Source organism: Phenylobacterium deserti, from assembly GCF_003254705.1.
GTDB classification, from domain to species: domain Bacteria; phylum Pseudomonadota; class Alphaproteobacteria; order Caulobacterales; family Caulobacteraceae; genus Phenylobacterium; species Phenylobacterium deserti.
In genome coordinates this window covers 1699449-1919641 of sequence record NZ_QFYR01000001.1, presented here as the reverse complement: position 1 = coordinate 1919641, position 220193 = coordinate 1699449, and the positions used below count along the sequence as shown (strand labels likewise).

The window sequence follows — 220193 nt, the reverse complement described above, 5'->3', positions numbered from 1 at the left end:
ATGGCGCTGCGCTGCCCAACTACCAGCTTCGGTTCGGTGCTCGGCCTGGCTTGACCGGCCTGGCGCAGATCCGCGGCCTGCGCGGGGAGATCCACGTCCTGCAGGACATGGCGCACCGGGTGGAAGCCGACATCGAATACATCAAGGACTGGTCGCTGATGCGCGACGTGCGGATCATGCTGCGGACGGTGCCGCTTCTGTTCCACGACGCCCGCGCCTACTGATCCCAGTAAGCGGAAAAGAAAAACAGCGCCGCCCATCGGGCGGCGCTGTTCATAGTTCCGCGAGTCGCTTTGCCAGCGCGGCGCGCTGCAGAGCCTTTAGGTGAAGATGAACGAGCCGGCGCTCAGCGAGGCGTGGTTCGAGAGGGTGGCGATCTGCACGGCGTTGCCCGCACTGCCGCCATCGAGGTCCAGATAAAGCGCACCGTCGGACGCGGTGTAATGCAGCGTCGCCTTTCCGGCCGCAGCCGAGCCCATGCCGTTCATGAACTGCACGCTTCCGCTCACGCCAAGGCTCTTCAAGGCAAGCTCGATCTGGTCGCTCTTGCTGAAGTCCGTGATGGTGTCGACGCTTCCGTCCCGGGTTTCGAAGCGGAACACGTCACGACCGGACCCGCCGGTCAGGGTGTCCGCTCCGAAGCCCCCGAGCAGGGTGTCGTCGCCATCGTTGCCCTTCAGCAGATCGGCGCCTTCGCCACCGCGGAGGTAGTCGTTGCCACCACCGGCAGATAGGGCGTCCGCACCACTTCCACCGTCCAGCTTGTCGGCTCCTGCGCCACCCACGAGGTTGTCGTTGCCGGCGCCGCCATTCAGAGTATCGGCGCCGCCCGCGCCCACCAGGCGGTCCGCACCGTCGGCGCCGGTCAGCAGGGTCGGCTTATTGTCCAACGCGCGGAGGTCCAGCGAGTCGGAGATGGGCGGCTTCGGATCGGTGACCGTGTCGTCCGGTTGGGTGGGCCGAGGGCTCGTCACCGGCGGAGGCTGGCTCGTCGCACCGCCTTCGGCGATGTCGAAGTTGCGGTAGTTGACGGCGAGCGTCTCGGCGGAAGCCTCGCGATAGATCCCCATCTTCCAATAGGGGCCGACCGCGTCATTGTACCCGACGCCGCCCTTGTAGTTGACCAGCAGGTCGCCATCGCGCCAGACCTTGATGAGGCCAGCGCCGTCCGGGTCGAAGCGGATCTCGACCTTCATCTGGTACCAGTGGCCCCGGATGATGTCGGAACTGTCAGTGTAGAGCACGTTGTCGTCGGGCCGCGAGGTGGTGATCCGGTCCTCGTCGGTCCGCGTGATGAAGCGCATCCGCTCGCCGTCGAGCTGGGTGGCGAACACCGGGCCCAGCGAGCCGTAGTCGCCACTGTCCGGAGAACCATGGAACTGGCCGACGTTGAGCCAATCCGACGTGATCTTCTGCCCCGGCTCGACCATGAAGTCGTAGGTCATGGTGTAGGTTTTATCGAACTCGAGAGTGTCTTGGGCGGAGACCTCCGAGCGCTCCTTGGCGCCGTCTCTTGGCCGCCACTGATCTCCCGAGTGAACCTCGAAGCGAAAAACATCGCCCGCCTGCTTGAAGCTATAAGCATCTCCGGAATTGTGAATCCCGTAGGGCGTCTCATCGAAATACATGCCGCGATCCTCGTTGCCCGCCGATGCATGCAGCGGGTCAAAGGGTTGTCGTGATGGTGAGCGCCGCAACCGACACCCGCCCCCCTGGATCGGAGCGATAGAGACCCAGCCGCGGCGAGTAAATGCGGCGACTCGTCTCGGTTTCGCGCGGATTACTCCGAAATCATCACGACAACGCGGGTATTTCCGAGTGTTCGTTCGCCTCTCGCGATAATTCTCAACCTAAACAACTGAAACATAACCCACCCAATGTGGGCGCCACCAGCTAGCCGGCAGACGGTGCTTGTCCGAACTGTGGCAAGATAGGGGTCACACGTGGTCGAGTTCCAGTATTCGACCCAGACGGGCAAGGACCTTGACCTTGTTCAACAAACAAGAAGGCGGCGACAATCCTGCCGGGACAAGGCGCTCATTGGTTGTTCACGGCTATACCGCCGGACAACAGGTCCAAGTCACGCTTCAGCTGAACGGCGTTCGAGGCGGATTCATCCGAGGGTAGATCGTCCGGTGTTCATCCCCGCCCGATGCCCGTGTAAGCGAAGCCGCTCGCCCGCACATCGTCGGGCTTGTAGATGTTGCGCAGGTCGATCAGCACGGGCTTGTTCATCAAGGGCTTGATGCGATCCAGGTCCAGCGCGCGGAACTGATCCCACTCCGTGATGATCACCAGAGCGTCGGCGCCCTGGGCCACTGCATAGGGATCATTCTTGAACGCCACATCAGGCAGCATCTGGCGAGCTTCATGGGCTTCAGGATCGAAGGCCTGCACCTGAGCGCCAGCGGCCTGCAACGCCGGCACAATGTCCAGGCTTGGCGCGTCACGCATGTCGTCGGTATTGGGCTTGAAGGTCAGACCCAGGACGCCGACAGTCTTCCCAGTGAGATCCTTGCCATTGATGGCGCCTATCACCTTGCGGCTCATGGCCTTCTTGCGAGCGTCGTTGACCTTCACGGTCGTCTCGATCAGCTCGACCGGCGTGCCGGCGTCGCGAGCCGTGCGGACGAGCGCCAACGTGTCCTTCGGAAAACAAGAGCCGCCATAGCCTGGACCGGCGTGGAGAAACTTGCCGCCGATCCGGTTGTCCAAACCGATGCCGCGCGCGACTTGCTGAACGTCCGCGCCAACGGCTTCACAGAGGTTCGCGATCTCGTTGATGAAGGTGATCTTCAGCGCAAGGAAGGCGTTGGCGGCGTACTTGATCAGCTCCGAGGTGCGCCGGCCCGTGAAAAGGATAGGCGTCTCATTCAGGAAGAGCGGACGGTAGAGTTCACGCATCACCGCCTCGGCGCGCGGGTCGTGCGCGCCGACGACCACGCGATCGGGCCGCTTGAAGTCCTCGATGGCCGCGCCTTCGCGCAGGAATTCCGGATTGGACACCACGGCCACATCGGCGTCCGGGCGCACCCGCTTGATGATGGCGTCGATCTCGTCGCCCGTGCCGACCGGAACCGTCGACTTCGTGACCACGACGGTGAAACCGTCGACAAGACCGGCGATCTCCTCGGCGGCCGCGTAGACATAGGAGAGGTCAGCGTGGCCGTCGCCTCGACGCGAAGGGGTGCCCACCGCAATGAACACGGCGTCGGCCGTCCTGACCGCCTCTGCGGGATCGGTGTCGAAGAACAGCCGCCCAGCCCTGACGTTGTCCGCGACCAGCTTGTCGAGACCAGGTTCGTAGATGGGTATGCCGCCGGCCCTGAGCCGCTCGATCTTGCTCGCATCCTTGTCGATGCAAGTGACGATATGGCCGAAGTCGGCGAAGCAGGCGCCTGAGACCAGGCCGACATAGCCCGTGCCGATCATTGCGACATGCATTGTTGTAATCGCCCCTTGTGCGCGTCAGGTCGCCCCGGCAGCCCGGGTGCGGGCTGCTTTCGAGCGTGTGAATGCCGTCCCTGCGGATGCAGGGATTTCCAGCTGAGCTGGAGCCGCGCAGAAATTGGTGCGCGCAGCCGGTCCGATCTCGAACATTCGCTAAACAGTTGCGCCGGTGCAGGTCCGCACCTCGCAACTGCGGGCTCAGCGCTGCAGGATCGCGCGGAGCCCCCCCCGCATCGAAGGCGATGGCCCGTCCGCCCCTTAAGCTGATCAGGCCCCTTGCACGCAGGAAGGCAAGGCTCCGGCGCACCTGGGCAGGCGCAAGTTCGCAGGCGTCTGCGATCTGCTCGACCGTCAGGGGCATGTCGAAGCCGGCGCTTGTTGCGAGATCCACCACGGCGAGCCGGTCGTGCACGTCCAAGAGACAATCGGCGACCCGCGCCACCCGTGTCCCCAAAGCCAAGCGGCGCACCAGGTCGTAGCGACGCTCGCGGCTTAAGGTGAGCGCGCGATCCAGCACTTGACGCAGTTCATCCCGCTCCTCTGCCTGGGCGCGTGCGAGCAGCTGCGTGACGTCTGCGCAGGTGACCGGCGTCAAGGCGACCAGGTCGCTGAGAGCCGCGCCCTCCGCTCCCCTGGAGAGCACGACATCGCCTGAGATCACGAAGGAGAAGATCTGACGGCGGCCGTCTCGCAAGATGCGCATTTCGGAGGCCCAACCGCCGATCATCAGCTTGGGGCCAGGAACTGCGGAAATCGTGCTGATCGAAACACCCGCGCCATAGGATTCGACGGGATCAAGCAGAATGCGAAGAGCGGCCGCACGTGGGGGCGTGAGACCACACGACCGGATCAGGCGCAAAATCGCATTATCCGCCGCATCCATTCAAAGCCGGTCGATCGCCAAATCGCTCCTGAATCCGGCGAGATCATTGGCCAGGGCCGCCGGAAGACTATGACATCAGAGTATCCGCGGGCGCACACGACGCAGTTGTGTTCACCACCCGCGTTGAGAGCGATGGCATTCGGCAGGGCCGCAGGTCACAGGCCGCCGCTTTCCATCGGCGGTCGCACGCGGATTTAACCTGTGACCGGTTTGCGCGCTCTGCGGCGGTCTAGACCGAAGGCTAGCCGTATGAGTGGGTGATCATGAACCTGCAGCAGTCGCATCCTTCGTCTGGGTCTTTCGGCGGGTGGATGATCCCCGCTCCGCCAACCAGCGTCGTGGAGCAGGCCGTCCCACCGCAGAGCGGGCCGCTCGATCTTCAGAAATGGCTTTCCGTCTTCCGACGGCGCGCGAGCCTCTTCCTGACGCTGGCGATCGCGATCTTCGGGTGCTTCGTCGTGGGCACCTTGGCCGCGCCTCGGGAGTACACGGCTGCGGCCGAAGTGGTCGTCGATGCGCGGCACCAGAACATGGTCGACGCAGCCCCAGTGGTCCAAGACCTGCCACGCTCGAACACCGAGGCGAACATCGTCGACACCCAGGTTGCGATCTTGCGTTCCCGCGCCCTCGCCGCCAAGGTCGCGCAGGAACTTCAGCTGGTTGACGACCCCGAATTCAACGGAACCCTGACGGAGCCAACAGGGCCCAGAGCCTGGTTGCGGTCTTTCTTCCCGCAGCCGGAACCCACCGCTGCTGAAGTGAGGCAGAGCGTCGTCGACGTGCTGCTCGGCAAGCTGTCCATCCGGCGCGAAGGGCTCACCTATGTGATCGAGATCGCGATCACGTCCTCTGATCCGGAGAAGTCGGCGCGAATCGCGAACGCCTACGCCAAGAACTTCCTGACGCTGAGTGCGGCCTCCAAGGCGGAGGCCACCACCACGCTGAACCGCTGGCTCGCCGAGCGGCTGGTAGGCCTGCGCCAGCAGGTCGAACAGACCGACGCAGCGGTTCAGCAATTCAGGATCTCGAACGGGCTGCTTAGCGCATCCGGCGTGCCGCTGAACGAGCAGGAGATCTCGACGTACAACCTGCAGACCGGCGCGGCCCGCGCTGCGCTGGCCGAAGATCAGGCGCGCCTGAACACCGCCCTCGCGCAGCTGGCGCGCGGCTCTTCCGGGGACGACCTCGGCGAGGCGTTGAACTCGCCGGTGATCCAGGCGCTGCGCCTGCAACGTCAGCAGATCAGCAGCCGTCTGGCGGGCTTGGAGGTCACCTTCACCTCGGCCTACCCGGAAGTGCAGCAGGAACAGCAACGCCTGGCCGACGTGGATCGGCAGATCGCCGGCGAGATCAAGCGGATCGTTTCGAACCTCCAGGCCAAGGTGCAGGTCTCGCAGAAGCGCCTGGACGCTGTGCAGGGCACGCTCAGCACGGCCAAGGGCACGCTTGCGGCGAACAATCAGGCCGCGGTGCGGCTGAACGAGCTTCAGCGGAACGCTGACGCCGCTCGCGCCGTCTACGAAAGCTTCCTGAACCGCTTCAAGGAAACGAGCGCCATGGTCGGCATGGTCGAGCCGGACGCTCGCCTGCTTGCTCTTGCCGAACGGCCAACAGGTCCTTCGTCGCCAAACGTGAAGCTCAACCTTGCGACCGGCATGCTGGTGGCTTTGATGGCGGGCCTTGCCGGCGTCGCCGCAGCTGAAATCCTGGCGTCCGGACTCACCACGGGCGAGGACATCGAGCAACGCGTAGGCGCCGCCTATGTGGGATCGGTCCCGCTGCTCAACCGGCGCAGCCGCACCTCGCCTGGCGCTTATCTCACCTCCAAGCCCATGTCGGCATTTGCTGAAGCCCTGAGGGGTGTTCGGGCATCATTGCTGGAAACGTCCGATGGCGATGCGCCACACATCATTGCGATCACCTCCTCGCTCCCAGGCGAGGGCAAGACGCATACGGCCGTGAGCTTCGCCAGCTCGTTCGCGATGCAGGGCTACAAGACGATCCTGGTGGACTGCGACTCCAGGCGGCCCTCGCTGTGCCGATATATCCCGCCCGTAGATGTCGGTCTGCTCGAGGTGCTGGAAGGTCGCTGCACGCTCCAAGACGCTGTCGTCCGCGACGACAAGACGGGCGCCTTCTTCCTGCCGCTCGCGCAGCATTCGAAGTCGAAACACGATCTCTTCGCGACGGAGGCGATGGAAGAGCTCCTGGCGCAGCTGCGGCTCGACTACGACATCGTGATCCTGGATGCGCCGCCGGTGCTCGGCGTCGCCGACACCCGCACGCTGGCGCCCTTGGCTGACGCGGTGCTGTTGCTGGCCCAATGGCGCAAGACGCCGCGCAAGGCGGTGGAGACCTCGCTCAAGATGCTGCTGCGGAGCGGCGCGCGGGTCGCCGGCATTGCGCTTACCCAGGTCGACCTGAAGCAGCAGTCTCGCTCCGGCTATGGCGACCCTGGCTACTATTACGGCAAGTACGCAGGCTACTACGTCGAATAGGCCACTGGGTGGGCGGACACGTCGGACCAGCAGCCAGACGCTCAGGTCGCGAAACGGGGCCGCCCTATCGCAGGGCGGCCGAGGCGGCGGCACCCGCGCCTTCCGTCAGGGTGAAGCGTCGGAACTCCACCACCAGCGGCTCAGGTGACGTGCTGCGATAGATGCCGAGCTTCCAGTAGGGCCCCACCGCATCATTGTATCCAAGCGGGCCCGCGTATTTGACGATCTCGAGACCGTCGCGCTTCACGACGAGCCGGCCGTCGCCCAGCGGCGCGACCCGGATCTCTATGTCCATTCGGTGCCAGCGGCCGCGGACCAAGTCGGCGTTATCCCGAAAGAGCCAGAGATCGCGCGGACGGCTGACGCTGATCCGCTGCGGGTCCGCCCGCGCGACGATCCGCATCCGCTCGCCGGCGAGCTGGACGGCGAACAGCGGGCCCAGGCGCTTGGCGTCTTCAGGATCTTCGGTGGCGTGGATCTGGCCGATGTTGACCCATGCCGACGCGTTGGGCGGACCCGGCTCGACCTTGAACTCATAGCTGACCGTGTAGTCCACGCCGAAGTGCAGGCGCGGCTGCAGCTGGATTTCAGAGCGCTCGATCGGCCGCTCCCGTTCGCCAGCCTTCAGCCGGCGCTCGCCTTGCCGGACTTCGAACCGATACTCGCCGTTAGCGCGCTTGATGCTCCAGGGCGCGCCGGCGCTTTGCTCCTGAATCGCAAGCTCATCGAAGGTGAGCGTCCGCGACGGCCATCTCGGCTCGCCGGAACGGGCGGCGCGAGACGGCGGCTCGCCCGCAACGCAGGTTCCGTGAACCATCGACGCGGACGACAGGGCGATCACCAGCAAGCCTCGCGAGGGCCGCATGCTCTGCGCCTTTCCTGTTCGGGATGATCATGCCGCACGCACGCGCGCGCTGTCCTGCCAAAGGACAAACACGCACGTCGCGACGGCCGCGGCGGCCTGCGCCCGGCGCGCAGCACATACGTCATATGTTCGATCTGCGCCTGCGCGCCCGTGTTAGCGGGAGTCATGGCGCCGCTGCTCAAGACCATGTTTTCGCGATCTCTTTCTTCGCAAGGTCGGTGCAGCGCGACGCCTGATCCGTGGCGCCTGGCCGGCTGCTTCCGGCCCTTGGCGACGACCTGCGCAGAGGACCACTGATGTTGCGCTCGAGAACCACCGTCATCATCGCCGCCGCCGTTGTCGCCAGCTTGGGGCTGGGCTCGGCGGCCGCCTCAGTGGTGATCGACAAGTACGCCATTGGCGTGCACGACAACCCACTGCGGCTGCTTGGGTTGGTCCAGGCCAACTTCGATGATGGCTGCGCCCCTTCGGTCAACCCAATCGCCTGCCGCGTAGCAGGACGCGCATGGCGCCTGCAGAGTTCGGGCGCACCCTGGTCGGCCCGTGCCGAGGGCGACAACGGCTATCGCTTCGAGATCAGGCCCGGGGATTACTGGGCCAAGGACGCCCGCAAGGCGCACCCTGTCGAGAGGACGGAACTGTCGGACCTTGCCCGCATGCCGCTCGACAAGGACATCTGGCTCGCTTTCACCCTGGAAGTGGAGCCAGGAGTGGCCAGCACCTCGGAATGGGTGAACCTGGGCCAGCTCCACGCGACCGCCGATCGCGGCGAGCCTTCGGTGTCTCCGCCCTGGGTGCAGCGGCTGCTGCCGAACGATCGGTTCCAGGTCGAAGTTCGGCATACGCAAGATGATCCGATTAAGGCCGCGCCGCCCCCCGTCGTCATCTACGAGGAGGCCAAGCTCGAGCGCGGCAAGCCCCACCGGTTCGTCTACCGTTTCCGGATCAGCCAAGGACCGAACGGCTTGGCTCAGATGTGGCGGGACGGCGTCTTAGTAGCCGACTACCGCGGACCGATCGGCTATCGGGACAAGCTCGGGCCCTACTTCAAGTTCGGCGTCTACCGCGCCCCTGCTGCGCGAGGCGAGCGGCTGGCTGCGCGCTACACCAACGTCACGTTGGGATCGAACCCGCCTCCAGATCGCCTTCCCGCGACGCCCTTGAGTTGACCGCTTCCAACCTGGCGCTTCCGATCAGACCCGCGGCCCAGCGAGGCAGGCTGTCATGAACAATGTGCACGGCGATCTTGTCGATCGCTCCGTGGTCTCTGATCAGAAGCCGCTGGCGAAGGCCAAGCCCAGCGACCTGACGCAGCAGACGATCTCAGGTCTGCTCTGGCAGTTCCTCGGCACCGGCATCGAGCTGGTGATCCGCATCGCCGTGATGATCTTGCTGACGCGCCTGCTCGCGCCGGCCGAATTCGGCGTAGTCGCGGCCGCGACGGTGCTCGTGAACTTCACGAAGATCCTGGCGCAACTGGGGATCGCCCAGTCGGTCGTTCAGCTTCCGGATTTGAAGGACGGAGAGATCCAGACGGGGTTCGCCTTCTCCATCTGGTTGGGCGCCCTGCTCACGGTCGCGACGTTCCTCGGCGCCGGGCCGCTGGCGAGCCTCTTCGACATCGACGGGCTGCAGCCGGTGATCGCGGCGTTCTCCACCTCATTTCTGTTGGCTGCTCCGGCGATCATGCCGTTCGCGCTTTTGCAGCGCCGCCGTCGCTATCGCGCTATCGCTGGCATCGACGCCATGAGCTTCGCGCTCGGGCTGGGCATCGTTGGCGTGACCATGGCCGTCCTGGGTTTTGGCGTTTGGGCCCTGGTGGCCGGTCAGCTCGCCCAGGTGGGCGCCCGCACCGTGCTGCTCCTGATCTGGCAGCGGCATCCGAAATCGCTGCTGGTGAAGCTCAGCTATCTGAAGCGCCTGCTCACCAGCGGCGTCGGTTTCTCGATCGGGCTCTTCGGCAACTTCGTCGCCTTAAACATCGACAATTTCGCCGTCGGGCGCTGGATGGGCGCGGGCCCGCTGGGCCTCTACAGCCGCGCCTACAACTTCCTGATGGTGCCCACCATGCTGTTCGGCACCGTGGTAGACAAGGTCCTGTTCCCAGCCATGGCTCACGTGCAGGACGACACGGAGCGCCTCACGCGCGCGTTCCGCCGCGCCATGGCCATCGTCACCATGATCACCCTGCCCGTCAGCGTGGTGCTTGTGGTCTTGGCGCCGGAGTTCGTCACACTTGTTCTGGGCAGTCGCTGGACCGGCATGATCGTGCCGTTCCAGGTGTTGGCCGCGACCATGCTCTTCCGGACAAGCTACAAGATGAGCGACTCCCTGGCTCGGGCGAAAGGCGCGGTGTACCGGCGCGCCTGGCGGCAGTGGGTCTATGCAGGCGCCGTGTTCGCCGGCGCCGTGATTGGTTCGCGCTGGGGCTTGGGCGGCGTCGCCGTCGGGGTGGGAGCGGCGATCTTCCTCAACTTCGTGCTGATGCTCGACCTCGCGCTGCGCATCACGGGGCTGTCTTGGGGCGCGGTGATCGGCCTCCACGTCCGGTTTTTCCTGGCCGGCGCCGCCGTGCTTGCCGCCTGTTGGGCGGCGGCGTTCTGGGCGCGGTCAGCGGCTTTCCACCCCGTGGCGGTGCTTGCCTTGAGCGGCGCGGCGGCGGTTGCGGTGCAGGGCGCCATCATGATGATCGGTCGGCCGTGCCTTGGGGCGGACGGCGCCTGGGCGATCAACGCCATCCGTGAGCGCCTGCAGTCTGCAATTCGCAAGTTTAGCGCCCGGGCTCAGCGAACTTGAAGCCACGACACGAGGGGGCGGCTGACGCCTAGGCGCGCGCTCCCGGTCGCCCGCGTCCGGCGGGCGCCTGGATGAATGCGGTGAGTTCGGTGAGCAGCCTTTCGCTGGCCTGGCTTGCGAGACCTTGCGCCGCCTGATGCGGGCGGAAGGCGTCCAGCATACCGACGAGAGATTGTTCATCATCCGCAACGGTGACGTTCGGCTGGGCGGCCATTCTGGTGGCGGTCGCCAGCTGGTGATCGTTGCGGTGCTCGCCGAGAGCCGCTCGCCGGGGGAGGATGAAGATCGGCTTGCAGAGTTCGAGCGCGGTGATGATCGAGCCCATGCCGGCGTGAGCCACGATCAGCTCCGCGTCCTGCAACACCGTCTCGAGTTCATCCGCCTTCAGGAAGGGGCGGGTCTCCAAGGAACGTGGGACATAGGTGCTCGCGCCCACCTGGGCGAGCACATCGCGCCGCCTCCTGGTGGAGGCCCATTCGTCCATGGTCCGGATGAGACGATCGAACGGCAGCTGAACGCCGACGGTCACGAAGATCATATGACGCTTCCCAGGAAATGCGGGCCTTCGGGCTTCGCCACGTGCGGCCACTGCGTCAGCCACAGGTCGGCGTGCGCGCGAGCGAGCCGACCCGACATCGAAAGCTGGTCGACGTTGGCCAGGCTATCGAGCCAGACCGTTCGCGCGCCGAAGAGCCGCGCCAGACGTATGGCGACATAGCCCGGCGCAGCGCCTGTCGAGATCACGACATCGGGCCGCTCGCGCAGCACCACCCAGCCCATGGAAAGGATCAGGCGCACCATGCCGAACCAGGCATTGCGGTTGGCGTCGGGAACAACATGCAAGCGGACGCCGGGAGGTAGCCGTTCCTGAGGAAGCGTGCTGACGAAGACGACGTCGCACCCCTGCAGGGCCGGCGTCAGCCGCATCATCTGGGTCCAATGGCCGCCGGCCGAAGCCACCGCCAGGACCCGGCGAGATCCAGTCATCACGAGCTCTCCCGGTCCGGGTTCGAACGGCATCGCACCGTCAGGAGAGAGGCTAACAACCGGCCAGATGGCCCGCCACGCGCGCAGGCCACGGGGTTTGTCCTAGGTTATGTCCGCAGGAAAGTTTGGCTGCCACAGAACGTCCATGGACTTCTGCCGGGGCTGACCATGCGCGAACACATGCCGCCGTGGGCGGGAGGCTCGGGAAACATCCCAGGTTTGGATGGCTTGAGAGCGATCAGCATCCTGATCGTAATGGCGTCCCACCTGCTTACGGACAGGATTCCCGGCGGACTGGGCGTGTACGTCTTCTTCGTGATCAGCGGCTTCCTGATCGCCCACCTGATGTTCTCAGAGGCTGAGAAGACAGGGCAGATTTCGCTTCGAAACTTCTATATCCGGCGCGCGCTCCGCCTGTATCCGGCTCTGATCGTCTTCGTCGCAGCCACGACGATCTACTGTCTGGCGATCGGCTTTGCGATCTCGGGCGTCGATGTCGCCTCAGCGCTCCTGTACTTCGCCAACTATCACAGGTCTCAGCCCTTCGGGATCATCTGGTCTCTGTCCGTCGAGGAACACTTCTACTTCCTGTTCCCCACGCTGGTGGTGCTGTTGCGGGCGAACGCTAGAGCCGTGCTCACCACCGCCTTGGTGGTTTGCGCCGGCTGCCTCGCGCTTCGGCTGGCCGTCGGCTTCGCCCGCCCTGATCTGGCGGCGGCAGGCGTGTTCTACAACCACACGGAATACCGGCTCGACTCCATCGCCTTCGGCGTCCTGATCGCGGCCACGTTCCGGATCCCCGGCCTGCGGCCCTTCCTTTACCGCCTAGGCCACCCGCTCTGCAGCGTCGGGGCCCTGCTTGTGGTGCTGATGTGCCTGCTGGTGCGCGACACCTACTTCCGGGAGACCGTGCGCTACAGCCTGCTGGGCCTGAGCATCGCCGTCATCCTGACAGGCGTGCTTTTCCGCCCATCCGCGCCCGCTCGGCTGCTCGACAACGCATTGCTCGTCTGGATCGGGAAGCTCAGCTACTCGCTGTACCTCTGGCACTACTTCGTGAAGTTCGTGTTCGTCACGCTTCTGCCGGGGACGAGCGTCGCGCTCTACGCTCCGTTGCTGGCGGCGGTGTCGTTCGCCATCGCGGCCGCCTCCTACTATGGGCTCGAGCGGCCGATGCAGGAGCTGCGCAAGACGCTCAGCACAGCAGGTGCGAAGTCGGCTCCGATCCGGCCCGCCCAGGCTCTCGAGACCGCCGCGCCAGCCCGGCTGATGACCAAGGCGAGCGCAGGCTCGCCGGAAGCCGCCGCATGACCTACAGCGCAGGTCACCTCGCCGGCATCAACACGCGATCACAGCGGGCTGCCCCTTCGCTGCAGGCGCTGGCGGGCGGCTCTCTGTTCTTCCTGGCGATCCTGCTCTCTGTTGGCGCCATGACCTGGACGGTCGGCGGCATGCCCGTCCGGGCGGCGCCGATCGTCGGCGGCATTCTGGTGCTGGCGGCGATCGACCCGCGCATCGCCTTGAACGCGCTGCATCGCCAATGCGGATTCTTGTTGCTGATCGCCGGCGTTGCGCTGCTGGCCATCGTGATTAGTCTGCTCAACGGCATCGCCTTGCCGAAGCTGGCCCGTGAACTGGTCGAGATCCATGTGCAGAGCGCCTTGTTCCTGGTGTTCACCACCATGGTCGCGAGCGTCTGCGGGGGTACGACCGTGGTCCTGCTGTTCGTGGCGGCCGTGGGCGTCAGCGCCGCGTTCGCCGTCGCGCAGTTTGTAGGGCTGGAAGTCGCCTGGAGTGCGCGCGACACCATCGCTGACCTGACCCGCGAACTGGTCCGGTACGATCGATCGCGTCCCCCGGGTCTGGCCAACACGCCCATCGCGTTGGCGACCCACCTGACGCTGGCTTTCGCCGCTCTCCTGATCTGGCGGCAACGGCTCGGCGAAGCCGCAGGCGCGCCGCGCCGGTTCGACCCAGTGGCCGTAGGCGCGATCGCCGCCTTCAGCGTCGCATGCCTGGCCAGCGGCAACCGCTCTCCCATCCTTGGAGCGGCGCTGTTTCTGGCGATCTACTCGGCGGTGAGAGCGCCAAAGGCCTTTCTGCTCGCCTCACCTCTGGTGATCATGGCGATCCCGCTCGCCGGCATGGCGTTTGAGGCGCTTCAGAGCACCGGCCTGCGCGCCTTCACCACCGGCGACAAGTCCTCCGAAGGCCGCGAGACCCTGATCTACTACGGACTCCAGCTGCTCCGGGAGCGGCCGATCGGGTACGGTCTCGGCTTCGACCCGACCCTCTACTGGGGCGATCACGCAGACTTCCTGCTGCAGTTTCCGAACCCAGGGCCTGTGACGCAGTTCGAACTGCACAATTACGTGCTGACGATGCTGAACTACTACGGCATCGGCATTCTGATGTTCGTGCCGCCAGTGATCCTGATGGCGCGCCGGAATGCGACCGTCTTGTTGGCGTTTCTGCCCTACGCCATCCACATCATGTTCCATAACTACGGTCCGCTCGCGAAGAACGACGCCCTCGTCTTCACGCTCTTCGCCATCGCAATGGCGCCCATGGCGCTGAAGCCCAAGGCGCCTGCGCCTGCGGCTCGCCCGGCTCGCAACGGTCCGACCTCATACCTTACCGCGGCCTATCCGCGCCCGCCCAGCGCTGGCCCGCACAGCACATCAACCCCCAAAAGAGAGCGCCCTCAATGGTCACGCCGAACGCCATAATCGCTGGCGTCAACAAGGCCGGCACGACGGCTGTCTTCCACGCCCTCGCTCAACAGTCGAACGTCGCGGTCTCAAACGTGAAAGAGACGCACTTCTTCAATCCGCTTGAGTTCGGCGACCCGCTGCCGGACATCTCGGAATACGCGGGGTACTTTCCCTCGAAGACGGACGCCGCGGCCGTGGTGGAAGGGACTCCCAGCTATTTCTACGGGCGGGAGCGGCTCGCCCAAGGCATCGACGCCGCCCTGCCCGGCGTGCGCATCATTGTCATCCTGAGGGAGCCCGGCGCCCGCGCCTTCTCGCTGTGGCGTTTTTCTCGCTCCCGGCTGCGCATCTCGCAGGACCTCAGCTTCCGGGCTTACCTGGAGCAATGCAGGGAACTGAGGGATCGCCCGCAGCAGGAGCGCGGGCTTACCGGCTGGCGCGCCCTGAGCGGTGGGATGTACTCGCGCTACCTGCCGGCTTGGCAGGAGATCTTCGGATCTCGCCTGCTGGTCGCCTTTTACGACGACGTGAAGTCGGATTTCGAAGGCACGATGCAGCGGATCACAGCTCACCTCGGCATCGAGAGGCTGGAGTCCGGCCCGCCGATCCGCGAGCACAATGTCACCACCGACGTGAAGAGCAGCGCGCTTCAGCGCGTCGCGCTGTCGATCAACAACGCCGGCGAACACCTTTGGCAGAAGGCGCCACGTCTGAAAGCGACGCTGCGCACCGCCTACTACGCCCTGAACGGAAGCAAGGTTCAGCAAGACCGGATGAGCGCGGACGACCGCCGATGGTTAGACGAGTACTTCGCTGACGAGATCGTCCAGCTGCGCAAACAGACGGCCGGTCTGAACAGGCGTCCTGCCTGGCTCGCCGCAGATGAGGCGCTGCCGCTGGCCTCCTAGGCCAGCCTCAGCTCGGTCAGCGAGCCAGATGCAGAAGCAGCGCGATCCCTGCCCAAAGCGCTGCGCACACGACGGTAATGAACAAGGCGGCCACCCATGGCCGCCAGCGCCTCACGTGGCGGGCCGGCTTGGGACGGTTAGAGTCCATCCTGGCTAGGGCTCCTCAAGTACCCACAACGGTCAAGGTGCGAATGCGCACGCGCCGCTTGCGGCTGCAAGTCGGTAGATGAGCTTGTCTGCGGGTAGCTCCTCACGCGAACGCCAGAGGCGTTCCATCATCAAATGATATCCGGTGCGAATACAGCACCACCTTAGGGATCGGACGCAAATCCTATTCAGGATATAGGAATAGGAACAATCAACCGGAAAGTAGGCGTCACTGGCCGGTCACCGAAAGATGCGCAGATTACAGGTGATCGAGACGCCGAAAGCTTAGAGACCTTGCAGACGCCTTACAGTGAAGCTTACTTCTCGGACCGAATGCAATCAACACGCGTTCGTGATTATGACTTTACTGAAGTGAGGCCAAATCTTGGCAAGAGTTATAACGGATTAATAAACAACCTTGGCCTTAACGAAGGCACTGCTGGGGTGGGTCAATGCAATCGCTCGCGAATGGTCTCAGCATTGGGCGTAGCCCGTGCGCCTATGTCTCGGACATGCCGTCGCATTCCGACACTGACGAGATGTTCTGGCGGCGCACCCGCCGCTTCTCGCCAGGCGCCTCCATCTACGCGGAGGGAGGCCGTTCCGGCGGCGTCGAGGTCGTCTTGTCCGGATGGCTGGCCGAGGCGGTGATCCTGCGCGACGGACGCCGCTACGTCTTCTCCTTCGAACTGCCCGGGGATCTCGTCCGGCTGAGTTCGCCAAGCGAAGGCCGGATGTTCTTCGCCCTGACGAACACCACCCTCGGGGATGCCGATCTTCTGCCAGCCTCGCGGAGCGCCGGATGGGCCACAAGGCTGGCCGACGCCGCCAGCCGCGACGAAGAGCAGTTGATGAACCACCTCGTCCGCGTCGGTCGCCTGACCGCAGCGGAACGCGTTCTGAACCTGCTATTGGAGCTCTATGACCGCCTGGAGCGGGTTGGCTTGGCGAAGAACGACTCCTTCAGAATGCCGATCACGCAACAGGTGTTCGGCGAGGCATTGGGGCTCAGCCTCGTGCACATCAACCGCACCCTGCAGAAGCTCAGACGGGACAATTTGATCACGTTGCGGCGTGGCGTGGTCACCCTGCATGACCGCTACAAGCTGGCCGGCATCGCCTGCTACGAGCCGTGGCGTTTCGAGGCGCCCGCGCCTGCAGCCCGCGCGCCGGCGGTGAGGCCCAACGAGGCGAGGAGCTGGGCGAGCGGAACGGTGGTGAGACCTCCTGCGAGCGTCGCCTCTCACTCGGCAGCCTGAAGATTGGTTCAGCGACACCACGCCCGATCGGACCAGTCTGCTGACGGCCGCAGAATATGTCCGTTGTTAGATCTGGCGACGCTCCCTCGGGCTAGACACAAGGACTTATCGCCGCCCCGCGGCTAACCCGATCTTCGGAGGCCTGTCATGCCCACCGGTTCGGACGGGGACGATCTCCTTTCCGGGATGACCGGCGGCGAGACCCTGAATGGCGGCGGCGGAAACGACACTGCGAGCTATTCGAACGCCACCACAGGCGTCATGGCCAGCATCGCCGACGGCGCCGTCCAGTATGCCCCGCGCGTCATGCCGCTTGGCGACTCCATCACCTTCGGAGTTCAGTACGAAACTGCCGGGGGCTACCGCGGCCCTTTGTGGGACCTGACGGTCGCTGGCGATCTGGCGATCAACTTCGTGGGCTCCGTGGTCGCTGGAAACATCGGCGACCCTGACAACGAAGGGCACCCAGGTTGGACCATCGACCAGATGGACGCCAACGTCGCCGCCTGGATTTCCGCCGCCAAGCCGGACGTGATGCTGCTGATCGCCGGCACCAACAACACCAAGGGCAATCCGCTTCCAACAGCGACGCAGATCCTCGGCAAGCTCTCGCGGCTGATCGACGATATCGCGGCTCAGCCGAATGCCCCAACGCTGTTTGTCGGCCCGATCCCGCCGATGACGGCTGACCAGCCCGCGACCCGGATCGCGCTGGCGCAGGCTTACAATGCGATGATCCCGGATCTCATCGCCCAGAAGCGTGCGGCGGGTGTGGACGTCACATTCGTCGACATGAGCGACCTGACGCCGGCGGACATCACGGCGCCGCCGCATGACCCCGGCCTGCATCCGAACGCCTCCGGCTACCAGAAGATTGCGGCTGACTGGTACGCCGCGTTGGTGGCGCGCATGGCGAACGAGGACAGCTCGCTCTCGCGGTCAACGCCTGACCAGCTTGTGTCGATCGAGAACCTCGAAGGCTCAGCCTACCGCGACGTGCTTACCGGCGACAGCGGGGCCAACAAGCTGGTCGGTCTCGGCGGTGGCGACTTCCTGAATGGCGGAAGCGGCGCCGACACGATGATCGGCGGCGTGGGCGATGACATCTACGCCGTGGATGACGCTGGCGACGTGGTGGTCGAGTTCGTAGGCGAAGGCAGGGACACTGTACGCACGATCTTCACCGACGTGACTCTCAGCGCCAACATCGAGAACCTGACCTTCGTCGGCGCCGGCAACTTCGCAGGAACCGGCAACGAGCTGGCCAATCTGATCACCGGGGGCTTCGGCGCCGACACCCTGACCGGTGGTCTGGACGCGTTGAACGACACCCTGGTCGGCGGCGCAGGCGACGATCTCTACGTCGTCATGGCAGGTGATGTGATCACCGAGCTGGTCGACGCCGGGCGCGACAGGGTTCAGACCGAGCTTACGACCTACATACTCCGGCCGAATGTCGAGGAGCTGGTCTATGCGGGAACGGCGGCCTTCAAGGGCTTTGGCAACGTCAGCAACAACCTGATCATCGGCGGCATCGGCAACGACGCCCTGGATGGGCAGGCAGGCGCAGACACCCTGCGGGGCGGAGCGGGCAACGACAGCTACACCGTGGATAACGTCGGCGACGTGGTCAGCGAAGTCGATCCTGTCGGCGGCGGCGATGCCGGTGGCACGGACACGGTCAAAACCACCCTGTCGAGCTACACCCTCGGCGCGTATATCGAGAAACTCACCTTCACAGGGCTCGGCTCTGGCGTCGGATTTCAGGGGACCGGCAACGACCTCGTCAACAAGATCACCGGGGGCGCGGGCGACGACACTCTCAGCGGCGGCGCAGACAAGCTCAAGGACACCCTCGCAGGCGGCGCTGGCGACGACGCCTACATCGTGCAGGTGGGGGACGTGGTCACCGAGACCGCAGACGCGGGCCGCGACCGGGTCGAAACCGCACTTGCGACCTACGTCCTCCCCGCCAACGTGGAAGATCTCGTTTTCACGGGGGCGGGCCCCTTCAAGGCCACCGGCAACGAGGCCGACAACATCCTGATCGGCGGCGGGGACGCCGATACCCTGATCGGCGGACTGGGCGCCGACACGATCACCGGCGGCGCTGGCATCGACACCATTCAGGGCTCGCGCCTGGAGCTGAACGGTGACGTGATCCGCGACTATGACGGCGACCGGATCATGCTGAGCCACAGCCTGACCAGCACAACGAACGTGCAGCTCGAGAGGAGTGGCGCAGACACCCTCCTCAGGATTGACGGCGACAACAACGGCTCCTTCGAAACTGTCGTCACGCTTCAGGGCGCTGTGTCCGGGGTCCTTTCCATCGGAAGCAGCGGCGGGCTCAGCAACAACGTCATCACCCTGACCCCGCCCTCGTTGAGCCTGTCTGCGACGAGCGCCAGCGTGGCTGAGGGGAACAGCGGCCCCTCGGTGTTCACCTTCACCGTCACGCGCGCCGGCGATCTGTCGGCCGCGGTGACGGCCAACTGGGCGGTGAGCGGCTCCGGGACCAATCCGGCCGATGCGGCCGACTTCGGCGGGACCTTGCCGAGCGGTCAGGTCAGCTTCGCGGCCGGCGAGAGCTCCAAGCTGATTACGGTGGAAGTGGCGGGAGACACGACGTTCGAGACGGACGAGGGCTTCACCGTCACCCTGTCCGATCCTTCCGGCGGGCCGATCATCACCCAGGCGACGGCCGTCGGATCGATCGTCAACGACGATGGCGCACCGACCTCCCTCAGCCTCGCCGCCACCAGCGCCAGCCAGATGGAAGGAAACAGCGGCTCCACCGCCTTCACCTTCACCGTCACCCGCTCGGGCGACCTGTCGATGACCACCACGGCGGACTGGACGGTGAGCGGATCCGGAAGCGCCGCGGCCGATGCGGCTGACTTCGGCGGAAGCCTGCCCAGCGGTCAGGTCAGCTTCGCGCCTGGCGAGAGCTCACAGGTGATCACGCTGAACGTCGCCGGAGACACGGCGTTCGAGCCCGACGAAGGCTTCACCGTCACCCTGTCGAACGCGTCCGGCGTCACCGCCATCACCCAAGCCACGGCCACAGGCTCGATCATCAACGACGAGGCCTTCGTGCTGATGGGCACCAGCGGCGCCGATACGCTGAACGGCGGCGCGGCGGCCGACACGATCCAGGGCGTGGGCGGAAACGACAAGATCTTCGGCAACGCAGGCGACGACGTGCTGGACGGCGGCGAAGGCGCCGACACCGTGTCCGGCGGCGACCAGAACGACCTGATCCGCGGCGGAGCGGGCGACGACGTCCTGAAGGGCAACAACGACAACGACACCATCGTAGGCGGCGCGGGCGCAGACAACCTGACCGGCAGCTCGGGCCTCGACGTGTTCCGCTTCGAGAGCCTCGACGGCAGCGTCGACGTGATCACCGACTTCAGTGGCAACGACAAGATCGAGCTGGATCTGCAGGGCTTCGGGATCGCCGGCGGCCAGGTGCTGTTCGTCAACGGCCTGGGCGCCACCGAGGCCGGCGTGGCGGCCCTGCACTACACCGCCGCCAACGGCGCCCTTTACCTCGACCTGAACGGAGGAGACGCCGCCGACGCCGTGCAGTTCGCCACCCTCTCCAACCGCTATGCCCTCACCCAGACCTCGGTCGGGTTCACCAACGGCGCCGTAGCCGCGCCGGCGCTCAGCGTCGTCGCCACGGACGTCAGCAAGGCCGAGGGCCATGGCGGCACAACGACCTTCACCTTCACAGTGACGCGCTCAGGCGACCTATCGGGGGTCTCTTCGGCAAGCTGGGCGGTGAGTGGGTCTGGCGCCGCTCCGGCCGACGCCGCCGACTTCTCAGGTGCGCTGCCGAGCGGCCAAGTCACGTTCGCCGCCGGGGAAAGCTCTAAGCAGGTCACGATCGGAGTGTCTGGAGACGCGGCTTTCGAGGTCGACGAAGGCTTCACCCTCACACTTTCGAACCCTTCGGGTGCGGCCCTCACCCAAGCCACCGCGAGCGGCGTAATCGTAAACGACGACACCGCCCCTTCCCTGAGCCTCGCCGCAACGGACGCCAGTCGAGGCGAGGGCGACAGCGGCTCCACCGCATTCACCTTCACCGTTTCCCGGTCGGGCGACCTCTCAGGGGCGACGACGGCAGACTGGAGCGTGAGCGGATCTGGCGCAGCGCCAGCTGACGCCGACGATTTCGGCGGAGCGCTGCCGAGTGGTCAGGTCAACTTCGCCGCTGGCGAGAGCTCGAAGCTGATCACGTTGGATGTCGCGGGCGACAAGGTGTTCGAGGCCGACGAGGGCTTCACCGTCACCCTGTCGAATGCCTCCGGCGGCTCAGTGATCTCCCAGGCGACAGCCTCCGGCTTGATAGCCAATGACGACCCTCTTCCCCCTTCGTTGAGCCTGTCTGCGACAAGCGCCAGCCTGGCGGAGGGCAACAGCGGGCCCTCGGTGTTCACCTTCACCGTCACGCGCGCCGGCGATCTGTCGGCCGCGGTGACGGCCAATTGGGCGGTGAGCGGCTCCGGGACCAATCCGGCCGATGCGGCCGACTTCGGCGGGACCTTGCCGAGCGGTCAGGTCAGCTTCGCGGCCGGCGAGAGCTCCAAGCTGATTACGGTGGAAGTGGCGGGAGACACGACGTTCGAGACGGACGAGGGCTTCACCGTCACCCTGTCCGATCCTTCCGGCGGGCCGATCATCACCCAGGCGACGGCCGTCGGATCGATCGTCAACGACGATGGCGCACCGACCTCCCTCAGCCTCGCCGCCACCAGCGCCAGCCAGATGGAAGGAAACAGCGGCTCCACCGCCTTCACCTTCACCGTCACCCGCTCGGGCGACCTGTCGATGACCACCACGGCGGACTGGACGGTGAGCGGATCCGGAAGCGCCGCGGCCGATGCGGCTGACTTCGGCGGAAGCCTGCCCAGCGGTCAGGTCAGCTTCGCGCCTGGCGAGAGCTCACAGGTGATCACGCTGAACGTCGCCGGAGACACGGCGTTCGAGCCCGACGAAGGCTTCACCGTCACCCTGTCGAACGCGTCCGGCGTCACCGCCATCACCCAAGCCACGGCCACAGGCTCGATCATCAACGACGAGGCCTTCGTGCTGATGGGCACCAGCGGCGCCGATACGCTGAACGGCGGCGCGGCGGCCGACACGATCCAGGGCGTGGGCGGAAACGACAAGATCTTCGGCAACGCAGGCGACGACGTGCTGGACGGCGGCGAAGGCGCCGACACCGTGTCCGGCGGCGACCAGAACGACCTGATCCGCGGCGGAGCGGGCGACGACGTCCTGAAGGGCAACAACGACAACGACACCATCGTAGGCGGCGCGGGCGCAGACAACCTGACCGGCAGCTCGGGACTCGACGTGTTCCGCTTCGAGAGCCTCGACGGCAGCGTCGACGTGATCACCGACTTCAGCGGCAACGACAAGATCGAGCTGGATCTGCAGGGCTTCGGGATCGCCGGCGGCCAGGTGCTGTTCGTCAACGGCCTGGGCGCCACCGAGGCCGGCGTGGCGGCCCTGCACTATACCGCCGCCAACGGCGCCCTTTACCTCGACCTGAACGGAGGCGACGCCGCCGACGCCGTGCAGTTCGCCACCCTCTCCAACCGCTATGCCCTCACCCAGACCTCGTTCCTGCTCAGCTAGGGCCAGCGGGTTTAACGATCACGGAAGTGGCGCCAGCGCCGTCTTGCAGATCAACTTCGCCGTCCCGACGTTTGAGGGCGTTCACGAACGGCGACTTTTCCGTTCATGTGGGTTTCAGCCGCATCACAGAGTGCGTGGCGCGGGCGTTGGAGTGAAACAGCGTGTCAGCAGAGTCGATTGAGCCGCCGTCCGCGATCCGTCCCGCGGCGTCTCCCCTAAGCCACCATCCCTCCACGGAGAGCCTGGCGGCCTACGCCCTCGGCGATTGCTCCCCGGGAACCGCCCTGCTCATCGTCCAGCACATTGCGCTATGTCCGAAGTGCGCGGGCGCCGTGCAGTCCATGGGCGCCTCTGCGCCGGCAGCCTGGGTCGCGCCTGCGGGGGACGACTGGCGCACCCTGTGCCCTGGTGTGGAGATCTCTCCTGTCAGAGACGTCAGCGGCCTGGGCGAACTGGTGGTCCAGATCCGTGCCGATCCTGGCGCGAGGCTGCCAGGCTCCATGGCGCGCCGAATGGACGAACTGGTCATCCTGGCCGGGGGCTTCACGCACCAGGGCCATGCCGCCAGCGTTGGCGATCTCTGGGCTCCAGGCCTGGACCAACAGCGCGAACTCGTCGCCAACAAGGAGGCCGGCTTCTACGGCCTCTTCACGACGTCGGACGAGGCCTGGGACGATGAGCTGAACGCCTAGCTCGCCACAGCTAAGCGGCCGCCGGGTCGCCGCCCGCAAAGGCGGTCCGCGGCAGGGATTCCAACGACGACTGGCTGAAGGTGATCAATCCCGCCCTGTCGAAGCCGCTCGCCCGGCCGAAACGGAAGTTCACCAGCTTGTTCAGCCTCAAAGTCCGAAGGCTGCGATTCACATGGACGACGCTGAGGCCGAGCGCGTCCGCAAAATGCTCCTGGGTCAGCGGCAGACGGAAGCCGTCGTCCGACACCAATCCGACGTCGCTCAGTCTGTCGTGAAGTTCGAGCAATAGATCCGCCACCCGTTGCACCGCCGAACGGCGCCCTAGTCGGACGATGGCTTCGTAGCGGCGCTCCTGCATCTCGTGCAGCGCTCGGTTCATGGCCTTCGAGATTTCGTCGCGATCCGGCTTCCGCGCCCGTGACAGCAGGTGCGCCACGTCAACGCATTCGATGGGCGTGAGCGCGACCAGCGAGCACGGTCCACTGACGTTCACCGGGCGGGACAGAACCACGTCCCCCGGCAAGGCGAACGAGTAGATCTGCCGGCGTCCATCGGGCAGCACACGCATCTCGCAGGCCCAACCGCTGAGCATCCACTTGGTGCGGGGCTCGCCGGCGACCGGGCTCACAGCCCTGGCGGCGGGATAGCGCTCGATCGGTCCGCTGATTGCGCGAAGCGCCTCCGCCGCCGCCGCCTCAAGGCCGCCGGAGCGCCGCAGCCCAACGATCGCTCGCTCCAAGGCGCTGGCGCGCTCCACTGCCGATTGCGTCATCTCACCCAGATCCGTCGCCCAGGCGATCGTCCGCCGCCCGGTTTGCGCCGAGGATGAGCGTCCGGCGCGCAGCGGCACTAACATCCGCCCAATAAGGTGCTGTTTTCACGACGGCTCTGGATTCGCAGGCGCCCCACGGAGCGCCCGCATGCAGAGCGGCCACGCTGCTGCCGTGAGCTGCGGCGCAGCTCAGGCTATCAGCTGGGATCCAACCTCATGGGCTTCTTGCCCGAAGGTGCGAGGCGCGCTGGCGCCGTCCCGCCCGATCCGCAGGCATGCAAGTTCTCCAAGCGCGTCCAGCCGGAGCATCTCGAGACTGCCGCGACGGGTGGACACCAGGCGCTCGCGCTTCAGAGTCTGGAGCGTGCGGTTCACATGCACCACCGATAGACCCAACACGTCGGCCAGCACTTCCTGCGTCAACGGCATGGGACAGCGCGCGCCCTGGGTCAGCCCGGCCGCCGCCAGTCGTTCGTGGAGCTCCAGGAACAGGTGCGCCGTCCGCTGCAGCGCGTTGAGCCTTCCCAGCCGCAGCAGGTGGTTCAGCAGGGCGGCCTCGGCTTCCTCCTGGAAGGCAGCTGCCGCAGCGCGCAAGGTCGGATCCTGCTCGTAGCCAGCCCCAAAAACCTCCGAGCCGTCGGCAAGGCTGACCGGGGTCAGTGCGGTGATGGCGCAGGCGGCGCGCGCTCGGGAGCGCGGAAGCCCGACCACATCGCCCGGTATAAGGATCCGGCAGATCTGACGCCCTCCGTCGGGCAGTTGCAGCTCCTCGCCAGCCCAGCCCGACAGGATCACTCGCGCGCCGCCGGAAACGCCCGCCACCAGCGGCTCACCCACTTCCCGCCAATCCGGCCGTTCAGCAGCTTGGCGCAGCGCCGAGAGGACGGTCGGGGCGATGAGGCCGAAGCGGTTCAGCCGACGGGCGAAAGGCATCGCGGCCACGCCGCTGTTCGGACGCTTCGGGGCGAACGAGCGATACTCGCTTAGGTCCAGGCTCATGAGGCTGTCTCACAAAGAGAAAGGAACGACACCCACCCATTTGATCACGAACGCGCAGGACCTCGGCTAACTTGGGTTTACCACCTTCCAGGAAAATGAAGTCGCGCTACACAACCTTGACGAGAGAGGCGCCTCGCCTGGATCGAGGCTTCCCATCCGGTCGTGGATGACTACATGAAGGCCCTCGCTGAGCGAGCGCTTGCGACGAGCGTCACAGCGGCGTAGGCCGCGCCTCGGCGGCAAAATCGAACAAGGAGTAGAAGGTCCCATGGCGCTTACGGGTGAAGTCTTCATCGGCCAATCGCGCGAACGCGGAGCCGAGACCTTCCAGGCGGTGAACCCCGCGACCGGGCAGAAGCTGGAGCCGGCTTTCACGTCCGCAACCGCCGAGCACGCCGCCCGCGCCGCCGAACTCGCCTGGGCCGCCTTCGACACCTATCGCGACACAAGCCCGGAACAGCGCGCAGCCTTCCTTGAGAGCATTGCTGAAGAAATCCTGGCGATCGGCGACGAACTGATCGAGCGCGCGATGTCCGAAACGGGCCTGCCGCGCCCCCGCCTGGAAGGCGAACGCGGCCGCACCGTGGGCCAGCTGCGCCTGTTCGCTCAGGTGGTTCGCCAGGGTGACTGGCTCGACGCCCGTATTGATCCAGCTATGCCCGAACGCACGCCCCTGCCCCGTTCGGACCTGCGTCTGCGCCAGATCGCCGTCGGTCCCGTCGCCGTGTTCGGCGCCAGCAACTTCCCGCTGGCCTTCTCGGTGGCCGGCGGCGACACCGCCTCGGCCCTGGCGGCTGGCTGCCCCGTGGTCGTCAAAGGCCACCCGGCACACCCCGGAACCAGTGAGATGGTCGGCCGTGCGATTCAGGCCGCCGTGGCCAAGGCCGGACTACCCGAAGGTGTTTTCAGCCTCGTCACCGGCCACAGCCATGAACTCGGTGGCGCTCTGGTCACCCATCCCCACATCAAGTCGGTCGGGTTCACCGGATCGCGCGGCGGCGGGTTGGCGCTCGTGAAGCTGGCGGCTGCCCGTCCTGAGCCGATCCCGGTCTTCGCCGAGATGAGCAGCATCAATCCCGTCTACCTGATGCGAGGCGCGCTGGCTGAGAAGGCTGAGGACCTGGGCCGAGCCTTCGTGGGCTCGCTAACCATGGGCGCTGGCCAGTTCTGCACGAACCCCGGCCTCGTGGTTGCGCTGGAAAGCCCCGACCTGGACCGCTTCGTGCAAGCTGCCGGCGAAGCGGTCGGCCAGGCCTCGCCCGCCGTCATGCTCACCCCGGGTATCCACCAAGCCTATGTGAAGGGACTGGAGCGCCTGGCCGCCGTGCCGGGAATTCAGGAGGTCGGCCGCGGTCTCGAGCCGAACGGCCCGCACCTCGGCCAAGCCGCCGTATTTTCCGTTAGCGCCGAGGTGTTCCTCGCCGACAAGACGCTCTCGGAAGAGAACTTCGGCGCATCGTCGGTGATCATCCGCTGCCGAGACGTCGAGGAACTGATGAAGGTGACGGAAGAACTGGAAGGCCAGCTCACCGCCACCCTGCATATGAGCGACGCCGACCACGAGGACGCCCGCAAGCTGGTCCGGGTTCTGGAGCGCAAAGCTGGCCGCATCCTGGTGAACGGCTGGCCGACCGGCGTGGAAGTCAGCCACGCGATGGTTCACGGCGGCCCCTACCCCGCGACGTCCGACAGCCGCTTCACCTCGGTCGGCACCCTGGCCATCCGCCGCTTCCTTCGGCCGGTGAGCTACCAGGATCTGCCCGCCGCCTTGCTGCCCGAAGCCTTGAAGCCGGAGAACCCGCTTGGTCTGCGTCGACTTGTGAACGGCGCCTGGGAGGGCTGAGCTCCTAGGCTTCCGCCGGACCGATCTCGGACGGGCTGCGCTCGTCCGGGGCGGTGCTGCGCCGGCCCAGCGCCTGACGCACCCGATCGCCAAGCTCGGTACGGCGATACGGCTTCCCGATGACGTCCAGGCCCGGCCGCGGCGGTCCGTTAACCGTCAGTTCCTCATTGTAGCCGGTGGTGAGCAGGACGGCAGTCTCGGGCGCAAGTTTCAGGACCTCCTCGGCCAGGACGATGCCGTTGATGCCGCCAGGCATCACCAGATCCGTGAACAGCAGGTCCACCGGGGCCTCATTCATCATGCGTTGGAACACCTTCAGGCCGTCCTCGCCGTTGGTCGCTGTCGAGACCCGGTAGCCAAGGCCGCTGAGGATCTCCAGCGCCAGCTCCAGAACCTCCGGCGTGTCCTCCACCACCAAGATATGCGCGGCGCTTTCGGACGAGACCCGCGCCGCCTGCGGAACGAACCTAGGTTCAGGCGCTAAAGCCTCGCTTTGCCCCACCGGGAAGATCATCCGCACGATGGTGCCGCGCCCGAGCTCGCTCTCGATCTCCAGCTTGCCCTTGGATTGCTGAACGAAGCCGCTGACCATGGCTAGGCCCAGGCCCGTGCCCTTGCCTGCGCTCTTGGTGGTGAAGAAGGGCTCGGCGGCGCGCTCCAGCACATGAGGCGGCATACCCTGGCCGTCGTCCTCCACGCAAAGCACCACATACTCGCCAGGGGGCAGGCCGCGCGCAGCGGGATCAGTGGCCAGCGAGCCGGTGGAAATGGTGACAAGCCCCCCATCCGGCATGGCGTCACGTGCGTTGATCAGCACGTTCAGCAGCGCCATCTCCAGGTGAGTCGGATCCGCCACCGCCTTCGGCAGCCGCCGGCGCAGCGAGAAGTGCAGATCGATCTTCCCGCCAAGCGTGGTCTCGATCATCTCCTCGATGCCGTTCACCAGCACCGACAGGTCAATGGTTTGCGGATCGAGGCGGGTCTTGCGCGCGAAGGCCAGCAGCTGACGGGTAAGCCGCGCGCCCCGATCAGCCGCGGCGGCGGCGTTGTCGAGATATCGCTCGGCGCGAGTGTCGTTCACCCGTCCCCGCAGCATCTCCAGATTTCCGCTGACCACCTGCAGCAGGTTGTTGAAGTCATGCGCTAGGCCAGCGGTGAGCTGGCCGATGGCCTCCATCTTCTGCGCTTGCCGGAAGTTCTGTTCGGAATTTCGCCGGCGAGTCACGTCCAGTTGGCTGGCGAAGAAGTAAAGCAACTCTCCCTTGTCGCCGTACACCGGGCCGACGAATACGGCGTTCCAGAACGGCGTGCCGTCACGCTTGTAGTTCAGGATCTCCACCGAAACCGCCCGGTGCTCCCTGATGCCGTCGCGGAGCTCGGCGACGGTTTCGGGATCCGTCTGCGCGCCTTGCAGGAAGCGACAGTTGCGGCCCAGCACCTCTGCCTCGCTGTAGCCAGTCAGGTCCAGGAAGGCGCCGTTGGCGAAGACGATCGGGTCGTCCGGCTGGTTCGGATCCGTGAGGATCATCGGCATCCGGGTCATCTCGACCGCGGCGAAGAAGACGTTGCTTCTCGAGCCGAGGTCCGGATCCGTGATGGTCGCCTCTTTCCAGTGGTGCTGGCCGCTGCGCTCCAGAGGCTCCAAGGCGCCGACGTCCACCTGGCCTTCGGCCGGCAAGCCGCTGGCCTGTCCATCACCTTGGATCTGACGGCCCGGCCCGTCGATGCGCTTGTTGTCGTCGGTCACGCAGCTCTCCTCCGGAGTCGCCCAACGCTTGAAGCGCCGCTTGGCTCAACGGATTTGCGCCTCTGGCCAAGGGACTTCGAAGGGCGCGCAGAAAACCTGCACGTGCGCCGAATTGATCGCGCCCGCCCGGACCGCTAAAGCCGGACGGCTTCGCTGCGGCGGGGCGCTACCCTGTCAGTCGCTACGGAATTGCCGGCCCATGATCCTGACGCTTTCCTGCCCGGACCGGACCGGCATCGTCGCGCGTGTCTCCGCGCTGCTGTTTGAGCGCGGGGCCAACATCCTCGACGCGCAGCAGTTCGACGATCAGGAGACCGGCCGCTTCTTCATGCGCGTGGTGTTCGCGCCGGGCGAGGGCGCCGTCGAGGATCTGCGCGCGGCGATCGGCGAGTTGGCCGAGAGCCTGGCCATGGACTGGACCCTGCGGGATCCGAACGACCGCCGCCGGGTGATGATCCTCGCGTCTCAGACTGATCACTGCCTGTCGGACCTGATCTGGCGCTGGCGGCAGGGCGAGTTGCCCATGGACATCACCGCCGTGGTCTCCAACCACCCGGAAAGCACCTACCCGCACACTGACCTCAAAGGCATCGCCTTCCGCCACCTTCCGGTGACACCGGAAACCAAGGCGCAGCAGGAGGCTCAGCTATGGAAGCTGATCCAGGATACACGCACCGACCTCGTGATCCTGGCGCGCTACATGCAGGTGCTGTCCGATGACCTGTCCGCCAAGCTGGCCGGCCGGTGCATCAACATCCACCACTCGTTCCTGCCCGGCTTCAAGGGCGCGAAGCCCTACCACCAGGCTCACGCCCGCGGGGTGAAGCTGATTGGAGCGACGGCGCACTTCGTCACCGCCGATCTCGACGAAGGCCCGATCATCGAGCAGGACGTGGAGCGCATCAGCCACCGCGACGCGCCGCGCGACCTGGTCCGCAAGGGCCGCGATATCGAGCGACGGGTGCTGGCGAGAGCCGTGCGATGGACGCTGGAAGACCGCGTGCTGCTGAACGGCCGCAAGACCGTGGTGTTCACGGACTAGAGCGCCTCAGGCGGCGGCAGGCCCCGACAGAAGCCCGTCGAAATAGGCGATGGTCTTGCGAAGACCTTCTTCGAGCTGGATCGTCGGCTGCCAGCCGAGAACCTCGCGCGCCTTGTCGATGTTCGGCTGGCGCTGCTTCGGATCGTCCTGCGGCAAGGGGCGGTGCTCGATGTCCGAACCCGTTCCGGTCAGCTCGACGACCTTTTCGGCGAGTTCCCGCATGGTGAACTCTCCGGGGTTGCCCAGGTTGATCGGACCCGTGACCTCGTCGCCGGTGTCCATCAGGCGCAGGAAGCCTTCCACCAAGTCGTCCACGAAACAGAACGAGCGGGTCTGCAGGCCGTCGCCATACAGAGTGATCGGCTCGCCTTTCAGGGCCTGGACGATGAAGTTCGACACCACGCGCCCGTCGTTCGGGTGCATGCGCGGACCGTAAGTGTTGAAGATCCGGGCGACCTTGATCCGCACCTTGTGCTGGCGGTGGTAGTCGAAGAACAGGGTCTCGGCGCAGCGCTTGCCCTCGTCGTAGCAGGAGCGAAAGCCGATCGGATTGACGTTGCCCCAGTACTCTTCGGGCTGTGGGTGCACAGTGGGGTCGCCGTAGACCTCACTGGTGGACGCCTGGAAGATCTTGGCCCGTCGACGCTTGGCCAGGCCCAGCATGTTGATGGCCCCGTGCACCGACGTCTTGGTCGTCTGCACCGGATCGTACTGGTAGTGGATGGGCGACGCTGGGCAGGCGAGATTGTAAATCTCGTCCACCTCGACGAAGAGCGGGAACGTCACGTCGTGCCGCATCAGCTCGAAGTTCGAGTTGGCCAGCAGGTGCGCCACGTTGCGCCGCGCGCCTGTGTAGAAGTTGTCGACGCAGAGCACTTCGTGCCCCTGGTCCAGCAGCCGCTCGCACAGGTGCGAACCGATGAAGCCGGCGCCGCCGGTGACGAGGATGCGCTTCATGAAGCCGTTCTCACTTGGCCTTGCGGGTGCGGGCCTTCTTCGGCGCCGACGTCTCCGCGTCCCCCAGCACCCGCGGATCGCCTTCCAGGCTCGAGGTGTCGAAGCCGTGGTAGAGCGAAAGGAACCGGAACGGGTGCTCCTGGTAGCTCGGGTACATCACGTTGTTGATGTCCGAGCTCGTGTCGAAGTAGCCGAGCTGCGCCTGCGGCTGGCGGAAGGCCAGGTGATGGCGGGCCAGGATCAGCGCCAGCTGGTCGATCCAGCGCGTCACCTCCGCGCCCGCCAACGCACGGTCGAGGTACGCCCGCAGCCAGCGCAGCATGGCCTGTGCGCTTTCGGTCGGGCGCACCAGCACGAGATTGGCGGTCAGTCGCGACCCGGCGGCATGGCTGATGGCGTTTTCGTTGAACACCACATCATCGCTCGCGCAGCGGGCCAGGAGATCCGCGACGCCACGCTGCAGCAGAAGGTCAATGTCCGACACGAACACAGGACGTTGCAGCGCCGCCAGCAACGAGCCCAGCCGCTGGAACCGGACGCTCTGGTAGTGCGCCACCGGCTTGTCGATGAGGCCTTTCGGCGGCGCGTCGTAGCAGCGTGTGGCGACCCAGGCGGCGTCGAACCGATCGGCTGCAAACATCAGGCGCGGATCATCGATCCCCACCTTCGCCGCGATTTCGGCTAGGCGCCCCGCCCCGCCAATGACGTGGATCACCACCACGCAGGGCACATCGCTGTGCTTCAGAACCGACAGGGCGTACCAGCGGGCGTAGAGCTCCACATAGGCTTCGTCGGCGGCTGCGAAGAACACGGCTTCGGCGCCGGCGGCTTCGGCCATCTTTCTTAGGTGAACGAGCCCCAGCTGCAGCCCACGAGCATCGGCATACTCAACATCGTCGTCGGAGGCCGCCGGAGGCGTGGGACCGCGCACAGCGGTCATGTCAACGCCCTGCAGCAGCAGGCGATAATGCTTCTCCCAGCCCTGCCATTCCGTGCCTGGCTCGGCCTGCACGTCCAGGCGGGCCGCCGCGTTCAACAGCGCGGACAGCTGCAGCTCGCTGCGCTCCGTCAGGGGACGGCAGAGGATGGCGCTCGCGACGTCATGGATGTCGCGCAGCTTCAGCAGCGCGTGGCTGGGGTTGCTGCTCGACAGCGCCATCCCGAGGCGGTGTCCGATTTCGCCATCGGCTTCGCCCAGCGCCTTGCAGACGTCCGCCATCAGCTGGTGGGCGTTGAAGTGATCCGGCTCGATCGCCAGGATCTTCTGAGCGTAGGTCACCGCCTTCTCGAAGCGGCCGAGCGTGCGGTTGCAGCCCATCGCCGCGTCCAGCATCTGGACCGCATTGGGCAGCACCTCGGCCAGAGCGGCGGCATACGCTTCGGCCGTTTCCGTCGCGCCGCTTGCCATGTGCTGGTTGAAGAGAGTGACGCCGGCGTTGGCGTGGGCCTCCACCTCGGCGGGCGAGATCGCCTTCAGTCCGCTGGCGCGCTGGGCGGCAAGGCGCTGCAAAGCGGCCAGCGTGGGCTCCGCCCCGCCGCTCCGCCAGACGGCCGCCTGCGGGTCTTGCGGCCTCAGGCTCGCCAGATGGTCGAACAGGATTTGAGCGTCGTCGACACGTCCCTGCGCCTTCAGCTGCTGCCCCAGCGCCAGGATGCCGGTTTCGACCGCATTCATGGGCGCAGGTCCTCGACAGTCAGGGCGAGATGCCAGTTCAGGCGCAGAAGCGGCGCGATTGGCTGGAAATCCGGCGGCTCGTAGCGCGAGATCATCTGCAGCGGGCACTTCACCTTCAGCACCTCGAGCATCAGCACAAAGGCGGTGTCGACGGTGATGATCTCCCGCGCCCGCTCGGCGACGCCGGCCCAGTCAAACATGGTGAAGCCCGGCACCACGCCCATTCGGATCGTGTCGCCGCGGTCCTCCACGTGGATCTGCCGGGTTCGGCAGTTCTCGTTGATCAGGATGAAGTCGCGACCTTCATCGATCCCCAGGTGCGCCAGCAGCGCTGCTTCGCGCTCGGGGTTGCGCTTGAGGCTGACGGAGTCGGCCCAGTCCGCATATTCGATCCCGGCGATCAGGTACTTCAGGATCATTGTGTCGCGCGGGCTCTTCCTCCAGCTGGAATCGAGCGCGAGGAACATGCAGTGCTCGTTTTCCAGAGGCTGGAAATGGAAGCGCCAGTCGCCCTGCATGGACGCCGCCTCCGCCTGAGCTCGAACACCTTCGTAAAGCGGCTTGTAGTCGAAAGACTCGCTGAGCAGCGGCATCTCGACACCTGCCGGGATGTTCAGGTTCTGCGGGATCCAGCCGAACTGGTCCTCCACCGGGAAGATCACCCGATGGCCCTGCGCGGCGCAGACAGCCGCGATCTTCATGCAGAAGAAGATGTCGCCGCCGAACCTGGGCTGGATGAGGAGAACGGGCTTCATGACTCAACCGGCTGCGGCAGGGTTAACCCTGTTTAAGAACCAGCCGTTAACGAAACCCTGAGGCGGCGAGCACGGCTCGCTGCGCTTAACTCGCGGCACGCTTGCGCCGCGCGGGCTCCGCGAGCGGCGGCCCACCCAGCTCCTGCCCGGCGTCAGCTTCCGACCACAGGCGGCTGTCGGCGCTCAGCGACCGCACGCGATGCCGTGCCGTCAGCTTCTCGCGATAGAGCCCGTGATAGTCGACCACCGCCGTCATCTCCTGCGCCTCGTGGTCGAGCTCGGCGCCCACGGCGAGGTAGGTCGCAAGGTTGCGCAGGTCAGGATGCGGCAGGCGGCCCGCCATATAGTCGCCGGCCATATGGGCGTAGAGGCCTTCGAGGCTCTCCACCAGTTGCTCCATGTTGAAGAGGTCGCAGGTTGCACGCCCCGCCTCCAGCCGCGCCTTCAACTCGGCGACGCGCGCGGGATCGCGGCCAAGCTCAATCGCCAGCCGCACATAGTCCTCGGCCGTCTCGCAGACGAGCTCCGGCAGGCCGGCCGACCGCGTGAGGCTGCCGCACACACGCGAGGCGAAGCAGCGGCCCGACAAGGTGACCACCGGCACCCCCATCCACAGCGAGTCCGAGGCCGTGGTGTGGGCGCCGTAGGGCGCGGTATCGAGGAAGACGTCGGCAAGTGGATAGCGGGCCAGGTGCGCAGGGTTCGGCGCCTTGGGCGCAAACACGATCCGCGCCGGATCAAGCCCCACCAGCTTGGCGTAGGCTCTGAGGCGGGCGTTGCTTTCCCCCGTGCCCTCCAGCAGCCACAGCACGCTGCCCTCCACCGCGTGCAGGATCTGCGCCCAGCGCTCGAACACAAAACGGGTGATCTTCTGCGGGCCGTTGAAGCAGCAGAAGACGGTCCCCTGTTCCGGCAGGCCTGCTTCCGTCCGGCTGGGGCGGTGCGGCGCTACGACTCGCTTGCGGTCGTTCGGCTGGTAACAGGGCAGCCGAACCACGTGCTCGGAGAAATAGAGCTCGCTGCCGGCGGGGATCACCCAGGGATCGCCGATCACGTAGTGATGGTAGGGGCTGCCCATGGTGCCGGGATAGCCGAGCCAGTTCACCTGGATCGGAGCGGGACGGCGCGCAAAGACGCCGGTCCGTGCGTCGCGGGTGTGACCGTTGACGTCCACCAGGATGTCGATCTCGTCGCGGGCGACCATCAGAGCGGCTTCGTCGTCGCTCAGGCCCTTGAAGTCGCGCCAGTGCTCCACCGCGGCCTTGATGCGCTCGTGCAGGGCCTCAGTGCTGTCGCGCCCGCAGTAGTAGGCGAACACCTCGACCTGGTCGCGATCGTGCAGCTCGAACATCTCGGCCATCAGGTAGCCGATGGCGTGGTCCCGCAGATCGGACGAGACGTAGCCGACGCGAAGACGCCGACCGCCCGGAGCCACGATCGCGTTGCGACGGTCGCTGCCGTCCGGCCCCGAGCGCTCATCGATCGCCCGCTCGACATAGCGCGCCCCTCCGGCGAGCTGCAGCAGCGGGTCATCCGAATAGGCGCAAAGAGAGAGCGGGTGCGCGCCGGCCACGATTTCCTTGCGCTCGACCCCTTCCCAAGGCGTCGCCACTGGCCATTTGCACTGAGCCAGCCGCATGGCGACGAACTGCTCCATCACCTCGCGATCGCCAGGATTGAGCGTCAGCGCTTCTGTAAGGGCGACCTCCGCCGCCTCCAGTCCCTGCGCCTCCCCCAGCACCCGCGCCAGCTGGCGCAGGGTGGCCAGCTTGTAGCCGACCGCCTGTCCGTTGACGGGAGCGAGGCGAGCCAGAACGCTCTTCCAGACCTCGATGCCCTTGGGCAGCGCGCCGGTCTTCTCGAGCATGCCGCCCAGGTTGATGTAGGCCGGGACGAACTCGGGATTCTGCTCGATGGCCTTGTTCAGCGCCTCGATGGCCGCGGCCACGTCGCCCAACTGACCGCAAAGCGCCGACATGTTGAACCAGGCCACATAGACCTGCGGATGGTCGGGATTGAAGCCGATCCAGATCTTGTAGAGCTGCTGCGCCAGGCTGGGCTGGCCGGCCTCGGTCAGGGCGCCGGCCGCATTGATCAGGTCCGGCAGCGACAAGGTCCGGTCCGTCACCCGTTGGAGGGCGGCGAGGAAGGCGTTCTCGGACATGCGGATCTCAAGGCGTGATTCGGCCCGTCAAGGATCGCATGGCGGATTCTTCAGCGCCAACCACCAGCGTGGCCGTGCGGCGGCAGGCCGCGCCGAAGCCCGAAGGCTCCGGCGCGTCCGCTAGGTCTCGGATCAGCTCGCGCCGAGGTACACCGCGATCTGCGCGTTGGTCATCGTCTGCACCTGGGCGGCGGTGAAGCCGCTCATCTGGGTGGCCGCTAGGCCGCCGAGCTGGGTGGCGGAGATGTTGTCGATCTGCGTCTCCGTCAGGCCCGCGATCTGGGTCGCGGCGAAGAGCTGACCGATCATCGTCGACGTCAGGCCGCTGACCACCGTCGTGCTAAGCGAGCCCACCTGGTTGGCCGTCAGGGCCTTGAACTGGGTCGCCGTCAGCTCGCCGACGTCGGTGCTGGACAGAGCCGCCACCTGGGTGCCCGTCAGGCCCTTCAGCTGCACCGCCGAGAGGCTTTGCATCTGCGTGGTGTTCAGGCCCGTGACGTTGGTGGTCGACAGGGCGCCGATCTGAGCGGCGGTAAGCCCCTGCAGCTGGGTAGAGCCAAGCTTGCCGAACTCGGTGGTCGACAGGCCAGACACCTGGGTGGTGGTCAGGCCGGCCACCTGCGCCGCCTTGAGGCTCTGCACCTGAGTGGTGCTGAGGGCCGACAGGTTGGTCGCGCTAAGCGAGCCGATCTGCGCCGCGGTCAGGCCGGACAACTGAGTGGTGCTCAGGCCGCCGATCGCAGTGGAGCTGAAGGTGCCCAGCTGGGCGTTGCTCAGAGCGCCGATGTGGACGGCGGAGAGTTCTCCAATGTCCGTCGGGGTCAGGGCCGCGAGTGTGGTCGTGCTCAGGCCCTTGATCTGAGCCGCGCTCAGCCCCTCCATCTGCGTGGCGTTCAGGGCCGACAGGTTGGTCGTAGACAGCGCGCCCAGTTGGGAGTTCGAGAGCGCGCCGATCTGAGCCGCGGACAGTTCACCCATGTCCGTGGTGGTCAGCGCCCCGATCTGGGTGGTCGTCAGGCCCTTCACCTGGGCCGCGCTCAGCGACCGCATCTCAGTGCCGTCCAGAGCCGACAGGCTGGTGCTCGAGACAGCGCCAAGCTGTGCGGCCGACAGGGCCTGCAGCTGGGTCACCCCGAACTCGGCGAAGTCGGTGGTGGACATCGTCGACAGTTGGGTAGTCGTCAGACCCTTCACCTGGGCCGCGCTCATCGCGGACACCTGGGTGGCGGTCAGGCTCGACAGGTTGGTGGTCGACAGCGCGCCGACCTGCGCGGCGCTCAGGGCCCCCACCTGGGTGCTCGACAGCTTGCCGAAGTCGGTGGTCGAAAGACCGCCCACCTGCGTCGCCGTCAGGCCGGCCACTTGAGCCGCCCCGAGGCTCTGCACCTGTGTGGTGCTCAGGGCCGACAGCTTGGTCGAGCTGAGCGAGCCGATCTGCGCCGCGGTCAAGCCGGAGAGCTGTGTGGTGCTCAGGCCGGACAGCGCCGTGGAGCTCAGGACGCCCAGTTGATCGTTGCTCAGGCCGCCGATCTGCGCGGCGCTCAGTTCGCCAATGTCGGTGGCGGTCAGCGCCTGCAGGGTCGTGGTCGACAGGCTCTTCACCTGCGCGGCCGTCAGACCCGACATCTGGGTGGAGGTCAGCGCCGACAGGTTGGTGGTGTTGATCGCGCCGAGCTGAGCGTTAGACAGAGCCCCCAGTTGAGCCGCGCTCATCTCGCCCACATCCGTGGTCGACAGGGCGCCGATCTGGGTGGTCGTCAGGCCCTTTACCTGCGCCGCGGTAAGCGAGCGCATCTCAGTGCCGTCGAGAGCCGACAGGTTGGTGGTGGAGATCGACGCCAGTTGGGCGGCCGACAGGGCCTGCAGCTGGGTCACCCCAAACTCGGCGAAGTCCGTGGTGGACATCGTCGACAGCTGAGTGGTCGTCAGACCCTTCACCTGGGCGGCGCTCATCGCCGACACCTGGGTGGAGGTCAGGCTCGACAAGTTGGTGGTCGACAGCGCGCCGACCTGGGCCGCCGTCAGGGCGCCCACCTGGGTGCTCGACAGCTTGCCGAAATCGGTGGTCGACAGACCGCCCACCTGCGTCGCCGTCAGGCCAGCCACCTGAGCCGCCTTGAGGCTCTGCACCTGTGTGGTGCTCAGGGCCGACAGGTTGGTCGCGCTGAGCGAGCCGATCTGCGCCGCGGTCAGGCCGGAGAGCTGTGTAGTGCTCAGGCCGGACAGCGCCGTGGAGCTCAGGACGCCCAGTTGAGCGTTGCTCAGGCCGCCGATCTGCGCAGCGCTCAGTTCGCCAATGTCGGTGGCAGTCAGCGCCTGCAGGGTCGTGGTCGACAGGCTCTTCACCTGCGCGGCCGTCAGACCCGACATCTGGGTGGAGGTCAGCGCCGACAGGTTGGTGGTGTTGATCGCGCCAAGCTGAGCGTTGGACAGAGCCCCCAGTTGAGCCGCGCTCATCTCGCCCACATCCGTGGCCGACAGGGCGCCGATCTGGGTGGTCGTCAGGCCCTTTACCTGCGCCGCGGTAAGCGAGCGCATCTCAGTGCCGTCGAGAGCCGACAGGTTGGTGGTGGAGATCGACGCCAGCTGGGCGGCCGACAGGGCCTGCAGCTGGGTCACCCCGAACTCGGCGAAGTCCGTCGTGGACATCGTCGACAGTTGGGTAGTCGTCAGACCCTTCACCTGAGCGGCGCTCATCGCCGACATCTGGGTGGAGGTCAGGCTGGCCAGGTTGGTGGTCGACAGCGCGCCGACCTGCGCGGCCGTCAGGCCGCCGATCGCCGTGGCGGAGAGCTTGGCGAAGTCCGTCGTGGACATGCCGCCGACCTGCGTCGCGGTCAGGCCGACCAGCTGCGCCGCCTTCAGGCTGCCGAGCTGCGTGCTGGACAGGGCCGACAGGTTGGTCGCGCTGAGCGAGCCGATCTGCGCCGCGGTCAGGCCGGAGAGCTGCGTGGTGGACAGGCCCGAGATGGCCGTGGACGACAGGGTCGCCAGCTGAGTGTTGGTCAGCGCGCCAAGTTGCGCCGCGCTCAGCTCACCGATGTCAGTGGCGGTCAGCGCCTGCAGGGTCGTGGTCGACAGGCTCTTCACCTGCGCGGCCGTCAGACCCGACATCTGGGTGGCGTTCAGCGCCGACAAGTTGGTCGTGTTGATCGCGCCGAATTGAGCCGTGGAAAGCGCGCCGAGCTGGGCCGCGCTCATCTCGCCCAGGTCCGTGGTCGACAGGGCGCCGATCTGCGTGGTCGTCAGGCCCTTCACCTGCGCCGCGGTAAGCGAGCGCATTTCCGTGGCGTCGAGGGCCGACAGGTTGGTGGTGGAAATTGAGGCCAGTTGGGCGGCCGACAGGGCCTGCAGCTGGGTCACTCCGAACTCGGCGAAGTCCGTCGTGGACATCGTCGACAGCTGAGTGGTGGTCAGCCCCTTCACCTGGGCCGCGCTGAGACCGGAAATCTGAGTGGCGCTCAGACCGGAAAGGTTGGTCGTGCTGAGCGAGCCGAGTTGCGCCGCGCTCAGGCCGGACAGCTGGGTAGACGACAGCTTGCCGAAGTCGGTGGTCGACATGCCGCTGAGCTGGGTCGTCGTCAGGCCGGCGATCTGGGCCGTCTTGAGCCCCTGGATCTGCGTGGTGCTCAGAGCGGACAAATTGGTGCTGCTCAGCGAGCCGAGCTGCGCGGCGGTCAGGCCGCTAAGTTGGGTCGTGCTCAGACCCGACAGGGCGGTGGAGCTCAGAACACCAAGTTGTGCGTTCGACAGCGCGCCGAGTTGCGCAGCGTTCAGCTCACCGATGTCGGTGGCGGTCAGCGCCTGCAGGGTCGTGGTCGACAGGCTCTTCACCTGCGCCGCTGTCAGGCCGCTCATCTGGGTGGCGTCCAGCGCCGAAAGCGCGGTGGTGGACACCGCCCCAAACTGGGCCGTCGAGAGGGCGCCGAGCTGGCTCGCGTTCATCTCGCCGATGTCGGTGACCGACAGGCTGGAGATCTGCGTGGTCGTCAGGCCCTTCACCTGGGCTGCGGACAGGGCCTGCATCTCCGTCCTGTCGAGAGCCGACAGGTTGGTGGTGGAGATGGCGCCGAGCTGGGCGGCCGAAAGCGCCTGCAGCTGGGTCACTCCGAACTCGGCGAAGTCCGTGGTGGACATCGTCGACAGCTGGGTGGTGGTCAGGCCCTTCACCTGAGCCGCCGTCAGGCCCGACATCTGGGTGGAGGTCAGGCTCGACAGGTTGGTGGTGCTCAGGGCCCCCATTTGGGCGGCGCTGAGGCCGGCCACCTGGGTGGTCGTGAACTTGCCGAAATCGGTGGTCGACAGGCCGCCCACCTGGGTGGTCGTCAGGCCGACGAGCTGCGCTGACTTCAGGCTGCCCAGTTGCGTGCTGGAGAGGGCCGTCAGGTTAGTGGTGTTCAGCGAGCCGAGCTGGGCGGCCGTCAGGCCCGAGAGCTGGGTGGTGCTGAGGCCCGACATCTCGGTCGAGCTGAACGTCGCCAGCTGGGCGTTGCTGAGGGCGCCGATCTGCGCCGCGCTCAGCTCGCCGATGTCCGTGGTGTTCAGCGCCTGCAACGTGGTGGTCGACAGGCTCTTCACCTGTGCGGCCGTGAGGCCCGACATCTGGGTCGCGTTCAGCGCCGACAGGTTGGTGTCGGAGATCGCAGCCAGTTGGGCTGTCGAGAGAGCGCCGACCTGGGTGGACGAAAGCTCGCCCATGTCGGTGGTGGTGAAGGCCGCCAGCTGGGTGGTGGTCAGGCCCTTGATCTGAGCCGCCGACAGGCCGCTGACGGCCGTTGCGTCCAGGCTCTTGATGTTGGTGGTCGACAGAGCGCCGAGCTGGGCCGCCGACATGGATGCGACCTGCGTCGCGGTGATCTCGCCGAAATCGGCGGTCGACAGGCCGGAAAGGACGGTGGTCGACAGGCCCTTGATCGCGGCGCTGCTCAGCGCGGCGACTTGGGTGCCTTCAAGGCTCGCGAAGTTGGTCGCGCTGAGGCCGCCAATCTGCGCGGCGGAGAGGGCGCGGATGTGGGTGGTGTCCAGGGCGTCCAGCTGCGTCGTCGTCAGGGCTCCGACCTGGGAGCCGCTGAGCGCCATCAGCTGGTTGGTGTCGAACACGACGCCGGCCTGGAAGACCGGGATCTGGGTTGCGGTCAGGCCTTTGGCGGCCGCCGCTGTGATGCCGGACACCTGAGTGGCGGTCAGCGCCCCGATCCCCGTCGTGGTGATCGCAGCGACCTGCGTCGCGTTCAGCTCGCCCATTTCCGTCCGCGAGAGGGACTGGATGGACGTGATGGACAGCGTGCTGATCTGGGCAGCCGTCAGGTTCGAGATCGTCGCCATGGAAGAACCATCCTGGTCGAGAACTGGCCGACGTTCTGTCGGTCAGGGTCCGGTAAGAAGAGATACGCCCCGTACACGTGCTACTCGCACCGGGTACCTACAGCAGCTTTGCATTGACAATTGGTTACGCTTGGCGACCGCCGGCCCCGCGAACGTCGGTTTTCTTAAGGGTTGCGGCACAGCGCGTTGTCGCACGCGGGCCGCGCCCGCTCGCCGTCGCCTCTTGGCTTCTTGAGCTTGAGAGCTCGACGCCTCAGGCGTCGCAGGCCCGCGCGGCATGAGCCACATGGAAGCTTCCCGAATGGGAGAGCACGATCCAATCGCCGCAGTGCGCCACCACGGGCCCTTCCGGGGTACGCACCTGCACAGCCGAGGCTTCCGCCACGGCGCGTGCGTCATCCCCCAGCCACATCCAGAGCATTCGCCAGCTCTTTGAGTCGTGCTGAGGCGGCACACGCAACGCGGCGCCGTGGTCGAAGGAAGGCTTTGAACGACTGACTCGCATCATCCCGAATCACTGGATCACAGAGTTCGGCAGTTCCGCCCTGCTTCGGTGACCAGAAGCTTAACTCGCTATCGACGTGACGCAGCCCGGAGCTCGCGGATCCGGCTTTCGTAAAGCGCGGCGACCTTGCGCCGATTTGGCGCCGCCGCATGCAGCTCGACCCGCCAAGCGGCCTGATCACGAACCAGCTGGCGTCGTTCCGCCCCGGAACCGGAGGAGATCGCCCGGTTGTAAGCCGCTCGCATCCGTCGGTCGGCAGCCCGCAGCGATGCGTCCGCGCAGAGCACCCGCTCGGCGGGCGTCGACATCAGCCGGCAGCGGGTGGCGTTCGCCTTGGCGTTAGCGGCGGCCGCCGCCCGAGACGAGGCTTTCCGCGTCTCAGCGGCTTTATCCTTTCGCGCTGACGGGGCGGCCTCGGCAGCCGCGCGCGCGGTGACCTGCGACGGGGTTGGGGAAGCCGCGCCGCCAGCGTTCCGAGTGAGGCGGCGCACCGCGTCCAGCCGCGCAGCCGGGTTGGCGTCGTCCGGCAGAGCGGCTCCAGCCGCCGCCAGCCGACGAGCCTGCTCCGCCTCGTCCGGCGCTCGCCCGCGGATCGCGTCCGCAAACAGTCCGAAGGCCAGGCAATAGTCGAGCACCCGTGCGTCGTCCTGGAGCGACTCCAGGCAGCCTTGCGAAAATCGGGTGAGGGCCTCCGCCCCGCCTTGAGCGTAAACCTCCCTTGCATCCTCGTAAGCCTTGGCGACCTGCGCTTCGCTCGGCTCGGCATGCGCCGCAGGACGGGTCTGAACGGAGGGTATGGCGGCAGGTGAAGCCGGCGTCATGGTCCGCGGGTCCAGAGCGCTGTCGCCGCCACGGCCAACGCACCACGCCAAGCTCGCTGAGAGCGCAAGCGCGAGCACCACTCCGCCCACCGCGCGGCCGCGGCCGGAGCCCGCATCCGTGTTTTCTTGCACGCCAGGGTGGGGGACTCCTCCACCGGTGGCGTCATCTCCGGCGTGACCACGCATGTACATCCAACCCTCAGCCTACAGCTTAGGTTGCGGCGCCCGGCCATCGAGCTGGCCTTGTCGCACCTGATGAGCACCGAGGATCTGGATTTGAGCTGCCGGTCCGCTGTCCGAGAAGAAGCTTAAGAGGGAAGTAGATGCCTGATCCGTCCACCAAGGCGCCCGACCCGATGGACATTGCGCTCGGCGCGGCCGTGCGCATCCGCCGCCGGACTATCGGCCTCTCGCAAGAAGCCCTGGCGGAACAGTGCGGCGTCAGCTTCCAGCAGATTCAGAAGTACGAGAACGGCGCAAACCGGATCTCCTTCTCGCGCCTCGTGCAGATCGCCCGCGCCCTGAAATGCCGCGTCGTGGATCTAATGGACGTGCTCGACACGCCGGAAGGCGGGACCAACAGCGACATCGACGTGCTCACGCGCATGCGCACACCGGGCGCTCTGGAGTTGCTCTCAGCTTACGAACGGCTGGCGCCGGAATCCCGCGCCTCGCTGGTCGCCCTGCTGCGCAGCCTGACGAACGAGCCGGCGCTCGCCGCCAACCAGGCGGCCTGATCTAGGTGATCTGGGGACTGGCGGCGCTCAGCTCGCCGCCAGCGCCTCGTCCACCAGCGCGCGAGCCTCGGGTCCCGACCAGTCCGCTTCCCCCGCGATCCGGGCGCGCTCGAGACCGTCCTTGCCGTAGATGACCGTGGTCGGCGCGCCGAGCGCGGCGGGCTGCAGCGCCCACGGGATCTTCGCTTCCCGGTCGTGATAGAACTTCAGCGGATCGTTCTGCGCGATGAACAGACGCGCCTTGGTCGCGTCCTCAACGCTGTCGATGCTCACCGTCACCACCTCGACCGGCTTGCCGGCATAGGCCGCCTGCAGCTTGGCTAGCGTAGGCATCTCGACTTTGCAGGGGGCGCACCAAGTCGCCCAGATGTTCATGATCACCACCTTGCCCTTCAGGTCGGCGATCTTCACCGGCTTGCCGGCCTCGTCATAGAAGACATAGTCCGGGCCAGGCGTCGGCGCGGCCGGGCGCGTGAGCTTCTCGGCGAGGCTCTTGCCGCCCGTGGCGGCGGCCGATTGCGGCGCGGCCGGCGCCGTCCGTTCAGAGGCCGGCTTGGTCGAAGCCTGAACGATGATGTAGAGAACCGCCGCACCGCCGAAGACGGCGACGCCCCACAACGCCCACGCCAGCAGGCCGCGCCGCGGCTTGGCCGAAGATTGATCGCTCATATGACCGCCGACTCCCCTGACGCCCCGCACACGCCGACCCCTGCTGGGCAGGCCATGTGGGGCGGACGCTTCTCCGACAAGCCCGACGAGCTGATGCAGGCGATCAACGTCTCCATCGGTTTCGACAAGCGACTGGCCCTCCAGGACCTCGCCGGCTCGCGGGCGCATTGCGCGATGTTGCGCAAGGCCGGCGTCATTTCAAGCGAGGACGCCGATGCGATCCTAGGCGGACTGGAAACCATCGGCCGGGAGATCGCCGCCGGGACCTTCCCGTTCCGCGACGAATACGAAGACATCCACATGAACGTGGAGGCGCGCCTGCGCGAGCTGATCGGCTCTGCGGCGGGGCGCCTGCACACCGCCCGCTCGCGCAACGACCAGGTGGCCGTGGACTTCCGCATGTGGGTCCGCGAAGCCTGCGACCGCACGGTCGGCCTGCTGCAAGGCTTGCAACGTGCATTGCTGGCGCAGGCGGAAGCGCATGCTGACGCGCTGATGCCGGGCTTCACACACCTGCAGCCAGCCCAGCCGGTGACCTTCGGCCACCACATGCTGGCCTATGTGGAGATGTTCGGCAGAGATGCTTCGCGTTTCGCCGACGCCCGCAAGCGGATGAACGAAAGCCCGTTGGGCGCCGCGGCCCTGGCCGGCTCACCCTTCCCAATCGACCGGCACATGACCGCCGAGGCGCTGGGCTTCGACCGTCCGACGGCCAACTCCCTGGACAGCGTTTCGGACCGCGACTTCGCCCTGGAGTCCCTGGCGGCGGGATCGATCTGCGCCATCCACCTGTCGCGTCTGGCCGAAGAGATCGTGATCTGGATGACGCCGCAATTCGGCTTCGTGAAGCTGTCGGACGCCTTCACCACCGGCTCGTCCATCATGCCGCAGAAGAAGAACCCGGACGCGGCCGAGCTGATCCGGGCCAAGGCCGGACGGCTGATGGGCGCCTTCACCCAGTTGGCGACTGTGATGAAGGGCCTTCCGCTGACCTATTCCAAGGACATGCAGGAAGACAAAGTCCCGACCTTCGAGGCTTTTGACGCTCTGGAGCTGTCTCTGCGCGCCATGACCGGCATGGTCGCAGACCTAGCGCCGAACCGCGAGCGCATGGCCGCCGCCGCCGGGTCAGGCTTCTCGACCGCCACTGATCTGGCCGACTGGTTGGTGCGCGAGCTCGGGCTGCCGTTCCGCGACGCCCATCACGTCACCGGCGCGGCCGTGAAGCGGGCCGAGCAACTGGGCTGCGAGCTTCCGGACCTGCCGCTTTCCGAGCTGCAGGCGCTGGACGGACGCATCACACAAGGCATCTATGACGTCCTGACCCCGGCCGCCTCTGCGGCCAGCCGCAAGAGCTACGGCGGGACCGCGCCCGATCAGGTTCGTGCTCAAGTCCGCCGCTGGAAGGAGATCTTGGCATGACGAGCTTCGTGCGCGCCGCATTCGCCGTGGCGCTGGCCGCCTTGCCTCTTTCGGCCTGCGGCAAGATGGGCGACCTGGAACGCCCCGGTCCCGGGAATGGCCGGGTCGCTGCGCCCCAGCGGCAGGACCCCACCCGCCCGGTTCGCACCCTCGATCCGCGTCGCACCGGTGGCGAGAGCATCACCCCAGCCCCGGGCACGGCTGCGCCCCCGGCGGAGCCCCAATGAACCATTTCGATCTGCGGGACGGCGAACTCTTTTGCGAGGACGTCCCGCTCTCGCGCATTGCTGAGGCGGTGGGCACGCCCGTCTACGTCTATTCGAGCGCTACGCTCGAGCGGCACTTCACCGTCCTGCGTGACGCGCTTGCCGGCGCAGGCGTCGCCGATCCCCTTATCGCCTTCGCGGTGAAGGCCAATTCCAACGTCTCGGTGCTGCGCACGCTGGGCGACCTCGGCGCCGGCGCCGACGTCGTATCGGAAGGCGAAATCCGCCGGGCCCTGGCCGCAGGCATCCCCGGCGAGCGCATCGTCTTCTCCGGCGTCGGCAAAACCGCCCGCGAGATCGCCTATGCCCTTGAAGTCGGGGTGGCGGAACTGAACGTGGAGTCCGAGCCCGAGCTCGCGCTGGTGGACACCATCGGTCGCCAGATGGGCAAGCGCCCAGACGTCGCGATCCGGGTCAACCCGGACGTGGAAGCCGGCGGCCACGCCAAAATCTCCACCGGCAAGGCGGACAACAAGTTCGGCGTCTCCTTCGCCGAGGCCGAGCGGCTCTATGCCATGGCGTCGAACATGGCCGGCCTGCGCGCCGTCGGGGTCGCTTGCCACATCGGCAGCCAGATCACCGACCTCGCGCCCATGGAGGCCGCCTTCGCCAAGATGCGTGGTCTGGTGGACCGCCTGCGCGCCGAAGGCCTGGGGGTGGAGCGCCTAGATCTGGGCGGCGGCCTGGGCGTGCCCTACTTCAACCAGCCTGAGCCCCCGTCACCGGCCGACTATGCCGCGATGATCGCCCGGGTGACCAAGGGCCTCGATGCCAAGCTCGCCTTCGAGCCTGGACGGATGATTGCGGCCAACGCCGGCATCCTGCTCGCGCAGGTTCAGCACATTCACCACCGGCTGGAAGGTCGTCGCTTCCTGGTGCTCGACGCAGCCATGAACGACCTGCTGCGCCCGGCCATGTACGACGCCTATCACGACATTCGGCCGGTAAAGCCTCGCGAGGGCGAGCCCCTGCCCTACGACGTGGTGGGTCCAGTCTGTGAGACCGGCGACACCTTCACCCGTGATCGCCCGCTGCAGCCGCTGAAGCCTGGGGACCTTGTGGCTTTCATGACCGCAGGCGCTTACGGCTCGACCATGGCCAGCGAGTACAACAGCCGGCTGCTCGTCCCCGAGGTGCTGGTGAAGGGCGACCAATTCGCGGTCGTGCGCCCACGCCCGAGCTACGACGATATGCTGGCGCGCGAGAGCGCCGCACCCTGGCTCTAGCCGAGCCGAAAGCGGTCAACCTCGACCCAGCGCTTCTCGACCGTGGTGAACAGCGCCACCGCATCGGCCCGAGCGCGCACAGGCTCTGCGAAGCGAGCCCGCACGATCGGCTCCAGCTGGTCGAGGACCGGCGCAGGCGCCTGGGCGACGGTCAGGTGCGGGATCACCGTTGTGAACTTCCCGCGATAGGGCGGGTACTTGGGGAACGCCGCTGTCAGGCCGTCCGCCAGCGCCAGAACCGGCTCCACCGGCTCGGGCGCCAGCCACAGGACGTCAGGAAACCGCGCCGTCCGCTGGAAGCTGAGGTCCATGGCTGGAAAGCCCAGGATCAGCTCGGCCAGAGCCATGCGTTCGGTTGGCCCCAGTCGCTTTGGCGACGCGAACGGATAGAGCACTGTGACATGCGGCGGCATGCCGAGCTTGGCGGCCGGATCGTGCTCGGCGCGTATGTCCGCGAGCAACGTCTCGACTTCGGGAACAACAAGAACCAGGGCGCTCAAGGCGCCTAGTCCATCGCGCCGATGTAGGGCAGGCCGCGCATGGCGCCGCCGGCGTCCATGCCATACCCGACCAGGAACCGCGCAGGAGCTTCCCAAGCCACAAAGTCGGGCTCGATGGCCCTTGCAGTCGGCCACGGCTTGCGCGCGAACACCGCGGTGAGGACCTCGCTGGCGCCAGAGTCCTTCACCAGGCGAGCGGCTTCCGAAAGCGATAGGCCGGTGTCGAACACGTCGTCGACGACCAGCGCCTTCCTGCCGACCAGGGGGCGTTGCATGTCGGCCCGCACCTCGCAGCGGCCGGAACTCACCCGTTCGTCCTTGTAGGACGCCAGCCAGAGCGCATCGAAGCGAACAAAGCGGTTCTGCCGCGCCAGGGCGCGCATCAGGTCCGAGCAGAACCACAGCCCGCCGGTCAGCAGGCAGACAGCCACCGTTTCGTCGTCAATGCGAGGTGCGATCTCCCGCGCCAAGGCTTCGACTCGCGCGGCGACTTCGGCTTCGGTGACAAGGATCTCCGTGACGGGATCAGCCATGTTCGGGTTCATGTTCGTGCGAGGCGCCGGGGGCGGCCTTGCTTTCAACGGCTGCAGGCCCGTGACCGTTCTCGGCCTTCTCGGGCTCGGGCTTCGCGCCCGCGTCAAACTTGACCTCCAGCTGGTGCGAGGTCGAAGGCGGGTTGAGGATCGACACAGCGAAGTAGCGCTTGCCGTGGGCCGGCACCTCCGGGTTCGCCGCCGTGGCGACTGTGGCGGCCACCGGCTTGCCTCGCCGGTCCAGCAGGCTGACCCGCAGCGGCGGAGCCTCTGTGGTCGCATCTCGTGCGTTGCGCAGCTGGCCGCTCACCTCGAGCGCCGGCTGGCCACCCACCATCACGGCCCGGCCCTTGACCCCTTCGATCACCAGCCCGGCGCCGGCGACCTCCAGCCCGACGCCAGCAAAGGCGGCGGAGCTTTGCGGCCACAGGCGGACCACTTCGCTGCGGAACACCACTACGCCGGCGACCAGGGCCGCCACAGCCGCGGCCATACCCGCCCAAAGCATGGCGGCCGAGCGGCCTTCCGACTTGGCGGACGGTTTGGCGGCGGCTCGGAGGGCCTGGCGGCGCAGGGCGGCAGGATCGGGGCCTTCCACCACGAGATCATCGTCGGGAGCGACGTCGGACGGCAGGGGATCAGGCGGCGCCTCGGCGACCACCTCGGGCGGCGGCTCGACCATCAGGTCGTCGAAGGGGTCGATTTCCTGACCCGCGAGTCGCGCCGTCCAGCGGTGCCCGCAGCTGGTGCACTTCACGCGGCGCCCTTCGGGGCCGATGCGGGCATCGTCCACGAAATAGCTGGTGGCGCACTCTGGACAGGTCAGTATCATGACGGCCGAATCGGACGCTCCAGCAACCTCCTTCGAGGTCGCCGATTTCGGCCTTCATGTCCAGAAACCCTAACGTCACTGCGGCGATCGACGCCGAGGGCGACATTGTCCGGTTTGATGACGTCTCCATGCGCTACGGCCGTGGACCCGACGTGCTGCGCGACCTCGGCTTTTCTTTGGCGCCCGGCTCGTTCCACTTCATCACGGGCCCTTCCGGCGCCGGCAAGAGTTCGCTGCTCAGGCTGATCTACCTGGCCGCGCGGCCGTCCAAGGGCCTGATCCATCTCTTCGGCCATGACGTCGCCCACATGCCAGTGCGCGAGCGGCCGCACCTTCGCCGCCGGATCGGGGTTGTGTTCCAGGACCTCCTGCTGCTGGAACACCTGACCGCGTTCGACAACGCCGCCCTCCCCCTGCGGCTGGCCGGACATCAGCCGCCCGACTACCGCAACGACGTGGCCGAGCTGCTCGCCTGGGTCGGGCTCGGGCAGCGGATGCACGCCATGCCGGCCACGCTCGCCGGCGGCGAGAAACAGCGCCTGGCCATCGCCCGGGCTGTGGTCGGCCGCCCCGAGATCCTGCTGGCCGACGAGCCCACCGCCAACGTCGACCACGAGATGGCGCTTCGGATTTATCGTCTCTTCGTCGAGCTGAACCGGCTGGGCACCACGGTGCTGATCGCGACTCATGACCAGGACATGGTCGCCCGCTCCGGCCGTCCCGCCCTGCACCTGGAGAATGGCCGCCTCAGCCTGCGACCGCCGCAAGGGCCCGCTCAGGCATGAGCCAGATCTTCGACCCCGTCCGCTGGCGCCCAGCGCCTTTCCTCCCGGAAAGGGATGCGCGCGACGCCTCGCTGATCTTCGTGGTGGCGGTGCTCTGCTTCCTGGCCTGCCTGACGGCGCTTGGCGTGGTCGCGGCCGATCGCGCCGCAAGCGGCTGGAGCCGGCAGCTGACCGGCGAGGCCACTGTCGTCGTTCGCGCCAGGGGCGGCGAAACGCCGGATGCGGCTGCGGCCCGCGCCACCGAGGCACTCGCCGGAGTTCCCGGGGTCGCCGAGGCCCGCGCTCTAGAGCCGGAAAAAGCCTACGACCTGATCCGCCCCTGGCTGGGGGACATCAGCGATCTGGAGGACCTGCCGGTGCCGCGCTTGGTGGCCGTGACCCTGGCGCGTGACGCTCCGGCGAACGCGGACGCGTTAAACCGCGTCCTGCGCGCCCAGGGACTGGACGCTTCCGTGGACGACCACAGCCTTTGGATCGCCGACATCCGCAAGGCCGCGGGCGTGGCGCGCGCGCTCGGGGGCGTCGTCTTCCTGCTGATCGCCGGCGCGGCGGCCTCGGTGATCGCCTACGCCACCCGCGCCGGGCTCGCCGCACGGCGCGACGTGGTCGAGGTGCTTCACCTCACCGGTGCGGAGGACAGCTTCATCGCCCGACTGTTCCAGATGCGCTTTGCCCGCGTGGCGGCGGTTGGCGGCGCCTTCGGCGCGCTCGCTGCGGCCGGCTGCGGCGCGGTGCTGCGCCTGATCGGCGGCGGGGAAGGCATCACGCCTGCCCTGCCCGTCGCCTGGGCGGATCTTCTGGTCGTGCTACCCTGCCCGCTTCTGGCCGCTGGCGTCGCCGCCGCGGCCGCGCGCCTGACCGCCGGTGCGCTGATCCGGGAGATGCAATGAGGTCGGTGGCCGCTTTTCTGGTGCTGGTGCTGATCTGGCTGGCGGGCCTCTTCGCCTACGCGCACCGGGTCCAGCAGTCGACGCCAGCGCCCCAGCCGCGGTTCAGCCAGGGCATCGCGACCCTTACCGGGGCCAACTCCAACGAGCGCATCGCCGCGGCGGTCGGGCTGCTGGAAAACGGCCTTGGCCAGCGCGTGCTGGTCTCCGGCGTCAACCGAGAAGCCAGCCGGGAGGACATCCGCACCGTCTCGCGCGCTGTGCGCCGCCTGTACGACTGCTGCGTGGACCTGGGATTCACGGCCGCCGACACTGTGGGCAACGCCCGGGAGACGGCCGAATGGGCCCAGGCGATGCGCTACAACACCCTGACGATCGTCACCACCGACTACCACATGCCGCGCGCGATGCTTGAGCTTCGGGCCGTGCTGCCCGAGCCGCAGTACCAGCTGCAGTCCTACGCGGTGCCGACTCCGGCTCTGAAGAACCGCCGCTGGTGGCGCAGCCCACGCGCCGCCCGGTTGATGGTGGTGGAGTATTCCAAGTATCTGGCGATCCTCGGCCGCGAAGCGGTGCTTGGGCTTGGCCCCCGCGAGACGCCCACCGCCGCGCAAGCGCCCGGCCAGCAGAAGGACTGACCGTGACCACCATCCGCTCGCTGCTGTTCGTGGCGCTCTTCTATGTGTGGTCGGTGGTCGTCGCGCTTGCCTGCACCCCCATTCTGCTGGGTCCGCCCAAGCTCATCCTCACCATGTTCCGGTTCTGGGCTCGGGGCCTGCTGGTCCTGCTGCGAGTTTGCGGCATTCGCGTCGAGGTTCGTGGCCTCGAGCACATTCCGCAGGGCGCCGCGCTTGTCGCGCCGAAGCACCAGTGCATGCTCGACGTCTTTGCCCAGTTCACCTGGCTGCCGGCTTCCTCCTTTGTGATGAAGAAGGAGCTGATGATGATCCCCTGGTTCGGCTGGTACGCCACGCGAGTGCGCACCATCGTCGTCGACCGCGAAGCCGGAGCGACCGCCCTCAAGAAGCTGGTTCGGGAAGCCAAGCAGCGCTTCGCCGAAGGTCGCCAGGTGGTGATCTTCCCGGAGGGCACCCGCACCGTCCCCGGCGAGCCTGCGGACTACAAGCCCGGCATCGCCGCCCTCTACCGCGAGATCGACGTTCCCGTGCATCCCGTGGCGACCAACTCGGGCGTCCACTGGCCCCGCAGCGGCTTCCTGCGCCGACCCGGAACGATCGTCTTCGAATACCTGGAGCCGATCCCGCCGGGCCTGAAGCGCGCCGAGTTCATGCGCATCCTGGAAGACCGCATCGAGACCGCCTCCGCCCGACTGCTTCCCCTCTAGGCTGGAACCCTGCAGCCGCCGGCCCGTTCAGAACGGAACGAGAACTTCGGAGGCGGCGACATGGCCCAAGAGCACGAACTTCACAATCCCAAGCTGGACCCCAATCCGGGCTCCAACACCCAGAAGGACCCGGACAACTGGGTCACTGGCGACGAGCCGATGACCGGCGCCCAGGCGTCCTACCTCACGACGCTGTCGGAAGAAGCGCACGAGGAGCCGCCGGCCGAGGACCTCACCAAGGCTGAAGCGTCCAAGAAGATCGACGAGTTGAAGGGCCAGCTCGGCCGCTAGCCGGCGAGTTGCAGCTCGCGCGCCTCGACCAGCGCCAGGAGGCGCTCCATGGCCTGGTCGCGGATGCGGGCCTCACGCAGGTGCTCGACCAGATCGCGCAGGTACTCGACGTTGCGGCCGGAAAGCCCACGCGCCCCGGCGATCAGCTCGGCCTGGCGCTCCAGGCTCAGCGCGCCCGCCCACTGCGCGTGCCCTGGATCCGACAGGAACACCAAGGCGTCCACTCTTCGTCCTGACGCCAGGCGGACGGGGCGCGCCGTCTCATAGTAGGTCTCGGTGGGCTGCTCACGCTCACGCAGATAGGCGTAAACCTCTGGCCAGTCGGCCTCGGCGACCCGGTAGGCCATGCCGCGCACGGCGCCGCCCGGCGCGAGCCCCAGCACCAATCCCGGGCGCTCCGGCGTTCCCCGGTGGTGGACGGAATAGATGCAGAAGGCGCGGCGCCGGCCGTGGAGCGTCGCAGGCTCCCGCTCCGCGAACGCGAAGCCCGGCCGCCACATCAGGGAACCGTAACCGAAGACCCAGCGCTCGTCCGACATCCCGCCCCGCGCTAAAGAAGGGCCATGTCTGTGCACGATCCCGAAGCGCCCCGCAAACCCCGTCGGCTGTTCCTCTACCTGCCGTTCGTTCTCGCCCTCATCCTGGCCATCGCCTGGAGCGGCGTCTGGTTCTGGGCGCGGGGCGAGGCGCAGACGCGTATGGACGCGGCCGTCGCTCAGTTGAACGAGGCCGGCTACCGGATCACCTGGGCCGAGCGGAGCATCGGCGGCTTCCCGTTCCGCATGGATGTCACCCTGCGCGATGCGCGGGTAGCCGAACCGTCCGGCTGGGCTCTGCAGGCGCCGGTGCTGGAAGGCGAGGCCTATCTGATCTCGCCGACCTCCTGGATGCTGGCCGCACCGCAGGGTCTGACTTTTGTTCGCCCGGTGGGCGGCCCCGTGACCGTGACCGGTCGCGTGATCCGCACGAGCCTGACCCATCTCGATAGCCACCCGCCCAGCGTCTCTTTCCAGGGTCTGGACCTCGCGTTCCGGCCCGGCCCGGGGGCCCAGCCCTTCGCCTTGTCGGCCGCCCAGAAGGTCGAGATCCATCTCAGAGCCGGGCCGGACGACGAAGGGGGCGTGTTCGCCCGGGTCGATCAGGGCAAGGCCCGCCTCTCAGGCCTGTTCGCCCGCATCGCCGGCGACAAGCCGGTGGACATGGTCTGGAACGCCACCTTATCGAAGATCAGCGCCTTCAAGGGGGACAACTGGCCCGACGCCGTGCGCAACTGGGTGGCCGCCGGCGGCCAGATGAGCGTGCGCCAGGCTGGGGTCACCGCGGGCGAAGCGTTGATCGGCGCCAATAGCGGCACGCTGTCAGTGGGCCGCGACGGGCGCGTCACCGGCGTGCTGAACGTCAGCCTCAAGCAGGCGCCCCGCGCCCTTGGCGCTATGGGTGAGATGGAAGTGATCCCGCCCGAGCGGGCCAACGCCGCGGCGGCGGTGGCCGCCGCTCGCCAAGGCGCCAGCGACACCGCCCAAGCCACCCTGACCTTCCAGGCCGGCATGACCACCCTGGGGCCGATCGCCATCGCTCCGGCGCCCAAGGTCTATCAAGCGCCCTGAGGGTTCTGCGCGGCGGCGGCGCGGATCTCCGCCGCGGTCAGCGGAGCCCACGTCAGCGCCTGCCCGACGGCGGGTTCGCCGACCCTCAGAATGCCAGGAAGCGCAAAACCCTTGCGCACTAGGGGCCTAGCGCGCACGGCTGTGACCGCTACGCCACACCTACGAGCAATCCCCGTCCCGTCGAGCTTCCTTGGTTGCTGCTGCAGTCAAGCTTCTCTAGAGGCGCCCACCCTTAGTTGATTGGGATTGCTTATGACCAAGACCCTGCTGGCCACCACGGCCGCCTTCGCCCTGCTCGCCTCGGCCACCGCGGCCGGCGCGCAAACCATTGGCCACGTGGGCGCCAACTACGGCCGCTCCAACGTCGAGATCGACGGCCTGGGCGACGCTGACGCGGACGCTGGCCAGCTGGAAGGGGCGATCCGCTTCGACGCCGGCTCGCTGGGCGCGCTGATCGAGGGCGCGGCGACTTTCTCCGACTCCGACGGTGACGACGAGACCACCCTGTCGGCCACGGGCCACCTGAACACCACCATCTCCGGCGGCCTGATCGGCGGCTTCGTGGGCGTGGACCACAGCGATGATGTGGATGTTGTCGGCGGCGGCGTCGAAGGCCAGTTCGCCCTGGGCGCGTCCACCACCCTGTACGGCCAGCTGGGTTACGCGAACGCCGACGATCTGAACGTCGACGGCTGGGCCGTGCGGGCCGAGCTTCGCCACTTCTACACCGACAACTTCGTCGTGAAGGGTTCGCTGGGCGCCCTGACCCTCGACAGCGACTTCGGCGACGCGGACGGCTGGACCGCCGGCGTGGGCGCTGAATACCAATTCGCCGGCACGCCCTGGAGCGTCACGGGCGCCTACGAGCACCTGAACAGCGACGACCTCGGCCTCGACGCCAACACCTTCCGCATCGGCCTACGCTACACCTTTGGCGGCACGCTGAAGGCGCGCAACGACGCTGGCGCCGACCTGGGTTCGGTCTCGAACCTGTTCGGCGGCGCTCTCCGCTAAGACGGGCCCCCAGCCACGTCGTGGACGCCCTCGGCTCTTGGGCCGGGGCGTCCATATTTTTGGCCTCCTGCGTCGAAAAACTGCAGGGCGCCTCAGAGTTTCGCATTTCCCGCGGCTCGCCCGCTCTGGCACAGAGCAGGAATGAGCTTCGATCCCCGCGCGCTGCTGCGCGGCCGCCACCCGATTTCGCCGGCTGACGCCGCGCGGGGCGCCGCGGGCGCCCTGCTGGGCATCGCCGCCACCGGCCTGCTCGCCCGGGCTCTCGCCGGCGGCGGTCCGCACCTGTCCCCCCTCCTGATCCCGCCGATCGGCGCCTCAGCCGTGCTGGTGTTCGCCGTTCCAGCCAGTCCCTTGGCCCAACCGCGATGCGTCATCGGCGGCAACATCCTGTCGGCGGTGGTCGGTGTGACCTGCGCACTGCTCCTGCCGCAGCCGGCCCTGGCCGCCGCGGTGGCGGTGGGCATGGCTATCCTGCTGATGTCCCTCCTCGGCTGCCTCCACCCACCCGGAGGCGCGGTGGCGCTGGGCGCGGCCCTGGCTGGCGCCGCAGGCGGGCCAGCGGCGTACGCCTTCGCCCTAGCGCCCGTGGGTCTCTGTTCGGTGCTGCTGGTGGTCGCCGGCATGGCCTACGCAAGGGCAAGCCGCCGCTCCTATCCGCATCGCGCCCCAGCTGCGGCTCCCGCGGCCAATACGCACGGCTCGCGCGACCGGCCGCCGTCGGAGCGGGTCGGCTACACCCCCGCCGACCTGGACTCGGCCCTTGCCCACTACGGCGAGTTGCTGGACGTCAGCCGCGAAGACCTGGACGCCCTTTTCCGGCAGGTGGAATTGGCCGCGCACCGGCGCATCCACTCCGAGATCCGCTGCGGGGACATCATGTCGCGCGATGTGATCAGCGTGGATGCGCATCAGACGGCCGAAAGCGCCCTAAGCTTTCTGCAACAGCACGACCTGCGCACCGCGCCCGTCATCGACGTCGAAGGTCGTGTGGTGGGGATGGTCCGCCGCGCCGAGTTGCTGGCCGGCCGCCGGCGGCTTGTGGAGCAGGTGCTGGACCCCTTCGTGCACCGCGTGCGCCCCTCGACGCCGATCGAGGCTCTCCTGCCCCTGCTCTCCAGCGGCCAGGCGCACGAGGCCATGGTGGTGGATGAGAACCGCGTGCTGGTTGGGGTGATCACCCAGACGGACCTGCTGGCGGTGCTCTATCGTGCGCACATCGTCGAGCAGGTCGCCTCGATGCGCGCTGCCTGACCGCTCAGACAGCCTCGCTCTGTGGAGCGCCGCTGGCCAGCACCTTGGCCAAGGCGCGGCTCAGATCGGAGAGCTGATAGGGCTTGGCCAGGATCGGGAACTCGTCCGTCATCTGGTTCGCTGCGCGGCTGTAGCCGGTGGCCAGCAGCACGGGTAGGCCCGGCCGCTCCTCCCGAAGCCGCCGCGCCAGGGCCAGGCCGTCCATCTCGCCGGCCATCACGATGTCGCTGAACACCAGGTCCGGCTGCGGGCCCTCCTCCAGCGCCCGTAGCGCGGCCTCAGCGCTGCCCACCACTCGAACCTGGTTGCCGAGTTGCTCGATCAGCCCGGCCGCGACCTCCGCCACCTCCGGATTGTCTTCCACCACCAGAACGCTCACACCCCGCGGCGCTCCGACCTGCAGCGTCGCCGCGGGCGCTTTTGGATCGGCGTTGGTGCGCGGAAGGTAGATGGTGAACGTGGTGCCGCGCCCCAGATGGCTGTCGACGGTCACCCGCCCGCCGGACTGCTGCACGAAGCCATAGACCTGCGACAGGCCAAGGCCCGTGCCCCGGTTCACCTCCTTGGTTGTGAAGAACGGCTCGAAGACGCGAGCCAGAATGTCGGGCGGAATGCCTTGACCGGTGTCCTGGATCGTCAGCGCCACATGGTCGCCTGCCAGGTCCTCCACTTCCCCAGCCTTCAGGGTTCGGTTCTCGCCGCGAATGCTGATGGCGCCGCCGCCCGGCATGGCGTCACGCGCGTTCACCGCCATGTTCAGCAGGGCGAGTTCGAGCTCTCCGGGATCGACCTCCACAGGCCAAAGCGCCTCCGGCAGGTCGACCGTCACGTGAATGGATCGGCCAAGGCTGGTGTCCAGCACCTCCTGAAGCGCAGCGGCTCGATCGCTGAGGGCGACCGCCATGGGCCGCAGCCGCTGGCGGCGGGCAAAGGCCAGAAGGTGGCGCGTCAAGTCCTGGCCTCGGCGTGAGGCCATGTCGATGGCGTCCAGCGCCTTTGCAGCCCGCGGGTCATCCGCCAGGCGCCGGCGCAGCAGCTCGGCCTGTCCGCTGACCACCATCAGGAGATTGTTGAAGTCGTGGGCGACGCCCCCCGTCAGCTGACCGATCGCCTCCATTTTCTGCGCCTGCGCCAGCCGCTCGTTAGCCTTCTGCAGCTCCAACTGCGCGTTCCGCCGCTCTGTGGCGTCACGGGTGATCTTGGCGAAGCCGATCAGCCGGCCCTCGTCGTCATGGATCGCGTCGATCACCACCGATGCCCAGAAGTGCTGGCCATCCTTGCGCACGCGCCACCCTTCGGCTTCGAACCGCCCTTCGGCGCGCGCCCGCTCCAGCGCGGCGGCTGGCGCTCCCCTCCGACGGTCTTCAGGCGAATAGAACAGGCTGAAGTGCCGGCCCACCACCTCGTCGGATGTGTAGCCTTTGATGCGCTCCGCCCCGCGGTTCCAGTTGGAGATCGTGCCGTCCACGTCGAGCATGTAGATCGCGTAGTCCACGACGCCGGCGACGAGGTGACGGAAGCGCCGCTCGCTCTCCAGCAGGGCCTGCTCCGCCGCCCGGCGCTCGCTCATGTCACGTGTGATCTTGGCGAAGCCGATCAGCTCCCCCGCCTCGCTGCGCATGGCGTGCACAGTGGCCAGGGCCCAGAACCGGCTGCCGTCCCGGCGCATCCGCCAGCCTTCGCTTTCCACCCGGCCGTGCTCGCGCGCCCGGCGCAGGATGTCCTGGGGCGCGCCCGCTGCACGGTCCTCCGGCGTGAAGAAGCGTTCGAACGACTGCCCCTCGACCTCGCTCTTCGTGTAGCCCTTGATCCGCTCGGCCGCCGGGTTCCAGGTCTGCACCCGCCCCTCAGGATCCAGCATGTAGATGGCATGGTCGCTGACGGCCTCGATCAGCAGCCGGAACCGGCTCTCGCTGTCGTAGGCAGGAAGGCTCATCCACGCACCCGCACTCTTCGACGGCTGATTAAGCGCGTCGCCCCCTCAGACGTGCGGCTCAGCGCCACCCCGAGCTGAGAACTAACATTTGAAAACACTTGAGCGGCAGAAGCGTTCCAAAGATTGTTCGCGTCCGAACAAATCCACCGTCATCGACTCGGCGGCCTTGGTGGACGATGTGGCGAACGTCGCTGCGAGACCGTGGTAGCTGGGGGCGGGATCGAACCGCCGACCTGTGGGTTATGAATCCACCGCTCTAACCATCTGAGCTACCCAGCCACGGGTCTCGCGAGCGAGGCGCGGGTTATAGGCATCAAAATTCGTCCCTTCAAGCGGCTTGGGCGAACGATCGCGAACCGCTAGGTTCGCCGGCGCATGAGCGTGCTCCACCTCTTAGGCACGGCCGGCGAAGGCGGGGCGGAAACCTACTTCGTCGACCTGGTCACCGCCCTGCAGCGTGCGGGCCTGCCTCAGGCGGCAGCCCTGCGGCGCAATCCTGGACGGGAGGCCGCGCTCAAAGCCGCGGGCGTGCCCACCAAGGTGCTCGGCTTCGGCGGCCCGCTCGACATATTCACGCGCACCGCAGCCGCCGGATACGCCAAGCTGCAAGGCGCGCAGCTCACCCTGGCGTGGATGAACCGCGCTGCGCGCCATTCGCCGAAGGGACCGTGGGCGCGCATCGGTCGCCTCGGCGGCTACTACAATCTCAAGTACTACGCCGGCTTCGACGAGCTGGTGGCCAACACCGAAGATATCGCCGAGTGGATCGTCAACCAGGGCTGGCCGGCCGGCCGGGTGCGCTTCATCCCGAACTTCGCCCGGCCCGCCCAGGACGTGGCCCCCGTCAACCGTGCGGCTCTGTCGACGCCGCAGGACGCGCCGCTGCTTCTGTCCATGGGCCGCCTGCACGAAGCCAAGGCGCATGACGTCACGCTGGAGGCGCTGACCCGAGTGCCCGAAGCCTGGCTTTGGATCGCCGGCGTGGGTCCTCAGGAAGCGAAGCTGAAGGCCATGGCCGCCGCCCTGGGCGTCGAGCGCCGCGTCCGCTTCCTGGGCTGGCGCACCGATCCTTCGGCGCTCTACCGGGCCGCAGACGTCTGCGTCTTCCCCTCCCGCTATGAGCCCCTCGGCAATGTGGTGATCCAGGCCTGGGCCCACGGCCTGCCAGTGGTGGCCGCGGCCAGCCAGGGACCGAAGGCGCTGATCGACGACGGCCGCGACGGCCTGCTCGTGCCCGTCAACGACCCCGTCGCCTTGGCCGAAGGCGTGCACCGGGTTCTTGCCGACTCCCAGCTGCGCGAGCGGATGATCGAGCGGGGCGCCGCACGCGTGAAGCTCGAGTTCTCCGAAGAGGCCGTCGTCGCGCGTTGGAAGGCGCTGTTCGCCGACTACGGGGCCGCCTGATGTGCGGCATCGCGGGCGTCCTCGACGCCGATCCCGCCGAGTCCGATCGCGCCACGCGCGCCATGATCGGGGCCATCACTCATCGCGGCCCTGACGGCGTGCGGGTCGAGCACGCGCACGGCGCGGCCTTTGCTCACGCCCGGCTGTCCATTATCGACCTGGAAGGCGGCTGGCAGCCGATGCACGCGGCCGGCGGCACGGTGATCGGCAATGGCGAGATCTACAACTATCGGGAGCTCGCCCGCGACTACCAACTGGCCGGCAAGCTCTCTACCGGTTCCGACTTCGAGCCCCTGCTGCACATCTACGCTCAGGAAGGTCCCGCCGCCTTTGACAAGCTTCGAGGCATGTACGCCCTGTGCCTGATCGGCGCGGACGGGCGCACTTGGCTCGCGCGCGATCCATTTGGCATCAAGCCCCTCTACCTGCTTGAGCACGCCGGCGGTCTCGCCTTCGCTTCCGAGCCGCGCAGCTTCCTGGCCTCCGGTCTTCTGGATGCCGAGCTCGACGAGGACGCCGGCCGCGAGCTGCTCGCCTTCAACTATGTGCTGGGCGAGAAGACCATCTTCCGCGGCCTCCGGCGCCTGGCGCCTGGAGAGGTGGTCGAGGTGAAGGATGGGCGCATCGTCGAAGCCCGCCGTCGCCCTCCTCTTCCCACCGTCCGCCCCAGCCGAAGCGAGGAGGAAGCTCTCCTGCGCGACCTCGACGCCGTGTTGGAAGACAGCGTGAGCGTCCATCAGCGCTCGGACGTGCCCTACGGACTATTCCTTTCCGGCGGGATCGACTCGGCCGCCATCGCCACCTTGATGGCTCGGCTGAACAGCCGTCCGGTCACGGCCTTCACCTGCGGCTTCGATGCGCCCGGCGCCCGGGACGAGCGCCGCCAGGCGGAGAGGATCGCCCGGGCGCTCGACCTCGATTGGCGGGAGACCACCTTCGGCGAGGAGGACTTCTGGCGGATACTGCCCCAAGTGGCCTGGGCGCTGGACGACCCAACCGCCGACTACGCCACCCTGCCCACCTACAAACTCGCTGAAGCGGCCAAGCACGACCTCACCGTCGTGCTGACAGGTGAAGGCGGCGACGAGCTGTTCGGTGGCTACGGCCGCTATCGCCGCGCGCTGCGCCCGACTTGGCTGGGCGGCCGTCCGGCCGAGCCGCGGACGGACGATCCCGGCGTGCTGGCCCGCTGGCGGCAGGCGGCGGCTGCGCCCCGCGAACTCAGCAATCTGCAGAAGTCCCAGTGGGCGGACGTGGCCACTTGGCTGCCCAACGATCTGCTGCTGAAGCTCGACCGGTGCCTGATGGCGCATGGACTGGAGGGGCGCACCCCGTTTCTGGACCCGGAGGTCGCCGCCTTCGCCTGGGCCTTGCCGGACCGAATGAAGGTCCAGGGTCGCTTCGGCAAGTGGATCCTGCGCAAGTGGCTGGAGCGCGCCTGCCCGGCCGCCGAGCCCTGGGCCCGCAAGCAGGGCTTCACCGTTCCAGTCGAGGCCTGGATCGCGCCTCGCGCCCGTGACGTGGGCGAGCGGATCAGCCGGCTGGACGCGGTCCGCCGGGTCCGCGATCCGAACGCCGTGAAGGCAAGCTTTGCAGCTGATGATGGCGGTCAGCGCTGGCCGCTGCTTTTCTATGCCGTGTGGTCGCTGATCCATCTGGAAGGCGCCGCGCCAAAGGACGCCCTCGCCCACGTGGCGGGTTCGATCTGAGTTTCGGGACGAGGAGAGAAAGCCGGATGAAGCGACTGATGATCACCGCCGCGCTGGCGGCATTGCTGGCCGCCTGCGGTGGATCCGATGGCGAGGCGCGCCAACAGCAGCCTGCCGCCCCCGCCTCCACGCCAGCGTCCGGCGCGCCGGTTGAGCAGCCGGCGCCTAACGCCCCGAACCAGCGCGCCGCCTTCGCCGGCCAGACCCGCGTGCCGGAGGTCCGGTCCAATGTGGCCTTCCAGGCGCAGGACTATGTCACCGGCATCGGCAAACCCTGGGGCATGGCCTTCCTGCCAAACGGCGCCCTGCTGATCACGGAAAAGGCCGGCAATCTGCGGCTGTTCGAGAACGGCAAGCTCTCAGCCCCTATCGCCGGCGTGCCCAAGGTCGACGCCCGCGGCCAGGGCGGTCTTCTGGGGCTGGCCATTCACCCGGACTACGCCCGTAACGGTTTGGTCTATTTCGTCTTCTCGGAAGGCGACCAGAGCGGCAACCACACCGCCCTCGGTCGCGGCCGCCTGGTGTCGTCCACCGGCGCCGCGCCGCGGCTTGAGAACGTGCAGGTGATTTGGCGCCAGACCCCCTCGCTGAAGTCCACCCTCCACTACGGCGGGCGCGTCGTGTTCGCTCCGGATGGCACGCTGTTCGTCACGACGGGCGAGCGCTCCATCGATGAAGGACGCATGCAGGCGCAGCGGCTCGACGGCACGCTGGGCAAGGTTATCCACCTGAACGCGGACGGCTCGGTCCCCGCGTCCAACCCTTTCGTGAACCGCGCCGGCGCAAAGCCTGAGATCTGGTCCTACGGCCACCGAAACATCCAGGGCGCCGCCATCAACCCTCGCAACGGCGAACTCTGGACCATCGAGCACGGCGCGCGGGGCGGCGATGAGATCAATATCCCCAAGCCCGGCCGCGACTACGGCTGGCCGACCATCGCCTATGGCATCGAGTACTCGGGTGCGCCGATCCTGACGGGCATCACTCAAAAGGAAGGCATGGAGCAGCCGGTCTACTACTGGGATCCGGTGATCGCTCCGTCCGGCATGGCCTTCTACAACGCCGACCTGTTCCCGGCTTGGAAGGGCAGCGTCTTCGTGGGCGGCATGGCCGGACAGGCGCTGGTGCGCCTCTCGCTCGACGACGACAAGGTGGTCGGGGAGGAGCGCCTGCTGACGGACCTGGGCGAACGCATCCGCGACGTCATCGTTGGTCCGGACGGCGCGCTCTACGTGGCCATCGACTCAGATCCTGGGCGCATCATGCGGATTGCCCCGCGCTAACGTTCGAAAACGACGAAGCCGGCCGGGCTCGCCCCGGCTGGCTATCGCCTCAGAGACCCAGCCTCGCGGCCACTTCCTCGCCAATCGCCAGCGAGCTCGTCAGCCCAGGACTTTCGATGCCGAACAGCGCAACGAGGCCCGCAATGCCGTGGGCGTCCTCGCCGTCCAGGCGGAAGTCGCCTTGCGGCTCGCCGGGCCCATGCAGCTTGGGACGGATGCCCGCATAGTCCGGCGACAGCGCGTCGTCCGGCAGGTCCGGCCAGAAGGTCCGGATGTTGCGGTAGAACCGTCCCGCCGCCTCTGGATCGACGCTGTAGTCCAGCTCGTCCACGAACGACAGGTCCGGCCCGAACACGCCCTGCCCGCCCAGGTCCCGCCGGTAATGGGCGCCGACCGAGCCGGGTACGGGCGGCGGATAGATCAGGCGAGCGAACGGCGCCTTTCCGGCCAGCCGGAAGTACATGCCCTTGCCGTAGTGGATCTCCGGGATGGTCTCGACAGGGAAGCGGTCGATGTGTCGGGCGACGCCCTGCGCCGACAGCCCTGCGGCGGTCACAAGATACCGGCAAGTCAGCACCGTGGGCTCGGCCCCGCCGGCCCGGACTTCGAAGCCGCCGCCGTCCAGCGCGCTGGCGCCCTCGAAGGGCGTCGACAGCACCACCGCCCCGCCCGCTTGTTCGATCTCGCCCTGCAGCGCCAGCATGTAGCCATGGCTGTCGAACACCCCGCTTTCGGGGGAATGCAGCGCCATGATGCAGCGGAGGTCGGGCTCCATGGCCCGCGCCTCCTCGCCGCTCAGCTTGGCCATGCCTTCGACGCCGTTTGTCACCGCCTGGTCGAAGATCGCATCCAGCCGCGCCGCTTCCTCAGGCGTGGTGGCGACCACCAGCTTTCCGCACCGGTCGTATTCAACATGATGCGCATCCAGGAAGGCGTAGAGCGCCCGGCGCCCCTCCACGCACAGCCGCGCCTTGAGCGAGCCGGTGGCGTAATAGAGCCCCCCGTGGATCACCTCGGAATTGCGCGATGAGACGCCCTGGCCGATTGCGGCCTCCGCCTCCAGAACCGCGGTCACCAACCCGCGTCTTGCCAGAGCATAGCCGCAGGCGAGGCCCACGGCGCCCGCTCCAACGACCACCGCATCGAAATCGAATTCGGCCATCACCCAGCGCTAACGCTTCAACTCCGAATTGGAAACCGCCAAGGCGGCGTCCGCTAGTCGGCTGGCGGCCGGTGCGGGTCAGGTGCACCACGCCGTCCGACTGCTCTACTCTCTTGTGACTCGGCCACGCCCGCCGCGGCGGGCGCCTCTTAGCCGCGACTGCGCAGGGCTTGGCGGGCCTGGCGGTTCCATCCCTTGCCGGGTTCGCAGAACTGCACCACACGCGCCGCCATGGGCGCATCGCCTTCCGCCCGCGCCAGGGCCTCGGCGCCCGCGCAGTCGCCCTTGCGCACGACATCGCCGACCCGCATGGCCCGGTGCACCAGCACGCGCTGATCGGCGTCCTGCGCGATCCGCGTCAGGTTCTGCCGGAACATTTCAGCTTGGATCCGATAGATGGCGTCCATGCCGTCCGGGAAACGCGTGAACCCACGCCCGCTGCTGACGCTCGGCTGAGCCCCGCTGCTGCCCCCGCCGCCGCTGCTCCCGCCACCTGCGCTTCCGCCGCCGCCCGCCGTCTGCGCAGCGGCCGCTGAGGCGGCGGTGGCCGCGATGAGGGCGAGAACCAACGGGAACCGGCGCATGGCTTTGCTCTCCATTTCTGTGGGCGAGCATGCGCGCAAGTGGAAGCGAGCGCAACCAAGACGTGCGGACACCAGGGCCGCCGCCCCGCCGCTTGGACGGATCGGCGTTCAGTTCACACGCTGGCCAGCACCGTGTGCGCAGCACCCGACGGGGCTGCAGCCTCCGGCGCGTCCCACTGCGCCCAGAGCCGGGCTTCCTCGGCCTTGGCCGGACCAACCGCAGCGTCCTTTACGTGACCGAAGCCGCGGATCTGTTGCGGCACGCTGGCGATCTGAACCGCCGTCCCCAAACGCTCGGGCGTGAGGCCCGCGATCAGCTTCTCGACACCGGCCTGGTAGTCGCGGATCAGGCCGCGCTCCATCTTCCGCTCGTCGGTGTAGCCGAACACGTCCAGCGCCGTCCCGCGCAGCCCCTTCATCTTGGCTAGCACCGGGAACGCCGCATCCAGCATCCAGCCGCCGAACGCGATCTTCTTGGGTCGCCCGTCCGGCCCCTTGGGGGCCAGCAGCGGCGGCGACAGCCAGACCTTGGTCTTGCCGCCCTTGAAGGTCTCGTTCCGGTACTTGGCGAAGCGGCCGTCCGTGTAGAGGCGCGCGACCTCGTACTCGTCCTTGTAGGCCATCAGCTTGTAGAGGTTCGTGGCCACCGCGCGGGTCAAGGCTTCCGAACCCAGCCGAGCTTCCGCCCGACGGACCTTCTCCACCGTGTCCAGATACCGATCGGCGTAGGCCTGGTTCTGGTAAGCGGCCAGTTCCTTGCCGCGCCGGCAGATCAGCTCGTCCACCGGCATGGTCTCCGGCGTCGGGGTGTCATCCTCGCGCTTGCCGCGGCTTTCCGGATCGTGCGCCGCCTTCCGCCCCAGTTCGAAGGCCTGGAGGTTGGCTTCCGCATCGACGCCGTTCAGCCGGATCGCCCGATAGAGCGCGCGGCTGGACACCGGGATCAGGCCCTTCTGCCAGGCGAAACCCAGCATGATCATGTTGCCGTAGATCGCGTCGCCGAGGTTGTTCACCGCCAGGTTCTGGGCGGGCATCGCCTCGTACGACTTCACCGCCGCCGCGATCCGGCGCGCCTGGGCGTCGCCGTCGAAGCGCACGTCACGCGAGGTGACGAACTCGGCCGTCGGCGCGAAATCGGCGTTGCCGCACGCCACCGTCCGGTCCTTGGCATAGAGCGACAGCGCTTCGGCGCTGGCCGCCACCAACAGGTCGCAGGCGATCAGCACATGAGCGCTGGCCGCCGGCACCCGGCCGCCGACGATGGTCTCTTCCGTCTCGCCAATCCGCACGTGGCTGAAAACCGACCCACCCTTTTGGGCTAGGCCCGTCATGTCCACCACCGAGGCGGCGCGGCCGTCCACGTGCGCGGCCATGGCCAGGATGGACGCCACGGTCGTCACGCCCGTGCCGCCCACGCCCGTGAACACCACGTTGCGCACGCCCTCCAGCGTCTCGAACTGCGGAAGGGGCGTGGAGTCGGCGGTCAGCGCCGGCATCGCCTCGCGGTGGGGGTTCTCCGCGCCCTCCAAGGTGATGAAGGACGGGCAGAAGCCGTCCAGGCAGCTGTAATCCTGGTTGCAGCTCGACTGGTTGATCTTCCGCTTGCGGCCGAACTCGGTGTTCAGCGGCTCCACGGACACGCAGTGCGAGGTTCTGGAGCAGTCGCCGCAGCCTTCGCAGACCAGCGGGTTGATCATCACCCGCCGCGGCGCCGCATCCATCTTGCCCCGCTTGCGCCGGCGCCGCTTCTCGGTGGCGCAGACCTGATCGTAGAGCAGCACGGTGACGCCGGGGATTTCGCGCAGGTTCTTCTGCACGGCCATCAGCTCGGACCGGGGCTTCACCTCGACCCCGGGGGCGAGGTCGGTGACCTGCTCGTAGCGCTCGGGCTCGGCGGCTACGATCACGATCTTCTTCACGCCTTCGGAGGCGAGCTGGCGCGTGATCTGCGCCGGCGTGAACCCGCTCTCCGCCCGCTGGCCACCCGTCATGGCGACGGCGTCGTTGTAGAGCAGCTTGTAGGTGATGTTCGAACCGGCTGCGACCGACGCCCGGACCGCCAGCGAGCCCGAGTGGTTGTAGGTCCCGTCGCCCAGGTTGACGAAGACGTGCTTCTCCTCGGTGAAGGGCGAGGCCCCCATCCAGGTCAGCCCCTCCGCGCCCATGTGGCTGGTGAGGTCCGTGTTCGGATCGTTGAAGCTGGCCATGTAGTGGCAGCCGATCCCGGCCAGCGCCCGCGAGCCCTCCGGCAGGCGGGTGGAGGTGTTGTGCGGACAGCCCGAGCAGAAGAACGGCTTGCGTTGCTGGTCCGACGCCAGGGTCACCGCCGCCATGGAGGCCGCCGAGACCCGGCTCAGGTAGTCGTTGACCCGCTCGCTGTGCGGCCCCTGCGGCAGGCGGTCGGCGATCGCCAGCGCGATTTCCGCCACCGACAGCGAGGTCAGCTGCGACAGCAGCGGCCCGCCGTTCTCGTCCGTCTTGCCGATGATCCGAGGCCGCGCATGGGCCGGCAGGTCATAGAGCGCCGCCCGCGCCTGCGTCTCGATCAGCGGCCGCTTGTGCTCGATGACCATCAGGGTCTCGAGACCCGCCGCGAACGCCCGGATGCCCGTGGGCTCCAGCGGCCAGGGCATGCCGACCTTGTAGATGGCGACGCCCAGCCCCGCGGCTTCCGCCGGACTGATGCCCATGGCGGCGAAGGCCTCGATGACGTCCTTGTAGGCCTGCCCCTGGCACACGATGCCGAGGCGCGGCCGCGGGCTGCCCAGCATCACCCGGTCGATCCGATTGGCCCGGGCGAACGCCAGGGCGGCGGGGATCTTCTGGGTTCGCAGCCGCCGCTCCTTGTCGAGCGGCTGATCCTTCAGCCGAATGCCCAGCCCGCCAGCCGGCAGGCGGAAGTTCTCCGGCAGGACGAACTGGTGGCGGTTCAGACCCACGTCGATGGTGACGCCTGAGTCCATGGTGTCGGCCAGGGCGATCATGCCGGTCCACAGGCCGGAGAAGCGCGACAGGGCGAATCCCAGCAGGCCGTAGTCCAGCACTTCCTGCACGTCGGCCGGCGCCAGCACGGGCATCTCGAAGTCCTGGAAGGCGTATTCGGATTGGGAAGGAAGCGTGGAGCTCTTGCAGTTGTGGTCGTCGCCGGCCACCGCCAGCACCCCGCCTTTGGGCCAGACGCCGGCGAAGTTGGCGTGCTTGAAGGCGTCGCCGGTCCGGTCCACGCCGGGCGCCTTGCCGTACCACATGCCGAACACGCCGTCGTAGCGCGCGCCCGGGAACAGATTGGCCTGCTGACTGCCCCACACCGCGGTCGCGGCGAGGTCTTCGTTCAGGCCTTCCTTGAAGACGATCTCTTCCGCCTTCAGGTGCTTGGCGGCTCGTCCCGCCTGCTGATCCAGACCGCCGAGAGGCGATCCGCGGTAGCCAGACACAAAGCCTGCCGTATTCAGCCCAGCGGCGCGATCAAGCCGGTGCTGGTCCATCATGACGCGCAACAGCGCCTGGACCCCGGTGATGAAAACACGCCCCTCGGTGAGCAGAAATTTGTCGTCGAGCGTCACTTCGAGGTGCCGCATCGCAATTTCTTTCCTTTTGGGCCTCCCTAGAGCCTTAGAAGATCATATAAGATCGAGGCAATTGCTTGCCTAAAGCGTGCCCCCGGCCCTCGGTTCCGGGGCAAGAACCGCATCGGCAGGCCCGGGGAGACGGAGGAAAACTTGTCTGAGCCGCTCGACGCCGTCGATGCCAAGATCCTGGACCTCATCCAGCACGACGCAGGCCTCTCCGTTGCGGAGATCGCCGACCGTGTCGGGCTGTCCTCCAGCCCATGCTGGCGGCGCATCAAGCGACTGGAAGACGCCGGGGTCATCCAGCGCCGGGTGACCATTCTAGACCGCGAGCGCCTGGGGCTGGGCTTCGAGGTCTACTGCACCGTCAAGCTTTCCCTGCCGACCAAGGACAATCTGGACGCCTTCGAGCAGGCGATCATGAAGCTGTCGGAGGTGGTGCAGTGCGCCACCGTCACCGGCGCCGCCGACTACGAGCTGCGCATCGTCACCCGCGACATGCACGCCTTCGACGACTTCCTGCGCGAGCGGATCCTCTCCCTGGGGCTGGTCTCCAACATCGAGAGCCGCATCGTCATCCGCTCGGTGAAGCACACCACGGCGGCCCCCTTGGGTCTGGTCAGCCCCTACATCAGCGCGCAAAGCTGATCCTCGTCAGCGTCGGAGGCCAGGATGATCGAACTAGTTATCGACCAGCGCCGCAAGGACCTGGGCGGGTTTGAGGTCGGGCGCGTCCTGCCCTATGCGCCGCGGCGCATGGTGGGCCCCTTCATCTTCTTCGACCACATGGGCCCTGCCGAGTTCGAGCCGGGCTTTCCGCGCAACGTGGACGTTCGGCCCCATCCACACATCGGCCTGTCCACTATCTCGTACCTCTTCGAGGGAGAGATGACCCACCGCGACAGCGTCGGCATGGTTCAGCCGATCCGCCCGGGCGAGGTCAACTGGATGACCGCGGGCTCCGGCATCACCCACTCGGAGCGCTTCGAGCATCTGCGCGCCAACGGCGGGCGCATGAACGGCATCCAGACCTGGGTCGCCTTGCCGGTCGAGGCGGAGGAAGCCGATCCCGGCTTCAGCCACCATGCCGCTGGCGACCTTCCGACCTACGAAGCTCCGGGCATTGTCGCTCGCCTGATCGCCGGCTCGGCCTTCGGGGCTACCTCGCCCGTGCCGATCTTCTCGCCCCTCTTCTATGTTCACTGGGAGCTGCACGCCGGCTCCCAGGCGCAGCTGCCGCCGGAGTATCCGGAGCGCGCCGCCTATGTCGCTCAGGGCGTCGTGGAAGTGGACGGCCGGCAATTCCACGAAGGCCAGATGCTGGTCTTCGCGCCCGGCGATCACGTGACCTTCACCGCCGTGACCGGCGCCATCGTCATGCTGCTGGGCGGCGAGCCGGTGGGACCGAGGTTCATTGAATGGAACTTCGTCTCCTCCTCCAAGGACCGGCTCGAGCAGGCCAAGGCGGACTGGAAGGCCGGACGCATGAAGCTGCCGGACTTCGACCACGACGAGTTCATCCCGCTGCCGGGCGACCCGCCGCCGCCGGCCAATCCGATGAGCTGAAAAGGCGAGAATTGCCCCTGAAGCGGGCCCATTCTCGATCCCATGAACGTCAGCGTCTTCGACCTGTTCAAGCTTGGGGTGGGTCCCTCCAGTTCGCACACCATGGGCCCTATGACCGCCGCCGCCCGCTTTCTGGAGCGGCTCGGCGACGTCGATGCGGTGCAGCGGGTGGAGACGGCGCTCTACGGCTCGCTCGCTCTCACGGGACGCGGCCACGCCACCGACCGCGCGGTTATCCTGGGCCTCGCCGGCTTCACGCCCCGCACGCTTGATCCCGACCTTGCGGACAGCGAGCTGGAGACCATCCGCAGCAGCGGGCGCCTGAAGCTCGCCGGCCGGAGCGACATCGCCTTTGACGAAGCGCGCGACATCCTTTGGCTCGGCCGCAGCCGCCTGCCCCAGCATCCAAACGCCCTGAAGTTCACCGCCCTGGACGAGGCCGGGGAGGTGCTGGCCGAGCGCACCTATTTCTCGATCGGCGGCGGCTTCGTTCGTGACGAAGACGAGATGGGCCAGAACGCGCCCCAAGCCGCAGGCGCCGAGCCGCCTTATCCCTTCGAGTCCGGCGCCGAGCTGCTGGCGCAGGCCGAACGGGCCGGCCTGACCATCGCCGAGCTGATGATGGCCAATGAGCGGGCCTGGCGCTCCCAAGGCGACATCCTGGCCGGCCTCGATGAGATCACCAACGCCATGTACGCCTGCATCGACCGCGGCATGCGCACGGACGGCGTCCTGCCGGGCGGGCTGAAGGTTCAGCGGCGCGCCCATCAGGTCTGGCAGAGCCTGATCAACGAGGCGGACCGGCGCATCGCCGATCCGCTGGCGGCGCTCGACTGGGTGAACCTCTGGGCTCTCGCAGTGAACGAGGAGAACGCCGCCGGCGGCCGTGTCGTCACCGCACCCACCAACGGCGCGGCCGGCCTGCTGCCCGCCGTGCTCCGCTACTACGACCGCTTCCACCAGGGCACGCCGGACGGGCGCCGCACCTTCCTGCTCACCGCCGCCGCCATCGGCGCGCTCTACAAGACCCGCGCCTCGATCTCGGGCGCGGAGGTGGGCTGCCAGGGGGAAGTGGGCGTCGCCTGCTCCATGGCCGCCGCCGGACTGGCCGCGGCCCTAGGCGCCTCCAACGCCCAGATCGAGAACGCGGCCGAGATCGCCATGGAGCACAACCTCGGCCTCACCTGCGATCCCATCGGCGGGCTCGTCCAGGTCCCCTGCATCGAGCGCAACGCCATGGGCGCTGTGAAGGCGATCGACGCGGCCCGTCTCGCCCTGCTCGGCAACGGGCAGCACACCGTCAGCCTCGACAAGGTCATCGCGACCATGAAGCGCACGGGCGAGGACATGAGCGCCATCTACAAGGAAACCTCGCTGGGCGGCCTCGCCGTCAACCTGGCGGAGTGCTGAAGCCTACTCCGCTCGTCCAAGGGTTCCTTATGCGCCTGCTCGCTGCGCTCCTGGCGCTGCTCGTTCTCGTCGCCCCCGCCGCCCATGCGCAGGCGCCCGACCTCAGCCAGATCCCGCCGCTCCGCACCGAGCCGGCCACGGCCCGCACGCGAGAACTCGCCCAGCAGCTGGTGCAGCTCGACCCGGGCGTCCAGAACATCCGCCCCGGCCTCGAACGGGGCGCGCAGTTCATGCAGCCGTTCATCAAGGAGAAGGTGGATCCGGGCCTGCTCGCGGCCATGGAGCAGGCGTTCACCGAAAAGCCGGAAGTGCTTGCCGAACTCCAGGCCCGCGCCGTCGACGTCTATGCCCGCAGCTATACGGATGAGGAGCTGGAGGCGATGGTCCGCTATCGGCGCTCCCCGCTGGCCGCGTCCATCATCAACAAGCGCCTAGCCGCCCCGCCGCTCACCCAAGCCGTGCTGACGTCGGAAGAGAAGGCTTATGAGGACGCCTTCACCGCCTCGCCCATGGGCGCTCAGCTGAAGAAAAAGCAGCTGGAAGTGCGCATGCTGAACCTGGTCGCCTCGTTTGACCTAGTCCAGCAGGTCGTGGAGCGGGCCAAGGTGATCTACTGCAAAGACCGCCCCGACTGCCCGCCCGCCGCGGTCAGGTCAGCGCCTTCCGCGTCTGCTCCCAGTACTGCGCGCCCGTGATCAAGGTGGCGAGGGTGGCGAGCCACAGCAGGCCGTGCGCCGCCAGAGTGGCAGGCTGCAGCACGTCGGGTGCAAGGGCCTGGCCCCAGGTGATCAGGAACAGCTCGACGGCCAGCGCAGTGAGCTGAAGCGTCGTCTTCCACTTGGCCAGCATGGTCACCGGCAGCTTCACCCCCTTGGCCGCGCCGACCTCGCGCAGGGCGCTGACAGTGAACTCACGGAACAGGATCAAGCCCGCCGGCAAGGCGATCGCGATCTGACCGCTCATCAGCAGCCCCAAAATCGCACCGCAGACCAGCACCTTGTCGCCGATCGGATCGAGGATCGCGCCCCAGATGCTGGTGGCGTTCATCCGCCGCGCCAGCCAGCCGTCGAAGAAGTCGGTGACGGCGGCGATCACGAACGACCAGAAGGCCCACTTCTGCAGGGTGAACTGGGTTTGCTGCTCGATGTTGTTTCCAACACCCGGCAAGGCGCCGGCCGCCGCGGCCAGGGCGACGAACATGAACAGCGCCAGCACCAGGCGCAGGGAGGTCAGGATGTTCGGCAGGGATTTCATTCGGCGATCTTCGCAAGCTTGACGGGCGTTGATCAACGCACGAGCCGCAAAAACGCCTCTACCGGCCGAACAGTCCGCCGAAAACGCGTCGGAAGAAGCCGCCGACCTCGTCCTGCGGCTCGGGCGCCACGATCTCCGGCGGCGGCGGGGGCGGCGGGCGCACCCGCTCCACCAGACCCGCCGACAGGCCCTGGCTGACGAATTCGCGCCAGATCTGCGCCGGCAAGCCCCCGCCGGTCACCCCCTTCATCGGAGAATGATCGTCGTTGCCGACCCAAACCCCGACCACGATGTCGCCGGTGAAGCCGACGAACACGGCGTCGCGGTGATCGGTCGTGGTGCCGGTCTTGCCGAACACCGGCTGGCCCACATAGGCGCCCCGGCCGGTGCCTTCGTCGACGGTGGCGCGCAACAGCTCGAGCAGGGCTTCGCGCTCGTCTTCCGCCAGGGACTCACCCACCGGCGGCGGCGAGTCCGGATCCAGGATGGCGTAGGGCTTCACCGGCCCGCGGCCGGCGGCCACCGCCGCATAGGCCGACGTCAGCTCCAGCAGCGACATCTCGGACGTGCCCAGCGGCAGGGTGGCGTCCTCCACCATCTGGCTTTCCACGCCGAGGTCGCGCGCGGCGCGGACCACCGCATCGCGTCCCGCCTGCTGGGCCACATGCACGGCGGCGATGTTGCTGGAGTGGGCGAAGGCGTCGCGCAGGGTCAGGTAGCCGCCGGCGGCGCCCTCAGCGTTCTTCGGCGACCAATTGCCAAGCTTGATGGGTTCGTTGGAGACCAGCGACTCCGGCCGAGCGCCGTCGCGGATGGCGGCCAGGTAGACGAACAGCTTGAACGCCGAACCGGGCTGACGGCGAGCCTGGACCACGCGGTTGAACTGGCTGGCGGCGTAGCTGCGCCCGCCCACCATGGCGACCACCGCCCCGTCGCGGCGCATGGCGACCAGCGCCGCCTGGGTCGCGCCCTGCCGCCGGCCAGGACCATCCAAATAGTTGCGCACCACGCGCTCGGCCCGCCGCTGAAGCCGGGAGTCCAGGGTCGTGCGGGCGCGGACGATCCCGTATTGGGCGCCCATCGCCTGCTTGACCTGCGGCGCCGCCCAGTCGGCGAAGTAGCCGCCCACTGGCAGATCTTCCTGCGGCCGGATGCGGATGCGGCCCACCCTCCGGGCTTGATCCTCGGTGATCGCCTTGTTGTCGATCATCGCGCGCAGAACCACGCGGGCGCGCCGCGCCGCGGCCTGGGGGTGATCGATAGGGTTCAGGGCCGACGGCGCTTTCACTAGCCCAGCCAGCATCGCGGCCTCGCCCGTGGTCAGCTTGTCCGGGGTCTTGTTGAAGTAGTGGCGCGCCGCCGCGCGGAGGCCGAACACCCCGTCGCCGAAGTAGACGCTCGACAGGTAGCGCGACAGGATCTCGTCCTTGGTCAGCCGGGCTTCGAGCCACAGGGCGATGAACACCTCCTGGCCCTTGCGGCGGAAAGTCCGGTCGTTGGTCAGGAACGCCGTCTTGGCCAGCTGCTGCGTAATGGTGCTGCCGCCCTGGCGCACACGCCCTTGCTTCATGTTGGCCATCATCGCCCGGCCGATGCCGATCGGATCGAGGCCGAAGTGCCGATAGAACCGGCGATCCTCGATGGCGATGAACGCGGCCGGAACATAGGCCGGCAGCTCTTCGATCGTGACCGGCGCTTCCTTTACCGCGCCGCGCCGGGCGAACGGCTGGCCATCGGCGCTGACCAGCACCAGGGCCGGCGTCGGCAACGGATCCAGCGCCCGCGAGACCGGCAGGCTCCAGCTCAGCCAGGCAGTCAGCACCACCAGCAGCGACGCAACAATCACCAGCCCAAGGAACAGCTTGCGCCACGGAAACCTGCGCCGCGGCGCCGGCTCCAGATCGTCGTGGTCCGCTCCGTCCAGCTCCGGATCGAAATGCGGCTCGAACTCCGACGCGTCGGCGTCCAGCGGCTCAAGCTTGCCCCGGCCGACGTCGTTCATCGGGAGTGAGCCTCCAGGGCTGCGCGAAGGAACGGCAATCTATGACTTCCGGAAGAAGTCGAAAATGCGCTGGGCGAGCGCCAGATTGACGCCGTCCACCTTGGCCAGGTCCTCCACGGAGGCGCGGGACACCCCACGCGCCGACCCGAACGCATGCAGCAGGGCGCGCTTGCGGCCCGGTCCCACGCCTTCGATCTCGTCCAAAGGGTTCTTCTTCAGGTCCATGGACCGGCGGGTCCGGTGGCTCCCGATGGCGAACCGGTGCGCTTCGTCGCGCAGCCGCTGCAGGTAGTAGAGAACCGGGCTTTTCGGCTCGAGCATGAAGTACGGCTTGCCGGGAATGTAGAACCGCTCCAGCCCCGCATCGCGGTCCGGCCCCTTGGCGACCCCCACCACCGGAATGTCGTCCACGCCCAGGTCGGCCATGATCTCCATCACCGCCGCTACCTGCCCCTGGCCGCCGTCGATCAGCACCAAGTCCGGGCGGATCGCTTGGGAGCCCTCTTCCTCTTCCTTCACCAGCCGGCCGAACCGGCGGCGCAGCACCTCCTTCATCATCCCGAAGTCGTCTCCGGGCGTGAGTTCGGTGCTCTTGATGTTGAACTTGCGGTACTGGCTCTTCTGGAAGCCTTCCGGCCCCGCCACGATCATGCCGCCGACCGCATTGGTCCCCATGATGTGGCTGTTGTCGTAGACTTCGATCCGCTCGGGCGGGCCGTCCAGGCCGAAGGCTTCGCAGACGCCGGCCAGCAGCTTCGACTGCGCCGAGCTTTCCGCCATCTTGCGGCCCAGCGCCTCGCGGGCGTTGGTTAGGGCGTGGTCCACCAGCTGCCGCTTCTCGCCGCGCTGCGGCCGGTTGATCTCCACCTTGCGCCCGCTCTTCTGGCAGAAGGCCTCGGCCAGCAGTTCCTTCTCCGCCGGCTCGATGTTCAGCAGGATCTGTCGCGGGATCGGCTTGTCGTCATAGAACTGGCCGAGGAAGGCGCTCATCACGTCCACGTCCTCGTCCGACTTGTCGACGCGGGGGAAGTAGGCGCGGTTGCCCCAGTTCTGGCCGGCCCGGAAGAAGAACACCTGCACGCAGGCCTGCCCGCCCTCGGCATGCAGGGCGAAGACGTCCGCCTCATCCACGGTCTCGGGATTGATCTGCTGCTCCTGGGCGATGGAGGCGAGCGCCCGCACCCGGTCGCGCAGGCGCGCCGCCCGCTCGAACTCCAGGTCCTCGGCCGCCGCCTGCATCTCCTCGGCCATGCGCGCCATCACCGCCCGGCTCTTGCCGCGCAGGAACGCTTCCGCCTGGTCCACCAGGCCCTGGTAGTCGTCCTGGCTGATCAGGCCGGTGCAGGGCGCCGAACAGCGGCGGATCTGGTGCAGCATGCAGGGCCGCGTGCGGCTCTCGTAGACGCTGTCCGTGCACGAGCGCAGCAGAAACGCTTTCTGGAGAGTGTTCAGGGTCCGGTTCACCGCCCAGGCGCTGGCGAACGGGCCGAAGTAGTCGCCCTTGATGGTGTGCGCGCCCCGGTGCTTGCGCAGCTGCGGCGCCTCGTGATCGCGCCGGATCAGGATTTCGGGAAAGCTCTTGTCGTCGCGCAGCAGGACGTTGAAGCGCGGCTTCAGCTGCTTGATCAGGTTGATCTCGAGCAGCAGGGCGTCGGTCTCGGTGCGGGTGGTGACGAACTCCATGGAGCGCGTCAGGTCCACCATGTGCGCGATGCGCTGCGTGTGGAAGCGGCCTTGCGCGTACTGGGTTACGCGCTTCTTCAGGCTGCGCGCCTTGCCGACGTACAGCACCTCGCCGTCCTCGCCGAACATCCGGTAGACCCCGGGGGCGTCGGGCAGGCGCTTGACCTCGTCCTTGATCAGGGCGGCGCCCTTCAAGGGCGCGGCGGCAGTTTCCAGCATGGGGCCACATATAGGCCGGAACGGCGGGCGTGGCAGGTCCTGCGACGTCGCAACCCTCCCATCGCCCTGCCGCCGGTGGGCCTCTTCAGACCTTCACCGTTCCCGTGACGATCTTCTCGTGCACGGCCTTGGTGCACTTCACATAGCCCTTCTTGGGGTCATGAAAGTAGAGCGGCTCCTTGATCTTACCCGGATCGAAGCCGTCGGCGACCAGGTCCATCTTCCTCAGCTTGAAAGTGCCGGTGGTCTCGATGGCCGGCAGGATGCGCACAAACAGCGGCTGGGCGAAGGTGGGCAGTTCGCGCGTCACGTGGTCGCCGAACGCCTTGATGTCGAACGCGGGGTCGACCACCAGCGCCGCCATGCCGGCTCGCCCATCGGTCCCCTCCACCTCCACGCCATAGACATTGGCCTGCAGCACCCCGGGCGCCGCTTGCAGCCGCTCGGCCACTTCGTTGGTGGAGACGTTCTCGCCCTTCCAGCGGAAGGTGTCGCCGATCCGGTCGATGAAATAGAGGTAGCCGTCGGCGTCCAGCCGCATCAGGTCGCCGGTGGCGAACCAGGCGTCGCCTTTCTCGAAGACGTCTCGCAGGACCTTCTTCTCCGACGCCGCCTTGTCCACATAGCCGGAGAACTCGGCCCGCGCTTCGCCGCCGATCTTGCCGATGCACTCGCCCACCTGCCCCGGGCCGCACTCGATGCAGAACCCGTTGGGCCCGCGGATCGGCTTCTCGTTCTCCACGTCGAACTGGATGACCCGAATGTTGAACCGGTTGCGCAGCCACTTCGGGACCCGACCGACCGCGCCTTCCCGGCCATCAAAGTTGAACAGGGAAACGTTGCCTTCGGTGGAGCCGTAGAACTCCAGGATCTCCGGGATCCGGAACCGCTGCTTCATCACCGGCCAGATGTCAGGACGCAGGCCGTTGCCGAACGCCATGCGGATCTTGTGCCGCGTCTCGGCTTCACTTTCCGGCTGGTTCACCAGGTAACGGCACAGCTCGCCGATGTAGACGAACATGGTGCAGCCCTCGGCCGCCGCCTCTTCCCAGAAGTGAGTGGCCGAGAACCGCTTGCGCAGGAACACAGAGCCGCCGTTCAGGAACGCCGCGCCCAGGGCGCAGAGCCCGCCCGTCGCGTGATAGAGCGGCAGTGCGACGTAGATGCGGTCGTTGGCGTTGGAGCCGGTCGAGCCGGCGAACCCGCGCATGTAGAGCTGGGCCCGCACGTGGGTGATCCGCGCCGCCTTGGGCATGCCCGTGGTGCCCGAGGTGAAGATGTAGAGCGCCGTGTCCCGCGCCCGCATGTCCTCGCGCAGCGCTCGGTCCGGCGCCAGGCTGCTGCAGCTCTTCAGCGCCTGTCCCAGGTCCCGCTGGCCGCCCACGGCGCGGCCCAGCACCCATTGCGTCAGGGTGCGCTCGTTGAGCGGCCTGGCCGCTTCGAACACCGGCGAGGTTTCTGCGTCCACGATCACGTGGTTGGCGCCGCAGATGTTCAGACAGTGGGCGAGCGGCAGGCCGGCCAACTGGTTGTTGATCAGGGCGGTGACCACGCCGACCTTGGAGAGGCCGTACCAGACCGCGAAGTACTCGATCCGATTGGGCATGAAAAGCGCCACTGTCTGGCCGCGGCGCAGCCCCTGGCTCTTGGCCCAGTGGGCGAAGCGGTTCGCCATGGCGTCCAACTCGCCATAGGTCAGGGTCCGGCCCTCGAAGGTGATCGCCGGGCGGTCCCGGTGCTCGGCGACGGCCGCTTCCAGGTCGTCGCAGATCAGGTTGGGACTATCGAGCGAGATCGACTTCACCCGGCCCAGGGTGCGGCGGAGCCCACGCACAAAACGCCACTCGCGTTGGAGCCTAGCCTTCAGCGCCATCCAATCCTCCAGCCTCAAGGGATCCAGCTTGGGGGGCGGGCGGCGGGGCGGTCAAGGCGGACAAACAGGCGTTTGGCCGCACCGGGTTCGGCCAAGGCGAGAATAAGGTCATTTCGTGACGAGCTGCGCCAGAAAGCCGCCACAACAGATCAGGTCTTCGGGCACGTTCTCAGCACATCACCCTGTAATGCCGAGCAGAGCACGACCAGCATCGAAACGACGGCCAGACTTCAGGCCTTGCCACAAAGTCACCAATGGCTCCGCTTGCACTTGTCGGTAACGGAACCGTTCTGAACAGCCTCCCGTTTGGTCTTGGCGACACTGCCCTGGAGGGACTGAAAATGGCTGTTGATTATTCCGGCACCGACAACTCGAACGACGCCCCGCTGTTCGCAGCGACCCCGATCTGGGAACAGGGCAAGAAAAAGAAGCGCGGCTTCGGCGGCGCCTCCCGCGCGGCGGCTCCCGCTGCGGCGACCGCACCGGCGGCTCGCGCTTCCGTGACCGCCGCTCCTGCTGCGCCCATTGCCGACCCGGCGCCCGCGGTGATGACCAGCGAGTCGATGGCGGGCGAGCGCGCCTACGCCGCCGACCGCACCGTTCACGAGACCTCGACCACCACTCATGCCGCCCCCGTCGGCAAGCGCGTGGCCGTCAAGAAGCGCAGCGGCGTGCCCGCCGGCGCTGTGGCCGCCGGCCTGGCGGCGGTGGCGGCGCTCGGCGCGGCCGGCTGGTACGCAACCCGCGGCGCCGACGACAACCAGCAGGTGGCCCAGCTGACCCCGGGCGCCCTGGACGCCACGGCGGCGGCCACGGCCGGCGGCGTCGCTTCGGCCTCGACCACCACCTCCACCTCCGCCTCGGCCCTGAACGGCGGCTCGGCCGGCGGGCAGCAGCTGGCGGCCAACACCTTGCAGCCGACCCTCCCGGCCGCGACCACGTCCGGCGTGGACGCTTCGGCCCGGACCAGCAGCTCGACCCGGGCCACGACGGCCCGAGTGCGCCCGGCGGTTCCTGCCTCCAGCGCCAGCGCCGTGGACGCCGGCGTGAACGCCAGCGCCACCCTGCCGGCTGGTCCGCAGCCCTACTCGGCCACCATTGACGGCTCGGCGCCCACCGCCGCCACGCCCGGCATGACGGCCGAGCCGATCGCGCCGAGCACCTCGGCCTCGACCCCGGCCACCATGGCTCAGGAGCCGGCCACCACCGGCGGCGCCCTGCCCGGCACGCCCCCGACCCTTCCGGCCGACCCGGCCACCGCCCAGGGCGCGCCGGCTGATGGGATCACGCCGAACACCGCTTCGGGGACCGCCGTGCCGTAACCCGGCGCGCCTTCCCTGACGGGCGAAGGGCGGCTCCCCCGGGGAGCCGCCCTTTCTCATGGGCGCTGCAAGACGAAGGAGCTCTCTAATGGCGGGCCCTCGAACCCGCCTCCAGCTTGAGCGTTGCTTGGGTATGGCGCCTCGGGTTCGGATCGCGACGGCAGGATGGGCGATCCCCCGAGCGGTGGCGGAGCAATTCCCCGCGGAAGGCTCGGGGCTCGAGCGCTACGCCGGCCGCTTCGACGCCGTTGAGATCAACAGCACATTCTACCGCAGCCATCGGACCAGCACCTATGAACGCTGGGCCGCCCAGACCCCGGCGCACTTCCGCTTCGCCCTGAAGCTGCCGCGCGCGATCACCCACGCCGCCCGTCTGGTTGACGCCGACGCGGCCCTCGCCGCTTTCCGTGTCGAGGCCGAGCCGCTGGGTGACAAGCTGGGCCCCCTGCTGGTGCAGCTGCCGCCCAGCCTGGTATTCGAAGCTCCGCTAGCCAAGCGGTTCTGGACCGCACTGCGCGAGCATTGGTCGGGCCCGGTCGTCTGCGAGCCACGGCACGCCAGCTGGTTCGAAGCTGACGCCGACGCCATGCTGGCCGGCTTCCGTGTCGCGCGAGCGGCGGCCGATCCAGCCCTCAGCGAAGCGGCGGCGCGGCCAGGCGGCTGGAGCGGGCTGGCCTACTGGCGCTGGCACGGCTCGCCGCGGATGTACTACTCGGCATATGACGAGACCCAGCTTCAGGCGTTGGCCTCGGAGCTGCAGGTCCGCCCTGGCGAGGTCTGGTGCGTGTTCGACAACACCACCTCCGGCGCGGCGGCGGCGAACGCGCTGGACCTCCAAGCCCGTGTCGCGGCCGGCCTTTTGCATGCGACGGAAAGCCGCGCGGCTTCGGAATAGGGCGACAGTTCGCCGGGCGCGGCGGAAGGAAGGACATGCCTCCCCTCGATCCCACGGACGCGCAGCGGCTGGCGGCGCTGGCCGCCTATCAGATCGAGCCGTCCACGCCGGACCCCGGCCTCGACCGCCTCGCCGCCCTCGCCGCGCGCCTGCTGAACGCGCCCATGAGCGCGGTCACCCTGATCGACGCCGAGCGCCAGTGGCTCAAGGCCCGGGTGGGGCTCGACGCCCTGTGGACCCCGCGCGAGATCGCCTTCTGCGACCACACCATCCGCGCCGATCCGCACGGCGTGCTGGTGGTCACCGACGCCGTCCACGACCCGCGCTTCCGCGACAATCCGGCGGTCACCGGCGAGCCCTACATCCGCTTCTACGCCGGCGCGGCCCTGACCGACCGCGAAGGTCGCAACCTGGGCGCTCTATGCGTTTTCGGGCCCGATCCCCGGGAAACGCCCAGCGAAGCCGAGATCGAGACCCTGCGCACCCTCGCCCAGACGGCCATGGACCTCCTGGCCGCCGGAGGGGCGCAACGGGCGCTGTCCCAGCGCACTCGCCTCCTCTCCCTGGCCGAGGCGATGACCGGCCTTGGCCACTGGCGCCAGGACCTGCGCACCGGCGCCGTCGAGTGGTCGGACGAGCTTTACCGGATGCACGGCTTCGAGCCGGGCGCCTTCGCACCCGACATCGAACGCCTGCTTGAGGTCTATGCGCCCAAGGACCGCGAGATAATCCGCGGCCTGGGGGCGCGGCTGCGGGCCAGCCCTGAGCTGGTGGAAGCGGAGCTCTCGATCGAGCGCCCCGACGGCGAGCTGCGGCAGGTGATGCTCAAGGCCACGTCCGAGCGCGACGGCCATGGCCGCGCCATCGCCCTGTTCGGCATCGTCCAGGACGTGACCGCCCAGCGCCGCGCCGTGCAGCAGATCGTCCGCAGCGAACAGCGGCACCGCCTGCTGGCCGACAACATGGCGGACGTGGTGACCCGCATCCGCCTCGACGGGTCGAGCAACTACATCTCCCCCGCCGTGTCGCGCCTGCTGGGCTTCTCGCCCGCCGAGATGTCCGGCCGCCCGGCCCAGGCCTTCGTGCATCCCGACGACCAGCCGGAGCTGCTCGCCGCTTTCGCCGCCATGGCCGCCGGGCAGGAAGAAGCCACCCTGCAGCACCGGGCCATGCACCGCGACGGCCACAGCGTGCCGGTTGAGACCCGCCTGCGTCTGGTTCGCGGCGAGGACGGCGAGCCCCGCGAGCTGGTCGCCGTCATCCGGGACATCACGGAGCGCCGCCGTCTGGAAGCGCGGCTCGAAGCCAGCGAGGCGCGCGCCAGCCGCATCGTGCGAGGCGCCCAGCAAGCCATCATCACCATCGACGAGGCCGGCAAGGTCGTCGACTGGAACCCCTTCGCCGCCGCCACCTTCGGCTGGAGCGAGGCCGAGGCGGTGGGCGCGCCGCTCACCGATCTCATCGTGCCGCCAGGCCACGCCCACCTTCACGACGCCGGCATGCAACGCTTCCTGGTCACCGGCGTGCCGCATGTGCTCGACAAGCGGATCGAGGTGCCCGCCCGCCGCAAGAACGGCGAGCTGTTCGTCGCCGAGCTGGCCGCCACGGCGACGCGGGACGCCGACGGTTGGCAGTTCACCGCCCTGATGCACGACATCAGCGAGCGGAAGGCGCAGACCGAGCTGTTCGAGACCGCCTTCGCGCACGCCTCCATCGGCATGGCGCTGGTCACGCTGGAGGGCCGCTTCAGCAAGGTCAACGCCGCCTTCTGCGAGCTGATCGGCTACACGGCGGACGAGGTTCTGGCCCTCGACTTCCAGACCATCACCCACCCGGAGGATCTCGCCCTCGACCTGGCGTACATCGATCGGCTGATGGACGGCCAGGCTCCCAGCTACGGCCTCGACAAACGCTACCTCCGCAAGGATGGCCAGGTAGTCTGGGTGCACCTGTCGGTGGCCCTGGTGCGAGAGCCGAACGGCGCGCCCAGCCACTTCGTCGCTCAAGTGCAGGACCTCACCGCCCGCAAGGAGGCGCAGGCGGCGCTGGAACACCGTACCGAGGAACTCGCCGCCATGGCGACCGAGCTGGCCCACGCCCGCGACGCAGCCGAGGCGGCGAACCGCGCGAAGTCCGTCTTCCTGGCCAACATGAGCCACGAGCTGCGCACCCCGTTGAATGGGGTGATCGGCTTCTCACGCCTGCTGGCCGACAGCCGCGAGCTGTCCGACGCCGACCGCCGTCGCGTGCTGCAGGTCCGCAGCGCGGGCGAAGCCCTGAACGCCCTGATCAACGACGTCCTCGACTTCTCCAAGCTAGAGGCCCGCGCCGTGGCGCTGGAGGCCAAGCCGTTCCGCATGGGCGACCTGATCTCCGAAGCGCTCTCGATGGTGGAGCCTCAGGCCCGTGAGAAGCGGCTGGAGCTCAAGGTCGAGGGCGACGACGCCGGCGTGCTGGTCGGCGACGCTTTCCGCCTGCGGCAGGTGCTGCTGAACTTCCTGTCCAATGCGGTGAAGTTCACCGCTGAGGGCGCCATCACGGTCGGGGTGAACGCTCAGCTGGAGGGCGACGCCGCCCGCGTGCACGTCAGCGTCACCGACCAGGGCGTCGGCATCGCGTCCGACCGCCTGCCGCATCTCTTCAAGCGCTTCTCGCAGGCGGACGGCTCGGTGACCCGCATGTTCGGGGGCTCGGGCCTGGGCCTGGCCATCTCGCGCGAGTTGGTGGAGCTGATGGGCGGCTCCGTGGGTGTGCGCAGTGACATCGGCCTGGGCTCCACCTTCTGGTTCGAGCTCGCCCTGCCCCGTGGCCGCGCGGAGTCGGCCAGGCCCCGCCGGGTGGGCTCAGGTCGCGCCCAGTTTCCGGGCAGGCGCGTGCTGGTGGTGGACGACGTGGAGCTGAACCGCGAACTGCTCGGCGAGCTGCTGTCCCAGCACGCCTGTCTGTGCGAAGTGGCGGCTGACGGCGCTCAGGCGGTGACCGCCGCCATTTCCGGCGCCTTTGACCTCATCCTGATGGATGTCCACATGCCGGTGCTCGACGGCTTGGCCGCCACGCGCCAGCTGCGCGACGCTGGCTGGAACAAGCCCATCCTCGCCCTGACGGCCAGCGGCGGCCCCGAGCAGGTGGCTGCCTGCCTGGAGGCCGGCATGAACGAGCACCTCCTCAAGCCGCTCGATCCCAACGACCTCGATCGGGCCCTGCGCCGCTGGCTCGGCGGATCGGCGCCCGCGGCCCCGCCCGCCAGCGAGCCCCGCGCCGGGGAAGCGGACCGGCACGCCCGCGAGCAGCTGGAAGCCATGGGTCCGGCCGCCGCTCTGCGGATGATCGGCATGTTCCAGACCCTGATCGCCGAGACCCGCGCCGCCGAGGACGCCGAGGCGCTGGTCGCCAAGACGCACCGCATCGCCGGCACCGCCGCCATGGTCGGGCTGAGCGCCCTGGGCGAAGCGGCTCGAGCTCGGGAGGAGGAGATTCGCGCCGGGCGCGTCGTCACCCTGGGCGACGAGCTCCTCGCAGCCTTGACCGCCGGCGAGGCGGCGCTCACCGCCTGGGCGGGCGACCTCCAGGCCCGCGCGGTCCCCAGTCAGGCCTAGCGCCGGCGCGGCTTCAAGAAGGTCGAGGCCGCTAAGGCGACCAGCGCCACGCCGGCCACGCCGTGCAGGGCCACCGACGGGGCGCCCCGCCGGCCGCGCTTGGCCGCCACCATGGCGGCGTCCGCCATGGGGATCAGCGCCACGCTGGCGGCTAGCCACCTCAGCGGTCCGGCCCGCCCGCGGCTTGCCGCGAGCAAGGCGGTCGAGACCGCCAGGTCCCGGAACGCCAGGGCCCGCACGTAGGGCCAGGCTTCACGTCCCGCGGGCAGACCGAAGACGCGAGAGGCGAGCCCGGGCGCCGCCGCAAACAGCGCGCCCATGCCCAACAGGCCCGCCGCCAGCACCTGCGCACCCACCGCCGACACCGGCGTCAGCTCGTCCGAACCTCGCGCCATTACGCTCTCCATCGCTGCGCCCGACCAATACCCGAACCCGCGCCGCGGTTCTTACTTGCTGGCGAACAACCTTTGTTGGGGCCGGAACATCGCCACCGGCCTCGGGTTGCCGGTCCGCAGCGGACATGCGGAGGCAGCCATGCAGGTATCGGAAATCATGAGCCGTCAGGTGCGGACGGTCACCCCTGAACAGAGCGTCCAGGAGGCGGCCCGTCTGATGCTCGACGAGGACATCGGCGCAGTGGTTGTGGGGTCGGAGGATCAGGTCGCCGGTGTGCTTACCGACCGCGACATCGCCGTGCGCGGCGTCGCCAGCGGACGTGGCCCGGACGCCAAGGTCTCTGAGCTTATGAGCGCGGGCGACATCGTGGTCGCCTATGACGACCAGGACCTTGATGAGATCGCAGTGATGATGAGCGACCGCCAGGTGCGTCGTCTGCCGGTGCTTGAGCGGGCGAGCGGCAAGCTGTGCGGCTTGGTTTCGTTGGGCGACCTCGCTCGCACCGACGACACCTCGACCGCCGAAACCGCCGTGGCCGGCGCGTCCCAGTCGAGCGCGCAACACGACCAGAGCCAGGAAGGTCTCACCGGCCAGTCGATGTGAGCCCTGCCAGAAGCGTAAGGAAAAGACGCATGAGCGAAGCCGACGACAACAACCGTTCGCAACCCGCCGACGCCGGCGAGTCCTACGACGAGAGCGGCAGCCCGCTTCACGCCGCCGGTGCGCCCAACGGCAAGGACCGCAGCCGCGGCTCGCGCGAAGGCGATCCCGCGGCCGACTCGGTTATGCCTGGCCGCGAGTTCGGAGCTGGCGGTCAGGTGGATGATGGTCCGGATGAGACCGCCGGTGCAGGGAGCTGAGCCCGATGGGCGAACGGCAAGAGGGCGCTGAAACGGCGCCCTCCACCCATCCTCCCGGTCCTGAGGAACAGGCGATCATCGAGAATAGCGAACAGGTGGGCGGCGACAGCCCGTCCTCCGGCCAGGACGGCGCCGCGTCCGACGGCTTGAGGCCGTCCGACCAGAGCTGAAGCCCACTCCCGCCTGAAGCGTCTCCTCTAGCTACCCCATCGCCGGAAGGCCGGCGCGGCCGCCTCAGGTGAGCCGCCTTGTCGCTGACTGGCGGCTGGTTTATATGATACCCATCATATAAACAGGCGAACCATGCGGTACGGTAGCGAGCACAAGGAAGCGACCCGGCGCAGGCTGGTGCAGGAGACGGCGGAGGTGATCCGCCACGAGGGTCTGCACGCGGTGGGGGTGGCGGCGGTGATGAAGCGGCTGGGCCTGACCCATGGCGGCTTCTACGCGCACTTCGACTCCCGCGAGGCGCTGGTCACCGCAGGTGTCGACCAGATGTACCAGGACGGGGTGGCGCTGTTCACCTCGCGCGTCCGCAAGCTTCCGCCGGGCGAAGCGCTGACCCGCTACATCGTTTTCTATCTGTCGTCCGCCCACCGCGACTTCGCCGGCGGCAGCTGCCCGCTCCCTGTTCTCGCCGCCGATGCGCCCCGCCTGCCGGGCGCTGCACGCGACCAGTACGCGGCTGGTGCGCAAGGCGTGCGTGAGGTGCTGGCCGGACTGATCGGCGCCCTTGGTCGCCCCGAGCCTGAGGCCCTGGCGAGCTCGGTGCTGGCGGAGCTGGTCGGCGCTGTCGCGCTCGCCCGCGCCGAGCCTGACCCGGCGCGCTCGGACGCCATCCTTTCGCACTCCCGCGCCCAGCTTGCGGCGCGGCTCGGCCTGGAGGGCCAATCATGAACCCATCGGCGGAACTGGCGGCTCAAGGCGCCTCCGGCCTGGAACAGTTGCAGACCCTGATCGATCGCGGCGCCCAGCCGCCCATCGGCGAGCTGATGCGCTTCCGGCTGACCTCCGTCGCCGATGGCGAGGCGGTATTCGAAGCCGAGCCGGGGTTGCACGTCTACAATCCCATCGGCTCGGTGCACGGCGGCTATGCGGCCACTTTGCTGGACAGCGCCTGCGGCTGCGCGGTGCACACCAAGCTGTCCGCCGCCCAGGGCTACACGACCCTCGAGCTGAAGGTCGCCTATCACCGCGCCATGACCGAGCGGACGGGGCCGGTGCGCGCTGTCGGCACGGTGCTCAGCTTCGGCCGCCGCGCCGCCTTCGCCGAGGCCAAGCTGACGGACCAGGCCGGTCGGCTGATCGCCTCGGCCACCTCCACCCTGCTCGTGTTCGAGCGCTGAGGACTTCTGACATGCGTATCGTGGTGACCGGCCTTGGCGCCGTCACGCCTCTGGGCGTTGGCGCCGAGCTTTCCTGGACGCGGCTGATCGAGGGCCGCTCGGGCGTTCGCCGCCTGCCCGCCGATTTCGCCCCCGACGTGCCGGCGCAGATCGCAGGCCTCGTGCCGCCCGCGGACGAGCCGGGCGGTTTCGGCCCCGACATGGCGGCGCCGCCCAAGGATCAGAAGAAGATGGACCGCTTCATTCAGCTCGCCCTGGCGGCGGCGGACGAGGCGGTGGCCCACGCCGGCTGGCGCCCTGAAAGCTTCGAGGAACAGGCGGCCACCGCCACGGTGATCGCCTCGGGCATCGGCGGCTTCCCGGCTATCGCCGAAGCGGTGCGCACCACCGATGCGCGCGGCGTGCGCCGGCTGTCGCCCTTCACCGTGCCTTCGTTCCTCAGCAACCTCGCCGCCGGTTGGGTCTCCATTCGCTACGGCTTCAAGGGACCCATCGGTGCGCCGGTCACCGCTTGCGCCGCCGGCGTCCAGGCCATCGGCGACGCCGCGCGCCTGATCCGCTCGGGCGAAGCGCGCATCGCCATCTGCGGCGGGGCGGAAGCGGCCGTCGACCGCGTCAGTCTTGGCGCCTTCGGTGCGGCCCGCGCCCTGTCCTCCGGCTTCAACGACACGCCCGAACAGGCGTCCCGCCCGTTCGACGCCGCCCGGGACGGCTTCGTCATGGCGGAAGGCGCCGGCGTCCTGGTCATCGAAGACCTCGATCACGCCCTGGCCCGCGGCGCCACACCCATCGCCGAACTGGTGGGCTATGGCTCCAGCGCCGACGCCTACCATCTCACCGCCGGTCCTGAAGACGGTTCGGGCGCCCAGCAGGCCATGCGCGCAGCCCTGACGCAGGCGGGGCTCGAACCCGCCGCCATCGGCCACGTGAACGCCCACGCCACCTCTACGCCCGTCGGTGACGTCGGCGAGCTCGCGGCCCTCCGCGCGGTGTTCGGGTCGGACCGCGGCCCGGCGATCAGCGCCACCAAGAGCGCCACCGGCCACACCCTTGGCGCCGCCGGCGGCCTCGAGGCGGTCTTTACCGTGCAGGCCCTGCGCGACCAGATGCTGCCGCCGACCCTCAACCTTGAAACGCCGGACGAGCGCGCCGCCGGCCTGGACCTGGTCGGGCCCGCCGCACGAGCGGCCAGCTTCGACTACGCCCTGTCCAACGGCTTCGGCTTCGGCGGGGTCAACGCCAGCGTGATCTTCCGCCGCTGGCCCGACTAGTCCAGTTCGCGCCGGCTGGCTCTTTGCCGGTCGACGCGGATGGCCGAAGAGGCCCGCAGCACGAACGGAGCCGACATGCTGCGCATCCTGGGCCGACTTAGCTCGATCAACGTCCGCAAGGTGATGTGGACCGCCGCCGAGACCGGCCTCGCCTTCGAGCACGAGGGCGCCTGGGCGGGCGAGCGCTCCTCGCGCGATCCCGAGTTCCTGGCGCTCAATCCCAACGGGCTCGTGCCCGTGCTGGTCACCGACCAGGGCCCGCTGTGGGAAAGCAATGCGATCTGCCGCTATCTGGCCGGGCGCGCGGGCCGGGACGATCTCTATCCGGCCGATCCCTGGGCGCGCGCGCAGGTGGACATGTGGCTGGACTGGCAGGCGACCGAGCTGAACACCGCCTGGCGGCCGGCGGCCCTGGCGCTGCTGCGCGGCGACCAGAGCTTCGACGCGGCCGCCATTCAGGCCAGCGCCGACAAGTGGACGCGCCTGATGGGCCTTTTGGAGACCCAGCTCGCCAGGACCGGCGCCTTCGTCACAGGCGCGCAGTTCACCCTGGCCGACATCGCCCTGAGCCTATCCCTGCAGCGCTGGCTGCTCACGCCCATCCCGCACCCGGACACGCCAGCCCTGCTCGCCTGGCGCCAGCGCCTGCAGGCCCGCCCCGCCGCCCAGGCCTGGATCGATCCGCTGACGCCCTAGGGCCGGCTGCCGCCCAGGCCTGCGCCCACCTGGCTCGCGCCCGCACCGGTCGTGGAGCCCGTCGCGCCGGTGGCGGTGTCGCCTTCCGCGCCCAGGCCGCTTTCGGTTTCGCCGTCGCCCAGCGGACCTGCGTCCACCGCGTCCTCGCTGGCGTCTTCGTGGTCGGGGCGGCTGCGGTTGGCGTTGCGGTTCTCGCTCATCGAACTCTCCTGAGGCGGAACGGTCTCCTGCGCTCCCCCAGCCAACCCGCCGCACGCGCCCGCCGTTCCCACTCATGACGGTTGTGGGAACCACCAGGCCGTGCAGCCGCTCCGGTCCTGCGGAACGTGGAGCGCGGATGGACACCTTCGTCTTGTTCCTGGTCGTCGGCTTCGTCGCCCAGGTGATCGATGGGGCCATGGGCATGGCCTATGGCGTGATCTCCTCGTCGGTTCTGATGGCCTTTGGCGTTCCGCCCGCCGCCGCCTCGGCCAGCATCCACGCGGCGGAAGTGTTCACCACCGCGGCCACCGCCACCTCGCACATGACGCACAAGAACGTGGACTGGCGCCTGTTCCTGCCGCTAGCGCTGGCCGGCGTGGTCGGCGCCGTGCTGGGCGTCACCGTCCTGACCGGCGTGCCCGGCGAGGCGGTGAAGCCCTTTGTCGCCGCCTACCTCGCTGTCGTCGGGATCTACATCCTCGTGCGCGCCGCCCGGGAGATCCGGACCAAGCGCCTCCATCGCGCCTGGGCCGCCCCCATCGGGGTGGCCGGCGGCTTTCTTGACGCTCTGGGCGGCGGCGGCTGGGGTCCGGTCGTCTCCTCCACCATGGTCGGAGCGGGCGTGGAGCCGCGCCGGGCCATCGGCACCGTCGGCGCCTCGGAGTTTCTGGTCACCTGCACGGTCTCCGCCGCGTTCTTGGCGGCCCTCCTGTCGGGCCGCTGGGAAGAAGCCGGCGATCTGCGCCAGCACGGCACGGCCGTGGCTGGGCTCGTCGTCGGCGGCCTCCTGGCCGCGCCCTTCGCCGGGCTGATCGTCAAGAAGGTGCCGGCCCGTCCGATGACGTTGGCCGTGGGCGTGCTGATCCTCCTGCTGGCCGGCTACCAGGCCTCGCAGATCGCCGGCGTCATGCCCGGAGCGAGCTAGCCGGCGAACGCACCTTGCAGCTTCGCGTTAGGGCCTCATCGACACCGAAGAGAGCATGACCGTGACCCTGACCACCGACACTCCGACGACCGACACCGTGAACCCCGGCCGCACCCTTCAGCGCTTCCTGGGCCGCTCGCGGCCCGTCGCCGCCAAGGCCCGCGACCGCGCTCGCACAGCGGTCGAAACTTCGAGGCTCCAGGCCACCAAGGGCGCCCGCATCGCCGCCCAGCAGGCGAAGCAGCGCCCGGTCTCCACCGGCCTGCTGGTCGTAGGCGCGCTGGCCGGCGGCGCCTTGCTGCTGAATCCGGCCCTGCGCCGCCTGGCGATCGCCAACGCCCCGGCCCTGTGGCGCATCGTACGCAGCCGCGCCGAGTCGGCGCGCGCCGCCGTGACCCACCGCGGATGAGCCACGAGGCGTCCAACGTCTGGCGCGGCGTCCTTCTGGGCGCCGCGGCCGGCCTCGCCGCTTCCTGGGCCATGGAGCAATACCAGGCCGCCGCCAGCAAGGCGGCCGAAGCCGCCGGCCAGGACCTCGGCGGAGGCGACGGCGACCCCGCGACCGTGCAGGCCGCCGACCGTGCGGTGCGCCGCGTCACCGGCGAGGGCTTGGCCGACGCTCAGAAGTCGAGCGCCGGCGAGGCCGTGCACTACGCCTTCGGCGCTTTTCTTGGAGCGGTCTACGGCGCCCTGGCCGAAGTCGCCCCAGCGGTGCGCAGCGGGTTCGGGTCGATCTACGGCCTGGTCGTGGCCCTTGTGGCGGACGAGGGCGCGGTGCCCCGGCTGCGGCTCGGGCCTGGTCCCTCTGAGACTCCCGCCAAGCTGCAGGCCTACGCCCTGTCCTCCCACGTCGCCTTTGGCGTCAGCCTCGAGGCGGCGCGGCGCGTGCTCAGTCTGGTGTTCGGGCCGGGCCGCTAGGGCCCGGCCCTCGCCTCAGCCGCGGAACGGCCGGACGATCACTTCCACGCGGCGGTTGCGAGCCCGGCCGTCTTCCGTGTCGTTCGACGCGATGGGCTGGGTCTCGCCGCGGCCGGCCACGAACAGGCGGTCGCGCATCACGCCACGGCTGACCAGATAGCTCGCCACCGAAGAGGCGCGCTGCTCCGAAAGCGTCTGGTTGTAGGCGTCCGGGCCCGTGGCGTCGGCGTGACCCACCACGTCCACGAGGGTCTGCGGATAGTCGCTCAGCGTCCGCGCCACCGTGTCCAGCGCCGGGTAGAAACGCGACTGGATGTCCGCCTGATTCACCGCGAAGGTGACGTCCGAGGGCATGTTGAGGACGATGTTGTCGCCCTGGCGCTGGACGTCCACGCCGGTCCCGGCGAGCTGGGCGCGCAGCTGCGCCTGCTGGCGATCCATGTAGTTGCCCACGGCGCCGCCGGCCAGCGCGCCGACGCCCGCCCCGATCAGGGCGTTCGTCCGGCCTTCTTCGCCGCGGTTGGTGTTGGTCAGGTAGCCCAGCAGCGCGCCGCCGGCCGCCCCGGCCAGCACGCCCGTTCGGGTGTTATCGCGCACCACCTGGCCCGTGTAGGGATCGACCGTGGAGCAGGCCGTCAACGACACCGCGCCCACTGCAACAGCCGCGAGGCTCAAGGACCTGAACATGGGATCTCCTTCCATTGCTGCAGGCCGGACCTGGCCTGTCGAACCGTATCCAACGATGGCGCGACGCAGGCGGTTGCCACCTCGGCGGCAGCTGGCCGCGCGCCGCGAGCCGCCTATGGCGCCGCTTGGAGACAAAAAAACGGCCGCGCCATGCCGGCGCGGCCGAAAAGTTTAGGGAGGAAACGCCCCGAAGGGCATGAACAGCTCTACGCCTGGAATATCCCGCGCGCAAGCAAAAATGACAGCGTTGTCAGCCAAATGTTTTCAGGGACTTGGCGGTCGCGGGCCGGCCAAAAAAATAGGCCGCGCAAGCGCGCGGCCTTTGAAAGTCTTTGGGAGGAAACGCCCGAAGGGCATGGCGTTTGGATAGCTCTTCACAGCTGAGCTGGCAACAAAAATGTTACCGCTACCACCATCCTGCGGCGCCCTGCCGCGCCTGCCCTCTCACGAACTCACCAGCCGACGGTACAGCCGCCAGGTCGCGTGCCCCAGCAGCGGCATCACGACGATCAACCCGACCAGCACCGGGACCGAGCCCAGCACCAGGGCGGACGCCACGATCAGCCCCCACATGGCCAGGGTGGTCGGGTTCTCCCGCACCGCCTTCAGCGACACGCCGATGGCTCGCAGCAGGCTGATGTCGCGATCCAGCAGCAGCGGGATGGTCACGATGCTGACGGCCAGGGCCACGGCTGCGAACACCGCGCCCACCGCGCAGCCCACCACGATCATCGTCCATCCGGCGGGCGTAGAGAACACGTCCGACAGGAACGCGCCGGCCGACGCCGGCGGCTCCGGTCCAAGCGTTGCGTTGTAGATCGCCCAGGCCGCCGCCAGCCAGACGCCGAACAGCGCCAGCAGGATCAGCCCCATGCCCAGGATCGAGCCCAGGGCGGGAGAGGACAGCACCCCGGCCGCGTCGCGCCAGGATGCCGGCTCTCCCCGCTCCCGCCGTCGGCTGATCTCATAGAGCCCCACCGCGGCCAGCGGCCCCAGCAGCGCAAAGCCCGACACCAGCGGGAACGCCAGCGGCAGGAGATTGCGGTTTGCCGCCACCTGCAGGAGCAGCAGGCCGGCCAGCGGATAGATGACGCCGATGAACACGATGTCCGCGCGCGCGGCGCCCAGATCGGCCATGCCTTCGCGCAAGGCCGCGCGCAGGTCCGCGGCCGTGATGCGGTTCACCGTCGGCGCCGCGGCCGTGCGGGGCCGGCGCTCGGCGCCCAGCATTCGCCCGGTGTCCCTCAGCGCCCAGCTGGTTTTCTCCAGCGCGTACTCGAAGGGGTTCTCGATGTGACGACCTTCGGCCATGTCCCAGGTTCTCCGAAAGGAGCGGTGCACGACCGTGACGGGGGCGCGATGCGCCAAGGCGCCTTCGTCACGGCCGCACCCCCATTCAACGGCGTCACGATACCATCGTTCTGCAACGCAGCCGTGCACACGATTTCGCGACGGGCGCGCGGCTGGCGCATCGGCACGGCCAGGCGCATAGTCACCGGCAGTTGGGCGGCCGCCGCCCAGTCGGCGAACCGCCTGTCATCTGCGCCGAAGGCGTCCTTTCGGACCGGGGCAATCCGGGAGGCGTCCTCAGCGCCAAAAGCGATGGGAGGACGACAATGCCGATTCCAACGGCGGGCTCCGTACGGGCGCTGGCGCTCGTGGGCCCCACAAGCGCCGGCAAGACCACTCTGCTTGAGGCCCTGCTGCTGGCCACCGGCGCCTTAGAGCGACGAGGCGGCGGCACGGCTGACAAGGTTGGCGACACCAGCCCTGAAGCCAAGGCCCGCGGCCATTCGGTGGAGCTGAACCTCGCCGGCTTCGACTTCATGGGCGACCGCTATGCGGTGGTCGACTGCCCCGGCTCCCTGGAATTCTGCGCCGACCTCGACTCCGCCGTGCCGGCGGTGGATCTGGCTATCGTGGTGGCCGAGCCGGACCCGGCCAAGGCCGCCCTGCTCCAGCCCACCTTGCGCGATCTCGAGCGGCTCGGCGTGCCCCACGCCCTGTTCATCAACAAGATGGACCAGGCCCGCGGCGCCTTGGACGAACTCCTGGCGGCGCTCGCTCCAGTCAGCGCCGCGCCCCTGGTCGCCCGGCAGATCCCGACCTGGGACGGCGAACGGGTCTCCGGCTTCATCGATCTGGCCCTGGAGCGCGCCTACCTCTATCGCCCCGGCGAGCCCTCCGCCCAGGTGGAGATCCCCGGCGAACTTGCCGAGGTCGAAGCCCAGGCCCGCTTCCACATGATGGAGCAGCTCGCCGACTTCGACGACGCCCTGCTGGAACAGCTGCTGTCCGACATGGTCCCCAGTCGTGACGCGGTGTTCACCGATCTCGTGCGGGAGATGAACGAGGGCCTGATCGTTCCGGTCTTCTTCGGCTCGGCCCTGAACGGCTTCGGCATCCGGCGCCTGCTCAAGGCCCTGCGGCACGAAGCGCCCCTGCCCGATCGCGCGGCGGAACGCGTCGGGGTGGACGGCGCCGGCGCCTACGTCCTGAAGACCGCCTATGCGGGCCAATCCGGCAAGCTCGCCTATGCCCGAACCTTCGGCCGGGCGCTGGAAGACAACGCCGACCTCACCCTCCCTTCGGGGGAGAAGAGCCGCGTCGGCGGCCTGTTCGGCGTCCAGGGCGCCAGCCTCGCCAAGATCGCCTCTGCGCGTCCCGGCGACATCTGCGCCATCGGCAAGGTGGAAAGCGCGACGGCCGGACAGATCCTGTCCATGACCGGCCAGCCGCAAAAGGCTCGCGCCGCCGCCGAAGCCCGTCGGCCGCTGTTCTCGGTCGCCCTGTCGGCCCGGCACCGCAAGGACGACGTGCGCCTGTCCGGCGCCTTGGCGAAGATCGTCGAGGAAGACCCCGGCCTGCGCCTCACCCACGACAGCGAGGGCCGTCAGGTTCTGCTGGCCGGCCAGGGCGAGGGCCACGTGCGACTGGCCCTGGAGCGCCTGCGACGCCGCTTCGGTGTCGAGATCGACACCGCCCAGCCGCGCACGCCTTATCGGGAAACCATTCTGCGGGCCGTCACCCAGCGCGCAAGGCACAAGAAGCAGTCCGGCGGCCACGGCCAGTTCGCCGACGTCACTATCGAGGTGCAGCCCCTGCCCCGGGGCTCGGGCTTCATGTTCGACAGCCGGGTGCTCGGCGGTGCGGTGCCCAAGCAGTGGATCCCCGCCGTGGCCGACGGCGTGCGCGACGGCCTCGCCAAGGGGCCGCTCGGCTTTCCCGTGACGGACCTCGCCGTGACCCTGCTGGACGGCCAGACCCACAGCGTCGACTCATCCGAGATGGCCTTCCGGATGGCCGGCCGCCTCGCCATCGAGGAAGCCCTCGCCCAGGCCGGCTCCATCCTGCTGGAGCCCATCGAGCGGCTCGTGGTCTACTCGCCCACCCCCGCGGCCTCCAACGTCACCTCGGCGCTCACCGCGCGGCGCGGCCAGATCCTGGGGCTTGGTCCACGAGAGGACTGGCGCGGCTGGGAGCGCATCGAAGCCTACCTGCCGCAAAGCGAGCGCCAGGACCTGATCGCCGAACTCCGCGGCCTCACCCAGGGCCTCGGCGCCTTCGAAGCCGACTTCCACCACATGGCCGAACTCACCGGCCGCCTCGCCGCCGAAGCCAGCGGACGACAAAGGGCGGAGGCGTGAGAGATGCTCCCCCTCAGGGGGAGCTGTCGCAGAGCGACTGAGGGGGTTTCACCCGCCGACTCCGCGGCGGGAACCCCCTCCGGCCTTCGGCCACCTCCCCCTGAGGGGGAGGATCGGCCTAGGCGCTCGTCCGCCAGTCCGCCGCCGTCGCGGCGTACAGCTGCACGAGGTCGGCGTAGCGTTGCGCTTCGGCCTGGGCCAGGGCGCGGCGGGCGCGGCTCAGCTGACGCTGGGCGTCGACCACCTGCAGCAGCGTGCCGCCGCCCAGGCGGTAGGCGGCCTCGGCGTCGCGCACCCCGGCCTGCGCCGAGCCTTGCGCCCGGGTCAGCGCCTCGATGGACTGCTCGTCCGTGGCCAGCGCCGACAGCACGTCGGAGACCTGACCGAAGGCGCGGATCACCGTTTGCTGATAGCGGGCCAGCGCCGCGCGCGCTTCGGCCTCCGCCGCCTGCCGGTTGGCTCGCAGCGTCCCGCCATGGAAGATGGGCGCGGTCACGCCCGTCAGCACGTTCCAGCCCGATGCGCTGTAGTTGAACAGGTTCTCCGGCTTCAGCGCGGTCTGGGTCAGGCCGGCCGACAGCGCCAGGTTTGGGTACTGCGCCGCCGCTGCCACCCCGATCTCGGCTGTCGCTTCATGCAGCTCGGCCTCCGAGGCCAGGATGTCCGGCCGCCGGCGCACCAACTCGGACGGCAGGCTCACCGGAACCGCCGTCGGCGCGCTCAGGCGGGCAAGGTCGAAGTCGGCGGCGCTGTACTCGGCCGGCGAGCGCCCGCTCAACAGGGCCAGCTGATGGCGCGCGGCCGTCAGCTCGCGCTGCAAGGGCGGCAGCAACGCCTGGTCCTCGGCCAGCTGCGCCTGTCCGCCGGTGATCGCCGACGGCGCCTCGCCGCCGGCCCGCTGGGCCCGGCGCACCATGTCGATCACCCGCTGGTCGTCGGCCACGATCTGCTCGACCGCGGCGATCTGGGCGCGCAGCCCGGCGATGCGCATGGCCTGCAGGGCCACGTTTCCGGTCAGCGTCAGATAGGCCGCGTCCGCTTCCCGCGCCTCGGCTTCCGCCCGCGCCGCCGCCGCTTCAGCCGCCCGGCGCTGGCCGCCGAACAGGTCGAGGTCGTAGCTGACCGTCCCGCCCACCGAGAACAGGTTGATGGTCGGGCTGGGGAAGCCGGAGATGCCGAAGGCAGCGGTGTTCACCCGCTGACGCTGGGCGCCGGCGGAGACATCCGCCTGCACGCCTTCCCGTCCCCGCACGGCCGCCAGTTGGGCGTTCGCCTTGGCGAGATTGGCTTCGGCTTCCGCGATGGTCGGGCTGTCGGCCAGGGCCTGGCGCACCGCCGCGTCGAGCTCTGGCGAGCCGAACGCCTGCCACCAGGGTCCCGCCGCCCGCGCTTCGGGCGACAGGTTCAGCGTCCGCGGCGCGGGATCGTTCGCCGCGGCGTACCCGCTGGCGGCGGCGCCCTGCGGCGCAGCCGGAGTCTGGAAGTTCGGGCCCACCGTGGCGCAGGCGGCCAGGGTCAGCGCAGAGGCGGACAGCGCGAGGACGCGCAGGGACTTAGTGATCGGCAACGGCATGGACCTTTGCTCCGCCCCCGCGCCGCGGCGTGCGCATCAGCAGCAGCATCGGCATGCACGCGAGGGTGATGATGAACATGAATTTGAAGTCGTCGATGTAGGCGATCATGGTCGCCTGGCGGGTGATCTCGGCGTTCAGGCCAAGCAGCCCCCCGGCTGAGTTCAGCGCCGCCCCCAGCCCCTGCCGCACCACCGGATCCGATGGGATCACCTGAGCGGCCAGGGACGAATGCATCACCTGGGTGTTGGACACCGTCATCGCCTGGATCACCGAGATCCCGACGCTGGAGCCGATGTTGCGGATCAGCGTGTAAAGGGCCGAGCCCTCCGCCCGCAGCTCCGGCGCGACGGTGGCGAACGCCAGCGTCGACAGCGGCACGAAGATCAGCCCGATGCCAAAGCCCTGGATGATGCCCGTGACCACCAGCGGCGTGCTGGTCATCGACAGGTCGAACTTCATCATCTCCCAAAGGGAGAAGGCGCTGATCGACAGGCCGACGAACAGGATCAGGCGGGTGTCCACCCGGCCCACCAGCCGCCCGACCACGAACATCGCCACCAGCGAGCCGATGCCTCGCGGCATGGAGACCAGGCCCGCGGTGATCACCGGATAGCCCAGCAGCGTCTGCATCATCGGCGGCAGCAAGGCCATCGTCGAGAACAGCAGGATGCCGATGAAGAAGCCGAAGATGCTGGCCGTGACGAAGTTGCGGTCCCGGGCCAGGCGCAGGTCGAAGAACGGGTGCTCGGCGGTGATGGTGTGCATCACGAACACCCACAGCCCGACGATCGCCACCAGCAGCTCGGCCCACACTTCGGGCGAAGAGAACCAGTCGAGGCTGGGGCCCCGGTCGAGCATCAGCTGCAGCCCGCCCACGAACAGCGTCAGCATGCCGAAGCCCAGGAAGTCGAACGGCTTCTGGCCTTTGACCTTGTCGCCCGAGATGAAGAACCACACGCCCAGCAGCGCCAGGATGCCGATCGGCAGGTTGATGTAGAAGCACCACCGCCAGGACAGGTTCTCGGTGAGGTAGCCGCCCAGCGCCGGCCCGAGGATCGGCCCCAGGATCGCGCCCGCGCCCCAGATCGCCATGGCCTGGCCGTGCTTCTCCGGCGGGTTGATGTCCAGCAGCACCGCCTGCGACAGCGGAATCAGCGAGGCGCCGAACACCCCCTGCAGCAGCCGGAACATCACCAGCTCTGGCAGGCTGGTGGCGATGCCGCACAGCATGGAGGCCACCGTGAACCCGGCGATCGACACCAGGAACAGCCGCTTGCGGCCGAACCGGTCGGCCAGCCAGCCGCTCAGCGGCGTCATGATCGCCGCCGCCACGATGTAGCTGGTCAGCACCCAGCTGATCTGCTCCGACGAGGCCGAGACATTGCCCTGGATGTGCGGCAGGGCGACGTTGGCGATCGTGGTGTCGATCGAGTTCATCACCGTGGCCAGCATGATGCTGATGGTGATGGGCCAGCGGTTGGCCGTATCCGTCTGGGAGGCCATGAGGCGGTATCCTTAGCCGGCGCGGCCGGGCGCGCTCACATCCACCGTCACGTGGGCGGACAGGCCCGCACGGGCCGCCATCCCTGGCGGGTCGCGATCGAACTCGATGCGGACCGGCAGGCGCTGGACGACCTTCACCCAGTTGCCCGTGGCGTTCTGCGCCGGCAGCGCCGAGAAGGCCGAGCCGGTGCCGGGGCTGAAGCTCACCACCCGTCCGGTCAGGTCGGCGTCCGGATAGGCGTCCACCTTGATGTGCACCGGCTGGCCGATCTTCATCTTGGCGAGCTGGTCTTCCTTGTAGTTCGCCTCCACCCAGGGCTTGCCCGACAGCAGCCAGAAGGCGGTTTGCGAGGCGTTCAGATAGGTGCCAACCGGCATCTGCTCGACGCGGGTGACGATGCCGTCGGCCGGGGCGACCACCGTGGTGTAGGACACGTTCAGCCGCGCCCGCTCCAGCTGGGCTCTGGCCGCCAGCACGCTCGGGTGTCCGGCGGGCGAAGCGCCCGCGCTGCCGCCCAGTTGGGCCAGCGCCTGGGCCGCCTGTTGCTGCACCACCGCCAGCTGCTCACGCGCCTGCTGGGCGGCGTGGGCGGCCTGGTCGACCTGCTGCTGGGAAGCGACGCCCGCCGCGGCCAGCTGCCGTTGGCGCGCAGCTTCCCGAGCGGCGTAGGCCAAGGTCTCGCGCGCCGCGCTCACCGCCGCCTGCTGCTGGCCATAGGCCGCCTGCGCCGCACGGATCCGCAGCTCGGCGTCGGCCACCTGCGCCTCGGCCGCCTGGACGTTGGCGGTGAAGTCTCGCGCGTCGATGCGGAACAGCACCGTGCCCTTGCGGACGAACTGGTTCTCCCGGACGAAGACTTCCGTCACCCGCCCGCCGATCGATGGCGCCACCGGCGCCTTGGCGATCTGGACATAGGCGTTGTCGGTCGCCTGGCTCCGTCCACCGGTCACCACGAAATAGACAACCGCAACCGCGATCAGCAGCGGCCCGCCCAGGATCAGCGGCCAGCGGAAACGCTTCAGGCCGCGCTTGGTCGGAACGGCGGAGTTGGAGTGCGGATCGCTCACGAGGCGAGCCCTCTCTGGAGGTTCTGGTTTGTACGAATGGACGGGGGACCGCCGGCGCCCGCCAAGGCGCGCCCGGTGTTCTCCCCTCAGCGGGCCAGATAGTTGCGGTACGCCGATGATCCAAATGATATGTGGTCACGCAGCATATGAACGGAGTACATGATCCTTGCTGCCCGACCTCAACCTTCTGAGGGTCTTCGATGTGCTGCTGGAGGAGCGCAGCGTCACCCGCGCCGGCGCGCGCCTGGGGCTAACCCAATCGGCGGTGAGCCACGCGCTGAACCGCCTCCGCTATTCCCTCGGTGACGAGCTCTTCGTGCGCGGCCCCAACGGCATGCAGCCGACGCCTCGCGCTTTGGAGATGGGCGCCCAGGTGCATGCCGCCCTGAACCAGCTTCAAGCCGCCGTATCGCCGCAGGATTTCGATCCCTCCACCACCGAGCGGCGCTTCGTGCTGGTGGCGGGCGCCTACTCCGCCACGGTCCTGGGACCGGAGATCGCCAGCCGCATGGCCCAGATCGCGCCCCGCGCCGAGGTGGTGCTGCAGGAGCTTCTGCCCGACGTCCTGGATCGCCTGGACACCCGCCGGGTGGACTTCATCCTGGGCGGGGTGGTCGCCGCGCCGGACCGCTTCGCCCGCGAGCCGGTGCTGGAGGAGACCCTCTGCTGGGTGGTCCGCGCCGACCACCCGCTGGCCGCCCTGCCGGAGGTCAGCCTCGAAGCGCTGGTCTCCTATCCGCACGTCACCATCTCGCGCCAGCTTCCGGGGCTCGGCCCCGACGAGCGCCCCGACCTCGTGACCAAGGCCAGCTGGATCGACGGCGGCGCCTTTGAAGCCGCGCTGAACGCGGCGGGGCTCACCCGTCAGGTGGGGGTCACCGCGCCCGACACCTATTCGGCCCTGTCCATCGCGAGCCGCACCCTGCTGGTGGCCATCGCGCCCCGCAGGCTCGCCCAGCTGGCCGCGGAGACCGGCCGGGTGAAGCTGATCGAGCCGCCCTACCCGTCCCAGCCGGTGCCGGTGAACCTCGTCTTCCTCCGCGACCGGGCCGTCGAGCCGGCGATCGCCTGGATGCGCGAGCTGATCCGCCAAGCCGGCGCCGCCATCTGATGGAGCCTGCCGCCATGTCCCGCCTCAGCCTCACCGCCCTGCTGGTCCGCGACTATGACGAGGCCATCGACTTCTATGTCGGCAAGGTCGGCTTCGAACTCGCAGAGGACACCGCCATGGGTCCGGACAAGCGCTGGGTGGTGGTCCGCCCTAAGGGGTCGCAAGGCGGTCTGCTGCTGGCCCGCGCCAGCGGCCCCGAACAGAAGGCCCGCATCGGCGATCAGGCCGGCGGGCGCGTCTTCCTGTTTCTGGAAACCGACGATTTCGCCGCCGACCACGCCCGCATGAGCGCGGCCGGCGTGCGCTTCCTCGAAACGCCCCGCCACGAGCCCTACGGCAGCGTGGCGGTGTTCGAGGATCTCTACGGCAACCGGTGGGACCTTATTCAGCCGGTTCAGGCTGGTGCGCGGGGATGAGGGCGTCGTCCAGCTCCCGCGCCCGCTCGGCGGCGGGACGAGCGGTAGCCTTCTGGGCAAACTTCTCGAACGCCGCCCGCTTCTCGATCGTGCCCCACTGCAGGCCCCAGGCCAGGTGCGAGCCGACATAAAGGTCCGCCGCCGTGAAATGGTCGCCGGCCAGCCAGCCGCCGTCCCAAACCGCCTGCTCCAGGGTGTCCATGACGTCCTCGTAGCAGCCGTAGCCGGCCAAGCCGCGCTTGTCCGCCGGGACCTCGACGCCGAGAGCCTTGTTGACCACGGCCGCCTCCAGGGGGCCGGCCGCGAAGAACAGCCAGCGATAATACGCGCCCCGGTTCGGATCCTGCGGCGCGGGCGCGAGCCCGGCCTGCGGAAAGGCGTCGGCCAGATAGGCGCAGATGGCCGCGCATTCGGTGATCACCACCTCGCCGTGCCGGATGGCCGGCACCTTGCCCATCGGGTTGATGGCCTTGTACTCGGCGGCCTTCATCTGCGGCCAGTCGAGGATCTGGGTGTCGTAAGGCTGGCCCACCTCTTCCAGCATCCAGCGCACGATCCGGCCGCGCGACATGGGGTTGGTGTAGAAGACGAGATCGCGGGACATGACAGCTGCTCCTCAGGTGCTTCGGGGAAGATGCTGAGAGCCTAATCATGGGCTGCTGACAGCCTTCTGTCAGCAGCTGGCGAACATCGGTCTTCGATTTGTGGGCGGACAGGCGATCCCCATCTGCGCTGCGGATCCGCGTAGTTCGCGACTTGGGGCGTGGAGCAGGCTATGTGCCCCGACATGAAGACGGCGGCGGTGATCGGCGGCGGCCCGGCGGGCCTGATGGCGGCGGAAGTCCTGGCGAACGCCGAGGTGGCCGTGACGGTCTACGAGAAGATGCCCTCGGTCGGGCGCAAGCTGCTGATGGCCGGGCGCGGCGGGCTCAATCTCACGCATTCGGAGGATTTCGAGGCTTTCGTGGCGCGCTACGGCGCGGCCGCCCCGCGCCTGCGCCCTCTTCTGGAAGCCTTTCCGCCCGCCGCCCTGATGGCCTGGGCGGAGGATCTGGGCCAGCCCCTGTTCACCGGCACCAGCGGGCGTGTCTTCCCCAAGGCGCTGAAGGCCTCTCCGCTGCTGCGCGCCTGGCTGCGGCGCCTGGACGGCCGGGGCGTGCAGGTTCGCACCCGGGCGGCCTGGCAAGGCTGGACGCAGGACGGCGCCCTGCAGATCGATGGGCAGGCCGTGCGGCCCGACATCACCATCCTGGCCCTGGGCGGCGCCAGCTGGCCAAGGCTCGGGTCTGACGGCGCCTGGGCCGGCCTTCTGCAGGACGAAGGCGTCGCGGTGACGCCGTTCCAGCCCAGCAACATGGGGGTCAACGTCCCCTGGAGCGACGTCCTGCTCTCGCGCTTCGAGGGCCAGCCACTGAAGAACGTGCGCCTGTCCGGCGGCGGCGCCTCCGTGCTCGGCGAGACCGTGGTCACGCGCTACGGCCTGGAAGGCGGCGCCGTCTACGCCATCTCCGCCGCCTTGCGCGAAGCGGTCGCGAACGGCGCCGGCATGCTCGAAATCGACCTGCGGCCCGACCTCACGGTTCAGAAGCTCACGTCCAGGCTGGCGGTTGAACGCCGCGGCCAGAGCCTCGCCACCTTTCTGCGCAAGGCCGCCGGCCTCTCGCCCCTGGAGATCAGCCTTCTGCGCGAGGCTCATGGCGTTCAGCTACCCGCCGAACCCGGCCCCCTGGCCCGCGCCATCAAGGCCGCGCCCCTGAAGCTCACCGGTGTCCAAGGCCTGGACCGGGCGATCTCCAGCGCCGGGGGCGTGGCTCTGGAGGCCGTCGACGCGGACCTGATGCTCTCCGCCCGCCCTGGCGTCTTCGTGGCCGGCGAGATGCTGGACTGGGAAGCGCCGACGGGCGGCTACCTCCTCCAGGCCAGCTTCGCTACCGGCGTGGCGGCGGCGCAAGGCGCCCTGCGCCGCCTAGAGGCTTAGCGGCCCACGATCTGCGAGATCAGTCCGCTGGCCAGCGCCCCGGCCAGGCGGGGTGCTCGCGGCGCTCGGCCCTTGGAACGCCCGAGCTGCACCTTGGCCTCCTGCGCCTGTTGCGGCAGGATGCACGCCGTATTTGGGGGAGCTTACCGGTGAAATCTGTGATTGTGGCCGCTGCTGCGAGCGGCCTGCTACTTTGCGCGACCGCTGCGCACGCGCAGGCCGATCGCTCCTTCGAAGCCGAAGCGACGCGGGTCATTCAGGCCGTCAGAACCAAGGGCTGCGACGTCGCCGCACTGAAACGGCTCGTGGGCCGGCGCGGCTTCGAGCAACTCACAAGCGCCCAGCAATCGACCGCTTTGACCACCCTGGCGATGTGCGACATCGACAACGGCGTGGAGTGGTCGCGCAAAGCGACGGCATTTCCGGACGCCTCGTCCTTGGCCTGGGCCACACGGTTCGTTTACGCGGCCGCCGCCGCCCGCGATCGCGCCGACGCCCTGCAGTCCATCGAGCGCGCCGCCAGTCTCGCTGATGACGGTACGTTCGCCCTGCTCATCGACGACGTCGCGGTCGTGTTCGGCTTCGAGCTGGCAGATCACCCCGCCGAATTCCAGCGCTACATGGCCGCGCTTATGACCGCTGGCTGGAACAGCGAGCAGTACGGGGCCGCTGACGATCTTTGGATTCTCTACTCTGAGCGTCTGGCCGCCGGCGGTGACGCCTCGCGCGCCTGGGGCGCCGCCAAACGGGTGGTTGGCGCGACCTCCCTCACGAAGCTTAGCCTCGATAAGCGGTTCGACGACTTCGTCGCAATGGACCGCAAACGTTACGACGTGGCTACCGCGACGGCGGCCTCATTGCAGGCCCATCAGGCCGCTTTCGGTAGTGAACCCTCCGCCGAAAATCTGCTGGCCTTGAGCACTGACCTGCGCGCCTTGGGCCGCCTGGACGAGGCGCTTGCGCTGATCTCCGGCTGGCTGGCCCGACCTAACTCCACGGAGGACGCCGAATACAACTGGGTTGGCAATGACAAGGCCATGACCCTCTACGCACTCGGGCGTACGGACGAGGCGGTCACGACCATGCGGGTGTTTGCGGCGCGGCCGGAACGCGGCAAGCCCAACGTCATCCAGTCCGTCAATCTCGCGCTCCTGCTCAACGCGGCCGGCCGCCCGCAAGAGGCGCTGGATGCTCTGAAGCCGTTCGGGTCGGCCGAAGGCGAGCTCAGTTCGTATGCCTCGATCTGGGTCCGTGCCGAACGCGCCTGCGCCTATGCGCAGCTCGGCGAGGCCGCCAGCCTTCGAGAACAACTCGCCTACACCGTCGCCCATGAAGCGGACGATCCAACCGCCGCGGTGAAGGCGCAGCTTTGCGCGGGCGACACCGCCGCGGCTGTGGCGATCTACGCACGCCGCCTGAAGGATCCGGACCAGCGTCGGGCCGCCCTGTTCGAGCTCAGCCGGTTCAAGCCGGATCAGCGTGCCGCGTTTGACCTCAAGCTGGCGGCGCGCCTCGATCAGGTGCGAGCCGATCCCGCTTTAAAGGCCGCCGTCGCCGCTGTGGGGCGGACTAGCGAGCTGCCGCTGCACGGCGCCGCCCTGACGGAATTCTATTGAAAGACGAGCGCGACCTCGGGCGGCAGCAAGCCCTCCGAGGTCGGCCAACGCCGCCTTAAGCCGCCTTCTGAAGCTCCTGCTTCACCCGCTCGGCCAGGGTCTTGATGTCGATCGGCTTGGGCAGGAACGAGACGTTGGTCTCGCCTTCCAGCAGGTCCGAGAACTCCGACTCCGCATAGCCGGAGATGAACATCACCGGCGCGCCGTTAAGGTACTGGCGAGCCTGCTTCAGCAGGTCAGGTCCCTGCATGCCGGGCATCACCACGTCGGAGATCATCAGGTCGATCTCGCCGGCGTGCTCCTCGGCAAGCTCCAGGGCTTCCTCGCCGCTCGCCGCCTCGATCACTTCGTAGCCGCGGGCGCGCAGCAGCTTGGCGGCGACGCCGCGCACCGCGTCCTCGTCCTCCACGAACAGGATGCGGCCCGCGCCGGACAGGTCGCGCGCCACCGGGCGCTTGGGCGCCGCCGGCTGCGAGGCGGGAACCACAGAGGCGTCCTGGTGATGGACCGGCAGGAAGATCCGGAACGCCGTGCCCTCGCCTAGCCTGGACTCCAGGCCGATGAAGCCGTCCGACTGCTTGACGATGCCGTACACGGTGGCGAGGCCCAGGCCCGTGCCCTCGCCCACCGGCTTGGTGGTGAAGAACGGCTCGAAGATCTTCTCGCGCAGGTCCGGCGGGATGCCGGGGCCGTCGTCGCTGACCTCGATCAGCGCCTGGTCGCCCACCGCGCCGGGATAGCCCATGTCCCGCGCCTGCTCCTGGGTAAGGCGGGCGGTGCGGATCTTCACCGTGCCGCCGCCCTTGGCCGCGCGCACGGCGTCGCGGGCGTTGACCGCCAGGTTCATGACGGCCGTCTCGAGCTGGCCGCGGTCGGCGCGCACCTGCGGCAGGTTGCGGCCATACTCGGTGGACAGGTTCACGTCCTCGTAGAGCACCCGGCGCAGCAGCACCTCGAACTCGCTGATCAGCTCGCCCAGGTCGAGGATCTCGCGCTGGACGGTCTGCTTGCGCGAGAAGGCCAGCAGCTTGCGCACCAGATCGGCCGCACGCGCCGACGTCTGACGGATTTCGTTCAGCCCCTCGTAGGAGGGATCGCCCACCGGGTGGCGCGAGGCCAGCACGTCGAGCTGCATGAAGATGGCGGTCAGCAGATTGTTGAAGTCGTGCGCCACGCCGCCGGCCAACTGGCCGATCGCCTGCATCTTTTGGCTCTGGGCCAGCTGCAGCTCGATTTGCTTCTGGTCGGAAACGTCCACCAGATAAGCGACCCAGCGCCCGTCGCTCTTCGCCAGATACAGGTGCGCGATCCGCGCCGGATCGTGCGCCAGCCGCACTTCCAGGGCGGCGACCGCACCGGCCGCCAGTCGCTGGGCGGCGTCGGCGCGGGAGGCGGGCTCGATCAGCTCGCCGAAAGCCTGGCCCTTCTCTCCGCCGCCAGCCACCGACTTCAGGGCTGGGTTGGCTTCGACGATCAGGGCCGCAAACGGGTCTTCGCCTTCCAGCAGGGCCGCGCCGAACGGCGAGGCGGCCGCAAAGGCGTCCAGCACCTTGGGCGGCGGCGGGCCGGCCTTGGCGACGGCGTTGATCACTTCCATGGCGGCGGCCGGCAGAGCCAGCGCTGGGCCATGGCCTCCCATGCGGACCAGGAAGCGGCGGGTCCCCAGCGCGGTGACCTGCACCTCGTGCTCGCCGCCGTTGGCGCGCAGCGAGGCGCGGCCCGCCTCGCCGCGACGCGCGGTCGTGAAGGCGGCGAACAGGCTGGCGGCCGAAGGGCCCGACTTGGGCAGGCGCGGCCCGGTCCCGCAGACCTGTTTCCAGGCGGCGTTGGAGCCCTGGATGCGGCCGTCCGGATGGACAATGGCTGCCGGTTCCGACAGGGCCAGGATCAGGGCGTCGGCGCCCGGCTCGCTGTCCGGCGCCGGCTCGGCCGAGCCGCGCAGCACGAAGAGGCCAAGGCAGGCCACGCCGGCCAAGCCGATCAGCAGCATCAGGCCGGCCAGGGTCGTCGGACCCGCATGCACGGCGGGCGCCGCGGCGAAGGCCACGGCGAGCAGGAAGAACAGCACGGCGCCCGCGGTCAGCGGGTCGACCTTGCGCTTGGCGCGTTTGCTGGACGTCGGCTCAGTCATCGCGAGCGACTGCGCCTCCCTGTTTGCCCCCGGCGCGGACAGTGCGCCCGACGAATCAACCATACGCATTCTCTCACAGCGGCCGCGACGCGACACGGCGTCCGGCGTTGAGGATGAAGCCGATGACCTTGGCCACGGCTTCGTAGTGGGCGGGCGGGATCATGTCGTCGATCTCCACCGCGGCGTAGAGGGCGCGGGCCAGCGGCGGGTCTTCCACCACGGGGACGCCGGCTTCCTCGGCCACCGAACGGATCTTCAGCGCCAGGGCGTCTAGGCCCTTGGCCACGCAGATGGGAGCGGCGTCCTCGCCCTGGTTGTAGCGCAGCGCCACGGCGTAGTGGGTCGGGTTCATGACCACCACCGTGGCGCCGGGCACCGCCTGCATCATCCGCCGCCGGGCCTTCTCGTGGCGGATCTGCTTCTGCTTGGCTTTGACGTGCGGGTCGCCTTCGGTCTGCTTGTAGTCTTCCTTGACCTCTTCCTTGGTCATCTTCATGCGCGCCATGAAGCGCTGCTTCTGGATGAACCAGTCGGCCGCCGCGACCACCAGCAGAAGACCGACCACGGCGAACACCAGCCGGCGCAGGATCTGGACGCAGAACGGCAGGATGGCCGCCGGGTCCAGGGCCGCCAGGTTCTGCAGCTGGCTCATGTGCGGCTTCACCGCCCACCAGGCCACATAGGCGGTGATTACCACCTTGATCAGCGAGCGGGCGAACTGGATCAGGCTGTCCAGGCCGAACATCCGCTTCAGCCCGCCCATGGGCGAGACCTTCTTCCAGTCTGGCTTCAGCTTGTCCGGCGTGAACATGATGCCGGTCTGCACCAGGTGGCCGGCCACGCCTGCGATGCTGGCGACCACCAGCAGGATCAGCATGATCGGCGCGCAGGCCAGCATGGCCTTCCGGGCCACAGCCAGACCGCCGCCGCCGTGCAGCACGTATTGGTCCGGATGCTCCAGGAACGGCAGCATGGCGATGGCCACGTTGCGGCACATCCAGCCGCCCATGGCGGTCAGCACCGCCGCCGTCGAGGCCAGCACGAAGACGCCGGACAGGTCCTGGGTCTTGGCGACGTCGCCCTTTTCCCGCGCCTTCTGCAGCTTCTGGGGTGTCGGCTCCTCTGTTTTGGAAGCGCCTTCGTTCTCCTCAGCCATTGCCGACCCCGAAAGGCGCAAGGATCTCGCGGTAGCGGTCCAGCCAGACCATGCCCACCACGCCCAGGCTCAGGGCGAAGATCGACAGGCCCAGCAGCACCGACAGAGGCGCGGCCACGAAGAACACCTGGAACTGCGGCATCACCCGCGCGACCAGGCCGATGGCGACATTGAGGATGAAGCCGAACACCAGCACCGGCGCCGACATCTGCACCCCCAGCGCAAAGGCCTTGCCCACCGTCTGCACGGCCAGCTGGCCCGCATCGTTGACCATGATGTCCCGCGCGAACGGAAAGAGGCTGTAGCTCTTCACCACCGCCCCGATGAACAGGTGGTGGAGGTTGGTGGACATGATCAGCACCATGCCCAGCAGGCTCAGGAAGGTGCCCAGCGTCGGCGTGGTCGAGCCCATGGCCGGGTTGGCCGTCTGGGCGAACGACAGGGTGGTCTGGATGGAGATCACCTCCCCCGCCGTCGATAGGGAGGCCATGAACAGCTTCAGGATCCCGCCGATCATCAGGCCGATCAGCGTCTCCTTGATCACCGCGCCGGCCACGCCGCTGACCTGCGGCGGAATGGGGGGCGCCGTGCCCCCGATCACCGGAAACAGCACCAGGGCGAACACGAACGCGAACGCCAGCCGCACGCGCGGCGGCACGAATCCCTCGCCCACGCCCGGCATGAGCATGATGATCCCCGCCAGACGTGCGAAGATCAGCCCGCCTGCGAAGACCTGTTGGGCTGTGGCGTAGGACTCCATCCTGCGCTCGGCGCTACATCGCCGCGATTCGTTCGGCGATGTGCCGCATGAAGCCGCTCATCAGCGCGCCCATCAGCGGCAGGAAGATCAGCAGCGACACGAAGATCGCCACGATCTTGGGCGCATAGACCAGCGTCGCTTCCTGGATCTGGGTCAGGGCCTGCAGCAAGCCGATGCCCACACCCACCACTAGGCCCACGATCAGCACGGGCGCCGACAGCTGAAGGGTCAGCCAGATCGCGTCGCGACCGACGTCCAGGACCTCAGCGCCGTTCATGGGGTAAGCCTCTCCAAAGCCACTGGAATCGCCGCAGCGACCGAGGCCCCACCTTCCGCACGTCATGGTTAACGATTGGCTACTTTCGTTAACCATCCGGCAGTTTTTGCCGGGCCGGGCTCTGGTCTAGAGCAGCGACAGACTGACCCGCGCGCCCACGATCACCGCCAAGTCCCGCGTGCGGTCCCCACTCGGATGGCGGATCAGCTGCAGGTCGGGCTGCACGGTCAGGCGCCCGAACCGCTGCGAAAGCGTCGCTTCGAAGCCGCTCTCCGCCTCGCCCAGCTCCAGCCCCTCGGCCGCGCCTGCCGCGCGCGCCCTGCCGGACAGGAATCCCTGCTGCACGCCGAAGGACGCCTCGCTGTCCGGCGATCCCGGCAGCACGCCTTGGAAGCGGACGCCCGCTTGCCAGCCGCCTCGGAACGGCGTCGTCTGGCCGTCCGAGATCCCCGCCCGCACGAACACCGACGCCGCCGGCAAGCCTGCGCGCTGAGGCAGCGGCCCTTCAGCCAGCACATAGCCGCCGCGCGCGGACCGCCGCGGCCCTGGCGCGCCCGCAAGGCTCGCCTCCAGCACCGTCTGCTTTTCCGTGTAGGTCCAGGCGCCGATGGCGACGTGCGCCGGTCCCTGCAGGCCCGCCTCGCCAATCAGGATCGCGCCGTCGTCCAGCCCCATCTGCAGGTCCTCGGCGTCGTTCAGGCTGGCGGGCTCGGCGTTCACCACCGCCGCCTGCACATAGCGCCCGCCGCCTTCCGCCTTCACCCGCACCGCCAGCGCGGTCAGCGGAAAGATCGATGGCCCGTTCGGCCCCGTGGAGGCGAATTCCGACCCAACCCCGAAGCTCGGCGCGATCAGCAGGCCCGACGCCTCGGTGCTGTAGAACTCGCTGTCCACCGCATAGAGCCCGCCGCGCACGGAAACTGCCCCGTCCCGCAGCGCCTGCTCGACCCACAGCTCGTAGAGCCGCCCGCGCGCCTGCGAGACCTCAATGTTGTCCACCCCCTGCAGCGTGCCCGCCAGGTCGTTGGGCTTGCCCCCGCTGTTGTTCAGCAGGTGGGCGTGCACAGTCGCGCCACGCCAGCCGGCGATGCGCTCCAGGTCCCCGTCCACCACCACGTCCAGGTTGTCGAGGAACCGTCCCGCGCGGCTTGCGCCGCCGGACACCGGCCCCATCACGTCCGCCGTGTAGACGATCTCCGTCGACCAGGCCTTCTCCTGCGCCTGCGCAGCTCCGGCCATGGCCATCAGCACGCACGCCGCGAGGGCGCCACGCTTCGCCACCATAGTCATACCCACCAGCTCGTTCTTCTTGGTGAGGTGAGTAGAACTTTCAGGTGAGCATAAGCTTAAGCTTCAGATAGCACGATTACCTTGTGCAGCCGCACCGTCTCGGCGATCTGCTGTCGCTGATCTCGCGCAGTACTAGAACGGCACGGTCCGCGTCATAGCCGGCTCACCGCGCGGCAACGCGCTCCACAGCTGCAGCACGCCCTGCTGCGACAGCTGCGCCATCAGCCGGTCCAGGCTCACCAGGTTGGCGGCCATCACTCGCGTGGCCGCCGCGCCGCCCATGACCTCGCGCCCGACCACCATGCCGCCCGTCGCCCGCCGGCAGCAGCCGTTTTCCTGCAGCCGCCGCACGTGCCGGCGCACGGTCTCCAGCGGCTGGCCGATCTCCACCGCCAGCCGCGCGGGGCGCACGCCGCGCCGCAGTTCGTCGGCGAACACCTGCTCCCCGCTCCAGGCGCCCAGGCCCACCAAGTCCGGGTCCAGCGACTCTGTGCTGGCGCGCACCAGCTCCAGGAACAGCACCGCGCCGGCCAGATCGCCCACTTCGGCGGTGACCTCGTCCACCACCCGCAGGATGAAGTCCGTGGTCAGGCGCGAGACCGCCCGCACCGGCCGCGCCTGCGGCTCCAGCGTCGTGACCGCCGGCGGCAGGGACGGCAGCAGGCCATACCGCTCCAGGTCGGCGTGCAGCTGCCGCAGCCGGTCGTAGGCGAAGTTCACGTGGCTCAGGAACTCGGGCGTGGTGACCACCCGCGTGGGCACGATCAGCCCGCCTTCCCGCCGCTCGCACAGCCCGACGGCCTCCAGCGCCCGAACCCGGCGCCGCACGGTCTCGAACGGCGCGCGCAGGGTGTTGGCGAGGGCGTTGACGCTGATCGGTCGGCGCTGGTCGTCCGGCGGCGGCGCATCGGCTCCGCCGAACAGGGCCTGCTGCTCCAAGTCCCGGGTGATGGCCGCCACATTGGCCTGGGAGATGGTCGCGACGATGACGCCGTCCATCGGATTGCGCGACGCCCGTAGGCCCGCCGCCACATCCAGGATGAAGCGCAACAGCAGCCAGTTGGCCAGCCGCACCCGATCAGGCCGGCGAGCGCCGTCGCTCTCGGAAGAAGACCCGGGAATCATCGACCGCTTCTTGCCGCCGTGTCGCGCGGCTGACCACTACCTAGGGCGGGCGCCCGCCAGCTGACGCCACCCCAGGCGCGCCCCGCCGATCACGCCAGCGCCGAATCCGAAACCCTCCACCGCGCCCAGCGCGACGCGGCTCCACCCGCCGTCCAGCGGCCCCAGCGTCAGGCGCGAGGCCCGGAAGGTCGCCGACAGCAGCTCCAGGCTGTCGCCCATCAGCCGCCCGCCCAGCAGGATGATGGCCGCGCCCGCGGCCGCGCCCGCAAGGCCGGCGCCCAGCACCGGCGCCAGCCGGCCCCGCCCCGCTCTCGCCCCGACAACCGCCCCCGCCGCCACCGTCGCGCCCAGCGCCAGTCCCTCGGCCCCGCCGGTCATTGCGGTCGGCGCCGCGCCGAACAGCAGGGCGAACAGGTCCAGGGCGAACAGCTTGCAGACCGCGCCCGTCGCCAGCCCGCCCACCGCGCCGCCGATCACCAGGCCCAGGTCGCGTCCGACGCCAGCGCGGGCGAGGCTCGCCCGGCCCAGCGCCATGCCCAGCGCCACCCCGAACCCGCCGACCAGCCCGATCGCCACATTGATCACCAGCAGGACGCTGAGCACCGAGGCTCCGCCCATGCTGGCCCCAGGCATCGCCAGGCTTCCGTAGAGCAGCCCGCCGGCCACGCCCGCCAGCCCCGCGCCCGCCGCCCCGCCCAGAGCGAACCCAACCACGCCCGCCTCACGCGCCGGCTCTTCCGCCCCAAGCCGGCTCACCGGGGCGATGAAGCGATAGCCGTGCTTGGTGGCGGTGGCGATGAACCGCGGCGCGCTCGCCTGGTCGCCCAGCTCGCGCCGCAGGGTCCGCACGCACTGGGTCAGCGCCTCGTCCGTCACCGGAACCCCGGCCCAGACCTCGCTCAGCAGCCGGTCCTTGGTTACCAGCTGCCCGGCTTCCGCCACCAGCAGATGGAGGGCGTCGAAGTAGCGGGGGCTGATCGGGACCACCGTGTCGCCCCGCCGCAGCTGCCGCTGCTCCGGATCCAGCACGAAGTCTTCGAACCTGTACGTCACCCCACGCCCTTCTCGCCCGCCTGCCGCTAGATGAGGCTGTGGCGCCTTTCGCGGCAAGACGCTGATGCGCCGAGGGCCGCTAGGCCGCAGCAGGCCCGCCCTCCTCCGGCCGCGGCTTGGCCGCGGTGCGGAACAGCTGCCCCGAGGCGGCGAACAGCAGACCGAAGAACAGGTTCACCCCCACGATGTCGAGGATCGCCCCCGCGGACCCGTCGTGCAGGCCGCCGGCGATCGCCGCAATGGACGCCCCCGCCTGCGCCGCGCCGGTCGCGAACATCGCCGCCGCCAGCCCCTTCGCCCGGAACCGCGACAGCAGGATGCCGACCAGGCCGGCTGCGAACACCGCCAGCTCGATGCGCTTGGTCAGCCGGCTGGGCGGCCCGTTCAGCCCCAGCGCCCCCTCCGCCACATAGATCAGCGCCACGGTGGCCAGGCACAGGCCCCAGGCCAGCAGGTAACGGGTCGCACGACGGTTCATGATCGCCTCCAGGCATGACTGTGAGCCCGCAGGCATGCCGTCTCCACCGGCGTCCAGTCATGAGCGGAACCTGAGGATCTGGTGAAATCGCCCTCAGCTGGCGTGCAGGCCTGCCCGTTGAAGCGCTCGCGCCCCGGCGCTAGGGTTCACGCCTCCCGGGCTGGTGCGGGTCGCCCGGATCAAGACGCCCGTGCGTCCAAGAACCCGCTCTTTCGGCCCCGTCCGCCATGACGTGGACCCAAGGAGCGCGCGCATGGACCAGACCCGACACGACCAGCTCACGACTCGGCCCGAAGTCCCCTTCCCCGAAGCCGTGAAGGTATGGGCGCGGATCGCCGCCCTGAGCTTCGGCGGCCCGGCCGGCCAGATCGCAGTCATGCATCGCATCCTCGTGGAGGAGAAGCGCTGGCTGGGCGAGCGGCGGTTCCTGCACGCCCTCAACTACTGCATGCTTCTCCCTGGACCGGAGGCCCAGCAGCTCGCCATCTACATCGGCTGGCTGATGCACCGCACGCTTGGGGGCTTCGTCGCCGGCGCCCTGTTCGTGCTGCCCGGCTTCCTGGCCATCATGGCCCTGAGCATCCTCTACGCCCTGTTCGGCCAGGTCGGGCCGGTGGCGGCCCTGTTCTTCGGGCTGAAAGCCGCCGTCCTGGTGGTGGTCGTGCAGGCCGTGCTGCGGGTCGGGCGCCGCTCGCTCAAGAACCCGCTGATGGCGGGCCTGGCCTGCGCCGCCTTCCTCGCCCTGTTCGTGTTCAAGATCCCCTTTCCCTGGGTGATCGCCGCGGCCGGCCTCTTCGGCTTCGTCGCCGCCCGACTGGGCGTTCGCCAGGTGCTGGTGGGCGGCGGTCACGGCCCCGCCGGGGGCGCCGAAGTGGCGGACGCCGAAACGGTGCTGGGCGAAGGCACGCCCGACCACGCCCGCCCGAACCTCGCCTGGTCGCTGAAGATCAGCCTCGCCCTGCTGGTCCTGTGGTGGGCGCCCGTGCTCGCCTGCCTCGTCTGGCTCGGCCCCGACGCTGTGTTCAGCCAGATCGGCCTGTTCTTCTCCAGGATGGCCGTCGTCACCTTCGGCGGCGCCTATGCGGTGCTGGCCTACGTGGCGCAGGAAGCGGTGGAGTCCTTCCGCTGGCTCGCGCCCGGCGAGATGCTCGACGGCCTCGGCATGGCCGAGACGACGCCCGGCCCCCTGATCATGGTCACCCAGTTCGTGGGCTTCATGGGCGCATTCCGCGCCGCCACGGGCCTGCCCCCACTCACGGCGGCGATCCTGGGCGGCGCCCTGACCACCTGGGTCACCTTCGTCCCCTGCTTCCTCTGGATCTTCCTGGGCGCGCCGTTCGTGGAAGCGCTGCGCGGCGCGCGCGCCCTGAACGCCGCCCTCGCCGCCATCAGCGCCGCCGTCGTCGGCGTGATCATGAACCTCGCCCTTTGGTTCGCCCTGCACGTGCTGTTCGGGCGCATGGTCCGTCTGCAAGGCTTCGGCGCTGACCTCGAACTGCCGGTGCTGTCCTCGCTGAACCTGCCCAGCGCCCTCCTGGCCCTCGCCGCCGCCATCGCCGCCTTCCGCTTCAAGGTCGGCATGATCCCGCTGCTCCTGGCCTGCGCGGCGGCGGGCCTGCTCTACGGCCTGGCCCTCGGCGCAGCTCCCTGATCTGCAGCGGCGAAAGCCGCCACTTCGCGCCGGCAGATGTCACGCCAGCAGCGGCTGTCTCGTCACAGCTCCGATCGCCGATGAACGGCGTCACCGTGACGGAGCTCCGCATGACCGACCTCACCCGCCTTGTTTGGCACAACGTTGCGCCGGAGGGAGCCAAGGCTCTGTTCGGACTGCACCACTACGTGACCCACAGCACCGAACTCCCGGAGGAGTTGATCCACCTGGTCTTCCTTCGGGTCTCGCAGATCAACGGATGCGCGCATTGCATCGACCTCCATACGCGGGACTTGCTGAAGACGATGCCCATCGAGAAGGTCGTTCTCGTTCCCGTCTGGCGCGAGGTCCCGCACCTGTTTCCAGACCTGTACCGCGCCGCCCTGGCCTGGGCCGAAGAGGTCACCAACGTCAGCGAGACCCACGCTTCCGACGAAGCCTATGCGGCCGCTGCCGCCGCGTTCGGGCCCAAGGACCTGGTCGATCTTACGATCACCATCGCCGCCACGAACGCCTTCAACCGCTTGGGAGCGCCGTTCAGGCTTCCCGTGAAAGCCCGCCCCTGATCCGCGCTGCGGCGGCTCGTCGCCGGACGAGCCGCTTAGCAGGCGGAGCGGCGGCGACGCCAAGGGCAAATCTCCCTTGCGGCGCGGATCCCGACGTCCGCTTACGCCCCATAGCGGACGGCGACACGATGAGTGTGATTGGGCCTGCCTAGTGATCTGTGTTAACTGGCTTACATCATCGATCATTCAGCCCGCAGGCATCGATGGCTGAGAGTGAGTTGTGCTCCCGCTTGCAAAGTTGGGACGCTGCTTGTGGCTCATCGAAACAGCTCGAACCTCCAACCCTTTCTAGATCGCCTCAACCTAAGATCACGGCTCCTCAAAGAAGAGCAGGAGGCCGTCCTGAACCTGCCTGTCTACGCGGCTCAGGTGCGCCCCAATGAGGACCATGTCGCCTTAGGGGAGATGACCGACCACGCCACCTTCGTGGTGAGCGGCGTACTTGGTCGGTTCGATCAGAACGCCAACGGCGAGCGCCAGATCACGGCGCTGCACATTGCGGGCGACATGGCCGACCTGAATTCGGTCGTGGAGCCGCGCGCCACCTCCGCCCTGCAGGCCCTGTCTACGACGACGATCCTTCAGGTGCCGCATCGCCCCATTCGGGAGATGACCGCGCGCTATCCCGCGCTGGCGGAGGCCTTCTGGCGGGACTGCATGGTCGACGCCGCCGTGCTTGCCCAGTGGGTCGTGAACCTGGGCCGCCGCAGTGCGGCAGCACGTATTGCGCACCTGCTCTGCGAGACCGCGACACGCTGCCGACAGGGAGACGACAAGCAGGCACTCCGTTTCGACTTTCCGCTCACCCAGGCCCAGCTCGCCGATGCTACCGGCCTGACCTCGATCCACGTGAACCGGACATTGAAGACGCTGAGCGGCACGGTCGCAGTAGCCCAAAAGTCCGTCGACATCCTGGATTGGGATGCGCTGGCGGCACGGGGAGATTTCAACCGGACCTACCTTCAGGCGGACATCCGGCCTTCGGAGCGGCTTCGCATCATGGCCGCCTAGGCTTGGGAGCTCTTATCGCTTGCTCCTCACCATTAGCTATGGGCGGAAACTCCACCGTTAGGTCGCGCGCTCTGCCTTGATGGCCCGGTACTATTTCCATCTGCACGACTATGTGGACGTGCCGGACCCGGAGGGTCAGGACCTCCCGGATCTTGCGGCTGCAATCGCCCATGCTGTTCAGCAAGCGCGGGGATTGGCTGGCGAGTTGATCAAGGAAACGGGCCGCGTGGTCCTCAGCCACCGGATAGACATCGAGGATGCTGACGGCGCGGTGCTCCACACCCTTCGCCTTGCCGACGCGCTGAGCATCGAACAGTAGGTCCGTTTTCCACCCCCAGCTGACGTCGGAGCGTCCGCTCTGCGGCGAGGCTGAAGGAAGTCCGCTTTCCCGCCGGGAGCCAAGGTCAGCTCCGACCCATAGCGGGCCTTCGGATGGTCTGCTGTCTGGATCGCGAGCCGTCCACCTCCGGGCGCCGGGCTCGTCTCCGCTGCTGATCCGTGGCTGCCTTCGGGAACATGGTTGCGTGTGGCGAGACTAGCCATCCATAGACTGACCAGGACGCTGCGCCTCCGCTTCCATCCAGCTCCATAGGAGAGCCGACATGCCTGACCTGGATCGCCGAGCTCTGTTGACCAACACAGCCGCCATCGCAGCTGGGGCCGCGACGAGCTCCCAGGCTGCGCCTGCCTCGCGCCCCCTGACTTTCTCGGCCAAACCTCTGGCTTTCGACCCCAGCAAGGTCCCAGGTCTTTCGGAGAAGCTCATCCGAAGCCACTACGACAACAACTACGGCGGCGCCGTGAGAAGACTCGGCGCCATCAAGACCGACTTCGCCAAGCTGGACATGGCGACCGCTCCGACATTTCTCGTGAATGGGCTGAAGCGGGAGGAGCTGCTCGCCTGGAATTCGATGGTCCTGCACGAGGTCCACTTCGATGGGTTCGGTGAACGCGGAGCGCCCTCATCAGCGTTGGCGACCGCGATTGAGCGAGACTTCGGCAGCCATGATCAGTGGGCTGCAGAGTTTGCGGCGACGGGCAAGGCCCTCGGCGGGGGCTCTGGATGGGTGCTGTTGACTTGGAGTGAACGCGATCAGCGGCTCGTGAACCAATGGTCCTCCGATCACACTCAGACCCTTGCTGACGGCCGCCCGCTGCTCGCGCTCGACATGTACGAGCACGCCTATCACATGGACTACGGCTCACGGGCCGGCGCCTACGTAGACGCGTACATGAAAGCCTTCTCTTGGAAGGGCGCAAATGCACGCTTTGCTCGAGCTCTGGCGACCTGAGCCGAGGCGCGACAGCGAAGTAGCACGGTCCCCCCGCACAAGGTCCGCTTTCCACCCTTAGCTGACCTTCGGCATGTCTGCTTAGACGGCCGCGCCGCGCCGACTCCCTGGCCTTGCGAGCGCCACCGAATAAATCGACCCGGCGGCCGGCGCTTATGATTTATGGTCGCTAGACATACGCGGCGTGAGCCATCCAGGACATTGATCACGAGCGCGGCGAGCGTGGCTTTTGAGCATTTTCGCCTGCTTCTTTTATTCGAAATGACTTGACGCAAGAGTCAGCAAAAACGTGAGACAACGCGCGATCAGCCAACGGCGTATCGATAATCCTTAGAATTACCTACCTATACGCCCGGGTTTAGGCTATAAACCTCGGTGCGCCGTCGGGCGTGTGCCGCCAGCGAAGCGGTCGATCGTTCCCGTCGTGGCGTCCGTCGAGAACTCCATGTCTGGCATTTTCCTCGCCTGCGCCCTGCTGACGCTAGCCGGGGCCGCGCTCCCCCTCGTGTTCCGCATGACAGGGTTGGTGCGTTGATGGCTCGCACCACCATACGCACCTTCACGGCCGCCCAGCTCAAGGGCGTCTGGTCCGTTACTCAGAACGGCGCGTTCTACGGCGACTATCAATCGCGCGAACAAGCGGTGGCCGGAGCCCGGGCTGGAGCCCGCGCGGTGGAGGAACGCGGCGGGGCGGCCTGCGTCCTCGTCGGCGAGGCCCGTCTGGTGGCGCCGCATTGATCAACACAACCACCGAGCGCGGGCAACGAGCGCGGGCGACTGCACGCAATGCGCGCCGCTCGCTCACCCGCCAGCCGAACCCGCTTGGGTGCGACCATCAGATTTCGAAAGGCGACATCATGAACGACCCGCGACGTCCCGCCGGCGGCCCGATCCGCCGCGATCTAACCGATCCGCGCTCATCGGCAGCCGCCCAACAACGGCCGCGCGTGACGCTGTTGAACGACGCGCGCAGCACGCGTCGCGCCTGACGCATCTCTGCTCTGAGCCTGGTGTGAGATGTCGCGGTGCGGCGCCTGGCGCTGAAGCTCAGGCCGAGCGAGACGCAGACTCAGCCGGTCAACCGCGCTCGACGATGGCACGGCCCCGTGTCTCGCAATGGCGCCCTGATCAGCTTGCCCCAATCCAAGTCCAAAGGAATTCAGCATGACCATCGCCACGCCGGCTACTGACACTCGCATCAAGCAGATCCGTCAGTGGATCGCCACGGCCGAAGGCCGCGGTCTGGTGCGCTCTGACATGACGCTTCATCTCTCGAACCGCGACCTGTCGGGCCTGAAGCGGAACTCGGGGGTTCGGATCGATGAGATCAGCTTCTCCGAAGGCGTGATGAGCTTCCTCGGCGTTGCGATCGCCCCTGAGGCGGCAGCGAGTTCGCGTCTCGACACCAGCGCCAACGCGTCGGCGTGATCCACCGCGGCTCGCTCCGGTAGGGGCCAGTCCGCTCCCCCCCGGCCGGCGCCTTCGCACGCGTGCAAGACGGTTCGGCGCGCCAAGCTGCGGCGGAAGTCGCCTGACGCTCCTCTGAGGGAGGCATTCATCATGGAAGATCAAACCGACCTCGTGACCCGGTGGCGGTATCTACGCGGGCTGCTCATCGAACAGCTGGACGCACTCGAATCCGGGGCCCTGCAGATGCACTCGAACGAGGTGAACATCTCGATCCAGGCGATCAGCAAACTGAAGACGAACGTCGCCGAGTTCGACGCCCTGATCGCGCGATCACAGGCGCGTTGAAAGGCGGTCGCCGCCTGCTAGCCACCCTAGCTGACGTTCGGTAGGTCTGCTTCGGGCAGTCGCGCCTCGCCGGCCGCATGGCCCAGGGCTCAGCGCCGCCCGGCTAGGCAGGCAGGCGCGTCGCTCCGCCGATCTCGAATTCGCACCGAACGCCGTCCGGATCGAACGCCAGGCGGGCGTCGTCCAGGCCGGGCTGCGGCCTCAGGAGCCGCGAGCCCAGCCCGCGGCGTTGCGGCGGCTGCACGATCGGCCCGCCGCTTTCTCGCCATTGCAGAAGAAGGCGGTTTCCGTCCGCCGGCTCGATGCGCCAGTCGACGTCCACCCGCCCGTTCGGCTCGCTCAACGCCCCGTACTTCACCGCATTGGTCGCAAGCTCGTGCAACGCCAGCACGAGCGGCACGCAGGAGTCCGGCGGGATCAGGCAAGCCTCGCCATGAAAAGCCACGCTGCCTTCCGACTGGAACGGGCCCAAGGCTTCGCGAACCAGCACCGAGACCTCGCAGGCCTCCCACTCGCCCGTGCTCAGGATATTGTGCGCCTGGCCCAGGGCCATGAGCCGGCCGCTGAGCGCGTGGTAGAATGCTTCCGGATCGCTGCTGAGCCGCGACGTCTGCCGCGCCAGGCCCTGGACGACCGCCAGGTTGTTCTTCACGCGGTGGGCCAGTTCCACCCGCAAGCTCTCCTCGCGCCGGACCGTGCGATCCAGTTCGCTCACCGTCTGGCGCAGGTTGGACGCCACCACGATGATCAGCAGCGTGGTCACCAGAAACAGCGCCGTGGCCGCCACGTTCGTAAGGCTGAGGCTGAGCTCCCCGAACGGCGCAATGAAGAAGTAGTTGGCCACTGCGGCCGCACCGACGGTGACGGCCAGGCCCGCGCGCCAGCCGGCGAAGACGCTGGCCACCAGAACCGCGGGAAAATAGGAGGCGAACGGAGCCGTCTCGCCCAGCATCGGCGCCAGCACCGCCCGAACAAGGCTTGGCAGGACGATCAACGCGCCCGCCCAAAGCGCCTCAGCGCCGGGGGTTGGCGCGGCCCCGCCGATGAGCCGCCGCGCGAGAGGGGATCTGATCAGTGGAGAGCTCCGGCGCGTTCGGTTTCGAGACTATGCGCACGCCGACCGGCGCAACGGCGGCATCACTAACCGGCGCAACCGTGAGCGTCTGATGAACAGCCGACATTGCGGCTGCGGCCGAATGAAGCTGAGCTGGGCGCGCCACGTTCTCCTGAAGGCCGCCTCCAAGCTTAAGCGGCTGATCTAACGAAGAGTTTCGCCATCAGGCGCTTCCACTTGATCCAGTTTATTTCGCAACCTCGATGCGGCCCGCATCATCCCCCTGCACGCATGAGGGGAGCGTCGGCGGTGCCGTACCGGTTCTACAGATTGGATTCGAACGGTCACATCCGCGGCGTCGAGATCATCGACGCGCCTACCGACGCCGACTTGGCGCAGGAGGCGGAACGCCTGAAGGAAAAACTCGGCGATCCGGGCTACGAGGTCTGGGACTGCGGGCGTCCGGTGCTCAGCAACACTGTCGGCTGCACCACGCCTGCGGCGCGCCGCTAGGCCGGCTACTCCCCACTTCAGTCACGCCCCTGAGCGGGCCGATGCGGCGCGACCCGCCTCGGCTTGCGGCGCCACCGCCGAGCCGCCATGCTGCGCACTGATGCAGGCGGAAGAGTGCGCCGCCGCTGGGGGGGATTTCATGCGCAATCTGTTTTTCGGCGCCGCGGTCGCGTGCCTGCTGGCCGCCAGCGGGGTTCAGGCTCAGGATCCGGCGCCGGGCAGCCTCGGCGCTCAGGTCGCCGCCGCCCGTGATCCGGGCGCCGGCGCGCCCGTGCAGTACGAGATTGCGTTCGACAACGCCGCCCACCACGAGGCGCAGGTGACCGCCACCTGGCGCGGCGTGCCCGCCGGCCCTCTGAAGCTGCAGATGTCGCGTTCGTCCCCGGGGCGTTACGCGATCCACGAGTTCGCCAAGAACGTCTACCGCGTCACGGCGGTGGACGGCGCCGGCCGCGCCCTCAAGATCGATCGCACCGACCCTTACGGCTGGACCGTCGCCGGCCACGACGGCGTCGTGAAGGTCACCTACACCCTCTATGCGGACCGTGGCGACGGCACCTACTCCCAGGTGGACGCCACCCACGCGCACCTGAACATGCCGGCCACCTTCCTCTGGGCCTCGGGCTTCGACGACAAGCCGATCCGCGTCAGCTTCAAGCGCGCCGATCCGGCCTGGAAGATCGCCACCCAGCTGCCGCCGGCCGCCGGCCTCGCGGACACCTTCTGGGCGCCGAACCTCCAGTACTTCATGGACAGCCCGACCGAGCTCAGCGACTTCGACCTGCGCGAGTGGCAGGTCGCTGACGGCGGCCGCACCTACACCTTCCGGCTGGCGCTGCATCACAACGGCACGGAGGCCGACGCCGACCAGTTCGCCGAGAAGCTGAAGAAGATCGTCCCCGAGCACATCAAGGTGTTCGGCCAGGCGCCGAGGTTCGACTTCGGGACCTACACCTTCATCGCCGACTACCTGCCGCAGATCACCGGCGACGGCATGGAGCACCGCAACTCCACCATCATCAGCAACGCCAGCTCGCTGTTTCGGGCGAATTTCGCCCAGCTCGGCACTGCCAGCCACGAGCTGTTCCACGCCTGGAATGTGGAGCGTATCCGCCCGGCCGAGCTCGAGCCCTTCGACTTCACCCGGGCCAACCCCACGCCCTCCCTGTGGCTGGCCGAGGGCTTCACCCAGTACTACGGCCCGCTGCTGATCCGCCGCTCGGGCCAGTCCACGGTGGACGCCTACCTGGCGGACCTCAGCCGCACCCTGAACGGCGTAGTGAACGGGCCCGGCCGCCAGTACGGCTCGCCCCAGGAGATGAGCCTGCGCGCGCCCTTCGTGGACGCCGCCGCAGCCCTGGACCCCACCAACCCGAACATCTTCACCTCCTACTATCCCTACGGGGCGGTGATCGGCCTGGCCCTGGACCTGGAGCTGCGCGGCCGGCCCAGGACCGCGACCCTGGACGACTACATGAAGCGCCTGTGGCGCACCCACGGCGTGTCGGAGACGCCCTACAGGCCGCAGGACCTTCAGGCCGCCCTGGCCGAAGTGTCCGGCGACGCCCGTTTCGCCGAGCGCTTCTTTGCCGCCAGCATCCAGGGCAGCGCCCTGCCCGACTTCGAGCCCCTGTTCGCCCGCGCCGGCCTGAAGCTTCGGCCCAAGTCGCCCAAGAAGGCCTGGTTGGGCGCCCAGCGCGTGCGGGTCAGCGGCTCGGAGGTGATCCTCGACGAGGCGCCCGCGCCCGGCTCGGCGCTCTACGCCGCCGGCGTTGAAAGGGGCGACCGTATCCTGGGCATCGGCCGCTTCGAGTTCGCCGCCGACGCCGACTGGCAGGACGCCCTCGAGCGCCTGAAGCCGGACGAGACGGCCAAGGTGCGGTTCATCCAGCGTGGCCAGACGCGCGAGGCCGACCTTAAGGTGGCGGCCGACTCCACCCTCGAGGTGGTGCGGTTCGAAAACGCCGGTCTGAAGCCCAGCCGCGCCCAGCTCGCCTTCCGCGACCGCTGGCTTGGACCTGCGACCCCGGCGCCCTGATCAGGCCGGCGTATCGGGCGTCCAGCCGCCGATGTCAGCGTAGATCCGGTCGCGCAGCTTGCGGACGCTGCGGTTCAGCTCCGACAGCTCGGCGATGCTCATCTGCGAGGCGGCAAGCAGCCGCTCGCCCAGGCAGCTGGCCCGGGTGCGCAGGGCGCGGCCGGCCTCCGTCAGGGCGATGTGCACCTGCCGCTCGTCGGCCGGGTTACGCTCGCGTCGCACCAGCCCGGCGCCTTCCAGCCGCTTCAGCAGCGGCGTCAGCGTGCTCGACTCCAGCGCCAGCTGATCGGCCAGCCGCCCCACCGTCTGGGCGTCCTGCCGCCACAGAAGGTTCAGCACCAGGTACTGCGGATAGGTGATCCCCAGCTGGTCCAGCAGCGGCTTGTACGCCCGCTGGATGGCGATCCCGGCCGAATAGACGCCGAAGCAGACCTGGTCCTCCAGGCCGATCGGTCCTTCGCTCTTGGTCATCGCCAACACCTCCACCTCACGACAAATCATATCGCGATAAATTACCGCTGGACAAGGCCGCCGCCGGCCGCTACCCATTGCATATCGCAATAACTTCTATCGCAAGACACACAGGAGCTAGGTATGCGTATTCTGTACAGCACCCAGAGCACCGCCACCGGCGGCCGCACCGGTTCGGCCAAGACCGCCGACGGCGCCCTCGCGGTCACCCTGGTCACCCCCAAGGAACTCGGCGGCCAAGGCGGTGAAGGGACCAACCCGGAGCAGCTGTTCGCCTCCGGCTACGCCGCCTGCTTCCTCGGCGCCCTCAAGTTCGTGGCCAGCCAGCGCAAGGTGAAGATCTCAGACGACAGCACCGTCACCGCCCAGGTCGGCATCGGCAAGCGCGACGACGGCGAAGGCTTCGGCCTCGATGTCGCCCTGACCGTCAGCCTGCCCGGCGTCGACCGTGAAACGGCCGAAGCCCTGACCCAGGCCGCCCACGTGGTCTGCCCCTACTCCCACGCCACCCGCAACAACCTGGACGTCCGCCTCACGGTGGCGTGACCCTCGGGGTCTGGGCGCGGAGCGTCACGGGGCTTGGGATTGCCGCGATCGGCTGATTAGATCGCCGCCCTCAAGTCCAAGGAGTTTCCCATGACGATCCGCGCCCTTCCTCTTGCGCTCGCCGCCGCCCTGGCCAGCTCCGCGGCCCTGGCCCAACCGGCGACCGTGAAGGTCGAGCTGAAGAACGCCGCCGGCGCCTCGGCGGGCTCCGCCACCCTGACCGACGCGCCCAAGGGCGTGCTGATCCGCGTCGAGGCCCGCGGTCTCACCCCCGGCTGGCACGGCCTGCACTTCCATGAAACCGGCGACTGCTCGAAGTCGGACTTCACCTCGGCCGGCGGCCACACCCACGGCGGGGGCGACCGCAAGCACGGCCTGCTGAACCCCGACGCCAACGAGACTGGCGACCTGCCCAACCTGTTCGCCGCCGCCGACGGCTCTGCCACGGGCGAGTTCTATTCAACCCTGGTTTCGCTCAAGGGCGCGGGCGGCCGTCAGGGCCTGCAGGACGCCAACGGCTCGGCCCTGCTGATCCACGCCAGCGCCGACGACCAGACCACCCAGCCCATCGGCGGCGCGGGCGCGCGGGTCGCCTGCGGCGTGATCAAATAGGACGTGCAGCCTCTGGCGGCGGGAGCGATCCCGCCGTCAGATCGGCATGCGCATGATTTCCTGGTAGGCGCTGATCACCTGGTCGCGCACCGCCATGACGGTCTCCAGGCTGTGCTCGGCCGCCGAGATGGCGGTGACCACGTCGATCAGCTCGGCCTTGCCCTGCACCTGGTTGGCGATCTGGGTCTCGGCCGTGCGAGACGTCTGCACCGCATCGCTCATCGCCGCCTTGAGCAGATCGCCGAAGCCGCCCTGCCCTTGCACGGGCGCGCCGCCGCCCAGGCCGGCGTCGATGCCGGCCGCCTTCTGCATCTTGGCGTAAGCGTTGGCGGCGGAAAGGGCGGTGATCATCGCTCAGCCTACTTCTTCAGGAGGTCGAGGGTGCGGTTCTCCATCGACCGCGCCGTCTCGATGACGTTGAGGTTGGCCTCGTAGGCCCGCTGGGCCTCCTTCATGTCGAGCGCCTCGATCAGCGGATCGACATTGGGCAGCTTTACATAGCCCTGAGCGTCGGCGGACGGGTTGCCCGGCTCGTACTCGGTCTTGAACGGCTTCTGGTCACCCTCGGCGCGCGCCATGCGAACGCCCGTCCCGCCGCCCGCCACGTCGGTGGGCTCAAAGATCGGCGCCTGACGCCGGTAGGGATCGCCGCCGGGGGTGCGGGAGGTCGAGTTCGCGTTGGCGATGTTCTCGGCGATGACCCGCATGCGGGCCTGCTGCGCGCGCAGGGCGGACGCGGCGATGGCCTGAGCGACCTGCGATGTGGATTTCACCTGAGGCATGGCCCGATCTCCTTAGGGCGATTCAGCGGCCAGGCGCCCGGGCGGCCATGCGCAGCAGGTTCATGGACTTCTGGTAGAAGCCGATGGCTGCGTCGTAGCTCATCCGCGCCTCGCTCATCTTCATCATCTCCTCCTCGAGCACGACGGAGTTGCCGTCGAGCGTCGTCTCGGAGTCGCGCGTCTTGATCTCCTTCACCCCGGCGGCCGCGCCCGTCTTGGCGTTCGGCGGCAGCATGTGGCCCGCCTGGGTCACTGCCGGCGTCATCACCTGGGCCGCCTTGATCTGCGCCTGGAAGTTGAACGCCTTCAGGTCACGGGGCGCGTAGCCGGGCGTGTCAGAGTTGGCCACGTTCTCGGAGATCAGCCGCTGGCGCTCGCTCAGGTAGCCGAGGCGGCCCCTCAGCATGGCGAAAAGCGGAATCTGGGACATGTCCATGAGGAACATGGTGAATAAACAGGGTTAATCACCGCTTAAGAGAGTCAGGCGCACAAGCGGGCGAACACTCCTTCCACCGGCATTGCGGTCATGGATTTCGCCGACTTCATCCGCGCGGTCTTCGCGCTCGCCCTGACGCTGGGGCTTATCGGCCTGGCCGCGGTAGCCTTCCGCCGATACGGGCCGGAGTACCTGGCTCGCCTGTCCGCGGCCAAGAAGGACCGGCGCATGGCGGTGGTCGAGACGCTGGTCCTCGACCCGTCTCGCCGCCTCGTCATCGTCTCCTGTGACGGACGCGAGCAGCTGCTGCTTCTGGGCGAAGGCCGGGTGATCTCGAGCGAGTTGGCGACCGCGCCTTCGGAGCGGGCCTGATGCGCGAGCTCTACCGCGCCATCTGCGCCCTGCCCCCCCACGAGTGGCGCCGGGCCGCGGGCTTGGCGGTCCTGACCACCTTCGTCATGCTGGTGTTCCCCGCCGCGGCGGTGGCCCAGCAGCTGTCCGTCAATGTCGGCACGGGCGCAGGCCTGACAGACCGGGTCGTCCAGCTGATCGGCCTGCTGACGGTGCTGTCGCTGGCGCCGTCCATCGTGATCATGACCACCTCGTTCGTGCGGATCGTGGTGGTGCTCAGCCTCCTGCGCACGGCGCTGGGCCTGCAGCAGAGTCCGCCGAACGCGGTGATCGTCTCGCTGTCGCTGTTCCTAACCGCAATCGTGATGGGCCCCACCCTGGAGCGCTCGTACCAGGAAGGGATCAAGCCGCTGCTGGATCACCAGATCGAGCTGCCCCAGGCTTTCGACGCGGCCGGCGCGCCGGTGAAGCAGTTCATGCTGAGCCAGGTGGACCGTGAGGACCTCGCCCTGTTCGTGCGCCTGTCGCGGATCCCGCGCCCAGCGACGGCGGCCGAGACGCCGATCCGGGTGGTCACCCCCGCCTTCATGATCAGCGAGCTGAAGCGCGCCTTTGAAATCGGGTTCCTGCTGTTCGTGCCCTTCCTGGTGATCGACCTCGTCGTCGCCAGCGTGCTGATGAGCATGGGCATGATGATGTTGCCGCCGGTCACCATCTCACTGCCGTTCAAGCTGATCTTCTTCGTCCTGGTGGACGGCTGGCGGCTGGTTTGCGGCAGTCTGGTGGAAAGCTTCCAGAGAGGCGCCGGCGGCTAGAGCGCGCCGCTTCAGCCCTGCGCGGCGGCGGGCGCGGCCTGCGCCTGGCGGGCCGGAGCCCGGGCTGGCGCGGCCGTCGGACGCTGCTGGGTCCGGAACCGCTCCTTCATCTTGGCGACCCAGCCCTCGAACACCTGGGTGTCGGCCGACATGCGGCTGAAGTCGGCGACGCTGAGGGCGCCGCTCGGCTCCCCCGACAGCGCCACCCGTAAGGCGTCCGGATTGTGCGCCCCGTCGAAGAAGCCTTGGTACTGGCCGTGCAGGCGATCCAGCGCCGCCCCGTCGCCGGCGAGGCTGTAGGAAACGCCCGCACGCAGCAGCTTGCCCTCTTCCTCGCTCGAGAGCGGCAAGGGCGACTTCCAGCGCTGCCCCAGCGCCTTTTCGAACAGCGGGCCGGCGGCCGCCCAGTTCTTCTGCTTCCAGGTGATCTCGGCGCGCAGGTCCTGGGCGTCGGGCGAGTTGTCCTTCTCGATGATCTCCAGCGCTGCGTCGTGGCGGTTCAGCGCCGCCCAAGCCCGCGCCTCGATGATCCGGCGCTGAATGTTCAGCGCGGTCGGCAGGATGGTGGTGCGCGAGCTGTTGATCGCCTGCAGCGCCTGCTCCGGCTTGCGGTCCATCAGGTAGATCAGCGCCAGATCCGTGGCCACTTGGGCCTTCGGGACGCCGTCCAACCGGTTGTCGGCCTGGTACTTCAGAAGGTCGGCGGCCTGGTCCAGCAGGTCGACGTCCACCAGCCGGCGCACCAGCTTGCGGACCATCAGGTCGCCGTCGGCCCCGACCGGGGTCAGCTCCTTGAAGTCGTAGAACAGCGCCAGCGACTGGATCGGCTCCAGCCCGTCGGCCAGCCCATCGAGGAACAGCGAGCGGAAAGCGTTGTTCAAGTCGGCCTGCAGCAGCAGGGCTTCCGGCAGGTCCGGCAGCCGCAGCCCCGCCGAACGCAGCGCCTCCAGCGCCTCACGGTAGCGGCCTTGCCCGAGGTACAGTTGCCCGAGCGCGCGGATCGTCTCCAGCTCGGTCGCGTCCCCACGCCAGCGATAGCGCAGCCCGTCGAACTTCTGCGCCGCCTGCACGGGCGTGATCCGATCCGTTTCCAGCTGGATCTGGGTGGCCCGCAGCAAGGCCGGGGCGGCGATGTACTCCTGCGGCGCGCGGCTGATCGCCTGATACATGTTCAGCGCCCGCGACTTGTCGCCCTGCAGCTCGAAAACCCGCGCCTGCACCAGACGCGTGAGCAGCTCTTCCTTCGGGTCGACCTTCTCGGACAGCGCCAGCTTCAGGCGCGCGGCGGCGCCCGCCAGGTCGCCCTGCGCCAAAGCGGCCTCAGCGTCGGCCCGGGCGATCCGCGCCTTCCAAACGGGCGCGAACAGGCTGAACGCCTGCACGCCGCGTGAGAACTGGGTGCGGGCTTCGCTGTGCTGCGCCAGCTGGGAGGCGATGTAGGCGCGCCAAAGCGAGCTGGACGGATCGTCCGACAGCACGGGCGCGGAGAAGTCGAGCTGCGCTTCCTTGAAGCGCCGCGCCATGACGCGGGCGACGCCGCGCAGGCCGCGGAACTCGGCGCTCTCCATCACCTCCGGACGGTCGCGGCCCAGAGCGTTCAGCACCCCGATCGCTTCGAACGACAGCTCCGAGCCCACAAGGAAGCGAGCCAGAGCCATCCGCGCGGCGATGGGCGCATCGTCGCCCTTCGCGCCCGCTTCGGCCGACGCCTTCGCAAGCAAGGTCTCGTAGCGGACAAGGAAGCCGCTCTCGCCCGTCTTGGGCCAGTTCTCGTAATCGATCAGCCCCGGCATGGAGGCGGCCTTCGGTGCGCCCAGCTCGGCCTGCTGCCGCTCCTTGACCGCCCAGGCGGGCGACAGGGTCAGGCCCGCCGTACGGCCGATGGTGACGATGTCGCCTGCCCGCTCGACCCGCAGGTCTTCGACGCGCGACTCCACCGCCAGCCCCTGAACGGTGGGCAGCAGAGCCAGTTGGACGAACTCGCGACGGCTGGCCACGCCCTTGGCCGGACCCAGTGCGGTCACGACGGTGAGCTCGTCGCCGACCATGGGATCGCTCAGCCGGATCGCCCGCGTGGCGCCGGCCAAGGCGGCCTTCAGCACGGCGGGTCCTTCGGTAGCGTCGCGATCCACCTTGACCATGCCGGGCGCGGCCTGGTCGCCTGGCCCGATCGCGAGCGTCCAAGCCGCGCCTTCGGAGACGGCGAACACCGGCGTGTCGCGCGGCACCTGCAGGCGCACGGCGGAGTAGTCCTGCCCGCGGAATGCTTGGGCGTCGCGGAACTGGGTCAGCCCCCGCGGCGCCTTCGAGACGTCCAGCGTAGCCGGCGCATCGAACACCACCCACAGCGCATCGCCCCGGCGGAACACCGCGGCGCCCGCCGGATTGGCCCACTGGAACTTGAACTGCACCTGAGCGCCGGCGATCTCGATCTCCGGACGGACCACACCGCTTGCGGGAACCGGGTTCGGGCGGGGCGCCTCGGGTTTGGCCGGCTCGGCCGCCGCCTCGACCTTCGCCTCTTCAGGCGCCTCCTCGGGCTTCGGTTTCTCGAAGACGTTGACGTAGGTGGCTCCGTCCGCGACGCCCACCTTGGCGTCGGCGTCATCGGCGAGCGTCAGGACCAGCTGCAGCTTGCCGCCGACACGCCGCTTCTCCGCCGTCTTGATCCACTTGGGCGGCGAGGTGCGCAGACGCGCGATATCCGGATCGGCGTCGCGCGGGAAGCTGAAGGTCAGGGTCTGGCCGTCGCGCCGGCTGGCGGGCCGCAGACCATGGAACTCGACACGGGAAAAGGTCTCGGCCTGGGCCACGCGCACGTCGAGCGGCTCGCGAGCAGCAGCCGGGGCCGCCGCGCCAGCCGGCGCAGCCACACCCGCGATGCAGACCGCGGCGACGCCCGAACGCAGCGTCTGGCGCAGGCTCATGCCTTATCCGGCTTTCGGCGCGGCAGGCGCCGCAGGCTTGGGCGCGGCAGCCTGACGGTTGGCGCCAGCGCGCGGCGCGGGCGCGGCGGTGGCGGCCGCCGGGTTAGCCGTGGCGGCGGCGTTCTCCGCCACCTTCTTGGCTTCCGAGAACCGCTTGGCCAGAGCTTCCGTCAGCTTCTTGGCTTCCGCCGGCGGCATCAGGGCGATGATGGCCGACAGCGAGCGCTCCTTCATCTTGGCAGCGATCGGCAGCCGCACGCTGTCATCGAGCATGGTGAAGCGCGGGGCCGCATCCTTAGCCTTCATGCCCTCGAACACCTTCACCAGACGCTCCACCTCCGCCTGCTGTTCGGCGTCGGCCTGGCCCATTAGGCCGGAGATCTCGGTCTTCAGGCCGTTCAGGGTGCGCACCTTGGCGTCGAGCTTGGCTTCCGCAGCGGCCAGGAGGGCGAGTTGGGTGTTCAACTGCTCCTCGCGTTGGTCGAGCTGGCCGCGGCGTTCGCCCAGGCTCTGCAGAACCTGCAGCTCGGCCGGCGACAGCCCGGCTTCCTTGGCCAGTTCCGCAGCCGTGGGCGCGCAGACCGGCGCCTTGGCGGCTGGCGCGGGGGCCTTTGCCGCGGCGTCCTTGGCCTGCGCCTCCGCGGCCGGCGCCTTCTGACCCTTGGCCGGCTCTTCGGCGAAGGCCTTGCCCGCGCCCGCGATCAGATTGGGCAGCCCTTCGGCGCCAGACAGGGCGTTGACCGCCAGGACGCCGCCCATGGCGAGGCCCACCAGAGGCAGGATACGGGGCATGTTCTTCACGAGCGTCCTCCGCGGACAGGCTTGAAGGCGCCGCGCTCGGGCGGGGCGTCCTCGAACAGTTCATCTTCGAAGCTGGGCTTGGGGCGCGACGGCGGCGGGGTGCGCCGCTCGGGCCGGCTGCGCGCTTCCCGCGCGGCGGCGAGCAGGGCGCCCAGGCGACGCTCCTGCGCGCGATCGTCCTCGTCCTCACGCTCCGGCTCAAGGGCGGCTGCGCTTGTACGCACCGCGCCGCTGCGGGCCGGCGTCATGCCTTGCCCTTGCTCCACGAGCCGCTCGAGCTTGGTCGCAAGCGCCCGGCCCTTCTCGATGCGGTCAGCGAGCACGTCGGTGGCTTCGTCGGTGGCGGCGCGCAGGTCGGCGAGGCCCTGTTCGGCCCGCAGGGCGGCAGCGTTCAGCTCACGAACCGCGATGGCGAAGCCGTCATGGCTGTCGCGCAGGGCCTTGAGCCGGCGGTTCAGCCGCCATCCCATGCTGAGGGCCGCCAGCAGAAGGGCGACCAGCACAAGGTTCATGATCAGGCCGGCGATGGTCATGCCAACCTCTGTACGGCGCTGCGGGCATGCGCCGACAGCGGCGCGTCGACGCGGACGGCGATGTGCGAATTGCGGCGCCCCATGCGTCCGTGGGTGAGCGGAATCGCGCCCGCCCGCAACTCGACCGGAGAGTCCGGGCCGGCGTTCAGCATCAGAGTGTCGCCAACCTTCAGGTCCAACACCTGCTTCAGGCTGACCTGCTGCTCGTCCAGCACGGCGCGCACTTCCATGTTGGTGGTCCACAGCTCGGTGGCGAGGTGGCTTTCCCAGATGTTGTCGCGTCCGAACTTCTCACCCATGAACTGCTGCAGCAGCATCTTCCGGATGGGCTCGAGCGTGGCGTAGGGCAGCAGCAGCTCGATGCGCCCGCCGCGGTCTTCCATGTCGATGCGCAGCTTCACCAGGATGGCGGCGTTGGCCGGCCGGGCGATGGCCGCGAAACGGGGATTGGTCTCCAGGCGGTCCAGGGCGAAGGTCACCGGCGTCAGCGGCTCGAACGCTTCCCGGGCGTCGGCCAGCACCACCTCGACCATCCGCTGGACCAGCACCCGTTCGATGGTGGTGTAGGGACGGCCCTCGATGCGCATGGCGGCAGTGCCGCGCCGGCCGCCCAGCAGCACGTCGACGATCGAGTAGATCAGGTTGGAATCGACCGTCAGCAGGCCGTAGTTGTTCAGCTCCACCGCACGGAACACCGACAGGATCGCAGGCAGCGGGATGGAGTTCAGGTAGTCGCCGAAGCGGATCGACGAGATGTTGTCGAGGCTGACCTCGACGTTGTCCGACGTGAAGTTCCGCAGTGAGGTGGTCATCAACCGCACCAGGCGGTCGAAGACGATCTCCAGCATCGGCAGGCGCTCGTACGAGACCAGCGCGGAGTTGATGATGGCGCGGATGCCGGTCCGCTCATTGGCCTCGTCCTCCGAAAGGTCGAAGCCCAGAAGGCTGTCGATTTCGTCCTGGTTGAGGATCCGCTCGGACGCCATCGTCTCCGACGCGCTCGACGGCGTCGGGGCGTTCCAGCCCTCGCCTTCCAGGTTGTTCTCGTTGTCGTCGGCCATGGGATTTCGCGTTCAGCCAGACCTTGCGGCCTAGTTGATCAGCATCTCCTCGATCAGCACGGCGTTGGCCTTCGAGGGGGCGAGGGTCAGGTTCACCCGGCGCAGGATCTCCATGCGGAGCTGGTAGGAGCCCTGACTGCCCTGGAGGTCCTCGGGGCGAAGCTCGCGCAGGAAGGTTTGGAACATGTCCTGCAGGCGAGGCATGTTCGGCTCCAGCGCCTCCACGGCCTCTTCGTCAGGCATTTCCAGCGTCAGCTTCAGCTTCAGGAAGGTCGGCCGGCCATCGGCCGTCTGCATGTTCACCACCACGTCGGGCAAGGTGTAGAACAGCACGCCGTCAGGGCCCTCGCGGACTTGGGCCGCCTCGCCGCCCTCGCCTTCCTTGCCGCCCTTCTCCTTCTTTTCCTTCTTCTTCTTTTCCGGTTTGTGGCCCTTCTCGGCGCCATGCGCCTCCGCCGGCTTCGGCTTGAGGAAGATGAAGGCGGCTGCGCCGCCGCCGCCGAGCACGACAAGCACCGCCGCGCCGATAATGATCAGCAGCTTGAGCGGAAGCTTCTTCTTGGCAGGCGCACCCTCGCCGTCTTCGCCGCCTTCGGCGTCGGCGGGTGCTTCCTTGACCTTGCTTTCGGCCACGCGCGCGTTCCTTGGAATCCTAGCCCCGTCTCATTCGCGCCTGTTTGGTTAAGACGGCGTTATTAACCGGTCTTAACGGCGGCCGAAGCTGCCCGGCCAATTTTGCCGGGAGGCGCCCGTTAACCATTCTAACGCTTGGAAATGCTGCGCTTTTCGCGCTGGCCCGACCCTTGCAGAGCATGCGGCGAAAAGTGTCGCGGCCTCAAGGCAGCTGTTAATGGACAACACCCTCTTCGTCGGACTGTCGCGCCAGATGGTGCTGCGTCGCGAGATGGACATCATCGCGAACAACATCGCGAACGCCGACACGTCGGGCTTCAAGGTCGAGTCGCTGATGACCAAGACCGAGCCCAAGGCGCCGGCCACGACCTTTGGCGCGCCGCCGCCGGTCAAGTTCGTCACCTCCGACGGCGTCGCCCGCGACTTCAGCCAGGGCGCGCTGCGCCGCACCGACGCCCCGTTCGACGTCGCGATCGAGGGCGAAGGCTTCTTCCGGGTCAACGGCCCCGAGGGCGAACGCTACACCCGTGACGGCCGCTTCCGCATGGACGAGGGCGGCCGCCTCGTGACCGACAACGGCTCTGCCGTGGCCGATGACGGCGGCGGCGAGATCGTGATCGACCCCGAACAGGGCGCCGTCAGCATCTCGCAGGACGGGGTAGTCAGCCAGAACAACCAGCGGATCGGCAAGATCGGCGTGTTCGGCTTCGACAACCTCTCCACGCTCGAGAAGACGGGCGACAACCAGTACCGCAACACCTCGAACCAGCTGGCAGCGCCGGTCACGACGGCCAAGCTGCGTCAGGGGATGCTTGAAGGGTCTAACGTCCGTCCGATCCTCGAGATCACCCGGATGATCGAAGTCAGCCGGGCCTACGAGTCGATGGCCCGCCTCATGGAATCGAACAGCGAACTGTCCAAATCCGCCGTCCAGCGGATGGGGCGGATCCAGTAGGAGTTTAAGCGATGCAAGCTCTCCGCACCGCGGCGACGGGCATGGCCGCCCAGCAGCTGAACGTCGAGGTCATCTCGAACAACATCGCCAACATGAACACGGTGGCGTTCAAGCGTCAGCGCGCCGAGTTCCAGGACCTGTTGTACCAAACCCTCGAAAGCGCCGGGGCGCAGTCGTCGGACCAGGGCACGATCGTGCCGACCGGCGTGCAGGTGGGCGCGGGCGTGAAAGCCGGCAGCGTCTATCGCATCTCCACCCAAGGGGCGATGACCCGGACGGACAACTCGCTGGACCTGGCGATCAACGGCCGCGGCTACTTCCAGGTGCTGCTGCCCAGCGGAGAGATCGGCTACAGCCGCGCCGGCAACCTGTCGGTCAACGACCAAGGCCAGCTGGTCACCCAGGACGGCTACCAGATCCAGCCGGCCATCGCGATCCCGCAGGACGCCACCGGCATCACCATCTCCAAGGGCGGCCAGGTCCAGGTGCTGCAGGCTGGGCAAACCTTGCCGGCCCAGGTGGGCCAGCTGGAGCTCGTCAGCTTCATCAACGAGGGCGGCCTGTCGGCCCAAGGCGGAAACCTGTTCAAGGAAACCGCCGCCTCCGGTCCGCCCACGGCCGGCCTGCCGGGCGTCCAAGGCCTGGGCGAGCTTCTGCAGGGCTACACCGAGGCTTCCAACGTCGACGCCGTCAGCGAGATCAGCGCCCTGATCGTCGCCCAGCGCGCCTACGAGATGAACTCCAAGGTGATCTCCACCGCCGACAGCATGCTGGGCGTAGCCAACCAGGTGAAGTCGTGATGAAGCGCCTCCTGCTTCTGGCCGCCTGCGCCGTCCTCGCGACCCCGGCGCTGGCCGGCACGCCCGTGACCCTGAAGGCCGACACCTCCGACGCCGACGGCGTGGTCACCCTGGGCGACCTGTTCGACGGGGCCGGCGCCGCCGCCGCGCGGCCGGTGGCGACGCGCACGGGCGCCAGCCTGGTGCTGAACGCCGCCGCCGTGCAGATGGCCGCGCGCCGCGCCGGCCTCGACTGGGCCAACGCCGAGGGCTTCAAGACCCTGGTGGTGCGCGGCCCGCAAACCGCGGCCGCAACCGGCCTTGGTCCCGCGGGCGCTCCGGCCGCCCGCGGCAATGTCGAGGTGCTGACCTGGGCTCGCAGCCTGGCCGCCGGCGAGGTCGTCCAACCCACCGACCTGGTGTGGGGCAAGGCGGTCGCAGCTCCAGCGGACGCGCCTTCGGACGCTGACGCGATCATCGGCCTCGCCGCCCGCCGCCCGCTTCGCGCCGGCGCGGTGGTCGCGCAGCGCGACGTCGCCGCCCAGGTGATCCGGGCCAACGACCTTGTCACGGTGGTGTTCGAAGCCGACGGCATCTCCCTGTCCCTGCAAGGCAAGGCCATGACGGCCGGCGCCGTGGGCGAGGCGATCAGCGTCCAGAACCCCGCCTCCAAGAAGATCCTGCAGGCCGTGGTGACCGGTCCCGGCCAGGCGGCCGTGGGTCCCGCCGCCATCCCCGCCTCGCGCTCCACCACCCGCTACGCCGCCCGCTGAAGGAAGCCTTCGTGATGCGTATCCGTCTTCTCGCCCTCGCCGCCTTCCTGCCGCTCGGCGCCTGCTCCACGGCCGCCGAGGCCATCCGCGGTCCCGAGCTCGCTCCCGTCGGCTATCCCGCCGCCCTGGTCCCGCGCGAGCAGGCGATCATGCCGCTGTCCGCCTCGCGTGATCCGAACCCGGGTCCGGCCGGCGCAAACACCCTGTGGCGCGTCGGCGCTCGGGCCTTCTTCGCCGACCAGCGGGCCAACCGCGTGGGCGACATCCTGACCGTCAACATCGACATCGACGACCAAGCCAAAACGATCAACACCTCGACCAGCTCGCGCAACTCGACGCTGACGGCGGGCGTGCCGCACTTCCTTGGCCTGGAGTCCAGCCTGGGCAAGGTGCTGCCGGGCGGCTTCGATCCGGCCAACGCGATCGAGACGGCCTCCAAGACCGCCAACACCGGCTCCGGCGCTGTGAACCGCTCCGAGAAGATCAGCCTGACCATCGCCGCGGTGGTCACCACCGTGCTGCCGAACGGCAATCTGGTGATCCAAGGCACCCAGGAAGTGCGCACCAACGCCGAACTTCGCCAGCTGACCGTCGCCGGCATCGTGCGTCCGGAGGACATCTCCAGCGCCAACACCATCCGCCACACGCAAATCGCCGAAGCTCGCATCAGCTACGGCGGCCGTGGCGACATCAGCCGCGTTCAGAAGACCCCGGCCGGCCAGTCGCTGGTCGAGCGCTTCTCACCTTTCTGATTTCGTTGGTGAACTGCGCCGCCTGGACGGCGTTTCCTTCTCGGAGGGAGCGCCAGCCATGCGACGCAGAGCCATCTTCAGCCTGATCGGCATCGTCAGCCTGGCGGCCTGCGCCCACCAGCCCGCGCCGCAAGCCCTGCCGGGCATGGCTTGGTCCCTGAACAACGTCGAAGGGGAAGGCGCCAAGCTCGCGTTCGGGGCGCCGAACAGCGACAACGTCGCCCTGATGCTGGTATGCCAGCCTGGCTCCAATCGCATCGAGGTCTTCGGTCCCGCGGCCGACACGACGGTGGAGCTCACGCCTGCCGACCCGTCGATCTCGACCTTCGCCAAGACCGGGCAGGCGCGGTTCAGCAAAGGGCTTCACGCTCCTGCCGCGCCGCGCGAGACCGCCGCTCAGTTCGTGGCGAGCTGCCGGGCCTGAGGATCAGGCCCGCAGGCCCGCCGCGGCCGCCGCATCCAGGCCCAGCGTCTTGATGGCGGTGCGGACGATGCCTTCCGCGTCCAGCCCCGCCTCCGCGTACTGAAGCTCCGGCTTGTCGTGCTCTTGGAAGGCGTCCGGCAGCACCAGGGTGCGAACCTTCAGGCCGCGGTCCAGCGCCCCGTGCTCGGCCAGGGCGTGCAGCACAAAAGCGCCGAAACCGCCCACCGAGCCTTCTTCCACCGTGATCAGCGCCTCGTGCTCGCGCGCCAGGCGCAGCAGCAGGTCGATGTCCAGCGGCTTGGCGAAGCGCGCGTCGGCCACGGTCGCGGACAAGCCGCGCGCCGCTAGCATGTCGGCGGCCTTGAGGCTCTCCTGCAGGCGCGTGCCGAAGGACAGGATGGCCAGCGCCGTGCCTTCGCGCACGATGCGGCCCTTGCCGATCTCCCACGGCTGAGCCATCGCCGGGATCTCAACCCCAACGCCCTCGCCCCGCGGATAGCGGAATGCGCTGGGCGCATCGTCGATGGCCACAGCGGTGGCGACCGCATGGGCCAGCTCGGCCTCGTCGGACGGGCCCATCAGGACCATGCCGGGCAGCGCGCCCATGAAGCCGATGTCGAACGAGCCAGCGTGGGTCGAGCCGTCGGCGCCCACCAAGCCCGCCCGGTCCATTGCGAAGCGCACCGGCAGCTTCTGGATGGCCACGTCGTGGACCACCTGGTCGTAGCCGCGCTGAAGGAAGGTCGAGTAGATCGCGCAGAACGGCTTCATGCCGTCGGCCGCCAAGCCCGCGGCGAAGGTCACCGCGTGCTGTTCGGCGATGCCGACGTCGAAGGTGCGCTCCGGGAAACGCGCGCCGAACAGGTCCAGGCCCGTGCCGGCCGGCATGGCGGCGGTGATCGCAACGATCTTCGGATCGACCTGCCCGTGCTTGACCAGCTCCTCGGCGAACACCCGCGTATAGCTGGGCGCGTTGGTCTGGCCCTTGGCCTGCTTTCCGGTGACCACGTCGAACTTGACCACGCCGTGGTACTTGTCGGCCGCGTTCTCGGCCGGGCCATAGCCTTTGCCCTTCTGCGTCACCACGTGGACGAGCACAGGCTTGTCGTCGATGTTGCGGGCGTTCTGCAGGACGTGCACCAGCGCATCCATGTCGTGCCCGTCGATCGGCCCCACGTAGTAGAAGCCCAGCTCCTCGAAGAAGGTGCCGCCGGTGACCATGCCCCGGGCATACTCCTCGGCCTTGCGGGCGGCTTCCTGCAGCGGCCGCGGCAGCGCCTTGGCCACCGACTTGCCCAGGTTGCGGATCGAGCGATAGCCGTCGCCGGACACCAGCCGCGCCATGTAGGCGCTCATCCCGCCCACGGGAGGGGCGATGGACATGTCGTTGTCGTTCAGGATGACGGTGAGCTGCCGGGTCGTCTCGGCGGCGTTGTTCATGGCCTCATAGGCCATGCCGGCGCTCATGGAGCCGTCGCCGATCACCGCCACGACCTTGTTGTCGCGACCTTCGCGGTCGCGCGCCGCCGCAAAGCCCAGGGCCGCGGAGATGGAGGTCGCCGCGTGCGCCGCGCCGAACGGGTCGTATTCGCTTTCCGTCCGCTTGGTGAAGCCGGACAGCCCGCCGCCCTGTCGCAGGGTGCGGATGCGGTCGCGCCGCCCGGTCAGGATCTTGTGCGGATAGGCCTGGTGCCCGACGTCCCAGATCAGGATGTCCTTGGGCGTCTCATAGACGTGGTGCAGGGCGACGGTCAGCTCGACCACGCCCAGGCCGGCGCCCAAGTGGCCCCCGGTCTGGGAGACGGCGTCGATGGTCTCGAGCCGCAGCTCGTCGGCCAGCTGCTGCAGCTGCGCTACCGACAACCCCCGCGTGTCGGCGGGCGAGTTGACGGTGTCGAGCAGGGGCGTGATCGGGGGCATAACGCAGACCTTGGGAATGCGCGGAATTACTTCCGGCGCTCTAACACGAAATCGACGCTCGCCCGCAGGAATTCGGCCGAGGTCCCGAACACGTCCAGGTGGGCTTTGGTCTGGTCTGTCAGCAGGGCGAGCCGCTCGCGCGCGGCGTCGGCGCCCAGCAGGGTGACGTAGTTGGCCTTGCCCTTGGCCGCGTCCTTGCCGGCTTTCTTGCCGAGGTCCGCCTCGGTGCCTTCCAGGTCCAGCAGGTCGTCGACGATCTGATAGGCGAGCCCCAGGTCCTGGGCGAAGGCCAGCAGCGCATGGCGCTCGGCCTCGCTGGCGCGGGCGATCACCAGGGGCAGCTCGAAGGCGCAGGCGATCAGCGCCCCCGTCTTCAGGCGCTGCATGCGGGCCACCGCGCCCAGGTCGTCGCGCACGCCCATGAGGTCGATCATCTGGCCGCCGCACATCCCGCGGGCGCCGCTGGCCTGCGCCAGGCGCAGCACCATCTCGGCGCGCACCGAGCCGTCCTTGTGGGTGTCAGGATGGGCCAGGATCTCGAAGGCGGCGGTCTGCAGGGAGTCCCCCGCCAGGATCGCCGTGGCCTCATCATAGGCGATGTGCACCGTCGGACGGCCACGGCGCATGTCGTCGTCGTCCATCGCCGGCAGGTCGTCGTGGATCAGGCTGTAGGCGTGAACGCACTCCAGCGCGCAGGCCGCGCGCAGCACCGCCCGCTCCTCCAGGTCGAAGATGCGGCCGGTTTCCAGCGCGAAGAACGGGCGCAGGCGCTTGCCGGGGCCCAGCGCCGCATAGCGCATGGCTTCGGTCAGGCGCGACTCCGGCCCGTCCGCCCGCGGCAGCAGCTCGTCCAGCGCCACGGTGACGAGGTCGGCCGCCTCTTGGACCCGATGGGAAAGCGCCAGCATCAGCTGAACTCGGCGGGTTCGACCCCCTGGGCCCCGCCGGCGCCCATGACGATCTTCTCGACCCGCAGGCGCGCCGCCTCCAGCCGCTTCTCGCAGTGCGCCTTCAGGGCAGCGCCGCGCTCGTACATGCGAATGGAGTCCTCCAGCGGCGCCTGGCCGGATTCCAGGCGCGCAACGATCTGCTCGAGTTCGGCAAGCGCCTGCTCGAACGTCATGCCTTCAATGTCGGGGGCTTCGGACATGAGCTGAACCTAGATTCGCGGCCGGCGAGAATCCACCGGCATTGCGGGGGTGACTTAAAGCGCGCGTTCGTAGCGGCGGGTGGACCAGTATTTCCAGCCTTCGCTGGACACCAGCCGCCAGCCGCGCCGCTTCAGCGAACGGCCGACCATGAAATTGAAGAAGCCGTGAGCCAGCACGACCACGTCTTCCCCGCGAACCGCATGCTCGATCAGCATTTCAGCCGCCGCATCGGCGCGCTTTTCGGCTTCGCTGCGGGTTTCCTGCCCCTCGTGATGGTTGAAGAACCACCACCAGACGCGGGCGTAGAAGCCCCACATCTTGGGCGACAGACGGATCCACGCCGGCCAGTTTGGCGGCGGCAGCGGAGCCTCGATCAGCATGTCGTGGCGCGTGAACTCGCGGCCGCGGGCCAGGGCTTGGGCGCTCTCGATCGAGCGCAGGCGGGTGGAGGCCACCAGCGTGCCGCAGCCTTCCACGAACCGCTGCAGCTTGGCGGGCGGCGTCTGTCCGGGCAGCAAGCCCAGAATCTCGTAGTTGGCCCAGAACTGACGGTATTCGGCGGCGTTCAGCCTCACCTTGCGGGAGAGCGCCGGCTCACCGTGGCGGGCCAGTATGATGGCCCCCGGTCGCGCCGTGCGGGACGCTGCAGGAAGCTCGGCGGTCAAGACGCTGGCCATTTCTTCCCGGCGGCTTCGGCTAGGCTATGCACGCGCCGCTGTTCCTCACCCCTCTGACAGGGCCCTGACGTGCGCAAGCGCCGACTGCCCTAGAGCTTGCAGGTGGTAACCGCCCTCGAGCGAGGACACAACCCGCCCCTTGGCGTGAGCACGTGCAACCGAGGCGATCGCCCGCGTGGCCCAGGCGAAATCCTCCGCCTCCAGATTTTGTCCCGCTTGGCCGATGGGATCGTCGCGGTGCGCGTCGAAACCGGCGGACACCAGAATCAGATCGGGGGCGAAGGCGTCCACCCGGCTCATCAGCTCGTCGAAGGTCTGTCGCCACGCCTCGCGCGGGGCGTTCGGCGCCACCACCGCATTGCAGATGTTCGGCGGGTTGCGCTCCGACGGATGGCCGGTGCCCGGCCACATGGGCCATTGGTGGACGGAGGCCAGCATCAGGCCCTCCCTCCCCGCGAACGCGGCTTGGGTGCCGTTTCCGTGGTGGATGTCGAAGTCCACCACCGCCACCTTGGCCATCCCGGCGGCTTGGGCGGCCATGGCGGCGATCGCCACATTGGAGAAGACGCAAAAGCCCATCGGGGTCTGCGGCTCGGCATGGTGGCCTGGCGGCCGCACAGCGCAGAAGGCGCGCTCCGCCGATCCAGCCGCCACGTCACGCACCGCCTGCAGCACCGCGCCTGCCGCACGCCGCGCGGCGACCAGGCTGCCGGCCGACAGAAAGGTGTCCGGGTCCAGCTCCAGTCCGCGGCGGCCTGGCTGCAGCGCCAGGATGCGGTCGATGTACGACTGCGGATGCACCAGCGCGAGGTCCGCCTCCTCGGCCAGCGGAGCGTCCTGCGGCGCAAGATCGAGGTCAGAGGCGTCCTGCAGGGCGTCGATCACGGCGCCAAGGCGTTCGGGCCGCTCCGGGTGCCAGTCCCCCGGCCGGTGGTCCAGCATGTCCGGATGGGTGTAGAGCGCGACATCCATAGCCAAACCCTACCTCAGAACAGCGCCTCATCCATGCAAGAGACCGTCATCCGCCGCGCCGGCCCGGCCGACGCCGAAGCCCTGTCGCGGATCGCCTCGGCCACTTTCACTCAGACCTTCGGCCATCTCTACCCGCCCGAGGACCTGTCGAACTTCCTGGCCCAATCCTACAGCGTGGCGTCCATGCAGGTGGACCTGGCGGACCCGGGCAAGGGCGCATGGTTGGTGGAAGCCACAGGCGAGGTCATCGGCTACGCCCAGGCTGGCCCCTGCGGACTGCCGCACCCGCAGGTGACCGCCGCCTGCGGAGAGCTCAAGCGCTTCTACCTGCTGCAGGGTCGCCAGGGCGACGGCGTCGGCGGCCGGCTGTTCGAAGCCGTGATGGCCTGGCTCCAGGCGGACGGCCCGCGCACGGTCTGGATCGGTGTGTGGAGCGAGAACTTCGGCGCCCAGCGGTTCTATGAACGGCGCGGCTTCGTGAAGGTCGGCGACTACGGCTTCCCGGTCGGCGACACCGTCGACCATGAGTTCATTCTCCGGCGCGGGGCGGAGACTTTTTCCAACGACACAGCGCCAAAAGCCAAGCGTCGCCACGATCTCGCCTAACTTAACGGTGTTTACGGAAAAATATTGCTGATATTTAACTAAAGGGTGCTTGGCGAAGGGCCGGCATTCTGGAACCTTCTGGAGCAATCATCGCGCTCGGCTTGAAGGCTCGGATGGGAATGCTGCGGATTGGGTACGTAAGATTGAGGGACGCGCAGTCGGCGGATGAAACCGCGGCGCTCAAGGCGCTTGGCTGCCACGTCGTCCGTGCGGAAGAACCGGCGGCCATGTTCGCTGGGGAGGAAACGGCGACTCTCGACTCCATCCTCGATTTCATCGGCGCCGGCGACCAGCTGGTGATCAGCCGGCTGGCCCAACTTGGCCCCAGCAGCCGCTGCGCTTTGGATGTCCTTGATCGTCTGGAGCAGCGCGGCGCCTCCTTGCGCATCCTCGACCCGGAACTCAGCACCGAGGGCCCCGGCGGGCACGCTCTGCGCGCCGCCCTGGAAGCCGTCGCCGCTCTGGAGCCGGCAGGCGTGGTGCGCCGTCGCCGTCCCGACGCCCAGGAGATCCTCCAGCTTCAGCGCGCTGGCGTCGGGCCGGTCGAGATCGCCCGCCGCCTCGGCGTGTCCCGCATGACCGTGTGGCGCAAGCTCAAGTCCTTCGAGAACGCTCTCGCCTAGCCTTGGCGCAGGGGCGCCGACGTTGTTTGATCGGCGGATGAGGACCCTTCCGTTCGTTGCGGCCGCTGGCGCGGCCTTGCTGGCCGGATGCGCCAGCACGCCCGAACCTGCGCCGCCCATGGGACAGTGGGGGCTGCAGAGCTCCGCAACCGCGGGCACGGCCCTCGCCTTCACCCAGCAGGGCCAGGATGTCCTGCGCATCGCCTGCCTGCGCAGCCCTGCGGGGCTCTATGTGGCGAGCGATCGCCTGCCGCCCAGCGCCGGCGCCGCTCGCCTGCAGATAGGCGAGCGGGTCTTCACCCTCACCGCGTCAGCCACTGCAGAGCCGCGGTTCTCCGCGACGGCCCCATCGCCGCCCGCCCTGACCGCCGCCCTGATGTCGGGCGAGCCCGTGCGTCTCATGGCCGGGAGCCGCAGCCTTGCGCCCCTGCCTGCGCCGGACGGCAAGCTTGCAGCCGCCTTCTCCATCGCCTGCCGGGCCACCGCCGACGGCTGAGCCTCACCAGCCCTGCCGTCGCCTGCGCGCCTGCACGAAGTCCACGAAGGCCCGCAAGGCGGAGGGCGCCTGCCGCGCGCTCGGATAGTAGAGGAACGGCCCCGGGAATGGCTCACACCAGTCGCCCAGCACCGTGACCAGCTGGCCGGTGGCGACATAGGGCTCCAGATAGGCGTCGAAGCTCACCACAAATCCCAGGCCGCTCAGGGCGGCGCGGATCATCACCTCGCGGTTGCTGGTGACCAACGGCCCCGTAGGTGAGATCCGCAGGACCTCGCCCTGGCGCTCGAACTCCCATGGCGGCTCGGCCCCGCTTGGAAAGCGGAAGCGCAGGCCTGGCTTCTCCAGCAGGTCACGGGGATGTTCGGGCGCGCCCAGGCGGTCCACCAGCTCCGGCGCCGCCGCGCAGACGTAGCGCTGCGGCGGCCCAAGGGAGACCGCCACCATGTCCTGAGCCAGGTGCTCGCCCCATCGCACCCCGGCGTCGAAGCCCTTGGCCACGATGTCCACAAAGGACGTTTCGGTGATGATCTCCAGCGTCACCCGCGGATAGGCGGCCAGGAACTCCGGCAGAAGGGGAGCAAGCACCAGTTCAGCGGCAGGCTCCGGCGCGTTGATACGCAAGGTTCCCGCCGGTTCAGCCTGAGCGGAGCGGGCCTCCCCAAGCGCCGCGGATATCTCGCCAAGCGCGGGCTGAAGCCGCGCCAGCAGGGCCGCGCCCGCCTCGGTCAGGGCGACGCTGCGTGTGGTGCGATTGATCAGCCGCACGCCGAGGCGCGTCTCCAGGTCCCGCAGGTTCTGGCTCAGGGTAGAGGCCGAGACTCCACGCTCGGTGGCCGCCCGGCGAAAGCTGCCGTGCCGCGCGATGGCGGCGAAGGCGTCCAGATCATCCAGGCTCGCGGTTGGCATTGTTCGGATTTCCGCACAGCTCGTTCCAGACTGCGCAGCTTATCTGAAGAACGCGCCGGTCGTAACTTCCCGCTCGGAACGGCGTTCTGGCCGTCGACGGGAGACTTCAAGATGCAGATGCGCACCCTCGGAAAGACCGGCCCGCAGGTGTCGGCGATCGGCCTCGGCTGCATGGGCATGTCGGGCATGTACGGCCCGGCCGACCGGGTCGAGAGCATCGCCACGATCCACGCGGCGATCGAGGCGGGGATCAACCTGCTCGACACCGGGGACTTCTACGGCATGGGCCACAACGAGATGCTGATCGGCGAGGCGTTGAAGGGCCGCCGCCGGGACGAGGTCGTGCTCAGCGTCAAGTTCGGGGCCCAGCGCGGGCCGGACGGCGGCTGGCTCGGCTATGACGGACGGCCGGCGGCGGTGAAGACCGCTCTCGCCTACACCCTGCAGCGGCTGGGTGTGGACTACATCGACATCTACCGGCCCTCGCGGCTCGATCCCGACGTGCCGATCGAGGACACCGTCGGCGCCATCGCCGACATGGTGCAGGCGGGCTACGTCCGTCACATCGGCCTGTCGGAGGTCGGCGCCGAGACGATCCGCAAGGCGGCGGCGGTTCATCCGATCGTCGATCTGCAGATCGAATATGCGCTGATCACCCGCGGGCTGGAGGACGAGATTCTCCCCGTGCTGCGCGAACTGGGCATCGGCGTCACCGCCTATGGCGTGCTCTCGCGTGGCCTGATCAGCGGCCACACGCCACAGATCGCCGCTCAAGGCGACTTCCGCGGCCACTCTCCGCGCTTCCAGGGCGAGAACCTGCAGAAGAACCTGCAGATCACCGATTGCATCGGCGAGATCGCCGAGGCCCACGGCCTGAGCACCGCCCAGGCCGCCATCGGCTGGGCGCTGGCCAAGGGGGACGACATCGTGCCCCTGGTGGGCGCCCGTACCCGCACGCGGCTCGACGAAGCGCTGGGCGCTCTGCAGGCGACGGACCTGTCCGGCCTCGCCCAGGAATTGGAAGCCGCCGTGCCGAAAGACGCCGCGGTCGGCACGCGCTATCCGGCCGCCAGCATGGGGCAACTCGACAGCGAGCGCCGCTCCGCCTGATCCGGCTTGCTGGACATCGGGGACGCCGGGCCGCATCTTGCGGGTTCAAACGAGCGTTCGCCGCCAGGCTCCCCGATGTTCATGCGTTTCTTCTCCGAGCTGCGCCAGGCCAAGGTGCCGGTGACGCTGAAGGAGTACCTCCTGCTCATGGAGGGGCTCGACAAGGCGGTGATCGACCGCTCGGTGGAGGACTTCTACTACCTGTCCAGAGCCGCGCTGGTGAAGGACGAGAAGAACCTCGACAAGTTCGACCGCGTCTTCGGCCAGGTGTTCAAGGGCGTCGAAAGCCTGGGCGAAGAGGGCAATCCAGAGCTGCCGGAGGAGTGGCTGCGCGCTCTGACGGAGCGCTTCCTGACTGAGGAAGAGAAGGCGCAGATCGAAGCCCTGGGCGGCTTCGAGAAGCTGATGGAAGCCTTGCAGGAGCGCCTGCGCGAACAGCACAAGCGGCACGAGGGCGGCAACCGGATGATCGGCACCGCCGGGACCTCGCCTTTCGGGGCCAACGGCTACAATCCGGAAGGCGTGCGGATCGGCCAGGACAAGAGCCGTCACGGTCGGGCGGTGAAGGTCTGGGACCAGCGCGAGTACAAGAACCTCGACGACGGGGTCGAGATCGGCACCCGCAACATCAAGGTCGCCCTGCGCCGCCTGCGCAAGTGGGTGCGCGACGGCGCGGCCGACGAACTGGACTTGGCCGGCACCATCCGAGGCACGGCCGAGAAGGGCTACCTCGACATCCAACTTCGCCCTGAGCGGCGCAACAAGATCAGCGTCCTGCTGTTCCTCGACGTCGGCGGCTCCATGGACGCCCACATCAAGGTCTGCGAGGAGCTGTTCTCCGCCGCCAGGACGGAGTTCAAGAACCTTGAGTTCTTCTACTTCCACAACTGCCTCTACGAGGGCGTGTGGAAGGATAATCGGCGCCGGCACAACGAGAAGACGCCGACCTGGGACGTGCTCCACAAGTTCCCCAGCGACTACAAGGTCATCTTCGTGGGCGACGCGACCATGAGCCCCTACGAGGTCACCTATCCCGGCGGTTCGGTGGAGCACTGGAACGAAGAAGCCGGCGCCGTGTGGCTGCAGCGGGTGGCCGACATCTACGAACACATGGTCTGGCTTAACCCCGTGGCCGAGCGCCACTGGAGCTACAGCCCGTCGGTGGGGATCATCCGGCAGTTGATGGGCGAGCGGATGTATCCCCTGACTCTCGAGGGTCTGGAGCGGGCGATGAAGGAGCTCGCCCGCTAAGGGCCTAGAAGCCTTCCAGCACGATCTTGCCGCGCGCTTTGCCGCTTTCCACGAAGGCATGGGCGCGGATCAGGTTCTCGGCGTTGATCGGGCCGAAGTGGTCGGCGAGCGTGGTCTTCAGCACGCCCTCGTCTACCAAGCGGCTGACCTCAGCCAACAGGCGGCCCTGCTCGGCCATGTCAGGTGTCTGGAAGATCGAGCGGGTGAACATCAGCTCCCAGTGCACCGCGATCGACTTGCGCTTCAGCGGCGCGACGTCGAACGTCTCGGGATCGTCGATCAGGGCGAGGTGACCCTGCGGCGCGATCAGCTCGGCGATGTCCTTGAAGTGGACGTCCGAATGGGTGGTGGAAAAGACGTACTCCGGCTGGATCCCCAGCTCCACCAGTTGGGCCGCCATAGGGCGGCTATGGTCGATCACGTGATGTGCGCCGAGCTCTCGAACCCACGCCTGGGTTTCCGGACGAGAAGCGGTGGCGATCACCGTCAGGCCCGTAAGCCTGCGGGCCAGCTGCACGGCGACGGATCCGACGCCACCGGCGCCGCCGACGATCAGGATCGAACCCTTGCTTTCAGGCGAGCGCCTGATCGGGAAGCGGTCGAACAGCGCCTCCCACGCCGTGATCGCGGTCAGCGGCAGGGCGGCGGCCTCGGCGAAGCTCAGGTTCTTCGGCTTGGGCCCGGCGATCCGGGCGTCGACCACCTGCTGCTCGGCGTTGGAGCCGGCCCGGTCGATGGCGCCGGCGTAGAAGACCTCGTCGCCGGCCTTGAAGCCCGTCACCTCGGCGCCCGCGGCCAGGACCACGCCGGCGGCGTCCCAGCCGAGAATGCGGTGGCCGCTTTCGGGCCGTACGTTCTTGCGGATCTTGTAGTCGGCCGGATTGACCGACACGGCGCGCACCTCGACCAGCAGGTCGTGCGGACCCGGCGTTGGCGCGGCGACCTCGATGTCTTCCAGCGCCTGCGGGCGATCGATGGGACCGGGTTCGCGGTAGCCGACAGCTTTCATGAGAGCCTCCTTGACTTGGCTGGAGGCGAGATGACGACTACCTACGCGCTTCACAAGAACGCACAAAAACCGCCCATAGTGTCGAAAAGGATACCGTGATGGCCAAGCCCCGCCATGAGCGCCTGGACTGCAGCCCCGGCTGCACCGTGGAAGCCACGCTCGGCTTGATCGACGGCAAGTGGAAGGGCGTGATCCTGTTCCACCTGTTCGAAGGCGTGCTGCGCTTCAACGAGATCCGCCGGCGTCTGCCGAACGTCACCCAGCGCATGTTGACGAACCAGCTGCGCGAGCTCGAGGCCGATGGGCTCATCGTCCGGACCGTCTACCCGCAGGTGCCGCCGAAGGTGGAGTACAGCCTGTCCGAACGGGGTCGCAGCCTGGAGCCGGTGATCATGGCGCTGAAGGCCTGGGGCGACGTCCACGCCCCCATCCACCAGAAGGCCGCCTAGACCCGCGCGCGCCACGTCGCATGGCGCAACGCGTTGGCCGGGCTTAGCAACTGTCATACAGTTGTCTGACCATTTCTAGGGATTCGCATGACCGATCCCCTGCTCCACGAGCCGGCCGTCACCGAAGAAGCCGAAGCCGCCACCAAGGCGGCGGTGTTCAACGCCGCCGAGCGTCTCTTTGCGCTGCACGGCTTCCAGAACGTCTCGGTGCGCGACATCACCGCCGAAGCCGGCGTGAACCTCGCCTCGGTGAACTACCACTTCGGCTCCAAAGACGCCCTGCTGTTCGAGATCTTCCGCCGCCGCGCGGCTGAGCTGAACCGCGAGCGCGCCCGCCTTCTGCACGAAGCGACCAAGTCCGGAACGCCTTCGCTGCGCGGCGTGCTGGAAGCGCTGTTCGCACCGCCTCTGCGGTGGACGCACCCGGCCAACGAGCGGCGGATCTCGATCCAGTTCCTCATCCGCGCCCGCTCCGAAGGCACAGCCGAGATGCGCGAGGCGCTGCAGCATGACGTCTCGCACCTCGAGCGGTTCGCCAGCGCCTTGATGGCCGCCTGCCCGCACATGCCGCGGGAGACCGTCTACTGGCGACTGCACTTCTGCCTGGGCATGGTCCACAACAACCGCTTCGCCGAGTTCGATCGCCTGCACCACCTCTCCGGCGGCTTGACCCAGGAGAGCGATGTAGACGGGCTCCTGCAGCAGATGCTGGACTTCGCCGAAGCCGGCTTCCGCGCCTGATGCCTAAGATCGTCACGGACGTTCGCAGCTTCACGGCCGAGCGCGCCTGGGGCGCCAAGGACCTCGCCGTGATCGAAGGCGCCACCGTCCGGCTGCACTGGACCGACAAGCCCTACAAGTGGCACGTCAACGACGGCACGGAGGTCTTCCTGGTGCTCGATGGCCAGGTGGACATGCACTACCGCGAAGCGGGCGCCGAAAAGGTTGTCCGACTGGGCGCCGCCGACCTGTTCGTGGCTGAAGCCGGCGACGAGCACGTGGCTCATCCTGTCGGCGAGGCCCGCATCCTGGTCGTGGAGAAGAAGGGCTCGGTCTGAGCCTTAGAAGCCGTCCTGCGCGATGACCGCGGTGACAGCCGCCTTCTTGAAGGTCACCTCGCGGTAGGTGGTCTCGTCACCCGACGCCTGCCCGCCGGTCAGCTGAACGAACTCGTCCCAACGATCTTCCGGGATCAGCAGAACGAGGTCCTTCCGCCCCTGAGCCTGGTAGTGCTCCAGTTCGCGGTCGGCTTCTTCACGGATATCGCGCACGTCGGCCTTGGCCGGATCGCGCTCGTCCAGGTGGGCGGGATGGGGCGAAGGGTCGGTCATGCCAAGCGAACTGGCGACGCCGCAGCGGGTTCCGCGAGGGGGTCAGGCCGCCAGCGCCCAGGCGTACTTCAAGTCTTCGACGAACATGGCGTAAGCCTTCGCCTTGGCGGCCGCATCCGGCACCCGCAGCAGGTAGGACGGGTGATAGGTCACCACGCCTTGGCTCTGGTCCGGCAGTTGGATGGCCTGCTGGCGGAACTTGGCGATAGCTGTCGGTTTGCCGAAGACGGACAGGGCCGCCGTGGCGCCCAGCGCCACGACCACCCGCGGGCGGACGATCTGGCGCTCGTGGTCGATCCACCATCGGCAGGCGGTGACCTCGCCCGTGTCGGGGGTCTTGTGCAGCCGGCGCTTGCCGCGCATCTCGTGCTTGAAGTGCTTCACGGCATTGGTGACGTAGGTCTCGGCCCTCGGGACGCCGGCTTCGTCGAGCGCCTTGTTGAGCACCTGCCCCGCCGGTCCCACGAACGGCTGCCCCGCGAGGTCTTCCTGGTCGCCGGGCTGCTCGCCGACGAACATCAGCCGCGCCTGGCCAGGCCCCTCACCGGGTACGCCTTGCGTCGCATCGCGCCACAGGTCGCAGCGGCGGCAGGCCTGCACGCCGGCGCGGATTTCCTCCAGCGTCGAGGGGTGGTGACCGTCGACGATCCCAGACGGCTCCGGCTCATGCCGGCGCAGGGCTCGGCGGTTCGGTTCTGACGGGGCCTGGGCGACCATCTCTTCCGTGCGGGCTTCGGCTCTGGCGATCAGTTCGGGAATGAGCCGCGCTTCCGGCAGGTTCCGCCAGTACCGCTTGGGCATCTCCTTCTGCATCATGGAGGGGTTGAGCCGGGCCGGGTTGAAGATGGACGCGTAGTAGGTGCGCCAGAAGTCCTCCAGCTCGTCGAAGGACGGCGCCTGGTCGGGTGTCGCGCCTGGCGCGAACGCCAGCTGCTGAGTGTCCCACAGCACGCAGACATCCGGCGTCAGGATCGAGAAACGCATATTGGCGAACCGACGCGCGAAGAACGGCGCGGTACGCTCGGCCACCCGGTGCGCCGGCTCGAACCAGGCGACATAAGCCTCCACCCCCGTGTCCGACGGGATCTCGCGGAAGCGCACGAAGGCCTTCATCTTGTGCGCCGCCTGGCTCACCTGACGGGCATAGCTGCGCGCTCGAGCGGTGTTCGGGTCGGAGGCGATCCGCGCCAGGTTCGGCTCGCCGGTCGTGATCCGCCACAGCATCCGGTAGAGCAGCGCCCACCGGTCCTCCGACCGATGCAGCGCCACGTCCTCGGCGAGCTCCATGAAGTCGCGCGGTACGGTGAAGTTCGCTGACTGGGCCGCTGGCGCGGGGGGCCCTCCGCCATCGCTGAACAGGTCCCGCCCCTGACCTTCCACCGTCCAGATCACCGCTTCCGGCGGAACGCTGCGCGCGCGCAGAGACCTGGCCGCCGTGCGCCAGCCGGCGAAGTCCGTTACGTGCTCGAGCCGGACGACCTCCATCAGAACAGGCTCAGCTGCTCGGGCTTCGGCGCCAGCCGGTCCCGCAGGTCGATGCGGTCGGTCAGCGGGCCGGGCGTCCAGTCCGCGGTGACGATGAACGGCTTCAGCTTCTCCAGCCCGCGCGTCAGCCGCTTCACGTCCTCCAGCCGCAGTTGCTTGAAGCGGCGAACGTCCAGCATCCGATCGACGGCTTTGACGCCGAGACCCGGCACCCGCAGCAGCCGCTCACGGTCGGCGACGTTCAGGTCGACTGGGAACTCGCCGCGATTGCGCAGCGCCCAGGCGAGCTTCGGGTCGATGGCGAGGTCGAGATCCTCCCCCTCGCCGATGATCTCCGCACGCTCGAAGCCATAGAACCGCATCAGCCAGTCGGCCTGGTAGAGCCGGTGCTCGCGGATCAGCGGCGGCTTGGACAGCGGCAGCTTCGACGAGGAGTCCGGGATGGGCGAGAAGGCTGAGTAGTAGACCCGCCGCAGCTTGTAGGCGCCGTAGAGGCTCTCGCTGCGCCGCAGGATCTGCCCGTCGGAGGCGCCGTCCGCCCCGACGATCATCTGAGTGGACTGGCCAGCCGGCGCGAACTTGGGCGCGCGGGCCTTGATGGCCTTGTCCTTGGACGCGTCCTGGCTGAGGCGCACCGCGCCCATGGCCTTTTTGATGTCGCCGAGGTCCTTCTCCGGCGCGAACTGGACAAGGCTTTCGTCCTTCGGCAGCTCGATGTTGATCGAAACCCGGTCGGCGTAGAGGCCCGCCTCGTTCACCAGGGCGGGCGAGGCTTCGGGTATCACCTTCAGGTGGATGTAGCCGCGGAAGTCGTGCACCTCCCGCAAGGTCTTCGCCACCAGAACCAGCTGCTCCATGGTGTAGTCCGGGCTTTTGATGATGCCGGACGAGAGGAACAGGCCCTCGATGTAGTTGCGCTTGTAAAAGCCGAGGGTGAGGTCGACGACCTCCTGAACCGAGAACCGCGCCCGCGGCACGTTCGAGGACACCCGGTTGACGCAGTAGACGCAGTCGTAGGTGCAGAAGTTCGTCAGCAGAATTTTGAGCAGGCTGATGCATCGCCCGTCCGGCGCATAGGCGTGGCAAATGCCCATGCCGCCGTCGGTCGAGCCGACGCCTTTGCCGTTCGAACTGTCACGCTTCGAGCCTCCTGAGGAGGCGCAGGACGCGTCGTACTTCGCCGCGTCCGACAGGATGGCGAGCTTGCGCTTGAGATCCAGGACGGCCATCCGCCCTAGATAGTGTTCTCCGTCTGTTCGGTCTAGCGACCGATAGAGAGAATTCGTCGCACCCGGCTCAGCGGACGAAGCTCGCGCCGTTCACGTCAACCACCGCGCCGGTTATGGAAGGCGGCGCGTCCAGCGCCATGAAGGCTGCGACCTTGGCGATCTCCTCCGGGGTTGCGACACGCCCGAGCGGGATGTCGGCCAGCAGCTTGTCGCCGCCGCGACTGGCCAGATAGTCCTCGGCCATGCCGGTCATCACAAAGCCCGGGCAGATCGCGAAGGCCAGGATCTCCTCCTTGGCATAGCCGCGCGCGATCGACTTGGTCATCCCAACCATGCCGGCCTTAGACGCCGCATAGTGCCAGTGGAGCGGGCTGTCGCCGCGGTAGGCCGCGCGGCTGGCGACATTGACGATCCGCCCGCCCTCGCCGCGCGCCTGGAAGTGCAGCACCGCCCGGCGGCACAGGTCGGCGCTGGCCTGCAGGTTGATCTGCATTGTCCGCGCCCAGCCCGCCTGCCATTCGTCGAGCGGGGCGTCCGTCTTCACCGGCTCGAACACCCCGGCGTTGTTGATCAGCACGTCGATGCGGCCGCCGAGCTTGTCCAGCGCACGGTCCCAAAGCGCGTCCGCAGCGGCCGGATCCGACAGGTCCGCGCCGAGGGTGTCCGCGCCGTCGCTTCGCCCGTGCCCGACCACTTGAGCCCCGCGCGCCTTCAGCGCTTGGAAGATGGCGGCGCCGATGCCGCGGGTGGAGCCGGTGACGAGGATGCGAGGCGTGTCGGACATGCGGACGCTTTAGCCGCCGCCGGAAGTGTTCGGAAGTCGAAGCTGAGACGGATCGGGCGCCGGGCGAGGGCGCTCTTGAACCCCACGTTGAACCGCGCCACGGTGGCGGTCCACCTGGGGGATCAGATGAGATCGGCTCTCGCCTCTGCCGCTCTGGCGGCTTTGCTTTCCACCGCGGCGGCGGCAGGCTTGGCCCTGCCCGCCCAGGCTCAGACCCGCGCCGCGCCCGCAGGCCGGCTCAAGGTGGAGACCCAGAGCTTCACCCTTTCCAACGGGCTCAAGGTGGTGATGAGCCGGGACACCTCGATCCCGACGGCGACGGTGGGCGTCTATTACGGGATCGGCTTCCGGATCGAACCGCGCGAGCGCACCGGCTTCGCCCACCTGTTCGAGCACTTGATGTTCCAGGGCTCGGAGCACGCGCCGAAGGGGCAGTTCATCGGGACCATCACCAACGCCGGCGGATCGCTGAATGGCTCCACCCGCTTCGACTACACCAACTACTACGAGGTCGTGCCGACCAACGCGCTCGAGCGGGTGCTGTGGCTGGAAGCCGATCGCATGGCCCGGCCGGTGATCAATGAGACCGTGCTGAAGAACCAGCAGGGCGTCGTCGGCAACGAGGTGAAGGTCAACGTCCTGAACCGGCCCTACGGCGGATGGCCTTGGATCGACCTGCCCATGGCCGCCAACACCAACTGGTACAACGCCCACAACTTCTATGGCGACCTGAAGGAGATCGAGGCGGCGACGGTCGACGACGCCACTCAGTTCTTCAAAAGCTTCTACCGGCCGAACAACGCCGTGCTCGTGGTGCTGGGCGACATCGACTACGCCCAGACGCGCGCCATGATCACTCGCTACTTCGGCGGCATCCCGAGCGGAGCGGCGGTCACCCTGCCCGACATCTCCGAGCCGCGGCAGACGGAGGAAAAGGTCTCCAGCCGCTTGGACAAGCTCGCTCCCAAGCCCGGCTACGCCATCGGCTATCACGTGCCCAAGCGCGGCACGCCCGAGTGGTACGCCATGGGCCTGCTCGACCAGATCCTCGCTCAGGGAGAGGACAGTCGGCTGCACCAGAAGCTGGTGAAGGAGAAGGCTGTCACCGGCTCCGTGGACGCCGGCATCAACATCGGCCTGGGCAACATGTTCAACTACAACGGCCCGATGCTCTGGACCGTGTCGTTCACCCACGATGCCGATCGCAAGCGCGAGGAGATCACCGCCGCCGTGGACGAGGTGATCACCGACATCCAGAACCGTCCGATCTCGACGGAGGAGCTGGAGCGGGCGCGCACCAAGATGCGCTCGGACCTCTATGCCATGCTGGACTCCAGCACCCGCTTTGGCCTCGTTGACCTGATCGCCTCCTACGCGCTGTTCGACGGCGACGCCGGGGCCGTGAACCGCATCGAGGACGGCTTCGCCAAGGTGACGCCGCAGCTCATCCAGGCCACCGCGCGCGAGTACCTGCGCCCCACCAACCGAACCTTCGCCCTGATCGAAGCCGGCGCGGGCGCCCAGACGGGAGCTGCGAAATGAGGATGATCCGTCTTGCGGCGGCGTTCGGACTCGCGCTTGGCCTGTCCGCCCCGGCTCTCGCCCAAACCTTCCCGGCCACCCCGCCGCCGATTGGTCAACCGAAGCCATTCAGGGTTCCGGCGACAGAGACCTTCGCCCTGCCGAACGGCCTGTCCGTGACGCTTATCCCGTACGGCATCGCGCCGAAGACGGTGGTCAGCTTGCGGGTCTCGGCGGGCAACCTGAACGAGGGCGAGCGCACCTGGCTGGCCGACCTGACAGGGCAGATGCTCAAAGAAGGCGCGGCCGGACGCTCCAGCCAGGCGCTGTCGCAAGCCGCAGCCGGCATGGGCGGCGACCTTAATGTGACCGTTACCGCTCAGCAGACCATCATCGGCATGAACGTGCTGTCGGAGCACGCCGCCGAGGCCGTGCGTCTGGTCAGCGACGTCGCGCGCCGCCCTGACTTCCCGGAAAGCGAACTTGCCCGTGTGAAGCAGAACATGGGGCGCGACCTGGCCGTCGCCCTGTCCCAGCCCGGCCCCGTTGCCTCCATGGTTTTCGCCCGGACCTACTATGGCCCACAGCATCCTTATGGGCGCACCTTCCCCACGGCGGAGCAGCTCGGCGGCTATCAGTTAGCTGACATCAAGGGCTTCTACGGTGAGAACTTCGGCGCCCGCCGCTCCCGCCTCTATGTGGCTGGGCAGTTCGACGCCGCCGCTGTGAAGCAAGCCATTCAGGCGAGCTTCGCTAGCTGGACCGCCGGCCCTCAGCGACTGTCCCTCCCGCCGTCGCCCAAGGCCGGACCCCAGGTGGTGCTGGTGGACCGTCCCGGCGCGCCGCAGTCGACGATCCGCCTGGGCTTCGGCGTTCCACGCGCGGGATCTGAAGGCGACATCCCGCTCCGGGTGACCAACGCGCTGCTCGGCGGCGCCTTCAGCTCGCGCATCACCCGCAACATCCGAGAGAGCAAAGGCTACACCTACTCCCCGGGGTCAGGGATCGTGTTCCAGCCTGACGACGCGCTATGGACCTTCCAGGCGGACGTGACCACCGACGTTACGGGCCCGGCTCTCAAGGAGGTGTTCCACGAGATCCGACAGCTGCAGACCCAACCGCCCGGCGCGGAGGAAGCGGCAGGGATGCGGCAGTACCTCGCCGGCACCTTCATCCTGCAGAACGGCAGCGCCGCCACTCTGGTGAACTCGATCGCCACACGCGACCTGCTCGGCCTGCCAGGCGACTGGTTGGATCGCTACGTGCCGCGGGTTCTGGCGGTGGAGCCGGCCACCATGACGCGCGTCGCTGGCGAGCGGCTGCCGCTCGGGAAGATGACGCTGGTGGTGGTGGGCGACCTTTCCAAGATCACCCCGCAGCTGAAGGCTCTTCCCGAGCTGCGGGACGCCACCTTCCAGACGGCGAGCGCCGTGCCGTAGGGCATTCGGAACCGCCGCTGCGCCTGCGCGTAGCGGCGGTATGTCGAAACTGACGAACGCCTTCTACACGGCCGTCAGCCTGGTGCTGATGGGCTTCGCCGCGGCGCTCGTGGCTATCGGCCCGATCTCACTAATTCACGCGCTGCTGACGGGGCGGCCGTTCGTGACGGCCATGGTGAATTCGCTTGGCTATCTGATCCTGTCGCTCGCCGTCTTCGACGTGGCGCGATACGTCTTCGATGAAGAGGTCACCCGTGGCCGTGAGATGCGCAACGCCGCCGAGACGCGTCGAAGCATCACCAAGTTCATCACGGTCATCATCATCGCTGTGCTGATGGACGCGCTGGTGGCGCTATCCAAGGCCGGCCAGGCGGACCTGAACCAGCTCGTTTATCCCGTGGTGCTGGTGGCCGGCGGCGGCGGTTTGCTGCTTATCCTCGGCATCTACCAGCGGCTGAGCGCGACGGTGGAGGAGAAAGTCGGAGCCAGCGATGAGGCCGATGAAGCCGCCAAGGCGGCCGAGCAGGCTTGATCTCTCGCTTTTTGAGAGGACGGCAACCACCAGGGACTTCGGCAGGTTGAGGCGTGCCCCGCGCCGCAGCCTGGAAGCCCACATGAGCCGTCTCGCCGTTCTTCTGGCCTCGTGCGCACTGCTCTCCGCAAGCGCGCTGACCGCGGGATGCGCCACCACCAATCAGCGTTCCGAGCAGCAGGCTCTGCAGGGACGAACGGTGGTCATCACCGGAGCGTCGAGCGGCTTCGGCCGTGGCATGGCTGTCGCCTTCGGGCAGCGGCGCGCCAACGTCGTCCTCGCGGCGCGGCGAACGGAGGTGCTGGAGCAGGTCGCGGGTGAGGTCCGCAGCGCCGGCGGCCGAGCTCTGGTGGTCACCACAGACGTTGGGCGCGAAGCCGACGTCCAGCGGCTGGCCCAGGCCGCCGTCGCCGAGTTCGGACGTGTGGACGTCTGGATCAACAACGCCGGCGTTGGCGCGCTCGGCCGCTTCGACGAGGTGCCGCTGGCCGACCACAGCCGGATCGTCGACACCAACCTCAAGGGCGTCATCTATGGCAGCCACGTCGCCCTTCATCAGTTCCGGCGGCAGGGCCAAGGGACGCTGATCAACATGGGATCGGCAGTGAGCTACGTGCCCATGCCCTACTACGCCAGCTACGTGGCCACGAAACACGGCGTGCTGGGTCTCTCGAACGCCATCAACCAGGAACTGCGGGTGAACGGCGAAAGGAACATCCATGTGGTGACGGTCATGCCCTACGCGGCGGACACCCCATGGTTCGACCACGCCGCCAACTACACGGGACGCTCACCGCGGCAGGTGCTGATGGACCCGCCGCAGAAGATCGTCGATGCCGTTGTCCGCGCCGCCATCCACCCCCGCCGGGAAGTGGCGGTCGGCTGGAAATCGAAGGCCGCCATCGCCGCCCATCGCATCGCGCCTGGGACCACTCAGGCTGTCGCCGCCGGCGTCGTGCACGACGTGCAGATGCGTGACGCCGCGGCCGGGCCGCCGCCTCACCCCGGCGCTGTGCACCAGCCGATGGCCACCGGCGTCGGTGTGGAGGGCGGCGTCCGTTCCCGCATGACGGAAGAGGACCGGCGTAAAGCCGCTGGCGACTGAGCCTGGCTCCCGCGGCGCCTTTTTGGCCGCCGCGAATGGGCGTAGGTTCCTCGACACCTTCAGCGCAGATGGGGAGCGCGTCATGCCGAACATCGCGCGGCCGCTATGCGGCGCTCCCTAGGGCTCTTCGCCATTTCCTCACTGCTGCCCCTGGTCATCCTGGGGGCGGGCGTCGGCACCGTATCTCTTCGCAACCAGCGCGTGGCCATCGAGCACCAGGCGCAGGATCAAGCCAAGTTCGCCGCCACTCTCATCGGCCGCGAACTGGTCTCCGACATGCGTCGCGTCCAGATGATCGCCCAGTCGCCGGCATTGGACGGCGGTTTCGACCGGGAGCGGTTTCAGCGGCTAGCCAGCCGACTGATCGCAGACGAGCCGCTTTGGCGGACCATCAGCGTCGCGAATCCTGGGGGCGAACGCCTCTTCGATGTTCCGCGTCCGATCGGAGGTCGAGCGGGCGGCAAGGTGATCGATCCGGAAAGCCTGCATCGCGCCGTGACTTTAGCGCGGCCGACCGTGGGACGGATCATGATCGGGCCTCGTGGTACCTATGCGTTCGCTGTTCGCGCTCCGGTCGTCCGGGACGGCTCGGTGCCGTTCATCGTCAGCGCGGTGGTCAACCCAACCGTGGTCGGCGAGGTCCTGGCTTCCGGAGGCCTGCCCCGTGGCTGGTCCGCGGAGGTGATTGACGACGTCGGCAACGTGGTCGCCCGTGTCGGCCCCGCTGCCGCGAAGGTGGGACACAAGGCCGACCTTCGCAGCCTGGCCAGCAGGACCGAGGCTCCTGCGTTCTATCGGTTCGAGGGCGCTGACGGCGCTGCCCAGGTCGCCACCTTCCGGCCGATTTCCGGAACGAACTGGACCGTGCACGTCCTGATGCCCGCCACCGCTTATAACGCTCCGGTCGTGCGAGCGGTGAGCCTGCTGACCGTCGCAGTTCTGCTGAGCCTGGTCCTCAGCGGCGTCTTGGCCGTGCTGCTCGCGCGCGAACTGCGCCAGCACCGGACGCGAGAGGAAGCGGCGCTGGAGGGCCATCGCATGGAGGCGCTCGGTCGGATGACCGGCGGCGTGGCCCACGACTTCAACAACCTGCTCACGCCGATCATCGGCGGCATGGACATGTTGCAGCGCCGCCTCGTCGACGATCCGAAGGCCTTGCGGATCGTCGAAGGCGCGCTGGCCAGCGCCGAGCGCGCAAAAACCCTCGTGGCGCGCCTGCTGGCGTTCGCCCGACGACAGACGCTGGAACCTCGCGACGTGGATGTGGCCGACCTGCTCGGCGGCCTGACCGACCTGCTGGAGCGCTCGGTGGGCCCGAACGTGCGGGTCGAGTTCGAAGCCGCTCCGGATCTGCCCGCTGCGCGGGTCGACCCAGCGCAACTCGAGCTCGCCGTCCTAAATTTGGCGGTCAACGCCCGTGACGCCATGCCGTCAGGCGGCGCCCTGCGGATTTCGGCCGACCAGCGGCTCGCCGATCCAAAGACGGACGGCCTGCCAGAGGGGCGCTACGTCCGTATTGCCGTCAGCGACACAGGCCAGGGCATGGACCCTGTCACCCTGCAGCGCGCGATCGAGCCATTCTTTACGACCAAGGGGATCGGCAAGGGCACTGGGCTGGGCCTGTCGATGGTTCACGGTCTGGCGGCTCAGTCCGGCGGAACGCTCAAGTTGTACAGCGTTCCCGAGACGGGCACGACCGCCGAGATCTGGCTCCCGGCCAGTCCCACACGCCCGGCGCCTCAACGCGAAGCGGAGGCGGTCCGAGATCTTCGGACGGGCCGGTTGCTCCTGGTGGACGACGACGAACTCGTGCGCACCTCCACCGCCGAACTGCTCCGCGAGCACGGACACATCGTCAGCGAGGCGAGTTCAGCGTCTGAGGCGCTGAAGCTGCTACGTGCTGATCCGCAGATCGATGTGCTGGTCACCGACTACGCCATGCCAGGAAGAACCGGCGGCGAACTGTTACGCGAGGCACGGCTGCTTCGGCCCGATCTGCCCGCCCTTTTGATCACCGGCTATGCAGGGGCGGCCGAGGACGTCCCCGCAGACGTCGATCGCCTAGGCAAGCCGTTCCGCCGCGCCGAGCTTCTCAACCGCGTGGCGGCGCTGCTGCCCACCGTTCAGCCCGCACAGGCAGACTCGGCTTAGGCCTCGGCGGTCTGCATCAGGCGGCGCGCGCGTGCTCCGCACCGGCGATGCGCGCGCGGGCGATCTCGTTCGCCACATCCTGAGTCGGACGCTTTTCCGCAGCGGCGCGGTCAAGCACCTCCTCCAGCGTCTGCATCAGACGGGCGAGCTTGCTTTCCACCCACTGGGCATCGAAGGCTGCGCCTTCACCTAGGGCCCGGATCTCCGCGGCGACGTTGATGATGCCCCCGCCGTTGATCACGTAGTCGGGGGCATAGAGCACGCCGCGTTCATGCAACGCGCGGCCGACGTCCGGATGGGCGAGTTGGTTGTTGGCCGCGCCCGCGATCACCGGCGCCTTGATCCGCAGCAAGGTCTCGGCGTTCACGGCGCCGCCCAGGGCGCAGGGGGCGAACACGTCGCACGGAACTTCGAAGATGGCGGCCGGCGCCACGACCTGAGCGCCCGTGGCTTCAGCGACACGGGCCAATGCTTCAGCGTTGACGTCGGTGATAACCAGCCTGGCGCCCGCCGCATGCAGCTTCTCGGCAAGATAGCCGCCCACATGGCCGACACCCTGAAGGGCGACCGTCACACCAGCCAGATCCCGGCCGAGCTTGCGTTCGACGCAGAGGCGGATGCCGCGGAACACGCCTTCGGCCGTCACCGGACTGGGATCGCCCGAGGAGGCCGCCGCCCCTTCCAGGCCGGCCACATAGCGGGTGGTCTTGGCCGCATGGGCCAGATCGGCCGGCGACACCCCGACGTCTTCCGCCGTCCAATACTTGCCGCCCAGGCTTTCGACGGCGCGGCCGAAGGCTTCGAAGAGCGCCGGCGTCTTCTGGGTCCGGCTGTCGCCGATGATCACCGACTTGCCCCCGCCGAGCTCCAGATCGGCCATGGCGTTCTTGTAGGACATCGCACGCGAAAGCCGCAAAGCGTCCTCAAGCGCCAGATCCGCCGACGCATAGGGCCACATACGGCAGCCGCCGGCCGCCGGACCGCGCGCCGTGGAGTGGACGGCGATGATTGACTTGAGGCCGGTTTTTTCATCGTGGAAGGCGTGGACGCCTTCATGGCCTTCGAAAGACGTAGAATCGAACAAGGTCATTGCCGCACGCCCGGCTGATGTTGGAACGCTGTTGCGGAGCCTCTACGCCCGACGCGCGGATGTCACAACCCCGCGTCGGCATGCGCCGCCGCCGCAGGCGTCGGCGCACCCGGAATGGGTGGCGCCTGGCTTGGCAACGGAGCCGCCGGGTCGCGGACAAAGGCAAGCACGTCCTCCCAGACCACCGGCGCCTGAAGATCACGCGTCAGGAGGTGATATCCACGGGCGTAATAGGCGCTGCGGGCCTGGGACGGCAGGCGGGACGCGGCGCGCCGAGCGGCCTTCTTCGGGATGATCTGGTCCTTGGCCCCGTAGAGGTACAGCGTTGGCCCTGGAAGGCGGCCTATGGAATTGGCCGCCCGGTCCATCAGGCCGACTAGGCCGTAGAGAGTGTCGGAGCGCGCCCCCCAGATCATGAGAGGGTCGCGGCCCATCCGGATCAGTTCCTCGCGATTGTCGCTGGCCTGGATGTTGCGGGTCAGCCAATCCGGCGGCGTGTAGACCTTTCCAGGCGTGACGTTGGCCGCGAACCACAACAACGTGCGGTTCGGCAGCGGCTGCTCGCGCCAGCCCCAAACCGCCGGGCTCAGCAGAACCAGACGATCGGCGGCCGGCGGCCGCTCCGACGCGGACGCGGCGATCGCCACTGCACCGCCCATGCTTTCGCCAGCAACCGCAATGATGGCGTTGGGGTGCCGCTGGCGGGCCAACGCCACGACAGTACGCAGATCCTCCATCATGAGCTCGTCGCCAGCCCACACGCCTCGGCGGGGCGAGCGGCCGAACCCGCGCTGGTCATAGGCGTAGGTCGTGACGCCCTGCTCAGCCCACCAGGGTCCCGCAAGACGGAACGCATTCCCGTAGTCGTTCATCCCATGGACGCCCACGATCACCGCCCAGGGCTCCGTCTGCGCTTTCCAGGTTGAAAGGCCCAGGCGCGCGCCGTCGAAACTGACCACCACGTCGCGCTCGAACCTGGGGCCCTGGAAACCGAGCGGCGGCTGCCCAGCCTGCTGAATGAGCATGGGGGAGCAGGCGGCGAGGCTCACGGCCGCCAGAACAACGGCGAACAGGCGCATCATAGCTTCAGGATCTCTGCGGTCCGGGCCCGAAGATAGGGCACAACTTCCGCCTCGAACCACGGGTTGCGCTTCAGCCACGCCGTGTTGCGCCAGGACGGATGCGGCAGAGGCAGATAGTTCGGCAGATGCGCCGGCCAGTCGCGGACCACCTCCGTCATCGGCCTGCGGTCCTTAAGGGCCCAGACTTGGGCATAGCCGCCCACCAGCAAGGTGAGCTCCGCCTGAGGCAGGGCGGCCATCAGGCTCGGCCGCCAAAGCTCGGCGCAGCGTGGCGGGGGAGGAAAGTCGCCGCCTTTGGGATTGGTGCCGGGGAAGCAGAAGGCCATTGCAGCCACCCCGATCGCCGGATGGTCGTAGAACGTCGCCCTGTTGACGCCGAGCCAGTCCCGCAGTCGGTCGCCCGATGGATCATCGAAGGGCAGCCCGCTTTCGTGAACGCGTCGCCCTGGCGCCTGACCGCAGATCAGCAGGCGGGTGGCGCTCGACACGCGGACGACAGGGCGCGGCTCGTGCGGCAAATCGACCGCGCATGCTCGGCAGGCGCGGATCTGCGCGAGGACGTCGTCAAGGGCCATGCATCTTTTCATAACTCGTGGCTGTGGCCGTCAGATGGCGAGGCGCTCGCCCGGCTGGCGCCGCGCCAATACGCGGGGTAAGCGGTCGGCAGTCCTGGAGCTGCCTATTGACTGAAGCCGCCGGCCTGCACGAGAGCGAAGCACGGTTCCGCGCCCTGGCCGAGCTCAGCCCCGATGGCTTGGTGATCAACCGTGGCGGCCAGTTCGTCTACGCTAACGCGGCCGCCGCCCGCATCTACGGCGTAGCCTCTCCGGCAGACCTGATCGGCCGCTCGCCCCACGACTTCAACGCGCCCGAGCATGTTGCGCGGGTCGAAGACCGGATCGTTCGCCTGCTCGCCGGCGAGAAGCTTGATCCCTCCGAGCTGGAGATTGTGCGGCCGGACGGCGCCCGGATCGCGGTCGAGGTGAACGCAGGGCTGATCACCTGGGATGGCGAGCCGGCGATCGAGGTGCTGCTGCGGGACGCCAGCGAACGCAAGAACGTCGAGAGCGCCCTGCGCGAGAGCGAGTCCCGCTTCCGCAACATGGCCGACCACGCGCCGGTCATGATGTGGGTCACCGAGCCGGACGGCCGATGCACCTATCTGAACCGCGCCTGGTACGAGTTCACGGGGCAGACAGAAGCCGACGCGCTGGGTTTCGGCTGGCTCGAGGCGACACACCCCGACGACAAGCAGGAGGTCGAGCGGGCGTTCGTAACCGCCAACGCCAATCGCGCCTCGTTTCGGGTCGAGTATCGGCTGCGTCGCAACGACGGGACGTGGCGCTGGGCGATCGACGCTGCTGCTCCGCGGTTCAGCGACACGGGCGAATACCTCGGCTACGTGGGCTCGGTCATCGACATCCAGGATCGCCGTGAGGCCGAGGAGATCGTCCGCGACAGCGAAGTGCAGATGCGCACCTTGCTCGACGCCATGCCCGCGATTGTCTGGCTGGCGGCGCCCGACGGACAGCTGACCTACTTCAACCAGCGTTGGTATGAGCTGACCGGCCAGACCGTGCGGCAGGCGCTCCCGAACGGCTGGACGGCGGTGCTCCACCCCGAAGAGGCGGAGTTCATCGCGGACGAATGGCGCACCGCCCGCGCCGAGCAGCGCGTCTATGAGGTCGAGAGCCGGTACCGGCTGAAGAACGGCGAGTACCGCTGGTACCTTATCCGCGCCGAACCGATCCGCGACGAGAGCGGCGAGATCGTTCGGTGGCTGGGCGCCGGCATCGACATCCACGATCGCAAGCTGGCGGCCGAGCACCAGTCCCTGCTGATCAACGAACTGAACCACCGGGTGAAGAATACGCTGGCGACGGTGCAGTCCATGGCGGCGCAGTCGGCGCGTTCGGCAGGCTCCCCCAAGGACGCGCAGGAGACCTTCATGGCTCGCCTGATGGCGCTATCCGCCGCCCATAATGTCCTGACCAACGAGCGCTGGACCGGGGCTGAACTGCTGGAGGTGGTCGAAAGGGCCGCGGAAGCGTTCGGCGAAGCCGGAGAGCGGTTCAACGCCTCGGGCCCGGCGGTGCGCGTCGCGCCGAAGTCCGCCCTGGCGCTTTCCATGGCCCTGCACGAGCTCGGCACCAACGCCAGCAAGTACGGGGCACTGAGCACGCCCGAGGGTCAGGTGTCGGTGACGTGGGAGCTGATCCCGACGGAAGGCCGCCCCCTGCTTCGGCTGGTCTGGCGCGAGGCAGGAGGCCCGACCGTGTCGCCCCCCAAGCGCAAGGGGTTCGGCTCGCGGCTGCTCGAACGCGGCTTGGCGTCCGAGCTCGGCGGTCGGGTGAGCCTCGACTTCCAGCCGCAGGGGCTGGTCTGCGTCATCGAGGCTCCCCTGGAAGAGGCCGACTAGCCGACGTACCGCTGGAACTCTTCCTTGAACCGGGCGGTGATGAACGCCTGGTCGTCGTACTTCTCCTTGAGCTCCAGGAACCAGGTCCCTTCCTCTTCGAAGATGTGGTGCAGCACCGCGCCGCGGATGTGTTCCAACTTTTCGAGCCAGTCTTCCGAGGTCGGCTCGATCCGCTCCAGCTCCGCCATCTGCATCTTGGCGGTGGTCTGCTCGGTGTAGGCCATGCCCACGTGACCCTTCTCGCCGGCCTTGGCTAGCGCCGGGTAGAGCACGATCTCTTCGGCCAGAGAGTGGCCGTTCAGCACCAGCGCCAGGCGCTTCATGGCTGCGACGCGGCCTTCGCCGGGAGCGGCCGAACGGCAGGCTTCGAACGCGGCGCGGATCTGGTCGTGGTGATCGAGCGCTTCGCTCAGCCAGTCGCCGGGCATGGCTGCGGCACGCGCCTTGGCGGTGGCTTCCGCGCGCTTCTCGTCGCTTTCGGGGGGCGTGATCGCGCCCAGGGCCTTGTCGATGATGTTCATGGGGTGGAGCTCCGTTTCCTGCTCGGGCAGAGAAGCGGAGGCCGGACGGTTGGTTCCGCCACCCTCAATTGCAGATCCGGTTGCCGCCGTGGGGCTTCAGGCCGTACGGGCGATGAAGGCTTCCTCCCGCGCCAGCAGTCCGGCGAAGCTCGGCCGGGCAAATATCGCGGTCAGATAGGCGGCGGTTTTCGGGTAGCGGTCGCAGTCCACCGGACAGTCGGCGTAGCGCAACGTGGCGAACGGGCTCGCCACCGCGATGTCCGCAAGGGTGAAGCGATCTTCCACCAGGAAGCCCGACGCCGGGACTTGGCCTTCTAGGTAGTCGAGCAGCTTGGGCAACTCGATCTCGGCCGCCGTGTCCGCCGCCTGCGCATCTCCCGCCATCTTCAGGAAGCGCGGGGCGACGACCCGGTTGAAGAAGATCTTCTGTCCCTGCGCCATGATCACCGTGTCGGCGAACTCCTCCCACCAGATGGTGCGGGCGCGCGCCTTCGGCTCCAGGGGGATGAGGTTCGGGTCGGGCTTGAGAGCGTCGAAGTAGGTGACGATCGCCGTCGAGTCCGACAGCAGGAAGTCGCCGTCCTGCAGCGCCGGAATCTTGCCGAACGGGGACGCCTGGAAGAACTCGGGCGGCCCGGCCGTGCCGAACGCCTGGACCTGCTGCACCTCGATCTGCTTCTCGGCCGCGAACACCAGCGCCTTGCGCACGAACGGCGAAAGCGAGCTTCCGTAGACGATCATTCCAGCCCCTCCTCCGGTTCCTCCGTCGGGATCACGTCGCCTTCCAGCGGCAGGCGCAGGCGGTACACGCCCTTGAACTTCTCAGGGTTGGCCGGCTTGCCGTGACGCGTGATCACCAGCTGGTTCTGCCGGGCGAGGCCCACGGCCGTTGCGCGGACTTGGCCAAGCTGGCGGCGCCAGCCCTCCGGATCGACAGCGCGGGCGACCTGCTCGGGCGAGATGGACTTGCCGGGCTCCAGCGCCGCCAGCATGTCAAAGATGGTGGTCTCGATGCTCATGCGCCCCGTTTAAGCATTTCGCGCGCGATGACCACCTGCTGGATCTGGCTGGTGCCCTCGTAGATGCGGAAGATGCGCACGTCCCGGTAGAAGCGCTCGATGCCGTGATCGGAGACGTAGCCTGCGCCGCCGAAGATCTGCACCGCCCGGTCAGCCACCCGGCCGACCATCTCGGACGCGAACAGCTTGGCCGCCGCCGCCTCCATTGTGACGTTCTGGCCGGCGTCGCGCTTGCGGGCCACATCGAGCGTCAGCGCCTTGGCCGCGAGGCTTTCGGTTTTGCTGTCGGCCAGCATGGCCTGGATCAGCTGGAACTGCGCGATGGGCTGCCCGAACTGCTCGCGCTCGGCCGCATAGGCGATGCAGTCGGCGATCAGCCGCTCGGCCACCCCCACACACACCGCGGAGATGTGCAGCCGGCCGCGGTCGAGCACCTGCATGGCGACCTTGAAGCCCTGCCCCTCGTCTCCCAGCCGGTTCTCGACCGGCACGCGAACGTTGTCGAAGATCACGTCGCAGATCTTCGCGCCCTGCTGGCCCATCTTCTTCTCGGGCTTGCCGACGGACACACCGGGCAGCTTACGTTCGACCAGAAAGGCGCTGACCCCGCCTGCGCCTTTCCGGTCCGGATCGGTGCGCGCCATGACCGTGAAGAGATCCGCCCGGTCCGCATTGGTGATGTAGCGTTTCGTACCGTTGAGGACGTAGTGGTCGCCCTCACGGACAGCCCGCGCCTGCACATTGGCGCTGTCGGACCCTGCCTCCGGCTCGGTCAGGGCGAAGGAGGTGACGATCTCCCCGGATGCGATGCCCGGCAGGTAGCGGGCCTTCTGCTCGTCCGTGCCAAACATCACCAACCCCTGGCTGCCGATGCCGACGTTGGTGCCGAAGCTTGAGCGGAAAGCCGGGCTCGTGCGTCCGAGCTCCATGCCCACTAGGCACTCTTCCTCCATGGAGAGGTCGAGGCCGCCGAACTCTTCCGGGATGGAAAGCCCGAACAACCCGAGCCCCTTCATCTCCTCGATCACCGCTTCGGGGATCGCGTCGTCCTCCGCCACCTGCGCCTCGAGTGGACGGAGACGTTCGGAAACGAACCGACGGACGGTGTCGATGAGCTGGTCGCGGGTTTCGGGATCGAGGGCCATGGTCCTACTTGGCTGGAGCTTTCGCGACGGCGGCGGGCGGCGGACAGGGCTTGTTCTCGCCGGCGCCGGTCTTGAAGGCGGACATGCCGACCGCCACCACCGGGGCCGGCCAGGTTTCCACCCAAGTCTCACCCGGCTTCACCGAGCAGACGAGGACGGGGCGCGGCTCGACGGTCTGCGGACCCTTCAGCACCAGAACCACGGCGCGGTAGCTGACCGGCTCGGCCGTGCCGTTCCAGATTTTCAGGGACGAGGCGCGCTTTTCGGCCGAGCCGTCCAATGCGGCCGCGAGCTTCCCATCGCCCGGCGCGGCGAAGGTTTCGGTGACCGCGCCCTCAGGGTGGGCGATGGCGAGCTTGCCCTTCTCCACCTGGTCCACCACCGGCGCACCGTTCTGAAGGTGGAAGACCGCCCGCTCGCCGAGCACCACCTGCAGCGCCCCGGCCTCCACCATCGTCTTCGGCTGGAAGCTCATGCTGGGAGGCTTGGCTGCCGCAGGCTTGGCCGCGGGCGCGGCTTGGGCTGCGAGCAGCAGGGCGGTCAGGGCGGCGATCATTGCGGGCTCGTGGGGCTGGATTTGGAACAGACGACCTCGTTGGTCGCCTTGAACCGGAACTCCCCCAGCCGCAGGGCGACAGCATGGCGCCCGTCCCATTTTTCGTACGAGGAGATCAGCGGCAGCACTGTGCAGGCCGCGAGCTCGCCCCCCTCCGTGCTCACCGCCCGGTAGTCGAACGCCTGCTCCAGCCCGCTGTCGATCTTCAGCGCCAGATCCGGGCCGGCCTGTGACAGGATGAAGGTCGCGGCGCCTTGCGGCGCGCCGCCCAGATCCACCGGCGCCTCCGGTCCTTTGCGCCCCGGCTTCGGCGGCAGCGCGTCGCTCGATGATGCGGCGGCGACGTCCACCACCGCTGGCGCGCCCTCGGCAAGGCGGACTGTGATCCGCTCGCCGGGGTAGACCAGCACGCCCTTGCCGTCGGGCGTGAGCCCGGACCGGAATGGCTCCGCGACTGCTTCACTTGCGACGGCCAGGAGCCCGAGTGCGACAACGGCAGCCCGCATGTCAGACCGCCGCCAGGGCGAGCGCCGCCCCCTGCCCCACGCCGACGCACATCGTGGCCAGAGCCCGTTTGCCGCCGCGCGCCTTGAGCGCCCTGGCCACCGTCAGGGCCAGCCGCGCGCCCGACGCCCCGAGCGGATGGCCAAGGGCGATCGCGCCGCCATGCGGATTGAGGTGCTCGGCGTCGTCCGGCAGCCCCCAGGCCCGCGTGCAGGCCAGGGCTTGGGCGGCGAACGCCTCGTTCAGTTCCACAACATCGAAGTCGCGGACCCGGACCTCGAGCCGGCGGGTGAGCTTCTCAACGGCAGGGATCGGGCCGACGCCCATAACCCGCGGCGGGACGCCGCCGGCTGCGCCGCCCTCGATGCGCGCCAGCGGCTCCAGGCCGAAACGGGCGACCGCCGCCTCCGATGCCAGCAGAAGGGCCGCGGCGCCGTCGTTTACGCCCGACGCATTGCCGGCGGTGACCGTCCCATCCGGATGGACGACCGGCTTTAGACTGGCCAAGGCCTCAAGGCTGGCGTCCGGCCTCGGATGCTCATCGGCGGCAATCACCGTCTCGCCCTTGCGGTCCTTCAGCGTGATGGAGGCGATCTCGCCCTCGAAGAAGCCGCTCGCCTTGGCCGCGGCGTAGCGCTGCTGACTGCGCCAAGCGAAGGCGTCCTGATCAGCCCGGGAGATCTGATGCTCGTCCGCGACGTTCTCGGCCGTCTCGGGCATCGAATGCGTTCCGAACTCGGCCTGCATGGCCGGGTTCACGAAGCGCCAGCCGATGGTGGTGTCGAAGATCTCGGCGTTGCGGGAGAAGGCGCTCTCGGCCTTGCCCATGACGAAAGGCGAGCGGGTCATGCTCTCCACACCGCCGGCGACGACCAGGTCGGCCTCTCCGGCGGCGATGGCCCGCGAACCCGCGATCACCGCATCGAGTCCCGAGGCGCAGAGGCGGTTCACCGTAATGCCAGGTACGCTGATGGGCAGCCCCGCGAGCAGCAAGGCCATGCGCGCGACGTTGCGGTTGTCCTCACCAGCCTGGTTGACGCAGCCATAGATGACCTCGTCCACGGCGTCCCAATCCACCGTCGGCAGCCGCTCCACCAGGGTCTTCAGCGGGTGGGCCGCAAGGTCGTCCGCCCGCACCTTCGCAAGCGCGCCGCCATATCGCCCGATAGGCGTCCGCACGCCTGTGCAGAGAAACACCGCGCGACCTTGCATCCTGGCTCCGGAACCTTTGAGCGAGCGGTCAAACTAGTGTTTGAATTCTTCCGAAGCAATTCGAGAAAGGGTGCGCGGGCATGGACGGCGGGGCAGAGCAGCGGCAGCAGGGCGACGCCCTCGTCACCCTCACCGAGGGCGAATGGGCTGGCTGGTCCTTCTGGAAGGGCGGCGATCCTTTCGAGGATCTCACTGGGCCATTCTACTGGCGGCGAGACGATGACGGTGGGGTGCGCTGTGCGTTCCGCGCCGAACCGCGGCACATGAACGGCGGCGGCTTCATGCATGGCGGCTGTCTGATGACCTTCGCCGACTCGTGCCTGTTTGAGATCGCCCGACCGGCTCTTGGCGAGCGCTTCGGCGTCACAGCCACTTTCTCCAGCGAGTTCATCGGCGCTGTGCCGCTAGGCTCGCTAGTGGAATGCACAGGTGAGGTCACACGCGGAGGCCGGAGCCTGATCTTCGTGCGCGCCACCGTCACCGCCGACGGCGAGCCAGCCATGACATTCTCCGGCGTCATCAAGCGGACCGGCCCGCGAAACAGCTAAGCTTGTTCTCTCGGGCAGGAGACTTCTTCCAACTCGGAAGGAAACTCGCGCGCGAAGTCATGATTATTGAGGGGCTGCGAAGCAGGAGCCCCGCATGACCCGAGTTCTCGTCCTCTACCACTCCACCTACGGCCACATCGAAGCCATGGCGCAGGCCGAGGCCGAAGGCGCCCGTTCGGTGCCCGGCACGATCGTCGACATCAAGCGCGTGCCCGAGCTGGTGCCGGACGAGATCGCCAAGGGCGCCGGCTACAAGCTCGAGCAGGACGCGCCGATCGCCACGGTCGCGGACCTCGAGAACTACGACGCCATCATCATCGGCGCGGGCACCCGCTTCGGCCGCATGGCCTCGCAAATGGGCAACTTCCTCGACCAAGCCGGCGGCCTTTGGGCCAGAGGCGCCTTGAACGGCAAGGTCGGCGCGGCCTTCACCTCCACCGCCACGCAACACGGCGGCCAGGAGACCACCCTCTTCTCGACCATCACCACCCTGCTGCACTTTGGCATGGTCGTGGTCGGCCTGCCTTATTCCTACGCCCCGCAGATGACGTTGGACGAGATCACCGGCGGAACGCCCTACGGCGCCTCGACCATCACTGGCGGCGATGGCAGCCGCATGCCCAGCCAGAACGAGTTGGATGGTGCGCGCCACCAGGGCCGCCTGGTCGCCGAGACCGCAGCCAAGCTGCACGGCGCCCTGCAAGACCAGCAGACCCAGGTCGCGGAGGAGAACGCCGAAGCGTGGGAAGATCCGCGCACGGGCGGCGCGGAGGACGAGGTCGCCGCTCACCCGAGCTGAGCCTCCCCCGAGCCTCGGACGAACCGCCTCCCCGCCTCCCCGCCTCTACGGGGAGGCGTTTTTGTTTGACGCTCCACGGCGCCTTTGGTGTCGGGCGGCGAAGCCTCTACAAACGAGACCTGTTCCAAAACCGGACCCTTGCTTCCATGACCATGCCGGCCGATCCGCGGCTGATCCTTCGCGAAGACGAACTGGATGCCGGGCTCGAGCTGCTGTTGCTGGCCGAGGCCTCGCTCTGGACCGCGGTGGATGCCGGTCTGGAAGCGGCCGACCTGGGCCTGGGGCGCTCCCACTGGCGAGCGGCTTTCCTGTTGCGACGGCGGCCGGGCGTGGGCGTCCAGGAGCTTGCCCACCTCACGAGCCTTTCGAAGCAGGCGGCCAGCCGGATCCTCGTGGATCTCGAAGGCAAGGGGCTCGTCGCCAAGACCGCAGGGGACCTCGATGGCCGACGGCGCACCGCCGCCCTGACGGAAAAAGGGTTGGCCTTCGAGGCCGCCATCAGCGAACGCTTGCGAAACCAGATCGCGCGGGCCTACCGCTCGGCAGGGCTGGACGGGGTCGCCGGGGCGCGGCGCATCCTGGCGGCGCTGGCCGGCGGACGAACCCGCAGCCCCGGAACAGGAGGCGCCGGATGAGTCTCGTCGATGCTGCTCAGCGCGGCCGCCATCTGCTGGTGGTCGACGACGACGACCGCATCCGCGAGCTGCTCAAGGAGTATCTGACCCGGGCCGGATTCCGGGTCACCGCCGCGCCGGGCGGGCAGTCCGCACGCAAGCTGATCGAGAGTCTCGACTTCGACCTCGCCGTCTTTGACGTGATGATGCCTGGCGAGGACGGATTTTCCCTCACCCGCTGGCTGCGTGAACAGCGCGGTCCGTCGGGCAAGACCCCCGTGCTCATGCTGACCGCTCGCGGCGAAGCGGAGGACCGGATCGAGGGTCTCAGGACCGGCGCGGACGACTACCTGCCCAAGCCCTTCGAACCGGAAGAGCTGCTGTTGCGCATCGAGGCCATCCTTCGCCGCGCGTCCGATCGGCCCAATCCGGGACAGAGCCTATCGCTTGGTCGCTGCGCCTTCGACGCCGATCGCGGCGAGCTGACGTGCGACGGCGAGCCGGTGCGCCTGACGGAGGCCGAGGTGGCCCTTCTGCGCCATCTGGCCCGCACCCCGCATGAACCGGTAGACCGGCTCGAACTCGCTCGCGGCACGGTCGATCCATCGGGCCGCGCCGTGGACGTGCAGGTCACCCGACTTCGGCGTAAGATCGAGGACGACCCCAAGGCGCCGCGCTATCTGCAGACCGTGCGCGGCGTCGGCTACAGGCTCGCCCCGGACTGATGCGGCTCGTCTCCACCCGTGTGTTCGGTCGCTGGATCAAGCGGCAGCTGCCCAAGACGCTGTTTGGGCGCAGCCTGCTGATCATCGTGCTTCCGGTCGCACTGATGCAGGTGGCGGTCACCTACGTCTTCTTCGACAATCACTGGCAGACAGTCACCAGCCGCCTCTCCGAAGGGCTGGCCGGCGATATCGCCTGGGCTGTTGAAAGCTACCAGGAGGAGCCGACCGCGCCGGCTTTTGCCCGCCTCTCGCGGCGGGCCGAAGAGTCCATGGGTCTGTCGATTGCCCTCCAGCAGGGGCGGGAGCTGCCGGTCAATCGACGCTATTCCTTCTTCGCGCCCATCGATCGGGCGCTGCAGCGGGCGTTGTCCGAGCGGCTGGATGAGCCGTTCTGGTTCGACACCACCCGCTACCCCGCCTACGTCGACATCCGCGTGGCGGTGCCGGGCGGCGTGCTTCGCGTGCTGGCGCCCCGCGATCGCGCCTTCGCGACCCAGGGGCACATCTTCGTGCTCTGGATGACGGTGGCGACGGTGCTGCTCACCGCCATCGCCATCCTGTTCATCCGCAACCAGGTTCGCGCCATCGAACGGCTGGCCAATGCGGCGGAAGCGTTCGGACGAGGCGGCGAGGCGGTGGCGTTCAAGCCGCACGGCGCCCGCGAGGTCCGCCGCGCGGCCACGGCGTTCCTGGCCATGCGTTCGCGCATCCAGCGCCACATCGAGCAGCGCACCACCCTGCTCGCGTCCGTCAGCCACGACCTGCGCACCCCGCTCACGCGCCTGAAGCTCGCCCTGGCTCTTTCGGAGCCGTCCAAGCGCACGGACGCGATGAAGAAGGACGTGCTCGAGATGGAGCACATGATCGACGAGTACCTGGCCTTCGCCCGTGGCGAAGGCGGTGAAGGTCTCGAGGTGGTCACCCTGCGCCAGCTCATCGAAGAAGTCAGCGAAGGCGCCCGCCGGGCTGGCGCCGAGGTTGCGCTCGACGCGGACGCCAGGCTCACCGCCGAGGTCCGGCCCAACGCGCTGAAGCGCGCCCTGTCGAACCTGGTGATGAACGCCGCGGTCCACGGCGAGCATGTTGAGATCGCCGTTCGCAGCCGCCCGAACGGCGGGGTGGAGATCGTGGTCGACGACGACGGGCCCGGCATCCCCGCCGACCGCTACGAGGAAGCCTTCAAGGCGTTCGGCCGACTGGACGAGTCGCGCAATCAGAACACCAAGGGCGTGGGTCTTGGCCTGGCGATCGCCCGTGACGTGGCGCGCGGCCACGGGGGCGACATCGTGCTCGATCGCTCGCCGCTCGGCGGCCTGCGCGCCGTGGTGCAATTGCCCGGCTGAGTTCATCCACAATTCAGGGTCGCCGAGCCACCCTGTGAAAGAAACGGGAGGAAAGTCCGAACATGCTTAAGTTGCTCATCGCCGCCGCGGCCCTGTCCCTGGCCGCCGCGCCCGCCTTTGCGGCCGACGTGACCGGCGAGTGGCTCGTCCAGGGCGGCAGCGCCAAGGTGAAGATCGCGCCCTGTGGCCAGACGCTTTGCGGCACGATCAACTGGCTCAAGGAGCCCACCACCAAGGCCGGCGCGCCCAAGACCGATCAGAACAACCCCAATGCGTCGCTGAAGTCGCGGCCCATCGTCGGCCTGCAGATGCTGACCGGCTTCAAGCCCGCTGGCGAGAACAAGTGGGGCGGCGGCAAGATCTACGATCCGGAGTCCGGCAAGACCTACGACTCCAAGATGACTCTCCAGCCGAACGGCAACCTGAAGGTCGAAGGCTGCGTGAGCATCATCTGCCGCGGCGTGACCTGGACCCGCGCGTCCTGATCTCTCCGAGGTCTCGGACGGCCGCAGGGCCGCTCCGGGACCGCCTCAGGCCCCCAGCTCCTTCGAACGACGAACCGCCGCTGCCACCGCCTCCCGCAGAAGGGTCTGCAGGCTGGGCTCGGTGAGCAGCACGTCGAGCGCAGCCTGCGTGGTCCCGCCGGGGGACGTCACCTGCCGCCGCAGCTCGGACGGCTCTTCGCCGCCCTCCGCCAGCAGCGCGGCCGCCCCGGTGATCGTCGATCTCGCCAGCCCGGCCGCATCCTTGGGCTTCAGCCCCGCCGTCACGCCCGCCGCCTCCAGCGCTTCGATGAAGGCATAGAGGTAGGCCGGGGCCGATCCGGACACCGCCGTGGCGGCGTGCATCAGGTTCTCGTCGGCGAGGTCCACCACCGCGCCCAGCGGCTCGAACAGCGCACGCGCGCGGGAAAGGGCCGCCGGATCGTCCGCATAGAGGCTGGCCGTTCCCTGCCCGATCGCGGCAGCGGTGGTCGGCATGACGCGCGCCACAGGGCGTCCGCCGAATTCGCGACTGATGTCGGCGCTCTTCACGCCGGCGGCGACCGAGACGATCACGGCATCTTCCGACAGCCACGAGACCGTCTCCGCCGCCGCCTCGCGCCACAGCTGGGGCTTCACCGCCAGCACCACCGTCCGGGCTCGCGCCAAATCCGCGTCGGCCGGATTGAGCTGCGCGCCCTCTGCGCCCAGCTGCGCGGCGGCCTGCCCCGGGTTCGGATCACGGATCATCAGGTCGGAGGCGGCGAACGCGCCGGCCTTGCGCCAGCCCGCCAGCATCGCGCCGCCCATGCGGCCGGCGCCCAGCATCAGAATAGGTGTCATCATCGGCGCGGACCCTAGCGGGGCCGCGCCCACAAAACAAAGGGCGTCGTCCCGTCGCCGGGAGACGCCCTCGAAAACTCGGCTGTGAAGGGCCTTACGCCTCGCCGACGGTCTCGAACATGCAGGCGGCGATGGCGTCCTGCGGAGACTTGCCGCCGCGCACCAGGTAGTCGAACGCCGGGAAGAAGCGGTCGGCCGCCTCGACGGCGACGTCGATCATGCCCGCCGCCTGGCCCAGGCTCGGCTGCTCGCCGGTCATCAGGCCCATGCCGTGGCGGAAGATGATCTCGCCGTCTTCCCAAAGCTCGAAGTGGCCCAGCCAGACCCGCGGGTTGACCAGGGCCAGCAGCTCGTGGGCGTCCAGGCGCTGGGTCTTGGCCACCTTGTGGTCCATGGACAGGCAAAGCTGCAGGCAGTCCGCTTCCGGCCGCCACGCGAACCAGAGTTCGTAGTCCTTCCAGTCGCCGGCCAGGGAGAAGGCGAGGTCGCCATCCTCGGTGCGATCGAAGGGCAGGTTCTCCGCCGTAAGCACGTGCTCGACGACGTCCAGCGGATCGTTCGCCAGGAGCACGTTTTCGTCAGACTGCGTCATATCCATGAGACCAATGGTCCTTTCGCAGTGGGCGGGGCGCGGAACGCCGCGCCCGAATCGCCTGCGACTACAAAGGTAAGCTGCTTCGCGGCGTTCGGTTCACCGGGTTGTGCAAGCCCGGCGCCAAGGCCGCCGATGTTTCTGTGGACGTTCAGGGCGTGTCCGCCGACGGAGCCGACGCCGATTGGGCGCCGCGCAACGCGGCCACTTCGGCGCGCAACGCTTCCACTTCGGCCTTCAGAGCGTCGAAGTCCTCGCGGCGGATCAGGTCGAACTCAGCGGCGATGCGGTCGGCTTGCGAGCGGAAGGCCGTCTTCGCCTCTTCGCCCGCGGCCTGGGCGAGACCCATAGCGGCGGCGGTGAGTTTCGCCATTTCGTCGAGGAAGGGGTTCTGGGTCTGCATCTGTCGCTCTGATCGGACTCGCGCTCGTGCGTCCGCCTTACACCTCTATATGGCCCCGCAGGGGTCGAAAGCGAAGGGCTTCTCGTCTAAACCCTCTACCTGCACAACGCTGGAGCCGCGCAACCGTGCCCTTTCCGGATTTCGATCCCGTCCTGTTCCAAATCGGCCCGATCGCCATCCGCTGGTACGCCCTGGCCTATGTGGCCGGCATCCTCCTCGGCTGGCGGTACGCCGTCATGCTGGTGAAGAACCCCCGGCTCTGGGGCCATCGCCCGCCGCCGCTCACCACCGAGCAGATCGACGACATGATGCTGTGGATCACCCTTGGCGTGATCGTCGGCGGCCGGTTGGGTCACGTGTTCTTCTACACGCCCTCGATCCTGTGGACGGACCCGCTGGAGGTCTTCAAGACCTGGCATGGCGGCATGAGCTTCCATGGCGGCGCCCTGGGCGTGCTTCTCGCGCTGATCCTTTTCGCCTGGCGCAACAAGCTGGATCTGCTGCGGCTGGGCGACATCGCCGCCGTGGCCACTCCCATCGGTCTGTTCTTCGGACGAGTGGCCAACTTCATCAACGGCGAGCTGTGGGGCCGCCCCACCGACCTGCCCTGGGGCGTGATCTTCCCGGCCGCGCCGGACGCCCTGCCCCGGCACCCGAGCCAGCTCTACGAAGCCGCGCTTGAGGGCGTTCTGCTGTTCGCGGTGCTCGCCTGGGCGACCTATTCGGCCAAGTGGACCAACCGTCGCGGCGTGCTCATGGGCATCTTCGTGGCGGGCTACGGCCTGATCCGCGTCAGCCTGGAGACGGTCCGCGAACCGGACGCCTACATGCCGGACTTTCCGCTGGGTCTGACCATGGGGATGATCCTGTCGATCCCGATGATCCTCGCGGGCCTTTGGCTGATCTGGCGCGGGCTCAGCGAGCCGCTGCCGGCGGTCCGCACGGACGCCGACGACAAGATCCCGGCGGGCGCGAAGCGTGCCGATGAGCCTGCGTGATCGACTGAGGGCGCAGATTGCTGAAAGCGGTCCGATCAACGTCGCCCAGTTCATGACCGCCTGCCTCCACGACCCGCAGGACGGCTACTACGCCACCCGCCCGGCCCTGGGCCCCGACGGCGACTTCATCACCGCGCCCCTGGTCAGCCAGATGTTCGGCGAACTGATCGGCGTGTGGGCTGCGGGCTGCTGGGAGCTCTTGGGCCGACCCGCGTCGTTCAGGCTGGTCGAGATGGGCCCCGGCGACGGGACCTTGATGAGCGACATGCTGCGCGCGGCGCGCCATGCGCCCGGCTTCCTGGAGGCTGCGGACGTTTGGCTGGTCGAGACCTCGGCGCCGCTCCGTGACCGGCAGGCGCGCCTGCTAGGCGACCAGGTCCGTTGGGCCAACCGGCTTGAGGAGGTCCCGGGCGGCGCGCCCGTCGTGCTGGTCGCCAACGAGCTGTTGGACTGCCTGCCCGCGCGGCAGTTCGTGCGGACCGCGATCGGCTGGGCCGAGCAGGTGGTGGGCGTCGACGAGGCTGGCGCCCTGGCCTTTGGGCTCGCCTCGACACCGGTCTCCACCCTGCTCCCCGACGCGCCGCAGGGCTCGGTCTACGAACAGTCCGCCGCACAGGCCGCCTTGGGCTCGGAGGTCGGCGCCCGCATCGCCCTGGACGGCGGCGTCGCGCTTCTGATCGACTACGGACGCGCCTCGCCAGGTTTCGGGGACACGCTCCAGGCCCTCAAGCGGCACGAGATGGTGGACCCGCTGGAAACGGCGGGTGAGGCCGATCTGACCATCCACGCCGACTTTCCTGCGGTCATCGCGGCTGCGGGCAAGCAAGGCGTCGAGACCGCGATCCTCACCCAGGCGGAGTTCCTGTCGCGGCTGGGCATCGGCGCTCGAGCCGAAGCGCTGGTGCGCGCCCGACCGGATCGCACCGCCACCATCGGCCGGCAGCTGCACCGCCTCCTGGGCGCCGACGAGATGGGCGAGCTGTTCAAGGTCTGCTGCCTTTTCTCACCCGGTCTCAGACCGCCTGCCTTCGAGGAGTTCGCATGAGCGACCTTCCGGTCCTCACCTCGCCACTGCTGGACCTCCCAGGCATCCGCCACGCCTTCTTCACCCGCCAGGGCGGCGTGTCGGAAGGCATCTACGCCAGTCTCAACGTCGGGTCCGGCTCCAAGGATGATCCTGCCGCGGTGATGGAAAACCGCGTCCGGGCGGGCGTTCACATGGGTGGCGCCCTTGTCACGGCTTACCAGGTCCACTCGGCCACCGTTCTCGTGGCGGACGGCCCCTGGCCGGCCGGACCGCCACAAGCCGATGGGGTGGTCAGCGCCACCACAGGCGTGGTTTGCGGCGCGCTTTCCGCCGACTGCGCTCCGGTGCTGATCGCCGATCACGAGGCTCGGGTCGTGGCCGCCGCCCATGCGGGGTGGAAAGGCGCCCTGACCGGCGTCGTCGAAGCCGCAGTCTCGCGGATGGAGAGCCTGGGGGCAGAGCGGCGCCGGATGCGGGCCGCGATCGGCCCGTGCATCGGGCCGAAGTCGTATGAGGTGGGAGCGGAATTCGTGACCCGCTTCACCGAAGCGGACCGCGCCTACGCCCGCTTCTTCGAGCCAGCGGCGGATCCGGGCAAGCGCATGTTCGATCTGCCGGGCTTCGTGCTGGGGCGCCTGCGCGCAGCAGGCGTGGAGACCTGCGAATGGATCGGTCGCGACACTTGCGCCGAGAGCGATCTGTTCTTCTCGAACCGCCGCGCCTTCAAGCAGAACGAGCCCGACTACGGCCGGCTCTTGTCGGCGATCGTGCTGGAGGGCTGAGCCCCTCCGCCGTGCGGAGGGGCCCGCCAGGGGCCGCTTAGCGGCGGGTCTTCTTGCGGTCCTTGTCCTTGGCCGCGCCTTGGTCGGTGCTGCTGTCCGTCGCCGACGTGGAGGCGCTGGCGCCCTGCTGGTCAGCGGAAGTCTGGCCGCTGGCCTGGGTGTCTGCGGTCGCCGAACCGGTCGTATCCGTCGTGGCCGAGGTGGAGGAGCCCCAAGTGGAGCCCGTCGCGCCCGTGGCGGCCGATCCCGTCGAGCTGGTGGCCGGCGCCGTGCTGGAGCTGGTGGCCGGAGCGCTCTGAGCGCCCGTCGACGGAGCGGTGGTGGTGGAGGTGGTCGACTGAGCCTGAGCTGAAGCGCCAGCCAGCAGAGCGAGCGCCGCAGCGCCAATGAGGATACGCATGTGTGTTCTGTGTCCCTGTCGTTTCCCCCGACACGTCTAACGAGCCCTCGCGGCAGGGCTCTACCAAGGCGAGGTCTGGACCATTGTGGGGCGCAGCTTGACCATGGCGAACGATGTCTGGACCCGGACGAGTTGACGCCGCGGGATAGACTCCCGCGGCTCCGCTGGTAAAAGGCCCGCCCATTAGCTGAAAAGGCTCGGGGGACCCGATGAAGCTGCTGGCCGGCAATTCCAACAAGACGCTGGCGGAAGCCGTCTCGGCGCACCTGGACGTGCCCCTGACCAAGGCTCAGGTGAAGCGCTTCCCCGACAACGAGGTGTGGGTCACCATCGACGAGAACGTCCGCGGCGAGGACGTGTTCGTCATCCAGTCCACCAGCTACCCCGCCAACGACAATCTGATGGAGCTGCTGATCTGCATCGACGCGCTGAAGCGCGCGTCGGCCCGGCGGATCACGGCCGTCCTCCCCTACTTCGGCTACGCGCGCCAGGACCGGAAGACCGGCGGCCGCACGCCGATTTCGGCCAAGCTGGTCGCGAACCTCATCACCCGTGCGGGCGCCGACCGGGTGCTGACGATGGATCTGCACTCGGGCCAGATCCAGGGCTTCTTCGACATCCCAACCGACAACCTGCAGGCCGCCCCCTTGATGGCGCAGGACATCAAGGACCATCACGGCGCGAAGGCGGCCAGCGAGCTGCTGATCGTTTCCCCCGACGTGGGCGGGGTGGTGCGCGCTCTGGCGGTGGCCAGCCGGCTGAACGCCGACCTCGCCATTGTCGACAAGCGCCGCTCGGGCCCGGGCAAATCTGAAGTCGCCAACATCATCGGCGACGTGTCCGGACGACGTTTGATCATGTTCGACGACATCGTCGATTCGGCCGGCACGCTGTGCAGCGCGGCCCAGTCGCTGATCGACGCCGGCGCCGCCGAGGTTTCGGCCTACGTCACCCACGGCGTGCTGTCTGGCGCGGCCAGCGAGCGGGTGAAAAATTCGGTCCTGAAGGAGCTGGTGATCACCGACTCCATCGAGCAGCCGGACCCGATCCTCAACAACGAGAAGATCCGCCGCGTCAGCTGTGCGGCGCTTCTGGGGGAAGCGATCCGCCGCATCGCCAACGAAGAGTCGGTTTCCAAGCTGTTCGACTGAGGTTTCCGGCCGGGCGAACGGCCAAGCTTGGTCAGCAAGAATTTACCATGCGAGAACACAAACTCGCCGACCTCGCGTGTATCTTCGCCCCAACTGCTTTCCGGGAACGCCCTTCGTATGACTTTCGTACTTCCGGTCCGCCGCGCCGTGGCGCTGGCTGCGATCGCTGTGGCCGCGACTCTCGCGAGTTGCGCAAAGCCGCCCCCGCCTCCGCCTCCGCCGCCGCCCCCGCCGGCCGTGAGCCTGTCGCCCAAGCTTATTGAGCAGGCCAGCGCCTACCGCCTGTATGTGACCCGGGCTACGGCCATCTCGCCTGCGTTCGCCAGCGGCGCGGATGTCGCCGAGCGCCTGCGCACCGGCGCGGCCTATGAACCTCAGCAACTGCTGCGCGGCGCCATCGCCTACGGCGCCGTGGCCGCCCTGCAGGATCCGGCCTTCGTGGCCGGCGTGCGGGTCTACGCTGCGGATGCGACCCAGCGTCAGCAGGTCGCCTATTCGATCATGCGCGACCCCGCCTACGTGATCGGCATCACCGGGTCGGCCAGCGCCGCAGGCCTTGTTCAGAACGCCCTGGGCGAGGACGGCCGCAAGCTGCTCGAGCAAGGTCGCGCGGTGAAGCAGGCCGCCTACGACGTCCAACGCTCCTCCTGGTCCAAGGCTCACGTGCCTGATCAGCCGGGCCGCCTGGCGCTCGCCAAACAGCTCTCCGCCACGCCGCTGGCGGGCGAAGTGGCCGAAACCGCTCGCCTGACGGAAGCGTCGACGGGCGCCGCGCCGCTGGGCCTCTCGCCCAGCACGCTTAGCCCGCCCTATTCGCCCGTGGTGGTGCGAAGCATGGCGGTCGCCGCCCTGGCCGCGCTCGGCTACGCCAATGACGAGAGCCTGGCGCAGGTCATGCCGCTTATGGCGGACCCCGCCTCGGCGACCTGCTTCAACATGTCCAAGCTGAACCTCTACCAGTGCCTGGCCGTCTCCAAGCCGCACTACGAGGACGTCTTCTGCCTGGGCCAGCACGTGATGATCGACACCGGCTCCTGCCTCCTGAAGGGCGCGGGCATGCCGATCCCGGTCGATCCCAACGCTCGTCCGGTGAAGGTCGCGGAAGAGGCGAGCCTCACGCCCGCCGCCGCTCCAGCCCGTCCGAAAGCCAAGACCAAGAAGCCCTAAGCTCGCCTTTCGGATTACGACGTGAAAACAGAGCCCCGGCCCGTTGCACAGGCCGGGGCTTTTGTGTATCTACGCGCACCTTTCCGACCAACCGGTCGCGGATCTGCGTCGCCGCGCGCCAGCGCGGCGGCTTCGTTTTGAGGCAAGGCTATGGCCGATATCGTTTTGAACGTTGAAGTGCGTGAGCGGACCGGCACCGGCGGCGCGCGTGAAGTCCGTCGTGCGGGCAAGGTCCCGGGCGTCCTCTACGGCGGCGACAAGGATCCGGTGGCCATCGCCGTCCGGTCCAACGAGTTCCGCAAGGCGCTCTACACGGGCAAGCTCCTGGGCCACCTTGTGACCCTGAAGTACGGCGACGAGACCCAACCGGTCATCGCCAAGGCCGTGGACATGCACCCGGTGACGGACGAGCCCTGGCACTTCGACCTGTACCGGGTCGACGAGCACCAGCAGATCAAGATCGCCGTGCCCGTGCACTTCTCGAATCAGGACACCTCGCCGGGCCTGAAGCGCGGCGGCGCGCTGACGATCGCCCTGCACGAAGTGACCCTGTCCTGCCCGGCCGACCAGATCCCGGAAGAGGTCGTGTTCGACCTCGCCAGCTCGGACATCGGCGCCACGATCCGCGTTTCCGACCTGCAACTGCCGGCCGGCGTTCAGGCGGCGGTCGACGGTTCCACCGTGGTTGCGACCATCGGCGGCGCCTCGGTCGAAGCTGAAGCCGAAGCCGAAAGCGCCGAAGCCTAAGCCAACCGGTCTTACGGGCCGGGGTTCCCGCGCATGCTGTTGATCGCAGGCTTGGGCAACCCCGGCGCCGGTTACTCGAAAAACCGGCACAACGTCGGCTTCATGGCCGTCGATGAGATTGCGAGGCGCTGGGGGTTCGGCCCCGAGCGCTCCCGCTTCCAGGGGCTCGCCCGCGAGGGTTCGATCGATACCCCTGAAGGCGCCGTAAAGGCGCTGATCCTGAAGCCCCTCACCTACTACAACGAGAGCGGTCGCGCCGTTGGCGAAGCGCTCAAGTTCTTCAAGCTTAAGCCGATGGATCTCGTTGTCTTCTACGACGAAATCGATCTGGCGCCCGGTCGTTTCCGGATGAAGACCGGCGGCGGCGCCGCGGGCAACAACGGCATCCGCTCCGTGGCGGCCCAGGTCGGACCCGACTTCCGCCGCGCTCGCATCGGCACGGGCCACCCAGGCCAAAAGGAACTGGTGCAGGGCCACGTTCTGTCCGACTTCCACAAGGCGGAGATGCAGTGGCTTGAGCCGCTCCTCCAGACCTGCGCAGACGCCATGCCCCTGCTGGCCCTTGGCGAAGACGAAAAGTACCAGGCCGAGGTCATGCGCCTCGCTCCCGCCGAGAAGGTCGATCCGAAGCAAGCCGCCCGCCGCGGCGGCTAGCTGCGGTTTATGCGGCGCGTCCCACGTGCTAGGTCGCGCCCCTCACAAGGATTTCGAAGACACTCATGGCTCTGAAAGTCGCCATCGTCGGCCTGCCGAACGTGGGCAAGTCGACCCTGTTCAACGCCCTGACGCAGACCGCCGCCGCCCAGGCCGCGAACTATCCGTTCTGCACCATCGAGCCGAACACCGGCGATGTCGCGGTGCCGGAGCCGCGCCTGGACGCGCTCGCCGCGATCATCCCGTCTAAGGAGATCATCCCGGCGCGGATGAACTTCGTCGACATCGCCGGCCTGGTGCGCGGCGCCTCCAAGGGCGAAGGCCTCGGCAACCAGTTCCTGGCCAACATCCGTGACTGCGACGCCGTCGCTTTCGTCGCGCGCTGCTTCATCGACGACGACATCACCCATGTCGAAGGCAAGGTGGATCCGCTGGCCGATCTCGAGACCATCGAGACAGAGCTGATGCTCGCCGACCTCGAAAGCCTTGAGAAGCGCGTACCGAACCTCGAGAAGCGCGCCAAGGTCGGCGACAAGGACAGCGCCCAGACCCTGCGCTTGATCCAGGTGGCGCTGACCGAGCTGAACGCCGGCCGTCCGGCGCGCAAGGCGCAGGTCTCGGCCGAGGACGAGAAGGCGTGGCGCATGCTCCAGCTGCTCACCGCCAAGCCCGCCCTCTATGTCTCCAACGTCGACGAAGCCTCGGCCGCCACAGGTAACGAACTCTCTGCCGCGGTGGCGGAGCGCGCCAAGCGCGACGGCGCCGACCACGTCGTGATCTCTGCCCAGATCGAGAGCGAGATCGCGCTGCTCGATCCGGAAGAGCGCGCCGAGTTCTTGGAAACCCTCGGTCTGACCGAGCCCGGTCTGAACAAGCTGATCCGCGAGGCCTACCACCTGCTCGGCCTGCAGACCTACTTCACGGTCGGGCCCAAGGAGGCGCGCGCCTGGACGATCCACAAGGGCGACACCGCTCCGCAGGCCGCCGGCGTGATCCACACCGACTTCGAGAAGGGCTTCATTCGAGCCGAGACCATCGCCTATGAGGACTATGTCCGCCTGAAGGGCGAGGCCGGCGCGCGCGAAGCCGGCAAACTGCGCCAGGAAGGCAAGGAGTATGTCGTCCAGGACGGCGACGTGATGAACTTCCGCTTCAACGTCTGACGGGAGAAGCCTGATGGGCGAGACGATCCGGCTGGCCAGCGGCGAGGACGGTTTCGAGTACGACGCCTATCGGGCCGCCCCGCAGGAAGCCCGCCGCGGCGGACTGGTCGTCCTGCACGCCATCTGGGGCGTCACGCCGCACCTGCGCGAGCTCGCCGACGAATGGGCTGAGCAGGGCTATGAAGTCATTGTCCCGAGCCTGTTCGATCGGTTCCAGCGGGGCTTCGCCGCCAAGGACTTCGACGCCGACCTGATGGATCGGCAGATGGAGTTCGGGAAGCGCACGGCCTGGGGCGCTGACGTGCTGGACGCCGTACAGGCTGCGATCGACGCCCTCCAGCCGCCTGTCTATGCGATGGGCTTCTGCTATGGCGGCACGGTGGCCTGGCTGGCCGCCAGCCGTTGCACGGGGCTCTCGGCCGTCAGCAGCTTCTACGGCGGCCAGATCGTGGAGTACCTCGCCGAGCAGCCGAAAGCCCCGATCATCCTCCACCTCGGCAAGACCGACGAACTGATCCCGCCCAAGGATCAGGACGCCATCCGCAGCCACCACCCTGACCTGCAGGTCTGTATGTATGATGCAGGTCACGCCTTCGTGGCGCCGACCGGCTACCACGAGGACAGCGCTCGCCTTTCCAAGCTGCGCACGCTCGCCTTCTTCGCGCGAAACGGCGGCGGACGGGGCGAGGTTTAGGTCCGCTCGACGATCAGCTTGCGGACGTCGGGGATGCGTTCAAGCGCCCGGACGAGGACCGCCTGCGCCGCCAGGATCCCAATTCCCGCTGCATAGGCGGAGAAGACGTTCGCACGGTAGACCCCGGTCGCGGAGACCGTGGTGATCTGCCAATAGATGAACAGGGCCGCGCCCAGGAGCAGGCAAAGCCCAGTGATGATGGACCCGGGCGTCTGGCCGAAGCCGGCCTGGAAACTCATCCAGACGTACTTGGCCAAACCCCTTCGCAGCACCGGCACCGCCAGCGGCGCCACCAGCGACACCATCAAGAAGATCGCTGGCCATAGCAGGATCCAGTGCATCAGTGTGGAAGCTCCACCTGGGAGCCGTCCGACCGCATGCACCCCTGCCCCTGCATAGATCAGGCTCGCCAGGGCGACCGTGAGGTCCTGCATGCGTTTGAAGTTCCGCCACGCGCGCGTGTACATGTGACCATCATGTCCGGCCTTCACGGCTTGCGTAAGGCGCCACGGCCGCGATCCAGCCAATTTCGGCCATCTGCACGGCAAGACTGCCGCAGCGCGCGCTTCAGAGCCCGAGCGGCGTCGCCCGCGCCCCCGAGCTGGGCTAGGCTGGCTCTGACGTGATCCGCCGCTCCATCGCCCTCCTGACCGCTCTCACGGCCGCGACGGCCGCTCCAGCTATCGCGCGTGCCGGTGAGGTTCGCTGCTGGCTGGACAACGGCGTCGTCGTGGCCGCTGCATCCGTGGCAGGGGTCGCTGGAGACTACGTTATCGACACAGGACAAGCGGGCAGTCAGTTGGGCGAGACCCGCGCTCAGTCCGAAGGCTTCGATGGCAAGACCGTCGCCGGCGAGGTGCTTCTGGCGAATGAACGGCTTGGATCCCACGCGCTCGCCGTCACGGACCTGGATCTTCGGACGGGCGCCCTGCCGACGCCGGTGGCCGGGGTGCTGGGAGCCGATGTCCTGCGGGGCTTTGTCATCGATGTGCGCTTTGCGCCGTGCCGCTTGGCCGTCTGGCCGGCAGGCAAGTCCCCACCACTGTCAGGCGTCGTGCACACCTTGGAATGGAAATCCGGCGCGCCGACCGTCGCGGCGCGTGCTGCGGACGGATCGCAGGTGCTGGAAGGCGCTTTCACCCTCGCCACCGGCTCCGACACAGCGGTGCGCCTAAGCGACGACGCCGCCTCCGTGGCGCGCGCGACGAAGCGCCAGGAGCTCTATCCCTACGGCGTCTACCGCCCTCGGCTCAGGGCTCTCGAGCTGAACGGAAGGCTGTTCGAACTGGTGCCGGCAGGCCTGCTCCGAGCGAGAGACACGCCGGCCCTGGGCGAACTCGGCACGCCGGTGCTCGCCCACTACCGGCTGCGTTTCGACTTTCCTGCGAGCCGAGTGGTTCTCGCCAACGAAAAGAGCCCGCCGGCGGCTGCCGACGGGCCCTGATCAGTTGGCTTACGCCCGTGGTCTAGTGGGCCACGTTGCGCCAGATCCGGCGGTAGCTGGCGTAGACGAGGCCCGTGAGGATCAGCAGGTAGATCATCGCGGCGAGGCCGAACGACTTACGCTCTTCCATCTTGGGCTCGGCGGCCCAGGCGAGGAAAGCGGCGACGTCCCTGGACTGCTGCGCCACCGTCGAGCGCGTGCCGTCGTCGAAGGTCACCCGATCGGGAGAGAGCGGCGGAGGCATGGCGAGCACGCCGCCCTGAGGCACGTGGCCCTTGCCGGTCCAGGACGCCGTCAGGTCGCCCGGGAAGTAGGGGTTGTAGTGCTGGCCCGGCTGGATGGTGAGGCCCGCGGGCGGGTTCACGTAGCCGATCAGCAGCGAGTAGATGTAATCCGGCCCGCCTTCGCGCGCCTTGGAGATGTAGGACAGGTCAGGCGGGATCGCGCCGCCGTTGGCGCCGCGAGCCGCTGCTTCGTTCGGGAACGGCGACGGGAAGTGATCCGCCGAGGTGGCGGGCCGCTGGATCGGGTCACCGGTTTCCGAATCGATGTCGCCAACCTGGATGTCGGCCGCCAGGGCCTTCACATACGGGTTGTCGTTCGGGTTCGGGTACTTCGAGTCATAGAAGGGCCCGCCCTTCTGACCGAGGTTGCGGAAGTAGACCTGGCTCATCGCGTGGCACGACGAGCAGACCTCGCGGTACACCTTGTAGCCCCGCTGGAGCTGAGCCTGATCGAACTTGCCGAACGGGCCCTCGAATGACCACTGGAGCTTTTCAGGCTCCTTGGGGTGGGTCGCGGCCTGGGCCGAGCCCGCCAGAAGAGCGAGCCCGAGCGCCGCGAGAGCAATACCTTTGCGCAGCATCGTGGGCTCAACCCTTCTTTTCAGGCGACGCCACGGCGCCGGCCGGCGTGGTGGCGGGATGCGACAGGACGGGGGCGGAGATCGAGTCCGGCACCGGCAGCGGGGTTTCCGTCAGGCCAAGCAGCGGGGTGATCACCAGGAAGTAGGCGAAGTAGTAGAGCGTCGCCAGACGCGACAGCCACACGTAGCTGTTCAGGTCGGCGTCGATCACCGTGAAGCTGGTCAGCCCCGGGATCACCGGATCGTCCGGCAGCTTGGCGCCGCAGAAGCCCAGCACCACCGCCGCGACCAGGAAGATGAAGAAGTACAGGCGCGCCGTCGGGCGGTAGCGCATGGACCGCACCTTCGAGGTATCCAGCCACGGCAGCACGAACAGCACGCCGATGGCGCCGAACATGGCCAGCACGCCGCCGAGCTTGTCCGGAACCGCGCGCAGGATCGCGTAGAACGGCAGGAAGTACCACTCAGGGACAATGTGCGCCGGCGTCACCAGCGGGTTGGCCGGGATGTAGTTGTCGGCGTGGCCCAGGATGTTCGGGTTGTAGAACACGAAGTAGGCGAACAGCAGCATGAAGACCAGGATCGCGAAGCCGTCCTTCACCGTGTAGTACGGGTGGAAGGGAACGACGTCTTCCTTGGACTTCACGTTCACGCCGATCGGGTTGTTGTTGCCGACCACGTGCAGCGCCCAGATGTGCATGGCCACGAGGCCCGCGATCATGAACGGCAGCAGGTAGTGCAGGGCGAAGAAGCGGTTCAGGGTCGGGTTATCGACCGCGAAGCCGCCCCACAGCAGGGTCGTGATGCTTTCGCCGACAATCGGGAAGGCGCCCAGCAGGTTGGTGATCACCACCGCGCCGTGGAAGCTCATCTGACCCCAGGGCAGCACGTAGCCCATGAAGGCCGTCGCCATCATCAGCAGGTAGATCACGCAGCCGATGATCCAGAGCACTTCGCGCGGCGCCTTGTAGGAGCCGTAGTAGAGGTTGCGGGTGATGTGGATGTAGACGGCCACGAAGAACATCGAGGCGCCGTTGGCGTGCATGTAGCGGATCAGCCAGCCGTAGTTGACGTCGCGCATGATGCGCTCGACGGACTGGAAGGCATGGTCCACGTGCGGGACGTAGTGCATCACCAGGATGATGCCGGTGACGATCTGGATCATCAGGCAGATCGCGAGGATGCCGCCGAACGTCCACCAGTAGTTCAGGTTCTTGGGCGTCGGGAACTCGATCGCCGTGTCATAGGCCATCCGGACGATCGGCAGTCGCAGATCGAGCCAGCGCTCAAAGCCGGTCTTCGGCTCGTAAGTGGAATGTCCGCTCATCAGTGTCAGCCGATCTTGACCTTGGTGTCGGAAAGGAAGGCGTACTCCGGCACCACCAGGTTACGCGGCGCAGGGCCCTTACGGATGCGGCCCGAGGTGTCGTAGTGCGAACCGTGGCACGGGCAGAACCAGCCGCCGTAATCGCCGCCGCCGAACGTGGGCACGCAGCCCAGGTGCGTGCAGGTGCCGACCAGGACCAGCCATTCCGGCTTGCCGGGCTTGTGCCGCTCTTCGTCCTTTTGCGGGTCGCGCAGGGCCGCGTTGTCGTCGCGCACGGCCGAGGCGATCTCCGCCGGGGTGCGCTTACGGACGAACAGCGGCTTGCCGCGCCATTTCACGGTGACCTGCTGGCCGTCGGCGACCTTGGTCAGGTCGAACTCGATCGAGGCCAGCGCCAAGGTGTCGCCCGCCGGGTTCATCTGGTCGATGAACGGCCAGGCCAGCGCGCCAACGGCGCCCACGACCGCGGCGCCCGCGGCGATATGGATGAAGTCGCGACGGTTCGGGTCTTCGCCCGAAGCGTGCGGGTCGGGGTTTGCGCCCACTGCGGTGTCGGCCACCTAAAGCTACCCTTCGATTGGAGCCAGGGACCCATGACGCCCCTGACCCGTTGGACGTCCTCAAACCGCTTGAGGCCGCCCCGGCATTGGACCCGGCCGGAGTTTCCGGCAGGACCTCATTGAAGGACAGGTCACGGCAGGACTTGTCACCGGAAGCGCTTTGCGAAACTACGCGCGGCGTATCCGTGATTCGTCGTTGTATGCCCCGGCCTATCCCGTGGCGGTTCGCTTAGAATGCGTTTGGCTCTTTTTCAACCGGACATTCCGCAAAACCTGGGCGCCGCCCTCAGACTGGGCGCCTGTCTTGGCGTGCCGGTGGACATCATTGAACCCTGTGGGTTCCCGCTTTCGGACAAGGCGGTGAAGCGCGCAGCCATGGATTATGCCGCCAAAGCCGAGGTCCAGCGTCACGACAGTTGGGCGAAATTCCTGCAAACTCTGAGACTTGATTCAGGACGCCTGCTGCTCTTCACCACCCGCGCGGCGGAGCCCTATGGACAGTTCGCCTTTCAGCATGACGACGTGCTTCTTATGGGTCGCGAAAGTGCAGGTGTTCCGGACGATGTGCACGCGGCCGCGGACGCTCGTCTTTTCATTCCGCTGGCGCCTGGCGCCCGTTCGCTGAACGTCGTCACGGCCGCCGCCATGGCTTTGGGCGAGGCGTTGCGCCAGACGGATGGATTTCCTAAGCCGCCCGCATGACCGATCGCGCCCTGCTCGAAGACCGCACCGCCCAAGCCCGCGCCTGGTTCGACACGCTGCGTGATCGTATCGCGGCCGAGTTCGAGCGGATCGAAGACGAGGCTCCGGCCGAGCTTTATCCGGGTGAGCCGGGCCGCTTCGAGCTGAAGCCCTGGGTGCGTGCGGAGGGCGGCGGCGGGGTCATGGGGTTTCTGCGTGGCCGCTTCTTCGAAAAGTGCGGGGTTCACGTCAGCCAGGTGCATGGGACCTTCTCAGCTGAGATGGCGCGTTCCATGCCTGGCGCCGAGGAGGATCCCCGCTTCGTCGCCACAGGGATCAGCCTGATCGCCCACCCGGTGAACCCGCGCGCCCCAACGGTGCACATGAACACCCGTTTCCTGGCCACCACGCGTTCGTGGTTCGGCGGCGGGGCAGATCTGACGCCGATGGTCGAGGAGCAGCGAAGCCAGGAGGCGGACGACGCCCGCCTGTTCCACGCAGCCATGCAGGCCGCCTGCGACAAATACGATCCCGAGTGGCACCCTCGCTACAAGGCGCGCTGCGACGAGTACTTCTTCTTGCCGCACCGAAACGAGCCGCGCGGCATCGGCGGTATTTTCTACGACCATCACGACAGCGGAGATTGGGCGCGCGACTTCGCGTTCACTCGCGACGTGGGTGAGGCCTTCCTGAGCGCTTATCCGAAGATCGCCCGCCACCGGATGGACGAGCCTTGGACGGAGGCCGACCGCCAGGAGCAGCTGGTCCGCCGTGGCCGCTACGTCGAATTCAACCTGCTCTACGACCGGGGCACGATGTTCGGCCTGAAGACCGGTGGAAACATCGAGAGCATCCTGTCGTCGATGCCGCCGCTGGTGGCCTGGCCTTAACCGGCTGCGTTTTCCGCGAACTGCGCCTGCCGCGCGCCCTCGGCTTCGCTTCCGGCCTGAGCTCCGATGCCAACCGCTAGGGCGGCGGCCGCACTCGCCGCCACGATGACCAACTTCCAACCCCTCATGGTTGGCTCCTCTGAGAACGCTTCGCCCCCCGCGGGCTTGGCCCCATAACCCGAACAGCCGTCAAACTGTTGCGCCGGAAAGGAAATTCCGGATCCAGCCTCCGACGCGTGCCCGATCGTCAGGCGCCGAATAGCTGGCGATGCCCAAGTTCGCCTCGTCTTCGGAATACCGGGTGCCGCGCCGACTTTCGATCAGGGCGACCGCATAGGCAGGTTCGAACTCGGGGTGCAGCTGGATCGAGATCGCCTTCTGGTCGCGGTAGGCCAGCGCGCCGAACGGCGTGAACTCGCTGGCCGCAAAGACCTCGGCGCCCGGCGGCAGTTCGCTGACCTGATCCTGATGGGAGGCTGGCAGACGGATCTCATCCCCTTGCCCGTCCATCCACGGCTCCCGGCTCTTCAAAGCGTAGGTGTGCGCGCCCAGGCCCCAGCCCTTGGACGACTTGGTGGCGCGACCACCGAACGCTTCGGCCATGATCTGGTGGCCAAAGCACACACCAACCAGCGGCGTGCGGCCCCTGGCTTGGTTCAGGAAGGCCTTGAGCTCGCCGATCCAGGGCTCGGGATCATAGACGCCGCACGCGGAGCCGGTGACCAGGTAAGCGTCGCAGATGTCGACCTTGGCCGGCCAATCGCCCTCATCGACGGCGTAGATCCGATAGTCGAACGCGGTCTCGCCCAGCAGCTTGCGGAACATGTCGGGATAGCCGCCGAACTTCTCACGCGCGGAGGGCGGCGGCGCGCCGGTTTTCAGGATGCCGAGCTTCATGACACCTCCCTACCGGGAGGTCAGCTCGCGCGCCACCTCATGCAGGACCGAAAGCGTCTCATCGCGATCGGCGGGGAAATCCTGGGCGATCCACCAGGTTTCAACCTGCTTCAGCGCCGCGCCGACCAAGGGGCCTTTCGGAAGGCCCGCCGCCATTGCGTCGGCGCCGTTCACCGGAAGAGCCGGCGGGTTCCAGCCGGCCGCCTGTTCGATGAGGCGGTCCCAACCCTCGCCGCCGCTCTGCGCCCAAAGCAGCTTGGCCCGATCGATGAAGGCCTGGGCGCCGAGGGCGTAAAGCGCCTGACGCACTTGGTGCGAGGTCATCGCGGGCGACAGAGGGTGCGATGGGTCCAAGGCTGCCTCAATGCGATCCCGCTCGGCGTTGGACAGGCGCAGGCGCTCGGCGCAGCGCCGCCCCAGCGCCGGCTCGTCCGGCAACAGCGCCGCGAGACGGAGCACCGGCTCCGCCCCTGGGAGAGGGCCGCGCTCGACCTCCACCAGCGCTTCGAAGCGCGTGCGACTGACCACTTCAGGAAGCACCACAGCCATGACGCCGGTGCTGGCCATGAGCGCGACGGCGCCCCTTGGGTCGTCAGCAGCCAAGAGCTTGAGAAGCTCGGCGGAGATCCGCTCGGCCGCGAGGCTCGCGACGGGGTCTTTCAGTCTGGTGATCGCAGCGACGGCCGCAGCGTCGGGCGCCTCGCGCCCATACCAAGCCATGAAGCGGAAGAAGCGCAGTGACCGCAGGTAATCTTCGCGCAGCCGTGTCTCGGCATCGCCCACGAAGACAATGCGGCCAGCAAGGGCGTCGGCGACTCCATGGCCGGTCGGGTCGAAGATCGAACCGTCCCGGCGCGCGTAGAGGGCGTTGAGGGTGAAGTCTCGCCGCTGAGCGTCCTCCATCCAATCCGCGGTGAAAGCCACGACGGCCCGCCGCCCGTCGGTTTCGACATCGCGGCGCAGAGTGGTGATCTCGAATGGCTGATGGTTGGCTATGGCGGTGACGGTGCCGTGCTCGATGCCGGTCGGAACGGCTCTAAGACCTGCGGCCTCGATCGCCTTTGTCACCTCAACCGGCGTCAGGGTCGTGGCGATGTCGACATCGCTGATTGGCCGCCCGATCAGCGCATTGCGCACGCAGCCGCCGACGAAACGCGCGCAATCGGCGCCGCCTGCGGCTTCAAGTGCGTCGAGAACGGCGGATGTTTCGGCCGCGGTGATCCAGTCGAGCGGGCCCAGGTTCGCGGTCATGGCTGAGCCGGCGTTCGCTGTTCGAAACGGCCCTTGCTGACCGTGCCGTCCGGTTGGACCTCGCCCGGCACATAGGTCTGTCCCCGGTGGCTGGGCTGCAGCACCGCAGTGACCACAAGGCTGGCAGCCACCAGCGCCGCTCCGGCGGCGAACAGCCAGGCATAAGGCGTCGAGCCCATTGGACGACCGCTCCGCCGCGCCTGCTCGCGCCAGAGGAACCAGACCGCGAAAGGCAGGAGGAACAGAATGCCCCGGGCAATCAGGACTCTAAGCAAAGGCGGCCCCATAAAGCCGGTCGTAGAGGGCGCGCAGGATGCCCGCGGTCGCGCCCCAGATGAAGCGCTCCTCGTAGTTCATTGCGTAGAAGCGCCGCCGCTCACCCGTCGGCAGAGTGCGCTCATGCTGTTCGTGGTTCTGCGGATCCATCAGGAAGCCGAACGGTGTCTCGAACACGTCGGCCACCTCGTCAGGGTTAGGCGTGAGCGTAAAGCCGGCATTCACGAAGCCCACCACGGGCGTGATCAGGAAGCCGGTCCCCGTCTGGTAAGGCGTCGACAGCCCAGCGAGGCTCACGAAGGCGGGGTCCAGGCCCACCTCCTCCTGCGCCTCGCGCAACGCGGTCTCCCAAGGCGTCTCGCCCGGATCCCGCCGTCCGCCTGGCAGGGCGATCTGCCCCGTATGCTTGCGCAGGGTGTCCGATCGACGGGTCAGCAGCACCGAGTAGCCCGCCTCCCGCTCCACGAGCCCGATCAGCACGGATGCGGGCGTCAGCGGGCCGACTTCCCGCGGCCGTTGCGGATTGAGGTCGTAGTCGGAGCGCACGCCGCCCTGGATCGCGTCCCGCTCTTCGAGCGGATCAAGATGGGTGCGGATCCAGTCCCTCAAATCCGGCTCGCCAGTCCGGTCCAGCCCCGGCACGCCGTTCACAGCTGGTGAGCTCCCGGCGCGCCAACAGCGAACCAAGCTCCGTTGGAAGCAACGCCGAGAGCAAGCCCCTCCGGCGTTTGCCGCTCCTCGGCCAACTCGATCAGTTCGTAGAACACAGGACGGGCGATCAAAGCCTCAAGACCCCTGCGCACGTGCAGGTACGGCCTCGGCTCGCCATCCTCGCCTACGTCAACGCGGATGGCGTTATCGGGTCCGGCCTCAACCTCGTCGCCAACGTTGGTGGTGAAGCGCAACGCGTCGCCCACGCGGTCCACGCGGGTGGCGATGAATGGGGCGTCCTCCACCTCGATCCGCATCTTCTCGACCGGGGTCACCAGCCAGAAGCCGTCCGGGTCCTTACGCAGCACGGTGGAAAACAGGCGGACCAGCGCCTCGCGCCCGATCGGCGAGCCCTCGTGGAACCACAGGCCGTCCTTGCGGATGACGATGTCGATGTCCCCGCAGTTCGGCGGATCCCACAGGTGCACCGGCGGGAGGCCACGGCCAGGAGCCTGCGCCTTGGCCGCGGCGATCACGCCGTCCAGGCCTGGGGGGTTTTGGTTGTCCGCCATGAGCGGAAAGTTAGGGGCCGAGCCTTCCCGCCTCAAGCGTCGCTCATCGCCCCCGCACTGGGCCGGCGAGTTCAGTCGAGGCGTCGAACAGGAGGGCCATGACCCGCCGCTGATCGACAGGTCCGGGAAGGATGGCGCCCTTGGCCGGCGCGGACTCAAAACCGAAGCGGGTGAAGTAGGCGACATCGCCCACCAACAACACGCCGGCTTCTCCTACGGCCTTGGCCGCTTCGCACGCGCGCTCCACCAACAGGCCGCCGAGACCGGCGCTACGCTGGCCTGTTTCGACCGCCAGAGGTCCCAGGAAGACCACGGGCGTCTCTCCCACGCGCACGCGCCACTGGCGCACGACGCCCAGCAACTCACCGTCTTCGAAGGCGCAGAACGACAGCTCGGGAGCAAAGTCGGCGATCTCCCGGACCCGCTCGGAGGACTTCACGAAACGGCCAGGGCCGAAAGCGCGATCAAGCAGCGCCTCGATGGCGGCCGAATGCTGCGGCTGTTCAGTGAGCAGAGTAAGCGCCGGGGCCGGCGCCAGGGGTTGGGCGGACATTGTGTTCAATTCTTGCGAAGGAGCGACGGCTCTGCCGCGCCCGGGCGCATCTAATGCGCCGGCGGACGGGCGGTTCAGTTCGGGAGGCGCATCAGCGCCGGGCGTCGTCGCAGCAGCATCGCAGTGGCCCTTTCGGCCGCCGTCGTGAAGCGCGCACGTAAGATCACGGCGCGCCGGCGTCAATCGCATGGATGCGTAAAGATCCGCTGACAATCTCCAGCGCGCAGCTAGGGTTGCGGTGCAGCCGCACTCGCGTCAGGGTCCCGGCCCATGCCCGAACACGTCCAGGACGATGTCGTCCCTTCCGCCCGCGCCCTGCTCAAGGAACGGGACTACCTCTTATTCTGGTGCTCCCGTTGGACGGGCAGCTTCGCGACCCAGATCCAGAGCGTCGCCATGGGCTGGCATATGTACGCCCTGGCGCGGCAAACCCGCTCTGTCGAGGAAAGCGCCTTTCTGGTCGGCATGATCGGCCTGGCGGCCTTCGTGCCGGTGTTCCTGCTGACCCTGCCCGCCGGTGAGATCGCCGACCGGCACGACCGCAAGAAAGTGCTGCTGCTTTGCCTGACTGGCGAGATCGCCAGCGTCCTGACGCTTGCCATCGCGACCTGGAAGGGTGTGGCGTCCGTGCCCCTGCTGCTCGGCATCGCCGCCCTGTTCGGGGCTAGCCGCGCCTTCTTCGCTCCCGCGAACACGGCGCTTGGCCCGATGCTGGTGCCAAGGAAGCTGCTGCCCCGGGCCATCGCGTGGAACTCACTTGCCTGGCAGACGGCGTCCATCGCTGGGCCCGCTGCAGGCGGGTTGCTGGTCGGTCTGTCGCCCGCGCACGCCTACTTCACCGTGATAGGCCTTTATCTGCTGGCGATCTTCTCGGTGACGATGATCCGCAAGAACGCCAAGCCGGAGGTCCAGCCGGGTTCGCGCTGGGCGCTGATGGTGGAAGGCCTTCAGTACGTCTGGCGGCAGAAGATCGTCTTCGGCGCCATCTCCCTGGACCTGTTCGCAGTTCTGCTCGGCGGGGCGACGGCCCTGTTGCCGGTGTTCGCACGCGACGTGCTGCACGTCGGTGCCGAGGGCTTCGGCATCCTGCGCGCAGGTCCGGCTATGGGCGCCACCGCCGTCGCACTGTGGCTTGCGGCGAACCCGATCCGCCGGCAGGCCGGTCACTTCATGTTCGCGGGCGTCGCGATGTTCGGGGTGGCGACCTGCGTCTTCGCCATCTCGCGCCAGCTTTGGCTGTCGGTTGCAGCTCTCGCCGTTCTGGGCGGGGCGGACATGCTGAGCGTCTACATCCGCCAGACCCTGATCCAGCTGGTCACGCCAGACCCCATGCGGGGTCGGGTCGCGGCGGTCTCGTCTGTCTTTATCGGCGCTTCGAACGAGCTCGGCGAGTTCGAAAGCGGCGTGGTCGCCCGCCTTCTAGGTCCCGTAGGAGCTGCCCTTTTTGGAGGTGTCGGCGCGCTGTTCGTCACGGGCGTTTGGGCGATGCTCTTCCCTGCCCTGCGTAAGGCTGATCGGCTGGAATAGGTCAGCTGCCGGCCAGCCGCTCCAGCGCCTCGCCGGTCAGCCGGCGGGTGATCCAGTCGTTCATCGGTGCAGCCCCAAGGCTGTCATAGAAGGCGATGGACGGCGCGTTCCAGTCGAGCACCGCCCACTCCAGGCGCGCCAGACCTTCCTCGACACACCGCTGAGCGAGCCGGCGCAGCAGCGCCTTGCCCGCGCCTGCACCGCGGGCCTGTGGCCGCACAAACAGATCCTCGAGATAGATCCCGTGGCGGCCGCGGAACGTCGAGTAGTTGTAGAACCAGAGGGCGAAGCCCACCGGCTGCCCATCCGCCTCGGCGATATCGCAGAAGGCTCGTGGAGCCTCGCCAAACAGGTCGCGGCGGATGTCCGCCTGCGTGGCGTCCACCTCGTGCAGCAGCTTCTCGTAGTCGGCCAGGTCGCGGACGAACTGATAAATCAGGGAAGCATCGGCAAGGCTCGCCGCCCGAACTGTGACGCTCATACTCCGAACCCGCGGCCGATCTCCACGCCGGGCGGGGGCGCGCTGCTCTCGGGCACGAAGAAGTCCGGCATCAGCGGCGCGGTCGGATGCATGCGGTATGCGTCGAAGTCTCTCACGCCCTCGCCGTACAGGAAGCTGTCGTCGATCAGGAACTGCCCTGTGAACTCACGCGACGGCTTGTTGAAGATGGCGTAGGCCGCGTCGGCCATGATCTCGGGCTTTCGGCAGTGGCGCAGCCCTTCTTCCCCCGTCAAAGCGAACTGGATGGCCGCCGTTGCGATGCCCGTGCGCGGCCAAAGGGCGTTGAAGGCGATGCCTTCGCCGCGGAACTCCTCGGCCATGCCCAGAACGCACATGCTCATGCCGAACTTGGCCATGGTGTAGGCCGTGTGCCCGGCGAACCAGCGCGGGCTCATGTCCAGCGGCGGCGACAACATCAGGACATGCGGGTTCGCCGACTTCCTGAGGTGCGGGATGCAGGCCTTGGACGTGAGGAAACTGCCGCGCGCATTCACCTGCTGCATCAGGTCGAAGCGCTTCATCTCCGTGGCCTCAGTGCCAGTCAGCTGAATGGCCGAAGCGTTGTTCACGCAGATGTCGATGCCGCCGAAGCGGGAGACCGCCTGCTCTACCGCCCCGAAGACGGAGGCTTCGTCGCGAACGTCCACTACCAGCGGCAAGGCTTGGCCACCGGCTTTCTCCACTTCCTCCGCCGCCGAATAGATCGTGCCCGGCAGGTGCTTGTGAGGCTCAGCCGTCTTGGCGGCGATCACGACGTTCGCACCATCCCGAGCCGCCCGCAGAGCGATCGCCAGGCCGATGCCCCGGCTGGCGCCGGTCACGAACAGAGTCTTGCCTTGCAGTGACATGGTTCGCCCTTCAGCCGAGCTTGGAGAAGTCGGGCGCGCGCTTCTGCACAAAGGCCGCGAACGCCTCGGCGGCTTCCGGCGACTTCAGTTGAGCTGCGAAGTGACCGAACTCGGCCTGCATGGCTTCGCTTACGGCGGGCACGTCGCGCATCAGCGCCTTGGTGATGGCCACGGCCGCGGGCGGGCGGGCGGCGATCGCCTCGGCGGCGGCGTGTGCGCGCGCCTGGACTTCCGCGGCGGGCAGCGCCGCATTGGCGATCCCCCACGCGGCGGCCGTGAGCCCGTCGATCGCCTCACCCAGCACGAACATCGAGAACGCGCGCGCATGGCCGATCCGCTGGGGCAGAAGCAACGAGGAAGCCGCTTCAGGGACAAGCGCGAGGTTCACAAAGGGCGTGGTCAGCAGCGCATCTTCGGCCACATAAACGAGGTCGCAGTGCAGCAGCAGGGTCACCCCCACGCCGACCGCCCGCCCCTGCACAGCCGCCACCAGCGGGATCTTGGCCTTGGCCAGCGTGGCCAGCAGGGGGTTGCCACCAACGCGCTGCTGGGCGGCTGCGGCGTCGCCCGCGTTCACAGCGGCGAAATCCATGATGTCGTTTCCAGCGGTGAAGGTGTCCCCCTCCGCCTGGATCAGCACGCACCGCACCTCGCGATCGGCCTCCGCGCTCTCAATGGCGTCGGCGACCGCCTGGTACATCGCGCGGGTCAGGGCGTTCTTTTTCTCCGGTCGGCTCAGGGTGACGGTCAGCACGCCCCCCGACACATCGGTCCGCACATGCTCGCTCATAGGCGTCTCCTCGCGCTTACGGCGTAAGCTTAGGATGAGGCTCGCACCTGGTCGACCGTGACGTCGCGTCAGCGCGTCAGGCTGCAGTCAGCCTGGGAGCGAAACGATCCACCCACCCGCGCAGCAGCGACACGTCTCCGACACCGGCCTGATGCGCCAGCACCTTTCCACCGTGCAGAACGAACAGCGCCGGGATGCCGCGGACGCCGAACCTCGCCGCCGCCTGCGGGTTAACGTCGACATCCACTTTCACGAAGCGGGCCCTCGGCTCGAGTTCGGCCGCCGCATTGGCGAAGATTGGAGCCATGGTCCGGCATGGCCCGCACCACGCTGCCCAGAAGTCGACCAGCAGAGGCAAGTCACTGGCGGCCAAGTGCTTGTCCAGTCGTGAAGCGTCCAGCTCTAAGGGCTCGCCGGTGAACAGCGCGCGCTTGCAGCGACCACACCGCGGCTCGTCTGCGAGGCGTAGGGCCGGTAGCCGGTTCACACCGTCGCAATGCGGGCAGACAATGTGCAATGATTGGCTCATGGGGCAGCTCCAAACATCCAGCCTGCCGGCAATCTGGAAGGCGCAAGTCGAGTTCCCGAGCCTCGCTGACACGCCCCCGGCGGAAACAACCGCCGCCAGCGACGTTCCTGCTTCCAAGTCACCGTTGCGGTCCAGCCGTGACATTTCGGCGTTCGTTGAGCGTCGGGGTGGCTGACAACGCTGTCTCAAGGTAAAGGCGCGTACATGCCCGCTGAAGCCAAGCTCCGCGCCGCCCCCGAGGCCATCGCTTCCCACGAGGAAATCGTCAGCGTCGATATCGGCGGGACCCACGCCCGGTTCGCCTTGGCGCGAATCGCGGCCGGCAGGGTGGCGGCGGTGGACGAACCGGTGATCCTCAAGACGGCCGAACACGGAAGCCTCGAGCTGGCCTGGAACTCTTTCGCCCAAACCCTGGACCGACCGATTCCCAAGGCGGCCGCCATCTCGATCGCCTGCCCTGTGGATGGCGAGATCCTGAAGATGGCCAACAATCCCTGGGTGGTCCGTCCGGGCGCTTTCCGCACCGAGTTGGGGCTGGAGCGGCATGTCCTGATCAACGACTTCGGCGCGGTGGGTCACGCCGTCGCCCAGGCTAGCCCTGGCGACCTGCAGCACATCTGCGGCCCTGACGTTTCGCTGCCGACGGACGGCATCATCACCGTTCTCGGCCCAGGCACGGGTTTGGGCGTCGCTCACGTGCTGATGCGCGGCGACAGCTACTTCGTGAACACCACCGAGGGCGGGCACATCGACTTCGCGCCCCTCGACAGCATCGAAGACGCGATCCTGCGCCACCTGCGCGCCCGCTACCGGCGCGTGTCGGTGGAGCGCATCATCGCCGGACCGGGGCTGGCCAACATCGTCGAAGCGCTCGCCGTCATCGAGGGCGCGCCGCTTCCTGCTCGCGACGATCGGGCTCTCTGGCAGGATGCTCTGTCGGGGGCCGAGCCTTTGGCGCGCGCGGGGCTTGAGCGCTTCTGCCTCAGCCTTGGAGCCGTCTCCGGCGATCTGGCCCTGGCGCAAGGCGCAAAAGCGGTGGTTATCGCTGGCGGCGTCGGCGCACGCCTTGCGTCTCATCTGCCCAACTCGGCATTCGGTGAGCGCTTCGTCGCCAAGGGACGCTTCGAAAGCATGATGGCCGCCATTCCGGTGAAGCTGATCACCACGCCCGAGCCCGGCCTGTTCGGCGCCGCGGCGGCATTCGCCAAGCAGTTCACCTAGGGAACGCGACTCGCATCCATGTCGAGCGCACGTCGGTCTGCGAATGAGTTGCAGCTGACGACGCAAGATGCGATTAACTCGCATTAGCAGCGCTCGCCCAGGATCGGAGAACAGGATGCGCGGGGTTCTGGTGGCCACCCATCGCTGGCTTGGCCTGGCGACGGCGGCCTTCCTGTTCATCGCCGGCCTTACCGGTGCGATCATCTCGTGGGACCACGAGGTGGACAGCCTGATCAACCCAGCCTTCTACAAGTCCTCGACGGCTGGCGCGCCCATGACGCCGCTGGCGCTGGCCGAGAAGGTCGAGCGCGAACATCCTGAACTGCAGGTCACCTTCATGCCGCTGGCAGTCGAGCCCGGCCATTCGGTGGTTTTCAGCGTCGAGCCCAAGCCTGGTCCTGACGGCAAGGGCAAGCCGCTCGGCTACAACCAGCTTGCTCTGGATCCCGTCACCGGGGCCGAACTCGCCCGCCGCCAGTGGGGCGCCGTCTCGCTCAGCCGCGAGAACATCATGCCCTTCCTGTACAAGCTGCATTACAGCCTCACCCTGCCCTTCGTGGCGGGCGTGGACATCGGCGTGTTGCTGATGGGGCTGATCGGCATCGCCTGGGCGATCGACTGCTTCGTGGCGCTGTGGATCTCCTTCCCCAGCCTTGCGGCCTGGAAGAAGTCCTTCGCCTTCCGCTGGAGACAGGGCGGCTATCGCCTGATGTTCGACTATCACCGCTCAGGCGGAGTGTGGCTCTGGGCCTTGCTGCTGACCCTGGCTGTCACTTCGGTGTCCATGAACCTGGGAACCCAGGTGGTCCGGCCGATCGTCAGCATGTTCTCGCCCCTGTCGGCGGACGTCTTCTCCGAGCGGACGCCGCGAGCGTTCGACGAGCCGTCGGTGGGCGGCTTGCCACGCCAGCAGGTGATCGAGATCGCCGTCGCCGAAGGGGCGCGTCGCGGCTTCTCCGACCCTGCGGGCGGGCTCTTCTACTCACCGATGTACGACGTTTACGGCGTCGGCTTCTACGAGCCCGGCAACGACCACGGCGACGGCGGGCTGGGCAACGCCTGGCTCTACTTCGACGGCCGAACGGGCGCACCGGCCAGCGCTCACATTCCAGGCAAGGGGACAGCCGGCGACATCTTCCTGCAGGCGCAGTTTCCCATTCACTCGGGCCGGATCATCGGGGTGCCTGGTCGCATCCTCGTCTCGATCCTCGGCGCGGCGGTGGCGGCCTTCAGCGTCACGGGCATCATCATCTGGGCGAAGAAGCGGCGCGGACGGGTCCTCCAGAGGAAGCGCGCCCGCGCCGCCGCCCCAACCCCGGCGCGGTCTCCAGTTCCGGCGCCGGCGGAATAGGAGCTTCAGGCGGGCTGCGGCGAAAGCCCAGGCACCGCCGGCGCGCCTGCCGGATAGCGTGCGCCCACCGTCGAACCCGGCGGGAAGGCGGCCTCTAGTTCCGCCGCATGCGCCGGATGCAGCTCGATTTCGCCCGCCGCCCAGTTGGACTCCAGGTGCTTGATGTGGCGCGTGCCTGGGATCGGAACCACGCCCTTGCTCAGCACCCACGCGAGGGCCAGCTGGGCGGACGTGATACCCAACCGCTCGGCCAATCCGTCGGCCACTGCGCGGCGCTTGCTGTTGGCCTGCACGGCGTCGGGCTTGAAGCGCGGATGAATGTTGCGGCGATCTTCCGCTTCCGTTGGCACGGAGCCCGCCAGAAAACCGCGGCCCAGCGGACTGTATGCGACGAAGCCCACGCCCAGTTCGCGCGCGGTCGGCAGGATCTCGGCCTCGACCTCGCGCGTCCACAAAGAATACTCGCTTTGCAGCGCCGCGATGGGCGCAGTGGCATGCGCCCGGCGCAAGGTCGGGGCGTCCACTTCGGACAGCCCGATGGCGCCGATCTTCCCCTCCGCCTTCAGTCGCGCAAGCTCGCCCACCGTGTCCTCGATCGGCGTCTGCGGGTCGAGCCGGTGCAGGTAGTAGAGATCGACATGGTCGATCCCCAGCCGCCGCAAACTGCCTTCCAGCGCCGTGCGGACGTACTCCGGCCGACCGTCCAGCTGGCGACCGCTGGTTTCGCGGTCGAGCCGGTTGCCGAACTTGGAAGCAATCACCAGCCGCTTGCGCCGCCCGACGATGGCCCGCGCCAGCAGATCCTCGTTGTGCCCCTGTCCGTAAACGTCGGCCGTGTCGAAGAAGTTGATCCCCAGCTCGATGGCTCGGTCGAGGGTCCGCAAAGACTCGACCTCGTCGGCTCGGCCATAAGCGTGGGATAGACCCATGCATCCAAAGCCCTGACGGGTGACGGACAGCGGGCCCAACGGAATGCGATCGGCGGATGTGACCATGACGGTCTCCTGTCTGTGGGAAGGTATCAGAAGTCGGCGCGCAGGGTGACGCCCGCGGTGCGCGGCGCGCCCGGCTGCCCCGTGGCGCCCCAGCTGCCCGCGCCTGGCACAGACGCGGAACCGAGGGTGGCGAGGTAGAACTCGTCGAGGGCGTTGCTCACCCATGCCGAGACCTCGTATCGATCGCCAAACCGCGCTCCGGCGCGCAGGTTCAGCAGGGCGTATCCTTTGATCCGACTGTAGGGCGCGTCGTCGACGCTGCCGAAGACGGCGGAGCGATAGCTGTACTGAACCAGGGCGAACGGCTCGATCCCGTTCCCCAGGTCACCCCGCCACTCGGCGTTGGCCGCCGCCGTCCAGCGCGGCGCCTGGTAGACCGGCCGCCCGGTCATGTCGCACGGCGCCGTCTGGCCGACCGGGCAAGGGCCGTTCGGATAGTCGCTGTAGCTCACGTCGTTGTAGGAGCCGTTGGCCGACAGGGTCAGCTGCGAGGTGACCTCGACGGCGCCTTCCAGCTCCACCCCGCGAGCTCGGACGTCGCCAACGTTGGCCAGGTATGACTTCGCCCCGTTGGACGGATAGATGTTGGCCTGCAGGCCCGTGAGTTCCGCCCAGTAGAGGTTGGCGTTCAGGGTCGCACGGTTTCCCCACAGGCTGGATTTCAGGCCAAGTTCGCCGTCTTGGACCTCCTCGGGCTCGAGCACCAACGGCGTGCCTGCGGACACCGACGAGTTCAGGTTGAGGCCCGCGGCCTTGTAGCCGGTGGAATAGGAGGCGTAGGCGTTCACCTGGTCCGTCAGCCGCCAAGTGGCGCTGACCAGGTACGACCAATTCCCGCCGTCCACGGTGATGTCGTAGTTGAACGGGATCGAGGTCGGCCCGTACGGCGTGCCCCGCGTCGAGGTCACGGTGGTCCCGTGCCGTTCGTCGTGGGTGTAGCGCAGGCCTGCGGTGAGGATCAGCCGGTCAGTCAGGTCATAGTTGGCCTGGCCGAACACCGCCCAGCTTTCCGTGATCGCCGTCGTGTCGCCCAGGTACTGCGAACCGGCCGCGATGTTCACCACGGGCGCGCTCGGGTTCGAGAGCCGGTTGTAGACCGTGTAGAAGGCGCCCGCGTCCGAGCCGAACTGGTTGAGGACGTAGTGGTCCTTCAGCTTTTGCCGGAACAGATAAAGCCCCGTCTGCCAGGTCAGCCGGCCGGGCTTGGACGCCAGCCGCAGCTCCTGCGACCACTGCCAGTCCTTGGTGATGGCGGCGTTCTTCTGGAGGATGTCGAGCGGGGTGTTGTCGCTGTCCTGCAGCGGGTCGAAGTGCCAGTAGCGCCAGGCGCTGATCGAGGTCAGGTCGCCGAAGCCCAGGTCCCAGTTCACCTCCGCCGACACCGCCTTCTGGTCGGTGCGCATCTTCTGCGGGGCGTTGGCGTCGTAGACGTCCTGACTCACCGCCGGGGTGAAGCCCAGGACGGCGAAAGCCTGCAGGGTCCGACGGGTGGTGGCTGAGATTGCCGGATCGAACACCTGGTTCACCACGCTGACGCAGCAGGTGTCATTCTCGTCCGAATACTCCGCGATCAGCCTCGCGCTCAGGCTCTCCGTCGGCGTGAACAGCAACTGCCCCCGCACGCCGAAACGGCCGATGCTGTTGCCGGCCACCCCGGTGCGCGGGTTCTTGAGCACGCCGTCGCGGTCGGTCCGGAACACCGTCAGCCGCCCAGCGAGACGATCGGCGATCAGCGGCCCCGTCACCGAGCCGCGGAACTGCCGGTAGTCGTAGTCGCCGAGGGAGACCTCGAAAGTTGCGCCGGGCGTAAAGCTCGGGCGCCGAGTGGTGATGTTCAGAACGCCGGCCGAGCTGTTGCGGCCGAACAGGGTCCCCTGCGGACCGCGCAGCACCTCCACCTGCTCCACATCGATCAGGTCCTGCAGCGCCATCCCGGGCCGACCCAGATAAACGCCGTCCACATAGACGCCGACTGACGTGTCCAGACCGTCGGCGGCGCTGGAGACGCCGATGCCGCGGATGCCTACGGAGGAGTTGCGCGGGTTGGAGTTGAACGCGACCAGGTTTGGGACGCGGTTCTGGATATCCACCAGTGTGTAGCCGCCGCTGCGTTCCAGGGCGTCGCCGGACACCACCGACAGCGGGATCGGCACGTCTTGGGCCCGCTCGGCCGTGCGCCGGGCCGTCACCACCACCTCGGTGAGGTCCGCCGCGTCGGCGGCGTCCACGGCGATGCTCGACGCGGAAGTCGCCGTCCCGGTTGCAGCAGTCCGCCAATTGGGAGCCGAGTCTGGCGCCGCGTAGGCGGTGCTGGCGCAGAGCGCCGCCGCGCCCGCCCCCGTGAGTGCGGAAAGGCGCAGGGAAAGGCGGCGCATCGGGGATGAAGTTCGGTCGTGCAAGGTCGCCCCCAAGGAACAGTCGTCGGAGCGCTGAACATTCCTACTTGTCCTAGGAATTGAAGGCAGAGGTTGTCGGGAGCCTTTTAGGAATTCTGACGGGACGACTGCTGGATAGCGGCTGATCGCGCGCCGGTGCGCTCGCGCGCGCGTGCGTGATCCATTCCCTAACGCCTGGTTTCTCTTTGTAGGTGACCGAGCTCGCTAGCGCGAAGTCAGCTTCCGGCAGCTCCGCAGAAACATCGACTCGCCAGATAGATTTTCTACTCTTCTTAATTCCCATCTGTTGTGTAGGAATAAGAAGCCGACGCCCCAAACGCCTGGCGCCAACCATCAGGAGGCCCCATGAGCCAGCCCGCCATTCTCGATCCCACAACCGCCAAGGCCCCGCGCCGGATCATCGTTGAACCCGTGACGCCCGTGATCGGCGCCGAGATCTCTGGGGTGGACCTGTCGCAGCCGCTGGACGCCGAAACTTTCGCGGAGATCCGTCAGGCGATTCAAAAGTGGCGGGTCATCTTCTTCCGTGACCAGCAGCTCTCCAACGATGCGCTCAAGGTCTTCGGCCGCAACTTCGGCCCGCTGACGCCGGCGCATCCGATCGCCGAGGGCCTGCACGACCATCCGGAGATCTGGGAACGCGCCGTGGACGAGTACCGCGTCCGCCGCTCGGAAAACGACAACCTGCCTCCCGGCGGCCGTCGCCCGCGCGACTACAAGGGCTGGCACATCGACATCACCTTTGTGGCCAACCCGAACAGCTATTCGCTGCTCTACGGCGTGCAGATCCCGCCCTACGGCGGCGACACCCTCTTCTCGAGCCTCGTTGCGGCGTATGAGGGACTGTCGCCCAAGATCCGAGAGCTGATCGACGACCTGAAGGCCGTCCACCAGACCAACGCCTACGAGAATGGCGGCTTCCGCCGGGTGCAACGCCGCGACGGGCGCTCGACGGGCCCCTTCGTCTCCCTCCACCCGCTGGTCCGTGTGCATCCGGAAACCGGCGAGAAGCTCCTGTTCCTGAACCTCGGCACCACCACCCACATCGTGGGGCTGAAGGAGCGCGAGAGCCAGGCGCTGTTGGACTTGCTCGAATTCGAGCTGACGCGGCCCGAGTACCAGGTCCGCCTGCATTGGAAGCCCGGCACCCTGGTGGTCTGGGATAACCAGGCCGTCTCCCACGCTGGCCCCATCGACTACGCCCATTTCGATCTTCCGCGCGTCGTGCGGCGCATCACCGTCGCCGGTGATCTCCCTACCGGTCCTGACGGCTTCCGCTCGCAGGCGCTCGAAGGCGAGCTGTTCAACGTCCTCGGTTGATCAGCAGCCCGGCGGCCCGTCGCACTCTTGGCCCTTCGCGCGACGGGCCGCCGTTTTCGCTTCCTGAGTTTCAAAGGAGCCCGCCGTGCCCACACGACGTATTGGCCTCCTGGCCCTGGTCCTGATCGGCGCCTCGGGCGCGCTGTCGGTGTTCGCGGCGACCCGCGAGCCGAAAGCCGTCGGCGCCCAAACGGGTGGCCTGTCCCTCGAAGCGCCCCTTCCAACCCAGGTGCCCCCTGGCGTCACCCTGGTGATTGGCGACCCGATCACCCAGGCCGTGGCTGAGCACGAAGGCTGGCTCGACGACTTGCCCTTCAAGGTCAAATTCGCCGAGATCACCGGCGGCCCCAACGTCACCGAAGCCTTCCACGCCAAGGTCCTGGACGGCGGCACGGCCATGAACATCCCGCCGATCCACGCTACGTGGGTGGGCATACCGGTCCGCATGATCGCCGTCCGTCAAAAAGCCGACTGGCAGGAGAAGCCGACCTTCCAACTGGCGATCGCGCCGAAAGCGAACATCCGCAGCCTCGGCGACCTGCGCGGCAAGCGCATCGCCTACAGCCAGGGTCAGGCGCAGGGCGAGTTGGTGCTGAAGATCCTGCGCGATCAGGGCATCTCCACTCGCGAAGTCACCCTTGTGGAAACCCCGTCCACCTCCGCAGACGCCTATGTCAACGCCCTGATCGGCGGGCTGGTGGACGCCGCTCCGATCGGCGCCGGCGCGCCGACGAAGCGGTATCTGGACAACTACGCCGCCGACGGCGCTCGCGTGCTCGCTCATGGCCAGCGTGACGACTTCACCATGCTCTACGTGCGCGAGGAGGTGCTGCGTGAACCCGGCAAGGCTGCGGCCCTGCGCCAGTACGCTCAGCTTTGGGCACGCGCCCTCGCTTGGCAAAACGACCACCCCGCCGAGTGGGCCAGGCTCTACTACGAGAGCCGTCAGGGCCTCTCGCCTGCCGACGCCGCCTACGTCGTCCGCTCGGAAGGCGCACGCATCGTGCCCGCCGACTGGAGCGAGGCCATCCGGCTGGAGCAGGACTCCATCGGCCTGATGGCCGAAGCCACCGGCCACGAGCCCTTCCCGGCCGAGATCCTCTTCGACCGCCGCTTCGAACCCCTGGTGGCGCAGGCCTACGCCAACGCGCGCAAAACGACCCGCCTCGCCGCCGCCTCGCCTTCGGGAGACGCCCGATGAACGCCCATTCTCTCGCGCACGCCGTGCCGCTCACGCCTGCACCGCCCCAGGTCTTGCTGCCGGAACCAGTGCTGGCCGTCGCCGACCGTCCCGCCGCCCCTCGCCGGCTAGGCCTCGGCGTCGCAGATCCGCTCGGCTGGCTTTTGGGCCCGGCCCTGCTGCTGTTCGCCTGGACCCTGGGCAGCTTCTTCGGCCTGATCGATCCGCGCGTTCTTCCGGCGCCCTGGACCGCCGCCGAGACGTCCGTGGACCTGATCCGCGAGGGCCGCCTTCAGCAGAACCTTGCCATCTCCGCCTGGCGGGTCGCCCAAGGACTGGCCTTCGGCGTCAGCGCAGGTCTTCTGGTCGCCCTCCTCGCCGGCCTCAGTCTGATCGGCGGCTACCTGTTCGACGGCCTCGTTCAGGTGAAGCGGGCGATCCCGACCCTGGCTCTGATCCCGCTGGTGGTGATCTGGTTCGGCATCGGCGAGACCATGAAAATCACGGTGATCTCCCTCGCCGTCTTCGTGCCCATCTATCTGAACACCCACACCGCCCTCCGCGGCATCGAGAGCCGATACGTGGAGCTCGCCGAAACGGTCGGTCTGTCGCGCCTCGACTTCATACGCCATGTCGTCCTGCCCGGCGCTCTGCCGGGGTTCATGCTCGGCCTGCGCTTCGGGGTGATGAGCGGCTGGCTGGCGCTCGTGGTGGTGGAGCAGCTGAACGCCACCAGCGGCATCGGCTACATGATCAACCTCGCCCGGGTCTATGCCCAGACCGATGTCATCGTGGTCGGCATCCTGGTCTACGCCCTGCTCGGCTTGGCCTCCGACATGGCCGTCCGGGCCGCAGAGCGCCGCCTCGTGGCCTGGCGCAGGACGTTCGGCAAATGACCGCTCCCTTTGCCCTTTCCCCGATCGTTCGCGTCCGCGATCTGTCGCGCCGCTTCACCCTCAAAGGCGTGCTGAACGGCGTCGACCTGGAGATCCGCAAGGGCGAGTTCGTCGCCCTGCTGGGCCGCAGCGGCTGCGGCAAGTCCACACTGCTGCGCGCCATCGCCCGCCTCGATCACGAAGCCATCGGATCCGGCGAGATCACCGCGCCAGAGCGCCTTTCGGTGGTGTTCCAGGATGCCCGGCTGCTGCCATGGAAGCGGGTGCTGGACAACGTGACCTTCGGCCTCTCCGGCCCGGAGGTCCGGGAACGCGGCAAGGCAGCACTGGCGGAGGTCGAGCTCGCTGGGCGCGAGGCCTCCTGGCCATACGAGCTTTCCGGTGGCGAGCAGCAGCGCGTGGCCCTCGCTCGCTCCCTGGTCCGCAAGCCCGAGTTGCTCCTGGCCGACGAGCCATTCGGCGCCCTGGACGCCCTGACCCGCATCCGCATGCATGGCCTGCTCAAGCGACTTGTCGCGAGCCACGAACCGGCGGTCCTGCTGGTCACCCACGACGTTGACGAGGCCATCGAGCTCGCCGACCGCGTGGTTGTGCTGGAACAGGGGAAGGTCGCAGCCGACGTGTCCGTGGACTTGCCCGCCGTCGGACCGGAACGGGCCGCCCGCTTCGCCGCCCTGCGGCGGGAGCTTCTTGGACGACTAGGCGTCGTGGAGCCAGCGGCCCTGGCGAGCGCCTAGTCGGTCACAGTTCTACCAGCGTCCTGCGCTGGTGACCGCTCGCAGCCGATCGTGCGCTGCGTGAACGGGATTCCCGGTGGCTGCCCCCTCGCTCCGGTCATTCAGCTTGAAGCGGGAGACCGAAGCGCGAAGCTCGTCCGCCTGACGTTGCAGTTCGCCTGCGGCGGCCGTCGTCTGCTCCACCATCGCCGCGTTCTGTTGGGTGGCCTGATCCATCTGATTGACCGCCGTGTTCACCTGCGCAAGTCCCGAAGACTGCTCTTCGGCCGACCGCGCGATCTCCAGGATCAAGGCGTCGATTTGCTTGGCTCGCTCGACGAGTTCGGCCAGGGCCGAGCCGGTGGCGCCCACCAGGCGCACGCCCTTGCCCACCTGTTCGGACGAGGCGCTGATCAAGGCTTTGATCTCGCGTGCCGCGTCAGCCGAGCGTTGGGCCAGCGCTCGGACCTCCTGAGCAACCACCGCAAACCCTTTCCCGGCTTCACCCGCGCGCGCGGCTTCGACACCGGCGTTCAGGGCCAAAAGGTTGGTTTGGAACGCAATCTCATCGATCACGCCGATGATCTGGGTCACCTTCGAGGCGCCCGTTTCGATCTCTCCCATGGCCTGGATCGCTTCGCGTACCACGTCGCCGGATTGCTCGGCCTGGGTGCGGGAGGCGCTCGCCACCTCCGCGGCTTCGCGAGCGCCGGCGGCGCTGCGCTTCACGGTGGCCGTCACTTCGTCGAGGGCGGCGGCGGTCTGCTCCAAGGTCGCAGCCTGGTTCTCCGTGCGCCGGGACAGATCCTGGGCGGCGCCCGCGATCTCATCGGCGCCGCGGCCCAGCGGCTCGGCGATGTCGCGCACCAGAGCCAAAGCCTCCTGTAGGCTCGCCACCGCACCATTATAGTTATCGCGGATGGCGGCGTAGGCGCCGTCGTAGGTGCACGAGATCTGAGAGGTCAGATCACCCGCCGATAGCCGCTCCAGCGCCGTCGCCATGGTCGAGACGACGGACGTCTGCAGCTCTTCGCTCCGCAGCCTGCGCGCTTCGTTGCTGCGCGCGACCTGCTCCGCTTCCGTGATGTCGGTGGCGATCTTCACCACCCGCACCGTGCGCCCCGCCGCATCAAGCACAGGGTTGTAGGACGCTTGGATCCAGACTTCGCGCCCACCCTTGGCGATCCGCCGGAACTTGGCGGCGACGAACTCGCCTGCGTTCAACTTGCTCCAGAATGCCCGGTACTCTGGCTGGGCGGCCTCGCCTGCATCCATGAAGATGAGGTGGCGCTGCCCCTGGATCTCCGACAGCCCATAGCCCATCGCGGCGCAGAAGTTGGCGTTGGCGGTGATGATGGTCCCGTCCGGCTCGAACTCGATTACCGCCTGTGACCGGGAAATGGCGTCGAACTTGGCGCGGAGGTCCCGCAGCTCCGCATCACCCGCCGCCGCACGCTTGCCGAACATCAAAGCCCCCCTGGCACACCCCTATGGTTCAGCCTGATCGGCTTAACCAAACCTGAGCGGGCCGCCATAGAAGGCGATCTGCGGCGACGACTTGCGCCCCATTATGGGTTTCGGATCGTCAGGCGACCCTTGCGGCCAAGGTTTCCTTCATGCCGAGCCGCGCCAACTCGTCCGCGCGCTCGTTCATCTCATGGCCGGCGTGGCCTTTGACCCAGCGCCAGTCGACCTTGTGCCGGTTGCGGGCCGCGTCGAGCCGCTTCCAAAGGTCATCGTTCTTCACCGGCTTCTTGTCGGCCGTCAGCCAGCCGCGCTTCTTCCAGCCGTGGATCCACTCGTGGATGCCCTGCTGGACGTACTTGCTGTCGGTGTGCAGCTCCACCTCGCAGGGCTTGGTCAGGGCCTCTAGCGCCTGGATGGCCGCCATCAGCTCCATGCGGTTGTTGGTAGTGGCCAGCTCTCCGCCCTTCAGTTCCTTGCGGTGCGTTCCGCTCATCAGGATCGCGCCCCAGCCGCCCGGCCCCGGATTCCCTGAGCAGGCGCCGTCCGTATAGATCACCACCTTCGGGGTCATGCGCGCGCCGTCCCGAACAGGACGAGGTCCTTCGAGGCCCGGTGGACCGCCAACTTGCGCTCGTACTCCAGCGGATCCTTGGGCTTCACCAGCGCGCCGGCCGGCGTCGCGCGCCAGTCGTGCAGCCGGGTCAGGAAGAAGCGCAGCGCAGCTCCGTGCGCCAGCACCGGGATCGCCGCCCGCTCGGCGTCCGACAATGGCCGCACCGCCTCGTAGCCTGCCAACATCGCGCGGGCCGCGGTGATGTTGAACGAGCCATCCGCCTCGAAGCACCAGGCGTTCAGCGCCACGGCGATGTCGTAGGCGAAAGCATCGGTGCAGGCGAAGTAGAAGTCGATCGTCCCGGCGAAGGCCTCGCCGTGGAAGAAGACGTTGTCGGGGAAGTAGTCCGCATGGACGATCCCGCTCGGCAGATCGGTCGGCCAGTTCGCGGCCAGGTAAGCCAGATCCGCGTCGATCACGTCCGCAAGGCCCGGCTTCAACTCCTCGGCCTGCCCTTTGAGGCGGGCGAACATGGGCGCCCAGGCTGCGCGGCCAAGATCGTTATCGCGGCTCATCGGGAAGCCATCAGCGGCGCGGTGCAGTTCCGCCAGCCCGCGTCCGGCTTCGCGGCAGTGCGCCACGCCGGGCCGGCGCACGGACAGTCCAGGCAGGAAGCTGACCAGGGCGCAGGGCTTGCCCCGCACGCTCTTCGAGATCTCTCCAGCCCGGTCAGCGACGGGCGTCGCACACGCATAGTCGTGCTCGGCCAGCCAGCGCATCAGGCCCAGGAAGAACGGCAGGTCCTCGGACCGGACGCGCTTTTCATAGACGGTCAGGATGAAGCGGCCGCTCTCGGTCTCCAGCAGGAAGTTGGAGTTCTCCACGCCCTCTGCGATGCCCTTGAAGGACACGGGAGCGCCGAGGTCGAAATCGGCGAGAAGCGTTTCGAGCTCCTCGTCGGTGATGTCCGTGTAGACCGCCATGGGTCGGCATTGGGCGAGCCCGACCTCCCGGTCAAGGCGCTAATCGCCGCCGCAGCCGAATGAGCTGTGGCCCGTTATCAAAGGTCCCCACGCCTTTCAGGAGAGCCACCATGATCGCTCTGAAAGTCGAAAAGATCGGCGACCGCGTCGCGGTCGAACTCACCGAAGAAGCCTTGCAGGCCTTGGACATGGACGTCGGCGGCACGCTGCACCTCGAGCCTTCACCCAACGGCGTGCTGCAGGTCGTCACTCGCGAGGTCTGGGTCGAAGATCCCGCCGCCCCTGGCGAGGCTGTGCTGCGCGCCTGCGAGCGGCGGCACGAACCCTTCTCAGCCGCTTAAACGATCGCCGCCGCCTGAGCCTCCGCGCCTGGGCGGCGGTGTGCGGCCACGCAGGACGTGACGCTGAGCACCACCAGAACGAAGGCCGCGACTTCCAGACCGGTGGGCCATCGTTGCTCCCACAGGAAGCCGTAGAGCAGGGCGAACAGCGTCTCGAACAGGATCATCTGCCCGACAAGCGTCAGAGGCAGCAGTCGGCTCATGCGGTTCCACAATCCGTTACCGACAATGGACGCCAGGATGGCCACGCTCACCGAGACGCCCGTCAGCTTGACGAGGCCGGGCCCGTCGAGCGGCGCGGCTCCAAACAAGGCCGCCGCGGGCGCCATCGCCAGCGCCTGAACACCTGTGACGAGTCCGATCAGCAAGCTCCAGTCATGTGATGAGACAGCGGGCAGACGCGCCAGCGCACGGCTGTTTCCGACGGCATAGCCTGTCCATGAGACCAAGGCGCCGATCGCACAGGCGAGGCCCGCTGCGCCGGCGCTCAGAGCGCCCGTTTGCGGTCCGACCAGCGCCTGCCAGCCGATGCAGACCGCGCCCGCCGCGCATAGAACAAGCGAAGGCCAAAGCCTCCCCAGCGGCGCTGCGCCTACGTCCCGGCTGCCGAGCAAGGTAACGGCCACGGGGAGGAACCCGATCACAAGCGAAGTCATGGCGATGCCGCCGAGCTGCACAGCGCTGGCCAGCAGCACGTAGTACGCCGTGTTTCCGGCGAGGCTCAGCCAGCCCAGTGCGATCCAGTCACGGCGCAATAGCTGCACCGACAGCCCACGCCAGCGAGGCGCGATCAGAAAAGCGGCGATCACGCCGTACGCCAGATAGCGCCCAACCGTCAGCTGCAACGGGCTGAAGTCGCCGGCAAGTTCGGGAGCCAAGAACACTAGCCCCCAGAGCGCGCCCGCACCGATGCCGAACGCGACGCCCGCCGTCGTTCTCCTGCCGTCGATCATTCGCCTCCAGCCCGGCTCAAGGCCTGGGACTGGCAATCACCTCCAGCAAGCCCGGGATCCATCCCTTGTCGTCTCTAAGGCGGAAGCCGCTGTAATAGCCCCAAGCACAGCTCGGCACCCCTATAGAGGCGAAAGCTGAGCTCACGGCGTGGTAGTACTCGGCCCGTTCCTTCACCGGCACCCGCGGATCGTCCATGGCGCCGTATTCGCCCAGGATTGGCACGCGGCCAGATCGCGCCATATAGGCCTTCACAGTCTGCAGGTCGCGGGCCAGCAACGCCTTGTCGGCCTCTGAACCGTAGGTTCTGCCCCAGGGCGGCGGGTTCGACGTCCAGTGCGCGCCCTGATGGGTGAAGTCGAACGGCTCGTAGTAGTGAAAGGTCGGCACGACGTAGGGATCGTCCGGCAGCTTCATTGTCGAGAGCGACGCCAGATTGCTCCAGTTTTGTCCGCCGACCAGCACCGGGCGCGTCGGATTGCTCGCGCGCACCGCCGCCAACGCCGCCCCCCAAACACCCGGCAGGTTGCTGTCGTCCAACTTCGAGTGCGGTTCGTTCAGGAGCTCGAACCAGACGTTCGGCGGAGCGTCCTTGAAGTTCTCGCCGATCTGCCGCCAAAGCCCCGCAAGCCGCTGGGCGTGCGTATCGGGATCCGATGTCAGCTCGTCGTAGTGGTGGACGTTCAGGATGACGTTCAGACCCGCCGCATTGGCTAGGTCCACGGCCCGATGCACCCGCCGCAACGCCGCGGGGTTGATCGTGTACGGCGCCCGCTCCTGCGCCTGGGCGGACCACTTCACGGGGATGCGCACGGTGGAGAACCCGGCCGCCTTCATGATGCGGAAGTCGTCGTCGCGGAACGGCCTGCCCCACTCGCCTTCCTTCGGCGTCTCAAGTGTGTTGGAAAGGTTGATGCACTTTCCGACCGGCAGCGTAGGTCCGGTTCGCGCCTTGGCCGCAGCGGCCGGCTTGTACCCGTCGGCGGGCTGCGCCGCGGCTGGCAAGCTCAGCACCAAGGCCAACAGCGTCGCCGCCGTGCTCATCCACCTTTTCCGCATTCCAGGTCTCCTCCACCTCTGCGCCATCTTGCGCTGGCCGACCGCCGCCGACCAGCCCGCGTTAAGGCGTGGGTAGGAGAACCCCTTCAGGCGCCGCGGCGTAGACGCACAACGCAGATCGACTGCACCCAAACCTCGACCTTGTGGAACTGGCTCAGCCGACCTTGTGCGAGGGCGGTCAGGGCATTGAGGCTCGTTTCGCTGAGCCGCTCGCTCATCCGGACGCCGCCTTGCTGGTCCAGGCCGTAAAGAACTGTCGTGGACATACCGAGCCCCCGATCCCTGAGGACTGAGACCCTGGCAAGGCACAACAAGCGACGCAACCTTGTTACCGATAACAAGCCCAAAAGACGCGTAAATTTCTGAATTGCGGCCGAGCTTCCGCCTCAGGCCAGCAGGACGGCGTCCTCGTCTGTGCGGGCCGCCAAGACGCGGCCGATTGTTTCGAATAGCTTCGCCATCTGCACCGGCTTCTGCAGCAGATCGTCCGCGCCGGCGGCTTGGGCCTGCTGACGAATGTCAGGCGCGTCATCGGCTGTGACCACGATGATAGGCAGCCTAGCCTTCGCATCGGCGCGCGCGCGAATGCGTCGGATGGCCGAAAGACCGTCCATGCCCGGCATCCGCAGGTCCATGAGGATCAGCGCGTAGTCGCCCAGTTCGATCATGGCCAAGCCTGACTGGGCGTCCTCAGCCTCCGCGACCTCGACGCCGCTCGGCTCAAGCATCCCCTTCACCACCGTGCGGTTGATGGCGTTGTCGTCGACAAACAGGACGCGCATCCGAAATTCCTCCGCCTCTGCGCGAGCTTACGGCCAGATGACTTACAGGGCGCTAACAGGTTCCGGCCGAGCTGGCGTCGGGGGCCGGAGCTCGCAGAGCGCCTTCAAGCTGGCCACCAGATCGACGGTGCGTATCGGTTTCTGCGCAACATGGTCAGCGCCAGCGGCCAGCAACTTGGGCTGCATCTCAGAAGGGCCGGCCCAAAGCACGACAAGACGCGCTCCCCCTGCTCGTGCGACCAACTCGGCCAGGCGCCCCTCGACCGAACCTGCCTGCGATACAACGGCGCCGTCTGCCACGAGCAGTTGGAAAGCTTGAGTTCTCAGGAGCGCGGCCGCTTCCTCCAAGTCTCCCGCGACTTCGAGCGATCCGAAGTGAGGAGCCAAGGCGGCCTTCAGCACGCTCTGCGTCAAAGGGTTGGCGTCGACCAGCAGCACTCCACCGCCTGACGCCGAGGTGATGGTCCGTCCGGAAACGGCGTTCAAGGGCAAGCGAATGCGGAAGACAGAGCCGGCTCCGAGGGTGCTCTCAACAGAAAGCTCGCCGCCCATCGCGTGCGCCAGGCGACGCGAGATCGCCAGCCCAAGGCCGGTGCCGCCGTAGTTGCGTGTGACGCTGCCGTCCACCTGACGGAACGGCTCGAAGATCTCGACGAGCTTGTCCGGCGGGATGCCGATCCCGGTGTCAGCGACTTCGACGACCAGCGCGTCGTCGCCGGCGAGCCCGGCGCGCAGGACGATCTGGCCCGCCGCCGTGAACTTGATGGCGTTCGACAGCAGGTTGGACACGACCTGCCGCAGACGCATGACGTCGTGGCGGATCCAAGCGGGCGTGTCGCCCCTCTCGACGAGCAACCGGACGCCCTTCTCGTCGGCCTTGGCGGACCACAGGCGCCCGGCGTCTTCCAGGAGCTTGTGGAGATCCATCTCGACAGGCGCCACGACGAGGTTGCCGCTCTCGATCTTGGCCACGTCCAGGATGTCGTCGACGAGCGCCAGCATGGACTCGCCCGCGCTGTGCACCACGTCGACCTTCTCGCGCACGGCCGGATCAAGCCGGCGGTCCGCGAGGATGACCTGCGTCATGCCGAGGATGCCGTTCAGCGGAGTGCGGATCTCATGGCTGGTGGAGGCCAGGAACTCGGTTCTGGCCTGTAGGGCCTTGTCCAGGGCCGCGTTGGCGACGCGCAGCTTCTTGTTGGCGCGACGGATCTTGTTCCGGCTGCGGCGCATGTGCTGAGCCAGTTCCAGCAGGTGAGCCTCGCGCGCTTCAACCACAGCCCGAGCGCGGCCTCTCAGCTCGACGCGTACGGCCATGATGAGCACCAAAACCTGACCCAGCAGGATCGGCGTCACATCGATGACAACCGGCGCCACCGCCTGCAGGACCAGCGGAAGCCCGATCGCCAGGCTGGCCACGGCCAAATGGGCGCCCAGAAGCCGTGCCAGGGAGAAGGCTGTGCGTCTCGGCCGCAGGAGGACGACCACGATGCCCGCGATCAACAGGATGGCGAGCGGGTGAAGACGCTGGAGGTCGCGGCCGCTTCTGAGACTTTCGGACGCCAGCGCATGGACCAGCACACCGGGGAGGGTGCCGAAACGGGGGGTCGCGAACTCATCGCCAAGCTCCAGAGCGGTTGCCCCGATGAGGATCGTGCGACCACGCACCAACGCGGGATCGAAACGTCCTTGGTAGACGTCATCGAAGCTCAGCCGGCTCACGGCTTCGATCCGGATGCCGTAGTCGAGCGTGAAGGCGCCTTGCCGTCCAGGCGTCGATCCGGCGAGCGTCGCGCCCATCGACGGCCGGACGCCATCCGAAGAGGCGAAGCCGTAGGCATAGCGGCGAACCTTGCCATCAGGATCGACGGGCACGTTCACGGTGGCCAGAAGCGCCTCAGCCGCAAGACTGCTCAGCGGCGCGCTTTCGGTGGTGTCGCGGCCATATCGGGATCGCTGCTGGACGAAGGTGGACAGCACCACCGTTCCCGGCTGCGCCCCGATCGCCTGCTGCAGGCCAAGGTCCGCCGGGTCCGACGAAGGGGCGCTGAAATCCACATCGAAGGCGACTAGGTTTGCACCGGCCGCTTGCAGGTTGCGTATCGCAACGGCGTAGCGATCGCGGGGCCAAGGCCAGCGACCCGCAGCCCTCAGGCTGGTGGTGTCGATCTCGACAACGGTGATCGCCTGGCTGACGGCTCGCCCGAGCAGCCGGAAGCGCAGCCCAGCGAAGGCGTCATCGAGCGGCCGCAGCGCGCCGGAGAACATCGCACCGCCGACGATCGCCAGGATGGCGAGCAGCCCAGCGAGGCGTTGCGCCGTCTCCAGCCACCGCGCGAGCCAGAGCGGAGTCTGGCGCACGGCCGAGCGTTTCGGCGACATCACCCGTTCTTGCCGCCGCCCTTGCCCTTGCCGGGCACGTCCGGTCCATCACCGGCCCCAGGTCCGACCGGCTCAGGACCGGCGCTAGCGTTGCCGTTGCCGTTGCCGCCATGCCCCGGCGGCGTGCCGCCGGCACCCACGCCATTGCCGTTCCCGTTGCCGTTCCCTGGGGGCGCAGCCGGACCTTGGCCAATGGGGGAATCTCCAGCCGGCGGAGCGCCGCCGCCGGAGCCCTGGTTCGCGTGCCCCGGCGGCGTGCCGCCGACGCCCACGCCATTCCCGTGGCCGTTGCCGTTTCCGGCGCCTGGGTTCGCAGCCGGACCTCCGCCGGCGGGGGGATCTCCAGCTGGCGGAGCGCCGCCGCCGTTGGCTTCGCCTGCATGACCAGGCGGCGTGCCGCCGACGCCCACGCCGTTCCCATGGCCGACGCCGATGCCGTTGCCGTTGCCGGCGCCCGGGTTCGTAGCCGGACCTTGGCCGCCGAGGGGATCTCCGGCCGACGGACCGCCGCGACCGGGGCCTTCAGCCGCATGCCCGGGCGGCGCGCCGCCGCCCCCGACACCCACGCCGCTATTGCCTGGCCCGGCGCCGTTCTCCGGTTTCGCCGAGGGTCCTTGGCCATTTCCCGGAGCGGCGGTGGGCGGAGCGGCGCCCGGGCCGACGCCATTGCCCGACCCCACAGGGCCGGCTGGGCCGGAGCCGACCTGACCGGCTGGCGCATCGTTTCCGGAGCCCTGAGGCCGGCCGCCCTGGCCCGGCGGCGTGCCGCCGACCCCTAGGCCGACACCATTGTTGTTACCTGCTTGGGCGGGCAGCGTGACCACGCCCCCGGCGGACGCGTTGGCTTCAGTTGGCGGAACCGTCACAGGACGCGGATCGGCAGCCGGAGCAGGTGCGCCACCCAGATTGTTCCCGCTTGCGCCGCTGCCCACCGGAGCCGGAGCGATCTGGTCGCCCGGCGCCTGCCCGGTGGTCGCTGCGGGCGAGGTGATGGGCGGCTGGGCGCCGTTTCCAGGGTTCGCGTTGCCGGGCCCCGGCCCGGAAGCCGCCACCTCCCCAGCCGCCTGGAGCGTTGGTGCGGACTGCAGCTGGGCAAGTCGGGCTGCCGGGGTGTCAGTGATGGACGCGCCGGGCGAGGTGACATCGCCTGCACGGGTGGACGCGTCGGCGCTGGTTGTGGGCGTCGCGCCGGTCTCCGTACGCACAGCGGACGCAGCCGCCGCAGATGCAGACGTCGGCGCCGCCTGCACGAGACCGTCGGAGACAGCCGCATAGTTCAGAGGCGTGACGTTGCTGGCCGCTTCCGGCGCCGCCTGGACGGAGGGCGTAGTCTTGGTCACCGCGCCAGGCGCTTCACGCGTAACGACGCCGGTAGCGCCCGCCGCAATGTCCGCGGCGCCGCCGCCGCCGTTCGGCCGCACCTCCACCAGACCCTCGGCCACATGCACGGCATCGGACAACGGCCCGACGTTCACGCTGAAGGTGGTGCCCTTCACGATGGCCGCCAACAACGGCGTGTCCACGCGGAAGTGCTTGGACGGCTGCTTGTCGACCTGGAACATGATGGAGCCCAGGTCCTGCACGATGCGAACCATGCCGGGGGTCTCCGGCGGCGCGACCGTCATCCGACTGTTCGCGCCCACAACGATCCGTTGCGCCCCGTTGAAGAGGGCGGCCCGCCCGCCAGCGGCGGTGGTGATGTCGGCGCCCACCGGCACCGTCTGGTTGGCGACCGCGGGAGCCGGCGCGCGGCCAGGCGCAGTCACCCGGACGGTTCCGCTGACTTCCACCAGCTTCCACTCCGCCGCTAGGGTCGCCGTGGCGCTGAAGATGATCACCGACGTGAACGCCGCAGAAAGGGTGTAGCGGATGTTAGACATGGGCGGATCCAATCAAGGATTTGGCGGCGAATTTCGCAAATACTCACCCGACATGACACGTCACGGCTAATAGCCCGCTAACACTTGTTTTTTTATTTTGGTTAGCTCGAACTTTACCTCGTCATGGCAGGATCTATGCTTACTGATCTATTTACCAAGGTTGCACGTGGCGCGAGTGAGCAGGAGCTTCAGGCAGGCGGGGACGGTGATGGCGGCGCTCGCCATCACCATCGGCGCGCCGGCGGCGGCTGACAGCGGCGCTCCGGATTCCGGCTGTGCCGCGACGCGTGCGGAGCCCTGCTTCGTCCTGATGGGCGTGACCATTGACGGCGTTTCCGCCTATCCGTTGAAGGACCTTGCGCCGCTTTACGCTGACGACCTGACGCGAGAGGTGTCCATGGACGACCTCGTGCGCATCGCCCAAGCGATCACGGACAAATACCGCTCGGACGGCTACTTCCTGGCCCGCGCCGTGGTGCCGCCGCAGACCGGGCCGGAAGGCATGGTTCGCCTGGTTGTCTACGAAGGCCGGATCAGCGAGTTGCAGGTGACCGGCCGCACAGCCCCAGCCGTATCGACCTTGCTGGACGGGGTGACGGACGCCCGCCCCCTGCGTCTGGCCGATCTCGATCGCCGCCTGACCCTCGCCACCGATCGGCCGGGCTTCAAGCTTCGCACCCAGCTCGAACCCGTGCTGGACGATCCGGCGCAGCATCGGCTGGTCGTCCAAGCCGACCGCCAACTGTGGACCGGCAGCCTTTACATCGACAATCGCGGCGCTCCCTCCGCGGGGCCTTGGCAGGCCTACGGACGGCTGGCCGCCAACTCAGCGTTCGTCGCCGGTGATCAGTTGGCGGTTTCCGCGCTGATCGTGCCGGAAGATCCCCGGGAGTTCAGTCAGGCCGAGCTCTCCTACGCCTACCCTCTGGCCACGGGCGGCAGCCTGACGATCCGCGGCTCCGCCGCTCAAGCTCGAGATTCGGCGAACGATATCGGAGCGGTGTTCGGCAACGAGCATCGCGCCGCGAGCGTGCGCCTGTCGCACCCCCTATCGCGCGGTCGCCGGCATGCCGTCTGGGCGGCTTTTGGCCTGGACGGGACGCGCGTGAAGCAGGATTGGGCGCAGTATGGCGGGTATCAGGACGATCTGCGCGTCCTGCGCGGCTCGGTGTTCGCGACCCGCTCGGCTGATGGACGGACCACCACCGGCTTTGCGCAGGTTTCAACCGGATTGGACGCGCTGGGGGCCAGCGACCGGCCTGGTGCGAACCGCTCGCGCTGGGACGCCGACGCCCAGTTCTGGAAGCTGAACCTGCACGGCTCACATTACCGGGACCTCGGACGCCGCACCGGGGTGTACGTGCAGGCCGATGGTCAGTGGACCGACGATCCGCTGCTCGCGTCCGAAGAGTTCACAGCCGGAGGCTCTCCCTACGGCCGCGCCTATAACTATGCCGAGATCTCAGGCGAGAAGGGCCTCGCCACCTTGGCCGAACTGCGCTTCGGCTTCGACCCGCCCGGCGCGGCCCTCAACTTCTTCCAGCTGTACGCCTTCGCCGACGCCGCCAAGGTCTGGCGCAAGGACGCTTCGCCGGGCTTCGAGAGCGCTGCTCTCGCCTCAGCCGGCGTCGGGACACGCCTGAGCTTCGCAAACAAGGCGACCCTGCGCCTGGAGGCGGCGCGGCCGCTTACCCGCACGCCTTACCTGGCGGGCGACAAGGATTGGCGCACCTTCGTCGCCTTGAGCGCAGGCTTCTGAGCAGCCGCGCCTCGCCTCCGCGGGAAGGCAAGGCGCGGCTCGGCTTCATCAGATCGGCAGGATGGCGGTCCCGAAGGCTCGCTTCAGCTCGTGCACCGCGAAGGTCTCGGCCGCGGCGGCGTCCTTGACCACCAAGCCCATGCCGAAGAACTCGTGGGTGACGCCGTGGAAGGTCTTGTGGCGCACGTCCACGCCCTGGGCTTCCAGCCGCTCGGCCAGCAGTTCGCCCTCTGAACAGAGCGGGTCGATTTCGGCGTTGATGACGGTGACGCCTGGCAGGCCGCGGAGGTCGGCGTTTACCAGGTCGATCCGCGGGTCAGAGAGTTCCTGCGGGCCGTTCAGGTAGTGCTCGAAGAACCACTGCATCATGGCCTTGTTGAGCGGCTTGGCTTCGGCCCACTCGCGATAGGAAGGGCTGTCGGTCGAGCCGGCGGCAATAGGGTAGACCGCCACGACGTGGGCCGGCGCGGGCGCGCCTTCGTCCCGGGCCCGGATGGCGACGTTGAGGGCCAGGTTGCCGCCGGCGCTTTCGCCGACCACCGCCACCCGCTGCGGGTCGCCGCCGAAGCTCTGGGCGTTCTCACGGATCCACTTGTAGGCGGCGTAGACGTCGTCGTGAGCGGCGGGGAACTTGTGCTCCGGCGCTTGTCGATAATGTACAGACACCACGATGATGTCGCCGAACTTCGATATGGCACGCGGGCTGGAGTCGTAGACGTTCAGGTCGGCGATGACCCAGCCGCCGCCGTGAATATACAGCACCACCGGGTGGAGCTTGTCGCTTTCGTGCATCTTGTAGATGCGGGCCTCGAGGTCGCCGGCGGCGCCGGGGATCTTGATGTCCTGGGTGAGGACCTGGAGGTCGGCGGCCTTGTCGAGGTGGCGCTCGCGCAGGATGCGCTGGGCGGCGTCGGCGGGGGTCGGCTGCTGGCGGGCGGCCTCGGCGGTGAGCATCTCGGTGGGCTGGGGGTTCATCTCGAGGAAGGTCTCGAGGACGGTCCGCATGTCGTTGTCGGCGTGGCCGATTGGACTGGAGCTGTCGCCCTGCTTGTCGTGGCCGCCGCCGAACATGCGGTCGAGAATGGACATGGGTGTCGCTTTCTTGATCTAGATTAACCGCCCGACGCTCCCCAATACGTGCGGCCCCGCCCCATGGATGCCTAAGGGGCGCGAATAACCCGCGAGGCTTCGCGAACCACGCGGTCAACCAGCGCGTCCCAGGCGCCGAGGCCGGCTTGCCGGAACAGCCGGGCGCTGGGGTACCAGGGACTGTCCTCGCGCGCCTCGAGCCACCGCCAGTCGCGATTGACGGCGGGCAGCAGGATCCAGACCGGCGTGCCCATGGAGCCGGCGAGATGGGCGACGGCGGTGTCCACGGTGATCACCAGATCGAGGCCGGCGATGATCTCGGCGGTCTGGCGGAAGTCGGCGGCGCCGGTGCTGTCTGGATGGAGGTCCGCGCCGAGCGCCAGCAGGCGTTCCGCAGCCGCCGCCGGCAGGGAGCGGGTGAAGTCGTAGGCGAACTTCGGGTTGCCGCGGGCCATCACGCCCACACCGCCGCCGCCGCGGCGGGACGGGCCGAGCGCACCCGGCGGCGGCACCGTCTCAAGCGTCGCGTTGAGCCGGAAGGGCAGCGAGCCCAGCACGGTCCAGAAGTCCACCTCAGGCGGGGGCTGCGAGCGCCGGAGCACCACGGCGTCCGGGAACAGAGGCTGCAGCGGCTTGTGGAGGCCGGCCAGCACCGGTTCGGCGCCCGCGGACCGAAGCTGCGCCAAGAAGCGCGAGAACATGATGACGTCCCCGAAGCCCTGCTCGGGCAGCACCAGCAGCCGCTTGCCGGCGATCGGCTCTCCGCGCCATTCGGGCGCTCGCAGATCGGGAAGGATGTGCGGCGGCTCCCGCGCCTCGCCGGGAACCTGGCGACGGGCCTCATAGAGGGGCCATCCTTCCGCGTAGCGCCCCTGCTGCAGATACAGCGAGCCGAGCGCCAGCCGCGTCCAAGGGGCGTCCGGCTTTTGAGCGAGAGCGCGCCGGAACAGGGCTTCGGCCTGGGCCGTGCGCCCCTG

Annotated in this window: 214 protein-coding genes, 1 tRNA gene and 2 pseudogenes (2 of these 217 cut by a window edge); 109 read left to right on the top strand and 108 right to left on the bottom strand. The window is 68.1% G+C overall.

Translation table 11 applies throughout. From position 1 onward, the window contains the following. Positions 1-224: the 3' end of a sugar transferase gene (locus tag DJ018_RS09635; RefSeq protein ID WP_111514756.1), read on the top strand. The gene continues 568 nt to the left of window position 1, outside the view; the window shows 224 of its 792 coding nt (coding positions 569-792); its start codon lies beyond the left edge, outside the window; the stop codon is at positions 222-224. Positions 225-320: 96 nt separating this feature from the next. Here the strand turns inward: DJ018_RS09635 and DJ018_RS19540 are convergent, their stop codons facing one another. The 3 genes and pseudogenes from DJ018_RS19540 to DJ018_RS19630 all read right to left on the bottom strand — a co-directional run. Further along, positions 321-1628: a heparin lyase I family protein gene (locus DJ018_RS19540; protein WP_111514594.1), complete on the bottom strand. Its 1308-nt coding sequence runs from the start codon at positions 1626-1628 to the stop codon at positions 321-323. A 511-nt stretch (positions 1629-2139) separates the two neighbouring features. Next, positions 2140-3444: a UDP-glucose dehydrogenase family protein gene (locus DJ018_RS09625; RefSeq protein ID WP_111514593.1), complete on the bottom strand. Its 1305-nt coding sequence runs from the start codon at positions 3442-3444 to the stop codon at positions 2140-2142. Between the two features lie 259 nt (positions 3445-3703). Beyond that, positions 3704-4153: pseudogene (locus DJ018_RS19630) on the bottom strand (helix-turn-helix domain-containing protein); the annotation flags it as partial. A 443-nt stretch (positions 4154-4596) separates the two neighbouring features. Here DJ018_RS19630 and DJ018_RS09615 point away from each other — a divergent pair. After that, a complete protein-coding gene (locus tag DJ018_RS09615) occupies positions 4597-6831 on the top strand; it encodes a GumC family protein (protein ID WP_111514592.1) in 2235 nt (744 codons plus the stop codon). Positions 6832-6895: 64 nt separating this feature from the next. On the opposite strand, the gene DJ018_RS09610 is transcribed toward DJ018_RS09615, so the two are convergent. Then, entirely contained in the window at positions 6896-7696 is an 801-nt protein-coding gene (locus tag DJ018_RS09610; protein WP_111514591.1) for a heparin lyase I family protein, read from the bottom strand. A gap of 296 nt (positions 7697-7992) precedes the next feature. Between DJ018_RS09610 and DJ018_RS09605 the strand changes: the two genes are divergently transcribed. Continuing rightward, positions 7993-8865: a heparin lyase I family protein gene (locus DJ018_RS09605; RefSeq protein WP_111514590.1), complete on the top strand. Its 873-nt coding sequence runs from the start codon at positions 7993-7995 to the stop codon at positions 8863-8865. 55 nt (positions 8866-8920) lie between these two features. Next, positions 8921-10492, top strand: coding sequence for a lipopolysaccharide biosynthesis protein (locus DJ018_RS09600; RefSeq protein WP_111514589.1), 1572 nt, complete (start codon positions 8921-8923; stop codon positions 10490-10492). 28 nt (positions 10493-10520) lie between these two features. Here DJ018_RS09600 and DJ018_RS09595 read toward each other — a convergent pair whose 3' ends face one another. Together DJ018_RS09595 and DJ018_RS09590 are read right to left on the bottom strand one after the other, a co-directional pair. Further along, positions 10521-11030 carry a glycosyltransferase gene (locus DJ018_RS09595; protein ID WP_111514588.1) on the bottom strand — a complete coding sequence of 170 codons (510 nt, stop codon included), beginning with the start codon at positions 11028-11030 and terminating at the stop codon, positions 10521-10523. Continuing rightward, on the bottom strand, positions 11027-11479 hold the full coding sequence (locus DJ018_RS09590; protein WP_205853732.1) for a glycosyltransferase family protein: 453 nt from the start codon (positions 11477-11479) through the stop codon (positions 11027-11029). The genes DJ018_RS09595 and DJ018_RS09590 overlap by 4 nt, the downstream gene beginning before the upstream one ends. Here DJ018_RS09590 and DJ018_RS09585 point away from each other — a divergent pair. From DJ018_RS09585 to DJ018_RS09560, 6 genes are all read left to right on the top strand, one after another. Then, a complete protein-coding gene (locus tag DJ018_RS09585; RefSeq protein WP_111514586.1) occupies positions 11432-12790 on the top strand; it encodes an acyltransferase family protein in 1359 nt (452 codons plus the stop codon). The two genes, DJ018_RS09590 and DJ018_RS09585, sit on opposite strands and share 48 nt — an antisense overlap. Beyond that, entirely contained in the window at positions 12787-14208 is a 1422-nt protein-coding gene (locus DJ018_RS09580; RefSeq protein WP_111514585.1) for an O-antigen ligase family protein, read from the top strand. The genes DJ018_RS09585 and DJ018_RS09580 overlap by 4 nt, the downstream gene beginning before the upstream one ends. Further along, on the top strand, positions 14187-15101 hold the full coding sequence (locus DJ018_RS09575) for a sulfotransferase family protein (RefSeq protein WP_111514584.1): 915 nt from the start codon (positions 14187-14189) through the stop codon (positions 15099-15101). The genes DJ018_RS09580 and DJ018_RS09575 overlap by 22 nt, the downstream gene beginning before the upstream one ends. A 659-nt stretch (positions 15102-15760) precedes the next feature. Next, positions 15761-16507 (top strand): Crp/Fnr family transcriptional regulator, encoded by a 747-nt coding sequence (locus DJ018_RS09570; protein WP_165842846.1) that lies wholly within the window; start codon positions 15761-15763, stop codon positions 16505-16507. Between the two features lie 147 nt (positions 16508-16654). After that, positions 16655-22159, top strand: a complete 5505-nt coding sequence (locus DJ018_RS09565; protein ID WP_111514582.1) for a Calx-beta domain-containing protein — start codon at positions 16655-16657, stop codon at positions 22157-22159. A gap of 161 nt (positions 22160-22320) precedes the next feature. After that, a complete protein-coding gene (locus tag DJ018_RS09560; protein WP_111514581.1) occupies positions 22321-22851 on the top strand; it encodes a zf-HC2 domain-containing protein in 531 nt (176 codons plus the stop codon). Positions 22852-22861: 10 nt separating this feature from the next. Here DJ018_RS09560 and DJ018_RS09555 read toward each other — a convergent pair whose 3' ends face one another. Both DJ018_RS09555 and DJ018_RS09550 read right to left on the bottom strand, forming a co-directional pair. Further along, a complete protein-coding gene (locus DJ018_RS09555) occupies positions 22862-23623 on the bottom strand; it encodes a Crp/Fnr family transcriptional regulator (RefSeq protein WP_165842845.1) in 762 nt (253 codons plus the stop codon). Between the two features lie 189 nt (positions 23624-23812). Continuing rightward, positions 23813-24622 carry a Crp/Fnr family transcriptional regulator gene (locus tag DJ018_RS09550; protein ID WP_111514579.1) on the bottom strand — a complete coding sequence of 270 codons (810 nt, stop codon included), beginning with the start codon at positions 24620-24622 and terminating at the stop codon, positions 23813-23815. 268 nt (positions 24623-24890) lie between these two features. On the opposite strand from DJ018_RS09550, the gene DJ018_RS09545 reads away from it, so the two are divergent. Next, on the top strand, positions 24891-26465 hold the full coding sequence (locus DJ018_RS09545; RefSeq protein ID WP_111514578.1) for an aldehyde dehydrogenase (NADP(+)): 1575 nt from the start codon (positions 24891-24893) through the stop codon (positions 26463-26465). A gap of 4 nt (positions 26466-26469) precedes the next feature. Here the strand turns inward: DJ018_RS09545 and DJ018_RS09540 are convergent, their stop codons facing one another. Continuing rightward, positions 26470-28212: a histidine kinase famiy protein gene (locus DJ018_RS09540; RefSeq protein ID WP_205853731.1), complete on the bottom strand. Its 1743-nt coding sequence runs from the start codon at positions 28210-28212 to the stop codon at positions 26470-26472. A 199-nt stretch (positions 28213-28411) separates the two neighbouring features. Here DJ018_RS09540 and purU point away from each other — a divergent pair, with 199 nt between their 5' ends. Then, positions 28412-29254 carry a formyltetrahydrofolate deformylase gene (gene purU, locus DJ018_RS09535; protein WP_111514577.1) on the top strand — a complete coding sequence of 281 codons (843 nt, stop codon included), beginning with the start codon at positions 28412-28414 and terminating at the stop codon, positions 29252-29254. A 6-nt stretch (positions 29255-29260) separates the two neighbouring features. On the opposite strand, the gene DJ018_RS09530 is transcribed toward purU, so the two are convergent. The 7 genes from DJ018_RS09530 to DJ018_RS09505 form a co-directional block, all read right to left on the bottom strand. Further along, the gene (locus DJ018_RS09530) at positions 29261-30211 is read right to left on the bottom strand and encodes a UDP-glucuronic acid decarboxylase family protein (RefSeq protein WP_111514576.1); all 951 of its coding nucleotides are present in this window, start codon (positions 30209-30211) and stop codon (positions 29261-29263) included. A 10-nt stretch (positions 30212-30221) separates the two neighbouring features. Then, positions 30222-31886 carry a tetratricopeptide repeat protein gene (locus DJ018_RS09525; protein ID WP_111514575.1) on the bottom strand — a complete coding sequence of 555 codons (1665 nt, stop codon included), beginning with the start codon at positions 31884-31886 and terminating at the stop codon, positions 30222-30224. Further along, entirely contained in the window at positions 31883-32641 is a 759-nt protein-coding gene (locus DJ018_RS09520; RefSeq protein WP_111514574.1) for a hypothetical protein, read from the bottom strand. Before DJ018_RS09520 ends, DJ018_RS09525 begins: the two co-directional genes overlap by 4 nt. 85 nt (positions 32642-32726) lie before the next feature. Beyond that, positions 32727-34805 carry an O-linked N-acetylglucosamine transferase, SPINDLY family protein gene (locus DJ018_RS09515; protein ID WP_111514573.1) on the bottom strand — a complete coding sequence of 693 codons (2079 nt, stop codon included), beginning with the start codon at positions 34803-34805 and terminating at the stop codon, positions 32727-32729. Between the two features lie 132 nt (positions 34806-34937). After that, positions 34938-40130: a beta strand repeat-containing protein gene (locus DJ018_RS09510; RefSeq protein WP_111514572.1), complete on the bottom strand. Its 5193-nt coding sequence runs from the start codon at positions 40128-40130 to the stop codon at positions 34938-34940. Between the two features lie 253 nt (positions 40131-40383). Further along, positions 40384-40551, bottom strand: a complete 168-nt coding sequence (locus DJ018_RS19155) for a hypothetical protein (protein ID WP_165842844.1) — start codon at positions 40549-40551, stop codon at positions 40384-40386. Positions 40552-40703: 152 nt separating this feature from the next. Further along, entirely contained in the window at positions 40704-41588 is an 885-nt protein-coding gene (locus DJ018_RS09505; protein ID WP_111514571.1) for a lysozyme inhibitor LprI family protein, read from the bottom strand. A 191-nt stretch (positions 41589-41779) separates the two neighbouring features. On the opposite strand from DJ018_RS09505, the gene DJ018_RS09495 reads away from it, so the two are divergent. Next, the gene (locus DJ018_RS09495) at positions 41780-42193 is read left to right on the top strand and encodes a helix-turn-helix domain-containing protein (protein WP_111514569.1); all 414 of its coding nucleotides are present in this window, start codon (positions 41780-41782) and stop codon (positions 42191-42193) included. A 27-nt stretch (positions 42194-42220) separates the two neighbouring features. Here the strand turns inward: DJ018_RS09495 and DJ018_RS09490 are convergent, their stop codons facing one another. Next, on the bottom strand, positions 42221-42862 hold the full coding sequence (locus DJ018_RS09490; RefSeq protein ID WP_111514568.1) for a TlpA family protein disulfide reductase: 642 nt from the start codon (positions 42860-42862) through the stop codon (positions 42221-42223). Here DJ018_RS09490 and argH point away from each other — a divergent pair, their 5' ends adjacent. From argH to lysA, 3 genes are read left to right on the top strand one after another with little or no spacing between them, the layout of a single operon-like run. After that, positions 42863-44284 carry an argininosuccinate lyase gene (gene argH, locus DJ018_RS09485; RefSeq protein ID WP_111514567.1) on the top strand — a complete coding sequence of 474 codons (1422 nt, stop codon included), beginning with the start codon at positions 42863-42865 and terminating at the stop codon, positions 44282-44284. Then, complete coding sequence (gene lptM / locus DJ018_RS09480; RefSeq protein WP_111514566.1) at positions 44281-44511, top strand: LPS translocon maturation chaperone LptM; 231 nt, start codon at positions 44281-44283, stop codon at positions 44509-44511. Before argH ends, lptM begins: the two co-directional genes overlap by 4 nt. Beyond that, entirely contained in the window at positions 44508-45776 is a 1269-nt protein-coding gene (gene lysA / locus DJ018_RS09475; protein WP_111514565.1) for a diaminopimelate decarboxylase, read from the top strand. The genes lptM and lysA overlap by 4 nt, the downstream gene beginning before the upstream one ends. On the opposite strand, the gene DJ018_RS09470 is transcribed toward lysA, so the two are convergent. The 3 genes from DJ018_RS09470 to DJ018_RS09460 are packed head-to-tail and all read right to left on the bottom strand — an operon-like array spanning position 45773 to position 47641. Continuing rightward, positions 45773-46276, bottom strand: a complete 504-nt coding sequence (locus tag DJ018_RS09470; RefSeq protein ID WP_165842843.1) for a 2'-5' RNA ligase family protein — start codon at positions 46274-46276, stop codon at positions 45773-45775. The genes lysA and DJ018_RS09470 overlap by 4 nt on opposite strands. Positions 46277-46281: 5 nt before the next feature. Then, positions 46282-46821, bottom strand: coding sequence for a phosphoribosyltransferase (locus DJ018_RS09465; protein ID WP_165842842.1), 540 nt, complete (start codon positions 46819-46821; stop codon positions 46282-46284). Next, positions 46802-47641, bottom strand: a complete 840-nt coding sequence (locus tag DJ018_RS09460; protein WP_111514754.1) for an MJ0042-type zinc finger domain-containing protein — start codon at positions 47639-47641, stop codon at positions 46802-46804. Before DJ018_RS09460 ends, DJ018_RS09465 begins: the two co-directional genes overlap by 20 nt. A gap of 56 nt (positions 47642-47697) precedes the next feature. Here DJ018_RS09460 and DJ018_RS09455 point away from each other — a divergent pair, with 56 nt between their 5' ends. The 5 genes from DJ018_RS09455 to DJ018_RS09435 are packed head-to-tail and all read left to right on the top strand — an operon-like array spanning position 47698 to position 50949. Further along, positions 47698-48426 (top strand): cell division ATP-binding protein FtsE, encoded by a 729-nt coding sequence (locus tag DJ018_RS09455; protein WP_240609487.1) that lies wholly within the window; start codon positions 47698-47700, stop codon positions 48424-48426. Then, a complete protein-coding gene (locus tag DJ018_RS09450; RefSeq protein WP_111514562.1) occupies positions 48423-49316 on the top strand; it encodes a cell division protein FtsX in 894 nt (297 codons plus the stop codon). The genes DJ018_RS09455 and DJ018_RS09450 overlap by 4 nt, the downstream gene beginning before the upstream one ends. Further along, positions 49313-49951, top strand: coding sequence for a YdcF family protein (locus DJ018_RS09445; protein WP_111514561.1), 639 nt, complete (start codon positions 49313-49315; stop codon positions 49949-49951). The genes DJ018_RS09450 and DJ018_RS09445 overlap by 4 nt, the downstream gene beginning before the upstream one ends. A 2-nt stretch (positions 49952-49953) precedes the next feature. Continuing rightward, a complete protein-coding gene (locus DJ018_RS09440) occupies positions 49954-50658 on the top strand; it encodes a lysophospholipid acyltransferase family protein (protein WP_111514560.1) in 705 nt (234 codons plus the stop codon). 60 nt (positions 50659-50718) lie between these two features. Beyond that, complete coding sequence (locus DJ018_RS09435) at positions 50719-50949, top strand: DUF3072 domain-containing protein (RefSeq protein WP_111514559.1); 231 nt, start codon at positions 50719-50721, stop codon at positions 50947-50949. Here DJ018_RS09435 and DJ018_RS09430 read toward each other — a convergent pair. Next, on the bottom strand, positions 50946-51488 hold the full coding sequence (locus DJ018_RS09430; protein WP_111514558.1) for a gamma-glutamylcyclotransferase: 543 nt from the start codon (positions 51486-51488) through the stop codon (positions 50946-50948). The two genes, DJ018_RS09435 and DJ018_RS09430, sit on opposite strands and share 4 nt — an antisense overlap. 24 nt (positions 51489-51512) lie before the next feature. Between DJ018_RS09430 and DJ018_RS09425 the strand changes: the two genes are divergently transcribed. The 3 genes from DJ018_RS09425 (at position 51513) to DJ018_RS09415 (ending at position 54821) form a co-directional block, all read left to right on the top strand. Further along, on the top strand, positions 51513-52556 hold the full coding sequence (locus DJ018_RS09425) for a DUF2125 domain-containing protein (RefSeq protein WP_111514557.1): 1044 nt from the start codon (positions 51513-51515) through the stop codon (positions 52554-52556). Between the two features lie 252 nt (positions 52557-52808). Next, the gene (locus tag DJ018_RS09420; protein WP_111514556.1) at positions 52809-53570 is read left to right on the top strand and encodes an outer membrane protein; all 762 of its coding nucleotides are present in this window, start codon (positions 52809-52811) and stop codon (positions 53568-53570) included. Between the two features lie 141 nt (positions 53571-53711). Then, positions 53712-54821 carry an HPP family protein gene (locus DJ018_RS09415; RefSeq protein ID WP_111514555.1) on the top strand — a complete coding sequence of 370 codons (1110 nt, stop codon included), beginning with the start codon at positions 53712-53714 and terminating at the stop codon, positions 54819-54821. Between the two features lie 4 nt (positions 54822-54825). Here DJ018_RS09415 and DJ018_RS09410 read toward each other — a convergent pair whose 3' ends face one another. Together DJ018_RS09410 and DJ018_RS09405 are read right to left on the bottom strand one after the other, a co-directional pair. Then, a complete protein-coding gene (locus DJ018_RS09410) occupies positions 54826-56757 on the bottom strand; it encodes a hybrid sensor histidine kinase/response regulator (protein ID WP_111514554.1) in 1932 nt (643 codons plus the stop codon). Between the two features lie 202 nt (positions 56758-56959). After that, a tRNA-Met gene (locus DJ018_RS09405) sits at positions 56960-57036 on the bottom strand. A gap of 96 nt (positions 57037-57132) precedes the next feature. Between DJ018_RS09405 and DJ018_RS09400 the strand changes: the two genes are divergently transcribed. The 3 genes from DJ018_RS09400 to DJ018_RS09390 are packed head-to-tail and all read left to right on the top strand — an operon-like array spanning position 57133 to position 61153. After that, on the top strand, positions 57133-58161 hold the full coding sequence (locus DJ018_RS09400; RefSeq protein ID WP_111514553.1) for a glycosyltransferase: 1029 nt from the start codon (positions 57133-57135) through the stop codon (positions 58159-58161). Beyond that, complete coding sequence (asnB, locus tag DJ018_RS09395; RefSeq protein ID WP_111514552.1) at positions 58161-59870, top strand: asparagine synthase (glutamine-hydrolyzing); 1710 nt, start codon at positions 58161-58163, stop codon at positions 59868-59870. The genes DJ018_RS09400 and asnB overlap by 1 nt, the downstream gene beginning before the upstream one ends. Before the next feature lie 26 nt (positions 59871-59896). Next, positions 59897-61153, top strand: coding sequence for a PQQ-dependent sugar dehydrogenase (locus DJ018_RS09390; RefSeq protein WP_111514551.1), 1257 nt, complete (start codon positions 59897-59899; stop codon positions 61151-61153). A gap of 49 nt (positions 61154-61202) precedes the next feature. Here the strand turns inward: DJ018_RS09390 and DJ018_RS09385 are convergent, their stop codons facing one another. The 3 genes from DJ018_RS09385 to DJ018_RS09375 form a co-directional block, all read right to left on the bottom strand. Beyond that, positions 61203-62315, bottom strand: coding sequence for an NAD(P)/FAD-dependent oxidoreductase (locus tag DJ018_RS09385; protein WP_111514550.1), 1113 nt, complete (start codon positions 62313-62315; stop codon positions 61203-61205). A 149-nt stretch (positions 62316-62464) separates the two neighbouring features. Then, on the bottom strand, positions 62465-62899 hold the full coding sequence (locus tag DJ018_RS09380; protein ID WP_111514549.1) for a hypothetical protein: 435 nt from the start codon (positions 62897-62899) through the stop codon (positions 62465-62467). Between the two features lie 113 nt (positions 62900-63012). Beyond that, positions 63013-66477, bottom strand: coding sequence for an indolepyruvate ferredoxin oxidoreductase family protein (locus DJ018_RS09375; RefSeq protein ID WP_111514548.1), 3465 nt, complete (start codon positions 66475-66477; stop codon positions 63013-63015). A 141-nt stretch (positions 66478-66618) separates the two neighbouring features. Here DJ018_RS09375 and DJ018_RS09370 point away from each other — a divergent pair, with 141 nt between their 5' ends. Genes DJ018_RS09370 through DJ018_RS09355 form a run of 4 tightly spaced genes read left to right on the top strand, consistent with a single transcriptional unit; the run spans position 66619 to position 70139 of the window. Further along, positions 66619-67116, top strand: a complete 498-nt coding sequence (locus DJ018_RS09370; RefSeq protein WP_111514547.1) for an Lrp/AsnC family transcriptional regulator — start codon at positions 66619-66621, stop codon at positions 67114-67116. Positions 67117-67140: 24 nt separating this feature from the next. Further along, a complete protein-coding gene (locus tag DJ018_RS09365; RefSeq protein WP_111514546.1) occupies positions 67141-68034 on the top strand; it encodes a pirin family protein in 894 nt (297 codons plus the stop codon). A gap of 42 nt (positions 68035-68076) precedes the next feature. After that, the gene (locus tag DJ018_RS09360) at positions 68077-69444 is read left to right on the top strand and encodes an L-serine ammonia-lyase (RefSeq protein ID WP_111514545.1); all 1368 of its coding nucleotides are present in this window, start codon (positions 68077-68079) and stop codon (positions 69442-69444) included. A gap of 29 nt (positions 69445-69473) precedes the next feature. Beyond that, the gene (locus tag DJ018_RS09355) at positions 69474-70139 is read left to right on the top strand and encodes a DUF2059 domain-containing protein (RefSeq protein WP_111514544.1); all 666 of its coding nucleotides are present in this window, start codon (positions 69474-69476) and stop codon (positions 70137-70139) included. On the opposite strand, the gene pgsA is transcribed toward DJ018_RS09355, so the two are convergent. From pgsA to DJ018_RS09335, 4 genes are all read right to left on the bottom strand, one after another. Next, positions 70093-70698: a CDP-diacylglycerol--glycerol-3-phosphate 3-phosphatidyltransferase gene (pgsA, locus tag DJ018_RS09350; RefSeq protein WP_111514543.1), complete on the bottom strand. Its 606-nt coding sequence runs from the start codon at positions 70696-70698 to the stop codon at positions 70093-70095. The two genes, DJ018_RS09355 and pgsA, sit on opposite strands and share 47 nt — an antisense overlap. Positions 70699-70756: 58 nt before the next feature. Continuing rightward, positions 70757-72700 (bottom strand): transglycosylase domain-containing protein, encoded by a 1944-nt coding sequence (locus tag DJ018_RS09345; protein WP_111514542.1) that lies wholly within the window; start codon positions 72698-72700, stop codon positions 70757-70759. 39 nt (positions 72701-72739) lie between these two features. Continuing rightward, entirely contained in the window at positions 72740-74602 is a 1863-nt protein-coding gene (gene uvrC / locus DJ018_RS09340) for an excinuclease ABC subunit UvrC (protein WP_111514541.1), read from the bottom strand. Positions 74603-74687: 85 nt separating this feature from the next. Further along, positions 74688-76475 carry a long-chain-acyl-CoA synthetase gene (locus DJ018_RS09335; protein ID WP_111514540.1) on the bottom strand — a complete coding sequence of 596 codons (1788 nt, stop codon included), beginning with the start codon at positions 76473-76475 and terminating at the stop codon, positions 74688-74690. A gap of 341 nt (positions 76476-76816) precedes the next feature. Between DJ018_RS09335 and DJ018_RS09330 the strand changes: the two genes are divergently transcribed. From DJ018_RS09330 to DJ018_RS09320, 3 genes are all read left to right on the top strand, one after another. Continuing rightward, the gene (locus tag DJ018_RS09330; RefSeq protein ID WP_111514539.1) at positions 76817-77797 is read left to right on the top strand and encodes a hypothetical protein; all 981 of its coding nucleotides are present in this window, start codon (positions 76817-76819) and stop codon (positions 77795-77797) included. A gap of 133 nt (positions 77798-77930) precedes the next feature. Continuing rightward, positions 77931-78692, top strand: coding sequence for a DUF72 domain-containing protein (locus tag DJ018_RS09325; RefSeq protein WP_111514538.1), 762 nt, complete (start codon positions 77931-77933; stop codon positions 78690-78692). Between the two features lie 35 nt (positions 78693-78727). Beyond that, positions 78728-82288, top strand: coding sequence for a PAS domain S-box protein (locus DJ018_RS09320; RefSeq protein WP_111514537.1), 3561 nt, complete (start codon positions 78728-78730; stop codon positions 82286-82288). Here DJ018_RS09320 and DJ018_RS09315 read toward each other — a convergent pair. Then, on the bottom strand, positions 82285-82683 hold the full coding sequence (locus DJ018_RS09315) for a DUF4267 domain-containing protein (protein WP_165842841.1): 399 nt from the start codon (positions 82681-82683) through the stop codon (positions 82285-82287). The two genes, DJ018_RS09320 and DJ018_RS09315, sit on opposite strands and share 4 nt — an antisense overlap. Positions 82684-82822: 139 nt before the next feature. On the opposite strand from DJ018_RS09315, the gene DJ018_RS09310 reads away from it, so the two are divergent. The 7 genes from DJ018_RS09310 (at position 82823) to DJ018_RS09285 (ending at position 86857) form a co-directional block, all read left to right on the top strand. Beyond that, a complete protein-coding gene (locus DJ018_RS09310; protein ID WP_165842840.1) occupies positions 82823-83287 on the top strand; it encodes a CBS domain-containing protein in 465 nt (154 codons plus the stop codon). Between the two features lie 29 nt (positions 83288-83316). Continuing rightward, positions 83317-83544, top strand: a complete 228-nt coding sequence (locus DJ018_RS09305) for a hypothetical protein (RefSeq protein ID WP_111514534.1) — start codon at positions 83317-83319, stop codon at positions 83542-83544. A gap of 5 nt (positions 83545-83549) precedes the next feature. Next, a complete protein-coding gene (locus DJ018_RS19150) occupies positions 83550-83714 on the top strand; it encodes a hypothetical protein (RefSeq protein WP_165842839.1) in 165 nt (54 codons plus the stop codon). 133 nt (positions 83715-83847) lie between these two features. Then, the gene (locus DJ018_RS09300) at positions 83848-84441 is read left to right on the top strand and encodes a TetR/AcrR family transcriptional regulator (protein ID WP_111514533.1); all 594 of its coding nucleotides are present in this window, start codon (positions 83848-83850) and stop codon (positions 84439-84441) included. Further along, positions 84438-84890, top strand: a complete 453-nt coding sequence (locus DJ018_RS09295) for a PaaI family thioesterase (RefSeq protein WP_111514532.1) — start codon at positions 84438-84440, stop codon at positions 84888-84890. Before DJ018_RS09300 ends, DJ018_RS09295 begins: the two co-directional genes overlap by 4 nt. A gap of 11 nt (positions 84891-84901) precedes the next feature. Then, positions 84902-86161: a beta-ketoacyl-ACP synthase II gene (gene fabF / locus DJ018_RS09290; RefSeq protein ID WP_111514531.1), complete on the top strand. Its 1260-nt coding sequence runs from the start codon at positions 84902-84904 to the stop codon at positions 86159-86161. A gap of 75 nt (positions 86162-86236) precedes the next feature. Beyond that, positions 86237-86857, top strand: a complete 621-nt coding sequence (locus DJ018_RS09285) for a glutathione S-transferase family protein (RefSeq protein ID WP_111514752.1) — start codon at positions 86237-86239, stop codon at positions 86855-86857. On the opposite strand, the gene DJ018_RS09280 is transcribed toward DJ018_RS09285, so the two are convergent. After that, positions 86854-87057, bottom strand: coding sequence for a hypothetical protein (locus tag DJ018_RS09280; RefSeq protein ID WP_111514530.1), 204 nt, complete (start codon positions 87055-87057; stop codon positions 86854-86856). The two genes, DJ018_RS09285 and DJ018_RS09280, sit on opposite strands and share 4 nt — an antisense overlap. A gap of 137 nt (positions 87058-87194) precedes the next feature. On the opposite strand from DJ018_RS09280, the gene DJ018_RS09275 reads away from it, so the two are divergent. From DJ018_RS09275 to DJ018_RS09265, 3 genes are read left to right on the top strand one after another with little or no spacing between them, the layout of a single operon-like run. Then, positions 87195-87983: a sulfite exporter TauE/SafE family protein gene (locus tag DJ018_RS09275; RefSeq protein ID WP_111514529.1), complete on the top strand. Its 789-nt coding sequence runs from the start codon at positions 87195-87197 to the stop codon at positions 87981-87983. Between the two features lie 55 nt (positions 87984-88038). After that, complete coding sequence (locus DJ018_RS09270) at positions 88039-88392, top strand: hypothetical protein (protein WP_111514528.1); 354 nt, start codon at positions 88039-88041, stop codon at positions 88390-88392. Further along, positions 88389-88901 (top strand): DUF1440 domain-containing protein, encoded by a 513-nt coding sequence (locus tag DJ018_RS09265; RefSeq protein WP_111514527.1) that lies wholly within the window; start codon positions 88389-88391, stop codon positions 88899-88901. Before DJ018_RS09270 ends, DJ018_RS09265 begins: the two co-directional genes overlap by 4 nt. Before the next feature lie 15 nt (positions 88902-88916). Here DJ018_RS09265 and DJ018_RS09260 read toward each other — a convergent pair whose 3' ends face one another. Then, positions 88917-89588 carry a YiaD family glycine zipper/OmpA-like lipoprotein gene (locus DJ018_RS09260; protein ID WP_111514526.1) on the bottom strand — a complete coding sequence of 224 codons (672 nt, stop codon included), beginning with the start codon at positions 89586-89588 and terminating at the stop codon, positions 88917-88919. A gap of 444 nt (positions 89589-90032) precedes the next feature. Beyond that, entirely contained in the window at positions 90033-90899 is an 867-nt protein-coding gene (locus tag DJ018_RS09255) for a DUF2189 domain-containing protein (RefSeq protein ID WP_111514525.1), read from the bottom strand. Positions 90900-91204: 305 nt separating this feature from the next. Here DJ018_RS09255 and DJ018_RS09250 point away from each other — a divergent pair, with 305 nt between their 5' ends. Further along, the gene (locus tag DJ018_RS09250) at positions 91205-93235 is read left to right on the top strand and encodes an elongation factor G (RefSeq protein ID WP_111514524.1); all 2031 of its coding nucleotides are present in this window, start codon (positions 91205-91207) and stop codon (positions 93233-93235) included. A 118-nt stretch (positions 93236-93353) separates the two neighbouring features. Here DJ018_RS09250 and DJ018_RS09245 read toward each other — a convergent pair whose 3' ends face one another. From DJ018_RS09245 to DJ018_RS09235, 3 genes are read right to left on the bottom strand one after another with little or no spacing between them, the layout of a single operon-like run. Continuing rightward, positions 93354-94808 carry an efflux transporter outer membrane subunit gene (locus DJ018_RS09245; protein WP_111514523.1) on the bottom strand — a complete coding sequence of 485 codons (1455 nt, stop codon included), beginning with the start codon at positions 94806-94808 and terminating at the stop codon, positions 93354-93356. After that, on the bottom strand, positions 94789-96312 hold the full coding sequence (locus DJ018_RS09240; protein WP_111514522.1) for a DHA2 family efflux MFS transporter permease subunit: 1524 nt from the start codon (positions 96310-96312) through the stop codon (positions 94789-94791). Before DJ018_RS09240 ends, DJ018_RS09245 begins: the two co-directional genes overlap by 20 nt. 12 nt (positions 96313-96324) lie before the next feature. Further along, complete coding sequence (locus DJ018_RS09235) at positions 96325-97380, bottom strand: HlyD family secretion protein (protein ID WP_111514521.1); 1056 nt, start codon at positions 97378-97380, stop codon at positions 96325-96327. A 166-nt stretch (positions 97381-97546) separates the two neighbouring features. Between DJ018_RS09235 and DJ018_RS09230 the strand changes: the two genes are divergently transcribed. Next, on the top strand, positions 97547-98491 hold the full coding sequence (locus tag DJ018_RS09230; protein WP_111514520.1) for a LysR family transcriptional regulator: 945 nt from the start codon (positions 97547-97549) through the stop codon (positions 98489-98491). Positions 98492-98505: 14 nt separating this feature from the next. Next, positions 98506-98907 carry a VOC family protein gene (locus DJ018_RS09225; protein WP_111514751.1) on the top strand — a complete coding sequence of 134 codons (402 nt, stop codon included), beginning with the start codon at positions 98506-98508 and terminating at the stop codon, positions 98905-98907. Here the strand turns inward: DJ018_RS09225 and DJ018_RS09220 are convergent. Continuing rightward, a complete protein-coding gene (locus DJ018_RS09220; RefSeq protein ID WP_111514519.1) occupies positions 98873-99511 on the bottom strand; it encodes a glutathione S-transferase family protein in 639 nt (212 codons plus the stop codon). The genes DJ018_RS09225 and DJ018_RS09220 overlap by 35 nt on opposite strands. A 171-nt stretch (positions 99512-99682) precedes the next feature. Between DJ018_RS09220 and DJ018_RS09215 the strand changes: the two genes are divergently transcribed. Both DJ018_RS09215 and DJ018_RS09210 read left to right on the top strand, forming a co-directional pair. Then, the gene (locus tag DJ018_RS09215; protein ID WP_111514518.1) at positions 99683-100885 is read left to right on the top strand and encodes a BaiN/RdsA family NAD(P)/FAD-dependent oxidoreductase; all 1203 of its coding nucleotides are present in this window, start codon (positions 99683-99685) and stop codon (positions 100883-100885) included. 149 nt (positions 100886-101034) lie between these two features. Continuing rightward, entirely contained in the window at positions 101035-102501 is a 1467-nt protein-coding gene (locus DJ018_RS09210; RefSeq protein WP_133254251.1) for a tetratricopeptide repeat protein, read from the top strand. Between the two features lie 55 nt (positions 102502-102556). On the opposite strand, the gene cckA is transcribed toward DJ018_RS09210, so the two are convergent. The 8 genes from cckA to DJ018_RS09170 form a co-directional block, all read right to left on the bottom strand. After that, positions 102557-104632 (bottom strand): cell cycle histidine kinase CckA, encoded by a 2076-nt coding sequence (gene cckA, locus DJ018_RS09205; protein WP_111514516.1) that lies wholly within the window; start codon positions 104630-104632, stop codon positions 102557-102559. Positions 104633-104705: 73 nt separating this feature from the next. Then, the gene (gene flhB, locus DJ018_RS09200) at positions 104706-105788 is read right to left on the bottom strand and encodes a flagellar biosynthesis protein FlhB (RefSeq protein ID WP_111514515.1); all 1083 of its coding nucleotides are present in this window, start codon (positions 105786-105788) and stop codon (positions 104706-104708) included. Further along, a complete protein-coding gene (fliR, locus tag DJ018_RS09195; RefSeq protein ID WP_111514514.1) occupies positions 105781-106548 on the bottom strand; it encodes a flagellar biosynthetic protein FliR in 768 nt (255 codons plus the stop codon). Before fliR ends, flhB begins: the two co-directional genes overlap by 8 nt. Positions 106549-106561: 13 nt before the next feature. After that, positions 106562-106825 (bottom strand): flagellar biosynthesis protein FliQ, encoded by a 264-nt coding sequence (fliQ, locus tag DJ018_RS09190; RefSeq protein ID WP_111514513.1) that lies wholly within the window; start codon positions 106823-106825, stop codon positions 106562-106564. A gap of 126 nt (positions 106826-106951) precedes the next feature. After that, positions 106952-108115, bottom strand: a complete 1164-nt coding sequence (locus DJ018_RS09185; RefSeq protein WP_111514512.1) for a carbohydrate porin — start codon at positions 108113-108115, stop codon at positions 106952-106954. 132 nt (positions 108116-108247) lie between these two features. Continuing rightward, a complete protein-coding gene (locus tag DJ018_RS09180) occupies positions 108248-109240 on the bottom strand; it encodes a hypothetical protein (RefSeq protein WP_111514511.1) in 993 nt (330 codons plus the stop codon). 36 nt (positions 109241-109276) lie between these two features. After that, on the bottom strand, positions 109277-110293 hold the full coding sequence (locus tag DJ018_RS19145) for a winged helix-turn-helix domain-containing protein (protein WP_165842838.1): 1017 nt from the start codon (positions 110291-110293) through the stop codon (positions 109277-109279). Between the two features lie 79 nt (positions 110294-110372). After that, on the bottom strand, positions 110373-110771 hold the full coding sequence (locus tag DJ018_RS09170) for a hypothetical protein (RefSeq protein WP_111514509.1): 399 nt from the start codon (positions 110769-110771) through the stop codon (positions 110373-110375). A 253-nt stretch (positions 110772-111024) separates the two neighbouring features. Here DJ018_RS09170 and chrA point away from each other — a divergent pair, with 253 nt between their 5' ends. From chrA to DJ018_RS09130, 8 genes are all read left to right on the top strand, one after another. Further along, entirely contained in the window at positions 111025-112422 is a 1398-nt protein-coding gene (gene chrA, locus DJ018_RS09165) for a chromate efflux transporter (protein WP_111514508.1), read from the top strand. A 110-nt stretch (positions 112423-112532) separates the two neighbouring features. Further along, the gene (locus DJ018_RS09160) at positions 112533-112988 is read left to right on the top strand and encodes a carboxymuconolactone decarboxylase family protein (RefSeq protein ID WP_111514750.1); all 456 of its coding nucleotides are present in this window, start codon (positions 112533-112535) and stop codon (positions 112986-112988) included. 213 nt (positions 112989-113201) lie between these two features. Continuing rightward, positions 113202-113999, top strand: coding sequence for a Crp/Fnr family transcriptional regulator (locus DJ018_RS09155; protein ID WP_338066134.1), 798 nt, complete (start codon positions 113202-113204; stop codon positions 113997-113999). A 79-nt stretch (positions 114000-114078) separates the two neighbouring features. Then, positions 114079-114318, top strand: a complete 240-nt coding sequence (locus tag DJ018_RS09150; protein ID WP_111514506.1) for a DUF6894 family protein — start codon at positions 114079-114081, stop codon at positions 114316-114318. A 283-nt stretch (positions 114319-114601) separates the two neighbouring features. After that, positions 114602-115291: a superoxide dismutase gene (locus DJ018_RS09145; protein WP_205853729.1), complete on the top strand. Its 690-nt coding sequence runs from the start codon at positions 114602-114604 to the stop codon at positions 115289-115291. 534 nt (positions 115292-115825) lie between these two features. Further along, positions 115826-116029: a hypothetical protein gene (locus DJ018_RS09140; RefSeq protein WP_111514505.1), complete on the top strand. Its 204-nt coding sequence runs from the start codon at positions 115826-115828 to the stop codon at positions 116027-116029. 426 nt (positions 116030-116455) lie between these two features. Further along, positions 116456-116719 (top strand): hypothetical protein, encoded by a 264-nt coding sequence (locus DJ018_RS09135; protein ID WP_111514504.1) that lies wholly within the window; start codon positions 116456-116458, stop codon positions 116717-116719. Between the two features lie 132 nt (positions 116720-116851). Beyond that, entirely contained in the window at positions 116852-117046 is a 195-nt protein-coding gene (locus DJ018_RS09130) for a hypothetical protein (protein ID WP_111514503.1), read from the top strand. A gap of 103 nt (positions 117047-117149) precedes the next feature. Here DJ018_RS09130 and DJ018_RS09125 read toward each other — a convergent pair whose 3' ends face one another. Continuing rightward, positions 117150-118091 carry a sensor histidine kinase gene (locus DJ018_RS09125; RefSeq protein ID WP_420849508.1) on the bottom strand — a complete coding sequence of 314 codons (942 nt, stop codon included), beginning with the start codon at positions 118089-118091 and terminating at the stop codon, positions 117150-117152. Positions 118092-118409: 318 nt separating this feature from the next. Here DJ018_RS09125 and DJ018_RS09120 point away from each other — a divergent pair, with 318 nt between their 5' ends. Continuing rightward, positions 118410-118613: a hypothetical protein gene (locus tag DJ018_RS09120; RefSeq protein WP_133254250.1), complete on the top strand. Its 204-nt coding sequence runs from the start codon at positions 118410-118412 to the stop codon at positions 118611-118613. A gap of 139 nt (positions 118614-118752) precedes the next feature. Beyond that, a complete protein-coding gene (locus tag DJ018_RS09115; protein ID WP_111514500.1) occupies positions 118753-120651 on the top strand; it encodes a M61 family metallopeptidase in 1899 nt (632 codons plus the stop codon). Here the strand turns inward: DJ018_RS09115 and DJ018_RS09110 are convergent, their stop codons facing one another. Next, positions 120652-121122: a MarR family winged helix-turn-helix transcriptional regulator gene (locus DJ018_RS09110; protein ID WP_111514499.1), complete on the bottom strand. Its 471-nt coding sequence runs from the start codon at positions 121120-121122 to the stop codon at positions 120652-120654. It lies immediately after the preceding gene. Between the two features lie 123 nt (positions 121123-121245). On the opposite strand from DJ018_RS09110, the gene DJ018_RS09105 reads away from it, so the two are divergent. Next, positions 121246-121668, top strand: a complete 423-nt coding sequence (locus DJ018_RS09105) for an organic hydroperoxide resistance protein (RefSeq protein ID WP_111514498.1) — start codon at positions 121246-121248, stop codon at positions 121666-121668. A gap of 90 nt (positions 121669-121758) precedes the next feature. Continuing rightward, positions 121759-122280 (top strand): superoxide dismutase family protein, encoded by a 522-nt coding sequence (locus DJ018_RS09100; RefSeq protein ID WP_111514497.1) that lies wholly within the window; start codon positions 121759-121761, stop codon positions 122278-122280. A 36-nt stretch (positions 122281-122316) separates the two neighbouring features. Here the strand turns inward: DJ018_RS09100 and fliE are convergent, their stop codons facing one another. Genes fliE through flgB form a run of 3 tightly spaced genes read right to left on the bottom strand, consistent with a single transcriptional unit; the run spans position 122317 to position 123498 of the window. Next, positions 122317-122631, bottom strand: coding sequence for a flagellar hook-basal body complex protein FliE (fliE, locus tag DJ018_RS09095; protein WP_111514496.1), 315 nt, complete (start codon positions 122629-122631; stop codon positions 122317-122319). A gap of 8 nt (positions 122632-122639) precedes the next feature. Next, positions 122640-123062: a flagellar basal body rod protein FlgC gene (gene flgC / locus DJ018_RS09090; RefSeq protein WP_111514495.1), complete on the bottom strand. Its 423-nt coding sequence runs from the start codon at positions 123060-123062 to the stop codon at positions 122640-122642. Positions 123063-123084: 22 nt separating this feature from the next. Beyond that, the gene (gene flgB, locus DJ018_RS09085; protein ID WP_240609486.1) at positions 123085-123498 is read right to left on the bottom strand and encodes a flagellar basal body rod protein FlgB; all 414 of its coding nucleotides are present in this window, start codon (positions 123496-123498) and stop codon (positions 123085-123087) included. 90 nt (positions 123499-123588) lie between these two features. Here flgB and DJ018_RS09080 point away from each other — a divergent pair, with 90 nt between their 5' ends. Further along, on the top strand, positions 123589-123870 hold the full coding sequence (locus tag DJ018_RS09080; protein WP_111514493.1) for a flagellar biosynthetic protein FliO: 282 nt from the start codon (positions 123589-123591) through the stop codon (positions 123868-123870). Beyond that, a complete protein-coding gene (gene fliP / locus DJ018_RS09075) occupies positions 123870-124664 on the top strand; it encodes a flagellar type III secretion system pore protein FliP (protein ID WP_420849496.1) in 795 nt (264 codons plus the stop codon). The genes DJ018_RS09080 and fliP overlap by 1 nt, the downstream gene beginning before the upstream one ends. Positions 124665-124675: 11 nt before the next feature. Here fliP and DJ018_RS09070 read toward each other — a convergent pair whose 3' ends face one another. The 5 genes and pseudogenes from DJ018_RS09070 to DJ018_RS09050 form a co-directional block, all read right to left on the bottom strand. Beyond that, positions 124676-127591: a tetratricopeptide repeat protein gene (locus tag DJ018_RS09070; RefSeq protein ID WP_111514491.1), complete on the bottom strand. Its 2916-nt coding sequence runs from the start codon at positions 127589-127591 to the stop codon at positions 124676-124678. Positions 127592-127594: 3 nt separating this feature from the next. Then, a complete protein-coding gene (locus DJ018_RS09065; protein ID WP_111514748.1) occupies positions 127595-128383 on the bottom strand; it encodes a MotE family protein in 789 nt (262 codons plus the stop codon). Positions 128384-128388: 5 nt separating this feature from the next. Continuing rightward, positions 128389-128925: a DUF6468 domain-containing protein gene (locus tag DJ018_RS09060; RefSeq protein ID WP_111514490.1), complete on the bottom strand. Its 537-nt coding sequence runs from the start codon at positions 128923-128925 to the stop codon at positions 128389-128391. Further along, positions 128922-129908, bottom strand: a pseudogene (gene fliM / locus DJ018_RS09055) (flagellar motor switch protein FliM); the annotation flags it as partial. The pseudogene fliM and the gene DJ018_RS09060, both read right to left, overlap by 4 nt. Positions 129909-130016: 108 nt before the next feature. After that, positions 130017-130619, bottom strand: a complete 603-nt coding sequence (locus DJ018_RS09050) for a flagellar basal body-associated FliL family protein (protein ID WP_111514488.1) — start codon at positions 130617-130619, stop codon at positions 130017-130019. Between the two features lie 217 nt (positions 130620-130836). Here DJ018_RS09050 and flgF point away from each other — a divergent pair, with 217 nt between their 5' ends. From flgF to DJ018_RS09025, 5 genes are read left to right on the top strand one after another with little or no spacing between them, the layout of a single operon-like run. Then, entirely contained in the window at positions 130837-131574 is a 738-nt protein-coding gene (flgF, locus tag DJ018_RS09045; protein ID WP_111514487.1) for a flagellar basal-body rod protein FlgF, read from the top strand. Positions 131575-131585: 11 nt separating this feature from the next. Beyond that, positions 131586-132374, top strand: coding sequence for a flagellar basal-body rod protein FlgG (gene flgG, locus DJ018_RS09040; RefSeq protein ID WP_111514486.1), 789 nt, complete (start codon positions 131586-131588; stop codon positions 132372-132374). Then, positions 132374-133126, top strand: a complete 753-nt coding sequence (gene flgA, locus DJ018_RS09035) for a flagellar basal body P-ring formation chaperone FlgA (RefSeq protein ID WP_111514485.1) — start codon at positions 132374-132376, stop codon at positions 133124-133126. The genes flgG and flgA overlap by 1 nt, the downstream gene beginning before the upstream one ends. Positions 133127-133140: 14 nt before the next feature. Beyond that, positions 133141-133878 (top strand): flagellar basal body L-ring protein FlgH, encoded by a 738-nt coding sequence (gene flgH, locus DJ018_RS09030; RefSeq protein ID WP_420849495.1) that lies wholly within the window; start codon positions 133141-133143, stop codon positions 133876-133878. Positions 133879-133936: 58 nt separating this feature from the next. Next, complete coding sequence (locus DJ018_RS09025; RefSeq protein WP_111514483.1) at positions 133937-134302, top strand: hypothetical protein; 366 nt, start codon at positions 133937-133939, stop codon at positions 134300-134302. Positions 134303-134305: 3 nt separating this feature from the next. On the opposite strand, the gene dxs is transcribed toward DJ018_RS09025, so the two are convergent. The 5 genes from dxs to DJ018_RS09000 are packed head-to-tail and all read right to left on the bottom strand — an operon-like array spanning position 134306 to position 139022. Beyond that, entirely contained in the window at positions 134306-136222 is a 1917-nt protein-coding gene (gene dxs / locus DJ018_RS09020; protein WP_111514482.1) for a 1-deoxy-D-xylulose-5-phosphate synthase, read from the bottom strand. A gap of 26 nt (positions 136223-136248) precedes the next feature. Further along, complete coding sequence (locus DJ018_RS09015; RefSeq protein WP_111514481.1) at positions 136249-137130, bottom strand: polyprenyl synthetase family protein; 882 nt, start codon at positions 137128-137130, stop codon at positions 136249-136251. Further along, complete coding sequence (locus DJ018_RS09010) at positions 137130-137372, bottom strand: exodeoxyribonuclease VII small subunit (RefSeq protein WP_111514480.1); 243 nt, start codon at positions 137370-137372, stop codon at positions 137130-137132. Before DJ018_RS09010 ends, DJ018_RS09015 begins: the two co-directional genes overlap by 1 nt. Before the next feature lie 54 nt (positions 137373-137426). Beyond that, positions 137427-138050: a histidine phosphatase family protein gene (locus DJ018_RS09005; protein WP_111514479.1), complete on the bottom strand. Its 624-nt coding sequence runs from the start codon at positions 138048-138050 to the stop codon at positions 137427-137429. Positions 138051-138095: 45 nt separating this feature from the next. Next, positions 138096-139022, bottom strand: coding sequence for a histone deacetylase family protein (locus DJ018_RS09000; protein ID WP_111514478.1), 927 nt, complete (start codon positions 139020-139022; stop codon positions 138096-138098). Positions 139023-139055: 33 nt separating this feature from the next. Between DJ018_RS09000 and DJ018_RS08995 the strand changes: the two genes are divergently transcribed. The 3 genes from DJ018_RS08995 to DJ018_RS08985 all read left to right on the top strand — a co-directional run bounded on the left by DJ018_RS08995 (position 139056) and on the right by DJ018_RS08985 (position 140747). Then, a complete protein-coding gene (locus tag DJ018_RS08995; protein WP_111514477.1) occupies positions 139056-139628 on the top strand; it encodes a GNAT family N-acetyltransferase in 573 nt (190 codons plus the stop codon). Between the two features lie 119 nt (positions 139629-139747). Then, entirely contained in the window at positions 139748-140251 is a 504-nt protein-coding gene (locus tag DJ018_RS08990; protein WP_165842836.1) for a recombinase family protein, read from the top strand. A 37-nt stretch (positions 140252-140288) separates the two neighbouring features. After that, complete coding sequence (locus DJ018_RS08985; protein ID WP_133254249.1) at positions 140289-140747, top strand: hypothetical protein; 459 nt, start codon at positions 140289-140291, stop codon at positions 140745-140747. 3 nt (positions 140748-140750) lie between these two features. Here the strand turns inward: DJ018_RS08985 and DJ018_RS08980 are convergent, their stop codons facing one another. Next, a complete protein-coding gene (locus DJ018_RS08980) occupies positions 140751-141656 on the bottom strand; it encodes a LysR family transcriptional regulator (protein ID WP_111514474.1) in 906 nt (301 codons plus the stop codon). Positions 141657-141767: 111 nt separating this feature from the next. Between DJ018_RS08980 and DJ018_RS08975 the strand changes: the two genes are divergently transcribed. Both DJ018_RS08975 and DJ018_RS08970 read left to right on the top strand, forming a co-directional pair. Then, positions 141768-142766 carry an aldo/keto reductase gene (locus DJ018_RS08975; protein WP_111514473.1) on the top strand — a complete coding sequence of 333 codons (999 nt, stop codon included), beginning with the start codon at positions 141768-141770 and terminating at the stop codon, positions 142764-142766. A 75-nt stretch (positions 142767-142841) separates the two neighbouring features. Further along, positions 142842-144017, top strand: a complete 1176-nt coding sequence (locus DJ018_RS08970; protein WP_111514472.1) for a vWA domain-containing protein — start codon at positions 142842-142844, stop codon at positions 144015-144017. 4 nt (positions 144018-144021) lie between these two features. Here the strand turns inward: DJ018_RS08970 and DJ018_RS08965 are convergent, their stop codons facing one another. Beyond that, a complete protein-coding gene (locus DJ018_RS08965; protein ID WP_111514471.1) occupies positions 144022-145026 on the bottom strand; it encodes a zinc-binding alcohol dehydrogenase family protein in 1005 nt (334 codons plus the stop codon). Positions 145027-145124: 98 nt separating this feature from the next. Between DJ018_RS08965 and DJ018_RS08960 the strand changes: the two genes are divergently transcribed. The 3 genes from DJ018_RS08960 to DJ018_RS08950 all read left to right on the top strand — a co-directional run bounded on the left by DJ018_RS08960 (position 145125) and on the right by DJ018_RS08950 (position 146533). Continuing rightward, a complete protein-coding gene (locus DJ018_RS08960; RefSeq protein ID WP_111514470.1) occupies positions 145125-145475 on the top strand; it encodes a winged helix-turn-helix transcriptional regulator in 351 nt (116 codons plus the stop codon). Positions 145476-145562: 87 nt separating this feature from the next. Then, complete coding sequence (locus DJ018_RS08955) at positions 145563-146216, top strand: TetR/AcrR family transcriptional regulator (protein ID WP_111514469.1); 654 nt, start codon at positions 145563-145565, stop codon at positions 146214-146216. Beyond that, positions 146216-146533, top strand: a complete 318-nt coding sequence (locus DJ018_RS08950) for a cupin domain-containing protein (protein ID WP_111514468.1) — start codon at positions 146216-146218, stop codon at positions 146531-146533. The genes DJ018_RS08955 and DJ018_RS08950 overlap by 1 nt, the downstream gene beginning before the upstream one ends. Before the next feature lie 3 nt (positions 146534-146536). On the opposite strand, the gene DJ018_RS08945 is transcribed toward DJ018_RS08950, so the two are convergent. The 4 genes from DJ018_RS08945 to DJ018_RS08930 form a co-directional block, all read right to left on the bottom strand. After that, positions 146537-146806 (bottom strand): hypothetical protein, encoded by a 270-nt coding sequence (locus tag DJ018_RS08945; protein ID WP_111514467.1) that lies wholly within the window; start codon positions 146804-146806, stop codon positions 146537-146539. A 42-nt stretch (positions 146807-146848) separates the two neighbouring features. After that, on the bottom strand, positions 146849-148291 hold the full coding sequence (locus tag DJ018_RS08940; RefSeq protein WP_111514466.1) for a UdgX family uracil-DNA binding protein: 1443 nt from the start codon (positions 148289-148291) through the stop codon (positions 146849-146851). Beyond that, the gene (locus DJ018_RS08935; protein ID WP_111514465.1) at positions 148291-149520 is read right to left on the bottom strand and encodes a putative DNA modification/repair radical SAM protein; all 1230 of its coding nucleotides are present in this window, start codon (positions 149518-149520) and stop codon (positions 148291-148293) included. The genes DJ018_RS08940 and DJ018_RS08935 overlap by 1 nt, the downstream gene beginning before the upstream one ends. A 67-nt stretch (positions 149521-149587) precedes the next feature. Next, the gene (locus tag DJ018_RS08930) at positions 149588-150304 is read right to left on the bottom strand and encodes an SDR family NAD(P)-dependent oxidoreductase (RefSeq protein WP_111514464.1); all 717 of its coding nucleotides are present in this window, start codon (positions 150302-150304) and stop codon (positions 149588-149590) included. Between the two features lie 75 nt (positions 150305-150379). Between DJ018_RS08930 and DJ018_RS08925 the strand changes: the two genes are divergently transcribed. The 5 genes from DJ018_RS08925 (at position 150380) to DJ018_RS08905 (ending at position 157052) form a co-directional block, all read left to right on the top strand. Further along, complete coding sequence (locus DJ018_RS08925) at positions 150380-151846, top strand: M16 family metallopeptidase (RefSeq protein WP_205853728.1); 1467 nt, start codon at positions 150380-150382, stop codon at positions 151844-151846. After that, positions 151843-153264, top strand: a complete 1422-nt coding sequence (locus DJ018_RS08920) for a M16 family metallopeptidase (protein ID WP_111514463.1) — start codon at positions 151843-151845, stop codon at positions 153262-153264. The genes DJ018_RS08925 and DJ018_RS08920 overlap by 4 nt, the downstream gene beginning before the upstream one ends. Positions 153265-153304: 40 nt before the next feature. Next, positions 153305-153796, top strand: coding sequence for a GNAT family acetyltransferase (locus DJ018_RS08915; protein WP_111514462.1), 492 nt, complete (start codon positions 153305-153307; stop codon positions 153794-153796). Between the two features lie 82 nt (positions 153797-153878). Next, positions 153879-154901 carry an SDR family oxidoreductase gene (locus DJ018_RS08910; protein ID WP_111514461.1) on the top strand — a complete coding sequence of 341 codons (1023 nt, stop codon included), beginning with the start codon at positions 153879-153881 and terminating at the stop codon, positions 154899-154901. Positions 154902-155006: 105 nt separating this feature from the next. Then, on the top strand, positions 155007-157052 hold the full coding sequence (locus DJ018_RS08905) for an ATP-binding protein (RefSeq protein WP_111514460.1): 2046 nt from the start codon (positions 155007-155009) through the stop codon (positions 157050-157052). Between the two features lie 16 nt (positions 157053-157068). Here DJ018_RS08905 and DJ018_RS08900 read toward each other — a convergent pair whose 3' ends face one another. From DJ018_RS08900 to DJ018_RS08890, 3 genes are all read right to left on the bottom strand, one after another. After that, complete coding sequence (locus tag DJ018_RS08900) at positions 157069-158142, bottom strand: Glu/Leu/Phe/Val dehydrogenase dimerization domain-containing protein (protein WP_111514459.1); 1074 nt, start codon at positions 158140-158142, stop codon at positions 157069-157071. A 62-nt stretch (positions 158143-158204) separates the two neighbouring features. Then, complete coding sequence (locus DJ018_RS08895) at positions 158205-159221, bottom strand: alpha/beta hydrolase (RefSeq protein ID WP_240609485.1); 1017 nt, start codon at positions 159219-159221, stop codon at positions 158205-158207. Then, positions 159221-159799 (bottom strand): uracil-DNA glycosylase family protein, encoded by a 579-nt coding sequence (locus tag DJ018_RS08890; RefSeq protein WP_111514457.1) that lies wholly within the window; start codon positions 159797-159799, stop codon positions 159221-159223. Before DJ018_RS08890 ends, DJ018_RS08895 begins: the two co-directional genes overlap by 1 nt. A gap of 107 nt (positions 159800-159906) precedes the next feature. Here DJ018_RS08890 and DJ018_RS08885 point away from each other — a divergent pair, with 107 nt between their 5' ends. Beyond that, entirely contained in the window at positions 159907-161643 is a 1737-nt protein-coding gene (locus DJ018_RS08885; RefSeq protein ID WP_165842835.1) for a PAS domain S-box protein, read from the top strand. Here the strand turns inward: DJ018_RS08885 and DJ018_RS08880 are convergent. The 7 genes from DJ018_RS08880 to pcaF form a co-directional block, all read right to left on the bottom strand. Then, positions 161640-162164, bottom strand: coding sequence for a hemerythrin domain-containing protein (locus tag DJ018_RS08880; RefSeq protein WP_111514455.1), 525 nt, complete (start codon positions 162162-162164; stop codon positions 161640-161642). The genes DJ018_RS08885 and DJ018_RS08880 overlap by 4 nt on opposite strands. Before the next feature lie 96 nt (positions 162165-162260). After that, complete coding sequence (locus tag DJ018_RS08875; RefSeq protein ID WP_111514454.1) at positions 162261-162905, bottom strand: glutathione S-transferase family protein; 645 nt, start codon at positions 162903-162905, stop codon at positions 162261-162263. After that, on the bottom strand, positions 162902-163183 hold the full coding sequence (locus DJ018_RS08870; RefSeq protein ID WP_111514453.1) for a DUF3253 domain-containing protein: 282 nt from the start codon (positions 163181-163183) through the stop codon (positions 162902-162904). Before DJ018_RS08870 ends, DJ018_RS08875 begins: the two co-directional genes overlap by 4 nt. Beyond that, the gene (locus DJ018_RS08865; RefSeq protein ID WP_111514452.1) at positions 163180-164328 is read right to left on the bottom strand and encodes an acyl-CoA dehydrogenase family protein; all 1149 of its coding nucleotides are present in this window, start codon (positions 164326-164328) and stop codon (positions 163180-163182) included. The genes DJ018_RS08870 and DJ018_RS08865 overlap by 4 nt, the downstream gene beginning before the upstream one ends. A gap of 4 nt (positions 164329-164332) precedes the next feature. Continuing rightward, positions 164333-164884 (bottom strand): hypothetical protein, encoded by a 552-nt coding sequence (locus tag DJ018_RS08860; RefSeq protein WP_111514451.1) that lies wholly within the window; start codon positions 164882-164884, stop codon positions 164333-164335. Further along, positions 164881-165390, bottom strand: a complete 510-nt coding sequence (locus DJ018_RS08855; protein ID WP_111514450.1) for a hypothetical protein — start codon at positions 165388-165390, stop codon at positions 164881-164883. The genes DJ018_RS08860 and DJ018_RS08855 overlap by 4 nt, the downstream gene beginning before the upstream one ends. A gap of 1 nt (position 165391) precedes the next feature. After that, positions 165392-166600, bottom strand: a complete 1209-nt coding sequence (pcaF, locus tag DJ018_RS08850) for a 3-oxoadipyl-CoA thiolase (protein WP_111514449.1) — start codon at positions 166598-166600, stop codon at positions 165392-165394. Positions 166601-166680: 80 nt separating this feature from the next. Here pcaF and DJ018_RS08845 point away from each other — a divergent pair, with 80 nt between their 5' ends. The 6 genes from DJ018_RS08845 to DJ018_RS08820 all read left to right on the top strand — a co-directional run bounded on the left by DJ018_RS08845 (position 166681) and on the right by DJ018_RS08820 (position 171114). Beyond that, positions 166681-167148 (top strand): PaaI family thioesterase, encoded by a 468-nt coding sequence (locus DJ018_RS08845; protein ID WP_111514448.1) that lies wholly within the window; start codon positions 166681-166683, stop codon positions 167146-167148. A gap of 94 nt (positions 167149-167242) precedes the next feature. Beyond that, complete coding sequence (gene wrbA, locus DJ018_RS08840) at positions 167243-167947, top strand: NAD(P)H:quinone oxidoreductase (RefSeq protein WP_111514447.1); 705 nt, start codon at positions 167243-167245, stop codon at positions 167945-167947. 146 nt (positions 167948-168093) lie between these two features. Further along, positions 168094-168582, top strand: a complete 489-nt coding sequence (locus DJ018_RS08835; RefSeq protein ID WP_111514446.1) for a MarR family winged helix-turn-helix transcriptional regulator — start codon at positions 168094-168096, stop codon at positions 168580-168582. Beyond that, entirely contained in the window at positions 168579-169286 is a 708-nt protein-coding gene (locus DJ018_RS08830) for a response regulator (RefSeq protein ID WP_111514445.1), read from the top strand. Before DJ018_RS08835 ends, DJ018_RS08830 begins: the two co-directional genes overlap by 4 nt. Continuing rightward, on the top strand, positions 169286-170629 hold the full coding sequence (locus DJ018_RS08825) for an ATP-binding protein (RefSeq protein ID WP_111514444.1): 1344 nt from the start codon (positions 169286-169288) through the stop codon (positions 170627-170629). Before DJ018_RS08830 ends, DJ018_RS08825 begins: the two co-directional genes overlap by 1 nt. Before the next feature lie 62 nt (positions 170630-170691). Next, the gene (locus DJ018_RS08820) at positions 170692-171114 is read left to right on the top strand and encodes a DUF2147 domain-containing protein (protein ID WP_111514443.1); all 423 of its coding nucleotides are present in this window, start codon (positions 170692-170694) and stop codon (positions 171112-171114) included. Positions 171115-171159: 45 nt separating this feature from the next. On the opposite strand, the gene proC is transcribed toward DJ018_RS08820, so the two are convergent. The 3 genes from proC to DJ018_RS08805 all read right to left on the bottom strand — a co-directional run bounded on the left by proC (position 171160) and on the right by DJ018_RS08805 (position 172949). Further along, entirely contained in the window at positions 171160-171954 is a 795-nt protein-coding gene (gene proC, locus DJ018_RS08815; protein WP_111514746.1) for a pyrroline-5-carboxylate reductase, read from the bottom strand. Positions 171955-172048: 94 nt separating this feature from the next. Continuing rightward, complete coding sequence (locus DJ018_RS08810) at positions 172049-172552, bottom strand: type III secretion system chaperone family protein (RefSeq protein WP_111514442.1); 504 nt, start codon at positions 172550-172552, stop codon at positions 172049-172051. A 145-nt stretch (positions 172553-172697) separates the two neighbouring features. Beyond that, complete coding sequence (locus DJ018_RS08805; protein ID WP_111514441.1) at positions 172698-172949, bottom strand: accessory factor UbiK family protein; 252 nt, start codon at positions 172947-172949, stop codon at positions 172698-172700. Positions 172950-173074: 125 nt separating this feature from the next. Between DJ018_RS08805 and lgt the strand changes: the two genes are divergently transcribed. Genes lgt through pgeF form a run of 3 tightly spaced genes read left to right on the top strand, consistent with a single transcriptional unit; the run spans position 173075 to position 175756 of the window. Next, positions 173075-173947, top strand: coding sequence for a prolipoprotein diacylglyceryl transferase (gene lgt / locus DJ018_RS08800; RefSeq protein WP_111514440.1), 873 nt, complete (start codon positions 173075-173077; stop codon positions 173945-173947). Then, a complete protein-coding gene (locus DJ018_RS08795; protein WP_111514439.1) occupies positions 173934-174992 on the top strand; it encodes a class I SAM-dependent methyltransferase in 1059 nt (352 codons plus the stop codon). The genes lgt and DJ018_RS08795 overlap by 14 nt, the downstream gene beginning before the upstream one ends. Then, complete coding sequence (gene pgeF / locus DJ018_RS08790) at positions 174989-175756, top strand: peptidoglycan editing factor PgeF (protein WP_111514438.1); 768 nt, start codon at positions 174989-174991, stop codon at positions 175754-175756. Before DJ018_RS08795 ends, pgeF begins: the two co-directional genes overlap by 4 nt. 37 nt (positions 175757-175793) lie before the next feature. On the opposite strand, the gene DJ018_RS18955 is transcribed toward pgeF, so the two are convergent. Then, positions 175794-176156, bottom strand: a complete 363-nt coding sequence (locus tag DJ018_RS18955; RefSeq protein WP_133254248.1) for a hypothetical protein — start codon at positions 176154-176156, stop codon at positions 175794-175796. Positions 176157-176365: 209 nt separating this feature from the next. Between DJ018_RS18955 and DJ018_RS08780 the strand changes: the two genes are divergently transcribed. From DJ018_RS08780 to DJ018_RS08755, 6 genes are all read left to right on the top strand, one after another. After that, positions 176366-177307: a ribose-phosphate pyrophosphokinase gene (locus DJ018_RS08780; protein ID WP_111514436.1), complete on the top strand. Its 942-nt coding sequence runs from the start codon at positions 176366-176368 to the stop codon at positions 177305-177307. Positions 177308-177424: 117 nt separating this feature from the next. Next, positions 177425-178474 carry a hypothetical protein gene (locus DJ018_RS08775; protein WP_111514435.1) on the top strand — a complete coding sequence of 350 codons (1050 nt, stop codon included), beginning with the start codon at positions 177425-177427 and terminating at the stop codon, positions 178472-178474. A gap of 150 nt (positions 178475-178624) precedes the next feature. Beyond that, complete coding sequence (locus tag DJ018_RS08770; RefSeq protein ID WP_111514434.1) at positions 178625-179221, top strand: 50S ribosomal protein L25/general stress protein Ctc; 597 nt, start codon at positions 178625-178627, stop codon at positions 179219-179221. 33 nt (positions 179222-179254) lie between these two features. Next, positions 179255-179875, top strand: a complete 621-nt coding sequence (gene pth, locus DJ018_RS08765; RefSeq protein WP_111514433.1) for an aminoacyl-tRNA hydrolase — start codon at positions 179255-179257, stop codon at positions 179873-179875. Positions 179876-179940: 65 nt separating this feature from the next. After that, complete coding sequence (gene ychF / locus DJ018_RS08760; protein ID WP_111514432.1) at positions 179941-181038, top strand: redox-regulated ATPase YchF; 1098 nt, start codon at positions 179941-179943, stop codon at positions 181036-181038. Positions 181039-181051: 13 nt separating this feature from the next. Further along, on the top strand, positions 181052-181732 hold the full coding sequence (locus DJ018_RS08755) for a dienelactone hydrolase family protein (RefSeq protein WP_111514431.1): 681 nt from the start codon (positions 181052-181054) through the stop codon (positions 181730-181732). On the opposite strand, the gene DJ018_RS08750 is transcribed toward DJ018_RS08755, so the two are convergent. Further along, on the bottom strand, positions 181729-182199 hold the full coding sequence (locus tag DJ018_RS08750; protein ID WP_111514430.1) for a hypothetical protein: 471 nt from the start codon (positions 182197-182199) through the stop codon (positions 181729-181731). The genes DJ018_RS08755 and DJ018_RS08750 overlap by 4 nt on opposite strands. 155 nt (positions 182200-182354) lie before the next feature. Here DJ018_RS08750 and DJ018_RS08745 point away from each other — a divergent pair, with 155 nt between their 5' ends. Beyond that, entirely contained in the window at positions 182355-183176 is an 822-nt protein-coding gene (locus tag DJ018_RS08745) for a hypothetical protein (RefSeq protein WP_111514429.1), read from the top strand. 22 nt (positions 183177-183198) lie between these two features. Here DJ018_RS08745 and DJ018_RS08740 read toward each other — a convergent pair whose 3' ends face one another. The 3 genes from DJ018_RS08740 to petA are packed head-to-tail and all read right to left on the bottom strand — an operon-like array spanning position 183199 to position 185928. Continuing rightward, positions 183199-184041 carry a cytochrome c1 gene (locus tag DJ018_RS08740; protein ID WP_111514428.1) on the bottom strand — a complete coding sequence of 281 codons (843 nt, stop codon included), beginning with the start codon at positions 184039-184041 and terminating at the stop codon, positions 183199-183201. 7 nt (positions 184042-184048) lie between these two features. Beyond that, positions 184049-185368, bottom strand: a complete 1320-nt coding sequence (locus tag DJ018_RS08735; protein WP_111514427.1) for a cytochrome b — start codon at positions 185366-185368, stop codon at positions 184049-184051. Positions 185369-185373: 5 nt separating this feature from the next. Continuing rightward, positions 185374-185928 carry a ubiquinol-cytochrome c reductase iron-sulfur subunit gene (gene petA, locus DJ018_RS08730; RefSeq protein ID WP_111514426.1) on the bottom strand — a complete coding sequence of 185 codons (555 nt, stop codon included), beginning with the start codon at positions 185926-185928 and terminating at the stop codon, positions 185374-185376. Between the two features lie 234 nt (positions 185929-186162). On the opposite strand from petA, the gene DJ018_RS08725 reads away from it, so the two are divergent. Together DJ018_RS08725 and hemF are read left to right on the top strand one after the other, a co-directional pair. Next, entirely contained in the window at positions 186163-186630 is a 468-nt protein-coding gene (locus DJ018_RS08725; RefSeq protein WP_111514425.1) for a tRNA (cytidine(34)-2'-O)-methyltransferase, read from the top strand. Further along, positions 186627-187499 (top strand): oxygen-dependent coproporphyrinogen oxidase, encoded by an 873-nt coding sequence (gene hemF, locus DJ018_RS08720; RefSeq protein WP_111514424.1) that lies wholly within the window; start codon positions 186627-186629, stop codon positions 187497-187499. Before DJ018_RS08725 ends, hemF begins: the two co-directional genes overlap by 4 nt. A 189-nt stretch (positions 187500-187688) precedes the next feature. Here hemF and DJ018_RS08715 read toward each other — a convergent pair whose 3' ends face one another. The 6 genes from DJ018_RS08715 to DJ018_RS08690 are packed head-to-tail and all read right to left on the bottom strand — an operon-like array spanning position 187689 to position 191699. Continuing rightward, a complete protein-coding gene (locus tag DJ018_RS08715) occupies positions 187689-188396 on the bottom strand; it encodes a glutamine amidotransferase-related protein (protein WP_111514423.1) in 708 nt (235 codons plus the stop codon). Positions 188397-188405: 9 nt separating this feature from the next. Continuing rightward, positions 188406-189647 carry a CCA tRNA nucleotidyltransferase gene (locus DJ018_RS08710; protein WP_111514422.1) on the bottom strand — a complete coding sequence of 414 codons (1242 nt, stop codon included), beginning with the start codon at positions 189645-189647 and terminating at the stop codon, positions 188406-188408. Next, positions 189644-189934, bottom strand: coding sequence for a DUF6111 family protein (locus DJ018_RS19690; RefSeq protein ID WP_476742283.1), 291 nt, complete (start codon positions 189932-189934; stop codon positions 189644-189646). Before DJ018_RS19690 ends, DJ018_RS08710 begins: the two co-directional genes overlap by 4 nt. Continuing rightward, on the bottom strand, positions 189915-190574 hold the full coding sequence (locus DJ018_RS08700) for a CoA pyrophosphatase (RefSeq protein ID WP_240609484.1): 660 nt from the start codon (positions 190572-190574) through the stop codon (positions 189915-189917). The genes DJ018_RS19690 and DJ018_RS08700 overlap by 20 nt, the downstream gene beginning before the upstream one ends. Then, positions 190571-191146, bottom strand: coding sequence for a DUF1285 domain-containing protein (locus DJ018_RS08695; RefSeq protein WP_111514420.1), 576 nt, complete (start codon positions 191144-191146; stop codon positions 190571-190573). The genes DJ018_RS08700 and DJ018_RS08695 overlap by 4 nt, the downstream gene beginning before the upstream one ends. Before the next feature lie 43 nt (positions 191147-191189). After that, entirely contained in the window at positions 191190-191699 is a 510-nt protein-coding gene (locus DJ018_RS08690; protein ID WP_111514419.1) for a GNAT family N-acetyltransferase, read from the bottom strand. Positions 191700-191969: 270 nt separating this feature from the next. Here DJ018_RS08690 and DJ018_RS08685 point away from each other — a divergent pair, with 270 nt between their 5' ends. Then, on the top strand, positions 191970-193226 hold the full coding sequence (locus DJ018_RS08685) for an MFS transporter (protein ID WP_111514418.1): 1257 nt from the start codon (positions 191970-191972) through the stop codon (positions 193224-193226). A gap of 1 nt (position 193227) precedes the next feature. Here the strand turns inward: DJ018_RS08685 and DJ018_RS08680 are convergent, their stop codons facing one another. From DJ018_RS08680 to trxC, 4 genes are all read right to left on the bottom strand, one after another. Next, on the bottom strand, positions 193228-193707 hold the full coding sequence (locus tag DJ018_RS08680; protein ID WP_111514417.1) for a GNAT family N-acetyltransferase: 480 nt from the start codon (positions 193705-193707) through the stop codon (positions 193228-193230). After that, positions 193704-194576, bottom strand: a complete 873-nt coding sequence (locus tag DJ018_RS08675; protein ID WP_111514416.1) for an SDR family oxidoreductase — start codon at positions 194574-194576, stop codon at positions 193704-193706. Before DJ018_RS08675 ends, DJ018_RS08680 begins: the two co-directional genes overlap by 4 nt. Positions 194577-194586: 10 nt before the next feature. Further along, on the bottom strand, positions 194587-195366 hold the full coding sequence (locus DJ018_RS08670) for an enoyl-CoA hydratase-related protein (protein ID WP_111514415.1): 780 nt from the start codon (positions 195364-195366) through the stop codon (positions 194587-194589). A gap of 76 nt (positions 195367-195442) precedes the next feature. Beyond that, positions 195443-195895, bottom strand: a complete 453-nt coding sequence (gene trxC, locus DJ018_RS08665; RefSeq protein WP_111514744.1) for a thioredoxin TrxC — start codon at positions 195893-195895, stop codon at positions 195443-195445. Between the two features lie 204 nt (positions 195896-196099). Here trxC and DJ018_RS08660 point away from each other — a divergent pair, with 204 nt between their 5' ends. Together DJ018_RS08660 and DJ018_RS08655 are read left to right on the top strand one after the other, a co-directional pair. Then, positions 196100-197116 carry a glucokinase gene (locus DJ018_RS08660; protein ID WP_111514414.1) on the top strand — a complete coding sequence of 339 codons (1017 nt, stop codon included), beginning with the start codon at positions 196100-196102 and terminating at the stop codon, positions 197114-197116. 115 nt (positions 197117-197231) lie between these two features. Beyond that, the gene (locus DJ018_RS08655; protein WP_111514413.1) at positions 197232-198467 is read left to right on the top strand and encodes a PepSY-associated TM helix domain-containing protein; all 1236 of its coding nucleotides are present in this window, start codon (positions 197232-197234) and stop codon (positions 198465-198467) included. A 5-nt stretch (positions 198468-198472) separates the two neighbouring features. Here the strand turns inward: DJ018_RS08655 and DJ018_RS08650 are convergent, their stop codons facing one another. Both DJ018_RS08650 and DJ018_RS08645 read right to left on the bottom strand, forming a co-directional pair. Next, positions 198473-199462: an aldo/keto reductase gene (locus tag DJ018_RS08650; protein WP_111514412.1), complete on the bottom strand. Its 990-nt coding sequence runs from the start codon at positions 199460-199462 to the stop codon at positions 198473-198475. A 26-nt stretch (positions 199463-199488) separates the two neighbouring features. Continuing rightward, on the bottom strand, positions 199489-201690 hold the full coding sequence (locus DJ018_RS08645) for a TonB-dependent receptor (protein ID WP_165842834.1): 2202 nt from the start codon (positions 201688-201690) through the stop codon (positions 199489-199491). A 513-nt stretch (positions 201691-202203) separates the two neighbouring features. Here DJ018_RS08645 and DJ018_RS08640 point away from each other — a divergent pair. From DJ018_RS08640 to DJ018_RS08625, 4 genes are all read left to right on the top strand, one after another. Further along, positions 202204-203178, top strand: a complete 975-nt coding sequence (locus DJ018_RS08640) for a TauD/TfdA dioxygenase family protein (RefSeq protein WP_111514410.1) — start codon at positions 202204-202206, stop codon at positions 203176-203178. An 85-nt stretch (positions 203179-203263) separates the two neighbouring features. Further along, positions 203264-204379, top strand: a complete 1116-nt coding sequence (locus DJ018_RS08635) for an ABC transporter substrate-binding protein (protein ID WP_111514409.1) — start codon at positions 203264-203266, stop codon at positions 204377-204379. After that, positions 204376-205254: an ABC transporter permease gene (locus tag DJ018_RS08630; protein WP_111514408.1), complete on the top strand. Its 879-nt coding sequence runs from the start codon at positions 204376-204378 to the stop codon at positions 205252-205254. Before DJ018_RS08635 ends, DJ018_RS08630 begins: the two co-directional genes overlap by 4 nt. Beyond that, positions 205251-205991: an ABC transporter ATP-binding protein gene (locus DJ018_RS08625; protein ID WP_111514407.1), complete on the top strand. Its 741-nt coding sequence runs from the start codon at positions 205251-205253 to the stop codon at positions 205989-205991. The genes DJ018_RS08630 and DJ018_RS08625 overlap by 4 nt, the downstream gene beginning before the upstream one ends. 12 nt (positions 205992-206003) lie before the next feature. On the opposite strand, the gene DJ018_RS08620 is transcribed toward DJ018_RS08625, so the two are convergent. The 3 genes from DJ018_RS08620 to thrB all read right to left on the bottom strand — a co-directional run bounded on the left by DJ018_RS08620 (position 206004) and on the right by thrB (position 208973). Further along, positions 206004-207437: a methyl-accepting chemotaxis protein gene (locus DJ018_RS08620; RefSeq protein WP_111514406.1), complete on the bottom strand. Its 1434-nt coding sequence runs from the start codon at positions 207435-207437 to the stop codon at positions 206004-206006. Between the two features lie 118 nt (positions 207438-207555). Next, entirely contained in the window at positions 207556-208008 is a 453-nt protein-coding gene (gene rnhA, locus DJ018_RS08615; protein ID WP_111514405.1) for a ribonuclease HI, read from the bottom strand. Then, entirely contained in the window at positions 208005-208973 is a 969-nt protein-coding gene (gene thrB / locus DJ018_RS08610) for a homoserine kinase (RefSeq protein WP_111514404.1), read from the bottom strand. The genes rnhA and thrB overlap by 4 nt, the downstream gene beginning before the upstream one ends. Positions 208974-209083: 110 nt before the next feature. Between thrB and DJ018_RS08605 the strand changes: the two genes are divergently transcribed. Further along, complete coding sequence (locus DJ018_RS08605; protein WP_111514403.1) at positions 209084-209314, top strand: type III secretion system chaperone family protein; 231 nt, start codon at positions 209084-209086, stop codon at positions 209312-209314. On the opposite strand, the gene DJ018_RS08600 is transcribed toward DJ018_RS08605, so the two are convergent. The 6 genes from DJ018_RS08600 to DJ018_RS08575 all read right to left on the bottom strand — a co-directional run bounded on the left by DJ018_RS08600 (position 209311) and on the right by DJ018_RS08575 (position 216368). Next, positions 209311-210267, bottom strand: coding sequence for a DMT family transporter (locus tag DJ018_RS08600; RefSeq protein WP_111514402.1), 957 nt, complete (start codon positions 210265-210267; stop codon positions 209311-209313). The two genes, DJ018_RS08605 and DJ018_RS08600, sit on opposite strands and share 4 nt — an antisense overlap. Positions 210268-210283: 16 nt before the next feature. Next, entirely contained in the window at positions 210284-211324 is a 1041-nt protein-coding gene (locus DJ018_RS08595; protein WP_205853727.1) for a glycoside hydrolase family 5 protein, read from the bottom strand. Positions 211325-211410: 86 nt separating this feature from the next. Next, on the bottom strand, positions 211411-211590 hold the full coding sequence (locus tag DJ018_RS08590; protein WP_133254247.1) for a hypothetical protein: 180 nt from the start codon (positions 211588-211590) through the stop codon (positions 211411-211413). Positions 211591-211710: 120 nt separating this feature from the next. Further along, positions 211711-212106 carry a response regulator gene (locus tag DJ018_RS08585; protein ID WP_111514399.1) on the bottom strand — a complete coding sequence of 132 codons (396 nt, stop codon included), beginning with the start codon at positions 212104-212106 and terminating at the stop codon, positions 211711-211713. Positions 212107-212148: 42 nt separating this feature from the next. Further along, positions 212149-214488, bottom strand: coding sequence for a CHASE2 domain-containing protein (locus tag DJ018_RS08580; RefSeq protein WP_111514398.1), 2340 nt, complete (start codon positions 214486-214488; stop codon positions 212149-212151). Further along, complete coding sequence (locus tag DJ018_RS08575) at positions 214488-216368, bottom strand: FecR domain-containing protein (RefSeq protein WP_111514397.1); 1881 nt, start codon at positions 216366-216368, stop codon at positions 214488-214490. Before DJ018_RS08575 ends, DJ018_RS08580 begins: the two co-directional genes overlap by 1 nt. A 208-nt stretch (positions 216369-216576) precedes the next feature. Here DJ018_RS08575 and DJ018_RS08570 point away from each other — a divergent pair, with 208 nt between their 5' ends. Continuing rightward, positions 216577-218127: a ShlB/FhaC/HecB family hemolysin secretion/activation protein gene (locus DJ018_RS08570; protein WP_111514396.1), complete on the top strand. Its 1551-nt coding sequence runs from the start codon at positions 216577-216579 to the stop codon at positions 218125-218127. A 48-nt stretch (positions 218128-218175) separates the two neighbouring features. Here the strand turns inward: DJ018_RS08570 and DJ018_RS08565 are convergent, their stop codons facing one another. Both DJ018_RS08565 and DJ018_RS08560 read right to left on the bottom strand, forming a co-directional pair. Next, complete coding sequence (locus DJ018_RS08565; protein WP_111514395.1) at positions 218176-219216, bottom strand: alpha/beta hydrolase; 1041 nt, start codon at positions 219214-219216, stop codon at positions 218176-218178. 71 nt (positions 219217-219287) lie between these two features. After that, positions 219288-220193, bottom strand: partial view of a tetratricopeptide repeat protein gene (locus tag DJ018_RS08560; protein WP_165842833.1) — the 3' portion only. It continues 150 nt past the right edge of the window; the window shows 906 of its 1056 coding nt (coding positions 151-1056); the start codon falls outside the window, past its right edge; the stop codon is at positions 219288-219290.

What these genes read in the sequence shown, in the direction of transcription:
- DJ018_RS19540 (WP_111514594.1), bottom strand. Translation starts at nt 1,628, where the DNA reads ATGTATTTCGATGAGACGCCCTACGGGATTCACAATTCCGGAGATGCT.
- DJ018_RS09625 (WP_111514593.1), bottom strand. Translation starts at nt 3,444, where the DNA reads ATGCATGTCGCAATGATCGGCACGGGCTATGTCGGCCTGGTCTCAGGC.
- DJ018_RS09615 (WP_111514592.1), top strand. Translation starts at nt 4,597, where the DNA reads ATGAACCTGCAGCAGTCGCATCCTTCGTCTGGGTCTTTCGGCGGGTGG.
- DJ018_RS09610 (WP_111514591.1), bottom strand. Translation starts at nt 7,696, where the DNA reads ATGCGGCCCTCGCGAGGCTTGCTGGTGATCGCCCTGTCGTCCGCGTCG.
- DJ018_RS09605 (WP_111514590.1), top strand. Translation starts at nt 7,993, where the DNA reads ATGTTGCGCTCGAGAACCACCGTCATCATCGCCGCCGCCGTTGTCGCC.
- DJ018_RS09600 (WP_111514589.1), top strand. Translation starts at nt 8,921, where the DNA reads ATGAACAATGTGCACGGCGATCTTGTCGATCGCTCCGTGGTCTCTGAT.
- DJ018_RS09595 (WP_111514588.1), bottom strand. Translation starts at nt 11,030, where the DNA reads ATGATCTTCGTGACCGTCGGCGTTCAGCTGCCGTTCGATCGTCTCATC.
- DJ018_RS09585 (WP_111514586.1), top strand. Translation starts at nt 11,432, where the DNA reads ATGGCCGCCGGCCGAAGCCACCGCCAGGACCCGGCGAGATCCAGTCAT.
- DJ018_RS09590 (WP_205853732.1), bottom strand. Translation starts at nt 11,479, where the DNA reads ATGACTGGATCTCGCCGGGTCCTGGCGGTGGCTTCGGCCGGCGGCCAT.
- DJ018_RS09580 (WP_111514585.1), top strand. Translation starts at nt 12,787, where the DNA reads ATGACCTACAGCGCAGGTCACCTCGCCGGCATCAACACGCGATCACAG.
- DJ018_RS09575 (WP_111514584.1), top strand. Translation starts at nt 14,187, where the DNA reads ATGGTCACGCCGAACGCCATAATCGCTGGCGTCAACAAGGCCGGCACG.
- DJ018_RS09570 (WP_165842846.1), top strand. Translation starts at nt 15,761, where the DNA reads ATGCCGTCGCATTCCGACACTGACGAGATGTTCTGGCGGCGCACCCGC.
- DJ018_RS09565 (WP_111514582.1), top strand. Translation starts at nt 16,655, where the DNA reads ATGCCCACCGGTTCGGACGGGGACGATCTCCTTTCCGGGATGACCGGC.
- DJ018_RS09555 (WP_165842845.1), bottom strand. Translation starts at nt 23,623, where the DNA reads ATGACGCAATCGGCAGTGGAGCGCGCCAGCGCCTTGGAGCGAGCGATC.
- DJ018_RS09550 (WP_111514579.1), bottom strand. Translation starts at nt 24,622, where the DNA reads ATGAGCCTGGACCTAAGCGAGTATCGCTCGTTCGCCCCGAAGCGTCCG.
- DJ018_RS09545 (WP_111514578.1), top strand. Translation starts at nt 24,891, where the DNA reads ATGGCGCTTACGGGTGAAGTCTTCATCGGCCAATCGCGCGAACGCGGA.
- purU (WP_111514577.1), top strand. Translation starts at nt 28,412, where the DNA reads ATGATCCTGACGCTTTCCTGCCCGGACCGGACCGGCATCGTCGCGCGT.
- DJ018_RS09530 (WP_111514576.1), bottom strand. Translation starts at nt 30,211, where the DNA reads ATGAAGCGCATCCTCGTCACCGGCGGCGCCGGCTTCATCGGTTCGCAC.
- DJ018_RS09525 (WP_111514575.1), bottom strand. Translation starts at nt 31,886, where the DNA reads ATGAATGCGGTCGAAACCGGCATCCTGGCGCTGGGGCAGCAGCTGAAG.
- DJ018_RS09520 (WP_111514574.1), bottom strand. Translation starts at nt 32,641, where the DNA reads ATGAAGCCCGTTCTCCTCATCCAGCCCAGGTTCGGCGGCGACATCTTC.
- DJ018_RS09515 (WP_111514573.1), bottom strand. Translation starts at nt 34,805, where the DNA reads ATGTCCGAGAACGCCTTCCTCGCCGCCCTCCAACGGGTGACGGACCGG.
- DJ018_RS09510 (WP_111514572.1), bottom strand. Translation starts at nt 40,130, where the DNA reads ATGGCGACGATCTCGAACCTGACGGCTGCCCAGATCAGCACGCTGTCC.
- DJ018_RS19155 (WP_165842844.1), bottom strand. Translation starts at nt 40,551, where the DNA reads ATGCTCTGGATGTGGCTGGGGGATGACGCACGCGCCGTGGCGGAAGCC.
- DJ018_RS09495 (WP_111514569.1), top strand. Translation starts at nt 41,780, where the DNA reads ATGCCTGATCCGTCCACCAAGGCGCCCGACCCGATGGACATTGCGCTC.
- DJ018_RS09490 (WP_111514568.1), bottom strand. Translation starts at nt 42,862, where the DNA reads ATGAGCGATCAATCTTCGGCCAAGCCGCGGCGCGGCCTGCTGGCGTGG.
- argH (WP_111514567.1), top strand. Translation starts at nt 42,863, where the DNA reads ATGACCGCCGACTCCCCTGACGCCCCGCACACGCCGACCCCTGCTGGG.
- lptM (WP_111514566.1), top strand. Translation starts at nt 44,281, where the DNA reads ATGACGAGCTTCGTGCGCGCCGCATTCGCCGTGGCGCTGGCCGCCTTG.
- lysA (WP_111514565.1), top strand. Translation starts at nt 44,508, where the DNA reads ATGAACCATTTCGATCTGCGGGACGGCGAACTCTTTTGCGAGGACGTC.
- DJ018_RS09465 (WP_165842842.1), bottom strand. Translation starts at nt 46,821, where the DNA reads ATGAACCCGAACATGGCTGATCCCGTCACGGAGATCCTTGTCACCGAA.
- DJ018_RS09460 (WP_111514754.1), bottom strand. Translation starts at nt 47,641, where the DNA reads ATGATACTGACCTGTCCAGAGTGCGCCACCAGCTATTTCGTGGACGAT.
- DJ018_RS09455 (WP_240609487.1), top strand. Translation starts at nt 47,698, where the DNA reads ATGTCCAGAAACCCTAACGTCACTGCGGCGATCGACGCCGAGGGCGAC.
- DJ018_RS09450 (WP_111514562.1), top strand. Translation starts at nt 48,423, where the DNA reads ATGAGCCAGATCTTCGACCCCGTCCGCTGGCGCCCAGCGCCTTTCCTC.
- DJ018_RS09445 (WP_111514561.1), top strand. Translation starts at nt 49,313, where the DNA reads ATGAGGTCGGTGGCCGCTTTTCTGGTGCTGGTGCTGATCTGGCTGGCG.
- DJ018_RS09435 (WP_111514559.1), top strand. Translation starts at nt 50,719, where the DNA reads ATGGCCCAAGAGCACGAACTTCACAATCCCAAGCTGGACCCCAATCCG.
- DJ018_RS09430 (WP_111514558.1), bottom strand. Translation starts at nt 51,488, where the DNA reads ATGTCGGACGAGCGCTGGGTCTTCGGTTACGGTTCCCTGATGTGGCGG.
- DJ018_RS09425 (WP_111514557.1), top strand. Translation starts at nt 51,513, where the DNA reads ATGTCTGTGCACGATCCCGAAGCGCCCCGCAAACCCCGTCGGCTGTTC.
- DJ018_RS09420 (WP_111514556.1), top strand. Translation starts at nt 52,809, where the DNA reads ATGACCAAGACCCTGCTGGCCACCACGGCCGCCTTCGCCCTGCTCGCC.
- DJ018_RS09415 (WP_111514555.1), top strand. Translation starts at nt 53,712, where the DNA reads ATGAGCTTCGATCCCCGCGCGCTGCTGCGCGGCCGCCACCCGATTTCG.
- DJ018_RS09410 (WP_111514554.1), bottom strand. Translation starts at nt 56,757, where the DNA reads ATGAGCCTTCCTGCCTACGACAGCGAGAGCCGGTTCCGGCTGCTGATC.
- DJ018_RS09400 (WP_111514553.1), top strand. Translation starts at nt 57,133, where the DNA reads ATGAGCGTGCTCCACCTCTTAGGCACGGCCGGCGAAGGCGGGGCGGAA.
- asnB (WP_111514552.1), top strand. Translation starts at nt 58,161, where the DNA reads ATGTGCGGCATCGCGGGCGTCCTCGACGCCGATCCCGCCGAGTCCGAT.
- DJ018_RS09390 (WP_111514551.1), top strand. Translation starts at nt 59,897, where the DNA reads ATGAAGCGACTGATGATCACCGCCGCGCTGGCGGCATTGCTGGCCGCC.
- DJ018_RS09385 (WP_111514550.1), bottom strand. Translation starts at nt 62,315, where the DNA reads ATGGCCGAATTCGATTTCGATGCGGTGGTCGTTGGAGCGGGCGCCGTG.
- DJ018_RS09380 (WP_111514549.1), bottom strand. Translation starts at nt 62,899, where the DNA reads ATGCGCCGGTTCCCGTTGGTTCTCGCCCTCATCGCGGCCACCGCCGCC.
- DJ018_RS09375 (WP_111514548.1), bottom strand. Translation starts at nt 66,477, where the DNA reads ATGCGGCACCTCGAAGTGACGCTCGACGACAAATTTCTGCTCACCGAG.
- DJ018_RS09365 (WP_111514546.1), top strand. Translation starts at nt 67,141, where the DNA reads ATGATCGAACTAGTTATCGACCAGCGCCGCAAGGACCTGGGCGGGTTT.
- DJ018_RS09360 (WP_111514545.1), top strand. Translation starts at nt 68,077, where the DNA reads ATGAACGTCAGCGTCTTCGACCTGTTCAAGCTTGGGGTGGGTCCCTCC.
- DJ018_RS09355 (WP_111514544.1), top strand. Translation starts at nt 69,474, where the DNA reads ATGCGCCTGCTCGCTGCGCTCCTGGCGCTGCTCGTTCTCGTCGCCCCC.
- pgsA (WP_111514543.1), bottom strand. Translation starts at nt 70,698, where the DNA reads ATGAAATCCCTGCCGAACATCCTGACCTCCCTGCGCCTGGTGCTGGCG.
- DJ018_RS09345 (WP_111514542.1), bottom strand. Translation starts at nt 72,700, where the DNA reads ATGAACGACGTCGGCCGGGGCAAGCTTGAGCCGCTGGACGCCGACGCG.
- uvrC (WP_111514541.1), bottom strand. Translation starts at nt 74,602, where the DNA reads ATGCTGGAAACTGCCGCCGCGCCCTTGAAGGGCGCCGCCCTGATCAAG.
- DJ018_RS09335 (WP_111514540.1), bottom strand. Translation starts at nt 76,475, where the DNA reads ATGGCGCTGAAGGCTAGGCTCCAACGCGAGTGGCGTTTTGTGCGTGGG.
- DJ018_RS09330 (WP_111514539.1), top strand. Translation starts at nt 76,817, where the DNA reads ATGGCTGTTGATTATTCCGGCACCGACAACTCGAACGACGCCCCGCTG.
- DJ018_RS09325 (WP_111514538.1), top strand. Translation starts at nt 77,931, where the DNA reads ATGGCGCCTCGGGTTCGGATCGCGACGGCAGGATGGGCGATCCCCCGA.
- DJ018_RS09320 (WP_111514537.1), top strand. Translation starts at nt 78,728, where the DNA reads ATGCCTCCCCTCGATCCCACGGACGCGCAGCGGCTGGCGGCGCTGGCC.
- DJ018_RS09315 (WP_165842841.1), bottom strand. Translation starts at nt 82,683, where the DNA reads ATGGCGCGAGGTTCGGACGAGCTGACGCCGGTGTCGGCGGTGGGTGCG.
- DJ018_RS09310 (WP_165842840.1), top strand. Translation starts at nt 82,823, where the DNA reads ATGCAGGTATCGGAAATCATGAGCCGTCAGGTGCGGACGGTCACCCCT.
- DJ018_RS09305 (WP_111514534.1), top strand. Translation starts at nt 83,317, where the DNA reads ATGAGCGAAGCCGACGACAACAACCGTTCGCAACCCGCCGACGCCGGC.
- DJ018_RS19150 (WP_165842839.1), top strand. Translation starts at nt 83,550, where the DNA reads ATGGGCGAACGGCAAGAGGGCGCTGAAACGGCGCCCTCCACCCATCCT.
- DJ018_RS09300 (WP_111514533.1), top strand. Translation starts at nt 83,848, where the DNA reads ATGCGGTACGGTAGCGAGCACAAGGAAGCGACCCGGCGCAGGCTGGTG.
- DJ018_RS09295 (WP_111514532.1), top strand. Translation starts at nt 84,438, where the DNA reads ATGAACCCATCGGCGGAACTGGCGGCTCAAGGCGCCTCCGGCCTGGAA.
- fabF (WP_111514531.1), top strand. Translation starts at nt 84,902, where the DNA reads ATGCGTATCGTGGTGACCGGCCTTGGCGCCGTCACGCCTCTGGGCGTT.
- DJ018_RS09285 (WP_111514752.1), top strand. Translation starts at nt 86,237, where the DNA reads ATGCTGCGCATCCTGGGCCGACTTAGCTCGATCAACGTCCGCAAGGTG.
- DJ018_RS09280 (WP_111514530.1), bottom strand. Translation starts at nt 87,057, where the DNA reads ATGAGCGAGAACCGCAACGCCAACCGCAGCCGCCCCGACCACGAAGAC.
- DJ018_RS09275 (WP_111514529.1), top strand. Translation starts at nt 87,195, where the DNA reads ATGGACACCTTCGTCTTGTTCCTGGTCGTCGGCTTCGTCGCCCAGGTG.
- DJ018_RS09270 (WP_111514528.1), top strand. Translation starts at nt 88,039, where the DNA reads ATGACCGTGACCCTGACCACCGACACTCCGACGACCGACACCGTGAAC.
- DJ018_RS09265 (WP_111514527.1), top strand. Translation starts at nt 88,389, where the DNA reads ATGAGCCACGAGGCGTCCAACGTCTGGCGCGGCGTCCTTCTGGGCGCC.
- DJ018_RS09260 (WP_111514526.1), bottom strand. Translation starts at nt 89,588, where the DNA reads ATGTTCAGGTCCTTGAGCCTCGCGGCTGTTGCAGTGGGCGCGGTGTCG.
- DJ018_RS09255 (WP_111514525.1), bottom strand. Translation starts at nt 90,899, where the DNA reads ATGGCCGAAGGTCGTCACATCGAGAACCCCTTCGAGTACGCGCTGGAG.
- DJ018_RS09250 (WP_111514524.1), top strand. Translation starts at nt 91,205, where the DNA reads ATGCCGATTCCAACGGCGGGCTCCGTACGGGCGCTGGCGCTCGTGGGC.
- DJ018_RS09245 (WP_111514523.1), bottom strand. Translation starts at nt 94,808, where the DNA reads ATGCCGTTGCCGATCACTAAGTCCCTGCGCGTCCTCGCGCTGTCCGCC.
- DJ018_RS09240 (WP_111514522.1), bottom strand. Translation starts at nt 96,312, where the DNA reads ATGGCCTCCCAGACGGATACGGCCAACCGCTGGCCCATCACCATCAGC.
- DJ018_RS09225 (WP_111514751.1), top strand. Translation starts at nt 98,506, where the DNA reads ATGTCCCGCCTCAGCCTCACCGCCCTGCTGGTCCGCGACTATGACGAG.
- DJ018_RS09220 (WP_111514519.1), bottom strand. Translation starts at nt 99,511, where the DNA reads ATGTCCCGCGATCTCGTCTTCTACACCAACCCCATGTCGCGCGGCCGG.
- DJ018_RS09215 (WP_111514518.1), top strand. Translation starts at nt 99,683, where the DNA reads ATGTGCCCCGACATGAAGACGGCGGCGGTGATCGGCGGCGGCCCGGCG.
- cckA (WP_111514516.1), bottom strand. Translation starts at nt 104,632, where the DNA reads ATGACTGAGCCGACGTCCAGCAAACGCGCCAAGCGCAAGGTCGACCCG.
- flhB (WP_111514515.1), bottom strand. Translation starts at nt 105,788, where the DNA reads ATGGCTGAGGAGAACGAAGGCGCTTCCAAAACAGAGGAGCCGACACCC.
- fliR (WP_111514514.1), bottom strand. Translation starts at nt 106,548, where the DNA reads ATGGAGTCCTACGCCACAGCCCAACAGGTCTTCGCAGGCGGGCTGATC.
- fliQ (WP_111514513.1), bottom strand. Translation starts at nt 106,825, where the DNA reads ATGAACGGCGCTGAGGTCCTGGACGTCGGTCGCGACGCGATCTGGCTG.
- DJ018_RS09185 (WP_111514512.1), bottom strand. Translation starts at nt 108,115, where the DNA reads ATGACTATGGTGGCGAAGCGTGGCGCCCTCGCGGCGTGCGTGCTGATG.
- DJ018_RS09180 (WP_111514511.1), bottom strand. Translation starts at nt 109,240, where the DNA reads ATGATTCCCGGGTCTTCTTCCGAGAGCGACGGCGCTCGCCGGCCTGAT.
- DJ018_RS09170 (WP_111514509.1), bottom strand. Translation starts at nt 110,771, where the DNA reads ATGAACCGTCGTGCGACCCGTTACCTGCTGGCCTGGGGCCTGTGCCTG.
- chrA (WP_111514508.1), top strand. Translation starts at nt 111,025, where the DNA reads ATGGACCAGACCCGACACGACCAGCTCACGACTCGGCCCGAAGTCCCC.
- DJ018_RS09160 (WP_111514750.1), top strand. Translation starts at nt 112,533, where the DNA reads ATGACCGACCTCACCCGCCTTGTTTGGCACAACGTTGCGCCGGAGGGA.
- DJ018_RS09150 (WP_111514506.1), top strand. Translation starts at nt 114,079, where the DNA reads ATGGCCCGGTACTATTTCCATCTGCACGACTATGTGGACGTGCCGGAC.
- DJ018_RS09145 (WP_205853729.1), top strand. Translation starts at nt 114,602, where the DNA reads ATGCCTGACCTGGATCGCCGAGCTCTGTTGACCAACACAGCCGCCATC.
- DJ018_RS09140 (WP_111514505.1), top strand. Translation starts at nt 115,826, where the DNA reads ATGGCTCGCACCACCATACGCACCTTCACGGCCGCCCAGCTCAAGGGC.
- DJ018_RS09135 (WP_111514504.1), top strand. Translation starts at nt 116,456, where the DNA reads ATGACCATCGCCACGCCGGCTACTGACACTCGCATCAAGCAGATCCGT.
- DJ018_RS09130 (WP_111514503.1), top strand. Translation starts at nt 116,852, where the DNA reads ATGGAAGATCAAACCGACCTCGTGACCCGGTGGCGGTATCTACGCGGG.
- DJ018_RS09115 (WP_111514500.1), top strand. Translation starts at nt 118,753, where the DNA reads ATGCGCAATCTGTTTTTCGGCGCCGCGGTCGCGTGCCTGCTGGCCGCC.
- DJ018_RS09110 (WP_111514499.1), bottom strand. Translation starts at nt 121,122, where the DNA reads ATGACCAAGAGCGAAGGACCGATCGGCCTGGAGGACCAGGTCTGCTTC.
- DJ018_RS09105 (WP_111514498.1), top strand. Translation starts at nt 121,246, where the DNA reads ATGCGTATTCTGTACAGCACCCAGAGCACCGCCACCGGCGGCCGCACC.
- DJ018_RS09100 (WP_111514497.1), top strand. Translation starts at nt 121,759, where the DNA reads ATGACGATCCGCGCCCTTCCTCTTGCGCTCGCCGCCGCCCTGGCCAGC.
- fliE (WP_111514496.1), bottom strand. Translation starts at nt 122,631, where the DNA reads ATGATCACCGCCCTTTCCGCCGCCAACGCTTACGCCAAGATGCAGAAG.
- flgC (WP_111514495.1), bottom strand. Translation starts at nt 123,062, where the DNA reads ATGCCTCAGGTGAAATCCACATCGCAGGTCGCTCAGGCCATCGCCGCG.
- flgB (WP_240609486.1), bottom strand. Translation starts at nt 123,498, where the DNA reads ATGGACATGTCCCAGATTCCGCTTTTCGCCATGCTGAGGGGCCGCCTC.
- DJ018_RS09080 (WP_111514493.1), top strand. Translation starts at nt 123,589, where the DNA reads ATGGATTTCGCCGACTTCATCCGCGCGGTCTTCGCGCTCGCCCTGACG.
- fliP (WP_420849496.1), top strand. Translation starts at nt 123,870, where the DNA reads ATGCGCGAGCTCTACCGCGCCATCTGCGCCCTGCCCCCCCACGAGTGG.
- DJ018_RS09070 (WP_111514491.1), bottom strand. Translation starts at nt 127,591, where the DNA reads ATGAGCCTGCGCCAGACGCTGCGTTCGGGCGTCGCCGCGGTCTGCATC.
- DJ018_RS09065 (WP_111514748.1), bottom strand. Translation starts at nt 128,383, where the DNA reads ATGCCCCGTATCCTGCCTCTGGTGGGCCTCGCCATGGGCGGCGTCCTG.
- DJ018_RS09060 (WP_111514490.1), bottom strand. Translation starts at nt 128,925, where the DNA reads ATGACCATCGCCGGCCTGATCATGAACCTTGTGCTGGTCGCCCTTCTG.
- flgF (WP_111514487.1), top strand. Translation starts at nt 130,837, where the DNA reads ATGGACAACACCCTCTTCGTCGGACTGTCGCGCCAGATGGTGCTGCGT.
- flgG (WP_111514486.1), top strand. Translation starts at nt 131,586, where the DNA reads ATGCAAGCTCTCCGCACCGCGGCGACGGGCATGGCCGCCCAGCAGCTG.
- flgA (WP_111514485.1), top strand. Translation starts at nt 132,374, where the DNA reads ATGAAGCGCCTCCTGCTTCTGGCCGCCTGCGCCGTCCTCGCGACCCCG.
- flgH (WP_420849495.1), top strand. Translation starts at nt 133,141, where the DNA reads ATGCGTATCCGTCTTCTCGCCCTCGCCGCCTTCCTGCCGCTCGGCGCC.
- DJ018_RS09025 (WP_111514483.1), top strand. Translation starts at nt 133,937, where the DNA reads ATGCGACGCAGAGCCATCTTCAGCCTGATCGGCATCGTCAGCCTGGCG.
- dxs (WP_111514482.1), bottom strand. Translation starts at nt 136,222, where the DNA reads ATGCCCCCGATCACGCCCCTGCTCGACACCGTCAACTCGCCCGCCGAC.
- DJ018_RS09015 (WP_111514481.1), bottom strand. Translation starts at nt 137,130, where the DNA reads ATGCTGGCGCTTTCCCATCGGGTCCAAGAGGCGGCCGACCTCGTCACC.
- DJ018_RS09010 (WP_111514480.1), bottom strand. Translation starts at nt 137,372, where the DNA reads ATGTCCGAAGCCCCCGACATTGAAGGCATGACGTTCGAGCAGGCGCTT.
- DJ018_RS09005 (WP_111514479.1), bottom strand. Translation starts at nt 138,050, where the DNA reads ATGGCCAGCGTCTTGACCGCCGAGCTTCCTGCAGCGTCCCGCACGGCG.
- DJ018_RS09000 (WP_111514478.1), bottom strand. Translation starts at nt 139,022, where the DNA reads ATGGATGTCGCGCTCTACACCCATCCGGACATGCTGGACCACCGGCCG.
- DJ018_RS08995 (WP_111514477.1), top strand. Translation starts at nt 139,056, where the DNA reads ATGCAAGAGACCGTCATCCGCCGCGCCGGCCCGGCCGACGCCGAAGCC.
- DJ018_RS08990 (WP_165842836.1), top strand. Translation starts at nt 139,748, where the DNA reads ATGCTGCGGATTGGGTACGTAAGATTGAGGGACGCGCAGTCGGCGGAT.
- DJ018_RS08985 (WP_133254249.1), top strand. Translation starts at nt 140,289, where the DNA reads ATGAGGACCCTTCCGTTCGTTGCGGCCGCTGGCGCGGCCTTGCTGGCC.
- DJ018_RS08980 (WP_111514474.1), bottom strand. Translation starts at nt 141,656, where the DNA reads ATGCCAACCGCGAGCCTGGATGATCTGGACGCCTTCGCCGCCATCGCG.
- DJ018_RS08975 (WP_111514473.1), top strand. Translation starts at nt 141,768, where the DNA reads ATGCAGATGCGCACCCTCGGAAAGACCGGCCCGCAGGTGTCGGCGATC.
- DJ018_RS08970 (WP_111514472.1), top strand. Translation starts at nt 142,842, where the DNA reads ATGTTCATGCGTTTCTTCTCCGAGCTGCGCCAGGCCAAGGTGCCGGTG.
- DJ018_RS08965 (WP_111514471.1), bottom strand. Translation starts at nt 145,026, where the DNA reads ATGAAAGCTGTCGGCTACCGCGAACCCGGTCCCATCGATCGCCCGCAG.
- DJ018_RS08960 (WP_111514470.1), top strand. Translation starts at nt 145,125, where the DNA reads ATGGCCAAGCCCCGCCATGAGCGCCTGGACTGCAGCCCCGGCTGCACC.
- DJ018_RS08955 (WP_111514469.1), top strand. Translation starts at nt 145,563, where the DNA reads ATGACCGATCCCCTGCTCCACGAGCCGGCCGTCACCGAAGAAGCCGAA.
- DJ018_RS08950 (WP_111514468.1), top strand. Translation starts at nt 146,216, where the DNA reads ATGCCTAAGATCGTCACGGACGTTCGCAGCTTCACGGCCGAGCGCGCC.
- DJ018_RS08945 (WP_111514467.1), bottom strand. Translation starts at nt 146,806, where the DNA reads ATGACCGACCCTTCGCCCCATCCCGCCCACCTGGACGAGCGCGATCCG.
- DJ018_RS08940 (WP_111514466.1), bottom strand. Translation starts at nt 148,291, where the DNA reads ATGGAGGTCGTCCGGCTCGAGCACGTAACGGACTTCGCCGGCTGGCGC.
- DJ018_RS08935 (WP_111514465.1), bottom strand. Translation starts at nt 149,520, where the DNA reads ATGGCCGTCCTGGATCTCAAGCGCAAGCTCGCCATCCTGTCGGACGCG.
- DJ018_RS08930 (WP_111514464.1), bottom strand. Translation starts at nt 150,304, where the DNA reads ATGTCCGACACGCCTCGCATCCTCGTCACCGGCTCCACCCGCGGCATC.
- DJ018_RS08920 (WP_111514463.1), top strand. Translation starts at nt 151,843, where the DNA reads ATGAGGATGATCCGTCTTGCGGCGGCGTTCGGACTCGCGCTTGGCCTG.
- DJ018_RS08915 (WP_111514462.1), top strand. Translation starts at nt 153,305, where the DNA reads ATGTCGAAACTGACGAACGCCTTCTACACGGCCGTCAGCCTGGTGCTG.
- DJ018_RS08910 (WP_111514461.1), top strand. Translation starts at nt 153,879, where the DNA reads ATGAGCCGTCTCGCCGTTCTTCTGGCCTCGTGCGCACTGCTCTCCGCA.
- DJ018_RS08905 (WP_111514460.1), top strand. Translation starts at nt 155,007, where the DNA reads ATGCGGCGCTCCCTAGGGCTCTTCGCCATTTCCTCACTGCTGCCCCTG.
- DJ018_RS08900 (WP_111514459.1), bottom strand. Translation starts at nt 158,142, where the DNA reads ATGACCTTGTTCGATTCTACGTCTTTCGAAGGCCATGAAGGCGTCCAC.
- DJ018_RS08895 (WP_240609485.1), bottom strand. Translation starts at nt 159,221, where the DNA reads ATGCGCCTGTTCGCCGTTGTTCTGGCGGCCGTGAGCCTCGCCGCCTGC.
- DJ018_RS08890 (WP_111514457.1), bottom strand. Translation starts at nt 159,799, where the DNA reads ATGGCCCTTGACGACGTCCTCGCGCAGATCCGCGCCTGCCGAGCATGC.
- DJ018_RS08880 (WP_111514455.1), bottom strand. Translation starts at nt 162,164, where the DNA reads ATGAACATCATCGACAAGGCCCTGGGCGCGATCACGCCCCCCGAAAGC.
- DJ018_RS08875 (WP_111514454.1), bottom strand. Translation starts at nt 162,905, where the DNA reads ATGATCGTCTACGGAAGCTCGCTTTCGCCGTTCGTGCGCAAGGCGCTG.
- DJ018_RS08870 (WP_111514453.1), bottom strand. Translation starts at nt 163,183, where the DNA reads ATGAGCATCGAGACCACCATCTTTGACATGCTGGCGGCGCTGGAGCCC.
- DJ018_RS08865 (WP_111514452.1), bottom strand. Translation starts at nt 164,328, where the DNA reads ATGGCCCTCGATCCCGAAACCCGCGACCAGCTCATCGACACCGTCCGT.
- DJ018_RS08860 (WP_111514451.1), bottom strand. Translation starts at nt 164,884, where the DNA reads ATGATCGCCGCCCTGACCGCCCTGCTGCTCGCAGCCCAAGCCGCGCCC.
- DJ018_RS08855 (WP_111514450.1), bottom strand. Translation starts at nt 165,390, where the DNA reads ATGCGGGCTGCCGTTGTCGCACTCGGGCTCCTGGCCGTCGCAAGTGAA.
- pcaF (WP_111514449.1), bottom strand. Translation starts at nt 166,600, where the DNA reads ATGCAAGGTCGCGCGGTGTTTCTCTGCACAGGCGTGCGGACGCCTATC.
- DJ018_RS08845 (WP_111514448.1), top strand. Translation starts at nt 166,681, where the DNA reads ATGGACGGCGGGGCAGAGCAGCGGCAGCAGGGCGACGCCCTCGTCACC.
- wrbA (WP_111514447.1), top strand. Translation starts at nt 167,243, where the DNA reads ATGACCCGAGTTCTCGTCCTCTACCACTCCACCTACGGCCACATCGAA.
- DJ018_RS08835 (WP_111514446.1), top strand. Translation starts at nt 168,094, where the DNA reads ATGACCATGCCGGCCGATCCGCGGCTGATCCTTCGCGAAGACGAACTG.
- DJ018_RS08830 (WP_111514445.1), top strand. Translation starts at nt 168,579, where the DNA reads ATGAGTCTCGTCGATGCTGCTCAGCGCGGCCGCCATCTGCTGGTGGTC.
- DJ018_RS08825 (WP_111514444.1), top strand. Translation starts at nt 169,286, where the DNA reads ATGCGGCTCGTCTCCACCCGTGTGTTCGGTCGCTGGATCAAGCGGCAG.
- DJ018_RS08820 (WP_111514443.1), top strand. Translation starts at nt 170,692, where the DNA reads ATGCTTAAGTTGCTCATCGCCGCCGCGGCCCTGTCCCTGGCCGCCGCG.
- proC (WP_111514746.1), bottom strand. Translation starts at nt 171,954, where the DNA reads ATGACACCTATTCTGATGCTGGGCGCCGGCCGCATGGGCGGCGCGATG.
- DJ018_RS08810 (WP_111514442.1), bottom strand. Translation starts at nt 172,552, where the DNA reads ATGGATATGACGCAGTCTGACGAAAACGTGCTCCTGGCGAACGATCCG.
- DJ018_RS08805 (WP_111514441.1), bottom strand. Translation starts at nt 172,949, where the DNA reads ATGCAGACCCAGAACCCCTTCCTCGACGAAATGGCGAAACTCACCGCC.
- DJ018_RS08795 (WP_111514439.1), top strand. Translation starts at nt 173,934, where the DNA reads ATGAGCCTGCGTGATCGACTGAGGGCGCAGATTGCTGAAAGCGGTCCG.
- pgeF (WP_111514438.1), top strand. Translation starts at nt 174,989, where the DNA reads ATGAGCGACCTTCCGGTCCTCACCTCGCCACTGCTGGACCTCCCAGGC.
- DJ018_RS18955 (WP_133254248.1), bottom strand. Translation starts at nt 176,156, where the DNA reads ATGCGTATCCTCATTGGCGCTGCGGCGCTCGCTCTGCTGGCTGGCGCT.
- DJ018_RS08780 (WP_111514436.1), top strand. Translation starts at nt 176,366, where the DNA reads ATGAAGCTGCTGGCCGGCAATTCCAACAAGACGCTGGCGGAAGCCGTC.
- DJ018_RS08775 (WP_111514435.1), top strand. Translation starts at nt 177,425, where the DNA reads ATGACTTTCGTACTTCCGGTCCGCCGCGCCGTGGCGCTGGCTGCGATC.
- DJ018_RS08770 (WP_111514434.1), top strand. Translation starts at nt 178,625, where the DNA reads ATGGCCGATATCGTTTTGAACGTTGAAGTGCGTGAGCGGACCGGCACC.
- pth (WP_111514433.1), top strand. Translation starts at nt 179,255, where the DNA reads ATGCTGTTGATCGCAGGCTTGGGCAACCCCGGCGCCGGTTACTCGAAA.
- ychF (WP_111514432.1), top strand. Translation starts at nt 179,941, where the DNA reads ATGGCTCTGAAAGTCGCCATCGTCGGCCTGCCGAACGTGGGCAAGTCG.
- DJ018_RS08755 (WP_111514431.1), top strand. Translation starts at nt 181,052, where the DNA reads ATGGGCGAGACGATCCGGCTGGCCAGCGGCGAGGACGGTTTCGAGTAC.
- DJ018_RS08750 (WP_111514430.1), bottom strand. Translation starts at nt 182,199, where the DNA reads ATGTACACGCGCGCGTGGCGGAACTTCAAACGCATGCAGGACCTCACG.
- DJ018_RS08740 (WP_111514428.1), bottom strand. Translation starts at nt 184,041, where the DNA reads ATGCTGCGCAAAGGTATTGCTCTCGCGGCGCTCGGGCTCGCTCTTCTG.
- DJ018_RS08735 (WP_111514427.1), bottom strand. Translation starts at nt 185,368, where the DNA reads ATGAGCGGACATTCCACTTACGAGCCGAAGACCGGCTTTGAGCGCTGG.
- DJ018_RS08725 (WP_111514425.1), top strand. Translation starts at nt 186,163, where the DNA reads ATGCGTTTGGCTCTTTTTCAACCGGACATTCCGCAAAACCTGGGCGCC.
- hemF (WP_111514424.1), top strand. Translation starts at nt 186,627, where the DNA reads ATGACCGATCGCGCCCTGCTCGAAGACCGCACCGCCCAAGCCCGCGCC.
- DJ018_RS08715 (WP_111514423.1), bottom strand. Translation starts at nt 188,396, where the DNA reads ATGAAGCTCGGCATCCTGAAAACCGGCGCGCCGCCGCCCTCCGCGCGT.
- DJ018_RS08710 (WP_111514422.1), bottom strand. Translation starts at nt 189,647, where the DNA reads ATGACCGCGAACCTGGGCCCGCTCGACTGGATCACCGCGGCCGAAACA.
- DJ018_RS19690 (WP_476742283.1), bottom strand. Translation starts at nt 189,934, where the DNA reads ATGGGGCCGCCTTTGCTTAGAGTCCTGATTGCCCGGGGCATTCTGTTC.
- DJ018_RS08695 (WP_111514420.1), bottom strand. Translation starts at nt 191,146, where the DNA reads ATGGCGGACAACCAAAACCCCCCAGGCCTGGACGGCGTGATCGCCGCG.
- DJ018_RS08690 (WP_111514419.1), bottom strand. Translation starts at nt 191,699, where the DNA reads ATGTCCGCCCAACCCCTGGCGCCGGCCCCGGCGCTTACTCTGCTCACT.
- DJ018_RS08685 (WP_111514418.1), top strand. Translation starts at nt 191,970, where the DNA reads ATGCCCGAACACGTCCAGGACGATGTCGTCCCTTCCGCCCGCGCCCTG.
- DJ018_RS08680 (WP_111514417.1), bottom strand. Translation starts at nt 193,707, where the DNA reads ATGAGCGTCACAGTTCGGGCGGCGAGCCTTGCCGATGCTTCCCTGATT.
- DJ018_RS08675 (WP_111514416.1), bottom strand. Translation starts at nt 194,576, where the DNA reads ATGTCACTGCAAGGCAAGACTCTGTTCGTGACCGGCGCCAGCCGGGGC.
- DJ018_RS08670 (WP_111514415.1), bottom strand. Translation starts at nt 195,366, where the DNA reads ATGAGCGAGCATGTGCGGACCGATGTGTCGGGGGGCGTGCTGACCGTC.
- trxC (WP_111514744.1), bottom strand. Translation starts at nt 195,895, where the DNA reads ATGAGCCAATCATTGCACATTGTCTGCCCGCATTGCGACGGTGTGAAC.
- DJ018_RS08660 (WP_111514414.1), top strand. Translation starts at nt 196,100, where the DNA reads ATGCCCGCTGAAGCCAAGCTCCGCGCCGCCCCCGAGGCCATCGCTTCC.
- DJ018_RS08655 (WP_111514413.1), top strand. Translation starts at nt 197,232, where the DNA reads ATGCGCGGGGTTCTGGTGGCCACCCATCGCTGGCTTGGCCTGGCGACG.
- DJ018_RS08650 (WP_111514412.1), bottom strand. Translation starts at nt 199,462, where the DNA reads ATGGTCACATCCGCCGATCGCATTCCGTTGGGCCCGCTGTCCGTCACC.
- DJ018_RS08640 (WP_111514410.1), top strand. Translation starts at nt 202,204, where the DNA reads ATGAGCCAGCCCGCCATTCTCGATCCCACAACCGCCAAGGCCCCGCGC.
- DJ018_RS08630 (WP_111514408.1), top strand. Translation starts at nt 204,376, where the DNA reads ATGAACGCCCATTCTCTCGCGCACGCCGTGCCGCTCACGCCTGCACCG.
- DJ018_RS08625 (WP_111514407.1), top strand. Translation starts at nt 205,251, where the DNA reads ATGACCGCTCCCTTTGCCCTTTCCCCGATCGTTCGCGTCCGCGATCTG.
- DJ018_RS08620 (WP_111514406.1), bottom strand. Translation starts at nt 207,437, where the DNA reads ATGTTCGGCAAGCGTGCGGCGGCGGGTGATGCGGAGCTGCGGGACCTC.
- rnhA (WP_111514405.1), bottom strand. Translation starts at nt 208,008, where the DNA reads ATGACCCCGAAGGTGGTGATCTATACGGACGGCGCCTGCTCAGGGAAT.
- thrB (WP_111514404.1), bottom strand. Translation starts at nt 208,973, where the DNA reads ATGGCGGTCTACACGGACATCACCGACGAGGAGCTCGAAACGCTTCTC.
- DJ018_RS08605 (WP_111514403.1), top strand. Translation starts at nt 209,084, where the DNA reads ATGATCGCTCTGAAAGTCGAAAAGATCGGCGACCGCGTCGCGGTCGAA.
- DJ018_RS08600 (WP_111514402.1), bottom strand. Translation starts at nt 210,267, where the DNA reads ATGATCGACGGCAGGAGAACGACGGCGGGCGTCGCGTTCGGCATCGGT.
- DJ018_RS08595 (WP_205853727.1), bottom strand. Translation starts at nt 211,324, where the DNA reads ATGCGGAAAAGGTGGATGAGCACGGCGGCGACGCTGTTGGCCTTGGTG.
- DJ018_RS08590 (WP_133254247.1), bottom strand. Translation starts at nt 211,590, where the DNA reads ATGTCCACGACAGTTCTTTACGGCCTGGACCAGCAAGGCGGCGTCCGG.
- DJ018_RS08585 (WP_111514399.1), bottom strand. Translation starts at nt 212,106, where the DNA reads ATGCGCGTCCTGTTTGTCGACGACAACGCCATCAACCGCACGGTGGTG.
- DJ018_RS08580 (WP_111514398.1), bottom strand. Translation starts at nt 214,488, where the DNA reads ATGTCGCCGAAACGCTCGGCCGTGCGCCAGACTCCGCTCTGGCTCGCG.
- DJ018_RS08575 (WP_111514397.1), bottom strand. Translation starts at nt 216,368, where the DNA reads ATGTCTAACATCCGCTACACCCTTTCTGCGGCGTTCACGTCGGTGATC.
- DJ018_RS08570 (WP_111514396.1), top strand. Translation starts at nt 216,577, where the DNA reads ATGGCGGCGCTCGCCATCACCATCGGCGCGCCGGCGGCGGCTGACAGC.
- DJ018_RS08565 (WP_111514395.1), bottom strand. Translation starts at nt 219,216, where the DNA reads ATGTCCATTCTCGACCGCATGTTCGGCGGCGGCCACGACAAGCAGGGC.